The organism is Microbacterium sp. NPDC077391 (assembly GCF_040686955.1).
Lineage (GTDB): Bacteria > Actinomycetota > Actinomycetes > Actinomycetales > Microbacteriaceae > Microbacterium > Microbacterium commune.
The window spans coordinates 170,417-400,557 of sequence record NZ_JBFBMI010000001.1; the positions used below are offsets into that span (position 1 = coordinate 170,417).

Annotated in this window: 201 protein-coding genes, 6 tRNA genes and 1 pseudogene (1 of these 208 cut by a window edge); 132 read left to right on the forward strand and 76 right to left on the reverse strand. The window is 70.2% G+C overall.

Translation table 11 applies throughout. From position 1 onward, the window contains the following. Both AB0O65_RS00795 and AB0O65_RS00800 read left to right on the forward strand, forming a co-directional pair. Positions 1-281 carry the final stretch of a siderophore-interacting protein gene (locus AB0O65_RS00795; protein WP_363382221.1) on the forward strand. 673 nt of this gene lie to the left of the window's left edge, so 281 of the gene's 954 nt are visible here — the last part of the coding sequence; its start codon lies off the left edge, out of view; the stop codon is at positions 279-281. 61 nt (positions 282-342) lie between these two features. After that, positions 343-774, forward strand: a complete 432-nt coding sequence (locus AB0O65_RS00800; protein WP_071643324.1) for a DUF1761 domain-containing protein — start codon at positions 343-345, stop codon at positions 772-774. 39 nt (positions 775-813) lie between these two features. Here AB0O65_RS00800 and purQ read toward each other — a convergent pair whose 3' ends face one another. Beyond that, positions 814-1,521 carry a phosphoribosylformylglycinamidine synthase subunit PurQ gene (gene purQ, locus AB0O65_RS00805; protein WP_363382223.1) on the reverse strand — a complete coding sequence of 236 codons (708 nt, stop codon included), beginning with the start codon at positions 1,519-1,521 and terminating at the stop codon, positions 814-816. Next, complete coding sequence (purS, locus tag AB0O65_RS00810; RefSeq protein ID WP_099196545.1) at positions 1,518-1,766, reverse strand: phosphoribosylformylglycinamidine synthase subunit PurS; 249 nt, start codon at positions 1,764-1,766, stop codon at positions 1,518-1,520. The genes purQ and purS overlap by 4 nt, the downstream gene beginning before the upstream one ends. 131 nt (positions 1,767-1,897) lie before the next feature. On the opposite strand from purS, the gene AB0O65_RS00815 reads away from it, so the two are divergent. After that, positions 1,898-2,374: a transporter substrate-binding domain-containing protein gene (locus AB0O65_RS00815; protein ID WP_363382226.1), complete on the forward strand. Its 477-nt coding sequence runs from the start codon at positions 1,898-1,900 to the stop codon at positions 2,372-2,374. Continuing rightward, on the forward strand, positions 2,371-3,366 hold the full coding sequence (locus AB0O65_RS00820) for a cation diffusion facilitator family transporter (protein WP_363382229.1): 996 nt from the start codon (positions 2,371-2,373) through the stop codon (positions 3,364-3,366). The genes AB0O65_RS00815 and AB0O65_RS00820 overlap by 4 nt, the downstream gene beginning before the upstream one ends. Positions 3,367-3,378: 12 nt before the next feature. Here AB0O65_RS00820 and AB0O65_RS00825 read toward each other — a convergent pair whose 3' ends face one another. Continuing rightward, positions 3,379-3,897, reverse strand: a complete 519-nt coding sequence (locus tag AB0O65_RS00825; RefSeq protein ID WP_313480324.1) for an adenine phosphoribosyltransferase — start codon at positions 3,895-3,897, stop codon at positions 3,379-3,381. Positions 3,898-3,971: 74 nt separating this feature from the next. Between AB0O65_RS00825 and AB0O65_RS00830 the strand changes: the two genes are divergently transcribed. Genes AB0O65_RS00830 through AB0O65_RS00845 form a run of 4 tightly spaced genes read left to right on the forward strand, consistent with a single transcriptional unit; the run spans position 3,972 to position 8,860 of the window. Next, positions 3,972-5,393, forward strand: a complete 1,422-nt coding sequence (locus tag AB0O65_RS00830) for a GH1 family beta-glucosidase (protein ID WP_363382232.1) — start codon at positions 3,972-3,974, stop codon at positions 5,391-5,393. Positions 5,394-5,446: 53 nt separating this feature from the next. After that, positions 5,447-6,445 (forward strand): LacI family DNA-binding transcriptional regulator, encoded by a 999-nt coding sequence (locus AB0O65_RS00835; protein ID WP_363382234.1) that lies wholly within the window; start codon positions 5,447-5,449, stop codon positions 6,443-6,445. Between the two features lie 48 nt (positions 6,446-6,493). Further along, on the forward strand, positions 6,494-7,258 hold the full coding sequence (locus AB0O65_RS00840; protein ID WP_363382237.1) for a 5-oxoprolinase subunit PxpA: 765 nt from the start codon (positions 6,494-6,496) through the stop codon (positions 7,256-7,258). A 12-nt stretch (positions 7,259-7,270) separates the two neighbouring features. After that, entirely contained in the window at positions 7,271-8,860 is a 1,590-nt protein-coding gene (locus tag AB0O65_RS00845) for an urea amidolyase family protein (protein ID WP_363382239.1), read from the forward strand. Positions 8,861-8,979: 119 nt separating this feature from the next. On the opposite strand, the gene AB0O65_RS00850 is transcribed toward AB0O65_RS00845, so the two are convergent. The 3 genes from AB0O65_RS00850 to AB0O65_RS00860 form a co-directional block, all read right to left on the reverse strand. Beyond that, complete coding sequence (locus AB0O65_RS00850) at positions 8,980-9,456, reverse strand: nicotinamide-nucleotide amidohydrolase family protein (protein ID WP_363382242.1); 477 nt, start codon at positions 9,454-9,456, stop codon at positions 8,980-8,982. A 180-nt stretch (positions 9,457-9,636) separates the two neighbouring features. Next, positions 9,637-10,965 carry a solute carrier family 23 protein gene (locus tag AB0O65_RS00855; RefSeq protein WP_363382245.1) on the reverse strand — a complete coding sequence of 443 codons (1,329 nt, stop codon included), beginning with the start codon at positions 10,963-10,965 and terminating at the stop codon, positions 9,637-9,639. 162 nt (positions 10,966-11,127) lie between these two features. Beyond that, a complete protein-coding gene (locus AB0O65_RS00860) occupies positions 11,128-11,991 on the reverse strand; it encodes a phosphoribosylaminoimidazolesuccinocarboxamide synthase (protein ID WP_191712247.1) in 864 nt (287 codons plus the stop codon). Positions 11,992-12,066: 75 nt separating this feature from the next. Between AB0O65_RS00860 and AB0O65_RS00865 the strand changes: the two genes are divergently transcribed. Then, positions 12,067-13,560: a DHA2 family efflux MFS transporter permease subunit gene (locus AB0O65_RS00865; protein WP_318247195.1), complete on the forward strand. Its 1,494-nt coding sequence runs from the start codon at positions 12,067-12,069 to the stop codon at positions 13,558-13,560. A 26-nt stretch (positions 13,561-13,586) separates the two neighbouring features. Here the strand turns inward: AB0O65_RS00865 and AB0O65_RS00870 are convergent, their stop codons facing one another. Beyond that, the gene (locus AB0O65_RS00870; RefSeq protein WP_071642184.1) at positions 13,587-14,072 is read right to left on the reverse strand and encodes a hypothetical protein; all 486 of its coding nucleotides are present in this window, start codon (positions 14,070-14,072) and stop codon (positions 13,587-13,589) included. 110 nt (positions 14,073-14,182) lie between these two features. On the opposite strand from AB0O65_RS00870, the gene AB0O65_RS00875 reads away from it, so the two are divergent. The 4 genes from AB0O65_RS00875 to AB0O65_RS00890 all read left to right on the forward strand — a co-directional run bounded on the left by AB0O65_RS00875 (position 14,183) and on the right by AB0O65_RS00890 (position 17,353). After that, positions 14,183-14,377 (forward strand): helix-turn-helix transcriptional regulator, encoded by a 195-nt coding sequence (locus AB0O65_RS00875; RefSeq protein WP_363382249.1) that lies wholly within the window; start codon positions 14,183-14,185, stop codon positions 14,375-14,377. Then, positions 14,364-14,798 (forward strand): hypothetical protein, encoded by a 435-nt coding sequence (locus tag AB0O65_RS00880; RefSeq protein ID WP_363382252.1) that lies wholly within the window; start codon positions 14,364-14,366, stop codon positions 14,796-14,798. Before AB0O65_RS00875 ends, AB0O65_RS00880 begins: the two co-directional genes overlap by 14 nt. A 31-nt stretch (positions 14,799-14,829) precedes the next feature. Beyond that, entirely contained in the window at positions 14,830-15,366 is a 537-nt protein-coding gene (locus AB0O65_RS00885) for a GNAT family N-acetyltransferase (RefSeq protein WP_363382254.1), read from the forward strand. A gap of 148 nt (positions 15,367-15,514) precedes the next feature. Continuing rightward, the gene (locus tag AB0O65_RS00890; protein ID WP_363382257.1) at positions 15,515-17,353 is read left to right on the forward strand and encodes a heavy metal translocating P-type ATPase; all 1,839 of its coding nucleotides are present in this window, start codon (positions 15,515-15,517) and stop codon (positions 17,351-17,353) included. 125 nt (positions 17,354-17,478) lie between these two features. Here AB0O65_RS00890 and purD read toward each other — a convergent pair whose 3' ends face one another. Together purD and AB0O65_RS00900 are read right to left on the reverse strand one after the other, a co-directional pair. Beyond that, complete coding sequence (gene purD, locus AB0O65_RS00895) at positions 17,479-18,756, reverse strand: phosphoribosylamine--glycine ligase (protein WP_363382259.1); 1,278 nt, start codon at positions 18,754-18,756, stop codon at positions 17,479-17,481. An 81-nt stretch (positions 18,757-18,837) separates the two neighbouring features. After that, the gene (locus AB0O65_RS00900; protein WP_071642189.1) at positions 18,838-19,518 is read right to left on the reverse strand and encodes a CoA pyrophosphatase; all 681 of its coding nucleotides are present in this window, start codon (positions 19,516-19,518) and stop codon (positions 18,838-18,840) included. 60 nt (positions 19,519-19,578) lie between these two features. On the opposite strand from AB0O65_RS00900, the gene AB0O65_RS00905 reads away from it, so the two are divergent. Both AB0O65_RS00905 and AB0O65_RS00910 read left to right on the forward strand, forming a co-directional pair. Beyond that, positions 19,579-19,935 carry a sterol carrier family protein gene (locus AB0O65_RS00905; RefSeq protein ID WP_363382262.1) on the forward strand — a complete coding sequence of 119 codons (357 nt, stop codon included), beginning with the start codon at positions 19,579-19,581 and terminating at the stop codon, positions 19,933-19,935. Between the two features lie 51 nt (positions 19,936-19,986). Next, positions 19,987-20,310: a potassium transporter Trk gene (locus AB0O65_RS00910; RefSeq protein ID WP_363382265.1), complete on the forward strand. Its 324-nt coding sequence runs from the start codon at positions 19,987-19,989 to the stop codon at positions 20,308-20,310. Here the strand turns inward: AB0O65_RS00910 and AB0O65_RS00915 are convergent. Together AB0O65_RS00915 and AB0O65_RS00920 are read right to left on the reverse strand one after the other, a co-directional pair. After that, positions 20,307-20,906 (reverse strand): zinc-binding alcohol dehydrogenase, encoded by a 600-nt coding sequence (locus tag AB0O65_RS00915; RefSeq protein WP_071642192.1) that lies wholly within the window; start codon positions 20,904-20,906, stop codon positions 20,307-20,309. The genes AB0O65_RS00910 and AB0O65_RS00915 overlap by 4 nt on opposite strands. A 112-nt stretch (positions 20,907-21,018) precedes the next feature. After that, a complete protein-coding gene (locus AB0O65_RS00920) occupies positions 21,019-21,330 on the reverse strand; it encodes a hypothetical protein (RefSeq protein ID WP_143187160.1) in 312 nt (103 codons plus the stop codon). 232 nt (positions 21,331-21,562) lie between these two features. Between AB0O65_RS00920 and purM the strand changes: the two genes are divergently transcribed. From purM to AB0O65_RS00935, 3 genes are read left to right on the forward strand one after another with little or no spacing between them, the layout of a single operon-like run. Then, positions 21,563-22,678 (forward strand): phosphoribosylformylglycinamidine cyclo-ligase, encoded by a 1,116-nt coding sequence (gene purM / locus AB0O65_RS00925; RefSeq protein WP_363382269.1) that lies wholly within the window; start codon positions 21,563-21,565, stop codon positions 22,676-22,678. Between the two features lie 5 nt (positions 22,679-22,683). Further along, a complete protein-coding gene (purF, locus tag AB0O65_RS00930; protein ID WP_191712237.1) occupies positions 22,684-24,150 on the forward strand; it encodes an amidophosphoribosyltransferase in 1,467 nt (488 codons plus the stop codon). Next, complete coding sequence (locus tag AB0O65_RS00935) at positions 24,147-25,430, forward strand: MFS transporter (protein ID WP_363382272.1); 1,284 nt, start codon at positions 24,147-24,149, stop codon at positions 25,428-25,430. Before purF ends, AB0O65_RS00935 begins: the two co-directional genes overlap by 4 nt. An 84-nt stretch (positions 25,431-25,514) precedes the next feature. Here the strand turns inward: AB0O65_RS00935 and AB0O65_RS00940 are convergent, their stop codons facing one another. Then, entirely contained in the window at positions 25,515-25,700 is a 186-nt protein-coding gene (locus AB0O65_RS00940) for a DUF3073 domain-containing protein (RefSeq protein WP_071642212.1), read from the reverse strand. A 153-nt stretch (positions 25,701-25,853) separates the two neighbouring features. Here AB0O65_RS00940 and AB0O65_RS00945 point away from each other — a divergent pair, with 153 nt between their 5' ends. Beyond that, positions 25,854-26,396 carry a universal stress protein gene (locus AB0O65_RS00945; RefSeq protein WP_071642197.1) on the forward strand — a complete coding sequence of 181 codons (543 nt, stop codon included), beginning with the start codon at positions 25,854-25,856 and terminating at the stop codon, positions 26,394-26,396. 86 nt (positions 26,397-26,482) lie between these two features. Then, positions 26,483-27,664, forward strand: a complete 1,182-nt coding sequence (locus AB0O65_RS00950) for an MFS transporter (RefSeq protein ID WP_363382275.1) — start codon at positions 26,483-26,485, stop codon at positions 27,662-27,664. Positions 27,665-27,711: 47 nt separating this feature from the next. Here the strand turns inward: AB0O65_RS00950 and AB0O65_RS00955 are convergent, their stop codons facing one another. Both AB0O65_RS00955 and AB0O65_RS00960 read right to left on the reverse strand, forming a co-directional pair. After that, entirely contained in the window at positions 27,712-28,350 is a 639-nt protein-coding gene (locus tag AB0O65_RS00955; RefSeq protein ID WP_071642199.1) for a PadR family transcriptional regulator, read from the reverse strand. Continuing rightward, complete coding sequence (locus AB0O65_RS00960) at positions 28,347-29,186, reverse strand: DUF4097 family beta strand repeat-containing protein (RefSeq protein ID WP_363382278.1); 840 nt, start codon at positions 29,184-29,186, stop codon at positions 28,347-28,349. Before AB0O65_RS00960 ends, AB0O65_RS00955 begins: the two co-directional genes overlap by 4 nt. Positions 29,187-29,402: 216 nt before the next feature. Between AB0O65_RS00960 and AB0O65_RS00965 the strand changes: the two genes are divergently transcribed. Continuing rightward, the gene (locus tag AB0O65_RS00965; RefSeq protein WP_071642201.1) at positions 29,403-30,788 is read left to right on the forward strand and encodes an FAD-dependent oxidoreductase; all 1,386 of its coding nucleotides are present in this window, start codon (positions 29,403-29,405) and stop codon (positions 30,786-30,788) included. On the opposite strand, the gene AB0O65_RS00970 is transcribed toward AB0O65_RS00965, so the two are convergent. Continuing rightward, on the reverse strand, positions 30,712-31,428 hold the full coding sequence (locus tag AB0O65_RS00970) for a Pr6Pr family membrane protein (protein WP_143187163.1): 717 nt from the start codon (positions 31,426-31,428) through the stop codon (positions 30,712-30,714). The genes AB0O65_RS00965 and AB0O65_RS00970 overlap by 77 nt on opposite strands. Positions 31,429-31,544: 116 nt before the next feature. Between AB0O65_RS00970 and AB0O65_RS00975 the strand changes: the two genes are divergently transcribed. From AB0O65_RS00975 to AB0O65_RS00990, 4 genes are all read left to right on the forward strand, one after another. Continuing rightward, positions 31,545-31,934, forward strand: a complete 390-nt coding sequence (locus AB0O65_RS00975; protein ID WP_256221030.1) for a CrcB family protein — start codon at positions 31,545-31,547, stop codon at positions 31,932-31,934. After that, positions 31,931-32,293 (forward strand): CrcB family protein, encoded by a 363-nt coding sequence (locus AB0O65_RS00980; RefSeq protein ID WP_071642203.1) that lies wholly within the window; start codon positions 31,931-31,933, stop codon positions 32,291-32,293. Before AB0O65_RS00975 ends, AB0O65_RS00980 begins: the two co-directional genes overlap by 4 nt. Before the next feature lie 71 nt (positions 32,294-32,364). Continuing rightward, the gene (locus tag AB0O65_RS00985) at positions 32,365-32,937 is read left to right on the forward strand and encodes a TetR family transcriptional regulator (RefSeq protein ID WP_363382282.1); all 573 of its coding nucleotides are present in this window, start codon (positions 32,365-32,367) and stop codon (positions 32,935-32,937) included. An 11-nt stretch (positions 32,938-32,948) separates the two neighbouring features. Next, the gene (locus AB0O65_RS00990; protein ID WP_363382284.1) at positions 32,949-36,143 is read left to right on the forward strand and encodes an efflux RND transporter permease subunit; all 3,195 of its coding nucleotides are present in this window, start codon (positions 32,949-32,951) and stop codon (positions 36,141-36,143) included. 13 nt (positions 36,144-36,156) lie between these two features. On the opposite strand, the gene AB0O65_RS00995 is transcribed toward AB0O65_RS00990, so the two are convergent. Next, positions 36,157-37,074, reverse strand: coding sequence for an aldose 1-epimerase family protein (locus tag AB0O65_RS00995; protein ID WP_313479398.1), 918 nt, complete (start codon positions 37,072-37,074; stop codon positions 36,157-36,159). Positions 37,075-37,321: 247 nt separating this feature from the next. Between AB0O65_RS00995 and AB0O65_RS01000 the strand changes: the two genes are divergently transcribed. Further along, positions 37,322-39,616: a DEAD/DEAH box helicase gene (locus AB0O65_RS01000; RefSeq protein WP_363382287.1), complete on the forward strand. Its 2,295-nt coding sequence runs from the start codon at positions 37,322-37,324 to the stop codon at positions 39,614-39,616. Between the two features lie 132 nt (positions 39,617-39,748). Here AB0O65_RS01000 and AB0O65_RS01005 read toward each other — a convergent pair whose 3' ends face one another. Both AB0O65_RS01005 and AB0O65_RS01010 read right to left on the reverse strand, forming a co-directional pair. Then, positions 39,749-40,168, reverse strand: a complete 420-nt coding sequence (locus AB0O65_RS01005; protein WP_071642208.1) for an ASCH domain-containing protein — start codon at positions 40,166-40,168, stop codon at positions 39,749-39,751. A 41-nt stretch (positions 40,169-40,209) separates the two neighbouring features. Continuing rightward, positions 40,210-41,265 carry an Rv2578c family radical SAM protein gene (locus tag AB0O65_RS01010; RefSeq protein ID WP_071642209.1) on the reverse strand — a complete coding sequence of 352 codons (1,056 nt, stop codon included), beginning with the start codon at positions 41,263-41,265 and terminating at the stop codon, positions 40,210-40,212. A 94-nt stretch (positions 41,266-41,359) separates the two neighbouring features. On the opposite strand from AB0O65_RS01010, the gene AB0O65_RS01015 reads away from it, so the two are divergent. Beyond that, complete coding sequence (locus AB0O65_RS01015; protein WP_256221031.1) at positions 41,360-42,289, forward strand: M15 family metallopeptidase; 930 nt, start codon at positions 41,360-41,362, stop codon at positions 42,287-42,289. A 138-nt stretch (positions 42,290-42,427) separates the two neighbouring features. Then, complete coding sequence (locus tag AB0O65_RS01020) at positions 42,428-43,591, forward strand: acyl-CoA dehydrogenase family protein (protein ID WP_313479392.1); 1,164 nt, start codon at positions 42,428-42,430, stop codon at positions 43,589-43,591. A 19-nt stretch (positions 43,592-43,610) separates the two neighbouring features. On the opposite strand, the gene AB0O65_RS01025 is transcribed toward AB0O65_RS01020, so the two are convergent. From AB0O65_RS01025 to AB0O65_RS01035, 3 genes are all read right to left on the reverse strand, one after another. Beyond that, the gene (locus AB0O65_RS01025) at positions 43,611-46,055 is read right to left on the reverse strand and encodes an ATP-binding cassette domain-containing protein (RefSeq protein WP_363382292.1); all 2,445 of its coding nucleotides are present in this window, start codon (positions 46,053-46,055) and stop codon (positions 43,611-43,613) included. A gap of 83 nt (positions 46,056-46,138) precedes the next feature. Then, complete coding sequence (locus AB0O65_RS01030; RefSeq protein WP_191712227.1) at positions 46,139-46,681, reverse strand: ECF transporter S component; 543 nt, start codon at positions 46,679-46,681, stop codon at positions 46,139-46,141. Positions 46,682-46,713: 32 nt separating this feature from the next. Then, on the reverse strand, positions 46,714-48,201 hold the full coding sequence (locus AB0O65_RS01035; protein ID WP_363382296.1) for a cell wall-binding repeat-containing protein: 1,488 nt from the start codon (positions 48,199-48,201) through the stop codon (positions 46,714-46,716). Positions 48,202-48,289: 88 nt separating this feature from the next. On the opposite strand from AB0O65_RS01035, the gene recQ reads away from it, so the two are divergent. Then, positions 48,290-50,293, forward strand: a complete 2,004-nt coding sequence (recQ, locus tag AB0O65_RS01040; RefSeq protein WP_363382299.1) for a DNA helicase RecQ — start codon at positions 48,290-48,292, stop codon at positions 50,291-50,293. Between the two features lie 194 nt (positions 50,294-50,487). On the opposite strand, the gene AB0O65_RS01045 is transcribed toward recQ, so the two are convergent. After that, a complete protein-coding gene (locus tag AB0O65_RS01045) occupies positions 50,488-50,901 on the reverse strand; it encodes an OsmC family protein (RefSeq protein WP_363382301.1) in 414 nt (137 codons plus the stop codon). 90 nt (positions 50,902-50,991) lie between these two features. Between AB0O65_RS01045 and AB0O65_RS01050 the strand changes: the two genes are divergently transcribed. The 36 genes from AB0O65_RS01050 (at position 50,992) to AB0O65_RS01225 (ending at position 102,038) form a co-directional block, all read left to right on the forward strand. Beyond that, positions 50,992-51,792, forward strand: coding sequence for an ATP-binding cassette domain-containing protein (locus AB0O65_RS01050; protein WP_363382304.1), 801 nt, complete (start codon positions 50,992-50,994; stop codon positions 51,790-51,792). Then, entirely contained in the window at positions 51,789-52,460 is a 672-nt protein-coding gene (locus tag AB0O65_RS01055) for a methionine ABC transporter permease (protein WP_071644926.1), read from the forward strand. The genes AB0O65_RS01050 and AB0O65_RS01055 overlap by 4 nt, the downstream gene beginning before the upstream one ends. A gap of 37 nt (positions 52,461-52,497) precedes the next feature. Further along, entirely contained in the window at positions 52,498-53,316 is an 819-nt protein-coding gene (locus AB0O65_RS01060; RefSeq protein WP_313479380.1) for a MetQ/NlpA family ABC transporter substrate-binding protein, read from the forward strand. A 151-nt stretch (positions 53,317-53,467) separates the two neighbouring features. Next, positions 53,468-55,534, forward strand: a complete 2,067-nt coding sequence (locus AB0O65_RS01065; RefSeq protein WP_363382309.1) for an acyl-CoA dehydrogenase — start codon at positions 53,468-53,470, stop codon at positions 55,532-55,534. 165 nt (positions 55,535-55,699) lie between these two features. Further along, positions 55,700-56,272, forward strand: a complete 573-nt coding sequence (locus AB0O65_RS01070) for a DNA-3-methyladenine glycosylase I (RefSeq protein ID WP_363382312.1) — start codon at positions 55,700-55,702, stop codon at positions 56,270-56,272. A 153-nt stretch (positions 56,273-56,425) separates the two neighbouring features. Further along, positions 56,426-57,553: a serine/threonine-protein kinase gene (locus AB0O65_RS01075; protein ID WP_363382315.1), complete on the forward strand. Its 1,128-nt coding sequence runs from the start codon at positions 56,426-56,428 to the stop codon at positions 57,551-57,553. Next, entirely contained in the window at positions 57,553-63,474 is a 5,922-nt protein-coding gene (locus tag AB0O65_RS01080; protein WP_363382318.1) for an Ig-like domain-containing protein, read from the forward strand. The genes AB0O65_RS01075 and AB0O65_RS01080 overlap by 1 nt, the downstream gene beginning before the upstream one ends. Positions 63,475-63,520: 46 nt before the next feature. Beyond that, positions 63,521-64,486, forward strand: a complete 966-nt coding sequence (locus AB0O65_RS01085; RefSeq protein WP_071644921.1) for a MoxR family ATPase — start codon at positions 63,521-63,523, stop codon at positions 64,484-64,486. Next, positions 64,483-65,856, forward strand: coding sequence for a DUF58 domain-containing protein (locus AB0O65_RS01090; RefSeq protein ID WP_363382321.1), 1,374 nt, complete (start codon positions 64,483-64,485; stop codon positions 65,854-65,856). Before AB0O65_RS01085 ends, AB0O65_RS01090 begins: the two co-directional genes overlap by 4 nt. Further along, positions 65,853-68,393 carry a transglutaminase domain-containing protein gene (locus AB0O65_RS01095; RefSeq protein ID WP_313479365.1) on the forward strand — a complete coding sequence of 847 codons (2,541 nt, stop codon included), beginning with the start codon at positions 65,853-65,855 and terminating at the stop codon, positions 68,391-68,393. The genes AB0O65_RS01090 and AB0O65_RS01095 overlap by 4 nt, the downstream gene beginning before the upstream one ends. Beyond that, positions 68,390-70,090 (forward strand): DUF5684 domain-containing protein, encoded by a 1,701-nt coding sequence (locus AB0O65_RS01100; RefSeq protein WP_363382323.1) that lies wholly within the window; start codon positions 68,390-68,392, stop codon positions 70,088-70,090. Before AB0O65_RS01095 ends, AB0O65_RS01100 begins: the two co-directional genes overlap by 4 nt. Continuing rightward, positions 70,087-70,914, forward strand: coding sequence for a protein phosphatase 2C domain-containing protein (locus tag AB0O65_RS01105; RefSeq protein WP_363382326.1), 828 nt, complete (start codon positions 70,087-70,089; stop codon positions 70,912-70,914). The genes AB0O65_RS01100 and AB0O65_RS01105 overlap by 4 nt, the downstream gene beginning before the upstream one ends. A gap of 1 nt (position 70,915) precedes the next feature. Further along, positions 70,916-71,494, forward strand: a complete 579-nt coding sequence (locus AB0O65_RS01110) for a hypothetical protein (protein ID WP_071644916.1) — start codon at positions 70,916-70,918, stop codon at positions 71,492-71,494. 124 nt (positions 71,495-71,618) lie between these two features. Next, on the forward strand, positions 71,619-77,720 hold the full coding sequence (locus AB0O65_RS01115) for an Ig-like domain-containing protein (RefSeq protein ID WP_363382329.1): 6,102 nt from the start codon (positions 71,619-71,621) through the stop codon (positions 77,718-77,720). A 46-nt stretch (positions 77,721-77,766) separates the two neighbouring features. Next, the gene (locus AB0O65_RS01120; RefSeq protein ID WP_071644914.1) at positions 77,767-78,738 is read left to right on the forward strand and encodes a MoxR family ATPase; all 972 of its coding nucleotides are present in this window, start codon (positions 77,767-77,769) and stop codon (positions 78,736-78,738) included. Continuing rightward, positions 78,738-80,000: a DUF58 domain-containing protein gene (locus tag AB0O65_RS01125; protein WP_363382333.1), complete on the forward strand. Its 1,263-nt coding sequence runs from the start codon at positions 78,738-78,740 to the stop codon at positions 79,998-80,000. The genes AB0O65_RS01120 and AB0O65_RS01125 overlap by 1 nt, the downstream gene beginning before the upstream one ends. Continuing rightward, positions 79,997-82,384, forward strand: coding sequence for a transglutaminase domain-containing protein (locus AB0O65_RS01130; protein ID WP_363382336.1), 2,388 nt, complete (start codon positions 79,997-79,999; stop codon positions 82,382-82,384). The genes AB0O65_RS01125 and AB0O65_RS01130 overlap by 4 nt, the downstream gene beginning before the upstream one ends. Then, positions 82,381-83,604, forward strand: a complete 1,224-nt coding sequence (locus tag AB0O65_RS01135) for an RDD family protein (RefSeq protein ID WP_363382339.1) — start codon at positions 82,381-82,383, stop codon at positions 83,602-83,604. Before AB0O65_RS01130 ends, AB0O65_RS01135 begins: the two co-directional genes overlap by 4 nt. Further along, complete coding sequence (locus AB0O65_RS01140; protein ID WP_191712207.1) at positions 83,601-84,410, forward strand: protein phosphatase 2C domain-containing protein; 810 nt, start codon at positions 83,601-83,603, stop codon at positions 84,408-84,410. Before AB0O65_RS01135 ends, AB0O65_RS01140 begins: the two co-directional genes overlap by 4 nt. After that, a complete protein-coding gene (locus AB0O65_RS01145; RefSeq protein WP_363382342.1) occupies positions 84,407-85,783 on the forward strand; it encodes an FHA domain-containing protein in 1,377 nt (458 codons plus the stop codon). Before AB0O65_RS01140 ends, AB0O65_RS01145 begins: the two co-directional genes overlap by 4 nt. Continuing rightward, complete coding sequence (locus tag AB0O65_RS01150; protein ID WP_363382345.1) at positions 85,780-87,438, forward strand: serine/threonine-protein kinase; 1,659 nt, start codon at positions 85,780-85,782, stop codon at positions 87,436-87,438. The genes AB0O65_RS01145 and AB0O65_RS01150 overlap by 4 nt, the downstream gene beginning before the upstream one ends. Continuing rightward, on the forward strand, positions 87,435-88,148 hold the full coding sequence (locus AB0O65_RS01155; protein WP_071644907.1) for a hypothetical protein: 714 nt from the start codon (positions 87,435-87,437) through the stop codon (positions 88,146-88,148). Before AB0O65_RS01150 ends, AB0O65_RS01155 begins: the two co-directional genes overlap by 4 nt. Continuing rightward, positions 88,145-89,503: an RDD family protein gene (locus AB0O65_RS01160; protein WP_363382349.1), complete on the forward strand. Its 1,359-nt coding sequence runs from the start codon at positions 88,145-88,147 to the stop codon at positions 89,501-89,503. The genes AB0O65_RS01155 and AB0O65_RS01160 overlap by 4 nt, the downstream gene beginning before the upstream one ends. 22 nt (positions 89,504-89,525) lie before the next feature. After that, on the forward strand, positions 89,526-94,034 hold the full coding sequence (locus tag AB0O65_RS01165; protein WP_363382352.1) for an FtsK/SpoIIIE domain-containing protein: 4,509 nt from the start codon (positions 89,526-89,528) through the stop codon (positions 94,032-94,034). A gap of 185 nt (positions 94,035-94,219) precedes the next feature. Then, positions 94,220-94,507 (forward strand): WXG100 family type VII secretion target, encoded by a 288-nt coding sequence (locus AB0O65_RS01170; protein ID WP_083428829.1) that lies wholly within the window; start codon positions 94,220-94,222, stop codon positions 94,505-94,507. Positions 94,508-94,588: 81 nt separating this feature from the next. Beyond that, entirely contained in the window at positions 94,589-94,924 is a 336-nt protein-coding gene (locus tag AB0O65_RS01175) for a hypothetical protein (protein WP_071644904.1), read from the forward strand. Beyond that, entirely contained in the window at positions 94,924-96,246 is a 1,323-nt protein-coding gene (locus tag AB0O65_RS01180) for a hypothetical protein (protein WP_071644903.1), read from the forward strand. The genes AB0O65_RS01175 and AB0O65_RS01180 overlap by 1 nt, the downstream gene beginning before the upstream one ends. 5 nt (positions 96,247-96,251) lie before the next feature. After that, a complete protein-coding gene (locus AB0O65_RS01185) occupies positions 96,252-96,740 on the forward strand; it encodes a hypothetical protein (protein WP_143187258.1) in 489 nt (162 codons plus the stop codon). Continuing rightward, positions 96,737-97,324, forward strand: coding sequence for a hypothetical protein (locus AB0O65_RS01190; protein ID WP_363382357.1), 588 nt, complete (start codon positions 96,737-96,739; stop codon positions 97,322-97,324). The genes AB0O65_RS01185 and AB0O65_RS01190 overlap by 4 nt, the downstream gene beginning before the upstream one ends. Further along, a complete protein-coding gene (locus AB0O65_RS01195) occupies positions 97,321-97,863 on the forward strand; it encodes a hypothetical protein (protein WP_191712201.1) in 543 nt (180 codons plus the stop codon). The genes AB0O65_RS01190 and AB0O65_RS01195 overlap by 4 nt, the downstream gene beginning before the upstream one ends. A 102-nt stretch (positions 97,864-97,965) precedes the next feature. After that, positions 97,966-98,253, forward strand: a complete 288-nt coding sequence (locus tag AB0O65_RS01200) for a WXG100 family type VII secretion target (RefSeq protein WP_083428829.1) — start codon at positions 97,966-97,968, stop codon at positions 98,251-98,253. 89 nt (positions 98,254-98,342) lie between these two features. Beyond that, positions 98,343-98,699 carry a hypothetical protein gene (locus AB0O65_RS01205; RefSeq protein WP_071644899.1) on the forward strand — a complete coding sequence of 119 codons (357 nt, stop codon included), beginning with the start codon at positions 98,343-98,345 and terminating at the stop codon, positions 98,697-98,699. Positions 98,700-98,711: 12 nt separating this feature from the next. Beyond that, complete coding sequence (locus AB0O65_RS01210) at positions 98,712-99,956, forward strand: hypothetical protein (protein ID WP_363382361.1); 1,245 nt, start codon at positions 98,712-98,714, stop codon at positions 99,954-99,956. Beyond that, positions 99,953-100,588 (forward strand): hypothetical protein, encoded by a 636-nt coding sequence (locus tag AB0O65_RS01215; protein WP_191712199.1) that lies wholly within the window; start codon positions 99,953-99,955, stop codon positions 100,586-100,588. Before AB0O65_RS01210 ends, AB0O65_RS01215 begins: the two co-directional genes overlap by 4 nt. Beyond that, entirely contained in the window at positions 100,585-101,400 is an 816-nt protein-coding gene (locus tag AB0O65_RS01220; protein WP_363382364.1) for a hypothetical protein, read from the forward strand. Before AB0O65_RS01215 ends, AB0O65_RS01220 begins: the two co-directional genes overlap by 4 nt. Further along, positions 101,397-102,038 carry a hypothetical protein gene (locus AB0O65_RS01225; protein WP_071644895.1) on the forward strand — a complete coding sequence of 214 codons (642 nt, stop codon included), beginning with the start codon at positions 101,397-101,399 and terminating at the stop codon, positions 102,036-102,038. The genes AB0O65_RS01220 and AB0O65_RS01225 overlap by 4 nt, the downstream gene beginning before the upstream one ends. 35 nt (positions 102,039-102,073) lie before the next feature. On the opposite strand, the gene AB0O65_RS01230 is transcribed toward AB0O65_RS01225, so the two are convergent. Together AB0O65_RS01230 and AB0O65_RS01235 are read right to left on the reverse strand one after the other, a co-directional pair. Next, positions 102,074-102,541 carry a recombinase family protein gene (locus AB0O65_RS01230; RefSeq protein ID WP_363382367.1) on the reverse strand — a complete coding sequence of 156 codons (468 nt, stop codon included), beginning with the start codon at positions 102,539-102,541 and terminating at the stop codon, positions 102,074-102,076. 77 nt (positions 102,542-102,618) lie between these two features. After that, complete coding sequence (locus AB0O65_RS01235) at positions 102,619-103,608, reverse strand: malate dehydrogenase (RefSeq protein ID WP_363382370.1); 990 nt, start codon at positions 103,606-103,608, stop codon at positions 102,619-102,621. 97 nt (positions 103,609-103,705) lie between these two features. Here AB0O65_RS01235 and AB0O65_RS01240 point away from each other — a divergent pair, with 97 nt between their 5' ends. Further along, entirely contained in the window at positions 103,706-104,581 is an 876-nt protein-coding gene (locus AB0O65_RS01240; RefSeq protein ID WP_363382373.1) for a neutral zinc metallopeptidase, read from the forward strand. Between the two features lie 16 nt (positions 104,582-104,597). Here AB0O65_RS01240 and AB0O65_RS01245 read toward each other — a convergent pair whose 3' ends face one another. Further along, positions 104,598-106,334, reverse strand: a complete 1,737-nt coding sequence (locus AB0O65_RS01245; protein WP_363382376.1) for an aldehyde dehydrogenase family protein — start codon at positions 106,332-106,334, stop codon at positions 104,598-104,600. Between the two features lie 37 nt (positions 106,335-106,371). Continuing rightward, positions 106,372-106,635 (reverse strand): glutaredoxin domain-containing protein, encoded by a 264-nt coding sequence (locus AB0O65_RS01250; RefSeq protein ID WP_363382379.1) that lies wholly within the window; start codon positions 106,633-106,635, stop codon positions 106,372-106,374. 125 nt (positions 106,636-106,760) lie between these two features. Between AB0O65_RS01250 and AB0O65_RS01255 the strand changes: the two genes are divergently transcribed. Then, positions 106,761-107,954, forward strand: coding sequence for a glycosyltransferase (locus AB0O65_RS01255; RefSeq protein WP_363382381.1), 1,194 nt, complete (start codon positions 106,761-106,763; stop codon positions 107,952-107,954). 3 nt (positions 107,955-107,957) lie between these two features. Here AB0O65_RS01255 and AB0O65_RS01260 read toward each other — a convergent pair whose 3' ends face one another. Continuing rightward, entirely contained in the window at positions 107,958-108,332 is a 375-nt protein-coding gene (locus tag AB0O65_RS01260) for a hypothetical protein (protein ID WP_071644889.1), read from the reverse strand. Between the two features lie 110 nt (positions 108,333-108,442). On the opposite strand from AB0O65_RS01260, the gene AB0O65_RS01265 reads away from it, so the two are divergent. Then, positions 108,443-108,952 (forward strand): MarR family transcriptional regulator, encoded by a 510-nt coding sequence (locus AB0O65_RS01265; protein ID WP_256221167.1) that lies wholly within the window; start codon positions 108,443-108,445, stop codon positions 108,950-108,952. A gap of 125 nt (positions 108,953-109,077) precedes the next feature. Next, the gene (locus AB0O65_RS01270) at positions 109,078-109,335 is read left to right on the forward strand and encodes a DUF6458 family protein (RefSeq protein ID WP_071644887.1); all 258 of its coding nucleotides are present in this window, start codon (positions 109,078-109,080) and stop codon (positions 109,333-109,335) included. Positions 109,336-109,429: 94 nt separating this feature from the next. Here the strand turns inward: AB0O65_RS01270 and AB0O65_RS01275 are convergent, their stop codons facing one another. Then, complete coding sequence (locus AB0O65_RS01275) at positions 109,430-110,350, reverse strand: NADP-dependent oxidoreductase (RefSeq protein WP_363382385.1); 921 nt, start codon at positions 110,348-110,350, stop codon at positions 109,430-109,432. Positions 110,351-110,428: 78 nt separating this feature from the next. Then, positions 110,429-111,907 (reverse strand): dGTP triphosphohydrolase, encoded by a 1,479-nt coding sequence (gene dgt / locus AB0O65_RS01280; RefSeq protein WP_363382388.1) that lies wholly within the window; start codon positions 111,905-111,907, stop codon positions 110,429-110,431. A 71-nt stretch (positions 111,908-111,978) separates the two neighbouring features. On the opposite strand from dgt, the gene AB0O65_RS01285 reads away from it, so the two are divergent. Then, positions 111,979-112,620 carry an NAD(P)-binding domain-containing protein gene (locus AB0O65_RS01285; protein WP_071644884.1) on the forward strand — a complete coding sequence of 214 codons (642 nt, stop codon included), beginning with the start codon at positions 111,979-111,981 and terminating at the stop codon, positions 112,618-112,620. Further along, positions 112,620-113,489 carry an SDR family NAD(P)-dependent oxidoreductase gene (locus tag AB0O65_RS01290; RefSeq protein WP_363382391.1) on the forward strand — a complete coding sequence of 290 codons (870 nt, stop codon included), beginning with the start codon at positions 112,620-112,622 and terminating at the stop codon, positions 113,487-113,489. The genes AB0O65_RS01285 and AB0O65_RS01290 overlap by 1 nt, the downstream gene beginning before the upstream one ends. Positions 113,490-113,533: 44 nt before the next feature. Here AB0O65_RS01290 and AB0O65_RS01295 read toward each other — a convergent pair. From AB0O65_RS01295 to AB0O65_RS01305, 3 genes are all read right to left on the reverse strand, one after another. Then, positions 113,534-113,606, reverse strand: a tRNA-Phe gene (locus AB0O65_RS01295). Positions 113,607-113,675: 69 nt separating this feature from the next. Beyond that, positions 113,676-113,749 (reverse strand) — tRNA-Asp (locus AB0O65_RS01300). 26 nt (positions 113,750-113,775) lie between these two features. Next, positions 113,776-113,848: transfer RNA gene (locus tag AB0O65_RS01305), tRNA-Glu, on the reverse strand. Positions 113,849-114,077: 229 nt separating this feature from the next. Here AB0O65_RS01305 and AB0O65_RS01310 point away from each other — a divergent pair. Next, positions 114,078-115,505, forward strand: coding sequence for a M23 family metallopeptidase (locus tag AB0O65_RS01310; protein ID WP_363382394.1), 1,428 nt, complete (start codon positions 114,078-114,080; stop codon positions 115,503-115,505). A gap of 75 nt (positions 115,506-115,580) precedes the next feature. Here AB0O65_RS01310 and ppa read toward each other — a convergent pair whose 3' ends face one another. After that, entirely contained in the window at positions 115,581-116,072 is a 492-nt protein-coding gene (ppa, locus tag AB0O65_RS01315) for an inorganic diphosphatase (protein ID WP_071644882.1), read from the reverse strand. Positions 116,073-116,176: 104 nt separating this feature from the next. Here ppa and tilS point away from each other — a divergent pair, with 104 nt between their 5' ends. Then, positions 116,177-117,166: a tRNA lysidine(34) synthetase TilS gene (gene tilS, locus AB0O65_RS01320; RefSeq protein ID WP_363382397.1), complete on the forward strand. Its 990-nt coding sequence runs from the start codon at positions 116,177-116,179 to the stop codon at positions 117,164-117,166. Here tilS and AB0O65_RS01325 read toward each other — a convergent pair whose 3' ends face one another. Beyond that, entirely contained in the window at positions 117,167-117,691 is a 525-nt protein-coding gene (locus AB0O65_RS01325; RefSeq protein WP_191712188.1) for a DUF937 domain-containing protein, read from the reverse strand. It lies immediately after the preceding gene. Between the two features lie 84 nt (positions 117,692-117,775). On the opposite strand from AB0O65_RS01325, the gene hpt reads away from it, so the two are divergent. From hpt to AB0O65_RS01375, 10 genes are all read left to right on the forward strand, one after another. Continuing rightward, positions 117,776-118,327 (forward strand): hypoxanthine phosphoribosyltransferase, encoded by a 552-nt coding sequence (gene hpt, locus AB0O65_RS01330; protein ID WP_191712187.1) that lies wholly within the window; start codon positions 117,776-117,778, stop codon positions 118,325-118,327. Positions 118,328-118,406: 79 nt separating this feature from the next. Further along, positions 118,407-120,413 (forward strand): ATP-dependent zinc metalloprotease FtsH, encoded by a 2,007-nt coding sequence (gene ftsH, locus AB0O65_RS01335; RefSeq protein WP_363382401.1) that lies wholly within the window; start codon positions 118,407-118,409, stop codon positions 120,411-120,413. A gap of 1 nt (position 120,414) precedes the next feature. Further along, positions 120,415-121,038 carry a GTP cyclohydrolase I gene (gene folE / locus AB0O65_RS01340; RefSeq protein WP_363382404.1) on the forward strand — a complete coding sequence of 208 codons (624 nt, stop codon included), beginning with the start codon at positions 120,415-120,417 and terminating at the stop codon, positions 121,036-121,038. Continuing rightward, entirely contained in the window at positions 121,035-121,829 is a 795-nt protein-coding gene (gene folP, locus AB0O65_RS01345) for a dihydropteroate synthase (RefSeq protein ID WP_363382407.1), read from the forward strand. Before folE ends, folP begins: the two co-directional genes overlap by 4 nt. Before the next feature lies 1 nt (position 121,830). Continuing rightward, positions 121,831-122,199, forward strand: coding sequence for a dihydroneopterin aldolase (gene folB / locus AB0O65_RS01350; RefSeq protein WP_363382409.1), 369 nt, complete (start codon positions 121,831-121,833; stop codon positions 122,197-122,199). Then, positions 122,199-122,738, forward strand: coding sequence for a 2-amino-4-hydroxy-6-hydroxymethyldihydropteridine diphosphokinase (folK, locus tag AB0O65_RS01355; protein ID WP_363382412.1), 540 nt, complete (start codon positions 122,199-122,201; stop codon positions 122,736-122,738). Before folB ends, folK begins: the two co-directional genes overlap by 1 nt. Next, positions 122,735-123,199, forward strand: coding sequence for a DUF3180 domain-containing protein (locus AB0O65_RS01360; protein WP_363382415.1), 465 nt, complete (start codon positions 122,735-122,737; stop codon positions 123,197-123,199). The genes folK and AB0O65_RS01360 overlap by 4 nt, the downstream gene beginning before the upstream one ends. Continuing rightward, entirely contained in the window at positions 123,168-123,761 is a 594-nt protein-coding gene (locus AB0O65_RS01365; protein ID WP_363382417.1) for a PH domain-containing protein, read from the forward strand. Before AB0O65_RS01360 ends, AB0O65_RS01365 begins: the two co-directional genes overlap by 32 nt. Continuing rightward, entirely contained in the window at positions 123,758-125,503 is a 1,746-nt protein-coding gene (locus AB0O65_RS01370) for a PH domain-containing protein (RefSeq protein ID WP_363382419.1), read from the forward strand. Before AB0O65_RS01365 ends, AB0O65_RS01370 begins: the two co-directional genes overlap by 4 nt. After that, positions 125,500-126,198, forward strand: a complete 699-nt coding sequence (locus AB0O65_RS01375; protein WP_071644872.1) for a DUF2520 domain-containing protein — start codon at positions 125,500-125,502, stop codon at positions 126,196-126,198. Before AB0O65_RS01370 ends, AB0O65_RS01375 begins: the two co-directional genes overlap by 4 nt. A gap of 20 nt (positions 126,199-126,218) precedes the next feature. Here the strand turns inward: AB0O65_RS01375 and AB0O65_RS01380 are convergent, their stop codons facing one another. Further along, the gene (locus AB0O65_RS01380) at positions 126,219-128,015 is read right to left on the reverse strand and encodes a DUF2207 domain-containing protein (RefSeq protein ID WP_363382422.1); all 1,797 of its coding nucleotides are present in this window, start codon (positions 128,013-128,015) and stop codon (positions 126,219-126,221) included. Positions 128,016-128,105: 90 nt separating this feature from the next. Here AB0O65_RS01380 and lysS point away from each other — a divergent pair, with 90 nt between their 5' ends. Continuing rightward, complete coding sequence (lysS, locus tag AB0O65_RS01385; protein ID WP_363382425.1) at positions 128,106-129,629, forward strand: lysine--tRNA ligase; 1,524 nt, start codon at positions 128,106-128,108, stop codon at positions 129,627-129,629. 13 nt (positions 129,630-129,642) lie between these two features. Next, a complete protein-coding gene (locus tag AB0O65_RS01390) occupies positions 129,643-130,833 on the forward strand; it encodes a MarP family serine protease (protein ID WP_363382428.1) in 1,191 nt (396 codons plus the stop codon). A gap of 11 nt (positions 130,834-130,844) precedes the next feature. On the opposite strand, the gene AB0O65_RS01395 is transcribed toward AB0O65_RS01390, so the two are convergent. Beyond that, positions 130,845-131,957, reverse strand: coding sequence for a DUF4192 family protein (locus AB0O65_RS01395; protein WP_363382430.1), 1,113 nt, complete (start codon positions 131,955-131,957; stop codon positions 130,845-130,847). Positions 131,958-132,119: 162 nt separating this feature from the next. On the opposite strand from AB0O65_RS01395, the gene AB0O65_RS01400 reads away from it, so the two are divergent. Continuing rightward, complete coding sequence (locus AB0O65_RS01400; RefSeq protein WP_177243884.1) at positions 132,120-132,293, forward strand: hypothetical protein; 174 nt, start codon at positions 132,120-132,122, stop codon at positions 132,291-132,293. A 44-nt stretch (positions 132,294-132,337) separates the two neighbouring features. Continuing rightward, positions 132,338-133,801: a cardiolipin synthase gene (gene cls / locus AB0O65_RS01405; protein WP_071644867.1), complete on the forward strand. Its 1,464-nt coding sequence runs from the start codon at positions 132,338-132,340 to the stop codon at positions 133,799-133,801. A gap of 50 nt (positions 133,802-133,851) precedes the next feature. Here cls and AB0O65_RS01410 read toward each other — a convergent pair whose 3' ends face one another. The 5 genes from AB0O65_RS01410 to AB0O65_RS01430 are packed head-to-tail and all read right to left on the reverse strand — an operon-like array spanning position 133,852 to position 141,124. Then, complete coding sequence (locus tag AB0O65_RS01410) at positions 133,852-135,909, reverse strand: alpha-galactosidase (RefSeq protein WP_363382433.1); 2,058 nt, start codon at positions 135,907-135,909, stop codon at positions 133,852-133,854. After that, positions 135,906-137,240 carry a sugar ABC transporter substrate-binding protein gene (locus tag AB0O65_RS01415; RefSeq protein ID WP_363382436.1) on the reverse strand — a complete coding sequence of 445 codons (1,335 nt, stop codon included), beginning with the start codon at positions 137,238-137,240 and terminating at the stop codon, positions 135,906-135,908. The genes AB0O65_RS01410 and AB0O65_RS01415 overlap by 4 nt, the downstream gene beginning before the upstream one ends. A gap of 28 nt (positions 137,241-137,268) precedes the next feature. Then, positions 137,269-138,174: a carbohydrate ABC transporter permease gene (locus AB0O65_RS01420; protein ID WP_363382439.1), complete on the reverse strand. Its 906-nt coding sequence runs from the start codon at positions 138,172-138,174 to the stop codon at positions 137,269-137,271. Then, positions 138,171-139,112 (reverse strand): sugar ABC transporter permease, encoded by a 942-nt coding sequence (locus AB0O65_RS01425; protein WP_363382442.1) that lies wholly within the window; start codon positions 139,110-139,112, stop codon positions 138,171-138,173. The genes AB0O65_RS01420 and AB0O65_RS01425 overlap by 4 nt, the downstream gene beginning before the upstream one ends. Then, positions 139,109-141,124, reverse strand: coding sequence for a beta-galactosidase (locus tag AB0O65_RS01430; protein WP_363382444.1), 2,016 nt, complete (start codon positions 141,122-141,124; stop codon positions 139,109-139,111). Before AB0O65_RS01430 ends, AB0O65_RS01425 begins: the two co-directional genes overlap by 4 nt. Before the next feature lie 143 nt (positions 141,125-141,267). Between AB0O65_RS01430 and AB0O65_RS01435 the strand changes: the two genes are divergently transcribed. Further along, a complete protein-coding gene (locus tag AB0O65_RS01435) occupies positions 141,268-142,278 on the forward strand; it encodes a LacI family DNA-binding transcriptional regulator (RefSeq protein ID WP_363382447.1) in 1,011 nt (336 codons plus the stop codon). 43 nt (positions 142,279-142,321) lie between these two features. After that, positions 142,322-143,035: a hypothetical protein gene (locus AB0O65_RS01440; RefSeq protein ID WP_363382450.1), complete on the forward strand. Its 714-nt coding sequence runs from the start codon at positions 142,322-142,324 to the stop codon at positions 143,033-143,035. A 21-nt stretch (positions 143,036-143,056) separates the two neighbouring features. Here the strand turns inward: AB0O65_RS01440 and AB0O65_RS01445 are convergent, their stop codons facing one another. Continuing rightward, positions 143,057-144,055, reverse strand: a complete 999-nt coding sequence (locus AB0O65_RS01445; protein ID WP_363382453.1) for a diacylglycerol kinase family protein — start codon at positions 144,053-144,055, stop codon at positions 143,057-143,059. Positions 144,056-144,130: 75 nt separating this feature from the next. Between AB0O65_RS01445 and serS the strand changes: the two genes are divergently transcribed. The 4 genes from serS (at position 144,131) to AB0O65_RS01465 (ending at position 147,722) form a co-directional block, all read left to right on the forward strand. Next, the gene (serS, locus tag AB0O65_RS01450) at positions 144,131-145,447 is read left to right on the forward strand and encodes a serine--tRNA ligase (protein WP_363382456.1); all 1,317 of its coding nucleotides are present in this window, start codon (positions 144,131-144,133) and stop codon (positions 145,445-145,447) included. Next, positions 145,444-146,238, forward strand: coding sequence for an HAD hydrolase family protein (locus AB0O65_RS01455; protein WP_071644863.1), 795 nt, complete (start codon positions 145,444-145,446; stop codon positions 146,236-146,238). The genes serS and AB0O65_RS01455 overlap by 4 nt, the downstream gene beginning before the upstream one ends. Before the next feature lie 125 nt (positions 146,239-146,363). Further along, positions 146,364-146,448 (forward strand) — tRNA-Ser (locus tag AB0O65_RS01460). Positions 146,449-146,471: 23 nt separating this feature from the next. Then, entirely contained in the window at positions 146,472-147,722 is a 1,251-nt protein-coding gene (locus AB0O65_RS01465; protein WP_191712172.1) for an LCP family protein, read from the forward strand. A 28-nt stretch (positions 147,723-147,750) separates the two neighbouring features. Here the strand turns inward: AB0O65_RS01465 and AB0O65_RS01470 are convergent, their stop codons facing one another. The 3 genes from AB0O65_RS01470 to rhaI are packed head-to-tail and all read right to left on the reverse strand — an operon-like array spanning position 147,751 to position 152,403. Continuing rightward, entirely contained in the window at positions 147,751-149,169 is a 1,419-nt protein-coding gene (locus AB0O65_RS01470; RefSeq protein WP_363382460.1) for a rhamnulokinase family protein, read from the reverse strand. Next, positions 149,166-151,202, reverse strand: a complete 2,037-nt coding sequence (locus AB0O65_RS01475) for a bifunctional aldolase/short-chain dehydrogenase (RefSeq protein ID WP_363382462.1) — start codon at positions 151,200-151,202, stop codon at positions 149,166-149,168. The genes AB0O65_RS01470 and AB0O65_RS01475 overlap by 4 nt, the downstream gene beginning before the upstream one ends. Before the next feature lie 37 nt (positions 151,203-151,239). Then, positions 151,240-152,403: an L-rhamnose isomerase gene (rhaI, locus tag AB0O65_RS01480; protein WP_363382465.1), complete on the reverse strand. Its 1,164-nt coding sequence runs from the start codon at positions 152,401-152,403 to the stop codon at positions 151,240-151,242. A 131-nt stretch (positions 152,404-152,534) separates the two neighbouring features. On the opposite strand from rhaI, the gene AB0O65_RS01485 reads away from it, so the two are divergent. Beyond that, a complete protein-coding gene (locus tag AB0O65_RS01485) occupies positions 152,535-153,533 on the forward strand; it encodes a LacI family DNA-binding transcriptional regulator (RefSeq protein ID WP_313479254.1) in 999 nt (332 codons plus the stop codon). Positions 153,534-153,545: 12 nt separating this feature from the next. On the opposite strand, the gene AB0O65_RS01490 is transcribed toward AB0O65_RS01485, so the two are convergent. Next, on the reverse strand, positions 153,546-153,887 hold the full coding sequence (locus AB0O65_RS01490; protein ID WP_363382469.1) for an L-rhamnose mutarotase: 342 nt from the start codon (positions 153,885-153,887) through the stop codon (positions 153,546-153,548). Between the two features lie 153 nt (positions 153,888-154,040). On the opposite strand from AB0O65_RS01490, the pseudogene AB0O65_RS01495 reads away from it, so the two are divergent. The 4 genes and pseudogenes from AB0O65_RS01495 to rhaS all read left to right on the forward strand — a co-directional run bounded on the left by AB0O65_RS01495 (position 154,041) and on the right by rhaS (position 158,731). Next, a pseudogene (locus tag AB0O65_RS01495) lies at positions 154,041-155,554 on the forward strand (sugar ABC transporter ATP-binding protein). Then, positions 155,551-156,582 carry an ABC transporter permease gene (locus tag AB0O65_RS01500; RefSeq protein WP_313479245.1) on the forward strand — a complete coding sequence of 344 codons (1,032 nt, stop codon included), beginning with the start codon at positions 155,551-155,553 and terminating at the stop codon, positions 156,580-156,582. Before AB0O65_RS01495 ends, AB0O65_RS01500 begins: the two are co-directional and overlap by 4 nt. Further along, positions 156,579-157,628, forward strand: a complete 1,050-nt coding sequence (locus tag AB0O65_RS01505; protein ID WP_363382472.1) for an ABC transporter permease — start codon at positions 156,579-156,581, stop codon at positions 157,626-157,628. The genes AB0O65_RS01500 and AB0O65_RS01505 overlap by 4 nt, the downstream gene beginning before the upstream one ends. A gap of 62 nt (positions 157,629-157,690) precedes the next feature. Further along, positions 157,691-158,731, forward strand: coding sequence for a rhamnose ABC transporter substrate-binding protein (rhaS, locus tag AB0O65_RS01510; RefSeq protein WP_313479240.1), 1,041 nt, complete (start codon positions 157,691-157,693; stop codon positions 158,729-158,731). A 72-nt stretch (positions 158,732-158,803) separates the two neighbouring features. Here rhaS and AB0O65_RS01515 read toward each other — a convergent pair whose 3' ends face one another. The 6 genes from AB0O65_RS01515 to AB0O65_RS01540 form a co-directional block, all read right to left on the reverse strand. Beyond that, positions 158,804-159,526, reverse strand: a complete 723-nt coding sequence (locus AB0O65_RS01515; RefSeq protein WP_363382475.1) for a creatininase family protein — start codon at positions 159,524-159,526, stop codon at positions 158,804-158,806. Continuing rightward, positions 159,523-160,503, reverse strand: a complete 981-nt coding sequence (locus tag AB0O65_RS01520; RefSeq protein WP_313479236.1) for an aldo/keto reductase — start codon at positions 160,501-160,503, stop codon at positions 159,523-159,525. The genes AB0O65_RS01515 and AB0O65_RS01520 overlap by 4 nt, the downstream gene beginning before the upstream one ends. Positions 160,504-160,629: 126 nt before the next feature. Next, on the reverse strand, positions 160,630-161,514 hold the full coding sequence (locus tag AB0O65_RS01525) for a helix-turn-helix transcriptional regulator (protein WP_313479234.1): 885 nt from the start codon (positions 161,512-161,514) through the stop codon (positions 160,630-160,632). Positions 161,515-161,552: 38 nt separating this feature from the next. Continuing rightward, the gene (locus tag AB0O65_RS01530) at positions 161,553-162,782 is read right to left on the reverse strand and encodes a cytochrome P450 (protein ID WP_313479232.1); all 1,230 of its coding nucleotides are present in this window, start codon (positions 162,780-162,782) and stop codon (positions 161,553-161,555) included. 13 nt (positions 162,783-162,795) lie between these two features. Further along, positions 162,796-163,971 carry an FAD/NAD(P)-binding oxidoreductase gene (locus AB0O65_RS01535; protein WP_313479230.1) on the reverse strand — a complete coding sequence of 392 codons (1,176 nt, stop codon included), beginning with the start codon at positions 163,969-163,971 and terminating at the stop codon, positions 162,796-162,798. Next, positions 163,968-164,162: a ferredoxin gene (locus AB0O65_RS01540; protein ID WP_313479228.1), complete on the reverse strand. Its 195-nt coding sequence runs from the start codon at positions 164,160-164,162 to the stop codon at positions 163,968-163,970. The genes AB0O65_RS01535 and AB0O65_RS01540 overlap by 4 nt, the downstream gene beginning before the upstream one ends. Before the next feature lie 233 nt (positions 164,163-164,395). Between AB0O65_RS01540 and AB0O65_RS01545 the strand changes: the two genes are divergently transcribed. The 10 genes from AB0O65_RS01545 (at position 164,396) to AB0O65_RS01590 (ending at position 172,102) form a co-directional block, all read left to right on the forward strand. Then, a tRNA-Ser gene (locus AB0O65_RS01545) sits at positions 164,396-164,487 on the forward strand. Positions 164,488-164,702: 215 nt separating this feature from the next. Next, a complete protein-coding gene (locus AB0O65_RS01550; RefSeq protein WP_363382481.1) occupies positions 164,703-165,713 on the forward strand; it encodes an SDR family oxidoreductase in 1,011 nt (336 codons plus the stop codon). A 10-nt stretch (positions 165,714-165,723) separates the two neighbouring features. Then, a complete protein-coding gene (locus tag AB0O65_RS01555; protein ID WP_363382484.1) occupies positions 165,724-166,710 on the forward strand; it encodes an aldo/keto reductase in 987 nt (328 codons plus the stop codon). Between the two features lie 91 nt (positions 166,711-166,801). Further along, a complete protein-coding gene (locus AB0O65_RS01560; RefSeq protein WP_313479142.1) occupies positions 166,802-167,032 on the forward strand; it encodes a multidrug transporter in 231 nt (76 codons plus the stop codon). A 54-nt stretch (positions 167,033-167,086) separates the two neighbouring features. Next, entirely contained in the window at positions 167,087-168,706 is a 1,620-nt protein-coding gene (locus AB0O65_RS01565; protein WP_363382487.1) for a sodium-dependent transporter, read from the forward strand. Beyond that, a complete protein-coding gene (locus AB0O65_RS01570; RefSeq protein ID WP_071644853.1) occupies positions 168,703-168,837 on the forward strand; it encodes a methionine/alanine import family NSS transporter small subunit in 135 nt (44 codons plus the stop codon). Before AB0O65_RS01565 ends, AB0O65_RS01570 begins: the two co-directional genes overlap by 4 nt. Before the next feature lie 127 nt (positions 168,838-168,964). Further along, positions 168,965-169,624, forward strand: coding sequence for a GntR family transcriptional regulator (locus tag AB0O65_RS01575; RefSeq protein WP_071644852.1), 660 nt, complete (start codon positions 168,965-168,967; stop codon positions 169,622-169,624). 54 nt (positions 169,625-169,678) lie between these two features. Then, a complete protein-coding gene (locus AB0O65_RS01580; protein WP_071644851.1) occupies positions 169,679-170,311 on the forward strand; it encodes an asparagine synthase in 633 nt (210 codons plus the stop codon). A gap of 73 nt (positions 170,312-170,384) precedes the next feature. Then, positions 170,385-170,457: transfer RNA gene (locus tag AB0O65_RS01585), tRNA-Arg, on the forward strand. A gap of 133 nt (positions 170,458-170,590) precedes the next feature. Continuing rightward, a complete protein-coding gene (locus AB0O65_RS01590) occupies positions 170,591-172,102 on the forward strand; it encodes an L-serine ammonia-lyase, iron-sulfur-dependent, subunit alpha (RefSeq protein ID WP_363382492.1) in 1,512 nt (503 codons plus the stop codon). A gap of 9 nt (positions 172,103-172,111) precedes the next feature. Here AB0O65_RS01590 and hrpB read toward each other — a convergent pair whose 3' ends face one another. From hrpB to AB0O65_RS01610, 4 genes are all read right to left on the reverse strand, one after another. Further along, complete coding sequence (gene hrpB / locus AB0O65_RS01595; protein ID WP_363382494.1) at positions 172,112-174,667, reverse strand: ATP-dependent helicase HrpB; 2,556 nt, start codon at positions 174,665-174,667, stop codon at positions 172,112-172,114. A gap of 240 nt (positions 174,668-174,907) precedes the next feature. Beyond that, positions 174,908-176,530 carry an SPFH domain-containing protein gene (locus AB0O65_RS01600; protein ID WP_313479083.1) on the reverse strand — a complete coding sequence of 541 codons (1,623 nt, stop codon included), beginning with the start codon at positions 176,528-176,530 and terminating at the stop codon, positions 174,908-174,910. A gap of 57 nt (positions 176,531-176,587) precedes the next feature. Further along, positions 176,588-177,016, reverse strand: coding sequence for a MarR family transcriptional regulator (locus AB0O65_RS01605; protein ID WP_071642227.1), 429 nt, complete (start codon positions 177,014-177,016; stop codon positions 176,588-176,590). A gap of 214 nt (positions 177,017-177,230) precedes the next feature. After that, positions 177,231-178,340 carry an ROK family transcriptional regulator gene (locus AB0O65_RS01610; RefSeq protein WP_363382496.1) on the reverse strand — a complete coding sequence of 370 codons (1,110 nt, stop codon included), beginning with the start codon at positions 178,338-178,340 and terminating at the stop codon, positions 177,231-177,233. A gap of 113 nt (positions 178,341-178,453) precedes the next feature. Here AB0O65_RS01610 and AB0O65_RS01615 point away from each other — a divergent pair, with 113 nt between their 5' ends. The 4 genes from AB0O65_RS01615 to AB0O65_RS01630 are packed head-to-tail and all read left to right on the forward strand — an operon-like array spanning position 178,454 to position 183,802. Next, positions 178,454-180,631, forward strand: a complete 2,178-nt coding sequence (locus AB0O65_RS01615) for an alpha-galactosidase (RefSeq protein ID WP_363382498.1) — start codon at positions 178,454-178,456, stop codon at positions 180,629-180,631. A gap of 30 nt (positions 180,632-180,661) precedes the next feature. Further along, on the forward strand, positions 180,662-181,948 hold the full coding sequence (locus tag AB0O65_RS01620; RefSeq protein WP_363382501.1) for an extracellular solute-binding protein: 1,287 nt from the start codon (positions 180,662-180,664) through the stop codon (positions 181,946-181,948). A 1-nt stretch (position 181,949) separates the two neighbouring features. Beyond that, positions 181,950-182,882 (forward strand): sugar ABC transporter permease, encoded by a 933-nt coding sequence (locus AB0O65_RS01625; RefSeq protein ID WP_083428654.1) that lies wholly within the window; start codon positions 181,950-181,952, stop codon positions 182,880-182,882. Continuing rightward, the gene (locus AB0O65_RS01630; protein ID WP_363382503.1) at positions 182,882-183,802 is read left to right on the forward strand and encodes a carbohydrate ABC transporter permease; all 921 of its coding nucleotides are present in this window, start codon (positions 182,882-182,884) and stop codon (positions 183,800-183,802) included. Before AB0O65_RS01625 ends, AB0O65_RS01630 begins: the two co-directional genes overlap by 1 nt. Before the next feature lie 41 nt (positions 183,803-183,843). On the opposite strand, the gene AB0O65_RS01635 is transcribed toward AB0O65_RS01630, so the two are convergent. The 9 genes from AB0O65_RS01635 to AB0O65_RS01675 form a co-directional block, all read right to left on the reverse strand. After that, the gene (locus tag AB0O65_RS01635) at positions 183,844-184,512 is read right to left on the reverse strand and encodes a response regulator transcription factor (RefSeq protein ID WP_363382505.1); all 669 of its coding nucleotides are present in this window, start codon (positions 184,510-184,512) and stop codon (positions 183,844-183,846) included. Continuing rightward, positions 184,509-185,828, reverse strand: a complete 1,320-nt coding sequence (locus AB0O65_RS01640) for a histidine kinase (RefSeq protein ID WP_363382507.1) — start codon at positions 185,826-185,828, stop codon at positions 184,509-184,511. The genes AB0O65_RS01635 and AB0O65_RS01640 overlap by 4 nt, the downstream gene beginning before the upstream one ends. Beyond that, positions 185,771-186,616, reverse strand: a complete 846-nt coding sequence (locus AB0O65_RS01645) for a hypothetical protein (RefSeq protein ID WP_363382509.1) — start codon at positions 186,614-186,616, stop codon at positions 185,771-185,773. The genes AB0O65_RS01640 and AB0O65_RS01645 overlap by 58 nt, the downstream gene beginning before the upstream one ends. Continuing rightward, entirely contained in the window at positions 186,613-187,551 is a 939-nt protein-coding gene (locus AB0O65_RS01650) for an ATP-binding cassette domain-containing protein (RefSeq protein ID WP_071642220.1), read from the reverse strand. The genes AB0O65_RS01645 and AB0O65_RS01650 overlap by 4 nt, the downstream gene beginning before the upstream one ends. A gap of 118 nt (positions 187,552-187,669) precedes the next feature. Continuing rightward, entirely contained in the window at positions 187,670-189,424 is a 1,755-nt protein-coding gene (gene treZ, locus AB0O65_RS01655) for a malto-oligosyltrehalose trehalohydrolase (protein WP_363382512.1), read from the reverse strand. Beyond that, positions 189,424-191,772, reverse strand: a complete 2,349-nt coding sequence (gene treY, locus AB0O65_RS01660) for a malto-oligosyltrehalose synthase (protein ID WP_363382515.1) — start codon at positions 191,770-191,772, stop codon at positions 189,424-189,426. Before treY ends, treZ begins: the two co-directional genes overlap by 1 nt. A gap of 1 nt (position 191,773) precedes the next feature. Further along, entirely contained in the window at positions 191,774-193,978 is a 2,205-nt protein-coding gene (glgX, locus tag AB0O65_RS01665) for a glycogen debranching protein GlgX (RefSeq protein WP_071642217.1), read from the reverse strand. After that, positions 193,975-194,277 carry a hypothetical protein gene (locus AB0O65_RS01670; RefSeq protein ID WP_191712161.1) on the reverse strand — a complete coding sequence of 101 codons (303 nt, stop codon included), beginning with the start codon at positions 194,275-194,277 and terminating at the stop codon, positions 193,975-193,977. The genes glgX and AB0O65_RS01670 overlap by 4 nt, the downstream gene beginning before the upstream one ends. Positions 194,278-194,406: 129 nt before the next feature. Beyond that, positions 194,407-195,534 (reverse strand): FUSC family protein, encoded by a 1,128-nt coding sequence (locus AB0O65_RS01675; RefSeq protein ID WP_191712160.1) that lies wholly within the window; start codon positions 195,532-195,534, stop codon positions 194,407-194,409. A gap of 153 nt (positions 195,535-195,687) precedes the next feature. Between AB0O65_RS01675 and AB0O65_RS01680 the strand changes: the two genes are divergently transcribed. The 8 genes from AB0O65_RS01680 (at position 195,688) to AB0O65_RS01715 (ending at position 205,896) form a co-directional block, all read left to right on the forward strand. Further along, positions 195,688-196,437 (forward strand): AAA family ATPase, encoded by a 750-nt coding sequence (locus AB0O65_RS01680; protein WP_313479026.1) that lies wholly within the window; start codon positions 195,688-195,690, stop codon positions 196,435-196,437. Positions 196,438-196,540: 103 nt separating this feature from the next. Continuing rightward, on the forward strand, positions 196,541-197,959 hold the full coding sequence (gene thrC, locus AB0O65_RS01685) for a threonine synthase (protein WP_191712927.1): 1,419 nt from the start codon (positions 196,541-196,543) through the stop codon (positions 197,957-197,959). 241 nt (positions 197,960-198,200) lie between these two features. After that, positions 198,201-199,541 carry a cytosine permease gene (locus tag AB0O65_RS01690; protein WP_071644767.1) on the forward strand — a complete coding sequence of 447 codons (1,341 nt, stop codon included), beginning with the start codon at positions 198,201-198,203 and terminating at the stop codon, positions 199,539-199,541. Positions 199,542-199,570: 29 nt separating this feature from the next. After that, positions 199,571-201,118, forward strand: a complete 1,548-nt coding sequence (locus AB0O65_RS01695) for a hydantoinase/oxoprolinase family protein (protein WP_191712159.1) — start codon at positions 199,571-199,573, stop codon at positions 201,116-201,118. Position 201,119: 1 nt separating this feature from the next. Beyond that, a complete protein-coding gene (locus AB0O65_RS01700) occupies positions 201,120-202,244 on the forward strand; it encodes a DUF917 domain-containing protein (RefSeq protein WP_363382520.1) in 1,125 nt (374 codons plus the stop codon). Further along, positions 202,241-203,341, forward strand: a complete 1,101-nt coding sequence (locus AB0O65_RS01705; protein ID WP_071644770.1) for a DUF917 domain-containing protein — start codon at positions 202,241-202,243, stop codon at positions 203,339-203,341. Before AB0O65_RS01700 ends, AB0O65_RS01705 begins: the two co-directional genes overlap by 4 nt. 9 nt (positions 203,342-203,350) lie before the next feature. Further along, a complete protein-coding gene (locus AB0O65_RS01710; RefSeq protein ID WP_071644771.1) occupies positions 203,351-204,385 on the forward strand; it encodes a DUF917 family protein in 1,035 nt (344 codons plus the stop codon). Next, positions 204,382-205,896: a helix-turn-helix domain-containing protein gene (locus tag AB0O65_RS01715; protein ID WP_071644772.1), complete on the forward strand. Its 1,515-nt coding sequence runs from the start codon at positions 204,382-204,384 to the stop codon at positions 205,894-205,896. The genes AB0O65_RS01710 and AB0O65_RS01715 overlap by 4 nt, the downstream gene beginning before the upstream one ends. Positions 205,897-206,012: 116 nt before the next feature. On the opposite strand, the gene AB0O65_RS01720 is transcribed toward AB0O65_RS01715, so the two are convergent. Together AB0O65_RS01720 and AB0O65_RS01725 are read right to left on the reverse strand one after the other, a co-directional pair. Then, a complete protein-coding gene (locus AB0O65_RS01720; protein ID WP_363382522.1) occupies positions 206,013-207,041 on the reverse strand; it encodes an FUSC family protein in 1,029 nt (342 codons plus the stop codon). 144 nt (positions 207,042-207,185) lie between these two features. Next, positions 207,186-207,953: a siderophore-interacting protein gene (locus AB0O65_RS01725; protein ID WP_363382525.1), complete on the reverse strand. Its 768-nt coding sequence runs from the start codon at positions 207,951-207,953 to the stop codon at positions 207,186-207,188. 85 nt (positions 207,954-208,038) lie between these two features. On the opposite strand from AB0O65_RS01725, the gene AB0O65_RS01730 reads away from it, so the two are divergent. Genes AB0O65_RS01730 through AB0O65_RS01745 form a run of 4 tightly spaced genes read left to right on the forward strand, consistent with a single transcriptional unit; the run spans position 208,039 to position 211,903 of the window. Beyond that, a complete protein-coding gene (locus tag AB0O65_RS01730; RefSeq protein WP_363382528.1) occupies positions 208,039-209,031 on the forward strand; it encodes an ABC transporter substrate-binding protein in 993 nt (330 codons plus the stop codon). Between the two features lie 52 nt (positions 209,032-209,083). Then, positions 209,084-210,100: an iron chelate uptake ABC transporter family permease subunit gene (locus AB0O65_RS01735; protein ID WP_363382530.1), complete on the forward strand. Its 1,017-nt coding sequence runs from the start codon at positions 209,084-209,086 to the stop codon at positions 210,098-210,100. A gap of 46 nt (positions 210,101-210,146) precedes the next feature. Continuing rightward, positions 210,147-211,151: an iron chelate uptake ABC transporter family permease subunit gene (locus AB0O65_RS01740; protein ID WP_313479435.1), complete on the forward strand. Its 1,005-nt coding sequence runs from the start codon at positions 210,147-210,149 to the stop codon at positions 211,149-211,151. Continuing rightward, on the forward strand, positions 211,148-211,903 hold the full coding sequence (locus AB0O65_RS01745) for an ATP-binding cassette domain-containing protein (protein ID WP_191712152.1): 756 nt from the start codon (positions 211,148-211,150) through the stop codon (positions 211,901-211,903). Before AB0O65_RS01740 ends, AB0O65_RS01745 begins: the two co-directional genes overlap by 4 nt. 154 nt (positions 211,904-212,057) lie before the next feature. Here AB0O65_RS01745 and AB0O65_RS01750 read toward each other — a convergent pair whose 3' ends face one another. Then, positions 212,058-212,999 (reverse strand): DNA-3-methyladenine glycosylase 2 family protein, encoded by a 942-nt coding sequence (locus tag AB0O65_RS01750; RefSeq protein WP_313479007.1) that lies wholly within the window; start codon positions 212,997-212,999, stop codon positions 212,058-212,060. A gap of 177 nt (positions 213,000-213,176) precedes the next feature. Next, complete coding sequence (locus tag AB0O65_RS01755) at positions 213,177-213,866, reverse strand: winged helix-turn-helix domain-containing protein (RefSeq protein ID WP_071644779.1); 690 nt, start codon at positions 213,864-213,866, stop codon at positions 213,177-213,179. Positions 213,867-214,194: 328 nt separating this feature from the next. Here AB0O65_RS01755 and AB0O65_RS01760 point away from each other — a divergent pair, with 328 nt between their 5' ends. From AB0O65_RS01760 to AB0O65_RS01770, 3 genes are all read left to right on the forward strand, one after another. After that, positions 214,195-214,503, forward strand: coding sequence for an N-acetyltransferase (locus AB0O65_RS01760; protein ID WP_313479004.1), 309 nt, complete (start codon positions 214,195-214,197; stop codon positions 214,501-214,503). 93 nt (positions 214,504-214,596) lie between these two features. Next, positions 214,597-215,757 carry an exonuclease SbcCD subunit D gene (locus tag AB0O65_RS01765; protein WP_363382534.1) on the forward strand — a complete coding sequence of 387 codons (1,161 nt, stop codon included), beginning with the start codon at positions 214,597-214,599 and terminating at the stop codon, positions 215,755-215,757. Continuing rightward, on the forward strand, positions 215,757-218,774 hold the full coding sequence (locus AB0O65_RS01770; protein ID WP_363382536.1) for an SMC family ATPase: 3,018 nt from the start codon (positions 215,757-215,759) through the stop codon (positions 218,772-218,774). Before AB0O65_RS01765 ends, AB0O65_RS01770 begins: the two co-directional genes overlap by 1 nt. Here AB0O65_RS01770 and AB0O65_RS01775 read toward each other — a convergent pair whose 3' ends face one another. Continuing rightward, complete coding sequence (locus AB0O65_RS01775) at positions 218,775-219,332, reverse strand: nucleoside phosphorylase (RefSeq protein WP_071645014.1); 558 nt, start codon at positions 219,330-219,332, stop codon at positions 218,775-218,777. Positions 219,333-219,381: 49 nt separating this feature from the next. On the opposite strand from AB0O65_RS01775, the gene nadE reads away from it, so the two are divergent. The 3 genes from nadE (at position 219,382) to AB0O65_RS01790 (ending at position 224,053) form a co-directional block, all read left to right on the forward strand. Then, on the forward strand, positions 219,382-220,200 hold the full coding sequence (gene nadE / locus AB0O65_RS01780) for an ammonia-dependent NAD(+) synthetase (RefSeq protein ID WP_363382539.1): 819 nt from the start codon (positions 219,382-219,384) through the stop codon (positions 220,198-220,200). A 78-nt stretch (positions 220,201-220,278) separates the two neighbouring features. Then, a complete protein-coding gene (locus AB0O65_RS01785; RefSeq protein ID WP_363382541.1) occupies positions 220,279-223,800 on the forward strand; it encodes a TM0106 family RecB-like putative nuclease in 3,522 nt (1,173 codons plus the stop codon). Between the two features lie 106 nt (positions 223,801-223,906). Continuing rightward, positions 223,907-224,053 carry a hypothetical protein gene (locus AB0O65_RS01790; RefSeq protein WP_256221174.1) on the forward strand — a complete coding sequence of 49 codons (147 nt, stop codon included), beginning with the start codon at positions 223,907-223,909 and terminating at the stop codon, positions 224,051-224,053. A gap of 104 nt (positions 224,054-224,157) precedes the next feature. Here the strand turns inward: AB0O65_RS01790 and upp are convergent, their stop codons facing one another. The 4 genes from upp to AB0O65_RS01810 form a co-directional block, all read right to left on the reverse strand. After that, complete coding sequence (gene upp / locus AB0O65_RS01795; RefSeq protein ID WP_071645016.1) at positions 224,158-224,790, reverse strand: uracil phosphoribosyltransferase; 633 nt, start codon at positions 224,788-224,790, stop codon at positions 224,158-224,160. A 9-nt stretch (positions 224,791-224,799) separates the two neighbouring features. Continuing rightward, positions 224,800-224,949 (reverse strand): hypothetical protein, encoded by a 150-nt coding sequence (locus AB0O65_RS01800; RefSeq protein WP_177243889.1) that lies wholly within the window; start codon positions 224,947-224,949, stop codon positions 224,800-224,802. Positions 224,950-225,043: 94 nt separating this feature from the next. Then, entirely contained in the window at positions 225,044-225,499 is a 456-nt protein-coding gene (tadA, locus tag AB0O65_RS01805) for a tRNA adenosine(34) deaminase TadA (protein WP_071645017.1), read from the reverse strand. 100 nt (positions 225,500-225,599) lie between these two features. Continuing rightward, complete coding sequence (locus AB0O65_RS01810) at positions 225,600-226,571, reverse strand: cation diffusion facilitator family transporter (RefSeq protein ID WP_071645018.1); 972 nt, start codon at positions 226,569-226,571, stop codon at positions 225,600-225,602. A gap of 79 nt (positions 226,572-226,650) precedes the next feature. On the opposite strand from AB0O65_RS01810, the gene proC reads away from it, so the two are divergent. Beyond that, entirely contained in the window at positions 226,651-227,490 is an 840-nt protein-coding gene (gene proC, locus AB0O65_RS01815) for a pyrroline-5-carboxylate reductase (RefSeq protein WP_313478984.1), read from the forward strand. 53 nt (positions 227,491-227,543) lie between these two features. Here the strand turns inward: proC and AB0O65_RS01820 are convergent, their stop codons facing one another. Further along, a complete protein-coding gene (locus AB0O65_RS01820) occupies positions 227,544-228,215 on the reverse strand; it encodes a TrkA family potassium uptake protein (protein ID WP_071645020.1) in 672 nt (223 codons plus the stop codon). Further along, on the reverse strand, positions 228,208-229,638 hold the full coding sequence (locus tag AB0O65_RS01825; RefSeq protein ID WP_313478980.1) for a potassium transporter TrkG: 1,431 nt from the start codon (positions 229,636-229,638) through the stop codon (positions 228,208-228,210). Before AB0O65_RS01825 ends, AB0O65_RS01820 begins: the two co-directional genes overlap by 8 nt. A 76-nt stretch (positions 229,639-229,714) precedes the next feature. Here AB0O65_RS01825 and AB0O65_RS01830 point away from each other — a divergent pair, with 76 nt between their 5' ends. Next, complete coding sequence (locus AB0O65_RS01830) at positions 229,715-230,131, forward strand: metalloregulator ArsR/SmtB family transcription factor (RefSeq protein WP_071645044.1); 417 nt, start codon at positions 229,715-229,717, stop codon at positions 230,129-230,131. Positions 230,132-230,141 lie beyond the last annotated feature (10 nt).

Sequence of the window (230,141 nt, forward strand, 5' to 3'; positions counted from 1 at the left end):
CGCTCATCCCGGCGGTGCTCGGCCATCTCGGCGACGCGCACACGCACGTCGACGTGCGCGATGTCGACACCGAGGACCTTCTCTGGGAGACCCCGGCGTACTCCAGCCTCGGCGACCAGATCGCCGCGACCCACGCGCCCGCCGACCGATACTTCTGGATCGCCGGCGAGAGCGGAGTGGTGACCACGCTGCGTCGTCACCTCGTCAAGGACATCGGGGTCGACCGTGCGCAGGTGGCGTTCATGGGGTACTGGCGCCACGGCGTCGCCATGCGCGGCTGAACGACCTCGAACGCCACGGCGTCCGGGAGTAGTCTGAGCCGCATCCGATGAAGGAGGCGTCATGACGGTTCCCGAGATCAACTACTGGGCGGTGCTGGTCGCGACCGCGTCGAGCATGGTGGTGGGCGCCGTCTGGTACGCCCGCGGCGTGATGGGCGAGCGGTGGGCTCGGCTCGCGGGCGTCGACCTCGAGCATCCCTCCCGCCGCCCGCTGTGGCCGATGATCACCACGGTGCTGGTCGGTTTCATCACCGCGTGGGTGCTCGCCGGCGCCGCCACGATCGCCTGGCATTTCTACGAGGGCTCGTACTTCTGGGCCTCGCTGGTCACCGCGGTCACCCTGTGGGCGGGGTTCACCGCGGCGCGCTTCATCACGCACGACGCGTTCGAGGGGCGCTCGACCCGGCTGACCACCGTCAACATCGGTCACGAGCTCGTGACGGTGCTCGTGATGGCCGTGATCATCGGCGTCTGGCCGCCGGCAGGCCTCTGACGGCCGCGGAGCGGGTGCAGCGACGCGGATGCGTCGCGGCTACGCCGCGATGCGCGCGACCGCGGCGATGGCGCTCTCGAAGAAGCCCAGACCGTCGACGCCCGAGCGCATGGCGGCACGGGTGTCGGGGCCGAAGCCCGCCTCGGTGGCGTGCTCGGGGTGCGGCATGAGGCCGACCACGTTGCCGCGGTCGTTGGTGATGCCGGCGATGTCGCGCAGCGACCCGTTGGGGTTGACCCCGGCGTAGCGGAACGCCACGAGTCCCTCGCCCTCGAGGCGGTCGAGGGTCTCGTCGGCGGCGATGTAGCCGCCGTCGCCGTTCTTGAGCGGGATGACGATCTCCTGGTTCTTCGCGAACGTGTTCGTCCAGGCGGTGTCGTTGTTCTCCACCGTCAGGCGCTGGTCGCGACGCACGAAGTGCTGGTGATCGTTGCGGATGAGGCCGCCGGGCAGCAGGTGCGCCTCGACGAGCATCTGGAAGCCGTTGCAGATGCCGAGAACCGGCATCCCCTTCTCGGCTGCGGCCCTGACCTCGGCCATGATCGGCGACAGAGCCGCGATCGCCCCCGAGCGCAGGTAGTCGCCGTAGCTGAATCCGCCGGGCAGCACGAGAGCGTCGACGCCCTCGAGATCGTGCGAGCCGTGCCACAGGGCGACGGGCTCAGCGCCGGCGATGCGCACCGCGCGCTGCGCGTCGCGGTCGTCGAGCGAGCCGGGGAAGGTGATGACGCCGATGCGCACGCTCACGGCGCGACCTCGACTCCCACGACATCCTCGATGACGGAGTTCGACAGCACGTCCTCGGCCAGGCGCCGCGCCTCGGCGAGCACGTCGTCGGTGACCTCGCCGTCGACCGTGAGCTCGAAGCGCTTTCCGATGCGGACCTGGCTGAAGCTCTCGACGCCCAGGCGGGCGAAGGCGCCGGAGACGGCCTTCCCCTGCGGGTCGAGCAGTTCGGCCTTGGGCATGACGTCGACGACGATGGTGGGCATACCCCCGATTCTAGGCGATGCGATCGGTGCTCATGCAGCGTGCGTCGGCTCGGCGATACGCGGCCGTCGCGTCTGTCAAGGGGTGGGGGGAGGGGTGGTCGCCGTTCAGCTGCCTCGCTAGTGTCGGCGCCATGAGAAGACGGCGAGTGACAGGCGCGGGGGCGCTCGTGCTGCTGGTCGCGTTGACCGGCTGCGGGATGCGGATGCCCGCCGATCCGCACGGCAGTCTCGAGCGGATCGAGGGCGGCACTCTGCGCGCCGGAGCGACCGAGCAGCCGCCCTGGGTCGACGTGCACGACGGCCGAGAGCCGACCGGGTCGGAACCGGAGCTGGTGCAGGAGTTCGCCGAGCAGCTGGATGCGCGGGTGGAGTGGACCACCGGCAGCGAGGCCGACCTGCTCACGGCCCTCGAGCGCGGCGAGCTGGACCTCGTGGTCGGAGGGTTCCTCGATGACACACCCTGGACGGATCGCGGCGCGGTGACGCGGCCGTACACCGAGCGCGAGACCGAGGAGGGGCCGCAGAAGCACGTGATGATCGTGCGGATGGGCGAGAACGCCCTGCTCACAGAGCTCGAGATCTTCCTGCACGAGGAGGTCGGCTCATGACGACGCGATTCGGCCGGACGGAGCTTCCCGAGCAGCAGGAGAAGTCGCTGCGCAAGGCGATCCGCTTCGAGTGGTACACCCTGGTCTTCCTCGCCGTGGCCATCACGATGGTGTACCTGGTGATGGGCAACTCGCAGGCGATGAAGGCGGCCTGGATCGAGGACCTGCTCTCACTGGCCCCGCCGGTCGCCTTCCTCGTTGCGGTGCGCATCGTGAGCCGCCCGCCCAGCGGCCGCTACCCGTACGGCTTGCACCGCGCGGTCGGCGTCGCCCACCTCGTGGCGGCCGTGGCGCTGATGGCCATGGGAGCGTTCCTCATCATCGATTCCCTGACCGGTCTGATCGGGGGCGAGCATCCGCCCATCGGCACCGTCGTGCTGTTCGGGCAGCCGATCTGGCTGGGCTGGCTGATGGTCATCGTGATGGCGCTCACCATCCCGCTTCCGATCTGGTTCGGTCGGGTGAAGATGCGCCTCGCGAAAGAGCTGCACGACAAGGTGCTGTACGCCGACGCCGACATGAACAAGGCCGACTGGCAGACCGCCGTCGGATCGATCGTCGGCGTGCTCGGCATCGGCATCGGATGGTGGTGGACGGATGCCGTGGCGGCGCTGCTCATCGCCGGCAGCATCCTGTGGGACGGAGTGCGCAACATGCGCGCCGCGATCACCGACCTGATGGACGCCGCCGCGACGACGTTCGACGACGACAGGGTGCACCCCCTGACCGGCGAGATCGACGAGCTGCTGCGTTCGCTGCCGTGGGCGCAGGAGGTGGGATCGCGCGTGCGCGACCAGGGCCACGTGCTGCACGTGGAGTCGTTCGTCGTGCCGCGCAGAGGACGCACGCCGAAGCTCGCCGACCTGATCGCCGCTCGCGAGGCGTGCATCGACCTGGACTGGAAGGTGCAGGACATCGTCATCGTGCCGATCGACGAGCTGCCCGAGGAGGTCGGCGGGCGCCGGGAGCGCCAGTCGGAGCGGAACGAGTGAGAGGGTGCCCGCTCAGGCCGAGTGGAAGACGGTGTGCAGATCGCCGATCGCCTCGCGGCCGCCGAGTCCGTCGATCTCGAACAGCACGCTGATGCCGGCGACGTGATAGCCGAGCCGCTCGACGATCTGGCGTCCGGCGGCGAGGGTGCCGCCGGTGGCGAGCACGTCGTCGATGAGCAGCACGCGCGTGCCCGCCGGAAGGTCGTCGTGCATCTCGACCGTGGCCGTGCCGTACTCGAGGGCGTAGTCGACGGCCGCTGCGGGCCGCGGCAGCTTGCCCGCCTTGCGGATCGGGGCGAACCCGACGCCGGCGGCGATCGCCGCGGCTCCGGCGAGGATGAAGCCCCGGGCCTCGATCCCCGCGACGATGTCGAAGCTGCCCGCGAAGGGCTCGATGAGTGCGGCGGTCGTGGCGCGCAGCGCCCTGGCATCCGCCAGCAGCGGCATGATGTCGCGGAACAGGATGCCCGGTTGCGGGTAGTCGGGGATCGAAGCGATCAGGGACTCGGCGCGCGCCAGTTCGGGACTCACCTGCCAAGGTTACCGAACGGCTCGGCGGCCCGCCCATGGGAGCGCTCCCAGCAAGTCATGGCATCATGGTCACCATGACCCGAACCTTTCCCGACGGCTTCCTCTTCGGCGCGGCCACCGCGGCCTATCAGATCGAGGGCGCGGCCTTCGAAGACGGCCGCACGGCGTCGATCTGGGATGCCTTCGCGCGCGTGCCCGGAGCCGTCGTCGGCGCGGACAACGGCGATGTCGCCTGCGATCACTACCACCGCTACGCCGACGACGTCGCGCTGATGAAGCGGCTCGGGCTGCAGACGTACCGATTCTCGACCTCCTGGTCGCGCGTGCGCCCCGACGGCGGCCCGGTCAACGCGAAGGGCCTCGACTTCTACAGCCGTCTGGTCGACGAGCTGCTCGAGGCCGACATCGTGCCGTGGCTCACCCTGCACCACTGGGACATGCCGCAGGCCCTCGAAGAGCTCGGCGGCTGGACCGATCGCGACATCGCCGAGCGCTTCACCGACTACGCGCTCAGCGTGCACGACGTGCTCGGCGACCGCGTGCAGCACTGGACCACCATGAACGAGCCGTGGTGCTCGTCGTTCCTCTCGTACACCGCGGGCGTGCACGCGCCTGGGCGCACGAGCATCCGCGACGGCCTTCTCGCCTCGCATCACCTGCTGCTCTCGCACGGTCGCGCCGTGCAGGCGCTGCGCGAGCGGGACTCGTCGCTCGATCTCGGCATCACGCTCAACCTCACCGTCGCCGACCCGGCCGACGTCGACGACCCGGTCGACGTCGACGCCGCCCGCCGCATCGACGGCCAGTTCAACGGCTGGTTCCTGAGCCCGATCTTCCACGGTGAGTATCCCGCCGACATCGTCCGGGACTTCCGCGAGGTCGACCCGGCCGCAGTCGCCGAGTGGCAGGCCGCCGTGCAGCCCGGCGACCTCGAGGTCATCTCCACGCCGCTCGACGCGCTGGGCGTGAACTATTACCACGGCGAGCTGCTGTCGGGGCATCCGCAGCCCGGCGGGGGCGACCCGCACCAGACCGAGGGCCAGCAGCGTGAGACGCGCTCGCCGTTCCCCTCCAAGGAGGGCATCTACTGGGTCGAGCGCGGCCTGCCGCGCACCGGGATGGACTGGGAGGTGCAGCCCGAGGGTCTCACCCGTCTGCTCGTGCGCGTCGCGAACGACTACGCCGGCGATGTGCCGCTGTACGTCACCGAGAACGGTGCCGCCTACGACGACGAGGTGGGCGCCGACGGCGAGGTCGCCGACGTCGAGCGCACCGAGTTCCTGCGTGCGCACGTCGCGGCCACGCTGGACGCCATCGAGCAGGGCGTCGACGTGCGCGGCTACTTCTACTGGTCGCTGCTGGACAACTACGAGTGGGCGTGGGGATACCAGAAGCGCTTCGGCATCGTGCGCGTGGACTACGAGACGCAGCAGCGCACGATCAAGCAGAGCGGTGCGGAGTACGCTCGCATCATCGCCGCGCACACCGGTCGGTGAGCGACGCTGCGCACCGACCCAGCCGACACGCATTCCCGAAAGCACGCACCCTGATGCCCCGAGCCACGATCGAAGAGGTCGCCGCACTCGCCGGAGTGTCGCGCTCGACGGTGTCCAGGGTCGTCAACGGGTCGACGTCGGTCAGCGCCGAGGCGCTCGCGGCCGTGCAGGATGCCATCGCCCAGCTCGGCTACGCCCCGAATCGTGCGGCCCGCTCGCTCGCCAGCCGGCAGACCCACGCGATCGGACTCGTCGTCCCCGAGGACACCACCCGGTTCTTCGGCGACCCGTTCCTGGCATCCGTCGTCGCGGGGATCAGCTCGCGCCTGGCCGAGTCGGAGTACATCCTCAACCTGCTGATCGCGAGCGACGACCCCGACGGCAAGATGACTCGCTTCGTGCGCAACGGCGGGGTGGATGCCGCGATCATCGTGTCGCACCACGCCAGCGACTCGTTCATCGAGCGCATCGCAGAAGCCGTGCCCGTCGTGTTCGGCGGGCGGCCGGCCGTGACGCGCGAGAGCGACATCATCGTCGACGTCGACAACGTGGCCGCGGCGCGCGCCGCGACCGAGCACCTCATCGCGCTCGGCCGCCGGCGGATCGCGACCATCACGGGCACGATGACGATGGCGGTGAGCGCAGACCGCCGCGACGGGTTCCTCGCGGCGCTGGCGGATGCCAGCCTGCAGAGCGTCGGCGAGATCGACGGCGACTTCAGCGAGCACGGCGGGGCAGAGGCCGCGCGTCTGCTGCTGCAGCGCGACGAGCAGCCGGACGCGATCTTCGTGGCGAGCGATCTGATGGCCCGCGGTGCGCTCGGCGTGCTGCGCGCGGCGGGGCTGCGGGTGCCGGACGACGTCGCGATCGTCGGCTTCGACGACTCCCGGGTGGCCGAGTCGACCGACCTCACCAGCGTGCGCCAGCCGATGTTCGCGCAGGGGGAGATGCTCGCAGACATGGTGGTCGACCTGCTGGCGGGCAGGCGGCCCGAGGCGCTGACGATCCTGCCCACCGAGCTCGTGGTGCGCGGGTCGGCACCCGCCGTCTGACACGCACCCCGGATGGACAGCCGCACACGGGTTGGGTAGACAGGCGGTATGGCATCCATCGACCTCAACTCCGACCTCGGCGAGAACTCCGCCGAGCGCGTGGTGAGCGATGACGCGGCGATGCTCGAGATCGTGACCAGCGCGAACGTGTCGTGCGGCTTCCACGCCGGCAGCGCCGAGGGCATCCGCGACACTCTTACTGCTGCCGTGGCGAACAGGGTCGCGATCGGCGCGCACCCCGCGTACCGTGACCGCGAGAACTTCGGGCGCACGCCGCTCGAGCCCGAGTCGCGCGCGCTGCAGGCCGAGGTGGAATACCAGCTGGGCGCCCTGATGGCCCTCGCCGCGGCCGTCGGCGGCCGGGTCGCCTACGTCAAGCCGCACGGGGCGCTGTACAACACGATCGCGCGCGACGAACGACAGGCCCGGGCTGTGGTCGCGGCCGTGCGCGCCGTCGACCCGGCGCTGGTGATGCTGGGGCTGGCCGGCGGGGTGGTGCTCGACATCGCCGCGGGCGCGGGACTGCGAACGGCCGCCGAAGCCTTCGCCGATCGGGGCTACCTGCCCGACGGCACCCTCGTTCCGCGCACGCAGCCGGGGGCCGTCCTGCACGACCCCTCCGTCGTGGCGCGGCGGATGGTGCGTTTGATCGAGTCGGGTGTCGTGCGGGCGGTCGACGGCACCGATGTGCGCATCGACGCGCAGTCGATCTGCGTGCACGGCGACAGCCCCGGAGCGGTGACGATGGCGGCTGAGACGAAGCGGATGCTGCAGGGCGCGGGCATCGAGATCGCCCCGTTCGTCGTGGTCTGAGCGGGTGAGCGCATGCGGGTGCTGACGGCGTCGGATCGGGCGGTGCTCGTCGAGTGCGCCGACCTCGACGAGGCGATGCGCATGCATCGCGCTTGGGCCGACGTGCCGGGGGTGATCGAGCGGGTGCCGGGGGCGCGCACCGTGCTCGTGCGGTTCGATCCGCTGGTGACATCGGCGGCGGAGCTGGCCTCCGCGCTTTCGGCGACCCGTGCGGACCAGGTCCAGCTCGTAGCGGGGCCGGAGGTGGTCGTGCCCGTCCGATACGACGGCGACGACCTCGCGGACACGGCGAGACTGCTCGGCGTCTCTGTCGACGAGCTCGTGCGCCGGCACGGCGCCGCACACTGGACGGTCGCGTTCTCGGGCTTCGCCCCCGGCTTCGGCTACCTCGTCGGCGACGACCCGCTGTTCGACGTGCCGCGTCGCCCGTCGCCGCGCACCCGCGTGCCCGCGGGGTCGGTGGCTCTCGCCGGCCGGTTCAGCGGGGTGTATCCGCGGGAGACTCCGGGCGGCTGGCAGCTGATCGGCACGACGGATGCCGTGATGTGGGATGTGCACCGCGACCCACCCGCCCTGCTGGTGCCCGGCGCTCGCGTGCGTTTCGTCACCGCTGATCGGGTTGCGGTGTCGGCCGTGGTGTCGGGGACGTCGGATGCTTCAGCCGCAGAGCGGAGCGTCGGCGTGCGGCACGCGGATGCCGGTCCGAACGGTCCGGCATCTCCCGCGCCCGCGCTCGAGGCGCTGAACCCGGGGCTGCAGCTGCTCGTGCAGGATCGGGGCCGCCCCGGCCTCGCCGCGCTCGGCGTGCCGGCATCCGGAGCTGCCGACCAGATCGCCATGCGAGACGCGAACCGCGCCGTCGGCAACGCCCCCGAGGCAGCGGTTCTCGAGGGCGTCGGGCCTTCCGCCGTCCGCTTCCACGGTGCCGGGGTCGCGGTCATCACAGGGGCCGAGGGCGAACTCGCGGTGACCGGCGCCGGCGGTGCCACCCGCCGCATCGGGCACGGCGTTCCGTTCGCCGTCGCCGACGGCGACGAGCTGCACATCGGGGCACCCATGTGCGGGCTGCGGTTCACGATCGCGGTGCGCGGGGGCATCCGGATGCCGGCAGAGCTGGGCAGCCGTTCGACCGACACTCTCTCGGGCATCGGTCCGGCGCCGCTGCGAGCGGGCGATATGGTGCCGCTGGGAGACGCCGCGCCGAACGCGGTCGAGCCTGCGCCGCTGCCGCGCGAGCTGCCTGCGGCGGGCGGCCTCGTCGTGCTCGACATCACGCTCGGCCCCCGGCGCGACTGGTTCACGGCGACCGCGGTGCGCCTGCTCGGCGAGCAGGAATGGACGGTCACGGCGCGCTCCGACAGGGTCGGCATGCGACTGCACGGCGAGCGGCCGCTCGAGCGCGCGATCCTCGACGAACTGCCCAGCGAGGGGGTGGTGGACGGAGCGATCCAGGTGCCGGCCGACGGCCAGCCCGTGGTGTTCGGGCCCGATCATCCGATCACGGGCGGCTATCCGATCATCGGCGCCCTGACCGACGCCGTGCGCGATCTGGCGGCTCAGCTGTCGCCCGGCGTGCGCATCCGCTTCCGCGTGGCGTCGTGAATCACTGACCCTCGGTGTCCAGAGACGGCGTGGTCAAAGGCGACGCGCCGCGTCCGCGCCGTTTCGTCAGAGACTTCCCGCGTCTCCCACCGAACCGGCGCTGCGCCCGAACCGGCGCGCTACGCCCGACCGGCGCGCTCCACGCGGCCGGCGCGCGAGAACAGCAGCTCGACAGCCGCCTCGACGGTCGCTTCGAGCACGTCCTCGGGCTCGCCGTCCAGGTCGAGCCTGCGGTGCCCGGCCTCGTCGCGCGTCGCCCATCCGAGGAACACGGTCCCCGCGGGATGCCCGTCTTCGGCATCCGGACCACCGACCCCGGTCGTCGAGACGCACAGGTCTGCGTCGAACAGTTCACGGGCGCCTCGGGCCAGCTGCTCCGCGCATCCGGCGGAGGTCGGGTCCTGATCGGCCGGGAACCCCAGCACGCGCTCCTTCACCTCCGGCAGGTAGGCGACGACGCCGCCGCCGAACCAGGTGCTCGCCTCGGGGCCTGCGCCGATGGCACTGGCCAGAGCGCCGGAGGTCAGCGATTCGGCGACCGCGACGCGCAGATCGCGGCGACGGGCGAGATCAGCAAGAGGCGTGACATCGAGCATGCGCCGACGATACCGCCCAGACCGGATGCCCCGCGGGGCCTTGACAGACCCGGGGGAGGAGCGCTCAGCAGCCGTGCCGGACGCCCCAGAACAGGAGAACACGCGAGCGCAGGTGGATTCCCCGGGGAATGCACCTGCGCTCGCGTGCTCTCCTGCGCCCTGTGAGGGCCGCTGCCCGCGTCAGGCCGGGTCGCCTCCGGGGGCGCCCACGCCGGCGAGCGGCTTCGGGTCGTCGGCGCCCGAGCCGCGCAGTCGCGCGATGAGGTTGCCGAGGTGGTAGATGAGGATCGCGCCGATCGTCGCCAGCACGATTCCGCCGAGCTCGAAGCCCGACTCCGGATCCTTGATCATGAACCCGCCGACCGCGACGATCAGGCCGACCGCGGCGGTGTACTGGTTGACCGGGCGCGAGAAGTCGACGCGGTTGTCGACCCAGATCTTGATGCCGATGACGCCGATCAGTCCGTACAGGGCGGTGGTGATGCCGCCGAGCACGCCGGCGGGCACCGAGTTGATGACCGCGCCGAACTTGGGCGACATGCTGAGGAGGATGGCGGTGATGCCGGCCACCCAGTACGCGGCGGTCGAGTAGACGCGGGTGGATGCCATGACGCCGATGTTCTCGCCGTACGTGGTGGTTCCCGAACCGCCGAAGAAGCCGGCGAGCGAGGTCGAGATGCCGTCGGCGATGAGCGCCTTGCCCGTCTGCTTGTTGATCGCGGGATCCTCGACCATGGTGGCCACGCCGCGCACGTGTCCAACGTTCTCGGCGATCAGCACGAGCACGACGGGAAGGAACATCGCCATCGCCGACCAGGTGCCCGGGGTCGCGAAGTCGGGCAGGTGGAACGTCGGGAAGCCGATCCAGTCGGCCGTCTCGACGTTGCTGAAGTCGAGCTCGCCGCGGATGCCCGCGAACACGTAGCCCGCGATCACGCCGAGGAAGATCGAGATGCGCCCCAGGAACCCGCGGAACACCACGGCGAACAGGATGGTGATCGCGAGGGTGAAGGTCGCCGTGATCGGCGCCTGCTCGTAGTTGCCGCGCGCAGCGCCGGCGAGGTTGAACCCGATCAGCGCCACGATCGTGCCGGCGAGCACCGGCGGCAGGAAGCGGTCGACCCAGTGCACGCCCACCGTGTGCACGACGACGCCGATGAGGGCCAGCAGCACGCCGACCGCGACGATGCCCGCGAGCGCCGAGCCCATGCCCGCCGATGCCGTGGCGGCGGTGACCGGGGCGATGAAGGCGAACGAGGATCCGAGGTAGCTGGGGAGCTTGTTGCGCGTGATCAGCAGGAACAGGATCGTTCCGACGCCGCTGAACAGCAGCGTGGTCGGCACGGGGAAGCCGGTGATGATCGGAACGAGGAACGTCGCACCGAACATGGCGACGACGTGCTGCACGCCGATCGCGATGGTCGCCGGCCAGTTCAGGCGCTCTTCGGGGCGGACGACGGCGCCGGGCGCGACAGTGCGACCGTTGCCGTGGATGTTCCACAGCGGCATGGGGGCTCCTCGGGAGTCGGGATCAGGGCCGAGGAAACCCTACCGCCCCGGATGCCCGGCATCCGGCGTGCGACGAACCGGGGGGGCCGACACTCCAGATGTCGGACGGTTTCCGTGAATCGGGCCGACATCTGGAGTGTCGGCCCCCGAAGTGGTGGCGGGTCAGGCCGTCAGGCGGCCGATGAGCGCGCGGTACCGGTCGGCGGTCTGCTCGACGATGTCGGCGGGCAGCGCCGGCGGCTCGCCCTGCCTGTCCCAGTTGGTCGCCAGCCAGTCGCGCACGATCTGCTTGTCGAAGCTCGCCATCCGCTCTTCCGGTGTCGTGCCGGATGCCCAGGCCGCGGCGTCCCAGTAGCGGGACGAGTCGCTGGTGAGCACCTCGTCGGCCAGGCGCAGGATGCCGTCGGCATCCACCCCGAACTCGAACTTCGTGTCGGCGAGGATCAGGCCCTTCTGCTCCGCGATCTCCGCGGCGCGACGGTACAGCGACAGCGACGCGTCGCGCAGCTGGTCGGCGCGCTCCGCACCGACCAGCTCGACCACGCGCTCGAAGGTGATGTTCTCGTCATGCTCGCCGAGCGGGGCCTTGTAGGCGGGGGTGAACAGGGGCTCCGGAAGGCGGTCGCCGTTCTGCAGGCCTGCGGGCAGCGGGATGCCGCACACGGTGCCGTGCGCCGCGTACTCGGCCCACCCGGTGCCGGTGATGTATCCGCGCACGACGCACTCGATCGGCAGGATCTCGAGTGCCATCGCGAGCATGGCGCGCCCCGCCACGGCATCCGGGATCTCGCCCTCCGCGAGGTGGTTGGGCACGTCCGAGAGCTGGTCGAACCACCAGTCGCTCAGCTGGGTGAGCAGCTCGCCCTTGTGCGGGATGCCGGGGGAGAGCACGAAGTCGAACGCGCTCACCCGGTCGCTGGCGACGACGAGGATGCGGGTGTCGGCCGGGTCTTCCGACGCGTACAGGTCGCGGACCTTGCCGGAATACAGGTGCCGCCAGCCGGGGATGCTCTGTGCTTCGCTCACGCACCCATCTTCCCACCACGCAGGAGCGGATGACGGAGGTGCGCCGACGTCGGCGGGCAGGAGTAGCGTTGCCGGGTGACTTCGACTGACACGGCCCGCACCGCGACCCGCAGCCCCTGGCCCGCGCTGTGGGCGCTGGTGATCGGCTTCTTCATGCTGCTGGTCGACACGACGATCGTCTCGGTCGCCAACCCCGCGATCAAGGCGGCGCTCGACCCCGACACCAACAACCTCGACAACGTCGTGTGGGTGACGAGCGCGTATCTGCTGGCCTACGCCGTTCCGCTGCTGATCACCGGTCGCCTCGGCGACCGGTTCGGGCCGAAGAACATCTACCTGATCGGACTGGCCGTCTTCACCCTGGCGTCCCTCTGGTGCGGACTGTCGACGACCCTCGACGGGCTCATCGCCGCACGAGCCGCGCAGGGACTGGGGGCGGCCTTCATGACGCCGCAGACGATGGCCGTCATCACCCGCACCTTCCCGCCGCAGCGCCGAGGCGCGGCGATGGGGCTGTGGGGCGCGACGGCGGGCGTCGCCACGCTGGTGGGCCCGCTGCTGGGCGGCGTGCTGGTCGACGCCTTCGGGTGGGAGGCGATCTTCTTCATCAACATCCCGGTCGGCATCGTCGGATTCGTGCTGGCGTGGATGCTCGTGCCGAAGCTTGACACGCATCCGCACCGCTTCGATCTCGTCGGCGTCGTGCTCAGCGCGCTCGCGCTGTTCCTCATCGTGTTCGGACTGCAGGAGGGCGAGGCGTACGACTGGGGCACGATCGTGGGGCCCATCTCGGTGTGGGGTCTGATCATCGCGGGAGTGATCGTACTGGTGCTGTTCATCGTGCAGCAGGCGATGACCAAGACCGAGCCGCTGGTGCCGCTGGAGCTGTTCCGAGACCGCAACTTCTCCGGCGCGAATGCGGCGATCGCGGTCGTCGGCTTCGCGGTGACGGGCATGTCGCTGCCGTTCATGTTCTTCCTGCAGCTCGCGCGCGGCCTCTCTCCCACCCAGGCGGCGCTGCTGATGATCCCGATGGCCGTGCTCTCGGGTGCTCTCGCACCGGCCGCCGGCAAGCTGCTCGACCGGATCGATCCGCGGTGGATCCTCATCCCCGGCCTGCTGTGCGTCGCCGGCGGGCAGCTGTGGAACGCGGCGCTGATGAACATGGACACCCCGACCTGGATGTTCCTGCTGCCGTCGGCCGTGCTCGGCATCGGCAACGCGGGCATGTGGGGACCGCTGGCCACCACCGCGACCCGCAACCTGCCGATGCGCCAGGCGGGTGCCGGCGCGGGCATCTACAACACCACCCGCACGATCGGATCGGTGGTCGGCTCGGCCGCCATCGCCGCCTTCATGCAGTCCCGCCTGGAGGCGAACCTGCCGGGCCTGTCCGACGCTCCGGCCGGTCTCGGTGGCGGGAGCGGGATGCCGCAGCAGATCGCGGAGGGCTTCGCGGCGGGCATGGCGCAGGCGATGCTGCTTCCCGCATGCGTCCTGTGCATCGCGCTGATCGCGGCGCTCTTCCTCGGGCGCGCTCGAGCCGACGAGGCGCAGCCCGCGCACTGATCTGACGGCCGCGCCGTGCATCCGACTCAGCGGAAGAGGGCGATGCCCGCCTGGCCGATGAGTGCGAAGATGATCGCCCAGATGATGATCGAGATGATCTGCCAGACGATCACCGCGTTGCGGCTCGCGCCGAACGACACCATCATCCCCGAGGTGATCTGGCTCGGCAGCACGGTCTGACCGAGCAGGCTGACCCCGGGAACACCGAACCGATCGAACATGCGCTTCACCTTCTCGCGTCGCGGCGAGGGGGCATCCGTCGCGGCATCCGCACCCCGTCGGGCGAGCACCTTCTGCCGGGCGGCGGCGGCGATGAAGACGAAGACCAGCATGGAGATCACGTTGCCGACGACGGCGGCGAGCACGGCGATCGGGAGCGGCACCCCCGCGATCGCACCGATGAGGGTGCCGAAGTACGACTCGATGAAGGGGATCGCCGCGGCGAGCATCACTCCCGCCCATTGCAGCCACAGGGGAAGGGACTGGGTGAAGTCGACGAGTGCGTCCTGCATGGTGGTCTCCTGAGGGTGTAAAGCATGTTTGACATGACAAGCATGCTTGACATTGTTCTGATCTGTCAAGTCGGCTTTACATTGCGATGTCGGCGGCCTACCTTTGAAGCGTGCAGAGCAGGGTCAAAGAGCTGAGAACCGCGCGTGGTCTCTCGCAGCAGGCGCTCGCGACCGCGGTCGGGGTCTCCCGCCAGACCATCAATGCGATCGAGACCGGCCGATACGACCCCTCGCTGATACTCGCCGTGTACCTGGCTCGGCATTTCGGCTCGACCGTTGAGGAGGTCTTCGATGTCGACTCGTGACGATGCTGCAGTCGAACAGGCCCGCCGCCGCTGGCCCATGTCGCGCACCAACACCGTGCTGGTGGCGGTGCTGGCGGTGGGTGCGCTGGTCTGCTTCGTGCTCGGCCAGACGATCGCGGCGGTGGCGCTGCTGGTAGGCGCGATCGGCGGTGCGCTCGGCGCGATCTTCGCCCGGCGCGGCACGTCAGGCGATCTCGAGCGCGTGAACGCGCTGGAGTACGCCGACGAGCGCGACCGCACGGCGGCCACGAAGGGACTCGCCGCCGTCGGAGTCGTCGCGCTCGTGCTGTGCACGGTGCAGCTGGTCGTGCACGCGGTCGTCGACACCGACCCGGTCTCGCGCTGGACGGCCATCGCGCTCTACTTCGCGCTGGTGATCAGCTGGTTCGCGGCGAACTGGTACTTCGTGCGCCGCGGCTGAAGGCGCCGCCCACACGTGATGGGATGGCAGGATGACGATCTCGCTGGCATCCCCGTCCCTGTCGCTCTTCGACTCGTGGTCGGAGACAGTCGGAGAATTCGGTGACGTGCACATCGACGGGGCCGGTCTCGAGCGTGGCCGGGCAGCCGACCGGGCTGCATGCGACGCGTCGGTCGAGAAGGCTGAGCTCTATGCCGACCCGGCGGCCACGCTGCCTGAGGGGCATGTCGCCTGCGACTACCTCTGGATCCTCGACGACGGTGAGGTCGTCGGCTTCATCGCCTTCCGGCGCGAGCTGAACGCGTGGCTGCGACAGCACGGTGGGCACATCGGCTACTCGGTGCGCCCGTCGCGTCGTCGACAGGGCATCGCCCGCGCCGCACTCGGTCTCGTGCTCGACCGGGCGCGCGCGGCCGGGTACGACCGCGTCATGCTCTCCTGCGACGACACGAACGGCGGCTCCTACCGCACCATCGAGAGCGCCGGCGGCGAGCTCGAGGATGTCATCGACGAACCGGGTGCCGAGGCATCCGGCAACCGCTTGCGCCGGTACTGGATCGCCCTCTGACGCATCCGGGACGGATGTCGGCGAAAACCACGGATATCGGTCGGAACGGCTTGATCTCGGCGACATCCGTGCAATCGACCGACATCCGTCCTCGGTCCGCGCGCCGACAGACCCGCGCATTCTGCGGGATGTCGGGCAGAGTGTGACCATGAGGCTTCTGCGACTCGCACGGCTGTACCCCCTGCTCGCCGGAGGCGTGCTCGCCACCATCGCCGTGACGCTGCTCTCGCTCGCCGGCCTGCACGACGCGGGCCGCTGGATCGCGACCGTCGCCGTCGGAGTGGTGATCGCGATCACCGCCTGGGACATGGTGCGCGACATCCTGCGCGCGCATTTCGGCCTCGACATCCTCGCCCTCATCGCCATGGTCGCCACCCTGCTGGTCGGCGAGTACATCGCTTCACTCGTCATCGTGCTGATGCTGTCCGGAGGAGAGGCGCTCGAAGACTACGCATCACGCCGGGCGGCCCGCGACCTGACCGCCCTGCTCGACCGCTCGCCGCAGACGGCGCATGTCGTCGAGAACGGCACCGACGCGTCGACGCGCGACGTCCCCGTCGGCGAGGTCGTGCCCGACATGGAGCTGCTGGTGCGACCGTCCGAGATCGTCCCGGTCGATGCCGTGCTGCTCAGCGAACGTGCGAGCTTCGACGAGTCGTCGCTGACCGGGGAGAGCCTGCCCGTCTCGCGCGTAGCCGGCGAGGAGGTGCTCTCGGGGGCGGTGAACGGCTCGAACGCCGTGCGCGTCCGCGCCCTGCGACACAGCGCAGACAGTCAGTATCAGCAGATCGTCGCTCTGGTGCACGAGGCGCAGCAGAGCAAGGCGCCCACGGTGCGCCTGGCCGACCGGTTCGCCGTGCCCTTCACGCTGGTCTCGCTGCTGATCGCCGGCGTCGCCTGGTGGATCGCCGGCGACCCGCTGCGCTTCGCTCAGGTGCTCGTGCTCGCGACTCCGTGCCCGCTGCTCATCGCCGCCCCGGTGGCCTTCCTGGGCGGCCTGTCGCGCTCGGCGAAGGAGGGGGTGATCGTCAAGGGCGGTGGCGTCATCGAGCAGCTCGCGCGGGTGCGCTCGGCGGCGTTCGACAAGACCGGCACGCTGACCCAGGGCCGGCCCGAGCTCGTCGAGGTGCGCGCCGCCGACGGGATGGATGCCGATGAGGTGCTGCGCCTCGCGGCATCCGCAGAGCAGTACTCCAGCCACGTCCTCGCGGAGGGGGTGCGCCGCGCGGCGGTCGACCGCGGGCTGCGGCTCGCACCGGCCGCGTTCGCCGAGGAGATCGCGACCAACGGCGTCACCGCCACGATCGAGGGGCGTGCCGTGGTGGTCGGCAAGCCGGCGTACGTCGCCTCGCTCGCCCCCGACACGAGGCGCACCGAGCTCGTGTCGGGTCAGCTCGCCGCGTACGTGGCCATCGACGGGCGCTTCGCGGGTGCGCTCGTGCTGGCGGATGCCGTGCGGCCCGAGGCCGCGGCGGTCGTGGCCGGGCTGCGTGCGAGAGGTGTGGGGCGGATCGCCATGCTCACCGGCGACGCCGAGGCGACGGCAGCGGCGATCGCCGCGCCGCTGGGGGTGACCGAGGTGCACGCCGAGCTGCTGCCGGCGCAGAAGGTGACGCTGGCCGCCGAGATGGCGCCGCGCCCGCTGCTGATGGTCGGCGACGGGGTCAACGACGCGCCGGTGCTGGCCGCAGCGGACGTCGGCGTCGCGATGGGCGCGCGCGGGTCGACGGCCGCCGGCGAAGCGGCGGACGCGGTCGTGCTGAAGGATTCGCTGCTGCCGGTGCTGCGCGCCGTCGAGATCGGACGGCACACGCTGCAGGTCGCCTACGCGGCGATCTGGATCGGCATCGTGCTCAGCGTCGGTCTCATGCTCATCGCCGCGACCGGAGTGATCCCGGCGGTGGCGGGCGCCTTCATCCAGGAGCTGGTCGACCTCGCCACGATCCTCTACGCGCTGCGCGCGCTCACCGGCCCGAAGCCGCGCTAATCGACTACTCCGCGACGCGCGCGGTTCGCACGGATGTCGGCGAGAACCACGGATGTCGGCAGGAATCAGCTGATTCCGCCGACATCCGTTCATGTCGCCGACAGGTGTGCGACGGGGGGAGTCTGCTACTCGGCGACGCGTGCCGCGATGTCGTGACGGTAGTGCGCGCCGTCGAGCGAGATCCGGCCGATCGCCTCGTAGGCACGGGCCCTGGCATCCGCGAAATCGGACCCGGTCGCCACGACGTTCAGCACCCGCCCGCCGGTCGCGACGAGTGATCCGCCCGGGGCGTCGGGAGCGCCGGTCGCGGCGTGCACGATCGAGACGCCGTCGACGGATGCCGCATCGGCGAGCCCCTCGATCATCCGCCCGGTCTGCGGCGCCTCGGGGTAGCCCTCGCTGGCGAGCACCACGGTGATCGCGACGTCTGAGGAGAACCCGGGCTGCGGTTCGTCCTCGAGTGTGCCGGATGCCGCTGCCAGAAGCAGTCTGGACAGCGGGGTGCGCAGGCGCGGCAGCACCACCTGTGTCTCGGGGTCGCCGAAGCGCGCGTTGAATTCGATCACGCGCACGCCGGCGGGGGTGAGGATGAGTCCGGCGTAGAGCAGCCCGATGAACGGGGTGCCCTCGGCGTCGAGCTGACGCACCACGGGCAGCGCGACCGTGTCGGTCACCTCGGCGACGAACGCCTCGACGCTGCCGAAGTCGTCGGCCAGCCACGGCAGCGGCGAATAGGCGCCCATGCCGCCGGTGTTCGGTCCGCCGTCGCCGTCGAGCGCGCGCTTGAAGTCCTGCGCGGGGCTCAGCGCTCGCACGGTGTCGCCGTCGCTGAGGAAGAAGAGCGACACCTCGGGGCCGGTGAGGAACTCCTCGATCAGCACGGGGCCGGCCGGCAGGTAGTGCTCGGCGTGCGCCAGGGCCTCCGCGCGGTCGGTGGTCACGATGACGCCCTTGCCCGCCGCCAGACCGTCGGCTTTCACGACGTGCGGGGCGCCGAGGTCATCGAACGCGGCCTCCACCTCTGCCTGCGTCGATGCGCGCACCGCGCGCCCCGTCGGCACGCCCGCGGCATCCATGATCCGCTTCGCGAACGCCTTCGAGCCCTCGAGCTGAGCGGCGGCGCGACCGGGACCGAACACCGGGATGCCGCGCTCGCGCAGCACGTCGGCCACACCGGCGACCAGAGGCGCCTCGGGGCCGACCACGACGAGGTCGACACCGCGCTCGTTGGCGAACGCCGCGATCGCGGCGCCGTCGAGCTGGTCGAGGTCGACGAGGGTGGCGTCCTGCGCGATTCCGGCGTTGCCGGGGGCGGCGAAGATCTCGTGATCGTCCGCTTCGGACCGCAGGGAGAGGATGATCGCGTGCTCGCGCGCGCCCGAGCCGAGGACGAGGATCTTCATGCGGCCAGCCTACCGGCGCGGCCTCGCCCGACTCAGACCATGACGCGGCTCAGGAGCGGACACGAGTCGGACGGCCCCGGGTCAGACGGAGACGGGTCGCTCGACCGCTCGATCCCAGGGCTGCGCCCAGCCGGTCGCCTGGAACAGCGCGTCGAGGATGCCGGCCGTGAAGCCCCACACGATCGTGCCGTCCACGTCGAACGCCGGTCCGCGGTAGGTGTGGCCGTCCCGCCGCAGCACCGCGGTGAAGCGGTGGGCCGGGTCGACGAGCTGGGCGACGGGCACGCGGAACACCTCGACCGTCTCGGCGTGGTCGACCGCGGCGACCCGTGACGGCTCGCGCCACCAGGCGAGCACCGGAGTCACCAGGAAACTGCTCACCGCGAGGGGGATCTCGGGCAGCGACGCGAGCACCTCGACGCCCTGCGGGTCGAGTCCGGTCTCCTCCTGCGCTTCGCGCAGCGCGGTGGCGACGGCGTCGGCATCCTGCTCCTCGTACCCGCCACCCGGGAACGACACCTGCCCCGGGTGCGACGACAGGGTGGCCGAGCGACGCTGCAGCAGCACGTCGAGGTCGGCCGACACCGTCTCGTCGTCGGCGCGCGCCGGGATGCTGTCCAGCCGGCCGAACAGGATCAGCACCGATGCCGGCCACACGTCGTCGACGGGCATCGGCAGGCGCGGCGTCCACTCGTCGGCACGGGCGGCCGCCGCGAGCAGCTCAGCGCGCGCGCCGCGCATCTCGTCAACAGAACCGGTCATCGCTCTCGAGCCTAGGCCCGCGGTGCCCAGCGATCGCTGAGCGCGGCTTAGCCTGGTGGCATGCCCGCACGCAGGATCGACACGGCCGCAGGACGAGACGCGCTCGCGACGGTCGCCGCCGGCGGGGCCGCCCGCGCGGTGACGGCGATGGCGGTGCGCTATCTGCTGCAGCTGCTCGACGAGAAGGCGCCGGGCAACAGCGTCGAGGTGCGGGTGCCGCCGTTCGGCGCCGTGCAGGTCGTGCAGGGGCCGCGACACACCCGCGGCACACCGCCGAACGTGGTCGAGATGGACGCGAGCACGTGGATCGCTCTTGCCACCGGGGCCGAGCGGTGGGCGGATGCCGTGGCCGCCGGCCGCGTGGCGGCATCGGGAACCCGCGCGGACCTCTCCGACCTGCTGCCGCTGCGCCCCTGAGTCGCGCGCGCTGCAGGCCCGCGCACAGCGAGTGCGTGGGAGAATGGGAGCATGTCCGGAACAGCCAGTCACTCGACCGTCGAAGCGACGATCCGCCCCGTGCCGCGCTACGGCGTCTTCATGGTGACGGGCGCCGTGCTGGGGATCATCGTCGCGGGCATCCTGACGCTGCTCGGCTCGTACGAGCCGTCCGAGGTGCTCGGCGTGGTCTACCCGCCCGGACAGGTATTCGGCTTCGCGCTGCTGTGGACGGTTCCGATCGGCGTCGCACTCGGCGGCATCATCGCCGTCGGCCTCGACCGCGCCGCCCGCCGGCATGCTCGCGTCGTCACCGTCGAGCATGAGCGCGTGGTCGCCGACGACGGTCAGATCTAGGCGAGCTCGGCGATCACCGGGCGCATCGCCGCGTCGAACGCCACCACGTCACGCCGCAGTCCGTCGGTGACGGCGACGCTCAGCGAGCCGATCCACCAGATGCCGCGCTGCGTGAACGGCAGAACCTGAACGTTCAGCTCGAACGAGTGCGCGCGTCTGCCTATCTCGCGCTCGAACTCGGCGATCGCACTGGCGTAGGCGCGGTACGACCCGCCGGATGAGCTGACCGAGTCGACGTATCTGTTGTGCGCACGCTGCGCGTAGTGCAGCACGGTCTGCGCGTGCGGGATGATCGCGTCGCGCAGATCCTCCGCGCCGGTGGACGGCAGCGCGATGAGGGTGTCGAAGCCCTCGACGAGCTCCAGCGGAACCTCCGAGCGGTGCGCGCGCGGCTCGACGGTCATGTCCCAGTACTCGCGCCACTGCTTCTCGAGTGCGTCGTCGACCTCGGTCGCGTCGGGCCGGCGCACCTCGAGTCCGCGCAGCGCCGGCAGATCGTCGGGGGCCCGGATGCCCAGCAGCTGCCGCAGTGCGAGCGCGACCAGCACCGAGGTGCCGGCGTCTTCGCGGATCAGCCACTGCGGCTTGTCGACCATGGCCCCATCGTAGGGTCCTTCATGATCTTGCGCGCGGCTCTTGCGGCCCGCGTCGCGGCGGGTGCTCTGTCGGCGGGTGCTCGCCGGCGGGTGCTCCGCCGACGGGTGCGCCTCAGCGGCGACGGGAGAGGATGCGGCGGTGCAGACGCTCGCGACTGCGGGAGGGCGGACGCGTGGCATCCACCAGTGCCTGTCGAGCCGCGGCGAGGCTGGGGTAGCAGCCGATGCGGCGGCTGTGGCGGTCGTGCACGACGTGGGCGGTGTCGTCGACGGTCACGAAGCCGGCGAACTCGCCCCGGCTCGTCGCGACGAACACGTCTTCATCGGCCTGACGCCAGGCCAGCTCTGCGGGTTCGGTGTCGGCCGCAGGGTCGCGGTCGTGAATGGGCGCGCCGGAGCGCGCGGAAGTATCGGTACTGCTCATGGTCTCTGGTCTGTCTGCGGGCAGCATGCTGCCGGCGGTGATTCGATCGGGGCGCCGAAACCCGCATCGGTGCGGATCGGCCACTCATGCCCGGCCTGGATGTGTGCGCTGTGCCGGTGAGATACGGCGGAATGTCGCGCAACCACCCATATTAGCAGGTCACCGTGCCGGAGCGCGCCGACGGGCTCGTCACGAGGGGGCAGGGGCCCCCGCGTGCCGGTACGCTGTACTGGTGGCAGACTCCCCCACCAATCCCTATGCTCAGGCCGGTGTCGACACCGCCGCCGGCGATCTCGCCGTCGAACTCATGAAGGCCTCCGTGCGCGCGACGCACGGGCCCGAGGTGCTCGGGGGTGTCGGCGGCTTCGCGGGCATGTTCGACGCCAGCGCGCTGCTCGGCTACCGGCGTCCGCTGCTGGCCAGCAGCACCGATGGCGTGGGCACGAAGGTCGCGATCGCGCAGGCCATCGACAAGCACGACACGATCGGGCAGGACCTCGTCGGGATGGTGGTCGACGACATCGTCGTGGTCGGCGCCAAGCCGCTGTTCATGACCGACTACATCGCGTGCGGCAAGGTCGTCCCCGAGCGCATCGCCGACATCGTGCGCGGCATCGCCGAGGCGTGCTCGGCGACCGGCACCGCCCTCGTCGGCGGCGAGACGGCCGAGCATCCGGGCCTTCTGGGTCCGCGCGACTACGACGTGGCGGGCGCGGCGACCGGGGTCGTCGAGGCGGATGCCATGCTCGGCGCGCACCTCGTGCAGGACGGCGATGCCGTGATCGCGCTCGGATCGAGCGGACTGCACTCGAACGGGTACTCGCTCGTGCGGCACATCGTCGCGAACGCGGGCATCGGCTACGGAGACAACGCGGCCGACCTGGGCGGCACGTGGGGAGAGGCTCTGCTCGAGCCGACGCGGCTGTACACGACGCCGCTGCTGACGCTCCTCGAGACGCTGCCCGGGGCGGTGCACTCGCTGAGCCACGTGACCGGCGGGGGGATCGCCGCGAATCTCGCGCGCGTCCTGCCCCAGGGCAGCTGGGCCGAGGTCGACCGCTCGACGTGGACGCCCAACCCGGTGTTCCAGGTGCTGGCCGACATCGCGGGCACCCCGATCGTCGACACCGAGGGCACGTGGAACCTCGGCATCGGATTCCTCGCTGTCGTCGCCGCCGACAAGGCGGAAGCTGCGATCGCCGCCATCGGCGCGCAGGGCATCGCCGCCTGGCAGGTCGCGACCGTGCACACGGGCGCGCGTCCCGCGGGCGGGTTCGAGGAAGGCGCCAAGGGCGTCGACGGCGGAGCGGTGCGCCTGGTGGGCGCGTACGCGGACGGAGTGAAGTAACACCCATGTGCGGCATCGTCGGAATGGTCGCAGGCGGCCCGGTCAACCAGGACATCTACGACGCCCTGCTGCTGCTGCAGCATCGCGGGCAAGACGCCACGGGCATCGCCACCGCAGAGCCCAACGGCGTCATGCACATGGCGAAGGCCGAGGGCATGGTGCGCGAGGCGTTCCGCACCCGCGACATGCGGTCGCTGCTGGGCACCATCGGCCTGGGGCACGTGCGCTACGCCACCAAGGGCACCGCGTCGAGCGAGGAGGAGATGCAGCCCTTCTACGTGAACGCGCCGTACGGCATCGTTCTCATCCACAACGGCAACCTCACCAACACCCGTGAGCTCACGGCCGACATGGCCGACCGCTACCGTCGCCACCTGAACTCGTCGAGCGACACCGAGCTGCTGCTGAACGTGCTCGCCGGCGAACTGCAGACCTCGACCTCCACCGTCGACCTGGACCCCGAGCGCATCTTCGAGGCGGTCGAGCGCACGCACGCCCGCATCGAGGGCGCCTACGCGGTCATCGCGATCATCGCCGGGTACGGTCTGCTCGCGTTCCGCGACCCGTTCGGCATCCGTCCGCTCATCCTCGGTCGCCGTGCGGCCGGCACCCCCGGTGGCCAGGACGAATGGGTCGTGACCAGCGAATCGCTCGTGCTCGAGAACGCCGACTACGAGATCGTGCGCGAGGTCGAGCCGGGCGAGGCGATCTTCATCTCGAACGACGGTGAGCTGTTCACCCGCCAGTGCGCCGAGAACCCGCAGCTCGTGCCGTGCGCGTTCGAGTACGTCTACCTCGCCAGGCCCGACTCGGTGATGAACGGCGTCTCGGTGTACGAGTCGCGCCTGCGCATGGGCGACAAGCTCGCCGACACCATCGCCAAGCACGTGCCGCTCGATGAGATCGACGTGGTCATGCCGATCCCCGACTCGTCGCGTCCCTCGGCGATGGAGGTCGCCCGCAAGCTCGGCAAGGAGTACCGCGAGGGCTTCTACAAGAACCGCTATGTCGGTCGCACGTTCATCATGCCCGGGCAGGCGGTGCGCAAGAAGAGCGTGCGCCAGAAGCTCAACGCGATGTCGGCGGAGTTCCGCGGCAAGAACGTGCTGCTGATCGACGACTCGATCGTGCGCGGCACCACCAGTCAGCAGATCATCCAGATGGCCAGGGATGCCGGCGCGAAGTCGGTGATCTTCGCGTCGGCGGCGCCGCCGGTGCGCTATCCGCACGTGTACGGCATCAACATGCCCTCGAAGCACGAGCTGATCGCACACGGGCGCACCATTCCCGAGATCGCCGAGGAGCTCGGCTGCGACCGCATCGTCTATCAGGAGGTCGACGATCTGAAGGCGGCGATCATCGAGGGAACCGACCTGACCGACCTCGACATGAGCTGCTTCGACGGACGGTATGTCACCGGCGCCGTCACGCCCGAGTACCTCGCCTGGGTAGAGCAGTCGCAGACCTCGTGATCGGCCCGCGGCCGCTCTGGCGCGGCAGGGTGCTGGCCGTGCTCGGGATCCTGCTCTGCGCCTTCTCGCTGCGCTCTGCCGTCGCCTCGCTCTCGCCCGTCGTCGACCTGATCGGCGAGGACTTCGAGGTGTCGTCGGCCGTGCTCGGTGTGATCGGCACGCTGCCGCCCGCGTGCTTCGCGGTGTTCGGCATCCTCACCCCGATGCTCGAACGGCGGCTGGGCATCGAGCGGCTGACGGTCATCGCCCTGACCGCCGTCACCGTGGGGCTCATCGGGCGCAGCCTCGCGGTCGACGCGATCGGCCTGCTGGTGGGCACCGCGGTGGTGTTCGCCGGGGTGGGCATGGCCAACATCCTGCTGCCGCCGCTGGTCAAGACGTACTTCGCCGACCGCATCGGGCTGATGATGACGGTGTACACCGCCACCATGGCGTTCTCGACGTTCGTGCCGCCGCTGCTCGCCGTTCCCGTGGCGGATGCTGCCGGCTGGCGCTTCTCGGTGGCGATGTGGGCTGCCTTCGCCTTCGCCGGAGTGATCCCCTGGCTGGTCATGATGCTCCGTCCCGGCGCTCCGGCCGCCGCCGCGACGCCGGCGTCCGACCCCGCGGATGAGGACACCGTCTTCTCCGCCACGGGACCGATCGCCACCGCGCCGAGCAACCGACGTCTGTTCGCCCGTCTCGCGCGGATCCCTCTGGTGTGGGCGCTGGCGATGACCTTCGGCACCTCGTCGACGATGGCGTACGTGTCGTTCGCATGGCTGCCGTCGATCCTCATCGACACCGCAGGGGTGGATGCCGCGACCGCCGGCTTCCTGCTGTCGCTGTGGGCGTTCATCGGCCTGCCCGCGTCGCTCATCGTGCCCGTGCTGGTCGTGCGGTTCCAGGCCACGCGGCCGCTGTTCGTGTTCGGGTCGCTCTCGGCTCTCGCCGGGCTGCTGGGCATCATGCTCGCACCGGTGCCCGGGCTGCTCTGGCTCTGGATGACCCTGTTCGGCCTGGTCGGGCTGCTCTTCCCGCTGGCGCTCGTGCTGATCAGCATCCGCACCCGCACCCCCGAGAGCGCGGTGCTGCTGTCGAGCTTCGTGCAGAGCGCCGGCTACGTGCTCGCCGCGATCTTCCCGGCGCTCGTCGGAATCCTGCACGACGCGACCGGCGGCTGGAGCATCCCGCTCATCGCCGTCGCCGCCGTGCTCGTGCTCACCTTCCCCGCCGGACTCGTCGCGGGTCGCCGCGTCACGGTCGAGGACGAGTGGGAGCGCCGGCACGGACGCTGGTGAGCACCGGTCTTCCGGCCCGAACGACGACGAAACCCTGGCCGACGCGGCGTATGCCGGTCGCCAGGGTTCCTGCGCGAGTCGAGGTCAGGCTCGCTCGAGCTCTTCTTCGTCTTCGTCCGCGTACAAGTCGGCCCACTTGTCGACGTACTGGTCGTCTGACGTCGGGTGCCCGAGCTCACTCTCCAGCGCAGAGAAGTTCACGTCGGGACTGTACGACTTGAGTTCGCGGGCGATCTTGGTGTGCTTCGCCTTCTGACGGCCACGGCCCATGCGCGAGACCCCCTTATACGAGTTCAGCAGCGGGCTCGTGACGGGCCCGATGATATTCACGGCACCGGCGTGAAGCCGGTAAGAGTAGCATTCAGGATAGCACGCACGCCAGAGCATCCGGCCGTCCTGCGGCCGCCCTGCGGAAGGATCGACATGACGGATTCCACGCCCCGAGCAGCTGAGGAAGCGGCACAGAACGCGGCACTGCAGAAAGCGGTGATCGTCGGCATCCAGCCGGGTCAGCCACCGCACGTCCTGGACGAGGCGCTGCGCTACGCGCGGCTGCTGAGCGCCCCCCTCGTCGTCGTGCACGTCGACGTGACGCGCTTCGTCACGTACGAGGATCCGGACGGCTACGTGCACTCCGCTCCGATCGACCTCAACCTCGACGCCGGCGCCGCCGAGTTCGAGGACGTGCAGCGGGCGGCCGAGCAGGCTCTGGCCGACGTGGACGTGCCGTGGACGGCACGCCAGCTGGTCGGCGACCCGGCCCTGGCGATCAAGCAGCTGGCCGAGAAGCTCGATGCCCAGCTGATCGTGGTCGGCACCCGCAAGCGCGGTCTGGGCGAGTCGATCCGCGAGTTCTTCACCGGCTCCGTCGCGGCCCGCCTGGCACACCGCCAGCACCGATCCGTGCTCGTCGTCCCGCAGGGCGACACGGTGCCCGACGACCAGAAGGACATCTGGACGGAATAAACCGGCAGGCGGCTCGTCTTGCCGCAGGCGGCTCCGCGCACCGAAACCGATTGGCGCCGTCGGTGGCCGCCGCATTCAATGGACAGGTGACACCGTCCCCTCGTCGCGCGTTCGCGCTCATGCTGACCGCACTGCTGCTGCTCGCCGTCAACCTGCGCCTCGCGGTCACGACGGCGTCGGTGCTGCTGCCCCTGCTCATCGACGAGGGCGCGCTGACGCCGCAGGCTGCGATCGTCATCCCCGCCGTGCCGACCGCCATGTTCGCCATCGGCGGGGTCGTCACGCCACGGCTGAGTCGGCGGATCGGCGCGGCGGCGGCCGTCACCTGGGCGATGGGTGCGGTCGCGGCGGGGATGCTGGCGCGCTTCGTCCCGCACCCGGTCGCGATCGTCGGCGGGACGATGCTCGCCATGGCCGGCATCGCGGTCGTGAACGTCATGCTCCCCGCCCTCGTGCGGGCGACGAGCGGCAGCCGCATGCGCTCGGTGACGACCGCGTACACGACCGTTCTCTCCGCATCGAGCGCGATCGGCGCCGCAGCAGGGGTGCCGGTCGGGCACGCGCTCGGCTCGGCGACGCTCGGCCTCGGAGCGTGGGCCGTGTTCGCCGTGCTCGCCCTCGGCGTCTGGATCGCCGCCTCGCGCGGTCACGAGGTCGACGCGGCGCTGAGCGCACCCACTTCGTCGTCGCGTCCGCCGCTGCCGCGGGGCACCTGGCCGCTCACCGGCTTCTTCGCGCTGCAGGCGCTGCTCGCCTTCGTCGTGATGGGGTGGCTGCCGACGATAGCCGTGGATGCGGGGATCAGCCCCGCCCGTGCGGGCGTGCTGCTCGGCATCGTGATCGTCGTCAGCATCCCGGCCGGCCTGATCGCGGTGAGCATGGCGCACACGCTGCGCGGGGTCCGCGTCGGCGTGGCCGGGGTGTCCGCCGGCTCCGCGGCCGGCCTGCTGGGACTGTGGCTGGCGCCGACCTCGGCTCCCGAGCTGTGGAGCGTGCTGATCGGAACGGGCATGGCGGCCTTCCCGCTGACCCTCGCGCTGATCGCCCGCTCGGGTTCGGGGGCTGCCGAGGCAACGCGCGTGTCCGGCGTCGCGCAGGGCGTCGGCTACGCCATCTCCACCATCGGACCGCTGGCGGCGGGCGCCTGGTACGGCGCGGGCGGCGAGTGGGGCCCGGTGCTGGTCGCCATGGTCGTCGGTGCGGTGCTGCAGGCTCTGATCGGTCTGGCCCTGGCATCCGGGCCCCAGGCGAGCGAGCGTCGCCCCTGACACGACGAGACCCTCACCCGCCCAGGCGGGAGAGGGCCTCGAAGGTATTACTGCTTGTCGGTCGGCAGCGCGCTCAGTGCACGGGTGACGGCGCGGGCCGCCTCGTCCATCGCGTGCTCGAGCTCGGTGACGACGGATGCCGGAAGCGAGCCTCCGCGAGCGACATGCGTGCGCAGATCGGTGCGCAGCTGAGCGCGGAACGCGTTGATCGAGGCATCCGCCCGCTGCAGGTGCTCGCGGCTGGTGGCGCGCTCGCCGCTCATCCCGTCGAACCGGGGGCGCGACTTCGCTGCGCGCTGCTCCTCGTGGGCGGCGGTGGCGAGGTCGGCGCGCAGGCTGCGCATGGCATCCTGCACGCTCTGGCGCACCTCGTTCGCGATCAGCCGCACCGAATCGGCGAGGCCCTGCTCGATGCCTGCCAGATCGCCCTCGCGGGCGCTGAGCTCGGCGCGGCCGGCGTCGGTGATGGCGTAGATCGTGGTGCGGCCGTCAACGGTCTTGGTCACCAGGCCCTCCTCCTCGAGCTTCGCCAGACGCGGGTAGATCGTGCCGGCGCTGGGGGTGTACGTGCCGCCGGTGCGATCGGTGAGCGCCTGGATGATGCCGTAGCCGTGCTGCGGCGCCTCGGCGAGCAGCGACAGCAGGTACAGCCGCAGATCGCCGTGCGAGAAGACCGCGGGGCTCATGATTCCCACTCCGCGTCGTCTGCCACCGACACCTGCGGGCGACGCAGCACCGTGACCCCGCCGGAGACGGAGTTCGCGCGCACGTCGACGAAGCTGCCGGACAGCTCGCCGACCTGACCGGTGTAGCTGCCCGGCCCGCCGCTCGAGCGCTCGACGCCGTCGACCGTGATCCGCCCGGTCATGCTGCGCAGCACGTAGTTCGCGGGCAGGGTCTCGTCGAGTCGCACGGTCGTGCCACCCGAGACGGTGTTGAGGTTGATGGTGTTCATGTCGCCGACGGCGTCGATGAGGATCGAGCCGGACACGGTGTCGACGGTCGCTTTGCGCAGGCTGCCGGTCACGGCGACATCGCCCGAGACGCTGTTCGCGTTGATCGAGCCTGTCAGTCCGCGCACCTGCACGTCGCCCGACACCGAGTTGGCGGTGAGGTCGCCGGTGATGCCGTCGGCGATCAGGTCACCCGACACGGTGTTGAGCTTGGCGTCGTTGCGGATGCCCGAGACCAGCGCGCCGGCGCTGACGACACCGAGTGTGAGGGCGATGGCGCGGGGTACGGCGATGCTCACCTCGGCCTTGGGGCCGCCCGCCCCGAAGTTACGGAACACGTCGAGGAAGTTGTCCCACCCGATCTGGGGGTGGTCGATCTCGACCTGGGTGCCGTCGGACTCGATGCGCAGGTCCTTCACGGTGACACCGCGCACCTCGATGCGGATGCCGGGTTCGTCGTGTGCGATCACGTCGACCTGTCCGCCGACGAGGCCGACCTTCAGGCGCGACGCGGAGTCGATGTCGATCACTCGTTCCTCGCCGGGGGCGATGAGCCACTTCTCGGTCATGGGGTTCTCCTTGGATAGCGGATATCGAGATATATCGCGTTGAGGGAACCGTAACACGATATATCTCGATGTGCTACCCCTGCCGCCTTCGAATCGCTTGACTGCCCGGTCGCAGAGGCGAAGGCTGCACGTTGAGCGATTCGAAAGCGTGGAACCACGACGTGTCGCGACACGACACTGACCCCACCGACCGCCGCGGGTAGTCTGGCAAGCACGATGAGCATCACGCGCCGCACTCTGCTCGTCGGCGCCGGGGCGGGCGCCGTCGGACTGCTGCTCTCCGCCTGCACGCCCGAGCCGCAGCCCGCGCCCACTCGCACCAGGACGCCGATGCCCCGGCCGACCGCGCCCGAGGCGGTGCCCGCGCCGGCCGGCTGGCTGCGCAGCACGTGGGCCACCGACCCGTATTCGCACGGATCGACCAGCTACCTGCCCGCAGGCGCCGATCCCACCGAACGCCAGCGCCTCGCCGAACCCGTGCTCGACCGGCTGTTCTTCGCCGGCGAGGCCACCGACTCCGACCATCCCGGCACGCTGGTCGGAGCCGTCGACGACGCACGGCGGGCGGCGCTCGCGCTCATCTCGGCGAGCGACGACACCGAGCGTCTGGCCATCGTCGGCGCGGGTGCAGCCGGAGTGATCGCGGCCCGGATGCTTGCGGATGCCGGCCACGAGGTCACCCTGTTCGAAGCGCGCGAGCACATCGGAGGTCGCATCCGCAGCATCGCCGATGACGAGCAGTGGCCGATCCCTCCGCAGCTCGGCGCCTGGCTGCTCAGCGAAGCGGACCTCGCGTCGCTCGACGGCCGGCTGGTCGACCTGGGCGATCGTTCGCTCGCACTCGACACCGCGACGACGTGGAGCGCAGAGGGCGAGACCGAGGGTCTCGACGGCGCGCCGATCGCACAGGCCGTCGAGAAGGCCCAGGCACAGGCATCCGACGCGGCGATCACCGATGCACTCGCCGCGAACGGCGCCGACCTCGACGACCCGGCGCTCTCGGCGTCACTCGCCTGGATGGCGGCGATGACGGGGGCCGATCCGTCGCGTGCGTCCAGCTGGTATCCGCCCCACTTCCCCGGCGACGGCGTGCACGGCATGATCGGCGACCTCGACGCATTCCTCGGCGAGCAGCTGGAGGGCGTGAAGGTGGCGACGGCGTCGCCCGTCGCGCGCATCGCGTATGACGACCGCGGGGTCAGCCTGCGACTGGGCACCGGGGAGGCGCTCTCGTACGACCGCGTGATCGTCACCGCGCCGCTCGGGGTGCTGCAGAAGCAGGGGATCGAGTTCGCCCCCGCGCTGCCCTTCTCGCATCGGGGTGCGATCGCGGCACTCGCATCCGGTTTCATCGAGACCGCGTGGATGCGCTTCGACGAGGCGTTCTGGACGACCGAGGCGACCATCTGGCACGTGGCCGGGGGAGACGCGCTGATCCGCACCTGGCTGAACCTCCAGCCGTTCACCGGTGAGCCGGTGCTCGTCGGTCTCGTCGGCGGCGCGGACGCGGAGCGTTTCGCCGAGCTCAGCGAGCGCGACGCCACGGCCGCAGCGCGCGCCTCGCTCGCGTTCTTCGCAGCGCCGGCAGACGACGAGGGCTGATCTCGCCCCACGGCGCAACCGTGGGCCGCACCTTGCTGAGCAGCACGAGCGCGACCGCGACCCCGGCGAAGATCGCCAGGGCCAGCGCGCAGCTGAGCACCATCTCGCCCACGCCGGACACCTGGCGCAGGTCGAGGAAGTAGTACGGATACCAGCCGATGACGGTGCCGCGCCAGATCGTGAAGACGCCCCACGCCACCGGATACAGCAGCACGAACGGCACCACGCGCCACGACGCTTCACGCCGGCCGGGGCCGAACACCCACGCGACGACCGCCCACGCCGGCAGCACGAAATGCAGCACGACGTCCGACCAGGGGACGGTGATCGGGATGCCGTGCTCGCCGGCCTGCCACACGATGAGCGCGAACGCGAGACCGGCGGTGATCGTCCAGCTGAGCACGAGGGCGCGAGCCGTGGTCAGCCACGCCGGATCCTCCTCGCGGCGCAGGGCGACGACCCCGGCGACGACAGCCAGCACAGCGAACGCGGTGTTCGACTGGATCGTCAGATAGGCGAAGAAGTTCGAGCCGGCCATGGTCTGCGAGCCCATGCCCCACAGCATCCGGTGCACCAGCGCCGCGATGCACACGGCGGCGGTCGCCAGACGAGACCAGCCGAAGATCCTTCGCGTGAGCACTCGAGCGTCGTCCTCCCGGCGGTCCGGCGGCATCGGGGGCGCAGCCGCACCACCGCTTCGAGTCTATGCAACGGCGGGCGAGCGACCGCGGGCAGGCGCGCGGCTAGAGTGGCGCAGTGACCACCCCGACCCCCGTGCGCACCGTCATCCGTCGGGCGGGGCTGGCCGCGGTGGGCGGGACGGTCGGCACCGCCGCCCGCCTCGGGCTCGGGATGCTCATCGCCGACGCCCCCGTCGCGGTGCTGGTGGCCAACATCGCGGGGGCCATGCTGCTCGGCATCCTGACCGCTCGTCTTCCCGCATCCGACCTGCGGATCCTGCTCGGCACCGGGATGCTGGGCGGATTCACCACGTACAGCGCGTTCGCGCTCGACAGCGTCGAGCTGTGGGCCGACTCGCCCGCGCGCGCCGTGGGATACGTCGTCGCGAGCGTCGGCGGCGGGCTGGTGGCGGCGTGGCTCGGCCTGCGGATCGGCGGATCCTTCCGCGTCGGGCGGGCGTCGTGAGTCCGCTGGTGTTTGCGCTGGCCGCCGCCTGCGGCGGACTCGGCGCCGCCGCCCGGTACCTGATCGACATCGGCATCGCGGGCATCGCCCGCTCGCGCTTCCCGTGGGGCGTGATGGTGATCAACGTGACCGGCTCGCTGCTGCTGGGCGTGGTGGTCGGGATGCTTCCCGGCAGTGCCTTCGTCGTGGGTGCCGGGTTCCTCGGCGGCTACACCACCTTCAGCACAGCGATGATCGACGCGGTCTCGCTGTGGCGGGACGGCGCGCGGCGCGCGGCGGTCGTCGATGTGGTCGGGATGCTCGTGCTCTCGCTCGTCGCCGCGCTGGTCGGCCTCGCCTGCGGGAGCGCGCTGGGCTGAGGTTGCCAGTCGGGCCACAGGTTCGGGCGCGCATAATGTACAGACGTACATCTTGAGTGCCCGGGAGGGTCATGAGCGAGCCGCCACGCCGCCGTCGTGATCCCGAGGCGCGCCGTACCGAGATCATCGCCGCGACAGCCGAGCTGATCCTCGAGGTGGGGGTGAGCGCGGTCACTCACCGTCTGATCGCCGCTCGCGCGGGCGTGCCCCTCGGTGCGACCACGCACTACTTCGCCACGCTCGACGACCTGCGCTCGCAGGCTCTGCATCACCTGGTCGCCGAGCTCGACGCTCGCGTCGACGGCATCCGCTCGGCGCTGGAGCAGCGCGGCGCGACCCCGCAGGTGCTGACGCAGCTGATCGTGCAGGCGCTCGCCGACGCGCGCGCACTCGAGGCCGACCGCGCCGTCGTGACCGCCGCCGTCGACGATCCCCAGCTGCGCGCCATGGCCCGGCGGTGGTCGGAGCGGATGACCGGCTTCCTCATCCCCGCCTACGGCGTAGAGCGGGCGACCGCCGCGGCCGTCTTCATCGACGGCGTGCTCTGGCACGCCCGCATCCACGACGAGACGCTGAACGCGTCTCTGATCGAGAACGCCCTCGCCGGCATCCTCGGCACCGAACCTACGACCACGAGCGACTGAAAGAGCACCGCGTGTCGAACCTCGCCATCCTCAGCCTGCGCAACCGCGCACTCATCGCGCTGATCACCGTCGTCTCCGCCGTCTTCGGCGGCCTGGCGCTCACCAACCTCAAGCAGGAGCTGATCCCCTCGCTCGAGCTGCCGGCGCTGGTGGTCATGAGCACCTACCCCGGCGCATCGCCCGAGGTGGTCGAGAACGACGTCTCCACCCCGATCGAGAAAGCCATCCAGGGCGTGCCCGGCCTGGAGTCGAGCAGCGCCACGAGCACCACCAACGCGTCGATCGTGCAGGCGATGTTCGCCTACGGCACCGATCTCGCCACGGCCGAGCAGAAGATGCAGCAGGCGATCAACCGCATCTCGCAGCAGCTGCCCGATGACGTCAGCCCGCAGGTGCTCAGCGTCTCGATCGACGACTTCCCCGTCATCCAGATCGCCGTCACCGGCTTCGACGACTCGGAGACCGCGCAGCAGGACCTCGAGACCACGGTGATCCCCGAACTCGAAGACGTCGACGGCGTCAACGCCGCCGAGATCGTCGGCGGCGTCGGCCAGCGCATCACGATCACCCCCGACCGGGCGAAGCTGTTCGCGGCAGGGCAGACGACGCAGGCGATCAGCCAGGCACTCGAGCAGAACGGCGTGCTGCTGCCTGGCGGTGACATCACCGAGGCCGGCGAGACGCTCACCGTGCAGTCCGGCGCGAAGCTCACCTCCGCCGCAGACGTCGCGGCCCTGCCGCTGAGCGGCACCGATCTCACGATCGGCGAGGTCGCCGACGTGGCGCAGGTGGCCGATCCGGTCACGTCGATCTCCCGCGTCGACGGTGAGGACGCGCTGTCGATCGCGGTCACCAAGCTGCCCGCGGCGAACACGGTCGAGGTCTCGCAGGGCGTGCTGGCCGCGCTCGACGAGCTCGGCGACACGTTCCCGGACGCCGAGTTCACCGTCATCTTCGACCAGGCGCCGTACATCCAGCAGTCGATCGAGACGCTCGCCACCGAGGGCATGCTCGGTCTGGCGTTCGCCGTGCTCGTCATCCTCGTCTTCCTGCTGTCGATCCGCTCGACCCTGGTCACCGCGATCTCGATCCCCACCAGCGTGCTGATCACCTTCATCGGGCTGCAGGCGTTCGGGTACTCGCTCAACGTGCTCACCCTCGGCGCGCTCACGATCGCGATCGGCCGCGTCGTCGACGACTCGATCGTGGTGATCGAGAACATCAAGCGGCACTACGTCGAGGGGGCCGACAAGGGCGCAGCGATCCGATTGGCCGTGCGCGAAGTGGCATCGGCGATCACCGCCTCGACCATCACGACCGTGGCGGTGTTCCTGCCGATCGTGTTCGTCGGCGACATGGTCGGCGAGCTGTTTCGACCCTTCGCGATGACCGTGACCATCGCGATGGTCGCGTCGCTGCTCGTCGCGCTGACCATCGTGCCGGTGCTCGCGTACTGGTTCCTGCGGCCGGGCAAGCCGCTGCTCGCGGCGGACGGCTCGCGCATCGATCCCGAGCATCCGGATGCCCCGCCCACGGCACTGCAGCGGATGTACCGGCCGATCCTCGGCTGGACCCTGAAGCACTCCGCGGTGACCGTCGTGCTCGCGGTGCTCGTGCTCGCGGGCACGCTCGCCGCCGCGCCGCTGATGAAGATCAACTTCCTCAGCGACTCCGGCCAGAACACCATGACCGTCACGCAGGACATCGGCGAGACCGCGAGCCTGGAGGCGAAGTCCGAGGCGGCGAAGAAGGTCGAGGAGGCCCTCGACGGCCTCGACGGGCTCACGCATGTGCAGGCGTCGATCGGCTCGAGCGGATCGGCTCTGCGCGACGCGTTCTCGGGCGGCGCGGGCATCACGTACTCGATCCAGACCAGCGACGAGGTCGATCAGGAGCAGCTGCGCGCTGACGTGCAGAAGAAGGTCGACGGTCTCGACGACGCCGGTGAGATCACCGTCGCGGCGAGCGGCGGCGGATTCGGCTCGAGCGACATCGCGGTCACGGTGACCGCCCCGAACGCGGAGGATCTGCAGGCCGGCACCGACGCCCTCATGAAGGAGCTCGACGGACGCGACGGCATCGGCCAGGTCACGAACAACCTGTCGGCCTCACTGCCTTACATCGCCGTGGTCGTCGACCGCGAGGCCGCTGCGGCGCGCGGACTGTCGGAGGTCGCGGTCGGGTCGATCGTGTCGGGCACGATGCGTCCGCAGCAGATCGGTTCGGTCGAGGTCGACGACAGCGCTCTCACGGTGTATCTCGTCGACCCCGAACCGCCGACATCCGTCGAGGCGCTGAAGCAGCTGTCCATCCCCACCGCCACCGGGCCTGTGCCGCTGCAGGAGCTCGCGACCGTCGAGCAGCGTGAGGGCCCCACCTCGATCTCGACCGAGCAGGGGCGCCGCACCGCCACGATCACCGTGCCGCCGGCATCCGACGACCTCGCCGTCGCCACCGCATCGGTCACCGCAGCGCTCGCCGCGGTCGACCTGCCCGACGGCGCTCGCGCCGAGGTGGGCGGCGTCGCCGAGCAGCAGGCCGACTCGTTCTCGCAGCTCGGACTGGCGATGCTCGCGGCGATCCTCATCGTCTACGTGGTGATGGTCGCGACGTTCAAGTCGCTGCGTCAGCCGCTGCTGCTGCTCGTGTCGGTGCCGTTCGCCGCGACCGGCGCGATCCTGCTGCAGATCGTGACCGGTGTGCCGCTGGGCGTCGCCTCGCTGATCGGCGTGCTGATGCTGATCGGCATCGTGGTGACGAACGCGATCGTGCTCGTCGACCTGGTCAACCAGTACCGGTCGAAGGGGCTCACCACGCCCGAGGCGGTGATGGCGGGAGGTGAGAAGCGTCTGCGGCCGATCCTCATGACCGCGCTCGCGACGATCTTCGCGCTGACGCCGATGGCATTGGGGATCACCGGGCACGGCGGGTTCATCTCGCAGCCGCTCGCGATCGTCGTGATCGGCGGACTCGTGTCGTCGACCGTGCTCACCCTCATCGTGCTGCCGACGCTCTACAACCTCGTCGAGGGGGCGAAGGAGCGCCGTCACGCGAAGCGCACCGCAGGTCCGGATGCCGGAGGCCCGGATGCCGGAGGGCCGGATGCCGGAGGGCCGGATGCCGGAGGGCCGACACCTGCCGCCGCACCGGCCGACGGGGTCGCCCTCACGCGGCGTCAGCTGCGCGCGGCTGACGCGCACGAATGAGCCGGCGGGCCGCTCAGTCGAAGCGGATGCCCCACTGCAGCCTCCACGCTTCGCCTGCGGCGACGCGGCGCAGCCCGCGGCCGGAGTTGAAGGCGTCGGCGGGCGCCGTCATCGGCTCGATCGCCACGGCGAGCGGTCGCCCTGGGTACTTGTCGGTCGTGAACGCCTGCACGTAGTCGAACCCCGGTCCCTGCTGCAGCGTCACCGTGCGGCCGTCCGGGGCGGAGAGCGTGGTGCGCACGTAGCCGTCGGCGTCGCGGTGCAGGTTGGCGTACCCGGTGTCGAGCTGAACGTCGCCGAGACGACGGCCCTCGCGCAGGTCGGTCGCCGACGAGACCGGGCTCTCGCCGACCGGCAGCATCCGGTCATCGGTCTCGAAGTACGTCTCGGCCGGCAGCCGCAGCACCAGCTCTCGTGAGTCGACCCCGTCGACGACGAAGAAGGGGTGGGTGCCGAGCGCGACCGGCGCCGGGTCGGTCGAGTGGTTGGTGAGCGTGTGCGTGACATCCATCCCGGCATCCGTCAGCGCGTAGGTCACCGATGTCGCCACGAGATACGGGTAGCCGGTCTGCGGCACGATGTTCGCGGCGAGAGTGACGGCGTCATCGGTGTGCTCGACGATCTCGTACGCGGTGTAGCGCAGCAGCCCGTGGCTGGCGTTGCGGAACTTCGGCTCGCTGATCGACAGGGCGCGCTCGGCGTCGCCGTCCTGCCAGACCCCGCCGCGGATGCGGTTCGGCCAGGGCGCCAGCACGACGCCCGAGCACGAGGGCGTCGGCTGATCGGCCGGGTAGGGTGGCACGATCTCGACGTCGCCGACGGTGAGATGGCGCAGTGAAGCGCCGACCTGCGCGATCTGCGCCGTCACGTCGCCACGTCGCAGGTGGATCTGGATGCCGGTGGGGGAGCCGATCACATCGTCAAGAGGCATGAGGTCATCGTACGGCGGGCACTCTCTCAGCAAAGCCCGGTATTCTGGAAGGAGTCGGCTTCGAGCACCCGCGTCACGCGGTTCTTCCGAGCACTACTCATGCTCACTGTGAGCTCAGGGGCCGATGGTTCATAACCATCACATGAATGGCCCCGGTCGACGGATGCTCGGGTATGTCCCACGCGCGCTGATCTCTGTGCCCGCGGAGCGGACGCTGTTCTCGTGTCAGAGACAGTCAGGAAACACCATGCCCAAGAACGGCAAGCCCAAGGGCGGACGCCCGTCGCGCAACTTCGAGCCGCGGTACGCGAAGAGCGGACCCTCGTTCCACGAGCGCCACTCCGGCGGACGTCCGTCGCGCGACGGCGACCGCCGCACGGACGGCGCGGAGCGCCGCTCCTTCTCATCGGATGCCCGCGCCGACCGCCGCCCGGGCAGCGTGAGCCCGAAGCACCGGGGCTACCGCCCCGCGGACGCCGAGGGCTCGGCGTCGAAGGGGCGCTGGTCGGACACGCAGCGTGCGGGTCGCGACGAGGCCCGCTCGATCCGCAACCGCGCCGAGTCCGGTCGCCGCGAGGCTCCGCACCACCGCGGCGACCGCGACGACCGCGGGGGCCGTGGCTTCGAGCGCAACGACCGGTTCGGTCGGGATGCGCGTCCGGCGCGCGATGACCGGTTCGGTCGGGATGCGCGTCCGGCGCGCGATGACCGGTTCGGTCGGGATGCGCGTCCGGCGCGCGACGACCGCGGCGGCTACGAGCGCCGCGAGCGCTTCGACCGTGACGCGCGCCCGGCGCGCGACGACCGCGGGAGCCGCGGCTTCGACCGCAGCGAACGCCCGGCCCGCAACGAGCGCGGCGGCTTCGACCGCCGGGGTGGTGTCGATCGCGATGCCCGTCCGGCGCGGAACGACCGTTTCGACCGTGATGCCCGTCCCGCGCGTGACGAGCGCTCCGGGTACGCCCGCACCGACCGTTTCGACCGTGATGCCCGCCCCGCTCGTGATGAGCGTCGCGGCGGATCAGACCGTCCTCGTTTCGACCGCGACGCCCGCCCGGAGCGCGGCGGCCGGTTCGATCGCGACACCCGCCCCGCCCGGACCGACCGTTTCGACCGGGACGCCCGCCCGGCACGCGATGACCGCCGCGGTGGCTTCGAGCGTAGCGAGCGCCCCCGTTTCGACCGCGACGCGCGCCCGGCACGGCAGAACCGCGACGCCCGCCCCAACCGCAGCGACTGGAATGCCACCTCGACCGCGAAGGCGCACGACGAGCAGGTCGACGTGGTGCACGAGCGGCTCGAGGCGGAGGCCGTCCAGGCCACCGAGGTCGCAGATGTGACCTTCGGTGACCTGGGGATCGGCTCGAACATCGTCGAGATCCTGAAGAACATGGGCGCAGCGACGCCGTTCCCGATCCAGGCCGCGACGATCCCCAGCATCCTGCAGGGGCGAGACGTGCTCGGCCGGGGCCGCACCGGTTCAGGAAAGACGATCGCGTTCGGCGCACCGCTCGTCGAGAGCATCCTGCTGTCGCAGAAGGGCACGCGCCGGGAGTTCGGCCGCAAGCCGCGTGCGATCATCCTCGCCCCGACCCGCGAGCTGGCGCTGCAGATCGACCGCACCGTGCAGCCGATCGCGCGCAGCGTCGGCCTGTTCACCACCCAGATCTACGGCGGCGTGCCCCAGGCGCGCCAGGTGGGTGCCCTGAACAAGGGCGTCGACATCATCATCGGCACCCCCGGCCGCATCGAAGACCTGATCGAGCAGCGCAAGCTCGACCTCTCCGAGGTGCGCATCGCGGTGCTCGACGAGGCCGACCACATGGCCGAGCTCGGGTTCGCCGAGCCGGTGCAGCGCATCCTGCGCAAGACCGGCACCGCCCTCCCCGACGGCGCCACCAGCCAGAAGCTGCTGTTCTCGGCCACGCTTGACCGCGAGGTCGCGGCCATCGTCGACGAGTTCCTCGTCGACCCGGCCGTCTACGAGGTCGCCGGTGAGGATCAGGACTCCAGCACCATCGACCACCGCGTGCTCGTCATCGAACACCGCGACAAGGCCGATGTGCTCACCTCGCTCGTCGACCGCGACGGACAGACGCTGGTCTTCGCGCGCACCCGCGCCTATGCCGAGATGCTCGCCGAGCAGTTCGAAGACGCCGGCATCGCCGCGGTCTCGCTGCACGGCGACCTGAACCAGGCCAAGCGCACGCGCAACCTGCAGAAGCTGACGGCGGGCAAGGTGCAGGTGCTCGTCGCCACGGATGTCGCCGCCCGCGGCATCCATGTCGACGACATCGACCTCGTCGTGCAGGCCGACGCTCCCGACGAGTACAAGACGTACCTGCACCGCTCCGGCCGCACGGGCCGCGCCGGTCGCTCGGGCCGTGTGGTCACGCTGATCACCCGTCAGCGTCGTCGCCGCATGGAGGATCTGCTCGGCCGCGCCGAGATCGACGCGCCGTTCGAGCAGGCGGCTCCCGGTGACGACGTGATCGAGGAGATCGCCGGTCGGATGCTGAGCGAGGCCGAGCTCACCGCCTGACCTGCCCCCACCGCCGAGAAGCCGTCGGATTCGCGCTCGTGCCCGAATCCGGCGGCTTCGCTGTCGGATCTCCGGAGCCGTGGTGGAGTCCGCGGCTCGTCGACCGGGCTGCGAGCAGAACCCGACCGTGGGTCACCCCGCTTGGAAGCTGAACCGCACCAGCACGGCGAGGGTGTCGTCGTCGACGTGGAACTCCGGGTCGCCCACGTACTCGCGGTACTCCTGGCCGTGCCAGAAGCTCTCGTGCCCGGCTCGCCATTCGGCGACGGTCGCGTAGCCCTCGCCCTCGCCGAGAGCGTGCGCGAGATCGACGTCCGCGAGACGAACGACGCGCACATCCTCGATGGTCTCGACGCCTACAGGTCGTCCCGCGGAGTCGACCACCGCCGCGCGGTCGCCGACGGCGGGCATCGGCTCGTCGTCGATCTCGAGCTCACGCAGCAGGAAGGTCGTCGTGATCTTCTCGCCCGCGAGGATCGCCCCCACCAGCCGGTCGCGCAGCGACCCCGGGAAGGCGTACTCGGAGACGGGCAGGTCATCAGGCGTCGACATCCGCTCAGCCTATGCGTCGAGCGACGGCGTCGAGTCGCCGGTCAGAACAGCATGTCGTCGCGGGAGGTGGTGGTGCGGACGGATGCCGGAGTCGGGCGCGCGCGCATCCGTCTTCCGCGCATGCTGTCGTTCTCCTCTTCCGATCGGGCGTCGAGCCCGTGCACGCGCATGAGCGGACGGATGCGTCGAGCGAGCCACTGCCGATACGCCTTCGGCGCCTCGACCGCGACGCCCGGGTACAGCCCCCGATACGACGACAGCAGCTCCGGATGCTCGCGTTCCAGCCACTGGAAGAACCACGGCTTCACGCCCGGGCGCAGATGCAGCGAGCCGTAGACGACGTGGTCGGCGCCCGACTGCTTGATGCGACGCAGGGCGTCGTCGATCGCCGCGAGCGAGTCGGTGAGGTGCGGCAGCACCGGCATGAGGAAGACGCCGACACGGAAACCCGCATCGCTGAGCGCGCGCACGGTGTCGAGCCGCGCCTGCGTGCCGGGGGTGCCGGGCTCGACCGCACGCTGCAGGTCGTCGTCGTACATCGCGATCGACATCTGGATGTCGATCGGCACGCGCTTCTTCGCTTCGACGAGCACGGGGATGTCGCGGCGGATCAGCGTGCCCTTGGTGAGGATCGACATCGGCGTCCCCGAGTCGGCGAGGGCCTGCACGATGCCGGGCATGAGCCGGTAGCGCCCCTCGGCGCGCTGGTACGGGTCGGTGTTCGTGCCCAGCGCAACCGTCTCGTGACGCCACGATCCGCGTCGCAACTCGCGCTCGAGCACCTCGACCACATTCGTCTTCACGACGATCTGAGAATCGAAGTCCGCGCCGCCATCGAGATCGAGATACTCGTGCGTTCCCCGAGCGAAGCAGTAAACGCATGCATGACTGCATCCCCGGTAGGGATTCACGGTCCAGGCGAACGGCATGCGCGAGGCGCCGGGCACCGCATTGAGGGCGGACTTGGCGAGCACCTCGTGGAAGGTCATCCCGGCGAACCCGGGCGTGGTCACCGAGCGCACGATCCCGGTGCGGCTCTCCATGCCCGGCAGCGCGTCGGCATCCTCTTCGCGTACCGCCTGCCCCTGCCATCTCATCCCCCCATTCGAACAAAAGAACGCATTCATGTCAACCGTGTATCGCAGATGCGTTCGAGGAACGCCGATGCGCGCCGTGGGGGACAATGGATCGGTGAACGCCGCGCAGTCCCGACACGTCGCGCGCGAACCGCTCGCCGTGCGGATCGCGCTGCCGCTCGGAGTGCTGTTCACGGCGATGGCGTCTCTGGCGACCCTGTGCGGCGTGATTGCCGACAGCCCCGTGGCCCGAGTCGAGCTGCCGGCGCCCGCCGCCGCGCTCGCGATCCCCACCGTGGAGGTCGATGCCCGGCCGGCCGCCGATCCCTGCGCCGACGACGCCGTGCGGGCGGCGCTCGACACGGGTGATGACGCGGGTGTCATAGCAGCGTTCGGCGGCGGCGCCGCGTTCCGCGAGGCGGTCGCGAACGGCAACGCGCCCTGCGTCTCGCTCTCCGACCCGAACCGGTCGTGGGTGGTCATCAACAAGCAGCGTCCGCTCGAGCCGGCGAGCTTCGCGCCGGCATCCCTCGCCGAGATCGGACTGAGCGCGACCACCCGCTCGAACGAGCTGCGCCCCGAGCCCAAGGACGCCCTCGAATCGATGGCGACCGAGGCGAGTCGAGCGGGTGCGGGCACGATCGGGATCAACAACGGCTACCGGTCGTTCGGCCTGCAGGAGAGCACCTACGACGGGCACGTGCGTGACAAGGGGCAGAGCGGAGCGGATGCCGTGTCGGCGCGCCCCGGCTTCAGCGAGCACCAGAGCGGTCTCGCCTTCGACCTCGTCGCGTGCGACCCGCGCTGCGGCACCATCGAGGCCTTCGGCGCGACACCGCAGGGGCGGTGGGTCGCGGAGAACGGCTGGCGGCACGGCTTCATCGTGCGCTACGAACCGGGGCGCACCGGCACCACCGGGTACGCACCCGAGCCGTGGCACATCCGCTACATCGGGCCCGAGCTCGCCCAGGCGTGTCACGACGGCGGGTTCCACACGCTCGAGGAGTTCTTCGGGCTGCCGCCCGCCCCGGATTACAGCCATTGAGGCGCAGACCGCGACATCCCACAAACGCGGTACGCAGTGTCATCGTGTGTGAGACTTGTTCCCACAAGCGACTGTCCGGCGATGTCATTCCGACCTAGACTCGCCGTGCGACGACGCACATGATTCGAGGAGGACGCCATGGAGCGCGACATCTACGAAGAAGACCACGAGGCCTTCCGCGACCTGGTCAAGGACTTCGTCAGACGGCACGTCTCGAACGAGTCGATCGAGCGGTGGGATGCCGCGGGCGAGGTCGACCGCGAGACCATGCTCGCCGCCGGTGAGGCCGGCATCATCGGTCTGTCCGTGCCCGAGGAGTTCGGCGGCGCGGGCATGCTGCAGGACTACCGCTTCCGCGCGATCGTGAACGAAGAGGTCATCGGCGCCGGTGCCGGATCGCTGGCGGGCGCCCTCGGCATCCAGGACGATCTCGCCGTGCCGTATCTCGTGCACATGGGCACGCAGGAGCAGAAGGAGAAGTGGCTGCCCCGCATGGCGACGGGTGAGATCCTCGGCGCGCTCGCGATGACCGACCCCGGCGCGGGCAGCGACCTGCGCGGCATCAAGACCAACGCGAAGAAGGTCGACGGCGGGTACATCCTCAACGGCGCCAAGACGTTCATCTCGTCGGGCACCACCGCCGACATCGTCGTCACCTTCGTCAAGACCGGCGAGGGCAACCGCCCCGATGCCTTCAGCCTGCTGATCGTCGAGAAGGGCATGGCCGGCTTCGACCAGGGCAAGAAACTCAGCAAGATGGGCTTCCACGGCTGGGACACCGCCGAGCTCAGCTTCACCGACGTCTTCGTCCCCGATGAGAACCTCATCAGCGGCAAGGAGGGGCAGGGCTTCATCCAGCTGATGATGAACCTGCCGCTCGAGCGCCTGTCGATCGCCGTGTCTGCCGCCGCGGTCATCCAGGCCGCCGTGAAGTGGACCGTCGACTACACGAAGAGCCGCGACGCGTTCGGCGAGCGGATCATCGACTTCCAGAACACCCGCTTCCGCATCGCCGACATGGCGACCACGGCCGACGCGGTCTGGGCGTATGTCGATCGGGGGCTCACGTCCTACGCCGCCTCGCAGCTCACCGCCGAAGAGGCAGCGCAGCTGAAGTTCTGGGTCACCGAGCGCGAGTGGGAGGTGCTCGACACCGGAGTGCAGCTGCACGGCGGCTACGGCTACATCATGGAGTACCCGATCGCCCGGGCCTTCACCGACGCCCGCGTGCACCGCATCTACGGCGGCACGAACGAGATCATGCGCGAGATCGTCGGACGTCAGATCGCCGGCAAGCGCTGAGCGATGTGGGGCCCGGCGGTCAGCTCGGCTGCCAGGGGAAGGTCAGAGCCAGCACCGCGGCGGATGCCAGCAGCACCGTCGCTGTGAAGATCGTGTCGCGCGTGCGCCACAGCACGACGTGCCGCTCGGTGCGGGTGGGATAGGCGCCGAAGGCGCGGGCATCCATCGACAGGGCCACCCGCTCGGCATGCCGGATGCCCGATGCCAGCAGCGGCACGATGTATCCCCAGCCCCGCGCGAGCCGGGCGAGCGGACCGCGACCGCCGCCCTGGCCTCGCACGCGATGCGCGGCGCGGATGATCGACAGCTCGTATCCGAACCGCGGCACGAAGCGGTAGGCGGCGAGGGCCGTGTAGCCGATCCGGTACGGCACGCGCAGCTGCTGCACGGCGGCGCGCACGAGGTCGGGTCCGTGCGTGGTCAGGCCGCCGATGAGCGCGAGCGCGAGGATCGCGGCCAGGCGCAGCGCGGTGGCGAGTCCGCTGATCAGGGCGCCGGAGTGCAGCGTCCAGTCGCCGATCCGCACGAGTGCCGTCGTGTCGGCGACCTGCGCCGCGTCGACCCAGACGCCGAAGCCGACGCTGAGCACGACGACCGCCAGCGGCACGCCGAGCAGCAGCACCGCCGCCGCGCGGCGGGTGAGCCGTGCGCCGGTCAGCATGACGGCGTAGGCCAGCGCGAGGAAGATCGTCGGGCTGAGCAGATCCCGGGTGAAGGCGAGCAGGGCCATCGCCGGGACGACGGCGCCGAACTTGGCGAGCGGGTTGAGGCCGTGCAGCCAGAAGCGCGCCGGCACCGGCGCATCGGCGTACGGGTCGACGGGGGTGGGCTCGGTCACCGGGACGATCGGGTCGCCCGCGGAGGCGGATGCCACGGCATCCGGATCGGTCTGCGCGAGAAGCTCGGCCGCGGGACCGGCGGCGATCACCTCGCCGTCGCCGACGAGCACCGCGTGGGTCGCGTACTCGGCGATCAGTCGTCGGTCGTGCGAGACGATGACCACGGTCGTGCCCGCATGCTGCAGCTCCTGCAGCATGCCGAGCAGCTCCGCCGCCCGCGCTCTGTCCTGACCGAAGGTCGGCTCGTCGAGCGCGATCACCGCGGGGCGGGCGATCAGCGCGGTGCCCACCGACAGTCGCCGCTTCTCGCCGCCGGAGAGCAGGAAAGGATGCACGTCGGCCTTGGCCGTCAGGCCGAAGCGGGCCAGCATCTCGGCGACGCGCTCGTCGATCTCCGCGTCCTCGATCCGCTGCAGCCGCAGACCGTGCGCCAGCTCGTCGCGCACGGTGCCGGCGACGAACTGGTGCTCGGGATTCTGGAAGACGAACCCGGCGTGCGCGGCGAGCACGCGCGGCGAAGCCCGCCCCACATCGATCCCGTCGACGAGCACCGTACCGCGCGTCGGCGGCACCACGCCGCCGAGCGCCTGCAGCAGAGAGGTCTTCCCGGCGCCGTTCGCCCCCATGATGACCGTGAACGAGCCCCGCGCGATGTCGAGGTGCGGCGCGTCGAGTACCCGTGCGCCGCGCTTCTCGACGACGACGTCACGCGCGGTGATCGCCGGAGCGGGGTCGTGAGCGGCGGCTGCGGGCGTCGGGGCGTCGTGTCGCGCGGTGCCTCCGCTGACGGGCGTCGGGATGGCGGGCGTCGCGATGACGGGCGTCGGGATGGCGGGCGTCGGGATGACGGGCGTTCGGGTGGCGGGCGTCAGCACGCCCAGTTCCCGCAGGGTCTCGGCGTGCTGCTGCAGGGTCTCCCGGACCGGGCCGTCGAGCAGCAGGCGCCCGTCGTGGTCGAGCACGATCACGCGGGTGGCGAGGTCGACGGCCGCGTCGACGTCGTGCTCGACGAGCACGATCGCGCGCTGCTCGGCATCCCGGATCAGCTCGCCCAGGGCGGAGTAGACGTCGCGCACACCCTGCGGGTCGAGGTTGGCGGTCGGCTCGTCGAGCACGATGACGCGCGAGCGGAGGGCGAGCGCGCAGGCGATCGCGAGACGCTGGCGTCCTCCGCCGGAGAGCAGGTCGGGATTCCAGCGGCGTCGGCTCCAGAGACCGGCGCGGCGCAGCGCCTGCTCGGCGCGGGCGAGCACGTCGGATGCCGGCAGCCGCAGGTTCTCGAGCGCGAAGGCGACCTCGTCGAGCACCGTCCCGGTCACGAGCTGCGAGTCGGGGTCCTGGAAGACCATCGAGATCTCGGTGCTGAGCTGAGCCACCGGAGTCGTGCGGGTGTCGCGGCCGGCCACCTGCACCGACCCTGTCATGGTCGCGTTCTCGACCGACTGCGGGATCAGACCGTTCAGAGCGAGGGTGAGAGTCGACTTGCCGGATCCGCTCGGACCGAGCAGCAGCACCACTTCGCCCGGGTGCACGTCGAACGAGACGTCCCGCAGGGCGGGGTGCGCGGCGCCCTCGTGCGTGACGCTCAGGTCGCGCACGCGGAGCAGGGGCGCGGAAGGGCGCACGGGCGGGTCCTCTGTGAGCGGGCGGTTCCCTCTTAACTTAGTCTGACCTAACCCCGATGACGCTGCGAGAGTCGTCGCATCCCTCAGCGCGGAGCGATGCCGGCCCGGCGCAGCGCATTGCCGATCGCGATCCCGATCGCCGTCCACGCCACCGGCCCGAGCACCGAGACGATCAGGTAGCTCAGCTGCACCCAGGGGGCGAACTGCCTCAGGTCGACGATCAGGCCGACGACGATGGCCACGAGCACGCCGATGAGTGCGGCTGACACGAAGAAGCGCCACCGACCCCAGGCGCGGTACCGGGTGAGGGCGGCCACCCCCTCCTGGATCGCCCCGAAGAGCAGTGCGGTGCCGATGTACCGCATCGCCCACATCGGGGTGAACGCGCTCGAGATCAGCGCTGCGATGACGTGCGTGATCAGCGCCACCATCGGCTTGCGCAGCACCTCCTGCGCGATGATGCCGGGCAGAACGTGCACCCCGAGCACGAGTCCGTACACGTAGGGCGCGAGAGCGATGACGCCGACGGTGACGAGTCCGGCCACGCCGCCGAGGATGCCCGTGGCGACACCGATGGCAGCGCAGACGAGGAGGGTGCGCGTGTTCAACGCCTGACGGAGTGCCACCCCTCCAGGGTATCGGCCATGGCCGACCCCGGTCAGGGGCCGAGAGGCAGAAGCTGGGCGATCGCGGTGTCGCTGATCACCGCGGGACCACCGAGCAGGATCACCCGCTGCGGCTTCAGACGCCGGATCTCGTCGAGGACTGCTGTCGGCAGAGCGCTCTGACCGGTGAGGAGCACCGGGCCGCCACGATGCCCGGCGGCTGCGGCCCCTGCCAGAGCGTCGGGGAACGACAGGCCGCTGGCGATGTAGACGGCCGGAACCCCGGCGGTGGGGAAGGTGGCTTTCGACACGGCGATCGCGGTCATGTACCGGTTGATGCCGCCCAGGCGCTGCGTGGCGGTGCTGACCCCCGTCGCCGCGACGGCGGATTCGACGACCGCATCGCTGATCACACCCGTGCCGCCGAGCACGACGATCTTCGCCGGGCGCAGCCGCGCGAGGGCGCTCGCCGTCTCGTCGGGGAGGGAATCGCCACGTGTGAGCAGCACGGGGGAGTCCTTCGACCCGGCGGCGGCGGCTCCGGCGAGGGCGTCGGGGAAGTCGAGTCCGCTCGCGAGGTACACAGTCGCCGCGGAACCCCACAGTGTCGACACCGCGGCCGCGGTCGCATAACGATCGGGCCCTGCGAGACGGATGACACCGCCGGTCGTGATCTCGGCGATACGGCGCTGCACATCGCCGTTCACCGCCCCCTCTCCACCGGCGATGAAGGGTCGGTCCGCGCCCAGGCGCGTCAGCTCCTGACGGGTGGGCTCGCGCAGCGACGTCGGTCGGGTGAGCAGCACCGGCGCCCCCGCGCGACCGGCAGCCGCTGCAGCGGAGAGGGCGTCGGGGAAGGTGGTGCCGTCGGTGATGAAGGCCGAAGCGGCACCCTGCGCCTGATAGGCGCGCGATGAGACGCGAGCGGCTGTCGCGAAACGATCCAGGCCGAACTGCCGTTCGACGAAGTCGAACGGGGTCGTGAAACGCACCGGTGCGGAGTACGCGCCTGTTCCCGACGAGTTCACGGCGGCGACGCTGAAGTCGTAGGTCGTCTCGGGAGTCAGCCCGTCGATGAACACGTTGGTCGCCGACCAGTCCTGCACACGCAGCACCTGACCGCCCGACGTGAGGCGGATGCGGTAGCCCGTTGCCCCGGCGATCGCCGGCCAGGCGAACTGCACCTCGGTGTCGCCGAGAGCGATACGTCGAGGTGGCGCAGGGCGGTCGGGTACGGCGGTCGGCGTTCGGATGCCCGTGACCGGGGTTTCAGCGGCCGCCGGCGCCGCTCCGGGAGCGGCAGGGTCGCGAGCAGCGCAGCGAGGATCACGATGCCGGCGCCGGTGCGGACGCGACCGGAGGTCTTCACGGGCATCGGTTCTCCTTCGTCGCCCCAGATCTCGTTCGTGCGCCCCGCCCTCAGAGTACGCGGTGGGTTGCGTATCGGTGTGCGGGCCAGGGCCCGGGCCGGGCACCGGGGGCGCACAGACCGGGGGCCGACACTCCAGATGTCGGACGCTCCCCGCGAGTACGTCCGACATCTGGCGTGTCGGCCCCCGAGGTGTCGCGGTCCGCGCGCGGCTGTGGACGCCCGGCCACGGTGTCGGCGCCGGTGGCTACGCTGGAGGGATGCCGCCGTCTTCCCCTGACCCGTACGAGGACGTGCCGTACCCCGACGAACCGTACGACGACCTGCCGCCCGACGAGCTCGACTGGGTCCCACCTGCCGACGGCTGGGAGCCTCCGCTCGACTGGGGTCAGGGACCGATGACGCCGGCTGCGACAGCCGGACGAATCCAGGCATCCGGAGCGGCGCCGTCGAAGTACCCCACGGCGATCGAGGCACTGCGCACCGTCTTCGGGTACGACGCGTTCCGGGGCGATCAGGCTGCGATCGTCGAGCACGTCGTCGGCGGAGGCGATGCCGTCGTGCTCATGCCCACCGGCGGCGGGAAGTCGATCACCTACCAGGTGCCGGCGCTCGTGCGCGAGGGCACGGGGCTGGTGATCAGCCCGCTCATCGCGCTGATGCACGACCAGGTCGACGCGCTCCGCGCGAACGGCGTACGTGCGGCGTACCTCAACTCGACCCAGGCGCCCGACGAGCGCCGTGAGGTGGAGCGCGCGTACATCGCCGGCGAGCTCGACCTGATCTACGTCGCCCCCGAGCGGCTGTCATCGGCGCAGACCACGCAGCTGCTGCAGCGCGGGACGCTCAGCGTGATCGCCATCGACGAGGCGCACTGCGTGTCGCAGTGGGGTCATGACTTCCGGCCCGACTACCTCGCGCTCGGCGACCTCGCCGAGCGGTTCCCCGGAGTGCCGCGCATGGCTCTCACCGCCACGGCGACCCGCGCGACGCATCAGGAGCTCACCGAGCGCCTCGGGCTGGGGCGCGCCGAGCACTTCGTCGCGAGCTTCGATCGCCCGAACATCCAGTACCGCATCGTGCCGAAGGTCGAGGTGCGGCGGCAGCTCGTCGAGTTCATCCGGTCTCAGCCCGAGGGCGCCGCGGGCATCGTCTACGCCCTCAGCCGCAAGTCGGTCGAGCAGACGGCCGAGCATCTGGCATCCAAGGGATTCGACGCGCTGCCGTACCACGCCGGCCTTCCCGCCGAGGTGCGCGCGGCGAACCAGGCCCGGTTCCTGCGGGAAGACGGTGTGGTCATGGTCGCCACGATCGCCTTCGGCATGGGGATCGACAAGCCCGACGTGCGCTTCGTCGCGCACATCGACCTGCCGAAGTCCGTCGAGGGGTACTACCAGGAGACCGGCCGAGCCGGACGCGATGGCGAGCCGTCGGTCGCATGGATGGCGTACGGGCTGGGTGACGTCGTGCAGCAGCGCCGGCTCATCGACCAGAGTCCCGGCGATCGCACGTTCAAGATGCGGATGGGGCAGCACCTCGACGCCATGCTCGCGCTGTGCGAGACGGTCGCGTGCCGACGGCAGAACCTGCTGCGGTACTTCGGTCAGGACAGCGAGGCATGCGGCAACTGCGACACCTGCCTCGAGACGCCCGACACCTTCGACGGGCTCGTTCCCGCGCAGAAGCTGCTGTCGACGATCGTGCGCCTGAAGCGCGAGCGCAACCAGGCGTTCGGCGCCGGGCATCTGATCGACATCCTGCGGGGCGCGTCGAACGACCGCATCCGCAAGATGCGCCACGAGCAGATGGCGACGTACGGGATCGGAGCCGACCTGACCGACCAGGACTGGCGCAGCGTCGTGCGGCAGCTGCTGGCGAGGGGCATCCTCGTCGCGCAGGGCGAGTACGGCACGCTCGCGCCGGGGGATGCCGCGGCCGGTGTGCTGCGCGGCGAGACCCCCGTGCCGCTGCGCAAGGACACCATCGGACGTGTCGGCGGTTCTGCCCGTGCGCGCAAGGCCCCGGCATCCGCCTCGCTGGATGCCGGCGACCGCGACCTCTTCGAGGCGCTGCGCGCCTGGCGGGCGGCGACCGCTCGCGAGCAGGGCGTGCCCGCGTACATCGTGTTCGGCGATGCGACGCTGCGGGCGCTGGCCGAGCAGCGCCCGACGACCGTGACCGGCCTCGGCGGCATCAGCGGGATCGGGGAGAAGAAGCGGGATGCGTACGGCGCCGCCGTGCTCGAGGTGATCGCGGCGCACTGAGTCCGCCACCCCGGCGCTTCGCACCCGCACTCACTTGGCCGCGTGAACCCGCGCGGACGCCGCGCTCCTCCTGGCCGACGCAACGCGCCGGTGCACCCGCCTCGCGCATCCCCGGACGCCTCACGCGCCTCGCAACTCGACCTGCCAACCGAACCGGGGCACACCGGGGCGCACCCGATCCGGCCCGCCGATCCTCAGCCGGCGAACTGCTCCGCGTGCACCTGCACCGTCGTCGCACCCCGCAGCAGCTTCGACACCGGACAGCGCGCGTGCGCACGAGCCAGCAGATCCGCCGTCTCGTCCAGGGTCAGCCCCTCCGCCGACAGATACGTGTCGACGTGGAACTCATACCCGGGGCCATCGGAGGCGTCGTGCAGCTCGACCTCGATCCGCACCGCCGTGCGGCGCTCGCGCTTCACCAACGCCTGCGCCGTCGCGTTCAGGCACGTCGACCACGCCAGCGCCAGCAGCTGCTCCGGGTTCGAAGCATCCGGATCGGGATCCGAAGTCAGCGGCGACGCCACCGGCACCTCCATGCCGCCTGTCACGCGAGCCGTGCCCGTCCCGCCGTCGCCGTTGATCGCTTCCGTCCGGTACCTGAGGATCATAGGGCAACTATAATTTGGATCACGTACAGAAAAGGCCGCTCGGCCTGCTCGGGCCCGACAGCCGGCCCGCCACCCCACTCGAAAGACGCGATGGCCACCGACCTGCCTGCGATCGTGGAGTTCCGCCACGTCAGCAAACGCTTCCGACCCGACGCCGATGAACGTCCGGCGCTCGACGACGTGACGCTCAGCATCCGGACGGGCGAGATCTTCGGCGTGATCGGCGAGAGCGGCGCCGGCAAGTCGACCCTGCTCGAGCTGATCAACGGCCTCACCGGCCCGACCGAAGGCGACGTGCTCGTCCACGGCGCCCGGGTCTCCCGCCTCGACCGAGCCGCCCTGCGCGCCCTGCGCCGCGACATCGGCGTCGTCTTCCAGGGAGTCCACCTGCTCAGCAACAGCACCGTGCGCGACAACGTGCGCCTGCCGCTGCGTCTGGCGCAGCGCAACGGCACGCGCAGCGGCACGCGCGGCGAGAAGAGCATGACGGCGGCGCAGCAGCGGGATGCCGTCGACGAGATCCTCTCGTTCGTCGGCCTGTCGCACCGCGCCGACCACTTCCCGGCCCAGCTCTCCGGCGGCGAGCGGCAGCGGGTGGGCCTCGCCCGCGCCCTCGTCTCGAAGCCGCCGCTGCTGCTGTGCGACGAGCCCACCTCCTCGCTCGACGCCTCGACCACCGCCGACGTGCTGCGGGTGCTCGCCGACGCCCGCGACCAGCTCGGCGCCACCATCGTGGTCATCACGCACGACCTCGACGTCGTCAAGGCGATCTGCGACCGCGCGGCGCTGCTCGAGAAGGGCCGCCTGCGCGAGCTCTTCGGGATCGACGCCGCAGGCCCCCGATCGCTGCCGAGCTACTACGAACAGGTCAAGCGGGAGCTGACGGCATGACGTGGCTCACCGACCTGCTCGCCGAATACGGCGCCGACATCGCCGAGTCGATGGCCGAGACCGGATACATGGTGCTCGTCTCACTGCTCGCCGCCGTGCTCGTCGGCCTGCCGCTGGGCACCGTGGTGTACCTCACCGAACGCGGCGGCATCGCCGAGAATCGCGCCGTCAACACCATCGCCAACCTGTACATCAACATCGTCCGCTCGTTCCCGTTCCTGCTGCTCGTGGTGTTCCTCATCCCGTTCACCAGAGCCGTCATCGGCACGAGCTTCGGCACCCAGGCGGCGACCCTCCCGCTCTGCTTCGTCGCCGTCGCGATCTACGCCCGCCTCACCGAGCAGATCCTCCGTGAGATCCCCGCCGGCATCTCGAAGGTCGCCGTCGCCTCGGGCGCGACGGTGCCGCAGGCGGTGTTCCGGATGCTGCTTCCCGAGGCGCGCTCGGGCCTCGTCTACGCCCTGACCTCGGCGGCGATCAGCCTGCTGTCGTACTCCACCGTGCTGGGCGTGGTGGGCGGCGGCGGCATCGGCGACTTCGCCATGCGCTACGGCTACCAGGTCTACAACGACAACCTCATGTACCTCACGATCGTCATCATCATCGTCTGCGTGCTCGCCATCCAGGCCATCGGTCACCGCACCTCGGTGCGGCTGGACCACCGCTGAGCCTCACACCGAACCCCCATCGAAACGGAAGACACCCATGAAGAAGTCACGCCTCGCGTTCGCCGCAGCCGGTCTCGGTCTCGCGCTCCTCGTCACCGCCTGTGCGCCTGCGGCGGACGAGAAGCCGGATGCCGGTGCCGGAGAGCCCACCGTGCTCAAGGTGGCCGCCGTGCAGGCGCCGATGACCGACGTCGTGAAGGCCGCAGGAGAGGCCATCGAGGACGGCTACGAGGTCGAGCTCGTGGAGGTCGCGGACTACATCACCGCGAACACGATCCTGAACAGCGGCGACGTGTACGCGAACTTCTCGCAGCACATCCCTTACATGCAGACGTTCAACGAGGGCAACGACGCGAGCCTGGTCGGCGTGCAGCCGGTGTACAACTTCGTCATCGCGTTCTACTCCAAGACGCTCGACGACATCGCAGACCTGCCCGAGGGCGGCACCGTCGCCATCCCCGACGACCCGTCCAACACCGGCCGAGCGCTGAAGCTGCTCGCCGCGAACGACGTCATCACCCTCGACCCGGCGGTCGACCCGTACGCGGCGACCGTGAAGGACATCACCGAGAACCCGAAGAACCTCGAGTTCGTGCAGGTGCCCATCTCGTCGCTGAACGCCGCGTACGAAGAGGCCGACCTGGTTTTCCAGTGGCCCTCGCACATCAAGGCGCTCGGCCTCAACCCCGACGACGACGGCCTGATCACCGAGCTCGACGACCGGTTCGCGCTGAACCTCGTCGTGCAGCAGAAGGACGCCGACTCCGACGCGACCAAGGCCCTCGCGAAGGCGTTCACGAGCGACGCGGTGCGCGAGGTCATCGAGGGCAACGGCACCATCACGACCGCCTGGTGATCCCCGGAGACGGTCGCCGACTGTCGCCAGGTGACAACGGGAGGCGCGGTCGGCGCCGGATGCCCTTGTGCATCCACCACAGTCGACTTCGCCTCTCGTTGTCGGACTCCTACGGTTGAAGGACACCTGCTCCTTTCTGAGAGGAACCGCCATGGTCGACGCAGCCATCCGTCCCACCCCTGCCGCTGACGCCCCCACCGCGGCGCCGGCGCCCCACACGATCGACGTCGATCGAGTGAACGAGCTTCTTCTCGGCACCTGGGCCGAGACCCGCCGCGAGGCCCGCGAGATGATCAAGGACCCGGCCTTCTGGCGCGACGACAGCCTCGCGAAAGACGCACACCGCGAGCGCGTGCTCTCGCAGCTGCACCTGCTCGTCGAGAACCGTGCCGTGCACCGCGCCTTTCCGAAGCGCTTCGGCGGCGAAGAGAACAACGGCGCCAACATCGCCGGATTCGAAGAGCTCGTCGCGGCCGACCCGAGCCTGCAGATCAAGTCGGGCGTGCAGTGGGGACTGTTCGGCTCGGCGATCCTGCAGCTCGGCACCGAGCAGCACCACGAGAAGTGGCTGCCCGGGGTGATGGACCTGTCGATCCCCGGCGCCTTCGCGATGACCGAGATCGGTCACGGCTCCGACGTCGCCGCGGTGGGCACCACCGCCACGTACGACCCCGAGACCGAGGAGTTCGTGATCAACACGCCGTTCCGTGCGGCGACCAAGGAGTACCTCGGCAACGCGGCGCTGCACGGTGTTGCGGCGACGGTGTTCGCGCAGCTGATCACGAACGGCGTGAACCACGGCGTGCACTGCTTCTACGTGCCGCTGCGCGGAGACGACGGCGTCGACCTGCCCGGCATCGGCCGGGAGGACGACGGTCTCAAGGGCGGGCTGAACGGCATCGACAACGGACGCCTCAGCTTCGACCACGTGCGCATCCCGCGCACCAACCTGCTCAACCGCTACGGCGACGTCGCCGCGGACGGCACCTACTCGAGCGAGATCAGCAGCCCAGGCCGCCGCTTCTTCACCATGCTCGGCACGCTGGTGCAGGGACGCGTCTCGCTCGACGGCGCAGCGTCGTGGGCATCCGCCCTCGGCCTGCACATCGCGATCACCTACGCGACCCAGCGCCGCCAGTTCGACGGCGCTGACGGCTCCGAGACCGTGCTGCTCGACTACGGCAAGCACCAGCGCCGGCTGCTGCCGCGCCTCGCCACCACATACGCGCAGATCTTCGCGCACGACGAGTTCCTGCAGAAGTTCGACGGCGTCTTCTCGGGCCGCACCGACACCCCCGAAGACCGCGAAGACCTCGAGACCCTGGCCGCCGCGCTCAAGCCGCTGTCGACCTGGCACGCGCTCGACTCCCTGCAGGAGGCACGCGAGGCCTGCGGCGGCGCCGGGTTCATGTTCGAGAACCGTCTGGTCGGCCTGCGCGCCGACCTCGACATCTACGTCACCTTCGAGGGCGACAACAACATCCTGCTGCAGCTGGTCGGCAAGCGTCTGCTCACCGACTTCGCGAAGCAGTTCAAGGGCGCGGATGCCAGGAAGCTCGCCCGCTACGCCGTCGGTCAGACGGCCGGCAAGGTGTTCCACGGTGCGGGGCTGCGCGCCCTCGGCCAGGCCGTCGCCGACTTCGGCCAGGTCGCCCGCTCGGTCGAGCTCGGCCTGCGCGAAGAGCAGCAGCACGAGCTGCTCACCGAGCGCGTGCAGCAGATGGTCGCCGACATCGCCGGACGCCTTCGCGCCGCGGGCAAGGACAAAGTGCTCGGCGAGAAGCTGTTCAACGAGAACCAGGCCGAGCTGATCGAGGCCGCCCGTGCCCACGGCGAGCTGCTGCAGTGGGAGGCGTTCACCGACGCCATCCGCAGGATCGACGACGCCGGCACCCGGCAGGTGCTCACCTGGCTGCGCGACCTGTTCGGCCTGTCGCTGATCGAGAAGCACCTCGCCTGGCACATGATCAACGGCCGCTTGTCGACGCAGCGCGCCGCCGCGGTGTCGAGCTACATCGACCGCCTCTGCGCGCGCCTGCGTCCGCACGCCCTCGAGCTCGTGCAGGCCTTCGGTTACGAGCCCGAGCACGTGCGCGCCCCGATCGCGAGCGGCGTCGAGCAGCAGCGCCAGGACGAGGCCCGTGCGTACTACGCCGCGCTCGAGGCGTCCGGCGAGGCGCCCGTGTCGGAGAAGGCGCTCAAGCAGCGCACACGCTGAGCGTCGGCGCCCTCCTCCGCTGTCGAGGCCCCCTCTCCGTCACGCGACGGCGACGGGGCCTCGGCGCAGCGCGGGGCCTCGCCGCAGCACGGGCGCGGGCACGCGCACGGACACCGCGCAGGGGCGCCGACACAGGGTGTCCGACCCCGCCGGTATCGTGGCGCCATGGCATCCCTGCTCACCGCGGCCGACGGCCGCGACCGCTGCGCGTGGGTCGGTGACGACGCCGAGTACCGCCGCTACCATGACGAGGAGTGGGGCCGCCCGCTGCACGGCGACCGCGCGCTGTTCGAGAAGATGGCGCTGGAGGGCTTCCAGGCGGGGCTCAGCTGGATCACGATCCTGCGCAAGCGCCCGCGCTTCCGCGAGGTGTTCGCCGGGTTCGACCCCGCGCAGGTGGCGGCGTTCGGCGCCGACGACGTCGAACGGCTGATGACGGATGCCGGGATCATCCGCAACCGGGCGAAGATCGAGGCCACGATCACGAACGCCGCCCTCGTGCGCGACATGGCCGAGGGTGAGCTGGATGCCCTGATGTGGTCGTTCGCGCCACAGGCATCCGGCCCCCGACCCCGCGACCTCGGGGAGGTGCCCGCGGTGACCGCGGAGTCGACGGCGCTCAGCACGGCGCTGCGCGCACGCGGCTTCCGCTTCGTGGGACCGACGACGATGTACGCCCTCATGCAGTCGGCGGGCATGGTCGACGATCATGTGGCGGGATGCTGGCGGGCGGCGTGATCATGGCCCGGACGCAGCCCCCGCCGTAGGCCGGGCGCGAGACGCAGCGGGGCTGCGCCCGGCCGATATACTCCTCGTCAGGGGGAACTTCCCGCGCGCGCAGACGACGCGCCCCGTGTGTTCAGTCGCCCCGGGACATCGTGAGGAGGACTCGTGGCGAAGCGCATGACGTCGCCGCCTCCCACGCTGGCCGGCTACAGCTACGTGCGACCGCTGGGTTCGGGCGGGTTCGCCGATGTCTTCCTCTACGAGCAGGACATGCCCCGTCGCGTCGCCGCGGTGAAGGTGCTGCTGGCCGACGCCGTGAACCCCGACGTGCTGCGTGCATTCAACGCCGAAGCCGACATCTCGGCGCGGCTCAGCGCGCACCCGTCGATCGTCACGATCTACCAGGCGTCGATCTCGGCCGACGGCCGGCCGTACTTCGCGATGGAGTACTGCCCCGACACGATGAGCGCCCGCTACCGGAAGGCGCCTCTGCCGCTCGCAGAGGTGCTCGACACCGGGGTGCGCATCGCGGGCGCGCTCGAGACCGTGCACCGCGCCGGACTGCTGCATCGCGACATCAAGCCGTCGAACGTGCTGATCAACTCGCTCGGCTCCCCGGTGCTGGCCGACTTCGGCATCGCGGCGGCGGTGGTGGATGCCGGTGAGAGCGACGTCTTCGCGATGTCGGTGCCGTGGAGTTCGCCCGAGGTGCTGCAGGAGCGCGTGACCGGGTCGGTGCCCAGCGAGGTGTGGAGCCTCGCAGCGACCCTGTACACCCTGCTCGCGGGGCGTAGCCCGTTCGAGCGCCCCGACCGGGACGCGAACTCCCGCGATCAGCTGCGCCAGCGCATCATCCGCGCGCGCTACACGCCGATCCCCGTCGCGGGCATGCCGCCGATCATCGATCAGCTGCTCGCGACGGCCATGCACCGCGACCCGGCGCAGCGCTTCCCGTCGATGGCGGCGTTCGCCGACCGCCTGCGCTGGGCCCAGTACGAGCTCGGCATCGCCCCGACGGCTTTCGAGGCGGCATCGGCGGAGTGGGCTGCCGCGGCCCCCGTCAGCTTCGCGGATGCCGGTCACCGCGGCCCCGTGATCACCACCGTCGCTCCGGATTCCCGTCGGGCCGCTCGCGCAGAGAAGCAGCGCACGAGCCTCCGTGACCGCGACGACCTTCCGGCACCGTCCCGTGCGCGCTCGCCGTGGGCGGCCGGGGTCATCGGCGCGCTGGTCGGCGCAGCCGCGATCACCGCGATCGGCGTCGTGGTCCTCAACCTGACCGGTGTCATCTGATGGCACTCGGCAAGGAGGGCCAGGCGCCCGCGCCCGCCCACTCCCGGAGGCGCCTCATCTCGGGCATCGCCGGTGCTGTCGCCGTTCTGGTCGTCATCGTGCTCGCCGTCACCGCGCAGGGCTACCCGGCGCAGGAGGTGCCCCGACTCGAGTCGTCGGTGTGGGTGCTGCGCGAAGCGGGCCAGTACGCGCGGGTCAACACCGAGCTCGCCGAGATCGACACCGTCCGGTCGGCGGACTCACCCGAGGCGGTGTGGCAGGACGGGCAGTCGGCCGTGCTGTTCAGCCAGGGCAGCCGGCAGCGCTGGGACATCGACCCGGCGAGTCCCACGGATCTGCTCGCGGATGCCGCAGAGGACGGCGCTCCCCCGGCATCCGTCCCCACGCCGGCCGGCACGCGTCAGATCGTGTCAGCCGGATCCTTCGTCGCCTACCGCACTGACACCGGGCAGGTGGCGGTGTCGTCCCTCGAGCCCGGAGCTGCCACGGCCCTCGTCGACCCGTTCGCGGAGGCGGAGGTCGAGGAGGGTGAGGAGCGCCCGACGTATGTCGCCGACGCGATCGGCCTCTCGCCCGCAGGGCTGCTCGCGCTGTACTCGTCCGACGAGGGCGCCGTGCGCCTCTTCGACGTGGAGGAGCACCGTTTCGTCGGCGACGGCTCGACGCTCGACGCGGCTCCGGACGGTGATGCCGACCTGGCCCTGACCGTCATCGGCGAGCGCTGGGCGCTGTTGCAGCGCGGTGAGGGCAGGCTCTGGGTCGCCGGCCGCGACGACGCCGTCGATCTCGATGTCGCCGACGACGCCGTTCTGCAGGGCGGCGCGGCCCGCGGGGACGACGTGCTGATCGCGGACTCGGACGGGCTCGTGTCGGTGGCGCTGCGCAGCGGCGAGGCCGAGCGCATCGCCGACGCCGCCGGGGTGCCCGCCGCGCCCGTCGTGGTCGGCTCGGCGCGATACGCGGGATGGGTGGACACCGGTTCGGCGACGCTGTGGTCATCCGACGGCGACGTCACCGCGCTGACCGTGCCGGACGAGGTGCTCGACTCGGTCGACATCCAGCCCGTCTTCCGCGCCAACGGCGACCGGGCGGTGCTCACCGAACTCGCGACCGGGCTCATCTGGACGGCCCCGGACGGGCGCCCGGTGCCGCTGGAGCAGTGGGATGTCGACGACGAGACGAAGGAGCAGGAAGGCCGGGTCGTCGTCGAGGACGTCGCCGAGCAGCTGCCTCCGATCGCCGTGGACGACGCCTTCGGTGTCAGGGCTGGTGAGCAGGTCGTGCTGCCCGTGCTGCTCAACGACCACGATCCGAACCGCAAGGACGTGCTCACGATCGACGCGTCGTCCGTCGAGGGCGGATTGACCGATCCCGCCTTCGGGCAGCTGTCGCTGGTGGGCAACGCGCAGTCGCTGGCTGTCGACGTGCGGGCGACGTCGGGCCAGTCCACGTTCAGCTACACGGTGACCGACGGTGCATCCGTCTCGCAGCCGGCCACCGTGACGCTCACCGTGGTCGCAGACGACGCGAATTCGGCGCCGGTCTGGTGCGGTGTCGACGCGTGCCGGCAGGACTGGCCGTCTCCCGAGCTGCTGCCCGGCGGCAGCACGATCGTGCCGGTGCTGGCCGGATGGGTCGACCCCGAGGGCGACCCCCTGGTGCTCAGCGACGCGAACGAGGTCGACAGCGCGGCGCCGGTCATGGTCGTGCCGACCGCGGATGGGCGCGTCGCGATCCGCCACACCGATCCCAACGCGGCGGATGCCGTGATCCCCGTGACGGTCATCGTGGCCGACGCCCGCGGAGCGGCCACCGAGAAGACGCTCGAGGTGCGCGTGAACGGCAGCCCGGCGATGCGGGCCGCGCCGGTGGCGATCACGGCGCGCATCGGCGAGCCGCAGAGCGTGCGCATCGGCGATCATCTCACCGGCGGATCCGGATCGTACCGACTCGTCGACGCGGTGCAGACCGCCGCGACCGCCGAGGGGATGACGGTGGTGCCGAACACGGCATCCGGCGTGGTCGAGGTGACGGTGCCGGAGGCCGGCGAGTACGTCGTCACCTACACCGCGCAGGACACGATGACCCAGGCCGAGCAGTCCGCGGTCATCCGGATCACCGCTGTCGACGGTGCCGCCCCGCTGACGATGGCGCCGTTGACCGCGTTCGTCCGCGCGGGGGAGGACACAACGGTCGATGTGCTGCGTGCCGTGCGGAACACGAGCGGACGCGTGCTGATCCTCGCCGGCGCGATGAGCTCGACCCCGCAGCTGACGGCGAACGTCGTCGGCAACGAGCGGCTCCGCGTCAGCGGCACCACCTCCGACGGAGAGCCGGGCGTCATCGGCAGGGCCACGGTGACGGTGGCCGACGGGTCGGGGGCGGCGGTCGAGGGCACGGTGACGGTGTTCCTCACCCCGCCGTCGACCGTCACACGACCGATCGTGTTCCCCGATGCGGTCACCGTGCGCGCAGGCGCCCTCACCAGGATCGACGTCACCGGCAACGACGTGGCGCCGCGCGGAGAGCCGCTGATCGTGCGCTCCGATGTGGGCGGGTCCGGCCAGGACGGCGAACTGGTCTTCGCAGACGGCGGCGCCCTGCGCTATCTCGCACCGGCCACGCCCGGCACGTACCGGCTGACCTACGCCGTGTCGCTCGAGCGCAGCCCCGAGCTGTTCGACAGCGGAGCGGTGACGGTCACCGTCGTCCCCTCCGGCACCAACCGCGCACCGAGCCCGAAGGCGCTCACCGGACGCGTGCTGAGCGGGCAGACCGTCTCGCTCACCGTGCCGACGGACGGCGTGGATCCCGACGGCGACCGCGTGACCCTCGCCGCGGTGGAGCAGCCGGATCGCGGGCGCGGGACGGCCACGATCTCCGCCGCCGGTGATGCGATCGTCTACCGCGCCCCCGCCGGCGGGGTGGAGGGCGGTCAGGTGACGTTCCGGTACTCGGTTCGCGACTCGCAGGGCGAGACGGCCTCGGCCCGGATCCGCATCGGCGTGCTCGACGCGAGGGTGAGCGACGCCGCACCCGTCGCGTACAGCGATTACGTGCGCGTCGAGACCGGCTCCGCGACGCCGGTGGTGATCCACCCGGCGGCGAACGACTCCGATCCCGCGCAGGGAGAGCTCGAGATCGTCGACCTCGTGCCCAACGCCCCTGCCGTGCCGGGCAACCCGCTGTATGCGCGGCTCGACGCGCTCGTCGACCCGGACACGTCGCTCGAGGACGGACGGATCGTGCTGCGTGCGGGCGATGTGGCGGGCACGAACTCGTACTTCTACACGGTGCGCTCGAGCCGGACGGCGAGCACCGCGCAGGGACTGATCGTCGTCTCGGTCTCCGACGGCGCGGTCGTCGACCAGCCGGTGGTGTCCGACACGGTGCTCACCGCGCGCGATCGGGCCGAGCTGGCGTCGGGCGGCATCGACGTGCTCGGCGAGCGTGTGCAGTGGGCGTCGGGCGATGTGCGATCGCTGACGCTGAGCCTGTGGGGCGACACCGGCGGATACACCGTGAAGGGCAGCCGCATCATCGGACCGGTCCCCGAAGACGGCGCTCTCGTGCCGTTCCAGGTCACCGGCACGTCCCCCGCGGGGCGTGACGTCGTCGGATACGGATTCCTGCACATCCCCGCCTTCGACGACATGCGGGTGCAGCTGAAGCAGGGTGTGAAGCCGGTGACGGTCGACGAGGATGCGTCGACGACCTTCGATGTGCGCGAGATGCTCGATCTGCCGGCATCCGACGGGGTGCAGCTCGGCGAGGGGCCGTTCCTCGCACAGCGCGGTGCCGCCACCTGCACCGCAGGCTCGGGCACCACAGCCGTGTACACGGCCGGCCGCGAGGCCCCGTGGTCGGACACCTGCCTCGTGCCCGTGCGTCTGGACGGACAGCGCACCTGGTCGTACGTCGACGTGCCGGTGGGCATCCGGCCGTCGGCGCCGCAGCTCGTGCTGTCGTCGATCGCGCACACCGTCGCCCCCGGCGCGACGACCGACATCGACCTGTACGCCGGCATGGCCTCCTGGGAGGGCGGACGCGAGGGCGACCGGTCGTCGCTGCAGTACCGCATCGCGTACTCGGGATCGTCGTTCATCGTCACCCAGAAGGGCGCGACGCTGAGCGTGGAGGCGCGGGCGGACGCCCGATCCGGCGCCGTCGAGCAGGTCGCCGTGACGGTTCCGTCCGACGGTGAGCCGACGGCCGTGCTGCGTCTCGTCGTCGGCGCCGCACCGCCGGACGCACCGCGCGGGGCGACCCTGACCCGTCAGTGCGTGGTCACGAGCGGCGGATGCTCGATCGACGTCGTCGACGTCGCCGGCGAGTACGATCCGTTCGCCGGCAAGCCCGGCGCCGGGCTGCAGCTGGTGTCGCTGGGCGCCGGGGCGCGCTGCGACGTCGCCGCTCTCGCTGCGGTGAACGAGCGAGCCATCGCCGTCAGCTGGCCGTCCGGCGGACAGGCTCCCGGCGGCCAGTGCACGGTGCCGTTCACGGTCGCGGATGCTCAGGGCCGTACCGGCGGAGGCACTCTGACGCTCGATCTGCAGGGCTTCCCCCAGCCGCCGGCCAGCCTCACGACGATCGGCTTCGGCCGATCCAGCGTCGAGCTGGAGGTCTCGCTCGGCCAGGCCGCGCGGGCGCATCCGGCACTGACCGGCGTGACGATCCTGCGCGACGGCTCACCGGCGGGTGCTGCCTGCCGGCCGGCGGGCAGCACCGTCCGCTGCACGGTGAACGGTCTGGTGAACGGTGTGCCGCACTCCTTCACCGCCGCCGCCGTGAACGCCGTGGGAACATCGGCCGCGACCTCGGCGCACACCAGCTGGGCGTACGAGGCGCCGGTGATCTCGAAGGCCACCGCGACACCCGTGTACCGGCAGGGAGGCAACGATCGGGGCAGAGGGGTGGTCTCGCTGGCCATCACCGCCGCGAGCGACGCCCGCGCGTTCCGTGTGGCGGAGACCGGTGACGTGATCCCGCGCACCGGAGCCACCACCACCGCCGAGCTCACGCTGGCTCCGGGAGCGCAGACCATCACGCTCGTGCCGGTCAGCCAGTTCCAGCCGCCGACCGGCGGCGGCAACGAGGGGGCCGCCTACCCTGTCTCCGTCACGGTCGCCGGCGCACCGTACTTCGACCCCGCTCAGACCCAGGCCACCGCCGTCTCGAACACCGCGGTGAACGTGTCGGGCATCTCGCCGCAGGGCAACGGCAGCGACGAGCCGCTCGAGGTCGTCTACCTGGCGTGGCGATCGGGCGGGGCGACGTGCAGCGCCGACGATTCCGGTGGTCTGCGGGTCTCCGGAGCGGAGGTCACCTCGTCGTCGCCCTCGCTGCAGGGGCTCGAGGCGTACCAGGCGTACAGCGTGAAGGCCTGCGTGTCGAACGGCTACGGCGTCGCGGAGTCGACCACCGCGCGCGTGTTCACCTTCACCTTCGTCGACGGCCCGGGCGGCGACACGACCTACCGGGTCGCCGAGACACCGACCCGTCAGGGTGATCGGTACTCGTACCCGCTCGCCTCGGCACCCGCGATCGACGTCGAACCGGGATTCGTCGCCCAGTATCAGATGTACGGGTCGTGGCGTGACGAGTTCACGCTGAGCCCCGACGCGTCGCCCGGCCAGGTGCGCGCCCGCGCCTGTCACGCGACCGAGACTGAACGGTGCTCCGACCCGGTGAAGGTCACCGCCACCACGGCGCCGACCATCGTCCAGGTCGACTTCGCGGCGTGCCTGTCACCCACCGACCCGTCCGACGCCGTCAGCGTCTCCGCTGCAGCGCGGGGCTCGTACCGGGTGGCGGCGGCCGAGGCGGCCGACGCGCCGGGCTCGTACGACGTCACGCTGTCGTGGAACGGCGCGTACGGGACCCTGTCTGCGATCACCCAGCGGATGACCGCATGCCCGTGACCTTCCGCGGTGCCCCCGTCGCCCGCCCCCTTCGAGAGGATGCTCCATGACCATCGCCCCCGAACAGGCCTCCTGGTTCGCCGAGACGTTCTCGCTCCTCTCCGAGAACGTCGAGCAGGCGATCCTCGGCAAGCGGCACGTGATCGAGCTCGTGCTCGCGACGGCGGTGACCGGAGGGCATGTGCTGCTGGAGGACTTCCCGGGCACGGGGAAGACCGCGCTCGCGCGCTCGATCGGACAGACGATCACGGGCACGAGCACCCGGATCCAGTTCACACCCGACCTCCTGCCGGGTGATGTGACCGGCATCACGGTGTACGACCAGAAAGCGGGCGAGTTCGAGTTCCACGCCGGTCCGGTGTTCGCCAACATCGTGCTCGCCGACGAGATCAACCGGGCGAGCCCGAAGACGCAGTCCGCCCTGCTCGAGGTGATGGAGGAGGGCACGGTCACGGTCGACGGCGTCAGCCGTGAGGTCGGCTCGCCGTTCCTCGTGCTGGCCACGCAGAACCCGATCGAGCAGGGCGGCACGTACCGGCTGCCCGAGGCGCAGCTCGACCGCTTCATGATCAAGACCTCGATCGGCTACCCCGACGACGCGGCCACCATGCGGATCCTGCAGGCGGCACCCGAGCCGCAGAAGAAGCTCGCACCGCTCGTCGGCACCGACACGCTGCTCACGATGGGCGAGATCGCCAGGGGCGTGTACGTGAACCCGCTCATCTCCGACTACATCATGCGCATCGTCGACGCGACCCGACGGGCATCCGAGGTGCGCCTGGGCGTCAGCGTGCGCGGCGCGCTCGCCCTGTCCCGGCTCGTGATGACGTGGGCCGCGAAGAACGGACGCACGTTCGTCACCCCTGATGACGTGCGCGAGCTCGCCGTGGTGGCCCTCGCCCACCGCCTGGTGCTCGAGCCCGAGGCGGAGTTCGACGGCGTCACCGCCATCGCGGTCATCGGCCAGATCCTGCTCGACGTCGATCCCCCGCGCGAGAACGGCACTGCGTGAGCTTCAGCACCGAATCGCGGATCACCAGGGCGGCGGCGCGCACGAGCACGTCGACCCGCACCTCGACCGTCACGCGATACTCCACGACGACGCAGCGCGGTGCTGTCCGCGGCGCGGTGTCCGGCGCTCGCAGGACCCTGCGCGCCCTCGGCCGCGCGGGCCGCGCCGTCGGTGCGTGGGTGCACGAGACCGTGACCGCGGCCGGGGCGCTCGTCGTGGTCGCGCTCGTGCTCGGCGTGGCCGCGGGACGGGCATTCGGCTGGGTGGAGGCGTGGGCGGTCGCCGCCGTCTCGCTCGCCCTGCTCGTGCTCTGCATCCCGTTCGTGCTCGGCGCGCACGATCACCGCATCGGGCTCGTGCTCGACCGGGACCGCGTGGTGGCCGGATCCGAGATCGCGGCGACTCTCGACGTGCGCAACGAGGGCGCGCGCCTGTCGCTGCCGGGCGTCGTCGACGTGCCCGTCGGCGACGGCCTGATCGAAGCGCACGTGCCCCTGCTGCGACCCGGTGCGCAGCACCGCGAAGAGCTGACGATCGCCGCGCACCGTCGCGGGGTGATCGACGTCGGCCCGATGACCATCACCCGCGCAGACCCGATTGGCCTGCTGCGCCGCGAGCTCAGCTGGCCCGAGGTGCAGCGCATCCACGTGCATCCGGTGACCGTCGCGATGCCCAGCACCGCGGCCGGGCTCATCCGCGACCTCGAGGGCACACCCAGCAGCACGCTCGTCGACGCGGACCTCTCGTTCCACGCCGTGCGCGAGTACGTGGTCGGCGACTCGCAGCGGCACGTGCACTGGAAATCGACCGCCAAGACCGGCCGCCTGATGGTGCGGCAGTACGAGGAGTCGCGCCACGCGCGCATCGCCGTCCTGCTCGATCTCGCGGCCGACTCGTACGACGGCGACGACGAGTTCGAGAACACCGTCAGCGCCGCCGCGTCTCTCGCGCTGCAGGGCGTGTTCGAGGGCCGCGACGTGCTGTTCGCCGTCAGCGGGATCGTCTCCGAGCACGGCGCCACGACGACGCAGTCGATCAGAACGCTCTCGACCCTCACACCCCGGACGCTGCTCGACGGCACCTCGACGGTCGACCTCGCCGACGACGTGATGCGCCTCGAGGCCGTCACCGCCCTGACCGCCCAGGCGTACCCCGATCTCTCGATCGCCTTCCTGCTCACCGGATCGAGGATGCCGACAGACCGGTTGCGGCATGCCGCCGTGCGGCTGCCCGCCGCGGTGGGGGCCGTCGCCGTGCGCAGCGAGCTGGGTGCGGAGCCCACGCTGCGCAACGCGCGCGAGCTCTCTGTGCTCACTCTCGGCGCACTGGGCGACCTGCCGAAGATGCTGGCGAGGGGAGCGCTGCGATGAGCAGGACGGATGCCGCCGCGCGGCCTCGCCGTCGGCCGCCGCGCTCGCGAGCGCTGACCCTGTGGGGTCTCGGCTACGTGCTCGTCGGCGTGGCCGTGACGGCGGCCGGCGCGTGGCCCGTGTACGAGTCGTCGCGGGCGATCGCCGTGGCCGCGGTGGGAGGCCTGGCCGGCATCGGGCTGGGCGTGCTCGTGCGCGCGCGTCGCCTCGGCCCCGTGCTCGGCGGCGTCGCGGTGGTGAGCAGCTACCTCGTGCTCGCCGTGCCCCTGGCCGTGCCCTCCGGGCTGAGGTCCGCTCCGGCGTTCCTCGCCGGACTGCGCGACGCGGTGCTCGGCGTCGTCGTCGGCTGGAAGCAGATCCTCACCCTCGCGCCGCCGCTCGGTGAGTACCAGGCGGTGCTCGTGCCCCTGCTGGTCGTCAGCCTGTTCGGCGCGTTCGTCGCGACCCTCCTGGCCCTGCACCCCGGCCGCCGCGCCGCGGCGGCGGTCGTCGTGGTCGCGGCGATGGGCGTGTTCGGCACAGCCTTCGGCGTCTCGGCGCCGAGCCCCGCCCTGATCCTGGGGCCGGTCACGATCCCGGCGCCTCGGGAGCTGACCCTCGGGGCCGTGCTCTTCATCGCATCCCTCGCCTGGCTGGTCGGACGATCCCGGCTGCAGCGGGCAGCGGCGCTGCGCGCCGTCGCCGCTCGTGGCGTGGCACGGCGCGGCACCCCGATCTGGCCCGCCGTGCGCCGGCGTCTGCTCGCCGGCTCTCTCGTGGTAGCCGCGCTCGCCGCGGGTGCGCTCGTGGCGCCCGCGGCGGCGGACTGGTCGGAACGCTCGGTGCTTCGCGATGCCGTGGACCCGATGGTCGTCGTGCGCGAGCAGCCGAGCCCGCTCGCGTCGTACCGGTCGTGGTTCGCCGGCGACCGTCTCGACGAGACGGTGCTGAGCATCGAGGGCGACGTGGGCGCCATCGATCGCATCCGGCTGGTCACGCTCGATCGGTACGACGGACAGGACTTCCACGTCTCACCCGACGCGCGCTTCAGTCGGCTGCCGCGCACGAGCGCGCCGGGGCAGGACCGCGCCGAGCTGACGATCACGATCGGCGACGCGTACCGCGGCATCTGGACCCCGGTGCCCGGCGAGCTCATCGTGGCCCCGACGTTCTCGGGGCCCCGTGCCGACGCGCTGGCCGACGGCTTCCACATCGACGACGGCGGCGACTCGGCCATCACGATCGCGGAGGCGCCGGACGGCGGCAGAGGACTGGTGCCGGGGGATCGCTACACCGTGCTCGCAGCGGCTGCCGGCGGAGATCGCGACGACCTCTCGACGGCGCAGGGCGGGCCGTCGCTGCTGGATGCCGAGGCGTACCCCGAGCTCGTCGACTGGGCTCAGCTCCAGGAGCAGCCGCGCACCGGTGCAGGGTATCTCGAGCTGATCGATCGGCTCCGCTCGCGCGGCTACCTCAGCCACGCCCTGCTCGACGACGCGGCCGCGGCCGGCTGGATCGCTGCCCTGGGCTCGGAGGGCTACTCCTTCGCCGCCAGCTACGCCGGGCACTCCTCGGCCCGCGTCGAGGAGGTGTTCGCGGCACTGCGACGGCAGGAGGCGAAGGTGGGCTCGGACGCCCCGCCGGAGATGCTCGTCTCGGCGGTGGGCGACGACGAGCAGTTCGCTGCCGCCGCGGCTCTGCTGGCCCGGTACTGGGGCCTCGAGTCGCGGGTCGTCATGGGCGCGCGCCTCGGCACCACCGACGAGGTGCCCGGCATCGCCTCCTGCACCGAGACCTGCACCGGCGCCAGCATGAGCGCGTGGGTGGAGGTGCGCGCTCCGGGTGCCGAGTGGGTCGCTGTCGACGTGACGCCGCAGTTCGCGGTGCTGCCCAGCACCATCACCGAGGGCGAGCAGCTTCCCCAGCATCCGACCGTTCCCGAGCAGCCGCGCAGCGAAGCGCTGGACCCGCCCCAGGCGCAGAACGACGCGCAGGCCGATGCGACTCCCCTCGACCAGAGCGATCCGCCGCTGCTCGGCGGGTTCCTGCCCGCGCTCCGCGCGATCGCGATCGGTCTGCTCGCGCTGCTGCTGCTCGCCCTGCCGCTGCTCACCCTGCTCCTCGCGAAGGTCGTGCGTCGGCGCGCTCGACGCACAGCCGGCGACGCCGAGATCCGTCTCGTCGGCGCCTGGGAGGATCTGGTCGACCTGTACGTCGACCACGGGGTGGCGATGCCGGGCGACGGCACGCGCGTGCAGCGGGCGCAGTCGTCGGGGCGGCCGGCGGCCGAGGAGCTCGCCCGACTCGTCGACGCGGGGGTCTTCTCGCCGCATCCGCCCGCCGACACCGACGCCTCGGCCGCGTGGGCGATCGTCGACCGCGAGCGCTCGGACATCGGCCGCGGTGATCGACGGTGGCGGCGGCTTCGCACCCGTCTGCGGATGCGATCGCTCCTCGAGCGGATCCGCCCGCGCCGGACCCCGGCGCTTTCGATTCGCAGCCGCCTGCTCGATACGCTCACAGTGGCCGGCGCACGCCGGCAGGAGGAGGACGCATGAATGCGCTCGCAGATCCGCGGTCGTTCGAGACAGCGGCCGGGGGCGGGATGCCGGTGCCGACGCTCGTCGTGATCGCGGCCTATCTCATCGTGGGTCTGGGCGTGTACATCTGGTACGCCATCGCCCTCTCGAAGCTGTTCACCCGGCTCGGCGAGGAGGGCTGGAAGGGCTGGATCCCCGTCCTCAACGAGGCGACGATCCTCACCCTGGGTGGCAAGCCCGCCTGGAACGCCGTGCTGCTGTTCATCCCGATCGTGCAGCTGTACGGCCTGTTCGTGAAGATCCTCGCGGTGCACCGCATCAATCAGCGATTCGACTGCGGGGCGGGCATGACCGTGCTGGCCGTGCTGCTGCCTCCGGCATGGGCGACCGTGCTCGTCGCCGGGCCGCCGCCCTACCCCGAGGGCGATCGGCTGGCGGGCATCCGGCCGGGTCCGCTTCGCAAGCCCGCGGATGCCGGACCGGTCGACTCGCACGGCTACCTGGCCCCGCCGATCCTGCCGCCAGGGCCGGTCGCGCCTCCCGCGCGCACAGAGCCCGGGGATCGGGGAACGGCGCCCGGCGTCGCCGCGATGCCCGCTCACGCGGCATCGGTCATTCCGCCCCTCGCACCTCCTCTCGAGCCTGCGCCTACGGCCGCTCCTCCGGCGTCCCCGGACTCCCCGGCTGCTCCGGCTGATCGCGCTGCTCGGCCGCAGGATCCCGAGCGCGGCAGCGGCTCGGCGGCTCTGATCGAGTCTGTGCCGTGGACCTCGGGACAGCCGGGGGTCACGAGCCCCCCTCCGCCTCCGCCCGCCACGGCGATGTCGCCGATCGAGTCCGGTCCCGCGGTGCCCGCCGCGTCGGCTCCCGCCGCACCGGCACCGCCTCCCGCTCCCGCGCGCCCGGCCGTGTCGGCCGCTCCGGCCGCGGTGGACACGACGGATTCGACTGACCTACCCGCTCCCGGGGACGCGGCAGCGTCCGTCGACGCCCCGCAGACGCGCGCGTCTGCGCGCCTCCTGCATCAGCCGACTGCGGAATCCGCCCGTGCCGCCCTTCCGGATGCCGAGTCTGCGCCTCTCGTGCACCCGGCACCCGCTGCTCCGGCCGCGCCAGGTGAGGATTCCACGGCAGCCTCCGACGTCGCGACGGCCGACACCGTCGACGCCCCGCCGGCTGCGCGGCGCGCCGGAGACGCCGACTCGCCGTTCGCGCCGCCGGCGGGTGCCGCGGCTTCTCCTCCGGTCACCCGGGCCGACCTGGCAGCGCAGGTACGCCCGGCGCCGCCGGCCGCGGCCGCCCCGCCGGCTCGCATCCCGGCACCCGCACCCACCGCAGACGAGGACGAGGAGTTCGACGCCACGGTCGTCGTCTCCCGTCGACGCGGGGCGCGACGCGTGCTCGTGCTCGACGACGGTCGACGCTTCGCGCTGTCGGCGACGAGCATCGTGATCGGCCGCAACCCCGAGGGCCAGCCGGGCGAGCAGCGACTGCCGATCCCCGACCGGACGCGCACGCTGTCGAAGACGCACGCACGCCTCGTCGTCCAGGGCGACGAGTGGCGCCTCACCGACCTGCGCTCCACGAACGGCGTCGTCGTCGTGGCCGACGACGGTGCCGAGACGCTGCTCGATCCCGGGGAGAGCGTGATCGGCGCCGGGCGCTTCATCCTCGGTGAGGTCGGGATGCACGTGGCCGTGGAGTCCGGCGCGTGACGACGGGTGTCGTGCTCAACGTCGCCGCCCTCACCGACGTGGGTCTGAAGCGGGCGATCAACGAGGATGCGGTGCTCGCCGAGTCGCCGGTGTTCCTCGTGGCCGACGGGATGGGCGGGCACGAAGCCGGCGACAAGGCCAGCGCCGCGATCGTCGAGGCGTTCGCGCCGCTGGTCGGATCGCCCGTATCGACCGAGCTGATCGGTGCTGCCCTGGCCCGCGCGAACGAGACGGTATCGGCGATCTCGGCGCAGCACGCCCGCGGGGCGGGAAGCACGGTCGCGGCTGCGGCGCTGGTCGAACACGACGGCGCACCGCACTGGCTGGTCTTCAACGTCGGCGACTCCCGCGTGTACCGGCACCGCGGATCGACCCTCGACCAGCTGACCGTCGACCACTCCCTCGGGCAGGCGCTGGTGGATGCCGGCGAGCTGCGGCCCGAGAACCTGGCCGACTTCTCCCAGCGCAACGTCATCACCCGAGCGGTCGGCGCCGCCGACAGCGTCGCGGACAGCTGGCTCGTGCCCGTGGTCGACGGCGAGCGGCTGCTGATCTGCTCGGACGGGCTCAGCGGCGAGATCAGCGACGAGAGCATCCGCGCGACGCTGACCATGTGCGGGCGGCCGGAGACGGCCGCCGAGGCGCTGATGCGCCGCGCGAAGGAGGCCGGTGGTCGGGACAACATCTCGGTGATCGTGATCGATGTGGTCGCCGGCGGTGCGGCGGGAGCATCGGACGGTGCGACCGACAGCCGCATGTCGTCGGGACCGCGCACCGACTCGATGCTCGAGAGCACCACCGTTCCCGTGCGCAGGCGACGCTGACATGGGCGCACACGACCCCGACGCGGCGGCCGCCGGCGAGCTGACCCGCCGCGCGCGCCGCGGGCACGACGTCGATGCGCGGCCGGATGCGCCCGACGCGGGAGCGTCTGCGCTCTCGGACGACGATGCGGACGAGCGCACGGTCGTGATCCTCCGCGACGATGCGGACGAGCGCACGGTGGTCGTCGACCGGCGGCCCGGCCTGGGGGCGCAGGCCTTGCGCGCCGGATCCGAGGCATCCGACCCCGACCCGGCGGCCGCCGACACGATCGTCGTGCGGTCTCGGCCCGCCCCCACCGAGGACGACCCGTCGACGGCCGACACGATCGCCGCGCCGCCCCGACGCCGTCCGGGCGACGCGGCTCCCGCCATCTACAAGCCGCGTCCGGCTCCGGTCGCGCCGTCCAGGCCGCCGGCGGTGGTCGGCGCTACGGCGCCGACGCGCGACACCGATGCCGTCCTGGCGTCCGTCGTCCGGCGGGATCGACGGTCGAGTGCGATCGCGGTGACCGCGGTCGGCGTCGCGTGCGTGGTCTCGATGGCCGGTCTCGTGGGCCTGGTCGTCGCGCTGCTGAGCTGACGGCTGAGCCCGCCGGATGGGTATCTCTCCCCATGGGGAGCGGATCACGCCGCGGTTAGGATGTTCCGGTATGCCCGCCACGCGGTGACGCGGGGCGGACCAGTTGTGAATCCGGGGGAAACGCATGAAGGCACTGTCGTGGGTGCGGTCTCGGCCGAAGGCCGCAGCATCCGTGGCCGGTGTGGTGATCGGCGCGGTGGCGCTGACGACCATGGCTGTGGCGTACGACGGGCTGCCCACGACGAAAGTCGATCTCAACGATGCCGGCGTCTGGCTCACCAAGTCGTCGAGTTTCCTCGTGGGGCACTTCAACCACGAATCCACGGTGCTCGACGGCGGAATGCGCGCCGCCAGCGAGGACTACGACATCCTGCAGGACGGCGGCACGGTGCTGGTGGCCGACGAGGGCGCCGGCACGCTCACCGCGGTCGACCCGGCGCGGATGGCGCTGAGCGACAGCGCGTCGGTGCCTGGCAGCGCCAAGGTCGCGCTCGGCGCCAAGACCGTCGCGATCCTCGACCAGAAATCCGGCGATCTGTGGGTGACCGCGGCGAAGGCGCTGTCGGGCTTCGACATCAAGGCGGCCGACCCGACCGCCGAGCTGGGCAAGGGCGCCGATGTGACAGTCGGGCGTGACGGCACCGTCTTCGCCCTGTCTGGTGAGCGCGGCGAGGTCGTCGAGGTCCCGGTCGACCCGGACGGGCTGCCCCAGGAGCCGACGTCCCAGTCGGTCGGCGAGATCGACGTCAGCAAGACGCCGAGCATCACCGCCGTGGGCTCGACGCCGGTCGTGCTCGACGCGGCGGCCGGCATCCTGACCACACCTGGCGGGTTCCGCACCGAGATCGATCAGGCCGCCGACGCCGTGCTGCAGCAGGCATCCGCGCAGTCCGACGCCGTCGCCCTCGCCACGCCCACCGCGCTTGTGCAGGTGCCGCTCGACGGCGGCGAGCCGGTCGAGACCCCGGCCGACGGCACCGGCACCCCGGCCGTCCCCGTGCAGCTGCGCGGCTGCACCTACGGTGCGTGGGCGATCTCGGCGACCTTCATCCGGGACTGCTCCGGCGATTCCCTGGATGTGAAGGAGACGATCCCCGGAGCGGAGGATGCCGGATCGCTGACGTTCCGCGTCAACCGCGACGTCATCGTGCTCAACGACATCGTCGGCGGCGCCGCGTGGCTGGCGAACAAGAGCCTGCAGCGCGTCGACGACTGGAGCGTGCTGGTGCCGCCGGAGGGCGACAGCGAAGACGACGAGAACACCTCCCAGGAGACGGTCGAGACCTCGCTCCCCGACCGCAAGGAGGAGAACACCCCTCCCACCGCGGAGGACGACCCCGATCTCGGTGTGCGTCCCGGCGGCACGACCCTGCTGCCCGTGCTCGACAACGACAACGACCCCGACGGCGATGTGCTCGTCGCCTCTCTCGTGGGCAAGCAGCCGTCGGTGGGCGAGGTGCGTCCGATCCTCAACGGCGCGGCCCTGCAGATCTCCGTCCCCGACGACGCGACGGGAACCGCGTCGTTCGAGTACGAGATCGAGGACGGCCGTGGCGGCAAGGACACCGCGATCGTCACGCTCTCGGTGCATGACGAGAAGACCAACGGCGCACCGCGGCCGAAGCGAGCCAGCAAGCTCGCCGTCGAAGTCGGCGGCACCGTCTCGTACAACGTGCTGCCCGACTGGAGCGACCCCGACGGCGATGATCTGTATCTGAGCGGCGTGGTGGCGGCCGACGGCGACGAGGTCGAGTTCACCACCGACGGCAAGATCACCTACCGCGCCGTGGCCAGCCTGCAGGGGCGCAAGGAGATCACCGTTCTGGTGTCGGATGCCATGGGCAAGGGCACCGAAGGCAGGATCCTGCTCGACGTCAAACCGGAGGGGTCGACGAACCCGGTCACCAATGCCGACCACGTGGTCACCCGCGTGGGGGAGTCGGTGACCGTGTCGCCGCTGGCGAACGACACGAGCTCGGGTCGGGAGCAGCTTCGCCTGGCCCGCGTCGAAGACACCCCGGGCGCCGAGATCGACCGCGACTACGCCAACCGCAAGTTCTCGTTCAAGGCGCAGGCGGCCGGCACCTACTACGTGCAGTATCTGGCCACGGCGGGCCCCAAGCCGGCGAAGGGCATCGTGCGGGTCGATGTGCTCGACAAGCAGCAGAGCGAGCTGCCGCCCGTGGCGGTGCGCGACGTCGCCATGCTCCCCAGCGGCAGCGAGGCGCTCGTGGGCGTGCTGGGCAACGACAGCGATCCAGCCGGCGGCGTGCTGGTCGTGCAGTCCGTCACCGTTCCGCCCAGCAGCGGACTGAACGTCTCGGTCCTCAATCACGAGACGCTGCGGATCAGCGATCAGGGCGGTCTCGAGGAGCCGGTGCGCGTCACCTACCGGATCTCGAACGGCAGCGGTTCGGCGGAGGCCGACGTGGTCGTCATCCCGATCCCCGCACCGACCAAGCTGCTCGCCCCGGTCGCCAAGGACGACGAGGCCGTCGTGCGCGCCGGTGACGTCGTGACGATCCCGGTGCTCGACAACGACGTCCACCCCAGCGGTGACAAGCTGCACGTCGCTCCCGACCTGGTCGAGCCGCTGGTCGAACCGGAAGACGGCGAGGCGTTCGTCTCCCAGGACACCGTGCGCTTCCGGGCGAGTGAGAATCCGGGCACGGTCTACATCACCTACGAAGCCGTGGACTCCCGAGGCCAGAAGGCCGGGGCGTACATCGCCGTGCAGGTGCTGCCGGTCGATGAGGACGGCACCAACGCGGCACCGCGCCCACGCGACCTGACGGCCCGCACCCTGGCGGGGTCGAAGATCAACATCCCGGTGCCGCTCGACGGGCTCGATGCCGACGGCGACTCGGTCGAGCTGATCGGCGTGGACAGCGCACCGCTCAAGGGCCGCATCGTCGAGCAGGGCGCGAACTATCTGACCTACGAGGCGTACGACGACGCGAAGGGCGTCGACACCCTGAGCTACCGTGTCCGCGATCGCCTCGGCGCGGAGGGTCGGGCGACCATCCGCGTGGGCATCGCTCCTCCGGAGGCGACCAACCAGGCGCCGTACGCGGTGAACGACTCGGTCGTGGTGCGTCCCGGCCGCTCCGTCGCCGTACCCGTCCTCGCGAACGACTCCGACCCCGAGGGCGATCAGATCGGTCTCGTCAAGTCGGGCTTGACGCTGCCCCCCGACGTGGAGGGCATGTCGGCGAAGATCTCCGGTGACCGGGTCGTCATCGTCGTGCCGGACAGGGCACTGGAGACCTCGCTGCAGTACACGATCAGTGATGCGAAGGGCGCGCGCACGACCGCCGCGATCTTCGTGAAGGTCGATGAGGACGTCCCGCTGATGAACCCGATCGCGCGCGACGACCGCGTGCAGGTCGAGGACGTCGAGGAGGATCTGACCGTCGATCTCGACATCCTCCGCAACGACGAGGATCCCGACGGCACCATCGAAGGCGTCGACGTGACGCTGGAGGACGGCGCGCGGATGCTCGACGACGGCAAGGTCCGCGTGACCGTGGGCGAGCAGCGCCAGCTGATCCGCTACGTGATCACCGACCAGGACGAGCTCAGCTCGTCGGCGTTCATCTTCGTACCCGCGCTGAGTGAGCTGCGTCCGCGGCTGAAGTCGACCAAGCCGCTCGAGGTGAAGAGCGGCGAGACCAAGGAGATCCCGCTCGACAAGTACGTCGTCGTCGCGGGCGGCGGCACGGTGCGTCTGACCGAGGCCTCCAAGGTGAGCGCCTCGTTCACGAACGGCGACTCGCTGATCAAGGACACCACCACCCTGGTGTACACCTCGAAGGACCGCTTCTTCGGCGAGGACGCGCTGACGTTCGAGGTGACCGACGGAGAAGGGCCGGACGACCCGAACGGGCGCAAGTCCACGCTGACGATCCCCATCACCGTGCTGCCGCCCGACAACCAGCCGCCGACGCTGGGCAGCGCCGAGATGCAGATCGCACCCGGCGAGAAGGCGACCGCGCTCGACCTGTCGGGCCTTGCGACGGATCCCGATCCGAAGGATGCGGGCAAGCTGCGCTTCTCGGTGACGTCGAAGCCGGGCAAGGGCATCGATGCGCGCATCGACGGCACCACGCTGTACGCCGAGACGGGGTCCGACACGCCCAAGGGCACGACGGCCACGGTCGGCATCAGCGTGACCGACGGCACCACCGAGCCCGTGCAGGGCACGGTGCAGGTGGCGGTGACGGCGTCGACCCGCTCGCTCGCCGTGGCGAGCCCCGACTCGGTCGACGAAGCCGACCAGGGCGAGACGATCACCGTGCCCGCGCTGGCCAACGACATCAACCCGTTCCAGGCCGAGGGCAAGGCGCTCAAGATCCTCTCGGCGACCGTCGAGAGCGGTGAGGGGCGAGCGAAGGTCGCCGGCGAGGGCGTCGAGATCACGTCGAGCAAGTCGTTCGTCGGCGTGATGGTGGTGCGATACCGCGTTCAAGACGCCACCAAGGACCCCGACCGCGAGGTCGACGGCCGCATCACGGTGACCGTGCAGGGCATCCCCGACGCACCCGGACGGCCGACGGTGACGACGGTCGAGGACCGCACCGTCGTGCTCAACTGGTCGGCGCCCTCGAACAACGGCGCCGAGATCACCGGGTACACCGTGAAGTCGGTCTCGGGCAACCCGTACACGAAGGCGTGCGCATCGACGACGTGCACGCTCGACGGGCTCACCAACAACGTCGAGTACACCTTCGCGGTGACCGCGACGAACCGCGTCGGCGAGGGCCCGGCGTCACCGGCATCCGACATCGCCCGTCCTGACACCCGCCCCGACACGCCCCTGCCGCCGAAGCTGAAGTTCGGCGACCGCGCGCTCGACGTGACGTGGACGACGCCGACGTCGAGCGGGTCGCCGGTGGAGTCGTACACCCTCGAGATCTCGCCCACCCCGCCTTCGGGGATGGGACAGAAGACCGGCGTCACCGGCACCTCCCTGCGCTGGGAGGGGCTCGAGAACGGCACGAGCTACAGCGTGCGCATCCAGGCGCACAACCGGGCGCCCGACCCCTCCGGCTGGAGCATCTACTCGGCGGCCGAGATCCCCGCCGGCCCGCCGGCGGCCGTCGCGGCGCCCAGCGTGAGCAGCGCTCCGTCGGTCGGCTCCGAGGCGCAGATGACCGTCAGCTGGGCCCAGCCCGACACGAACGGCGCCCCGATCGAGCAGTACGAGCTCGTGACCTACCGCGGTGGTGCCGAGGTGTCGCGGACGACGACGGGCACGGCAACGTCGCAGACCGTGCGGGTGCCCACGAGCACGGCCGATTACACGTACGCCGTGCGAGCGAAGAACAAGGCACCGCAGTGGGGCCAGCTGGGGCCGCAGTCGGCTCCGCAGCGCGCGTTCGGCCAGCCGGGTGCACCGTCGAGCGTCAGCGCGACGCCGAAGGACCGGGCGATCGCGGTCACCTTCACCATGACGGAGGCCGCCCGCAACGGCGCCTCCGAGGGGGAGATGCGCTACCAGTACCAGCTCAACTCGCAGGCGTGGCAGGCCTGGGACGGGCGCTCGAACATCCCCGCGAACAACGGCACCCCCTACACGGTGCGGGTGCGTGCCTACTCGGTGGTCGGCGGGCAGCAGTCCAACACCGGGCCGTCCACCGCGTCGAACTCCGTGACCCCGTTCGGGGCGCCGTTCGCGCCGACCGGGAACGCAAGTAAGAGCGGCGACCGCGCTATCAAACTGACCTGGAACGCTGGGGGGTCCGATAATGGCCGGCCCGTCACCACGTATATCAGTGTGGACGGTGGCGGTTGGGAGAAGGAGTCCAAGTCGGGCGAGCGTATCGTCGGGAATGGCTATGACCAGACCCACAGCATCCGAGTGAAGGCGGTCGCCAGCGAGGGTGGAGAGGCGCTATCGCCGACCTACCGTGCGACGACGAACTCGCCGCCGCAGCCGGCGGCGCAGACTGTGAAGGGGACGCCGGGCAAGTGGTCAGTCGGATGGGGCGGTTCAGGGTCGTGCACCTCAGCTTCATGCGCGTTCATGGCAATCAAGGTGACGGACTTTCCGGCGGGCAACTACCGGCTGTACTGCAACGACAACAACGAGTTCGGCGGCGGCACCGAGACCTACGTGCCGGCGAACGGCACGGTGGACACCAACTGCTTCTATGGAAACCCAGGGACGACGGTGTACGTCCGCATCGGTGGGTGGGGCAAAGCCAAGCCGATGACCTGGTACTGAGCGCGGCACGCACGGTCGTCGCACGACACGAATGGAACGAACGCAAATGAGCATGACCCCCGAACAGGCTGCCTGGTTCCAGGGCACCTTCCACCGCCTCGTCGAGAACGTCGACAAGGCACTGCAGGGCAAGAGCGAGGTCGTCGGTCTCGTCATCGCCGCGATGCTCGCCGAAGGGCACGTGCTGCTCGAAGACGCGCCCGGCACCGGCAAGACCAGCCTCGCGAAGGCGCTGGCGGCCACGGTGCAGGGCACCAGCTCGCGCATCCAGTTCACGCCCGACCTGCTGCCGTCCGATGTCACCGGCGTGACGATCTACGACCAGCGTGAGCACCGCTTCGAGTTCCACAGGGGCCCGATCTTCGCGTCCATCGTGCTGGCCGACGAGATCAACCGCGCCTCGCCCAAGACCCAGTCGGCGCTGCTCGAGGTGATGGAGGAGTCCCGGGTCACCGTCGACGGCGTGACCCACGAGGCCGGGCGACCGTTCCTCGTCATCGCCACCCAGAACCCCATCGAGCAGGCCGGAACCTACAAGCTGCCCGAGGCTCAGCTCGACCGCTTCCTGATCAAGACGTCGATCGGATACCCCGACCTGGAGGTCGCCGAGCGGATCCTCGCCGGAGCCTCGCAGCGAAACCCGTCGGCCGGGCTGGCCGCGGTGATCACCACGAGTGCGGTCGCCGACATGGCCGACCTCGGTGCCAGCGTGCACGTCGAGCCTGCGGTGCTCCGCTACACGGCCGAGCTCGCCGAGGCGACCCGCGCCGATTCCGCCATCCGTCTGGGCGTGTCGGTGCGCGGTGCGATCGCGATGATCCGCATCGCGAAGGTGTGGGCCGCGGCGCACGGCCGGCACTACGTCCTGCCCGACGACATCAAGGCGCTCGCCCGTCCCGTCTGGCAGCACCGTCTGCTGCTCGACGCCGAGGCCGAGTTCGCGGGCACGACCGCCGAGAGCGTGATCGGCCGGGTGCTCGAGAACGTCGCAGCGCCGCAGGCCCGCGCCGCGGTCTGATGTCGCAGGCGACGGTGGCGGAGGGGAGGGCCTCCGCAGAGCAGCAGGCGGGCTGGCGCGATGTCGTCGCCGTGCTCGGCGGACGCGCGCTGGGGCACCTTGAGACGGCCGCACGCGTCGTGCGTCCGCTCGGATGGATGCTGATGGCACTCACCGTGCTGTTCTGGATCGTCGGTGCCGTGCAGGGCTGGCGCGAGCTCGTCGTCGCCGCCTGGGTGATGGCGTTCCTGCTCGTGATCTGCGCGCTCTTCCTCATCGGCCGCACGCAGTACGACGTGTCGCTCGACCTGGCTCGCACCCGGGTCGTGGTGGGGGAGCGCGCGATCGGCGCGTTGAAGCTCGAGAACCGCGGCACGCGAGCGATCCTCCCGTCGCGTGTGGTGCTGCCGGTCGGCGCCGGCCGGGGGGAGTTCTCGATCCAGCGCCTCGCCGCCGGTCAGAGCGCCGAGGAGCTGTTCGCCATCCCCACGCAGCGCCGTGGTGTGGTCGAAGTCGGGCCGGTGAGCGTCGTGCGCGGCGACCCCCTGGGGGTGTTCGAACGCGCCCACCGACGCGACGACCCCGTCGATCTGTTCGTGCATCCCCGCACCGTGCTGTTCGGCGGCCAGTCGCTCGGCTTCCTGCGTGATCTCGAGGGCCTCCCCGCCACGGATCTCTCGCGAGATGACGTGTCGTTCCACGCGCTGCTCGAGTACCAGCCGGGCGACGACCTGCGCCACGTGCACTGGCGCTCGACGGCGCGCACCGGCACCATGATGGTGCGTCAGTTCGAGGAGACGCGTCGGTCGCACTTCGTGATCGGTCTGTCCCGCTCGCGCGGCGACTACCGCGACGACGACGAGTTCGAGCTCGGCATCTCGATCGCCGGCTCCATCGGGCTGCGCGCGCTGCAGGACTCGCAGCGCGTCGACGTGCGCGTGCAGGGCCGTGAACTGGCATCCGGCACCGGCAAGCAGCTGCTCGACTCGCTCTCGGCCGTTGAGCAGTCCAAGGCACGTGAGGGTGGTATCGCCGAGCTGGCCGGCGTGGTCTCGGCCACGATGCCGCTGGCCAGCGTCGTCGTGCTCGTGTGCGGGGATGCCGTCGACGTCGAGGATCTGCGCCGAGCCTGCGCTCGGCTGCCGTTCGGTGCGCGTGCGCTCGCCGTCGTCGCCCGCTCGGGGCTCGACCGACCCGAGCTGCGCCGCATCGGCGAAGCGGATGTCGTGACCGTCGGCGCCCTCGACCAGCTCCCCGCCGCACTGCAGAGGGTTCTCGCATGACCGCTCCGATGACCACCTCGTCCCGCCTGCGCCGCGGCTGGATTCTCGACCTCGTCGCCGTCGGGATGCTGCTGATCGCCGCGCTCATCGGCTTCTGGACCACGTTCGCCGGGCCGAGCTTCCTGCTCGCCGCCGTCGGCGGGGTCGTCCTCGGGCTCGCCGTCGCCGCCGTGTGCGCATGGCGCGGGTGGGGAATCCTGATCATCACCGGCGCGACCGTCGCGGTCTACTTCGTCTTCGGCGGTGCGCTCGCGCTGCCGCACACGGCGCTGCTCGGCGTGATCCCCACGATCGACACCCTGGTCGGGCTGGCGACGGGAGTGATCACGTCGTGGAAGCAGCTGCTCACCACCGTGGCGCCGGTCTCGGCCGCAGACGGCCACCTGCTCGTGCCCTTCCTGATCGGCCTCGTGGCGAGCGTGGTCGCGGCGTCGCTCGCGCTGCGGCTGCGTCATCTCGCCTGGTCGCTGCTGTCGATCGTCGCCGCGCTGTTCCTGGTGATCGCGCTGGGCGTGCCGACAGCGGCCTTCCCGCTCGTGCAGGGGATCGCGATCGCGGCGGTCGCCGCCGGCTGGCTGTCGCTGCGCTCCTGGTGGGCGCCGCAGTCGTCGGCGGTCAACGTCAGCGAGGCGGACCCGGCTCGCGCGAGGCACATGCGCACCCGCAGGCTCGTCGGCGGTCTTGCGGTCGTCGCGGTCGCAGCCGGCGCCGGTGCCGGAGTGAATGCGATCGCCGCGGATTCCGCACCGCGGCACGTGTTCCGCGACGCGATCATCCCCCCGTTCAACATCCGCGACTACGCGAGCCCGATGCAGGGCTTCCGCAAGACGGTCCGAGACCAGAAGACCAAGACGCTGTTCACGGTGACCGGGCTGCCGGAAGACGCACGCGTGCGTCTGGCGGCGATGGACGGCTGGGACGGCGTGGTCTACAACGTGACCGACGGCGGCCCCGGATCATCCAGCGCCTTCCTTCCCCTGCGCAGCGACATGGCGACCGGTGTCGAGGGCGTGCCCGCGCGGCTGCGTTTCGAGATCGCCGACTACTCCGGGGTGTGGCTGCCGGGCACCACGGTCGTCGACGACGTCACGTTCGACGGCCCGCGTGCGGATGAGCTGCGCCGCAGTGCGTACAGCAACACCGCGACCGACACGACGGTCGTCACCGCAGGCCTGAAGAAGGGCGACGCGTACACCGTCGACGCGATCATCGCGCCGAAGGTCGGCGACGAGCAGCTCAAAGACGCGCCGTTCGCGAACATCAAGCAGAAGGTCTCGTCGTACTCGCCCGAGGACCTCTCGGCGACGGCGGCCGACATCGTGACCGACGCCGAGACGCCCATCGAGCAGGCCAGGGCCCTCGAGACGTATTTCGCCGAGGGCGGGTTCTTCAGTCACGGTCTCGAGGGCGAGGTGCTCTCGCGCGCAGGACACACCGCCGAGCGGATCAGCACTCTGCTCGGGGGAGATCAGATGATCGGCGACGACGAGCAGTACGCCGTCGCCATGGCGCTGGCCGCGCAGGAGGTCGGGATGCCGGTGCGCGTCGTGATGGGCTACTACCCGGATGCCGGTCGCAGGAACGAGCCGGTCTTCGCCGCGACCGGTGACGACGTGCACGCCTGGGTCGAGATCGCGTTCGAGGGCTTCGGATGGATCCCGTTCGACCCCACGCCTCCCGAGGACAAGGTCCCACAGGACCAGAACACGAAGCCGCGCGTCGATCCCAAGCCGCAGGTGCTGCAGCCGCCGCCCCCGCCGCAGGAGCCGGTGGATCTGCCGCCGACGGTGCCCGACGACCGCAAGGCGGAGGACGAGAGCCTGAACGTGCTCGGCATCATCGGCCTGATCCTCGCGATCGCGGGGATCTCGCTCGGCGTGCTGCTGCTGCTCGCATCGCCGTTCATCGTGATCGGTGCGTGGAAGGCGGCGAGACGCCGCGCCCGCCGCAACGCGCAGCGCCATTCCGACCGGATCAGCGGCGGCTGGGACGAGCTGACCGATCGCGCGATCGATCACGGTGCGCGCATCCCCCCGGGCGGCACCCGTGTCGAAGAGGCCGGTGTGGTGGCATCCGTCCTCCCTCTGCCCGCGGCCACGACGCTGGCCGAGCGCGCGGACGGCCAGGTCTTCGGGCCGGGCGAGCCGACCGCCGAGGAGGTCGAGGCGTTCTGGCGCGAGGTCGACGAGGCGGTGAACGGCATGCGCAGCGCGACCACCTTCTGGGGGCGGATGAAGGCGCGGCTCAGCGTGCGCTCGCTGACCGGGAACGGCAGGGTGAGCGAACGCGTCCAGGAGCTCAGGGACGCCGCGGCCGCCCGCGTGCGCCGGGAACCTGGCAACATCGACAAGAACAGCCCGACGGCCGAGAGCGAGACCCCATGACGACGATTCCCCCCGGCGACGTCGCGCCGATCTCGCGACGGGTCATCGCCTACATCATCGATGCGCTGATCGCCGCCGTGCTGCCGATGCTCGCCCTGGTCATCACGGTGACCATGACGGTCGGCGCGCTGCGAGACCCCGAGTCGGCCGCCGGCGCGATGGTCTCCGTGGCGGTGGTGTCGGGCGTGTTCGGCCTGCTGATCCTCGCCTGGTTCGTGATCTACACACTCATGCAGACCGGACGCGGGTCGATCGGCATGCGCGCGCAGCGCATCCGGCTCGTCCGCGCGGCCGACCTCGCGCCCGTGACCTTCTGGCGTGCGCTCCTGCGCAACGTCGTCTTCGCCGTGACGGGTACGTTCGTGGTCGGGATGTTCTCGCCGCTCTTCGACGGATCCGGCCGCTATCAGGGCTGGCATGACAAGGTCGGCGGGGCCGTGATGCTGGATGCTGCGGCCGTGCCCGCACGCGACGCCGCGGCCGACGCGTCGACGGCCACCGCGCTCCCCTCGCCGCCGAGGCCACCGGCAGCCGACGCACGCGCCGGTGTCGCGACACCCCCCGCGCCCGCGGCGCCGAGCGCTGCGCTGCGTCCGGATGCCGTCGACGAGACGGTCGTGCCGCCCAGGCCCTCCCCGGCGGCTGCGGCGGATGAGGCACCCGACCAGACGGTCGCGGCTCCGCGCCCCGGCGCCGATGCGCCGGGCGACCCGCTGATCTCGTTCGTCCCCGGGGTGACGCAGCCCGGCGGGTCCGCGACGTCTGCAGCCCCGGCGGTTCCGCCCCAGGCTCCGACGATCTCCACCCCGGCCGCGCCCCCTGCCCCAGCTGCGCAGGCCGCTCCGGCCACCGCCCACGCCGACGACGACGTCGAGTCGACGCGGATCAGCATCCCGGGTCACCGCCTCGTGTTCACCTGGGACGACGGGCAGCGCGTGACGGTGGCCGGGCGCACCGTGTTCGGGCGCAACCCCGAGCAGGAGCCGGGAGCGGTGGTCATCTCCGTGCGCGACGAGACCCTGTCGCTGTCGAAGACGCACTTCGAGGCGGCCTCCGCGCCGTCCGGCGGCTGGATCATGGACCGGCAGTCGACCAACGGCACCGTGGTCGTGCGCGAAGGCGTGCGCATCGCATGCCCGCCAGGACAGCGTGTGCCGCTGCGCCTGGGCGACGCCGTCGAGATCGGCGACCGCATCCTCACGATCGGCGGCTTCGCATGACCGCGCCCGTGCTCGTCTACTCCGGCGCGGCGACCCACACCGGGCGGCGCCGCGCGCTCAACGAGGACGCGCAGCTGGCATCCGCACCGGTCTTCATCGTCGCCGACGGGATGGGCGGTCACGAGGCGGGAGAGCGCGCGAGCGCCGCGGTCGTCGACGAGTTCGCGACCCTCGTGGGCCGTGAGGCGCTCAGCCTCGACGACGTCCGCCAGACGCTGGCCAGGGCACGCGAGGTCGTCGAGCACCTCGCGACGTCCGGCGAGTCGCGTGCGGGCACCACCCTCAGCGGCGTCGTCATCTCGTCGGTAGACGGGCTGGGCTACTGGCTCGCGGTCAACATCGGCGACTCGCGCACGTACCGGCTCGCCGACGGCGAGATGGAGCGCATCACGGTCGACCACTCGGTGATCCAGGAGCTCCTGGACTCGGGTGAGCTGAGTCCCGAAGACGCACCGCACGACTCCCGGCGCAACATCATCACGCGTGCGATCGGCGCCGGCAGCACGGGCGACGCCGACTTCTGGCTGTTCCCCGCCGAGCAGGGCGACCGGATGCTCATCTGCACCGACGGCCTGACATCCGAGATCGGCGAAGCGCGCATCCGTGAGGTGCTGCAGAGCGAACCCGATCCGCAGCGTGCGGCCGCGCAGCTCACCGCCGAGGCGGTGCAGGCGGGCGGCCGCGACAACGTCACCGTCGTGGTCGTGGATGCCGTCTCGGTCGCCTCACGGCCGGGAACCATCGTGCTCTCGGACGTCGACGACGACACCAGACCGCGGGAATCGTTGAATGGAGGGGTTCGATGAACCAGTTCGCGTACCGACCCGGCAGCTGGCAGGTGATCGCGGAGCAGCACGGAATGATCGCCGTTCCGGGCGACACTCCGGTCGAGAGGGTCGCCGCCCTGTCCGGGCTCATGCACGACGGCGCACCCCAGCTGACCGAGGTCATCGACGTCCTCACGGGTGGCAGGATCGCGTCGCTCGGCTCGTTCGTCGTCGCCCTGCTCGGGGACGGCTTCGCGCGTCTCGCCGTGCGCGGCGACGTCACGGTGACCGTGGCCGGCACGGAGGGCGACGAGGTCGTCTCCGGGGCCGAGATCAGCACCTGGACCGAGCGGTACATCACCGACCCGCGTTCCTTCCTCGTGTCGCTCGAGGACGGCCAGTCGACGACGTCGCTCGTCGTGCGCTCCGGCACGGTGCTGGCGGCGTCGGTCGCGTTCCCCGGCGGCGACCTGCCCGCAGCGGAGGGGCGTGCCGGCGCGTCTACGGCAGCGGCAGCGCCGGCCGAGGTGAGTGCTCCGGTCGTCACGCCGCCGGCGGATGCGGAACCCGTCGAGGCGACGCCGGCCGACAGCGTGACGCCGCCGGCTGACGCGGCGGCTGACCCCGCAGATGCACCGGATGCGCAGCCTGATCTCGCACCGGCTGATCTCGCGCCGGCGGCCGAGGCCGACGCGACGGCAGGGGAGGCGGACGACCGAGACCCGGAGCACGCCGATCCAGTGCAGACCGAGGCGATGCCCGTGACTGCCGCACCGGATGCTCCCGCCGTCGACGCGGGATTCCCGACCCTCGTCCCCACCGAGTACACCTTCGCGCCCGCGCCGCCGTCTTCTCCAGACGACGACGTCCTCGACGCCACCGTGCATTCCGTGCCGCGGGGCCCCGCCGCCGCACCCGATGCGCCCGCGGGCGACCACGACGGCTCGACCATCTCTCTCGCCGAACTGCGGCGCATGCGCGAGGCCGGCGAGGCGCCAGGGCAGGCCGCACGAACCGCCGGACCCGACACGCCGACCGAGGTGCTGCCGGCCGTGGAGAACTCGGCCGTCGCCCACGGGGCCGCCCGCCTGTCGACCGGTCAGGTGGTCACGCTCGATCGCGTCGTGATCATCGGACGGCGCCCTCGTGCCACACGCGCGAGCGGCGACAGCCTGCCGCATCTCGTGGCTGTCGACAGCCCCCAGCAGGACATCTCGCGCAGCCACCTCGAGATCCGCCCCGAGGGCGATTCCGTCGTGGTCATCGATCTGCACACCACGAACGGCTCGACGCTGCTGCGCCCCGGTGCCGACCCCGTGCGCCTGCACCCCGGCGAGCACACGCTCGTGCTCAGCGGAGACGTCGTCGACCTCGGCGACGGGGTCACCGTCACCTTCGAGGGACTCACATGAATCGCACGCCGTCGCCTCCGCCGCAGCTGCCCGGCTTCACGTACCTGCAGCCGCTGGGAGCGGGCGGGTTCGCCGACGTCTTCCTGTACGAGCAGGAGATGCCGCGCCGCAAGGTGGCGGTCAAGGTGCTGCTCGCCGATCGCATCACCACGGGGGCGGCCCAGGAGTTCACCGACGAGGCGAACGTCATGGCCATGCTGTCGACCCACCCGGCGATCGTCACGATCTACCAGGCGGGGGTCGCCGGTGACGGCCGGCCGTACCTCGTGATGGAGTACTGTCCGCGACCGAACCTGCAGGCGCGTGCGCGTCGCGAGCCGTTCTCCGTCGCCGAAGCGCTGCGCGTCGGCATCCAGGTCGCCGGAGCCGTCGAGACCGCGCACCGGGCCGGGGTGCTGCATCGCGACATCAAGCCGGCGAACATCCTCGTCACCGAGTACAACCGGCCCGCGCTCACCGACTTCGGGATCGCGTCGACCGCCGGCGCCGTCACCGAGGCTGCGGGCATGTCGATCCCGTGGTCGCCGCCGGAGTCGTTCGCCGAGCCGCCGCGCAGCGGACCGCGCACCGACGTGTACGCGCTCGGTGCCACGGTCTACACGCTGCTCGCCGGCCGCTCGCCGTTCGAGCGTCCGGGCGAGCGCAACACGAGCGCCGACCTCATCGAGCGCATCGAGCGGATGGCTCTTCCCGTGCTCGCGCGCGCCGATTCGCCGGGCAGCCTGCAGGCGACCCTCGCGCGCTCGATGGCGAAGAACCCCGACGATCGCTATCCGAGCGCGGTGGCCTTCGCACGGGCGCTGCAGAAGGTGCAGATCGAACTCGCGCACTCCGTCACCCCCATCGACATCGTCGACGAGCATCCCTCCGCCGACGAGATGCGCGACGACGACGACGGCCTCACCCGCGTGCGGGAGGTGCAGTCGATCAGCCCGGACAGCCCCGCGGCGACCCGCCCGTCGGCGGCGACCGAGCCGCGGCTCGCCGGCGGAGGCATGATCGGGGTGCCCCGATTCGACACCCCCGCGCCGCAGGAGTCCGCAGAGCACACCGTGCGGAGGGCATCGGCACCTGCGGCACCCGCACCGCCCGTGGACGATGACGAGCGCACCCTGCTCCGGCCGCCGACCGTCCTCTCGCCGAGTGAGCCCGGCACGCCGAGTGCCGCGAGCATCCCCCCTCAGGCGCCCGCGGACACGGCAGCGGCGGCGTCCGCCGCGGAGAAGCTCCCCACGGGCCGGCGTCGCGTGGCACCGTGGCTGTGGGCCGCGGCGGTCGCCCTCGTCGTCGTGATCGGCGGCGGCATCTGGCTGGGCGGCAGCCTCAGCACGGCGGCGCGGTCCACGGCTGCGCCGGTCGATGGCGAGGAACCCGCCCCGCAGGACGTCATCTCGGGCATCGTCCCCCCGGTCGACGATGTCACCGGCACCCGCAGCGGCGACACGGTGACCTTCACGTGGAGCAACCCCAGCCCGGAAGAGGGCGACTCGTACATCTGGGCCGAGGTGACGCTCGACGGCACCCTCCAGGCGCAGACCACGGAGAAGACGACCGTGACCCTCGACGGGCCGCACCCCGGCCGCACGTGCATCGACGTCAGCCTGGTCCGTGCTGATGGCCGGTCCGCGCAGGAAGTGAGAGGGTGCGTCGGATGACCGCTGTCACCGTGGAGTTCGCAGGAGAATACTTCCCCGTCGACACCTCGACGTCGTTCACCGTGGGCAGGGAGGGCGATCTCGAACTCGACGACAACCTCTTCCTGCACCGTCACTTCCTCGAGATCGCGCACGACGACGGTCTGTGGTGGCTCACGAACATCGGCAGCCGCCTCTCGGCGACCGTGACGGACTCGGCCGGCGGCGTGCAGGCCTGGCTGGCACCCGGCGCCCGTCTGCCGCTGGTGTTCGAGCGGACGACGATCGTCTTCACCGCCGGACCGACCACCTACGAGATGACCGTGCACTCCGCTGAGCCGCCGTTCCGCGCGGTGCGCCGCGAGGCCGAGGGCGACGGCGTCTCGACGATCGGCGCGGTGCCGCTGACCGAGAGTCAGAAGCTGCTCATCCTCGCCCTCGCCGAGCCGCAGCTGCGCCGCGACGGAACCGGGATGAGCGAGATCCCCAGCTCGGCCAAGGCGGCGCAGCGCCTGGGCTGGACGGTCACGCGCTTCAATCGCAAGCTCGACAACGTGTGCGACAAGCTCGATCGGATCGGTGTGCCCGGCATGCGCGGCGGTCAGCGCAGCTTCGCCACGAACCGGCGCGCGCGGCTCGTGGAGCACGCGATCGCCTCACGACTGGTGACGCGAGAGGACCTCGCCATGCTGGACGCGCCCCAGAGCGAACCCGAAGGAGAGCTGGATTGATCTGGGAGATCGACGACGGCGAGAAGCAGATCGAGGGCCTCGACGCCACCGGGCACCCCGACCCCGGATACGCTGCATCCCTCGGCCTGCTGCCCGCGCCTTTCGGGCGTCGGACGATGGCGACCCTGGCGGAGCTGCTCGTGCTCGCGCTGTTCGCCCTGCCGGCGATGCTGGTGGCGACGCCGGCGCTCGCCGAGATCCTCAGCGGGGCCGGTGATGCGGGCGCGATGCTGGCCGACGGGGCACTGGTGTGGCCGATCGTCACCCTCGCCGTCGGCAACGTGCTCGCCACCGTGTTCATCGTGGTGCAGCTCGTGCTGCTCGGGCGGAAGGGCGTGACGGCGGGCAAGGCCGTCTTCGGCCTGCGTACGGTCAACGTCCGCACCCTGGAACGCCCCGGCTTCTGGCGCGGCGCGGTCGTGCGCTACCTGGTGCTGTCGCTGTCGTTCCTGCTTCCGCTGCTCGGGCCGCTGCTCGTGGTGGCGCTGTCGCCCTTCTTCGACTCCGAACGCCGCGGCCGCAGCTGGCTCGACCAGGCGGGTGCGACGTGGATGGTCGACGTGCGCCGCGGGCTCAACCCGTACGACGTGAAGCGCATGCGCATCGCCCGCAAGTCGGTGCGGATCACCGAGCACGCGAGCGGACCCGCGCTTCCCTCCCTCGCCACCCCGGTCGAGCGAGACGCTCCAGCCCAGTACACCCCGTCGGGACGGCTGTCGGGCGGCGTGATCGGCGCCCACCGCAGGATGTCGCCGCCCCAGCCCGGCGCGCCCGGCGCGCCCGGCGCGCCCGTCGCGCCGACAGCCACGCCCGTCGCGCCGGCAGCCGCGACGCCGTTCACGCCCGCCGTCGCGCCGACCGGAATGGTGGATGCCGTGCCGCCGCCCCTCGTGGCCGGCCAGCTGCTCGACTCCTTCGCCCCGAGTCCTGCGGCGCTGACGCCGCCGAGCGGCGCCGGCTCCGATGAGTCGGCGCCGAGTCCCGCGGCGGCTGCGCCCGCGGCATCCGCAGCCGGCGGGGTTCCCGCGGTGCGCGCGGTGCTGCGTCTCGACGACGGAAGCCGCGTCGAGGTGCGCGGTGCCACGCTGCTCGGCCGCGCCCCGGCTCCGGTCGCGGGGGAGGGTGCCATGCAGCTCGTCGCCGTGGCGGACGACACCCGATCCGTGTCGAAGACCCATCTCGCGATCCTCCCGTCTCGACGAGGAGTCCTCGTCGTCGACCGAGGATCCACGAACGGCAGCGCCATCGTCCGCGACGGCTCCGACCTGACCCTGACCCCCGGCGATCCGGTGCCCGTGCAGGCCGGCGACGTGGTCCGCTTCGGCGACCGCACGCTGACCATCGAGCGGGCTTGACAGTCGACAACCAGGAGAACCGATGAGAATCAAGCTGACGCTGCGGCGCCCGGGTGTCCCCCTGACCGACATCGTCGTCATGGCGGACTCGACGGCCACGGTCGCCGACGTCGCCGGGCAGATCGCCGGCACCGACCCGCAGCGCTCGGTCGTGGCATCCAGCGGCGACGTGCTCAGCCTCTCGGTCGCCCCGCCCACCAGCGACGAGCTCATCACCCTCAACCCCGACCTGCTGATCGGCGACGCGCCGGTCGGCTCGGGGTTCCTCGCCGAGGTCGTCAACCTCGGCCCCAACCGCGCCGCCACGGCGATGCTGTCCAGCCGCGCGGCGGCACTGCTGACGGTCGTCTCGGGGCCGGCCGCCGGGCAGGAGTTCCCGCTGCCGGTGGGACACTTCTTCATCGGCCGCGACACCTCCAACGACGTGGTGCTCACCGACCCGCTCGTCTCGAAGCGACACGCGCGCATCGAGGTGGCATCGACCTTCGTCGAGATCGTCGACCTGAACTCCGCCAACGGCATCCTCGTCGACGGCGGGCTCGTGCAGCGGCTGAGAGTCATCCCGGGCCAGAAGTTCACGCTCGGCGACTGCGAGCTGGTCGTGCACCTGGTCAGCGACTACGACGGCTCGGCAGCCGCCGACCCCGTGCTCGAGCGCGGCGGAGCACTGCTGTTCAACCGCAGCCCGCGCGTCGAAGAGCGCTACACCGGGGCCGACCTCGACGAGCCGCGGTACCCGAAGGACCAGGTGCAGCGGCTGTTCCCGTGGCCGATGCTGATCGCCCCGATCCTGCTCGGCGCGGCGATGTTCTTCATCTTCGACAACCCGCGTTCGCTGCTGATCATGGTCATGTCGCCGATGATGATGTTCGGCAACTACATCTCGCAGAAGACCCACATCGGTCAGCGGCTGCGCAAAGAGGTGGAATCGTTCGAGGAGCAGTTCGAACGCCTCGAGGAGAAGCTCTACCACGCCCAGCCGCGTGAGCGCGAGGTGCGCCAGGCGGAGGTGCCGGCCGTGGCGATCGTCTTCGACGAGTCGATGCGCCTGGGCCCCATGCTGTGGACCCGGCGCCCCGAGCACTGGAACTTCCTCGCCGTTCGCCTCGGCACCTGCGAAGACGAATCGCGCACCAAGGTCAAGCGCGCCGAGGTGCCCGAGGCGCTGGTCGAGTACGTCGAGCGCGTCGACCGGCTCGAAGACCGCTACCGGATGATCAGCGACGTGCCGATCCTCGAGTCGCTGCAGAGCGTCGGCTCGATCGGCGTGGCGGGCCCCACCTCGTCGGCCAGCGACGCGCTGCGAGGCCTCGCCGTGCAGCTGTTCGGCATGCACTCGCCCAACGAGCTCGTCACCGTGGCGATCACCGAGCCGGGCTGGGCGAACGAGCTCGACTGGCTGAAGTGGCTGCCGCACACCTCGAGTGAGCGCAACCCGTTCAAGGACGTGCCGCTGGCCGACTCGGCATCGACGGGCACCGCGCTGCTGAACGGGCTGGAAGAGCTCGTCATGCGCCGGGCGAAGGCGGCATCCGCTCCCCGCCCTCCCTACGGCGACGACTGGGACCCGACCCTCTTCGGCACCGACGTGAAGCGCGCTGCAGAGGAGGCGAGCTTCCCCGGCCAGACCGCGGTGCTCGTCATCATCACCGACGACGCACCCGTCGACCGCGCCCGGCTCACCCAGATCCTCGAACGAGGTGCCGACGTCGGTGTCTACGGGCTCTTCGTCGCGCCCGTCGTCGAGGCGCTGCCGGCCGCATGCCGCAGCTTCATCGACGTCACCGGCGGACTCGAGAACGCGCGCGTCGGCACGGTCCGCAACGGCGTCTCGTACACCGGCGTGCAGGTCGAGGGCGTGTCGCACGCGTACATGACCATGTTCGCGAAGCGCCTCGCTCCCGTCGTCGATTCGAGCACGGTCGTCGAGGACTCCTCCGACATCCCGAACTCGGTGATGTTCCTCTCGCTGGTCGGCGGCGAGGTGGCATCCGACCCGACCGCGGTCATCGACCGCTGGCGGCAGAACAACACGATCATCGACCGCTCCGGCACCCCGCAGTCGCGGCTGAAGAAGGCCGGCAACCTGCGCGCGATCATCGGGCAGTCGCAGACGGATGCCATGACCCTCGACCTGCGCACGCAGGGTCCGCACGCCCTCGTGGGCGGCACCACGGGCGCGGGGAAGAGCGAGTTCCTGCAAGCGTGGGTGCTCGGCATGGCCGCAGCGCACAGTCCCGACCGCGTCACCTTCCTGTTCGTCGACTACAAGGGCGGATCGGCGTTCGCCGACTGCGTCGACCTGCCGCACACGGTCGGCCTGGTCACAGACCTCAGCCCGCACCTCGTGCGCCGGGCGCTCACCAGCCTGCGCGCCGAGCTGCACCATCGCGAGCACCTCTTCAACCGCAAGAAGGCCAAGGACCTGCTCGAGCTCGAGAAGCGCCGCGATCCCGACACCCCGCCCGCGCTCGTGCTCGTGATCGACGAGTTCGCCGCGCTCGCCGGCGAGGTGCCCGAGTTCGTGGACGGCGTGGTCGACATCGCCCAGCGCGGCCGCTCGCTCGGCATCCACCTGATCATGGCCACGCAGCGGCCCGCCGGTGTGATCAAGGACAACCTGCGCGCCAACACGAACCTGCGCGTGGCTCTGCGGATGGCCGACGAGTCCGACTCGAAGGACGTCGTGGACGACCCGATCGCGGCATCCTTCCCGCCGTCGATCCCCGGTCGCGGCATCGCCAAGACCGGACCGGGGCGTCTCGTGCCCTTCCAGTCGGCGTACGCCGGCGGGTGGACCACCGACGAGGCGCAGGTCGCCGAGGTGAAGATCGCCGAGCTGCGTTTCGGTTCGACCCAGCTCTGGGAAGCCGAGCAGGCTCCGGAGTCCGATTCGCACGATGAGGACCTCGGTCCCACCGACCAGAAGCGCATCGTCGCGACGCTGGTGAAGGCGTCCGCGCAGGCGGGCATCCCGGCGCCGCGCCGACCCTGGCTCGACGATCTCGAGCGGGCCGTCGACCTGCGCGACCTGCCGCTGCGCGGCGACGGAGAGATCCTGCTCGGCAAGATGGACGTGCCCGCGCGGCAGCTGCAGGAGCCGACGTACTTCGTGCCCGACAGGGACGGCTCGCTGCTCGTGTACGGCACGAGCGGATCGGGCAAGTCGACCGTGCTGCGCACCCTGGCCATCGCCGCCGGCCACGACCCGAAGAGCAGCGTCGAGGTGTACGGCCTCGACTTCGGCTCGGGGTCGCTGCGCAGCCTCGAGGTGCTGCCGCACGTCGGGTCGATCATCGCCGGCGACGACGCCGAGCGCGTGCAGCGCATCCTGCGCTCGCTCGCCCGGGTGCTCGACGACCGCGGCAAGCGGTTCAGCGCGGCGAACGCCGCCAGCCTCACCGAGTACCGCGAGATCACCGGCCGCGACGAGTCGCGCATCCTCTTCCTGATCGACGGGTTCCCGCAGTTCCGCTCCGAGTGGGAGTCGACCACCGCCCGGATGCCGTTCTACCAGACGTTCATGCGCATCCTCGGCGAGGGCCGCCCGCTGGGCGTGCACGTGGTCGCCACCGCCGATCGCTCGGGCTCGGTGCCCACGGCCGTGAGCGCGAACGTGTCGCGACGGGTGGTGCTGCGCCTGGCCGACGAGTCGGCGTACGCGATGCTGAACGCGCCCAAGGACGTGCTCGACGAGCGCTCCGCCCCGGGCCGCGCCATCATGGACGGACTGGAGACCCAGATCGCCACGCTGGGCGGCACGCCCAACGTCGCCGAGCAGACCAAGCTGCTCGAGAAGCTCGCGGCCGAGCTGCGTGCGGCCGGAGCGCGCGAGGTCGCCGAGATCGGCGCGCTGCCGACCCGGCTCTCGGTGCGCGATCTGCCCGAACGCCTGGGCGAGTTCCCTGTGCTCGGCGTCGCCGAGGACACCCTGTCGGCGCGCGACTTCGACCCCGTCGGCACGTTCGTGGTGGCGGGGCCGCCGCTGGCCGGCAAGACCAACGCGTTGAAGGCGATGATCACCTCGATGCGCCGGTTCGATCCGGAGGTCAGGCTGTTCCACTTCGGCGGACGCCGCTCGCAGCTGAAGGAGTACGCCGACTGGACCCGCAGCGCGGTGACACCCGACGACGCGAAGGAGCTGGCGAAGGAGATCACCGAGCTCATCGCGGACGACACCCTCCCGCTGCGCGTGATGATCGTGGTCGAAGACGTGCCGCAGTTCGCAGACAGCCCCGCCGAGCGTGAGATGAAGGCGCTGTTCCAGGCTGTCAACCGCAGCGACCACTTCCTCATCGGCGACGCCGACGTGACGCAGGTCACGAGCGGATTCGGCTTCATCGGCGACTTCAAGGCCGGCCGCAAGGGTGTCATCCTCAAGCCTGACTCGTTCGACGGCGACGCGGTGTTCAAGGTGCCTTTCCCCAAGGTCAAGCGCACCGACTTCCCCGAGGGTCGCGGCATCTTCGTGCAGGCCGGTCGCCAGGTCACGGTGCAGCTGCCGCTGGTCGAGGGGGATGCGCTGGCGTGAGAGAGCGGACCTTCGCGATGCGCCGTGCAAGCGCGGCCGCAGGCCGCAGGCCGCAGTGCGGCTGGTGTCGACGCCGTCCTGACGATGGGGAGTTGTCCCCATGGCTCGGTGGTGCGCGCATCTTGTAGCTTGGTGATGTCGGGCCGGGGTGGTCCGGACTCAACGATTTACCGGAGGTGTTGACGATGGCCGATTTCGGTGCGTCTTATGCGGAGATGGAGCAGGTGGCGTCGTCGCTGTCGCAGGCTCGTGATGACATTCAGGGTCAGCTGGACACCCTGAAGGGGCAGGTGGACACGCTGCTGGGTGAGGACTTCAAGACGCAGCACGCGTCGGGCAAGTTCGGTGAGGGCTACGGTGAGCTGACCACGGGTCTGAAGACCGCGGTGGACGGCATCAACGACATGTCGGAGTCGCTGCTGGGCATGATGCGCGCGATCCAGGATCTGGATCAGCAGCTCGCCGGCGGCTGAGTCCGCACACCAGAACCAGTACAGACTCGACGTCGAGGGCCGGCTGACTAGGCCGGTCCTCGCCTTCGATGGGGGAATCCGATGGACATCATGCTCGACCGTGCTCGCCTCCGCGAGGCGCTGACAGGCCTCAACGCCGCCATCACCGCCTTCGACGAGGCGGCGGCGATCAACAACGATCTCGAGGAGGCGGTCGATCGCCCCGACGACCGCTCGTCACTGCGCGACAAGGTCGGCGACTTCGAGTCGGCATGGAACCGCAAGCGCGACAAGTTGAACGAGAATCTCGGCTCGATCCGCGACCAGCTCACGTCGATCGTCGACAACTGGGACCAGTGGGACACCGAGACCGCTGCCGAGCTCGAGAGCGCCGGCTCTGAGCAGACCACCAGCGCCCGGATCGCGAGGATCCAGTGATGCGATCTCCGAACACCGACGTCGAACTGCGCCAGCTCGCCGGATCCGCCTCACAGATCTGGAGCAGAGGCGACAACTGGGTCACGCTCGGCACACAGATGAATGAGACGGCGGGTGAGCTCACCGCGATCGGCGATTCCTCGGTGCACAAGAGCAAGGGCACCGACAAGCTCGCGGAGATGGCTTCCGAGACCGCGGTGGACCTGTCGGCCGCGGCCGTGCGGTACACGGACACCGGCAAGGCGCTGCGCATCTACGCCGAAGCGCTCGAAGCGGCCCAGAGCTGGCTGCGCGCGAACGAGGACGACGTCCGCGACGCGGAGAACGCGTATCAGAACGCTCAGAGCTCGCACGAAGACGCCGTCGGTCGGCAGCGATCGCTCGAGCGCGTGATGCCTTGGGAGGACGATCCCGAACAGAGTGAGGTGGACGCGGCCGCTGGAGACGTCAGCGCTGCCGCCGCGACCCTCGGATCGGCCGAGCGGCATCGGGATGCGATGTGGACCGCATTCGACGACACCTTCGAGACATGGTCGGACGCATACGACGATGCCGTCGAGTCCATCGAGAAGGCCTACGAGACAGCCGGCAACAATGACGGCTTCTGGGAGTCCGTGGATGCCGTCCTGGACGTCCTCGCCGTGGTCCTGCTCGTCCTGTCGGTCATCGCGCTGGTGATCGGGGCTCCGCTGACCGGACTGCTCGGCGGGATCATCCTCGCCCTCTCCGCCGCCGTGCTGGCCCTCAACGTGCTCAAGTTCGCGTTCGGGAGGGCATCCCTGGGGGATGTGGCACTGGCCGCCGTCGGTCTTCTTCCGTTCGGCATCGGGAAGGTGCTCTCCCGCGGGCTTCCGACGCTCGGCTCGGCGATGAGCGCCGGCCGAGGTGCGGTCGTCACCGCTATCCGCAGCGGCCTGCCCTCGGTGGTGACCCGCCTGTCGATTCCGCTGACGCCGTTCCGGATCCCCATCTTCCACCCGCTTCGCGCGATCGGAAACGCGTTCACATGGCTGCGCGCGCCGGCGGTGGCGCGAGCGGGCCTGCCCGCTCCGAGCATGTTCGTCAACCCGCTCCGGGCCATCCCCATGGGCGGCACCGAGGCGGTGCAGGTGCAGACGTTCCTGCAGAGCATGCGCACCTCGCAGTGGGCGACCAACCCGGGGGTGCAGCAGACCATATCCGGCATCTCGCGCTCGCTGCCTGGACTGCCGACGCAGATCCTCAACACCGGTCTGTGGACCGGCTTCACCGCGAACGACATCGCTCAGCTCGCGGGCTGGTCGCCTGAGATCCCCGTGCTCTCCGGTGTGCGGGTAGGCTGACGCGCGTGCAGGCACTTCCCCATGAGACTGTTCGACGCGCCCGGCTTCGCACGACGGTGGTGCTGATCGCGCTCGTGCAGCCGGTGCTGCTGATCCTCTTCCTCATCGCATCGCTGATCTGGACCGGTGGACAGGTCCTGCGCGACCAGTCCGCGCCCTATGACCAGATCCTTCTGTTCCCCGTCGTTCCGGTTCCGGGCTGGCTGCTTCTCGTACTGGCCGGGCTGCTCGCCATCGGCTCCGCCGTGTACTGCGTCGGCACCGAGATGCTCGACGCGCGCAGCGTCGTCGGCCTGCTCGGTCCCGTGCTGGCATCCTGCGTCACCGCGCTGTTCTTCTTCGCGGCTCAGACGGTTGAGGATGACCCGAACCTCCTCGTCGCCCTCATCGTCGACGTCGTGGCGCTGATCCCTCTGGCGATCACCGCGATCCGCTTCGTCCCCGAGTACGAGCGCAGACGCCAGGCGGACACGCTCCCCGAGGGATACGTGTGAGCGCGCCGCAGCCCACGCAGGACGATCCCCGGGGCTACTCGATCCTGATGCCGAGCGGGTGGAGCCGCTACCGAGTGGATGCCGACGGCAAGGCCGCATTCCAGGCCAAGGCCGTCGCCCGGATGAAGGCGATCGGCCGTCCCGATCTCGACGTGCAGATGCGGCTGCTGATCTCGGAGCAGTGGAAGCAGCTCGAGCGTACGAAGGCATTCGCCGTGTACCTGCCCGACCAGGAGACGAACGAGTGGCGGCCGCCGATCTCGATCGCCGCGCGCAAGGTGGCGGGCTCGGTCGGAACCGACTTCGAGACCGAGGTGCGCAACCGGTTCGGCGTCGTCCCCGAGAAGATCTCCACCCCGCTCGGCGAGATCCTCCGGTGGCGCAGCTCGCACAGCGGATCCGGTGAGCTCGCGGAGGTCCGCACCGTCACTCTCGGCTACGCATTCCCTGCACCCGTTCCGCAGGCGCGGCTGGGTCTGGTCTTCATCGCCGTGCTGCCTCACCCCGATGACGTCGAACCCGATGTGATCGAGGGCAGCGTCGAGCTCGTCGACACCATCATGGAGACCTTCCGATGGCGATGAACGCGCTCTCCATCGAGGCGCTCGAATCGTGGCTGCCCGTCCCGCTCGCCTTCCCGGAAGGTCCCTGGCCGGACGTCGAGGAGTGGGCTGCTCAGATCGGGGACGTGCTGCCAGACGACGGCGGCCGGGCTTCCTTCGCAGCGGCGCTGCGGGAACTGCAGGCGGTTGCGCCACCGCTCCCCGGCGCCCAGGCGCGGCTGCTGTGGCTGGGAGATCTGGCTCGACCGCATGTCGCGCACGTGTACGTGAGCCCAGGAGCGTCGGAGGTGGATGACCTCGTCGCCCTCGCTGACGCAGGGCTGGGGCTTCTCGTGCAGACGGTCAGCCGAACAGAGGTCGAAGGCTATGACCGCTCGGTCCTGGCGGTGCTCATCGGCGACGAGCAGGATCCGGTCGTCTGCGGCCGATTCCTCGGCGACCAGGCCGGGATGATGGTCGTCGTGGACCTGCTGACCCATGAGCCCGGCGTGCTCGCCCTCGCGCTCGACGATCTGCGCGACCTCTTCGCCGCAGTGCGGCTGGTGTCGACGCCGTCCTGACGATGGGGAGTTGTCCCCATGGCTCGGTGGTGCGGGCATCTTGTAGCTTGGGGGTGTCGGGCCGGGGTGGTCCGGTTCGGATGATTTTCGGAGGTGTTGACGATGGCCGATTTCGGTGCGTCTTATGCGGAGATGGAGCAGGTGGCGTCGTCGCTGTCGCAGGCTCGTGATGACATTCAGGGGCAGCTGGACACCCTGAAGGGGCAGGTGGACACGCTCCTCGGTGAGGACTTCAAGACGCAGCACGCGTCGGGCAAGTTCGGTGAGGGCTACGGTGAGCTGACCACGGGTCTGAAGACCGCGGTGGACGGCATCAACGACATGTCGGAGTCGCTGCTGGGCATGATGCGCGCGATCCAGGATCTGGATCAGCAGCTCGCCGGCGGCTGAGTCCGCGCACGCAGTCCCGAGGGGCCGACCGATGATCGGTCGGCCCCTGTTCTGTTCCACCAGGGGTCGACACGACGGGAGGGGTCGCAATGGCCGATGGGATCTGGGTCCGCTACACCGAGTTGAGCGAGGTCAACGACCAGCTGAAGTCGATCGTGCAGGAGCTGACCGACGCGGCATCGCGCACCGCCGCGGTCCAAGAAGCGATCGGGTCGCCCTACGGCAAGACCAAGCTGGGTCGCCGGGTGCACGACTTCGAGAGCCGCTGGGACGACAAGCGCACCGAGCTCAGCACCGACATCGACAAGGTGCAGAAGCATGTGCAGGGCGTGCTCGACGGACTGCGGGACTGGGATGTCGAGACCGCTTCCCAGATGGAGATCGATGTGACCGGCGCGCAGAGCGAGGCGCGCCCGGCCGCACACGCCCCCGCGTCGGCGCGGTGACGGGAGACGGACATGCTTTCACCCAAGGGACGCCACGTCGTCGCACTCGAGGGCGAGTCAGGCGCGATCCGGGCGCGCGGAACCGAGATCACGACGCTGGGCGAGCAGATGCAGACCAGCGCCGCGTTCCTGCGGCGATTGGCCGACCAAGCATCGGGGATGAAGGGCAAGGCCGTCGAGAAGCTGCAGGAGATCGTCGGCGACACCCACATCGAACTGGGTCGCGCCGCCGCCCTCTACCAGCCGACCGGCCCCATCCTCGTCGAGTACGCCGACGCGCTCGGCGAATACCAGCCGCGCATCCTCGTGCGCGTGCGCACGTGCGAAGAGGCACGAGCCGCATATGACGCGGCTCCCGGATACCTCGACCGGCCCTTCTGGGCGGAGCCTGCTCCGTGGCGCAGCGACGACGAGAAGCAGAGCATGGGCGAGCAGAACGACACCGAGGACCGCGAGAAGCAGCGGCTGCACGACGAGTATCAGAGCGCCCTGAAGGACTTCGACACCGACGTCGACTCGTGGGAGGAGGTCTTCGACAGCACCGCCGACCGGATCGAAGACGCCTTCGACGGCAAGATCGAGGACAGCCGCTGGGACAACATCGACGGCGGCGTCGCCGTGTTCGTCCAGGTGCTGCAGGCGGCGGGCACCGTGCTCGCCGTCGCCGCCATCGTCATCGGGGGCCCCGTGATCGCCGCGATCAGCGCCGCCGTCGCGGTTGCGACCCTGGCGGCGGTCGCCTACCAGTTCTTCCGCGACGATGCGAGCGGGACGGACCTCGCGCTCGCGATCGTCGGCGTGATCCCGTTCGGCAGCGCGGGAAAGCTCTTCCAGGGCCGAAGCGGCGTGCTCAGCTTCGCCGGCGACACCTTCGCCGCCTTCAAGCCCGCCACGTGGAGCGCCGCCGGAGCGCAGCTGCGCAGCGTCACCATGGCGGGGCGGTTCGCGGGCGGCGGCATGAGCGGGCTCGTGCAGAGCGGGCGCACGTTCTGGCAGCTGAACAACCCGGCCGGCGTCGGCGACGTGTTCAGCCGCTTCCTGCTCGGCAAGGACACCACGAAGCTCACCGGGATGGTCGAGACCATGACGGCGGGCTCGCAGGGCTGGGCGCGTTCGACCACCGTGCCGGCCGCGTGGGAGTTCACGCACATGATGATCGCCGGGCCGATCAAGATGACCGACAAGATCGCGAACTGGACCGGGCACGGCGATCAGGCGATCAGCAAGCGCGTGCCATGGCTGGGAGCAGTGCTGTGATCTCGTTCCCCTCCGGGTGGGCGCCCGGCACCTGGCGCATCACCGGCACCTCGCTGGACGCCGGCTGGCTCGCCCTGCCTGCGTTCGAGACCTCCGCCGAGGCCGCGGCATGGGTGGGCGAGAACACCGCGCTGCTGCAGACGGCATGGGCCCAGCACTGGTCCCCGGATGCCGAGCCGCTCGTCCGCGAGATCCTGCGCGCCGGGCTCGCGCACCGTCGCAGCGACGACGCGCTCGCCTTCCAGGTGTGGCCGGCGCAGCATCCGGTCTGCGTCTTCGTGCACGTCGTGATGGCGCGAGGCGACGGCGAGCCGCCAGGACCCGGTGACGGCATCCTGTTCGAGTCCGAGGGGCTGGGGCCGGGCGTGCTCGTGCCACGAGCCGAGCGGATCGGCGACGCCGACGCGCTCGGCTACGACATCGTTTTCGCGTTCGACGACGACGTCGTGGTGATCGTGTCGGTCGAACCCACCTTCGCGGACCTGCTGGGCATCGTCTCGCCGTCGATCCAGGCGTTCACGGCATCGCTGCAGCTCGTGGGCCCCGACGAGCGCACCCGCCGGGCGCGCGCACCGCGCCTGCTGGAAGCGCAGCACGCCGACACCTGGGTTGATAGCCTGACCGCATCATGACGCTCACTCACCCGGACGCACGATCCTGGGCCCGCGCGCGCTCGGCCGCCGAGGAGCCGCGGCTCGGGATGCTGGAGGCGGTGGCCTTTCAAGAGCATCCCGACCTTGTGGCGACGTTCGGCAGCGACGGCGCGGCGGTCGCCGAGATCCTCACCCGGCGCACGCCGAGCCCGGCACAGCGCGGCTCCACTGCGGTGCTGGCGGTGCTGGCGATCACCGGCGTGATCGCTCCTGTCGCCGGCATGGCGGTGCTGGGCGCCGAGTCGTATCTCATCGACCGGGTGCCGGCGGCGACCTCGGTTCCCGTGGCCGCTGCCGCGTTCGCCGTCGGGGCGGTCATGCTGCTCGTCACCGGACTGCTGTGGCTGCGCAGCGGCGCCCGCTGGTCGGGCCTGGTGTGCGGCATCGCGGTCGTCAGCGCCATCGCCGCCGGCTTCGCCTCGGCCAGCATGCCGACCGTGGCCGCGCGCGACGGCTACCGGCTCGATCAGGTCATGCTCATACCTGTCTGGGGCGCTCTCGCGCTCGGCGCGCTGCTCGCCGTGGCCGTGCTGCTGCGCTTCCGGGTTCGCGCCGCTGAGGCGGCCCCCGAGTCAACCCGACCCGTGACCATCACAGACCGCGAACGCGCGGCGCGGGCAGTCGCCGCGCTGCCCGCCGACCAGCGCAGCTCCATCCAGCATGACCGCGACACCGCCCTGCAGATCCTGCGCGAACGGGGTTTTCTCGACGACGCCGCGCTGGAGCAGGCGCTGGCCGCGCCGCTGGGCACCCTGTTCACGCTCGACCCGATCCGAAGGAGCACGCCGTGACCGACGTCCCACACGGCTCCGCGACGCGCGTGGGCCTGCGCGAGCTGCTCGGCGGCAAACCCGACCCCGACTTCTCTCTCGTGCTGCCGCCCGGCTGGGTGCGTCGCGGCGTCGACGAGGACGAGCAGGAGCGGATGCTGGCGAAGATCCGCACGCGCACGATGCAGGCGCACCGCCCCGACCTCCTCGCCCGCCTGCGGGTGATGGTGGACCAGGCGTTCACCCAGATGCGCAAGGTGTCGACCTTGGCGATGTTCACGCCGGCGGACGAGGCACCCGAGAGTGCATATCTCCCGGCATCGCTCACCGCGAGCGTCCAGCACGCCGAGGCCGGCCAGACGCTCGACTCGTACGTGCGGGCGGCCATCCTCGCCGACGGCGCCACGCCCCTGCTCGGGGACAAGCGCATCATGCGCATGGAACGGGAGACGACCGACATGCTCGACGGCGAGCAGCTGCGCGTCACGACCGTCGCCTATCTCACTCCGGTTCCCGGCAGCGGACGTCGACGCGCGCTGCTGATGACCCTCGTCCTGCTGCGCGGAGCGGATGTACCCGCCGACGACCCACCGCTGCTGCAGATGAAGGCACTGTTCGACCTGTGCGTGTCCACCCTCACCTGGATTCCGGCGGAGTGATCAGGACCTGGCGTCGGCGCTGAGCTCGGGCGACGTCAGACGGGCGGCGTCTCGGCGTCTGCGAGATGCCGGGCGTGATGCCCGAGCACCTTCACCATGATGCCGCGCCGGCGCAGGTCGGAGATCGTGCGCGACTCCTCATCGCGGTCGCGACCCAGAGCGTGCACATTCGCCACGACGAGCACGTCACCCGGGCGCAGCGTCTCGATCAGCCGTGCCAGGCGGTCGCCCCAGCTCTCCAGGATCTCCGGGGCGGGGTGGCGGAAGCCCTCGATGGGCACGCCGAACCGGGTGAGGTCATCGCGCTGCTGAGTCACCGACGGCATTCCGTCGCGCGCGACGACGAGCCCCACCAGACGTGTTCCCTCCGGTCGGGCCGACCACCAGCCGTGATCGTCGTTCGCCAGGCACTTCGGGCAGTTCGCGGCCGCGTGCGGCAGATGCAGCGGACTGGTCAGCGCAATCTCGGCCTCGCCGCCGTTCGGGTTCATCGCATCGGTCATCGCCGCACCTCCGGCATCCATTCTGCCCGAGTCCCGCGTCAGCGGCGGCCGCACTCCGTGCAGTGGAGCCGGCGCGCTCAGAGCAGTCCGAGCGAGCGCACCGTCTCGCGCTCGTCGACGAGCTCGGCCACCGATGCATCGATGCGAGCCCGGGCCCAGCCATCCAGCTCCAGGCCCTCGACGATCTGCCACGCTCCGCCGGACGAACGCACCGGGAACGACGAGATCAGTCCCTCCGGCACACCGTACTCGCCACGTGAGACGACGCCCGCGCTGGTCCAGTCGTCGCTGCCGTGCACCCAGTCGCGCACGTGATCGATGGTCGCGCTCGCCGCGGACGCCACCGACGACGACCCGCGCACCTCGATGATCTCGGCGCCGCGCTTCGCCACCCGGGGGATGAACGTCTGCTCCTGCCACGCGCGCACGTCTCCCACAGCCGCCTCGAGACGTTCGGCGACCGGCGCGCCGTCGATCGTCGCGTGCGAGATGTCGGGGAACTGCGTGGCCGAATGATTGCCCCAGATCAGCACGCGGCGCACCAGGGCGACCGGTGCGCCGAGCGTCTGCGCGAGCTGCGCGCGGGCGCGATTCTCGTCGAGGCGCGTGAGCGCCGTGAACCGTTCGGCGGGAACGCCGTCGGCCGACGAGGAGGCGATCAGCGCGTTCGTGTTGGCGGGATTGCCGACGACCGTGACACGGATGTCGGATGCCGCGGCCGCTGCGATCGCGCGGCCCTGCGGGCCGAAGATACCTCCGTTGGCGGCGAGCAGGTCGCCGCGTTCCATGCCGGGTCCGCGCGGACGCGCGCCGACGAGCAGCGCGAGGTTCGCGCCGTCGAACCCGACCTCGGCGTCGTCCGTCACCTCCACGTCGTCGAGCAGCTCGAACGCGCCGTCCTGCAGCTCGAGCGCCGCGCCCTCCGCCGCGCGCAGCCCCTGGGGGATCTCGAGCAGCCGCAGCCTGACGTGCTCGTCCGGTCCGAGCATGTCTCCCGCCGCGATGCGGAAGAGAAGGGCGTAGCCGATCTGTCCGCCGGCACCTGTGATCGTGATCGTCGTCGCCATGACCCGAGCATAGGCCTCGCTTCGTGCGCAGATGACCGCCGGGGGCCGCTTCGTCAAGCCCTCGTCGTCGGACGTCGCGGAGCGCTACCTTTTCAGCATGACTTTCAATCCGGATGCCGACATCTCGGGCAACACCACTCGCCGTCGTGGGCGGGGTGCCGCGATCGCCGGTGGTGGAGCAGGTGTTCTCGGTCTCGTCGCGCTCGTCGTGGCCATGCTCGGCGGTCCCGATCTCACGGGCCTGGTCGGCGGGGCGCCCGGCGGCGGGAACGAACCCGCCTCGAGCGGTGAGGCGCTGTCCGAGTGCGACACCGGGCAGGACGCGAACACGAACGACGACTGCCGCATGGCGGGCGCGCAGGTGCTTCTCGACGACTACTGGCAGCAGCACGTCGACGGCTACCAGCCGCCGACGATGACCGTGGTCGACGGCGCGACCTCCACCCAGTGCGGCACCGCCTCGAACGCCGTCGGGCCGTTCTACTGCCCGCCCGAGCAGGGCGTCTACATCGACCCGACGTTCTTCCAGCTCATGCGGGATCAGTTCGGCGCGTCCGCCGGCGAGCTCTCCCAGCTGTACATCGTCGGACACGAGTGGGGCCACCACATCCAGAACATCACCGGCACGATGGAGAAGTATCCGAACAACGGCACCGGACCCGACAGCAACGGCGTGCGCACCGAGCTGCAGGCCGACTGCTACGCAGGCGCCTGGCTGGGTGATGTCACCGAGCAGAAGGACGAGAACGGCGTCGCGTACCTCCAGAAGCCGACCGAGGCGCAGATCACCGACGCCCTGAACGCCGCGTTCACCGTCGGCGACGACAACATCCAGGAGCAGCAGGCGGGTCGGGTCAACCCCGAGAGCTTCACGCACGGCAGCAGCGAGCAGCGCCAGGCGTGGTTCGCCAACGGCTACAAGAACGGACTCGGCGTCTGCGACACCTTCGCCGTCTCCGGCGACCAGCTCTGATCGGCGCGCAGGGGGGTCAGGCGCGCAGCGCCCGGAGCAGCGTGCGCAGAAGCACCGGGATGCCGCCGTGAGCGCGGAACCTGGTGAGGCCCTCGCTCACCGCGGATCCGGTGCGCGACGAGACGAACCATGGCGGGGTCGGCAGGATCGTGATGCGACCGCCGCCGTTCAGCAGGGGCAGCGACCGCGGGAAGGGACGGAACGGCCCGCGCAGGACCGACCGCTCCACGTCGTCGAGCAGCAGGGCGTTGTGCACCACCCCGATGCCGCTGCCGACGTCGTCGAGGGTGCTGCCCGGGAACGCGCCCCAGGTCAGCGTCGGCGTGATGAACCCGAACGCCGTCCACGCGTTGATCGCGATCGACCCGTAGCGCAGCTCGGCGATCGCACGCTCGAAACCCCTGCCGAGCGACTTCTCGGTGGTCGGGTCGATGATGAGGTTCGCCCCGAGGGTGCCCTGCAGCTCATCGTTCGCGTGGGCGATCGCGGCATCCAGAAACGCCTGTCCGGTGCCGGGCAGCTCGACGACGCCGAGCACCGGGGCGAAGTACTCTGTGGACTGCAGCGCCGTGGCATCCGCGCCGTCGCCGATCTCGATCAGCAGCCGGTCGGCCAGCACCAGGGCATCCGGATAGTCCTCCGCGGCCCTCCGCATGCGCGCCGCCGAGCCCGGGTACCAGATCGGTCGCTCGGGAGCGGCCGCGTACGCGCGCCGCAGCGCGGTGCGGAACTGCTCGGCCTGCGGCCAGTCCGACGAGATGATCACGACCTGACCGGCGATGCAGTTGTGCCCGCAGTTCTGCAGGCGCATGGTCGCCACGTGCTCGGCCTGGAAGGCGATGTCGGCGTCGCTCCACTCGCCGGGCACCACGATGATCGGCGACACACCGCCGAGTTCGGCCGTGATCGGCTTCGTCAGCAGTGGTCGGTTCTCTCGCCGACGCGCCGCGGCCTGCGGCTGCTGCCCCCAGACGATGGCGTCGAAGGTCGCCGCCGACCCGGTGATGTGCACGTGCATCAGGTCGCGATGCCCCGTGAGGTACGACCCGACCGCGGCACCGCCGCGCACGATCCGCAGGAACCCGGGCGCGATCAGCGGCGCCAGTGCGCGCTCGTACACGGCGACGAGGGCGTCCTGCGTGGGATTCACCTTCAGCAGCGCCACGCGATTGTGCGCGAGAAGCTCGTACAGCACGTCGAGCACGGGGATCGCGGTGACGTTGCCCGCACCCAGCACGAGACCGACGCCGCTCGGGGCATCCGACCGCTGTGCCAGCCCGGCGTTCGCACGGGCCGTGTTCGCGGTGACGCCGGGCCGCAGCCACACCTCACCGCTGAACCCGGCCAGCAGGAACCGGTCGAGCCCGGTGAGAGGGAACGCGGCCACCCTGGTGCGATCGCCCGGTGCGCGACCGAGCGTCACGCCGTCGAGCGGCGAGCGGCCTGCCGACAGCTTCGCGAGGGTGTCGATGTACGCATCGAGCGCGCCGAGCACCGAGTACGGGCCGCTCAGCCACTCCTCGCCGCGCAGCGGATGCCGCCGGTCGAGGCCCTTCGAATCCGCTGCGGTGTTCGCCCAGTCCTCCGCCGCGGCGGCGACGCTCGAGCGCAGTGCTCGCAGCAGCGTCGCGCGCTGGCCCACGGTGAGTCGCGCCCACGTGCGCGAACCCTGCTGCAGGACGTCGACGTCGGCGTCAAGGGCCGCGCGCTGCGCGTCGTCGAGTTCGGCGGCCGGCGCCGTCTCCTGCGTCATCGTCGTGTCCCGGTGGCGGTGAGGAAGCGGACCGAGGTCAGATGAGCGAGAGCTCGCGCAGCTTCGCCTCGACGTCGGCGTTGCTCGGCTCGACGTGGTGGCTCGCGTCGGGGTAGACGACGACGGGGATGTTCATCCGGCCCGAGATCTCCTTGGCGATGTCCGCAGCCGCCGGATCGGCGACCAGGTCGACGTAGGTGTACTCGATGCCCAGCTCGTCGAGCTGCTTCTTGGTGCGGACGCAGTCGCGGCACCAGTCGGCGCCGAACATGGTGATGGTGTCGGAGGCGGGGTTGCTCATGCCACCAGCCTACGGCTGCGCCGGTGCCGGGGCGCGGGATGCGCCCGGCCACAGCGAGCCGTGGAACGATGGATGCTGCGACGCCGCGCGACACCGCAATCCAGAGGACACGTGGAGGAGAACCCGTGAGCGCCCCCTCCCTTCCTTCCGTGACCGTCATCGTGCCCACGTTCAACGAGCGCGACAACGTCGCCGAGCTCGTCGCCCGCACCTCGGCCGCGCTCGCCGGGATCACGGCCGAGATCCTGTTCATCGACGACAGCGCCGACGACACGATCGACGAGATCGCCCGCGTCGGGGCGTCGGCGACCCTGGCCGTGCGCGGCATCCACCGAGACCGCAACACGGGCGGGCTCGGTGGCGCGGTCGCGCTGGGTCTCGCCGAGGCCGCTCACGATGTGTGCATCGTCATGGACGGCGATCTGCAGCATCCGCCCGAGCTGCTCCGGGCCATGCTCGCGCGCTACGCGGAGGGCGGGGTCGATGTCGTCGCCGCCTCGCGCTACGTCGGCGGGGGCGACTCGGCAGGCCTCGGCACGGCCGTGCGCTACGGGGTGTCGAAGGCGGCGACCGCCGTCACCAAGGCGATGTTCCTGCGGCGCCTGTGGCACAGCACGGATCCGATGACCGGGTTCTTCCTCATCGATCGCTCGCACATCGAACTCGACGAGCTGCGGCCGCAGGGATTCAAGATCCTGCTCGAGATCCTCGTGCGCGGCGGCGAGCGGCGGGAGCTGCGCATCGCCGAGGTGCCTCTGGAGTTCGGCGCACGTCGGCACGGCGACTCGAAGGCGAGCCTGCGGCAGGGCGCGACGTTCCTCGCCCACCTGGCCCGTCTGCGGTTCGGCAAGATGGGCCGCTTCGCCCTGATCGGCGGGATCGGCGCGGTCGTGAACATCGGCATCATGTGGGCGCTCACCCACCTCGGCGTCGACTACGTGCTGGCCGCGATCGTCGGCGCGGCCGTCACGATCGTCGGCAACTTCGTGCTGCAGGAGCTGTTCGTCTTCCGCGACGACCGCCAGGACGCTCCGCGGCTGTGGGTGCGCTTCGCGGCATCCGTCTCGTTCAACTCCATCGAGGCGGCGCTGCGCATCCCGCTGATGGCGCTGATGGTCGAGACCTGGCACATCTCCAGCGTGATCGCCACGGCGATCTCGCTGGTGATCGCCTTCTTCGCGCGGTTCCTGTTCCACGCATTGGTCGTGTACGCGCCCCGCCGGCGGTCGGATGCCACGGACGAGCCGCCCGCTGACACCGCGGCGCTGCGGGTCATGCGCGCCATCGATGCCGAGGCGATGCGGCCGGGAGAGCTCTGAGGGTCAGACGCTGTCGGCCGTCGCGGCGTCGTCGTCCGGGGTGTCCGACTGCTCGTCGTGACCGATGCTGCGGGCTTCGAGGTACGAGCACAGCTCGGCGGCGACCGCGAGCTCGCTGGCGAGGGAGTGCAGCTGGTGGCTGTTGAGGATGGTGTTCTCGTCGCTCGGCTCGAGCGTGACGTTCCACCGCGCCTCGCCGATCTGGATCGGCTGCATGAAGATGCTGACGGAGGAGTTCTTCACCGGCACGATGACGAGCCCGGTGTCGGAGCCGTCCGAGCCGTCCTGGATGATGACCCGGATGAGGTCTCCCGCCTCGCGCGCGGAGCGGAACTCCTCGAGCCAGGTCTCCAGCGTCTCCTTGCTTCGAAAAGTCACAGATGTCCTCCGTTTGCTGCGTCTGGCGGTCTTGTGGACCGCCTGGATCCCCTTGTCCTCTCCTATCATGACTTATGCGGGTAGCTCGGGCGCTCGCTGAAGGAGCGAGTGTGGCGGAATCACAGGCAGACGGCTATTGGTACGACCAGCGGAGCGAGCGTGAGCGCGCGCGGGAGGTGCTCGAGGCTCTCCGCACGTACCGCGCAGCCGAGCGTGCCATGCGGCGACGCACCCGCGATGAGATGTCGATGGGCGAGAACGAGCTGCTCGCGTTGCGCTACCTGTTCCGTCAGCCCGGCCACACCGCGCAGCCGTCCGCCCTCGTCGCCTACCTCGGCATCTCGCCGGCGGCGACGTCGGTTCTGATCGATCGGCTCGAGCAGTCGGGTCACGTGCAGCGCGAGGTGGACGCGGCCGGATCGCCGACCGCGGTCCGCGCCACCGCGCACGCCGACGAGGACGTGCGTCAGACCCTCGGTCGCATGCACGGGCTGATGTATTCGGTGGCGGCGGGGATGGATGCTCAGGCTCAGGCGAACGTCACCGGGTTCCTCCGCGCGATGACCGACGCGGTCGACGGGGTCGAGCCCGCGGCCGCGGGGCAGTACCGGCAGGGCTGAGGCCGGTCGCTCGACCCGAGCCCGATCCTCCCGGTCGTTGTCAACCCCATTCTGCGGCGCGCGTCCGCTTGGGATTCTTGACGTCAGGCAGGCCGGACGGTCCGCCCTATCGAAGGGAGCAAGAGATGACCATCGGCACTGGAGTCGTTCTGTTCGTCATCGGAGCGATCCTCGCTTTCGCACTCAACATCGACGTCGGCTGGGCTGACCTCACCATGATCGGCTACATCCTGATGGGTGCGGGTGTCGTCGCGTTCATCGTCGGGCTGCTGCTGATGGCACGTCGGCGTCGTACCGACGTGGTCACGCGCACGGACGCCGCTCCCGGCGCGTACGAGACGCGTCGCACCACGCGCGCGGCTGGAGACGACGAGGTCTTCTGACCGGAGGAACGTTCGCGCCCGGGTCCCGAGTGAGGCCCGGGCGCGAACTCTGTCTGCAGTGGTCTGACCGGCGCGGTCCGACTGGCGGACCGGATCAGGGAACGATGACGAGCTTGCCGCGGGTGTGACCGCTCTGGTTGGCACGGAAGGCGTCTGCCACCCTGTCGAGCGGGAACGTCTCGGAGATCTCGACTCTCAGGTGCCCCTCCTGCGCGAGGTCTGCGAGGCGGTCGGTCTGCGTGCCATCGGGGCGCACCCAGATGTAACGGCCACCGTGCTGCATCACCGAGGGATCGGCCGTCGAGGCATGCGCCCCGCCCTCGCCGAGCACGTCGAGAGTCACGTCGAGCTGCCCGCCCACGAAGTCCGCGACAGCATCGACGGGCCCGCCGGCGAGCCCGCGCACGCGTTCGGCCAGTCCTTCGCCGTACGTGGTCGGCTCTCCGCCCAGCGAGCGGATGTAGTCGTGGTTGCGCTCGGATGCTGTGCCGATGATCTTCGCGCCTCGGGTCGCGGCGATCTGCACGGCGAAGCCGCCCACGCCGCCGGCGGCGCCGTGGATCAGCGCGGTGCGTCCGGTCAGGTCGCCGAGGGCGTCGATCGCCCGCAGCGCGGTGCCACCGGCGAGGGGGAGGGCACCTGCCTCCTCCCAGGAGAGAGCGGCCGGCTTGCGCGCCACAGCCGAGACCGGAACGGCCACGCGCTCCGCGAACGTGCCCGCGCTCACGGTGTCTTTGCGTGCGTAGGCCATGACCTCGTCGCCGACCGCGAATTCGGGGGTGTCCATCCCGACGGCGACGACGACACCCGCCACGTCCCACCCCGGGATCACCGGGAACTGCGTGGGCAGCAGAGCGTCGAGCCCGCCCCCCATGACCTTCCAGTCGACCGGGTTGACCCCGGCGGCGCGCACCTCGATGAGCACCGCCGCGGGCGGCAGCTTCGGGTCGGGCACCTCGCGCACCTCGAGAGTGTCGAGATCCTTCGAATACCGGTCGTACACGACAGCGCGCATGATGCCTCCTCGGAGTGGGTGCGAATGGCATCCACTCTTTCATGCGACGCGGGGCCGTGCTCGAGATCCGTGCCGGGCTTACAGCCCCTGCCCCGCATCCCACAGCCGCTCGGTGCGGCCGGCGAGCAGCGCGTCGAGCGAGATCGCCTGGGCGTCGGTGAGCGAGGCGACGTAGTCGATGATGCCGCGACCCCGACCGAGCATCTCGACGCCAGGGCCGTCTGCGCCGCTCCGGCCGAGGCGGCGATGGTCGTCGGTGGCCAGGTCGACGAGGTCGATCAGGCGGCGGGGCGCACGGCGGGCGTCACGCGGATCATCGAGCCACGCGGTGAACCCGTCGACGAGACGCTCGAGCACGCTGGCCTGACCGCGCTGATAGACCGCGAGGTCGGGCCGCTCGAGGATGAACCGCTCGTGCAGGAACTTCAGCACTGTCACCTCGTGCCATGCCTGGCGGTTGAGGCTGACGTGCCCGGAGCGGATGTCGGGATGCCGGTGGACCTCGATAGACGACTGCAGCCGGGCGATCCACGCGGTGGTGAACCGCGCGAGTGCGCGCTCGCTGGCGAGCGATCCGTCGAAGGGCTCGGCGACGAGGCCGTCGATCACCTCGGACGACACCTTGGCGACGGCTTCGCTGAACGCGTCGGGGTCGGCGATCCAGCTGTCCTTGACCTGCATCCGGCGCCACAGCAGCTCGAGGGAATGACCGGGCGTGCGCGTGTCGGACGCGAGAGTCGAATACTCCGCCGCGCGCAGCTGGGCGAGGTTGCGACGCCACGATCGGAACTCGGCCGACAGGGTCGCCGGGTTCAGCAGCCCGGCGCGGTAGAAGTCGTCGAGGTCGTGCAGGGAGTACGCGATGTCGTCGGAGAGGTCCATGATCGAGCACTCGACGGTCTGCTGCCCAGCGGCGATCGCCGGGTATGCGGAGAGCGCCTGACGGGCATCCGGTTCGTCGATGGCGTAGAAGCTGAACTTGCTGCCGCCGCCGCGTCGCGGCCCGCCCTCGCCACGCAGCCAGGGGTACTTGAGCACCGCGGCGCGCACGGCGGCGGTGAGGTTGAGGCCGACGCCGGGCCGGTCGTGCTCGTCGAGACGGGTGAGGATGCGGTAGGTCTGCGCATTGCCCTCGAAGCCCTCGGCGAGACCGAAGCGGGAGCGCGCGAGGCGGTCGAGCGTCTGCTCGCCGAGATGTCCGAACGGCGGATGCCCGAGGTCGTGCGCCGCGGCGGCCGCCTGCACCACCACGGGGTGTGCGCCGCCGAGCTCGGCGACGATCCGGTTCGCCTCGTCGGTGCGCGTCGAGAGGTGGGTCGCGATGGCCCGCGCAACCGCCGCGACCTTGATCGAGTGCGTGAGCCGGTTGTGCACGGCGAGGCCGGCGCCCGCCTGCGAGATGACCTGCGTGACGGCCGAGAGGCGCGAGTAGTACGGCGAGAAGCGGATGCGCTCGACGTCGACACGGAACTGCGGGTGCCCTTCCGCCCGCTGGAACTCGTCGAGCGTCTCGGGCAGTCGTCGCGTCTGGCGGGGATCATCCGGCTGCTGGGGCATGGATGTCAGTGTGCCACGCGCCCGTGTGACGGTCGGCGGAATATCCGCCCGCTCGACGGGTTGTGTCCGATATGACGACTCTCGGAATCATCGGCGCAGGACACATCGGCAGCCAGATCGCTCGAGCAGCGATCGGCGCAGGCTATGACATCGTGATCGCGAACTCCCGCGGGCCGGAGACCCTCACGGATCTCGTCGCCGAGCTCGGCGACAGCGCCCGCGCGGCGACCGCGGAGGAGGCCGGCGCGGCCGGTGACGTCGTGGTCGTGACCGTGCCGCTGCATGCTCTGAAGCAGATCCCCGTCGAACCCCTCGCCGGGAAGATCGTGCTCGACACCAACAACTACTACTTCGAGCGGGACGGCCACATCGACGCTCTCGACAGGGGACTGACCACGACCTCCGAGATGCTGCAGGAGCACCTGCCGACGTCTCGCGTCGCGAAGGCGTTCAACCACATCCAGGCCGAGCAGATCACCGCAGGCGGCATGCCCGCCGGCACCCCGAATCGTCGAGCGCTGGCGACGGCGAGTGACCATGCCGATGCCGCGGAGTTCGTGACCCACCTGTACGACCAGCTGGGATTCGACACGGTCAACATCGGCCCACTGAGCGAGTCGTGGCGCGTCGAACGAGACCGCCCGGCATACGTCGTGCGGCAGAACGCCGAGGAGCTGACTCAGAATCTGGCGATCGCCAACCGGCTGCCCTGATGACCGCGAAGACGATCGTGCTGACGGGTGCCAGCGATGGCATCGGCGCCGCAGCATCGCGCACACTGGTCGCTGACGGGCACACGGTCGTCCTCGTCGGGCGCTCGCCGCAGAAGACTGCAGCGCTGGCCAGCGAGCTCGACGCCGAGTACTTCACCGCGGACTTCGCGGACCTGTCTCAGGTGCGCGCGCTGGCAGGTGAGCTGAAGCGCGCCCACCCGCGCATCGACGTCCTCGTCAACAACGCCGGTGGCATCTTCGGCGACAGGACCAGAACAGTCGATGGCTTCGAGAAGACGCTGCAGGTGAACCATCTCGCGCCGTTCCTGCTCACGAACCTCCTCCTCCACACTCTGTTCGCGAGCAGCGCGTCGATCGTCAACACCTCCAGTGCCGCCGCGCGCCTGTTCGGATCGATCGACATCGACGACCTGAACAACGAGCGGGACTACTCGCCGAACAAGGCGTACGGCGACGCGAAACTCTGCAACATCCTCTTCACCAAGGAGCTGGAGCGTCGTTTCGGCCGCCGTGGTCTGTCGGCCGTCGCCTTCCACCCCGGCATCGTGCGCACGAGCTTCGCCTCGGACACCACGAGCGTGATGCGGTTCCTGTACCAGACGCCTCTGGCGCGCCTCATGGGTCTTCTCAGCCCCGAAAAGGGCGCCCGACCTCTGGTGTGGTTGGCAGAGGGTGATCCCGGTACGGACTGGGTGCCTGGCGAGTACTACGAGAAGCACAGGGTGGCGGCGACCAATCCGCAGGCGTCCGACGAGCAGCTCGCCTCCCTGCTGTGGCGTCGCAGCGCGGAATACGTCGGATTGCCGGACGACGCCTCACCAGGGCAAAGCAAAACCCCCGCCATGTAGAAGCTAGGCGAGGGTTTCTGGGCTAATTGTAATGATCAGCCGTGTGGCTCCGACCGGCATCGATCCGGTGACCTTTCGATTTTCAGTCGAACGCTCTACCAACTGAGCTACAGAGCCGTGCGGCACATCATGATCTGCCGCACCCTAGACGAAGAGCCTCCTCGAAAGAAGGCTCAACGCTCGGAGCGACCCTGACGGGACTTGAACCCGCGACCTCCGCCGTGACAGGGCGGCACGCTAACCAACTGCGCTACAGGGCCATAACTTTTAAATTGTATCGGAAGAGTGACCCCAACGGGATTCGAACCCGTGCTACCGCCGTGAAAGGGCGGCGTCCTAGGCCGCTAAACGATGGGGCCGAAGAGATTCCCGGGGGTTTCCCTTGCCGACGCTCAAGCATAAGGGCTGTCGGCGGCAAAAACGAAATCGAGGGCGCGTCGGCTTACATCCCGGGCGTTTCGGGAGGACGATGGGGTGAGAAGAGGCACGCCTCGCGCCTCCGCGCGCCGTCGCGGAAGAGCCGGCACCTGGTGTGACTGTGACGAATGTTGTTACTGTTACAGCTGTGAATCCGGCGGAAGGAGCCGAGTGAACGAGGACATTGCTGCGGATGCCCGGTCCGCAGGGGCCGACTGTGGGTGCGCCCCGACGCCCGCGGAACGCGAGGCCCTCTGGTCACGCTCGAAGCTCACCCGCCGCGGCGCACTGACCGTCGGTGCACTGAGTGCCATCGCCCTGTCGGCATTCGGCGTCTCGGCGACCACGCAGGGCGCCCAGGCCGCCGACTACCCCAGCTGGGACGACGTGCAGCGCGCGAAGGCCAACGAAGCGGCCAAGGCGTCTGAGATCACGCGCATCGAGGCGCTGATCAAGCAGCTCACCGATCAAGCCGCAGCCGCGGAGGCCGCTGCCCGCAAGGCCGGTGAGGAGTTCTACGCGGCACAGCAGGCGTACTTCGACCAGGCGGCCAAGGCGGACGATCTGCAGGCGCAGGCCGACGAGCAGGCCGAGATCGCCGCCGACAGTGCCCGCAAGGCCGGTCAGGTGGCCAACCAGCTCTACCGCAGCGGTGGCGACGAAGCCGCGCTCGAGCTCTTCCTCTCCGAGTCCTCCAACGGGGCCGACGACCTCCTCGCGCGCCTCGGCAGCATGGACAAGCTCGTCGAGTACAACCGCACGGTCGCCGAGCGCGCGGCATCGGCTCGAGACACCGCTCAGTCGCTCAGCAACCAGGCATCCACCGCGCGCGACGAGCGCGACCGGCTGCAGAAGATCGCCGAAGAGAAGATGCAGGCCGCCCAGCGCGCCGCTGACGCGGCGCAGGCCGCGCTCCAAGAGCGCCAGTCCAACCTCGTGACACTGCAGGCCCAGCTCGCCGCGCTGAAGGACAACACCACCGCGACGGTCGCCGGCTACCAGGAGGGCGAGCGTATCCGCAAGGCAGAGGAGGCGCGCCGTCGGGCCGAGGAGGCCGAGCGTCAGCGACGCGCCGCCGAAGAGGCCGCCAAGAACAACCAGGCCAGCGGCGGCGGCGGAGGCGGAAGCAGCAGCGGGGGTGGCGGCGGCGGAAGCGGCAGCGGCGGCGGCGGCGGCGGTGGAGCCGGGTCCGGTGCGTGGCGACGCCCGCACGGCGGGTACATCTCGTCGCACTACGGTCCGCGACCGCCGGTGTGCACGGGCGGCGTCTGCCGCTCGACCAACCACGGCGGCACCGACTTCGCGAACGGCTGCGGCGCGCCGATCTACGCGGCAGCGAGCGGCCGAGTGGACGCCGCGTTCTACAACGGCGGATTCGGCAACTGGGTGCGCATCCAGCACGGCAACGGCGTCGCGACCAGCTACGCGCACATGTCGGGCTACGCGGTCTCGTACGGCCAGCAGGTCAGCGCCGGTCAGGTCGTCGGATACGCCGGCAACACCGGCGCCTCCCAGGGATGCCACCTGCACTTCGAGGTGTACATCAACGGCGGCCGCACCAACCCTTACAACTTCCTGGCCGCCCGCGGCGCGATCTGACCCGCACAGCACCGAGAACGACAGAACCCCCGACCGACAGGCCGGGGGTTCTGCTGCAGATGCGGGGTGCGCGGGTCAGTGACCGTCGTTCGCGAAGCGCTCGATGGCCTCGTCGAGGATGCGCTGCGCCTCGGCGGCGTCGCCCCACGCGTCGACCTTGACCCACTTGTTGGGCTCGAGGTCCTTGTAGTGCTCGAAGAAGTGCGCGATCTCCTTCTTGGTGTACTCGGGCAGGTCGTCGATGTCCTGGATGTGCGCCCAGCGCGGGTCCTTCGACAGCACGGCGACGAGCTTGTCGTCGCCGCCGGCCTCGTCGCTCATCTTGAGCACGGCGACGGGGCGCACGTTCACGACGACGCCCGGGTAGATCGCGTGGTCGAGCAGCACGAGCACGTCGAGCGGGTCGCCGTCCTCGCCGAGCGTGTTGTCGAAGTAGCCGTAGTCGGCCGGGTAGCCGAAGGTGGTGTACAGGACGCGGTCGAGGTGGACGCGACCGGTCTCGTGGTCTACCTCGTACTTCACGCGGCTTCCGCGCGGGATCTCGATGACGGCGTCGTGTGCGCCCATGTGCTGTTCTCCTTGGATCGACGGTGTCGAAAGACGGGTGGATGCGCAGACCAGCCTACTCGGGCGACGTTCTCGTGACATGTGACCGCAGCTAGCCTGGACGCGTGCCCTCGCTCGATCCCGCCGTCGCCGAAATCCGCCGTGCCGTCCGTGCCGCGCTCGCGCCCCTCGGCGCTGCCCCCGTCGTCGTCGGTCTCTCCGGCGGGGCGGACTCCCTCGCGCTGACCGCAGCCACCGTCTTCGAAGCGCGGAAGCTCGGCCACAGCGTGGTGGCCGCGATCGTCGACCATGGCCTGCAGCCCGGGTCGGATGCCGTCGCCGCCCGCGTCGCCGACCGGGCTCGTGAACTGGGGGCGGATGCCGTCGTGCTGCCCGTGCGGGTCGATGCCGGGCATCCGGACGGGCCGGAGGCCGCCGCCCGCGCGGCGCGGCACACGGCGCTCGCGCGGTGCGCCGCCGACCGCGGTGCGACGGCCGTGCTGCTGGGACACACCCTCGACGACCAGGCGGAAACCGTGCTGCTCGGCCTCGCTCGCGGCTCGGGAGCCGCGAGCCTGCAGGGCATGGCGGCGGTGCGCACCGGCGATGACGGGATGCGGTGGATCCGGCCGCTGCTCGCGGTGCGCCGCGCCACCACGCGCGCGTTCTGCGCGGCATCCGGACTCGAGGTCTGGGACGACCCGCACAACCTCGATGACAGGTACGCCCGCGTGCGCACCCGCAACCGGGTGCTGCCGGTGCTCGAGGCCGAGCTCGGCCCCGGAATCGCCGAGGCGCTGGCACGCACCGCGGAGCAGCTGCGCGAAGACGCCGAGGCGTTCGACGAGATGATCCACGAGACCATCGAAGACATCGTCGAGCATGCCGAAGCGGGCATCTCCGTGAGCGTCGCGGCGCTCGCCGCGAACCCGGCGGCGCTGCGCAATCGCGTCATCCGCCTCGTCGTCGACAGCGAGTTCGGGGTCAGCCTGACGCGGTCGCAGACCCTCGAAGTGGCTCGCCTGGTGACCGACTGGTCGGGCCAGGGGCCGATCGATCTGCCCGCATGCACCGCACGACGGGCAGGCGGGCAGATCGTGTTCAGCGCGCGGTAGCTACTTGCGGCCGCCGAACAGCCCGCCGAGGATGTCGCCGAGGCCGCCGCCCAGGCCGCCGCCCGACGAGCCGCCCGAGCTGCGGTCGCCGCCGAGCAGACCGCCGAGGATGTCGCCCAGGCCGCCGCCCGAGCTGCCCTTGCTCTTGTTCGCGAGGATGCCCATGATGATCGGCGCGAGGATCGGCAGCAGCTTGCCGAAGTCGATGCCTCCGGCCGTCTTCTCGCTCTTGTTGAGCTTCTCGGCGACCTCGCCCTTGCGCTCGCCGAAGACGTGCGTGACGATCTTCTCGCCGTCGGCCTGGTCGACGTCGTCGACCGACGAGGCGCCGGCGAAGCCGCCGTGCCGGTTCAGCGCCTTCTCGATAGCGGCCGAGCCCTCGCCGCTCTCGGCATTCTTCGCCAGACCGCCGAGCAGCGTCGCGCCGCCCTCATGCACCGCCTGCCGCGCCACCTCCGGGCTGACGCCGAAGCGCTTCGCGATGTCATCGACCGGCACCTGCTTCAGGATCTCATCGACGTTCATGTCTTCCCTCCACGCAGGACGGATGCCCCGCTTCACCGCTCACAGTAGTGCGGAAGCCCATGTCGGTCGACCTAAGATCTATGCATGCGCGCTGCCGACATCCAGGACGACCTGACCGACATCCTCGTCACCGAGGAGGAGATCCACGCGAAGCTCGAGGAGCTCGCGGCGCAGGTGGCCACCGACTACTCCGGCAAGGACCTCCTGCTGGTCGGCGTCCTCAAAGGCGCGGTGATGGTGATGGCGGATTTCTCGCGCCGGCTGCCGATGAACGCGTCGATGGACTGGATGGCCGTCTCGAGCTACGGGGCGAGCACCAAATCGAGCGGCGTGGTGCAGATCCGCAAGGATCTCGACACCGACCTGCACGGCAAGCATGTGCTCATCGTGGAGGACATCATCGACTCGGGCCTGACGCTGAGCTGGCTGCTCGAGAACTTCGAGTCGCGCGGCGCCGAGTCGATCGAGGTGCTCGCACTGCTGCGCAAGCCCGAGGCGGCGAAGGTGCAGATCGACTGCAAGTACGTCGGGTTCGACATCCCGAACGAGTTCGTCGTCGGGTACGGCCTCGACTACGCCGAGAGCTATCGCAACCTGCGCGATGTCGCCGTGCTGGCGCCGCACGTCTACAGCTGACCGCACGCGCCTGGCGCGGGTACGCCCGTGGTGAACGTTCAGCGGACGCCTGAGTGCCGAGCGGTACGCTGAACGCATCATGGACGTCAAGAAGGTCTCACGCAATCCGCTGATCTACGTCGCGTTGATCGGCGCGCTGCTCTTCGCCGGTTTCCTGCTGATCTCGAACCTCTCGGCGCCCACGCAGGTGACCGTGCAGCAGGGTCTCGAGCTGCTCGACGGCGACACCGTGACGAAGGTGGTCAACACCGACGGCGACCAGCGGGTCGACCTCACGCTCTCGAAGGAGTTCGAGGGTGCGAAGAACGTGCAGTTCTACTACGTCGAGGCGCGCGCCGACCAGGTCGTGGAGGCCATCGACGCCGCCGAGATCAAGGCGAAGGACGCCAGCGACGTGGTGCCACGGGCGACCTGGTTCGACGGCTTCATCTCGCTGCTGCTTCCGCTCGTGCTGCTGGGCCTGCTGTTCTGGTGGCTGCTCTCGTCGATGCAGGGCGGCGGCAGCAAGGTGATGCAGTTCGGCAAGTCGAAAGCCAAGCTCGTCAGCAAGGAGACCCCGACCGTCACTTTCGGCGACGTCGCCGGGGCGGAAGAGGCCATCGAGGAGCTGCACGAGATCAAGGAGTTCCTCCAGGATCCGGCCAAGTTCCAGGCCATCGGCGCGCGCATCCCGAAGGGCGTGCTGCTGTACGGCCCTCCCGGAACCGGAAAGACGCTGCTCGCCCGCGCCGTGGCCGGCGAGGCCGGTGCACCCTTCTACTCGATCTCCGGTTCGGACTTCGTGGAGATGTTCGTCGGCGTCGGAGCCTCCCGCGTGCGCGACCTGTTCACCCAGGCCAAGGAGAACGCTCCCGCCATCATCTTCATCGACGAGATCGACGCCGTCGGCCGTCACCGCGGTGCCGGCATGGGCGGTGGCAACGACGAGCGCGAGCAGACGCTGAACCAGATGCTCGTCGAGATGGACGGCTTCGACCCCAACGCGAACGTCATCGTCATCGCGGCGACCAACCGCCCCGACATCCTCGACCCCGCTCTGCTGCGCCCCGGTCGCTTCGACCGCCAGATCGGCGTCGACGCCCCCGACATGAAGGGTCGCCAGCAGATCCTCGAGGTGCACGCCAAGGGCAAGCCGCTCGCGCAGTCGGTCGACCTAGAGGTCGTCGCACGCAAGACCCCAGGCTTCACCGGTGCGGATCTCGCGAATGTGCTGAACGAGGCGGCTCTGCTGACCGCGCGCTCGAACGCGCAGCTGATCGACAACCGCGCGCTCGACGAGGCGATCGACCGCGTGATCGCCGGCCCGCAGCGCCGCACCCGGGTCATGAAGGACAAGGAGAAGCTCATCACGGCGTACCACGAGGGCGGCCACGCCCTCGCGGCGGCGGCGATGAACTACACCGACCCGGTGACGAAGATCACGATCCTGCCGCGCGGCAAGGCGCTCGGGTACACGATGGTCATGCCGCTGGATGACAAGTACTCCGTGACCCGCAACGAACTGCAGGACCAGCTGACCTACGCCATGGGCGGTCGCGTCGCCGAGGAGCTCGTCTTCCACGACCCGACCACCGGCGCCTCGAACGACATCGAGAAGGCGACCAGCATCGCCCGCAAGATGGTCATCGAGTACGGCATGACCACCCAGCTCGGCCCGGTCAAGCTCGGCTCCGAGGGCGGCGAGCCGTTCGCCGGTCGTGACATGGGGCGCGGTCGCGAGTACTCCGAGACGGTCGCCGAGCGCGTCGACGCCGAGGTGCGCGCGCTGATCGAACAGGCGCACAACGAGGCGTACAAGGTGATCAGCGAGAACCGCGACATCCTCGACCGCCTCGCCCTGGCGCTGCTCGAGGAGGAGACCCTCGATCACAACCGGATCGCCGAGATCTTCACCGAGGTGCGCAAGCTCCCGGAGCGCCCGCAGTGGCTCTCCAGCGAGGAGCGGCCGGTGTCGACGCTGCCGCCCATCGCCGTGCCCCGCCGCGTCGAGGAGGGCGTGGCCGCGCAGACCGCGCAGACCGCCGGCTCGGCTCGCACGTCGAGCGCACCCGCGACCTGCGGGCAGGCCCGACCGGCGACGGCGTGACGTGAGCGTCGACAGGGCGCGCGTCGAGCGGCTCACCCGCGAACTGCTCGAGGCGATCGGCGAGGACCCGGATCGGCCGGGTCTCACGCAGACCCCGAGCCGCATGGCCGAGCTGTACGGCGAGTTCTTCGCCGGCGTCGGCGAGGAGCCGGCGTCGCATCTCGCGCGCACCATCAGCGTCTCGCGAGGGCCGGCGCCGGACACCCTGCCCTCCGGGGCGGTGCTGATGCGCGACATCCGCTTCCGCTCGGTGTGCGAGCATCACCTGCTGCCCTTCGCCGGAGTCGCGCACATCGCCTATCTGCCCGGTGAGCAGGTGGTCGGCCTGGGTGCGCTGGTGAAGGTCGTCGAGACTCTCGCGACCCGTCCGCAGGTGCAGGAGCGGCTCGGCGAGCAGGTGGCGGATGCCATCGCCGAGAATCTCGACACCCGCGGCGTGCTCGTCGTGCTCGACGCCTCGCACGGATGCGTGACCATGCGCGGCGGGCGACAGCCGCTGGCGACCACGGTGACCATCGCGGCACGCGGCGCGTTCACCGATCCGGCCGCCCGTGCCGAGCTCATCGCCCTGATCAGCGCACCGACCGCAGGCTCAGGTGTCCAGGGCGCCGGAGGCCACGGATGACGGGCATCTGGGGCATCCTGAACATCACTCCCGACTCGTTCAGCGACGGCGGCCGCTACGTCGAGCTCGACATCGCCGTCGCGCGCGCTCGCGCGATGCGCGCGCAGGGAGCCAGCATCATCGACGTGGGCGGCGAGTCCACCCGGCCCGGTGCGGAGCGCATCGGCAGCGCCGAGGAGCAGCGCCGTGTGCTCCCGGTGATCGAGGCGCTCACCGCCCACGGCATCCCCACGTCGATCGACACGCTCAACGCCGACACCGCAGCCGAAGCCGTCCGCGCCGGGGCGCGCATCGTGAACGACGTGTCCGGTGGCCTCGCCGACGACGAGATGCTCAGGACGGCGGCCGATCTGGATGCCGACATCGCCATCGGCCATTGGCGCGGACCGTCGACGGACATGTACGCCCGCGCGCAGTATGCGCGGATCGCCCGCGAGGTCGCATCCGAGCTGCGGGAGCGGGTCACGGCGGCTGCCGTCGCCGGCATCGCGCCGTCGCGCGTCATCCTCGACCCCGGCATCGGCTTCGCGAAGTCGGGAGAGCAGAACTGGGAGGTGCTGCGTGGGCTGGACGAGATCATCGCCCTCGGGCACCGCGTGCTGGTCGGCACGTCGCGCAAGCGCTTCCTGGCCGAGACCCTCGACGGTCAGCCCGACCAGTCGCGCCGTGACCTCGCCACCGCCGTGACGAGCGCGCTCGCCGCACGCGCCGGAGCGTGGGCGGTGCGAGTGCACGACGTGGGCGCAACCCGGGATGCACTGGCCGTGGCGAGCGCGTGGGATGGAGCCTGACATGGACGAACTCGACGAGATCACCCTCACCGGGCTGACCGTGTTCGGCTATCACGGCGTCTTCGACTTCGAACGTCGGCAGGGCCAGGAGTTCACGATCGACCTCATGCTGCAGCTGTCGCTGGTCGCGGCGGCCGCGACGGATGACGTCGCCGACACCGTGCACTACGGCGAGCTGGCCGACACCGTCGCGGCGATCGTCGCCGGTGAGCCGGTGAACCTGATCGAGACCCTCGCGAATCGCATCGCGGATGCTGCGCTCGAGGATGCGCGCGTGCAGAACGTGGCGGTCACCGTGCACAAGCCGAGCGCGCCGATCGAGCAGAGCTTCGCCGACGTGTCGGTCACCGTCCGCCGGAGGCGACCGTGATGGATCGCCGTCTCACGCACCTGCCCGCACCGCCCGACCCGCGGCCGGGCCGGCTGCCTCAGGTCGCGGTGATCGCGCTCGGATCCAACGAGGGCGACCGCGGTGAGATGCTGCGTGCCGCCGCGGAGCGGCTGCGTCGTCTGCCGCTGGTCGACGACCTCGTGATGTCGGAGCCCATCGAGACGGTCGCGGTGAAACCCGACGGCCCCGACCCCGACGCGCCGCCCTACCTCAACGCCGTCGCACTGATGACGACCCGCCTCGCACCGCAGGTGCTGCTCGGCATGCTGCACGCGGTGGAGGAGGAGCAGGGTCGGATGCGGCTCGAGCGCTGGGGCGACCGCACGCTCGACCTCGACCTGATCACCTACGGTGACTTCGCCAGCGACACCCCGCACCTGCAGGTGCCGCATCCGCGCGCTGCCGAACGGCTCTTCGTGCTGGAGCCCTGGCTCAGCATCGATCCCGACGCGGTGCTCCCCGGAGCGGGCCGAGTCGACGAGCTGGTGCGCAGACTGCGATCGTCGGACGACCGATGAAGCGCACCTCGGCCGCGTCGCTTCTCCTGCTCGCGCTGCTGTCTACCGGCGCCGGCTTCGCGTTCGACCACATGCTCACCGTCACCGGACGCGCGACCTTCACCCCGTCCGGCTTCCTCCCGGTGCTGCTCGTGCTCATCGCGATCGCCGTGCTGGTGCTCGCCGTGCCGGTGCGGCGCAGCACCCGCGGCGGTCGGCGTATCGATCCGTTCCGCGCGCTGCGCGCCGCCACCCTGGCGCGAGCGTCGAGTCTGCTCGGCGCGATCCTCGCCGGCTTCGGGGCCGGCCTGCTGCTCTACCTCTCCACCCGCCCGGTGCCGGCGCCGGTAGGGTCGGTGGTGGCGATGATCGCCCTCATCATCTGCGCAGCGCTGCTGGTCGGGGTGGCCCTCATCGCGGAACAGTTCTGCACCCTCCCGAAGGATCCTGATGAGCGACAGCCAGACGAACCCGCCTCGTGAGCCGAGCCTCGAACGTCCGGCTCCCGCACCGGCCGACGTGCTTGACGAGGGGACGTACTCGGGCATCCGCATCCCGCGCGGCAGCGGAGCCCTCGCGCTCGACGGGACCTGGCACCAGATCTCACCGCGCTACGTGACCTCGCAGCTGGTGCAGAACGCGATCATCATCGTGATCGTCGCGATCGCTGCGGCCATCGCCGCCGTCGTTCTCGAGATGACGTGGGTCTGGATCCCCGCGGGCGCTCTCATCGCGATCGACGTCATCACGCTCGCGATCCTGCCGCGACAGGCGAAGGCGCTCGGCTACATGCTCCGCCCCGACGACATCGTCTTCCGCCGCGGCATCCTGTGGCAGCGGATGGTGGCCGTGCCGTACGGGCGGATGCAGCTCGTCGACATCACGCAGGGGCCTCTCGACCGCGTCTTCGGGCTCTCGCAGCTGAAGATGGTCACCGCCGCGGCCGCCACCGGCGTGCAGATCCCCGGTCTGACACAGGCGGCAGCCGAGGCGCTGCGCGACACCCTCATCGAGGTCGCCGAGACGCGACGGACCGGTCTGTGAGCATCCCGGAGCAGCGCCCCACGGCGCCCGGCGCCCTGCCCCAGGGCGGGTCGTCGTCGCTCGCCGACGGCGAGTGGCACCGGATGCATCCGCTCACCCCCCTGTTCAAGGGGGGACTCGCGCTGCTCGTGGTGGCGGGCATCATCATCACCAACATGCGCGACAAGGTGATCGACTGGGTCGTTCGGCTCTTCGCTCCCGACTCGGGCTTCCGCGCCAGCGGCGGCGACCCCGTCGACTGGGTCCTCGAGAACGACCTCGTGCTGCTCGCGCTGCTGGCCGTGCTCGGACTGGTCGTGCTGCTCATCGCCGTGTTCTGGTTCCTCTGGCGGTTCCAGCAGTTCCGGATCACGGGCGAGCACGTCGAGGTGCGCAAGGGGCTGCTGTTCCGGTCGCACCGTCGCGCACCGCTGGATCGGGTGCAGGGCGTGAACCTCACCCGCCCGTTCCCCGCGCGCCTGATCGGGCTGGCCAAGCTCGAGGTCGTCGGCGCCGGCAACGACGCGAACGTGCCCCTCGAATACCTCTCCACAGGAGTCGCGGAGGCGGTGCGCGCCGACATCCTGCGGCTGGCCGCCGGCGCCCGCAGCGCTCGACTCGTGGCATCCGGAGCGACGCCGCCGCAGACGGCCCGCGAGGCGATCATCGGGTCGATGAACGCGGGTGTGACGGGTCTGATCGAAGGGGTCGATCTTGCCGACATCGAACCCGAGAGCGTGGTCAAGATCCCCACCGGGCGGCTGATAGGCTCGCAGCTCGTCTCGGCGGTGCTGTGGCTGCTCTTCTTCGGCGGCATCTACGTCGTCTCCGTCGTCGCGATGTTCCTCGGGATGAGCGGCGACGGCGAGGATCCCGCCGAGATCGCGCTTCTGACGCTCGGCATCAGCCTGGGCGTCGGCATCCCGCTCATCATCGCCGTGGTCGGCATCACCTGGGCGCAGATCTCGAAATCGCTGCGCTATTCGATTGCGTCGACCCCGGACGGCGTGCGCATCACCTTCGGCCTGCTGACGACGGTCACCGAGACACTGCCGCCAGGGAGGATCTTCGCGGTCGAGGTGTCGCAGTCCCTGCTGTGGCGCCCGTTCGGCTGGTGGACGGTGAAGATCAACCGCATGACGGGCAAGAGCGCCGCGCAGCAGACATCTGGCAGCGCGCAGCAGTTCAACATCGTGCTGCCGGTCGGTCGCCGCGCCGACGTCGAGCGGGTCCTCGGACTGGTTCTGCCCGGCATCACCCCGGCCGAGATCGCGGAGATGTGGGAGGACGGCGTGGTCGGTCCAGGGACCGACGATCCGTACCGGACCATCCCGGCGCGGGCAGCCTGGCGCCGCCCGCTGTCGTGGAAGCGGCACGGATACCGCCTCACCGAGCACGCGGTGCTGGTGCGCCGAGGGTTCCTGTGGCGACGCCTCGCCGTGTTCCCCCTCGCGCGGCTGCAGAGCCTGTCGATCTCGCAGGGGCCGATCGACCGACTGCAGCGGGTCTCGCACGGGCAGATCCATTCGGTCGCGGGACCCGTCACCGGCACGATGTCGGGTCTCGAGCGCGACGACGCGATCGCGCTGCTCGACGGCGTCAGCCGGGCGGCCGCGCTCGCCGCGTCGGCCGACCGCACCCACCGCTGGGCCGAGCACGTGACCGACGCGGTGGGATCCGACAGCAGGCCGGCGCAGCCCGACGGTGAGGTGCTGCGCGCCGACGGCGAGGCGGTCCCGCCGCCCGGATGGGTGCAGCGATGACGCGCGAGGGGCGCCTGGGCATCGGCATCATCGGCGCGGGCCGGGTCGGCCCGATCATCGGAGCCGCGCTCGCCGGCGCCGGCCACGCGATCACCGGCATCACCTCCGGCTCGGACGACGACCGCGCGGCCGCCGTCCTGCCCGGCGTGCCCGTGCTGGATGCGCTGGAGGTGACGCGGCGCAGCGAGCTCGTGATCGTGGCCGTGCCGCACGCCGAGCTGCCAGGGCTCGTCAGCGGCATCGCCGAGCTCGGAGGCTGGCAGATGGGTCAGCTCGTGCTGCACACCGATCCCGCGTACGGCACCGAGGTGCTGCGCCCGGCCGCCGAGCGCGGGGCGATCCCACTCGCCGTGCATCCGGCCATCTCGTTCACGGGCACGACGATCGACCTGCGACAGCTGCAGGTCGCCTTCGCCGCCGTGACCGCCCCGGCGGCCGTGCTGCCGATCGCCCAGGCCCTGGCCGTGGAGATGGGCTGCGAGCCGGTCGTCGTCGCCGAGACGGATCGGCCCACGTACGCCGAGGCGATCGCCACGGCATCCGAGTTCTCCCGCTCCATCGTGCAGCAGGCCACCGGTCTGCTGCGCGGCGTCGGGGTCGACAACCCGGGCGGCTACCTCTCGGCCCTGGTCGGCTCGACCGTCGAGCAGGCGCTGCGCGCGGCATCCGATCCGCTCGCGCCTCCTGCCGACTGAACCCTCCGCCGCGGCTCGCGTCAGCGACCGCCGGAGAAGCCGCCGCCACCGCCGCCACCCGAGAAGCCACCGCCGGTCGACCCGCCGGATGAGCTCGAGGCGGGCGTGTACGTCGCCGCGGTGGTCATCGAGGTGGAGTAGGTCGACAGGCGCGTCGCGAGGGAGACGCCGACGTAGGTGCTGACCCAGTCGGGGTCTCGTCCGGTGTCGGCGTACGTCGTCTCGAGCACCGTCGACCAGCTGCGCTCCTCGCCGAAGAGCATCGCGTACGGCAGCAGCTTCTCGTACAGATGGATCACGTCGATCGAGCCGTCGGCGCGACGTTCGGCGCCATCGACCGACTGCAGCATGCGCAGCCGATCGGTCTCCGCGACCCGGATGAACTCCCGCACCCCCCGCAGGTACTCGGAGCGCTCCGCGCCCTGCGGGGTGAGCACCGTGTGCCGGCTGAACGCCACGATCGCCGAGACCCCGACACCGACGGCGCTGATGACGAAGGCGATGATCGACAGCGGCAGCAGGTCGCGGTCCTTCGAGGCCGTCCAGATGAGCAGAGCGAGGGTGACGGCCAGCATCCCGAGCGACACCCAGCCGATCGTCGTAGCCGCTCGGCTGCGCTCGGAGGTGACCCAGCCGCGCCGCCTCGCCTCGGCCGCGCCCTTGCCGACCAGCTTCTGCATACGCTTGGCGAACGTGGTGCTCGTGCGCGGGATGCGACGGACCGTGGTCTCTCCGGGGAACAGGGCATCCAGGGTGGCGGCATCGAGAGGATGCCCGGAACGGGTCCTGTCGAGCAGGCGCAGGGCCGGCCGATCGTCGCCGTCGTCTTCCAGGCGCAGCGCACCCTGCACCGCGAGGTGCACCATCTGCGCGGGCGCGGGGTTCGGGGCACCGACGATGAGAGGGGCCGCGACGAGGGGCGGCAGGTCGGCGGGCACATCGAACTGGGCGACGATGATGCCCGTCGCGGTGCGACGGCGACGCCGCATGCGCGCGACCGCGATCCAGGCACCGACGGCGGTGACCAGCGTCACGCCGCCGGCGACGACCGGCGCGAAGTCCGCCACCGGATCGGGTTCTCTCGCGGCGGGCTGGGTGACCGTGCCGCCCGCGAACCCGATGGCCACGGTGACGCCGTCGCCCGCCTCGCGGGCGCCGGAGCGCACCCGGAAGGTGGAGCCGTCGTCCGACTCCTCGATCTCGCAGGCGATCCGCTGGCCCTGCTGCCCGGCATAGCAGGCGGTGTCGCCGGTCGCCGCAGAAGCGAGCTCGGGCGCGAAGCGGATCTCGGCGTCGAAGCGGCCGATGGCCTGGGTGCTGTTCAGAGGCAGGAGATTCCAGTAGAACTCGTCGTTGCCCGACTCGGTGCCGTGCACCATCACGTCACGCATCGTCGAGCGGATCACGTACGTCGTCGAGCCGTGCACGTAGTCGTCGGTGCCGGTGAGCACGAGCACCATGTCGTCCTCGGTCTCGACCTCGAAGGGCACGTCACGCCCCTCGGCATCCGTCACGGAGACGATGTCGATGTCGAGTCCCGCGCCCAGATACCGCTGCGGGTAGCCGCGGATGATGCCCTTGTTCTGATCGTGCGACGGGAACTCGGCGACCAGCGTCTCGGTCACCTGTGCGATCGATCTGCCCTCTGCGTCGAGGGCGACGTCGTATTCGGCCGACCATGACGAGTACGAGAAGTCGTCGACGTCGGCGGACGCGGGAGCGACGGGGATCAGCGCGGCGATCAGCCCGACGGCGAACGCGAGCGCGATGAGCACCCTCCGGACATCGGGCAGGGCGGATTCTCGCGGAGCGGGCATGCCGAGAGGGTATCGCGGCAGCAGACGGCAGCTCCGGGCAGACAGGCGCGCGCCGGTAGACTCGAGGGGACTTTCCAAGGAGCCCCACCCATGACTGACGCGCCCGCGCCGACCCCCGCATCCGCCGAGCTGGTAGACGACGTCTTCGAGCAGAAGGCGGTTCGCCTCGCCAAGCGCGAGCGGCTGATCGAGAAGCGGGCGGATGCCGGCGGTGGCGCGTTCCCCGTCTCGGTGCCGGTGACGCACAGCATCCCGTCGCTGCGGGCCGAGTACGGCGAGCTCGAGCCCGACACGGCCACCGGAGTCACCGCGGGTGTGGCCGGACGCGTGGTGTTCAGCCGTAACACCGGCAAGCTCTGCTTCGCAACGCTGCAGGCCGGCGACGGCTCGCGCATCCAGGCCATGGTGTCGCTGGCGAACGTGGGGGAGGAGTCGCTTGCCGACTGGAAGGCGCTCGTCGACCTCGGTGACCACGTCTTCGTGCGCGGCGAGGTCATCTCCAGCCGCCGCGGTGAGCTGTCGATCATGGCCGATGCCTGGCAGATCGCGTCGAAGGCGATCCTGCCGCTGCCGAACGCGTACTCCGAGCTCAGCGAGGAGGGCCGCGTGCGCAGCCGCTTCCTCGACCTCATCGTGCGCGATCAGGCACGCACCACGGTGCGCGCCCGCGCAGCCGTGAACGCCAGCCTGCGTGCGACGTTCACCTCGCACGACTTCCTCGAGGTCGAGACGCCGATGCTCCAGGTGCAGCACGGCGGAGCCTCGGCGCGACCCTTCATCACCCACTCCAACGCGTTCGACACAGAGCTCTACCTGCGCATCGCGCCCGAGCTGTACCTGAAGCGCGCGGTCGTCGGCGGCATCGAGCGGGTGTACGAAATCAACCGCAACTTCCGCAACGAGGGCGCCGACTCGACCCACAGCCCCGAGTTCGCGATGCTCGAGGCGTACCAGGCGTACAGCGACTACAACGGCATCGCCGACCTCACCCAGGAGCTCATCCAGAACGCGGCGGTCGCCGTCGCCGGATCCACTACGGTCACCTGGGCCGACGGCACGGAGTACGACCTCGGCGGCGAGTGGGATCGCATCTCGATGTACGGCTCGCTGTCTGCCGCCGCGGGGCGCGAGTTCACTCCGCAGGACGATGTGGCCGACCTCATCGCCTTCGCCGAGGCGAACGGCGTCGACATCCCGCCGCACCCCACTCACGGCAAGCTGATCGAAGAGCTCTGGGAGCACTTCGTCAAGGTCGATCTCGTGCGCCCGACCTTCGTGATGGACTTCCCCGTCGACACCTCTCCTCTCGTGCGCGAGCACCGTTCGATCGCGGGCGTCGTCGAGAAGTGGGACCTGTACGTGCGCGGCTTCGAACTCGCCACCGGGTACTCCGAGCTGGTCGACCCCGTCATCCAGCGCGAGCGCTTCGTCGAGCAGGCGAAGCTGGCAGCCGGTGGTGACCTCGAGGCGATGCGCGTCGACGAGGAGTTCCTGCGTGCACTCGAGCACGGCATGCCGCCGTCCGGCGGCATGGGCATGGGCATCGACCGCCTGCTGATGGCCATCACGGGCCTCGGCATCCGCGAGACCATCCTCTTCCCGCTTGTGAAGTGACCGGACCGGGAGCATGACGCCGAACGTCGTCGACCTGCTGATCGCCGTGCTGCTGATCGCATCGGTCGGCACGGGACTCGGCGCAGGACTGTTCGCCGTGCTCGGTTCGGTGTGCGGTCTGGTGCTCGGCGCGCTCGCCGCACCGTGGGTGCTGCCCCTCGTGGCGCGCGCAGTGCCGGAGAGCGGACCGCGAGGGCTTCTGCTGGTGCTCACGGCTGTCGCGCTGCTCGCCGTGGGCGCGAGCATCGGCGCGGCTATCGGCCGCGTCGTTCGCCGCGGTGCCGACCGGCTGAAGCTCCGGCTGGTGGAGCGGATGCTCGGCGGGCTCACCGCCCTGGTCGCCTCGGCCCTGGCGATCACGATGGTCGGCTCTTCCATCGCCGCCGCGGGTGTGCCCGTGCTGTCGGCCACCGTCGCGTCGTCGAGCGTGCTGCGCACCGTCGAGCGGTACATCCCGCAGCCGCTCGCGGATGCCGCCGCCCGCCTCAACGCGTTCGCGTTCGGAGAGACGGTGCTGCCCACCCTCGAGGGGCTGCTGCAGCCCGGGCAGCTGGACGCGGCTCCGGAGGCGACGCCGATCGATCTCGCCACCCCGGAGCTTGAACGCGCTGCGGGCTCCGTCGTGAAGGTCTCGGGCGCAGCGGACGGCTGCGGGGTCGTCTCCACGGGAACCGGGTTCGTGATCGCCGAAGACCGCATCATCACCAACGCGCACGTCCTGGCCGGCGTCCGCGCGCCGATCGTGGAGGTGCCGGGCGAACCGGCCCGCGATGCGACCGTGGTGTACTTCGATCCGATCGACGACATCGCCGTGATCGCCGCCGACGTGCAGGCTGAGCCGCTGGGCCTGGCCGGAGCGCTGGCCCCGGGCGAGGGCGGCGCGGTGATGGGCTACCCGTTCGGCGGTCCGTTCCGGGTCACGGGCGCAGGCGTGGTCTCGTCGTCGAGCGCGCCCGTGCGCGACATCTACGGTGACAGCACGGCGCTGCGCAGCGTCTACGCCCTGCGGGCGCAGGTCGAACCCGGCAACTCGGGCGGACCGCTGCTCACCGCGGGCGGGCAGGTCGCCGGGATGGTGTTCGCCAAGGACGCCGCAACACCCGACGTGGGCTATGCGATGACGAACGACGAGCTGCTGCCGGTCATCGCGCAGCTCGACGAGGCCTCGGCACCCGTGCCGGTCGGGGCGTGCATCCCCCGCTGATCGCGGGACCGTCATGGCCTGCGCAGCGCCCACTCGGGCAGCATGGCCGCCGCGAGGATGCTCGAGATGAGCGAGGCCATGCTGTGGCCGGGCTCGAGGCGCAGCGCTTCATCGACGTAGGTGCCCGCGTGCGATGAGCGACCCATCGCCCATGACAGCCACGCTGCGGCGGTGAGCGCGCCGACCTTGGCGTGCCGCGGCGCACGCGCCGCCGCGGAGCGCACCACCTGCAGCGCGCATCCGAGCCGATCGAGATCCGGCCGCGGGCCGCGGCCCATGAACACCTCGCCGATGGCATCCGGCACCGTCGTGCGGTCGCTCGAGAAGGCGAGCTGAGCGTCGAACGCGCGATACCCGAAGTCGAGGTCGGCCGCCCACTGCACGAGGATCGCGTCCCGCAGCGGCGGGCGGTTCAGGCACCACAGCAGAGCGGCGCACGTGAACGGATCGTCGTCGCTCGGGGAGTCGAGGAGGTGCTCGACGAAGAGCGGCAGGTCGTCGAGCACCACCTCGGCGGCCACGATCGCGATGGGGTTCTCCGAACCGGTCGCCGTGCCGTGCGTCATGTGCTCGATCGCGTCGCCGAGGTCGCGCAGGGCGCGGCCGACGCTCTCCCGCTCGACGAGGTCGCTGCGAGGCAGTTCGGCGCCGGCGAGCTGATCACCGCTGACGTCCCCGACGCCCGGCACCGCGGGAGCGGCCGGGATGTCGGCGAGCGGACGCACCTGAGGGACGTCGTCGAGGTAGTCGCCCCAGCCGTGCGGGGTGACGCACAGCGCCTCGACCACTCGCAGCCCGGCGTGGGCGCACACGTCGACGAACGCCTCGGCGAGGAACAGGTGCGGCAGCAGCAGGCCGTCGGGCACATCTGCCGGTCCGTCGTCCGTGTAGACGACGACGGCGACGGCGTCGGTGTCGGGCACCTGCAGCAGTGCGCGCAGGGCGACGTCGGCGAACCGGTCGGGATCGACGTCGCCCGCCGGCAGGTCGATGCGCATCGCGCCCTGGGTGCGCGTGCCGTGGAAGGGCAGCATGACGATGCTCTGCCGCGGGGTGAAGCCGGCCAGCGCCGGCACGAGACCGAGGAACTCGGCGGGATCTGTGGCGTGGATGATCGTGGTCATGAGGGGAGTGTGCTCGACGTCGCCGACTGCCCGCGCGGCGCCCGGTGCGTCGTCCCCGGCGGTGGTGCACAGCCGTCGACCGCGACCACGGGGTGCAGGATGGATGCGCGCGCATGCGATCTCCGTCGGCCGGCTCACCGCCGCGAGCGGTACGATGGGAGTGTGGAGAGCTTCTGGGTTGCTGCGGCGTGGTCACTTCTGCCGACCGTCGTCGTGAGCGCGGTCTTCGTGATCGTGCTCCGCGGCATCCTTCGCTTCGACCGCACGGAGCGCAGGGTGCACGCCCAGATCGAGGCCGAAGAGCGCGCTGCTCGCGGCCTGCCGCCCCGCGTCTGAGGCACCCGATACGCTGAGCCGAGGCTATCGGCAGGGGAGGGTCTGTGCTCGACGTGAACAGCTGGCCCTGGTGGGTGGTGCTCGGCTATGTCGTCATCGACCTCAGCGTCCGCGCCTTCGCGATCATCGTCGTGCCGCGCAACCGCCGCCCGACCGCGGCGATGGCGTGGCTGCTGGCGATCTTCTTCATCCCCGTCCTCGGCATCCTGCTCTTCCTCCTGATCGGAAACCCGAAGCTGCCCCGGCTGCGCAGGCGGAAGCAGGAGCAGATCAACCGCTACATCGCCGACACGGCCAGCGCCCTGCACCTCGGCTCGCTGCGCCCAGACCCGCCCGAGTGGTTCCCGCCGCTGGTCACGATGAGCCAGGCGATGGGGGCGCTGCCGCTCTCCGGAGACAACGGCGCGCACCTGATCAGCGACTATCAGACGTCGCTCGACGCGATGGCGGAGGCGATCCGCGGTGCGCAGGAATACGTGCACGTGGAGTTCTACATCCTCCAGGCCGACGCATCCACCGACAACTTCTTCCGCGCCATGGAGGAGGCGTCGGCCCGCGGGGTGCCGGTGCGAGTGCTGCTCGACTACTGGGCGAACCGCTGGAAGCCGAAGTATCGCGAGACCGTCCGCCGGCTCGAGAGCATGGGGGCCGACTGGCACCTCATGCTGCCGGTGCAGCCCCTGCGCGGCCGCATCCAGCGCCCCGACCTGCGCAACCACCGCAAGCTGCTCGTGATCGACGGCGTCGTCGGCTTCCTCGGGTCGCAGAACATCACCGACTCCTCGTACAACCTGCCGAAGAACATCCGTCTGGGACTGCACTGGGTCGACCTCATGGTGCGCGTCGACGGGCCGGTCGTGGCGAGCCTCAACGCGGTGTTCCTCAGCGACTGGTATGCCGAGACCGACTCCGTTCCGGAGGGCATCGACATCACCAGGACCGAGACGGGCGCCGGTGATCTGGACTGCCAGATCGTGCCGTCCGGCCCGGGTTTCGAGGTCGAGAACAACCTGCGCCTGTTCCTCGGACTGCTCTACGCCGCGCAGGATCGGATCATGATCGTCAGCCCGTACTTCGTGCCGGACGAGGCGCTGCTCGCGGCGGTCACCTCGGCCGTCGATCGTGGCGTGCAGGTCGAGCTGTTCGTCTCCGAGCAGGGCGATCAGGCGATGGTCTATCACGCGCAGCGCAGCTACTACGAGGCGCTGCTGCGCGCCGGCATCCGGATCTGGCTGTACCCGAAGCCGTACATCCTGCACACCAAGAGCCTCACGATCGACGACCAGGTCGCGGTGATCGGCTCGAGCAACATGGACATGCGCTCGTTCGGCTTGAACATGGAGGTGTCGATGCTCGTGCGAGGCGAGGAGTTCGTCGATGAGATGCGCGTCGTCGAAGACGACTACCGCTCGCTCAGCCGCGAGCTGACGCTGGAGGAGTGGATGCAGCAGCCGCTGCGCTCGACGGTGCTCGACAACCTCGCCCGGCTCACCTCCGCCCTGCAGTAGCACTCCGCCCTGCAGGAGCCCCTCCGCCCTGCAGCAGGACGCAGCCGCGGTCAGGCGGTGACGTGCAGCACGAGCGCGCTGCCCGGCGTCAGCAGCGGCATCGGCAGACCGATCTCCTGCAGCACCCGGCCGGGCAGGCGCACACCCTCCGCCAGCCAGGGCGGCGGAGCGTCCTGCACGGTGCGCGAGGGCTCCCCGACATCGAGCAGACGCACCTCGTAGCCGCGGTCGGGATCCAGCCCGATCAGCCGCACGGGGGCGGGCAGAGCGGTGTCCGTGCGGTCGATCACGGCCACCGAGAACAGGGCCTCGGAGCGATCCTGCGCGACCACGCCGTGGGCGAGCACCGCCGGATCGGGGCTGTCGATGCGCACGGCACGGCCCCGGTGCAGCAGCGCACGGTGCCGACGGTGCAGCTGCGTCCACCTCCGCACCAGCTGCAGGTCGGCGTCGGTGAGCCGGGTGAGGTCCGATTCGATACCGGCGTGACCGAACAGGGCGGTCGCGAAGCGGAAGCCGAGCGCGGAGGTGCGACCGGTGAAGTGCGCCGTCGCGTCGCCGAGATGACTGCCGAGGTACTCCGGAGGGACGAGCACTCCCGTCCAGCGCTGGATGCGCTGCCGGTCGATCGGATCGTTCGTGTCGCTGGTCCACACCCGCTCCACCCGGCGCAGGATGCCCAGGTCGATGCGCGCACCGCCCGAGGCGCAGGATTCGATCTCGACCTCGGGATGCGCGGCGCGGAGTCGGTCGAGCAGCGCGTACAGGGCGCGCACCTGCGCGCCGGAGTCGGGTGCCAGCAGATCGCGGTTGTGATCCCACTTCAGGTAGGCGATCGGGTGAGCGCGCAGCAGCGCGTCGAGGCGCTCGAAGAGGTGCGCGGCGACCTCTGGACGGTCGAGATCGAGCACATGCTGCCACCGCCAGGTCGTCGTGGCGGGGTCGGTGAGCAGCCAGTCGGGGTGGGCGCGGGCGAGCTCGGAGTCGAGGCTGACCATCTCCGGTTCGACCCAGAGGCCGAACTCCATGCCCGCCGCGCGCACCCGCTCGATGAGCGGCCCGAGTCCGTGCGGCCAGCGGTGCTCGTCGACGATCCAGTCGCCGAGCGCCCGCCGGTCGTCGGTGCGGCCGCGGAACCAGCCGTCGTCGAGCACGAACCGCTCGACGCCCACCTCGGCTGCACGCGCGACCAACGGCGTGAGCCGCTCCGGCGACTGGTCGAAGTAGACCGCCTCCCAGGTGTTGAGGGTGATCGGCCGCTCACGACCGATGGTCGACCACGACCGGATCCACGGGTGCAGCCGGTCGGACAGGCCGTTCAGGCCGGCATCCGACCACACGGCCACGACCTCGGGCGAGACGTACTCGGCATCCGGGTCGAGCTGCTGCCGGCTGAGACGCTCGCCGCCCCCGAGCACGGTCGGACCCAGATCGGTGCGCTCGAACCACTGGGCGACGTCGCCGCTCCAGGCCACGTGCACGGCCCAGATCTCCCCCGATTCGAAGTCGAACCCGGGGGTGCCGGCTGCCATCAGGAAGGGGGAGTCGTGGCCACCGCGTCCGTGACGTGTCTCGCGCAGCCACAGGCCGTGTCCCGGCGTGAGTCGCTGCGGCTCGCGCTCGTGCACCCAGCGGCCGGAGAAGTCGAGCATCTCGCGCGCCCGCGCCGGCAGGGGCAGCACGGCGGCGACGGCATCGAGTGCCAGGGGATCGTCCGAGGTGTTGCGCACGGTGGTGCGCTGGGTGAGCACGCCCTGGGCGGTCAGGGTGAGGTGGATGCTGATCAGCGCCGCTCCCCACGTGCAGCTCACGAGCAGCGTGTCAGCGTCACGACTCGTCGAGACAGCGTGCGGCGTGCTCGGAGCGGGGACGATCGACACCGCGGGCCTGCCCGACCAGCCCTCCGCGAGGGCGGGAACGAGCGTGAGCCGCAGCGGGGCGTCGAGCGAGCTCGGGCCCACCGCCGGAATCGCCGCGTCTGCCAGCGCAGCGAGCTGCTCGTGCGAGAGTGCGCCGAGGTCGCGACCCCAGTGCACGATCGCGGGCACCCCCTCGCCGCGGGAGTCGAGCACGAGGCTGACTCCCGCGGCGCGCAGGTGGTGGATCACTCCGCGACCGGGATCGACTGCGCCTTCAGGGTGTCGATGGTCGAGGCCTGTGCATCGCTGAGCGCGTCGAGCAGGGTGCTCTGACCCGTGACGGCCTTCTGGAACCCGTCGGAGACGTCGGCGTAGGTCTGCGTCATGGTCGGGCCCCACACGAAGTCGGGGTCGACCTGCGTGGCGGCTTCGGCGAACACGTCGTAGATCTTCTGCCCTCCGTAGAACTCCACGCCCTCCTGCAGCGCCGGCAGCGACAGGCCGTCGGTGGTGGCGGGGTAGATGTTCGCCGACGTGTTCAGCGCGGTCAGCGCCTCATCGGAGGTGTTCAGCCACAGGGCGAACTTCGCGGCCTCGTAGAGGTGGTCGGTTCCCTTGAACACGGCCACCGACGAGCCGCCCCAGTTGCCCGAGCTCTCGCCGCCCTGCTCCCACTGCGGCGAGGGCGCGACCGACCAATTGCCGGCCGTGTCCGGTGCCCCGCTTGAGATGGAGTTGGCGCCCCAGACCGCCGAGTTCCACGTCCAGATCTGGCCGGAGTTGTAGGCGTTGTTCCACTCCTCGGTCCACGCGGGAACGGTCGCGACGAGGTCTTCGTCGAGCAGCTCCTGCCAGTAGTCCGCGACCTGGGTCGATGCCTCACCGGTCAGATCGACACTCCAGGCGTCGCCGTCGTTGTTGAACCAGTGCCCGCCGTCCTGCCAGACCAGGCCGGCGAACTGGTTGATGTCGGCGGTCGAGAAGTTGGTGATGTAACCGCCGGCGGCGCGCACCTTCTTCGCGGCCTCCTTGTACTCCGCCCACGTGGTGGGAACCTCGATGCCGTTGGCTTCGAACAGGTCGGAGCGGTAGAACAGCGCCATGGGGCCGGAATCCTGCGGCACACCGTAGACGCCGTCGCTGCTGCCCAGGGTGACCTGGCCCCAGGTCCACGGGATGAACTCGTCCTCGGCGGCGATCACGTCCTCGCATGCGGCGAGGTTCTCGAGGCCGTCCTGCACGCGGAAGCTCGACAGGGCGTCGTACTCGATCTGGCCGAGGTCGGGTGCGTTGCCGGCCTTGAGCTGGCTGAAGAAGCTCTGGTACGTGCCGGAGTTTCCGTTCGGTCCCGTCTGGACCTTGACCTGGATGTCGGGGTTCGCGTCGTTCCACTGCGCGACGACGTCCTCGATGCCGGGGATCCACGAGGTGAACTCGAGGGTCACCGGGCCGTCGGCGGGCGTGCAGGCGGCGGCGTCAGCGCCGTCGCCCGTGCCGGGGGTGGATGCCGAGCAACCGGCCAGCGTGAGAGCGCTGAGCAGTGCGACGCCGGTGGCGACTGCCTTCTTGGTGTGCTGCATGATCTTCCTATCTCGGGTGAGGGTGGTGTTACTTGACGGATCCGGTTCCCAGGCCGCCGCGCCAGAAGCGCTGCAGCAGGAGGAACGCGATGATGAGCGGGACGATGGAGAGGAACGAGCCGACGAGGACGTACGTGCGCAGCTCGGGGATCTGGTTCAGCTGGGTGTTCCACGCGTACAGACCGTAGGTGAGCGGGAACAGCTCCTGACTGCGCAGCATGATCAGCGGCAGGAAGAAGTTGTTCCAGATGGTCACGAACTGGAACAGGAACACGGTCACCAGCGCGGGGGTCATCAGCCGCGCGGAGATGGTGAAGAACGTGCGCACCTCGCCCGCGCCGTCGAGGCGGCCCGCTTCGATGAGCTCGTCCGGCACCGAGGCGGCGGCGAAGATGCGGGTCAGGTAGACGCCGAACGGGCTGACGATGCTGGGCAGCAGCACCGCCCAGTAGGTGTTGGTGAGGTTCACCTGGCTGAACAGCAGGAACAGCGGCAGTGCGAGGGCGGTGGCCGGCACGAGCACGCCGCCGAGCACGACGTTGAAGAACACCTCGCGCCCCCGGAATGGGTACTTCGCCAGCGCGTAGCCGCACATGCCCGCGAATGCGGTGGCCAGCAGCGCACCCAGACCCGCGTATCCGAGGCTGTTGAGGATCCAGCGCAGGTAGATGCCGTCGTTGTAGGCGAACAGCGCCCCGACGTTCTCGAACAGGTTCCAGTCGGCGAACCACAGCGGGTTCGTGGTGAGCAGATCGCTGCGGTCCTTGGTGGAGGAGATGAACAGCCACCAGATCGGCACGAGGAAGTAGAGCGTGAACACGCCCATGATCAGCAGGGCAGCGCCGCGCGAGATGATGCTCTCGCGCGGACCGCGGGCGCTGCCGCGCGGTCGGTCTTCGGCGGTGACGCCGCGGTGGAGGGTCAGCATGCTCATTGCTGCACCTTTCGCTGGGAGCCCCGCAGGACTGCGAATGACAGGACGAAGGTGGCCAGGGCGAGCACGACGGAGAACGCGGCGGCCAGGTTCGTGTTCGGGATCGAGCTGGTCGCGTAGATCATCATGTTCGGCGTGAACGTGCTCGACACGGCCGAGCTGAACGAGCGGAACACCTGCGGCTCGGCCAGCAGCTGCAGGGTGCCGATGATCGAGAACACCGTGGTCAGCACGAGTGCGGGGGCGACCATGGGGATCTTGATCGACCATGCGATGCGGATCTGCCCGGCTCCGTCGAGTCTGGCGGCCTCGTACACCTCTGCCGGGATCGCCAGCAGGGCCGAGTAGATGATCAGCATGTTGTAGCCGACGAAGACCCAGGTCACCACATTCGCGATCGACCAGAGCACCGCGCCGGGGGAGAGGAAGTCGACCGCGCGGGTGACGTCGGTGAACGGCGACAGGTTGGGCGAGTACAGGAAGCCCCACATGATGGCCGCGATCACACCGGGCACGGCGTAGGGGGCGAAGAACGCCAGGCGGAAGAACCGCTTGCCCTTGAGGATGGGCGAGTCCAGCAGCAGGGCGAACAGCAGCGCGAGGCCGAGCATGATCGGCACCTGCACGACGCCGAACAGCAGCATCCGGCCGACGGATGCCCAGAACTCGCCGCTCTCGAAGACCTGCACGTACTGCTGCAGACCCCCGAACACCTGCCGCGGGGCGCCGTAGGTGCCGTCGCGCTCGATGACCTGCAGCGACTGCCAGACCGCATAGCCGATCGGCAGCAGGTAGAACAGCAGGAACAGCGCAGCGAAGGGGCCGATGAAGAACGTGATGGCGCCGCGGTGCCGCGCACCTCGACGGCGGCCGTCTCCGCGACGGGCGCCGCCCCGCGGTCGCGTGCCGCGGGTGACGAGCAGTTCGGTGGTGGTCATGCGATCGGCTCCTCTCGGATGACGCGCACAGCGCCGGCCGGCACCGTGATCGCCTCGGCGACCGCGGATCCGGTGATGAGATCGGTTCCCGTCGCGTCCACCCGTGCGGGCTGCGCACCGTGGTTGATCGCGAACAGGTAGGAATGGTCGGCGCCGTGCCGGCGCACGAGCTCGAGAGCGGCGAGGTCTCCCTCGACGCGTGCGGGGGCGCTGACTCCGGCTTCGGCGATGAGCTCGCCGATCAGCCGGCGCCGGCCTTCGGCATCCGGCAGGGTCGCGAGGTACCACGCGGCACCCTCGCCCCACGCGTTGCGGGTGATGGCGGGCGCGCCGTCGGCGGCGCCGCCGACGAATGCGGCGCGCACCTGCGCGGTGGTGGCGCGGCCGCGCTCCGACCACAGCGACGCGTTCGTGCCGTCGCTGAGCGTGAGCACGGTGCCGGGTGCGACCGGCGCGAACTCCTCCACGCGCACGCCGATGGCGTCGCGGAAGGGGCCGGTGTACCCGCCCGTCCAGACCCGATCCTGCTCGTCGACGGTGCCGGAGTAGAACGTGATCAGCGCGGTGCCGCCCGCGGCGACCCAGTCGGTGATCACCGCGGCGTCCGCGGCGCTGACCAGGTGCAGGCCGGGGACGATGACCAGGCGATAGCCGCTGAGATCTGACCCCGGGGCCACCATGTCGACCGTGATGCCCAGATCGTGCAGCGCCGAGTGCAGCGCGTGCGCCTGATCGAGGTAGCCGATGGCCTGGCTCGGGCGCGCGTCGGTATGCGTGGCCCACCACGCCTCCCACGAGAACACCATCGCCACGTCGGCCTGCACGCGCGAGCCGGCCACTTCGCCGAGGCGGTCGACGATCCCGCCCAGCTCCACGACCTCGCGCCACACCGCGCTGTCGGTGCCGGCGTGCGGCAGCATCGCCGAGTGGAACTTCTCACTGCCCTGCACCGAGGCGCGCCACTGGAAGAAGCACACGCCGTCGGCGCCGCGGGCGACGTGGGTGAGGGAGTTGCGGGTGAGCTCTCCGGGCGACTTCGGCAGGTTCAGCGGCTGCCAGTTGACCGCGCCGGTGGAGTGCTCCATGAGAAGCCACGGCGCGCCGCCGCTGAGTCCGCGGGTGAGATCGGCGTTGAACGCGAGTTCGGCTGTCGGGTCGCCCAGGCGGTGGTCCAGGTAGTGGTCGTTCGCGATGACGTCCATGTCGGGCGCCCACGACCAGTAGTCGAGGTTCTCGATGTGGGTGGTGACCATGAAGTTGGTCGTGATCGGTCGGTCGCTGAGACCGCGGATCACATCCGCCTCGGCGCGGTAGTGCGCGAGCAGCTGGTCGGAGCTGAAGCGGTGGAAGTCGAGCATCTGTCCCGGGTTGCGCAGCGACAGCGTCGCGCGGGGCGGCAGGATCTCGTGCCATTCGCGGTAGGTCTGGCTCCAGAACGACGTGCCCCAGGCGGTGTTGAGGGCGTCGATAGAGCTGTATCGCTCGCGCAGCCAGGTGCGGAACGCCGCGGCGCTCTCGTCGCAGTAGCACAGCGCGTTGTGGCATCCGAGCTCGTTCGAGACGTGCCACAGAGTGACGGCGGGGTGAGCGCCGTAGCGGTGCGCGACCTGCGCGACGAGCGCGAGTGCAGCCTCGCGATACACGGGTGAGCTGGGGCAGAACGCCTGCCGACCGCCGGGGAAGCGACGGGTGCCGTCTTCGGCCATGGGCAGGATCTCGGGGTGCGCGGTGGTGAGCCACGCCGGGGTCGAGGCCGTGCCGGTGCCGAGGTTCACCCGGATGCCGGCGGCGTGCAGTCGCGCGATGATGTCGTCCAGACGGGCGAAGTCGTATTCGCCGCGGCGTGGCTCGATGTGCGACCAGCCGAAGATGTTGACGGCGACGAGGTCCACTCCGGCCTCGCGCATCAGGGCGATGTCCTCGTCCCACACCGCGGGCTCCCACTGCTCGGGGTTGTAATCGCAGCCGAAGGCGATGCCGTCGTGGGTGAATCGGCGGGCGGGGGGCGTCATGCATTCCTCGATCTGTGAACGTGCACAGCGCCAAACACGGGGGATCGGCGCTGATTCTCTGTGAACGTGAACAGAGTAGGCACGCCGGGAACACGGTGTCAAGAACAAATCTGGGTCTGTGCGCGTGCACATACGATGGAGCCATGGAACGCAAGCGCCGCGCGACGGTGAAAGATGTCGCGATCGAGGCAGGCGTCTCGCGGGGCACGGTCAGCCGCGTCCTCAACGGGCAGCCGTACGTCTCAGACGAGGCGAGGGCCGCCATCGACGCCGCCATCGCCAAGGTGGGCTTCGTCCCCAACAACGCCGCCCGCAGTCTGGTCATGCAGCAGTCCAAGGCCATCGGCCTGATCGTGCACGAGCCGCATTCGCTGTTCATCGAGGATCCGAACATCGGCGCGATCCTGCTCGGCGCCAACGCGGCCCTCTCCGGCGCGGACTATCAGCTCTCGTGTCTGATCGCCGACACACCCCGTGACATCGAGCGCCTCACCCGTTATCTCACCGGCGGGCTGATCGACGGGGTCATCATCGTCTCCGCGCGCGAGGGCGATCCCATCACGAAGGCCGTGGCACGGCTCGAGATGCCGGCGGCCTTCGTCGGGCACCCGCACGACATCGGCGACGCCGCCTACGCGGCGATCGACAATCGCGGAGCCGCGCGCGAGATCACACGACGTCTGGTCGGCACCGGGCGCAGCCGAGTGGGGATGATCGCCGCGGCGCTGGATCGCGATTCGGGAGCCGACCGTCTCGCCGGCTTCGTCGACGCCCTGGGCAACGACTTCGATCCGCAGCTGGTGCAGCGGGTGCCGCTGTACTCGTACTCCGACGGGCAGGAGGGCATGCGCGCCCTGCTGCGCGACCACCCCGACATCGACGGAGTGTTCGCGTCCAGCGACGCCGTGGCCGCAGGGGCGATGGAGGTGCTGCAGTCGTCAGGACGAACCGTGCCCGGCGACGTCGGGGTGGTCGGCTTCGACGACAGCTCGTGGGCGCTGCGCTGCGATCCGCCCCTGTCGACCGTCCGCCAGCCGGCGGGCGAGCTCGGCCGAGTCGCCGCCGAGTCGGTGCTGGCGCAGCTGCGCGGCGAGGATGCCCGAGCGCACCGCCGGATGCTGACCTGCCCGGTGGTCTGGCGCGGATCGGCCTGACACCGCTTTGGGACGGTTGTGGCGGGCGTGACACCATCAGGGTATGACTCGCTCCCGAACCCTTCCCGTCGTCGCGACGCTCGCCGCCGTCGCCCTGCTCTCGACGGGGTGTGCAACGCGGCCCGGCTCCGACGCGCCGACGAGCTCCCGCGCGCCGAGCGGAGCCTCGAGCGCACCCGTCGCCGACGGGGTCAGCGAGGTCGAGGTGGCGTGGATCGACGGCGGTCGCGCCGTCGCCCTGCTGACCTGGGGGTCGTCATCGTGCGAGCCGACGGTCGACGACGTCAGCGCAGCGAAGCAGGGCATCCGGGTGATCCTCGCCGCGAGCGGCGAGAAGGCATGCACCGACGACCTGGCGCCGAGGGCCCTGATGGTGCCGGTGCCGGAGGGGGTCGATGTCACCTCGGACGTCGAGGTCGAGGTCGTGCACGGGCAGCGCACCGACATCGCCGACCTGGAGGCCCTCGCCGAGACCCCGCAGGGGCAGACCGATTTCCAGCCGACGGCGAGCTGGTACGACGACGGCGGCCTCGTGCTGCTCACGTGGGGATCCAGCTCGTGCCGGCCCGTCGTGGACGACGTCCAGGCGACGGATGCCGGCGCGACCGTCACCTTCCAGGACATCGATCGGCCGTGCACGATGGACATGGCGCCCCGCCTGACGCCGCTCTCCGTTCCCGGTGACCGCTCGGACGGGCCGTACGAGCTGACCCTGGTCGGCGGCGGACTCGACGGAGCGGTTGCGGTCGAGGGCTGACGCCCGGCTCGGAGCGTCCGCTCAGAACCCCGACGTGTCGTGGCCGTCGGGCAGCACGATCGTGAGACCGCCGCGCTGCACGCGGCACACCATGCGCACCGCCGCGCCCAGCTCGTCGCCGTCGAGCTCGATCGATGTCGGTCCGATCATCGCGGCCTCCGCCACCGCACCGCGCAGGTAGCGGACGGACGCATCGCGTCCGCGCCGCTCGAGCACCCGCCTTCCGGCCCGCGTGCGCCGCAGCACCGAGTTGTCCCACCACACCTTGCGCCAGATGCCGAGCCATCCCAGGGGCCCGGTGGCCTGGATCAGGGCGATGTCCATCGCGCCGTCGTCGAGCGAGGCATCCGGCAGCAGAGCGATGCCCGCCGGCAGGGCGCCGCAGTTGGCGAACAGCATGCTGTGCACTTTGGCGGAGTGCAGCCGGCCGTCATCGATCTGGTAGACGACACGGAACGGCTTCGCGCCGGGAAGCGAGCGCGCGGCGCCGTCGAGGTAGGCGACCCAGCCCACCGAGCGCTTGAGGTCCGGGCGGGTGTTGGCGATCATGTCGGCATCCAGTCCCATTCCCGCGAGCACGACGAATCCGTGCTCGGTGATGGTGCCGTCGGGCCGGTTCAGTCGCGCCCATCCCATGTCGACCGGGTGGGTGAATCCGGTGAAGACGGCCTGCATCACCCTCTCGATGTCGAGCAGCGGAAGCCCGAGATTGCGGGCGAAGAGGTTGCCGGTGCCGCCGGGAAGGACGGCGAACGGGATGCCCGTGCCCGCCATGCTCTCGGCGACCGCGCGGATCGTGCCGTCGCCGCCCGCGGCGAGGACGGCGGCCGCGCCGGCATCGATCGCTGCGCGGGTGACGCCCTGGCCCGGATCCTCGATCGTCGTCTCGTACACGAGCGGGGGAGCCCACCCGTGCGCCTTCGAGAGCGAGACGAGTCCGGAGCGCAGCCGCTCGACGTCCACCTTCACCGGGTTGAGGACGAGAGCCGCGTGCGCACGATCGCTCCCGGATGCCGACATGCCGCCACTCTACGACCTGCGCGCGCCGCGCCAGCGCCGCCCGGCCGCGCCCGACGCCGTCGATAGACTTGGGCCATGATCGATCTCGCCCTCCTCCGCGACGAGCCCGAGCTCGTCCGACGCTCACAGATCGCGCGCGGGAACGCGCCCGACACCGTCGACGCGGCGATCGAGGCGGACCGATCGCGCCGTGACGCCCTCAACGCGTTCGAGACTCTGCGCGCCGAGCAGAACGCCTTCGGCAAGACGGTCGCCAAAGCGCCCAAGGACGAGAAGGCGGCGCTGGTCGCTCAGGCGAAGGAGCTCGCCGACCGCGTCAAGGCCGCCCAGCAGGCCGCGAACGAGGCAGCGGATGCCGCAGCCGCAGCGCTCGAGCGCATCGAGAACGTCATCATCGACGGCGTGCCGGCCGGCGGCGAGGAGGACTTCGTCGAGCTGCGCCGCGTCGGCGACGTGCCCACCTACGACTTCGAGCCGCGCGATCACCTCGAGCTGGGCGAGATGCTCGGCGCCATCGACATGGAGCGCGGTGTGAAGGTGTCCGGCTCGCGCTTCTACTTCCTGAAGGGGGCCGGGGCGCGCCTCGAGATCGCGCTGATGAACCTCGCGCTCGACAAGGCGCTCGCGAACGGCTTCACGCCGATGATCGTGCCGACCCTCGTGCGTCCCGAGATCATGCAGGGCACCGGGTTCCTCGGCGAGCACGCCGACGAGGTGTACCACCTCGACAAGGAGGACCTCTTCCTCGTGGGCACCAGCGAGGTTCCCCTCGCCGGCTACCACAAGGACGAGATCCTCGACCTCAGCCAGGGGCCGCACCGCTATGCCGGATGGTCGACGTGCTACCGCAGCGAGGCAGGCTCGTACGGCAAGGACACCCGCGGCATCATCCGCGTGCACCAGTTCAACAAGCTCGAGATGTTCGTCTACACGACTCCCGAAGCAGCCGAGGCGGAGCACGATCGCCTCGTCGCCCTGCAGGAGGAGATGCTGACCGCACTCGGCCTGGCGTACCGGGTGATCGACGTGGCCGCAGGCGACCTCGGCTCGAGCGCTGCGCGCAAGTTCGACATCGAGGCCTGGGTGCCGACGCAGGGCGCGTTCCGTGAGCTCACCTCGACCTCGAACTGCACGACGTACCAGGCGCGCCGCCTCGACATCCGCTACCGGCCGGAGTCCGACGACGCGGCCCCGGCCAAGACGCGCTCCGTGGCGACGCTGAACGGCACCCTGGCCACCACGCGCTGGATCGTCGCGATCCTCGAGACGCACCAGCAGGCCGACGGCTCGGTCACGGTGCCCGAGGTGCTGCGGCCCTACCTCGGCGGCATCGACGTGCTGCGTCCGATCGGCTGGTCGGAGCCGTCGACTCTCCCGCAGGGCACCGAGTGAGGTCCCGCGGCCTGGTCGGGCTCGACGTCGACGGCACCATCCTGCTGCAGGACGAGACGTTCAGTCCCGGGGTCGCCGAGGCCGTCGCCGAAGTGCGCGACGCCGGCTACGAGGTCATGATCGCGACCGGGCGCAGCTGGAGCGGCACCGAGCGCTACGTCGACGAGCTCGGCCTGACCGCCGAGTACGTGGTGTGCTCGAACGGTGCAGTGGTGATGCGTCGCGTGGGCGACGGGTGGGAGCGCTGGCGCGTCGAGGTCTTCGACCCCGCTCCCGTGCTCACGCTGCTGCAGGAGACCCTCCCCGAGGCGCGATACATGGTCGAGCTGGGCTCCGGCGAGCGGCTGTACACCGACATGCTCCACGATTGGACGCTTGACGCCGGTCGTCGTGTCGAGTTCGACGAGCTCATGCAGCAGCCGGTCTCGCGGATCGTGGTCGTCTCGCCGGAGCACGACGAGGCCGACTTCCAGCGCATCGTCGCCGAGGTCGGGCTGAACGAAGTGTCGTACGCGGTCGGGTGGACGGCCTGGCTCGACATCGCACCGAAGGGCGTCGACAAGGGGACCGCCCTCGAGCGGGTGCGTGCGCAGCTCGGAACGCCGCCCGAGGACGTGCTCGTCGCGGGCGACGGACGCAACGATCTGGGCATGTTCGCCTGGGCTCTCGCCGGCGGCGGGCGCGCCGTGGCGATGGGGCAGGCGGTCGACGAAGTGAAGGATGCCGCGGGCGAGCTCACCGGCGTCGTCGAGGACGGCGGTCTGGCATCCGCTCTCCGCACCCTTCTCTGACGCACCGCCTCCAACCGCATCCCCCCAGAAGATCCCCAGGCGGCCGCGCAAGAATGGGTCGTCCTGATCGGCTTCCCCGGAACCGATAGACTCGACCCCTGACCGTCCGGTGCGAACCGGCGTCGGGAGGGTTGTCCGAGCGGCCGATGGACCTGGTCTTGAAAACCAGTGGGCAGCAATGTCCCGTGGGTTCGAATCCCACACCCTCCGCTTCCTGTCGAAAGGCCACCCGAGTGAGCACGTCCGTCAAACGACGCCAGCCCGTGGCACGTCATGGCCAGCTGCGCTCGCCCAGTGCAGTGGGGCAGCTTCTCAAGATCATCGGCGTCGTGCTCGCGGTCGTGCTCGTCAGCGGCGTGGGCGTCGCGGCGTACGTGGTCGGCGGGTTCACGTCGACCGTCAACGCGAACGCGGTCGAGCTGGAGGGCACCAAGGAGCTGCCGCCGGACATCGGCGCGTACCCCGGCGGATTCGACATCCTCCTCGCGGGTGTCGACACCTGCGAGGAGAAGTACGCGCACCTGTTCGGCGAGCGGTGCACCGGCAAGGACGCGGGCGGCACCCTGAACGACGTGAACCTGCTCGTGCACGTGTCGGCCGAGCCGCGTCGCGTCACCGCGGTGAGCTTTCCCCGCGACCTCATGCTGCCCATTCCCGAGTGCGTGGACTCGAACGGCGACACGAAGCCGGCGATGAGCAAGCAGGCGCTCAACGTCGCCTACGAGCACGGCGGTGAGAAGGGCGGCCTCAACTGCGTCGCCAAGACCATCTCCCAGCTCACCGGCGAAGACATCGAGTTCGCCGCGAAGGTCACCTTCGGCGGCGTGATCGAGATCACGGATGCCATCGGCGGCGTCGAGGTGTGTCTCGCGAACCCCATCAAGGACCGATACACCGGACTCGACATGGAGGCCGGGACCCACACGATCCAGGGGGTGCAGGCGCTGCAGTTCCTGCGCACCCGCCACGGCGTGGGAGACGGCTCCGACCTCGGCCGCATCGGCAACCAGCAGCAGTACATGTCGAGCCTCGCGCGCAAGATGATCAGCAGCGAAGTGCTCGGCAACGTGCCGGTCATGCTCAAGCTCGCCGACACCGGACTCAGCAACCTCGAGGCGTCGACGTCGCTGGCCGACCCGATGAAGATCGTGCAGATCGCCCTGGCCGTGAAGAGCGTGCCCTTCGAGGACATCGTCTTCGTGCAGTACCCGACGATGGAGGACCCGTACGACGCGAACAAGGTCGTCCCCGACGAGAGCGCCGCGACCGTGCTGTGGGATGCCATCAAGGCGAACAAGCAGCTGCAGATCACGCACCAGAACACCGAGAACGAGGGCGTCGTCGTGCAGGAGCCCGAGACTCCGGCGCCGACGGCATCCGCGACCGCAGCGCCGACACCCGACGACGTCGTCGCCCTGCCCGACACGATCAAGGGCAACTCTGCCGCCGTGCAGACCTGCTCGAACGGCAACGTGCGCGGCTGAACGCAGGGCGGGTCCCCGCATGTCGACGTCAGCCGCGGGGCGAGTACCGCGTGAGTGTGTGGGTCTCGGCGATCAGCGCCCGCAGGGCGGCGAGATCGGCGGTCCTGTCCACCGCGCCGGCGGCGCGCGCCTGCACCAGCACGTTGCCGAGAGCCGTCGCCTCGACCGGACCGGCGAGCACGTGCAAGCCGGACCGATCGGCGGTCGCCTGGCAGAGCAGCCGGTTGAGGGACCCGCCACCCACCAGATGGATGCTGTCGACGGGATGTCCGGACAGGTCAGCCGCCTGCTGCACCGCGTCGGCGAACGCGCGCGAGATCGACTCGACGATGCTGCGCGTGAACGCGGGGCGAGAGGTGGGAGCGGCCGTGCCGAGCAGCGCGGCGATGCGCGTGGGCATGTCTCCCGGTGAGCTCAGCGACGCGTCGTTCGCGTCGAACAGGGGCACGTCATCCAGGACTGCGCCTGCGGCATCCAGCAGACGGGGCAGGTCGATCGGTGCGTCGTCCTCGGCCTCCCAGGCGCGGATCGTCTCGCTGAGCAGCCAGAGACCGGTGACGTTGTGCAGGAAGCGGATGCGACCGTCGACGCCGAGCTCGTTGGTGAACCCCGCCTCGCGTGCCGCGTCAGTCACCACGGGCTCGGTGAGTTCGAGCCCGACGAGACCCCATGTGCCGCAGGAGATGTACGCCGCGTGCGGTGAGGTGAGCGGGGCCGCCACCACAGCCGACGCCGTGTCATGCGAGCCGACGGCGATGACGGGCAGGTCGGCGCCGATCCGCTCGACGAGCTCGGGCCGCAGACGCCCGATCGTCTCGCCCGGGTCGATCAGCGCGGGCAGGACGGATGCGGGGATGCTCAGCATCCGTGCGAGTTCGAGGTCCCACTGCATGGAGCGCACGTCGAGCAGCCCTGTCGTGGACGCATTCGTGCGCTCGGTCACTTGGCGCCCCGTGAGTCGGAAGGCGATGAGGTCGGGAATGAGCAGCGCGGTGTCCGCCTCGCCGAGGCGGTCGTCGACGCGATACTGGTACAGCGTGTTGAACGGCAGGAACTGCAGACCGTTGCGGCGGTGCAGCTGGTCGAACGGCACGGTCGCATGCACCGCGTCGACGCCGCGCGTCGTGCGCTCGTCACGGTAGTGGAACGGCTCGGCGAGCAGTGCGCCGTGCCTGAGCAGGCCGTAGTCGACAGCCCACGAGTCGATGCCGATGCTCTCGAGGTTCGGCTCTCGACGCACCGCGTCGGCGAGGCCTCCGAGCACGTGCTCGTACAGGGCGTCGATGTCCCAGTGCAGGCCGTCGTCGCGCCTGACCGGTCCGTTCGGGAACCGGGACACGACCTCGAGGTCGAGCCGCCCGTCGCCGACGCGCCCGATGACGACGCGGCCGCTCGTCGCCCCGAGGTCGACCGCCGCGAACGCGCGGGGCGCGGGTGCCGAAGTCATCGCAGGAACGCGGCGGCCACGCCCGAGTCGACCGGGACGTGCAGTCCCGTGGTTCGGCTGAGTTCGGGCCCCGTCAGCACGTACACGGCGTCGGCGACGTTCTCGGGCACGACTTCGCGTTTGAGGATGGTGCGGTTGGCGTAGAACTGACCGAGATCCTCCTCCGCCACACCGTAGGTTGCGGCCCGGTTCGCGCCCCAGCCGGAGGCGAAGATACCCGAGCCTCGCACGACGCCGTCGGGGTTGATGCCGTTCACACGGACGCCGTGCTCGCCGAGCTCGACCGCCAGCAGGCGCACCTGGTGGGCCTGGTCGGCCTTGGTGGCGGAGTAGGCGATGTTGTTGGGACCGGCGAACACGGAGTTCTTCGAGGAGATGTAGATGATGTCGCCGCCGAGCTTCTGGTCGATGAGCACGCGGGCGGCGGCCTTCGACACGAGGAACGACCCCTTGGCCATCACATCGTGCTGCAGGTCCCAGTCCTTCTCGGTCGTCTCCAGCAGCGGCTTCGACAGCGACAGTCCCGCATTGTTGACGACGAGGTCGACGCCGCCGAACGCGAGCACAGCCTCATCGAGCGCCGCCTGCACGGCATCCGCGTCGGCGACGTTCGCCGCGACGCCGACGGCGACGTCGGTGCCGCCCAGCTCGGCGGCGGCCGCCTGCGCCTTGGCGAGCTCGAGATCGGCGATGACGACGCATGCGCCCTCGGCGGCGAGGCGGGTGGCGATCGCCTTTCCGATGCCGCCGGCGGCGCCGGTGACGAACGCGATGCGCCCCTGGTGCGACTTCGCCTTCGGCATGCGCTGCAGCTTGGCCTCCTCGAGCGCCCAGTACTCGATGCGGAACTTCTCGGCATCGGAGATGGGGGAGTAGGTCGACAGCGCCTCGGCGCCGCGCATCACGTTGATCGCGTTGACGTAGAACTCGCCGGCGACGCGCGCCGTCTGCTTGTTCGCGCCGTACGAGAACATGCCGACGCCCGGGACGAGCACGATGAGCGGGTCGGCGCCGCGGATTGCGGGAGATTCAGCCGTCGCATGCGCGTCGTAGTACGCCTGGTAGTCGGCGCGGTACTCCGCGTGCAGCTCGTGCAGGCGCGCGATCTGCTCGTCGACGGATGCCGTGCGGGGAAGATCGAGGATCAGGGGCTTGACCTTCGTGCGCAGGAAGTGATCGGGGCAGCTCGTGCCGAGCGCTGCAAGCGCAGGTGCCTTCTCGGATGCCAGGAAGTCGAGCACGACGTCGGAGTCGGTGAAGTGCCCGACCATGGGCCTGTCGTGTGAGGCGATGCCGCGGATCGTGGGTGCCAGTGCGGCGGCGCGGGTGCGGCGCTCGGAGTCGGGCAGCGCTTCGAACCCGTCGCGGACCGCACCGAACGGCTCGCTCTTCCCGTGCTCGGCGATGTACGCCGCCGCGGTGTCGATGATCCAGAGCGAGTTCTGCTCGGACTCTTCGCTCGTCTCACCCCATGCGGTGATGCCGTGCCCACCCAGGATGCAGCCGATGGCATCCGGATGCTGCTTCCTGATCTCCGCGATGTCCAGACCGAGCTGGAATCCGGGACGACGCCACGGAACCCAGCCGACCTTCTCGCCGAAGATCCTCCGGGTGAGCAGCTCACCGTCGGCGGCGGTCGCGATGGCGATGCCCGAGTCGGGGTGCAGGTGGTCGACGTGCGCGGCGTCGACGAGGCCGTGCATGGCCGTGTCTATCGACGGGGCGGCGCCCCCCTTGCCGTGCAGGCAGTAGTCGAACGCGGCGACCATCTCGTCTTCGCGGTCGACGCCGGGGTAGACGTCGACGAGCGCCTTCAGGCGGTCGAGGCGCAGGATCGCGAGGCCCTGCTCCGTCAGCGTGCCGAGGTCTCCGCCGGAGCCCTTGACCCACAGCAGCTCGACCGGCTGACCCGTGACGGGATCGGTGTCGGTGCCCTTGGCGGAGGTGTTGCCGCCGGCGTAGTTCGTGTTCTTCGGGTCGGCGCCGAGGCGGTTCGACCGCGCGATCAGAGCCGCTGCTGTGTGGTTGGTCATCTGCGTGTCCTTGTGTCGAGTCTCGAAGGGAGAGCGCTCAGGCGCCCCACCCGGCCTGCACTCCGCCGACGCGATCGTCGGCGATCTTCTGCAGGTAGCCGGACGCGGCGAACGCGGCCATCGGATCAGCGGGGAGGCCGCGGCCCTCGCGCCATTCGGCCAGCGCCGGGCGCACGTCGGTGTAGAAGGCGTCCATGAAGACGGCATTGGCGGCCAGCACATCGCCGGACCTCTGCGCGGCGGTCAGTGCCTCGCGATCGACGAGCAGCGCGCGCGCCGTCATCTCCTGCACGTTCAGAACCGAGCGGATCTGGCCGGGGATCTTGTCCTCCACGTTGTGGCATTGGTCGAGCATGAACGCCACGTCCGGGTTGTTCAGCCCGCCACCGCGGATCACCTCGAAGATGATGCGGAACAGCTGGAAGGGGTCGGCCGCCCCCACGATCAGGTCGTCGTCGGCGTAGAAGCGGGAATTGAAATCGAACGATCCGAGCTTGCCGAGACGCAGCAGCTGCATCACGATGAACTCGATGTTCGTGCCGGGGGCGTGGTGGCCGGTGTCGAGACAGACCATGGCGCGCTCGCCCAGTGCCGCCACCTGCGCGTAGGACGTTCCCCAGTCGGGAACGTCGGTGTGGTAGAACGACGGCTCGAAGAACTTGTACTCGAGCACCATCCGCTGGGCGTCGCCGAGGCGCGCGTAGATCTTCTGCAGCGAGTCCTGCAGGCGGTCCTGGCGGCCGCGCATGTCAGCCTGCCCGGGGTAGTTCGAGCCGTCGGCGAGCCAGATCTTGAGGTCGCGGCTGCCCGTGGCATCCATCACGTCGATGCACGCGAAGTGGTGGTCGATCGCCTTCTGGCGGATCGCGGCGTCTTCGTGGGTCAGGGCGCCGAACTTGTAGTCGTCGTCCTGGAAGGTGTTCGAGTTGACGGTGCCGAGCGTCACGCCGTTGTCCTCGGCGTGGGCGCGGAGCGCGGTGAAGTCGCTCAGGTCCCACGGGATGTGCAGCGCCACCGTCGGGGCGAGCGCCGTGTAGCGGTGCACCTGCGCGGCATCCGAGATCTTCTCGAACGGGTCGCGCGGGGTGCCCGGGGTTCCGTAGACCTTGAATCGGGTGCCGGAGTTGCCGAACGCCCACGAGGGGAGCTCGATGGACTGCTGCGCGAGGGCGGCGAGATGATCGGCGTTGAAGATGCTCATTGTGCGTGCTCTCTGACTGCGGGTGAATCGTTTCAAGAAGAGTATGACATGAGCCGTCGCGTGTCAAAGCTCGGGACTCCGGCGGATGGCGAGTGGGTAATGTTGTGGGCCGGGAGAACCGAGGAGGTCGCATGGGCGTGAGTGTGCGCGATGTGGCGCGCCAGGCCGGCGTGTCGGTGGGCACGGTCTCGAACGTGCTCAATCACCCGGAGAGGGTCACGCCGCAGACCGTCGAACGTGTGCAGCGGGTGATCGCCGAGATCGGGTTCGTGCGCAACGACGCCGCGCGTCAGCTGCGTGCCGGGCGAAGCCGGTCGATCGGCCTGGTCGTGCTCGACATCGGCAACCCGTTCTTCGCAGAGGTCGCGCGCGGCGCCGAGGATCGTGCGGCGCAGGCCGGCATGACGGTGCTCGTGGGCAACAGCGACGAGTCGTCTGACCGCGAGCGCCTGCACCTCGCGCTGTTCCGCGAGCAGCGTGTGAACGGCGTGCTCGTCACACCCACCACCGACAACCTCTCGCTGTTGCACGGACTTCTCGACAGCGGGGTGCCCGTCGTCCTCGTCGACCGGCAGGTCGAGGACGGCGGATTCACCTCGGTGGCCATGGATGACGTCGAGGGCGGGCGGATGGCGACCGCCCATCTGCTCGAGATCGGTCGTCGACGGCTGGCCTTTGTCGCGGGACCGCAGTCGATCGGTCAGGTCGCCGACCGCCTGCAGGGTGCGCGCGCGGCGGTGAACGACGTGCCCGGCGCCTCCCTCGAAGTCGTCGAGAGGTCGGCTCTCAGCGTGCTGCAGGGGCGCCTCGCGGGGGAATCGCTGCTCGAGCGTGCGCCGGCGGACCGACCGGATGCCGTCTTCGCCGCGAACGACCTGCTCGCCGTCGGACTGCTCCAGTCGTTCGGGGTGGCGGGCGTTCGGGTGCCCGACGACATCGCACTCGTCGGTTACGACGACATCGACTTCGCCACGGCGACCATGGTGCCGCTGAGCTCGGTGCGTCAGCCGGCGCGCATGATCGGCGAGGCCGCGGTGGAGCTGCTGCTCGGTGAGATCTCGGGCGAGCCACGCGGGCGCGCGGTCAGGTTCCAGCCCGAGCTCGTCGTGCGGCAGTCCACCGCTGGCTGACCCGCAGGCGGCTCAGTCCTCGAGCGCTGCCAGCTGGTCGGCGAGGTTGAACACCTCGGGCACCGGGACGGCGGCCTGGTCGACGCGGCCCTCCATGCCCACGAAGAACGGCGCCATCGATGCCTCCCACCTCGCGGCGACCTCGGAGGCCGCGAGGTATTCGCGAGCCGCGTCGTCGTCGTCGGTCTCGTAGTAGCCGAAGAGAGTGCCGCCGTCGCCGAGGAAGATCGAGTAGTTGCGGCGGCCGGATGCTGCGATCTCGGCGAGCATCTCGGGCCAGACCGGGCTGTGCCGGGCGATGTACTCGTCGATCATCTCGGGGCGGACGGTGAGCTGGAAGGCGATGCGGGTCATGACGCTCCTGAACATGCGGAATCTCGGGTGGTTCTCGCGGCGTGTCCGATCTGTGATTTGACCGACCGCCGATGCGATGCCTACAGTATCTCTGAATCGAAATGAATCGATTCATTTACCCGACACTCTCACACCCTCAATGAGGAGGTGCCCATGCAGACCGATGACGCAGCCGTGGTCCTGGAACTCTCGAACGTCGTCAAGTCGTTCGGTGCCGTCGCGGCTCTCCGCTCGGGAAGCCTGAGCCTGCGTGCGGGATCGATCCACGCGCTCATCGGCGAGAACGGCGCCGGGAAGTCGACGCTCGTCAAGATCGTCGCCGGGCTCTACCGTCGCGACGCCGGCGACTTCCGCCTCGACGGCGTGGATGTCGACTTCACGTCCACCGCCCAGTCGAAGGCCGCGGGCATCGCGGTCATCTACCAGGAGCCGACGCTGTTCCCCGACCTCTCGGTCACCGAGAACATCTTCATGGGGCGGCAGATCGTCGGACGCTTCGGACGCATCGACCGCAAGGCCATGCGCCACGAGGTCGAGCGTCTGTTCACCAGACTCGGCGTCTCGATCGACCCGGACCGCCCCGCAGAGGGCCTCTCGATCGCCGACCAGCAGGTGATCGAGATCGCCAAGGCCGTCTCGCTCGACGCCAAGGTGCTCATCATGGACGAGCCCACGGCGGCACTGTCGGGTGTCGAGGTCGAGCGCCTCTTCACGATCGCGCGCAGCCTTCGCGACGAGGGCCGCGGCCTGATCTTCATCTCGCACCGCTTCGACGAGGTCTTCGCACTGTGCGACACCGTGACGGTGATGCGTGACGGCGCCTACATCTCGACCTTCCCGATCGCCGAGACCACGCCGGCCGACCTCGTCCGCCAGATGGTCGGGCGCGATGTCACAGAGCTGTTCCCGAAGCAGGATGCCGTCATCGGCGAGCCGCTCCTCGAGATCGAGGGACTGACCTCGCCCGGAATCTTCCACGACATCAGCTTCGTCGTACGCTCCGGCGAGATCGTGGGCCTCGCCGGGCTCGTCGGCGCCGGTCGCAGCGAGGTCGCACGCGCGGTCTTCGGTGTGGACGAGTACCGCGAGGGCGCCGTCAGGATGAAGGGCAAGCTCATCCCCGGCGGGCGTCCGAACGCCGCCATGAGCGCGGGTCTCGCGCTCGTGCCGGAGGACCGGCGCAAGCAGGGGCTCGTCATCGACTCCGGCGTCGGTCGCAACATCACCCTGGCGATCCGCGACCAGCTCGCGAAGTTCGGTCTGATCACGACAGGTGCAGAGAACCGATCGGCGCGCATCTGGGCGAGCCGCCTCGAGGTCAAGTCGCACTCCCTCGACACCGTCGCCTCGACCCTGTCGGGCGGCAACCAGCAGAAGGTCGTCCTGGCCAAGTGGCTGGCGACGAACCCGACGTCCTGATCATCGACGAGCCCACGCGGGGCATCGACATCGGCACCAAGTCCGAGGTGCACCGGCTGCTGTCGGAGCTCGCAGGGCAGGGCATGGGCATCCTGATGATCTCGTCCGAGCTCCCCGAGGTGCTCGGCATGGCAGACCGCGTCCTCGTGATGCGCGAAGGCCGGATCACCGCCGAACTCGACCGCGCGGACGCCACGAGCGAGAACGTCATGTTCGCCGCCACGCACGCATCGGAGCAGCACTCGTGACCTTCACCTCCACCACCCGCATCCCCGTGTCGGGGATCACCAAGAAGATCGGCGTGCTCGGCAAGGCACGAGAGTTCGGCATCCTCCTGGTGCTCGCGCTCGTCGTGATCGTCGCCACCTCGACCAACCCGTCGTTCCTGTTGAGTTCGGACGGCTGGCGTGACCTGCTGCTGACGCCGTCGATCCTCGCGCTCGTGGCCGTCGGGCAGGCGATCGTGCTCGTCACCCGCAACGTCGACCTGTCGGTCGGCTCGGTGATGGGCCTGTCGGCCTACCTCACCGGGCGCCTGTTCATCGACCTGCCCCAGCTGCCGATCCCCGTGGTCGTGCTGCTCGCCGTGCTCTTCGGCAGCGCGCTCGGTCTCATCAACGGAGCCCTGGTCGCGTACGCCAAGGTTCCCGCCATGGTGATCACGCTCGGCACGCTGTACGCCTATCGCGGCATCAACGTCATGTGGGCGGGCAGCACCCGGGTCAACGCGTCCGACATGCCCAAGGACTTCCTCGCGATCGGCACCGGCCAGATCCTCACGATCCCGATCCTCGCGATCGTCGCCCTCGTCGTGCTCGCGGTGGCCGCCTGGTATATGCGCAACACCCGCGGCGGCCGCGAGTACTACGCGATCGGCTCCGACCCCGCAGCCGCAGAGCTCTACGGGCTCAAGGTCACGCGCCGCGTCATCTCGGCGTTCGTGCTGTCGGGTGCGCTGGCGGGCCTCGCCGGCGTCTTCTACGCCGCGCGATACGGATCGGTCAGCTCGCAGGCCGGTGCCGGCTGGGAGCTGGATGCTGTCGGCGCAGCCGTCATCGGCGGCGTCGCGATCACCGGCGGAGTGGGCACCGTGTGGGGCGCCGCGATCGGCGCGATGCTCCTCATGACCATCAACCGCGCACTGCCGATCCTCGGCATCCCCGACTTCTGGCAGCGCGCCGTGGTCGGCGTGCTCATCATCGGCGCCATCGTGCTCGACCGCTGGCTCGCGGTCAGACAGAAGCAGCGACTCATCGAATCGAGGGACGAGTCATGACGACCACCGCCACGACCACCACGACGAATCGCGTCACGCGCGACTTCGACAAGCCGCTCTGGCGGCGCGTGCTGCTCACCCGCGAATCCGCGATCGTCGGACTGCTGATCGTCGTCGTCGCCTTCTCGATGATGACCGTCCGCGGCTTCGCGCAGCCGATCACCCTCAACTATCTGCTGCTCGACATCGCCCCGATCCTGCTGATCGCGCTGCCGATGGCGCTGGTCATGATCACGGGCGAGATCGATCTGTCGGTGGGGAGCATGGTGGGCCTCGCGAGCGTCGTCACCGGCGGCGCAGTGCACATCGGCCTGCCGATCGAGGTCGCGATGCTGCTCGCTCTCGCCGTCGGCGTGGTCGGCGGGGCGTTCAACGGCTTCCTCGTGACCGTCGTCGGACTCCCCTCGCTGGCCGTGACGATCGGCACGCTCGCGCTCTTCCGCGGCCTCGCCGTCGGCATCCTGGGCACCACCGCCGTCACGGACTTCCCGGAGACCTGGACGGCGCTGGCCAAGGCGAAGATCGCCGGCACCACGATCCCGTACATCATGGTGCCGTTCCTGATCCTGCTCGTGGTCTTCGTGATCATGCTGCATTTCACTCCGTTCGGCCGCGGCATCTTCGCGATCGGCCAGTCGAAGGACGCGGCACGGTTCTCCGGAGTCAACGTCGAGCGCACGAAGTTCATCCTGTTCGTGCTCGCCGGAGTGATCTCGGCGTTCGCCGGGATTTACTACACGCTCCGGTTCGGCAGCGCGCGCGGCGACAACGCGACGGGCCTCGAACTGCAGGTCATCGCGGCAGTCGTGCTCGGTGGGGTCTCGGTGTTCGGCGGTCGCGGCCAGCTCTACGGCGTCGTCGCGGCCGTGCTCCTGATCGGCGTGCTCTCGAGCTCGCTCCGCCTGGCCAACATCACGTCCGACGTGATCATGGTGATCACCGGCGTGCTCCTCATCCTGTCCGTCGTCGGAGCCAGCGCCCTGAACTGGCTGCAGTCACGACGACGGCGCATCAACCCCCTACAAGTCGCAGCGACCACAGCGTAGTAACCCCGCTGCGTCCCCGGCTCGCGACAGTCGTCGTGGTCGACCGCACGAAAGGAAGAACAATGAAGTTTGCACGTAAGCGTGTCGGAGCCGTGGCAGCAGCCGCGGTCGCCGCGGCACTCGTCCTGACCGGCTGCGCCGACACCGGCTCCTCCGGTGGCGGAGCCCCCGCAGAGGGCGGAGGCGACGCGAACCTGGCGATCACGTTCCTGCCCAAGAGCATCGGAAACCCGTACTTCGACACCTCGAGCAAGGGTGGCCAGGCGGCTGTCACCGAGCTCGGCGGCACGTTCGCCGAGGTCGGCCCCGCCGAGTCGGGCCCCGAGGCGCAGGTGAGCTACATCAACACCGCGACGCAGCAGGGCGTCGGTGCGCTGGTCGTCTCGGCCAACGACCCGAAGGCCATCTGCGACGCTCTCGATGAGGCTCGTGCCGCGGGTGTGAAGGTCGTCACCTTCGACTCCGACACCAACCCCGAGTGCCGCGACCTGTTCATCAACCAGGCGACCGCCGACGGCATCGCCAAGGCGCAGGTCGAGCTGATCGCCGAGCAGATCGGCGGCGCCGGCGAGATCGCGATCGTGTCGTCGACGGCCAACGCGACCAACCAGAACCTGTGGATCGAGACGATGGAGGAGATGCTCGCGGCTGACTACCCCGACATCACGATCGTCGACATCGTCTACGGCGACGACGACGAGCAGATCTCGTTCGACAAGACCGCCGCCGTGCTGCAGTCGCACCCGAACCTCAAGGGCATCGTCTCGCCGACCACCATCGGCATCTCGGCGGCAGCGCGCTACCTCTCGACCTCGGACTACAAGGGCAAGGTCGCGCTGACCGGTCTCGGCACCCCGAACCAGATGCGCGAGTACATCGCCGACGGCACCGTCACGGCGTTCGCCCTGTGGAACCCCGAGGACCTCGGCTACCTGTCGGCGTTCGCCGCAGCCGCTCTCATCAACGGCGACATCACCGGCGCCGAGGGCGACACGTTCGAAGCCGGCAAGCTCGGAAAGTTCACGGTCGGCGCCGACGCCACCGTGCTGCTGGGCGACCCGTACGTGTTCGATAAGGACAACATCGGCGACTTCGACTTCTGAGTCGCGTCTCCGCACGGACAGAAGCGCCCGATCGGCGAGAGCCGATCGGGCGCTTCTTCGTGTGCGCGGTGCTCAGGCCGTTCCGGCCAGGCCCGCGATCCACGCCACATAGTGCGCCATCAGCCCGGACGCACTGTCGATGTCGAGCCCGCGCGGGTCGGCGCCGAAGACGCCGTGCAGCGGATGCTCGGCGTCATGTCGCTGCTGACCGTAGGGGTCTTCGCCGTCGGGTGCGGGGAAGGCCGCGGCATCCGGAAGCCGCCCCACGTTCACCAGCGACGGATCGATCGCATGCAGCATGAGCGATTCGAAGCGCCCTGCATGGTCGGGGGCGACGGGCGGTTCCGGCGCCTGCGCGAGCGTACGCGCGACAGCGAGCATCGACGACCCGGTCGCGTTCCAGCGGTCGGCGACAGCGGTGACCAGGTCGCGCTGCTCGTCGGCGAAGTGACCGCTCAGGATGACCGCTCTGCGCACGCCCAGCTCGGCGAGCCGTGTCAGCGTCTCGGTGAGCAGCGTCGCGATGCTCTCGGGTGCGCTGCTCATGATCGTCCACGGATAGCGCATGTGCTCGCCGCCGACCGCCTGATAGTAGGCCGGCAGCACCACGCCGCCGTGCTGCTCGGCCGCAGTGAGGCAGATGCCGTAGGCGGTGAGTGCATCGAGGCCGATGGGCAGGTGCGGACCGTGGAACTCGAGAGAGCCGAGCGGCAGATAGGCGACGGATGCCGCGGAGAGTCGCTGCTCGATCTGCTCAGGGCTCAGCCGCTCGATGGCTGCGGGCGACGTGCTCATACGTAGAAGTTCCTCTCCCATTCGAATCCGGCCAGGCGCTCATGCAGTCCGTCGATCAGGCCCTCGCCGTCGGCGAAAGCCACGTTCGCCGCGATGCGCTTCTGCGAGGTCATGCCGACGATCGTCGTCGACACCTCCGGACGGTCCAGGACGAAGCGCACCGCCGCCTCGGCCAGCGACTCGTAGTGCGGCGAGGTCACGGCCTTGATGGCGTCGACGCGCTCGAGCGTCTCGGCGAAGCGCTCGTCGCGGAACATCGTCTTCAGCACCGAATCGTCGTCCCACCCGTCGTAGGTCGACGCGGTCCATGTTCCGCTGAGCGAACCGGAATCCAGGGCGACCCGGGCGATGATCGCAGTCTCGGTCTTCGCCGCGGCGGCGAAGAGCGCCTGCTCGGGCTTCTGCTCGAAGATGTTGTAGATGACCTGGATCGAGTCGATCAGGCCCGACTCCGCGATCGCCACGCCTTCGTCGGCGCGGTAGTCGCGCAGCGAGACGCCGATCTTGTCGATTTTGCCGGCGGCCTGGAGGTCACGGAGGACGTCGAGCCACATCCGGTCCTGCATGCCGCTCGGCATCCAGCAGTGCAGCTGCAGCAGATCGAGTCGTTCCACGCCGAGGCGACGCAGTGACTGGTCGACCTGGGACCGCAGATAATCCTCGGGGTACCCCGCGGAGATATCGGGGTCGGCGACCGAGGGGTGCGGCCACTGCACGGGCTGCACCTTCGTGGCCACGTAGATCCGCTCGCCCGACCACTCGCGCAGCGAGCGGCCGACGACCTCTTCACTGTGTCCCGAGCCGTACATCTCCGCCGTGTCGACGAAGTTGATCCCGTGCTCGTACGCGTCGAGCAGGGTGCGCACGGAGGCGTCGTCGTCGACCCGACCCCATTGCCCTCCCAGCTGCCATGCCCCGAAGGACACCTCGCTGATGTTCCAACCGGTGCGCCCGAACGGGCGGCGGTGTACGGCCATGCACGGCTCCTCACATCTGAGCGCAGAGTCTGCGCGATCCTCTCTGTCGAATCTACGGATCGGAGCACGAGAAAGAGGGGCGTGCGAGCGCCGAAACATGGACTGGACGAGCAGGGCGGCGTGGGTTCAGGGACGCAGCGTCGCGCGGGCGAACCGGCTGGGCGCCACGCCGTAGGCGCGGCGGAATGCCCGCGAGAAGTACAGGGGGTCCTGATAGCCGACGAGGTGCGCGACCTCGCCGACGCGCAGTCCCGTGGTCCGCAGCAGGCTGGCGGCCTCGCGCAGACGCACGTGGCGGATCCACGCCTGCATGGACTCGCCGGTATGGCGGGTGAACAGGCGCTGTGCGGTCGTCTCGCTGCAGCGCGCGGCATCCGCCACCTGTGCCACCGTGAGCGGCTCGGCGATATGGTGACGCACGAACGTCATCATCAGCTCGAGCGACCCGGGCAGGGTCGCCTGCTGTGCATGGGTGTCTGCCCAGGCCGAGTTCTCCATCAGGATCAGGCGCCCGAGGTAGCGGAAATAGCTCTCGTCGAAACCGCCCTCGCTGAGCTTCTCGATCGCCATCGTGCCGAACTCGGTGATGCGGCGAGCGGCGCTGTTGTGCATCGAGGTCGCGCCGGGGCGGAACGCCGCGGGGTTGCCGCTGCGTGCCGGATCGTCGAGCAGCGGGTCGCCGGGGAGGTGCGCCACACGGGGGATCACCGGGGTGTCCCGGCTGTGCCGGGGGACGACATGGATCGTCCCGATGTGGAACGGCCCCCGCCTGTTCGCCCGGTACTCGACATGGTGATGCCAGGGCAGGCGCAGCACATGCTGCGCGTCGACGGTGAACTGCTGACCGCCGGCGCGGATCTCTCCGCCCCCGCTGACAATCCAGATGAACGACGTGCTCATCACATGCGGGTTGACGATGCGCTCGCCCGACGAGAAGCGGTACCAGTTCGCACTGACCAGCACCGCGTCGTCATCGTCGCTCATCGGCACCCCGCCCGTTGTGGTGTTCACCGGCAATGCTAGCCCGGGCGGGGTGGTCGCCATCTCTCTCAGGACGCGCTGAGCCGCACAAGCACGGTGCCGGCCTCGTACACGGCGACCGGGTGGGCGAACGGCTGGGGCGTGAGCTGCTCGGCGTCGATCAGCGTGAGGTCGGGGAACGCCGCGAGCAGCGCCGTGATCGCCTCGCGGATCTCGACGCGCGCGACCTGCTGCCCCACGCAGCCGTGGATGCCGTGACCGAAGCCGATGTGGCCGAACGCGTCGCGCTCCACATCGAACTCCTCCGGACGCTCCCAGTGCTCCGGGTCGCGGTTCGCGGCCACGGGTGACACCGACACCGACGTGCCCGCAGGGATCATCGTGCCCTCGATCTCGACGTCTTCGAGCGCCGTGCGTGCGAAGAGGGTGATGAACATCGCGCCGACGCGCATGAACTCCTCGACCGCGGGACGGATCTTGTCGGCGTCGCCGCGCAGGGTCGCGAGCTGCTCGGGATTGGTGAGCAGGGCGACGGATGCCGTGGCGATCAGGTATGCGACCGAATCGCGCCCCGCGACCATGAGCAGGCGCAGCAGACCTTCGATCTCGATGCGGTCGAGATCGGGGTTGTTCAGGAGGTCGGTGATCACATCCTCGCCCGGGTCGTTCTTGCGCTCCTCAAGCAGCGCGCGGATGAAGTCGTACTTCTGCTGCGCCGTCGACTCCTCGACGAACAGGGCGACGAACGTCTCGTAGTGATGGGCGGGGATGCCGATGACGTGGCAGTGCGTGCGGGCCGAGATCGGCATCGCGTAGTCGCGCCACAGATCGATGTCGCGGTCGAGTGTGCGCAGGCGCTCGATCTCGTCGGCGATCATCGCGCGGATCCACGGCTCACGAGCGCGCGCCTGGCGCACCGAGAAGCGGGCGGTCACGGCGCGGCGCAGCTTCGAGTGCACGTCGCCGTCGAGGTTCAGCAGGTTGAGGTCATCCGAGCGCTGGCCGGCCTCGTCGAGCTCGCCCTCGGCTTCGAGGGGAACCGCGGCGCCGAGGCCGGAGCCGACGCCGTCGGGTCCGACGGGCATGCGGCTCGGGCGCATGCTGAAGCGCGGGTCCTCGAGCACTGTGCGCACGGCCTCATAGCGGGTGGCGACGAGGCCTTCATGGCCGTCCTGGAAGTCCAGGGGGACGAACGCCGCCTCGTCTCGCCAGGCGGCGAGCGTGGGTGACGGGGTGAGCGGGGTTCCGTCGCCGGGGAGGGAACGCGACTGGAAGGGGCATTGAGCGGTGGTCGTCATCGATCCATCTCTTTCAGGTGTGGGGGATGAGTTCGGGTGTCGGAGGCATGACGGATGCGCGGGCCGCGCGGAACTCGCGCGGTGAGGCGTTCCAGCCGATCGCGCCGCGGACGGCGCCGGAGCGGTCGTGGCTCAGCAGCACGGTGCTGCGGGCATCGGCATCCGCGTGCGCCTCGGTGAGCGGGTGGTGCTGATTGAACCAGCCGTACGCGTTGATGCGGGTGCCGTGGATCTCGGACCAGAAGAGCGGCACAGGAGCCGGGCTCGCGGTGCCGTGCGCGAGGCGGGTGGCGACCGAGAGTGCCTGCTCGATCGCATAGCTCTGATGCTCGGCCCGGACGTTCTGGCCGGTCGACGGATCCTGCCAGGATGCGACATCGCCGATCGCCGAGATGCCGGGAGCTGCGACGCCAGCGGCGTCGCAGGCGATGCCGTCGGCGATGTCGAGGCCCGACGTGGTGAGCCACTGCGTGCGCGGGGTTCCGCCGATCATCGTGACGACCAGGTCGAAGGTGCGGGTCGTGCCGTCGTCGAACGTGAGCGCGGTCCCGGCATCCGTCGTCGTCGAGCCCGTGACCTCGGCATCGAGCATGAGCTCGACGCCGTTGTCGCGGTGCAGCTCGGCCAGGCGGTCGCTGAGGAGCGTGCCGACGCTGCCGAAACTCAAGGCTCCGGAGCGGCCGACGAGCAGGACCTCGGCGCCGTGCTTGCGCGCGGCGCCGGCGATCTCCGATCCGAGGATTCCCGAGCCGATGACGGCGACTCTGGTCGAGCGGGTCAGCGACTCGCGCAGGCGGATCGCGTCGTCGAGGGTGCGCAGGGTGTGCGCATCGGGCAGGAGCGGATGCTGTCGCGGCGCAGTGCCCGTCGCGATGATCAGCTCGTCGAACTCGATCGGTCCCTGCGTTGTGTGGACGATGCGGGCAGAGACGTCGAGCGCGGTGGCCGCGCATCCGGTGCGCAGGTCGATGTCGAGGTCGGCGAGCTCGTCGGCCGTGCGGATCATGGCTTGTTCGGGCTCCCACAGTCCGTGCAGAACCTGCTTCGACAGCGGCGGGCGGTTGTAGGGCGAGTGCGGCTCGTCACCCACGAGCACGATCTCGCTGGCGAACCCCTCCTGCCGCAACGTCTCGGCCGCGGTGAGCCCGGCGATCGACGCGCCGACGATGACGACGCGCGGCGTGCTCATGAGTCGGACATGCTGATCGCGCGCGCAGGGCACAGGCGCACGGCGCGCTTGGCGGCCTCGAGATCGGCGCCCTGAGGTGCGGCGTTCAGCAGGAGCACGATGCCGTCGTCATCCTGGTCGAAGACGTCGGGGGCGACGAGCGCGCACTGTCCGGCTCCCACGCAGGCGTCTGCCTGAACCGCAATGTTCATCGATACTCCTTGGACCTCGTGCCTCTCGCACCATGCGATGAGGGGCAGTACGGTCAATTCAAACCGTGATGAGCATGGAATTCCATGCTCGCTGCACCCAGAACATGGACTGGACGGTCAGGCGAGACGTGTGTGCGAGTGTGCCGTCCGGTTCAGGGGCGGCGCGTGTCGGTGACAGGTTACGAGACCGGTTATGATGGCATGACGCGTTCGTCCCTCGGGGCCGGATGCATGGAGACGTCGCATAGTCAGGCCTAGTGCACCACCCTGCTAAGGTGGAGTCCTCGCAAGGGGACCGAGGGTTCAAATCCCTCCGTCTCCGCCAAAGATCCGGATCTCGGGACGAAGTCTCGAGGGCCGGATCTTCGCGTAGGCGGGTGGCGCTTTTCCACCCCAGGGCCCCACGCGGCCGGAGGCTCCGCACGCCGCCCCTTCTTCTCAACGCGAGCCGTGATCGGGACTCGCGGCGTGTGGAGTGGCCGCGAGGGATCAAATCCCTCCGTCCCCGCCCCCGACTCACCCGTCGGTAGAGTGCACCGCATGACTGCGTTGAAGGTGCTGTTCATCGGCGGAACGGGAATCATCTCCTCGGCGGCGAGCGAACTCGCAACCCGGTGTGGCATGGAGGTGACGCTGCTGAACCGCGGGCAATCGCTCCGCACGCCGGGGGAAGGCGTCGAAGTGCTGACGGCCGACATCTCGGATGCCGCCGCGGTCGACGCTGCACTTCGCGGTCGCGAATTCGATGTGGTCGCCGACATGATCGCCTTCACTCCTGATCACGTGCAGCGCGACATCGACCGCTTCGAAGGCCGCACCGGGCAGTACGTCTTCATCAGCTCGGCATCCGCCTATCAGAAGCCGGTGGCGCACCTGCCGATCACGGAGTCGACCCCACTTCGCAATCCGCACTGGCAGTACTCGCGCGACAAGATCGCGTGTGAAGAGCTGCTGACCCGGGCGTATCGCGATCGAGACTTCCCTGTGACGGTGCTGCGTCCCTCGCACACCTACGACAAGTGGACGATCCCGGCGTTCGGCGGGTGGACGGCAATCGATCGGCTCCGCCGGGGCGAGGAGATCGTCGTCCACGGCGACGGCACGTCCCTGTGGACCCTCACCCACTCCACCGACTTCGCCGTCGGGTTCGTCGGACTCCTCGGCAACCCGCTCGCCTACGGGGACACGTTCCAGATCACGAGCGACTTCGTCTACACGTGGAACGAGATCTACTCGATCCTCGCGCGGGCCGCCGGCGCGGAACCACGGCTGCGGCATGCACCGACCACCGAGATCGAGCGGCTCGCTCCGGAGCGGGCGGGGCAGCTGAGCGGCGACATGGCTCACTCCGTCGTCTTCGACAACACCAAGATCCGCCGTCTCGTACCGGATTTCTCGCCTTCCGTGGCCCTCCATCACGTGGCGCGCGAGATCATCGAGTGGCATGACGGGCATCCCGAACTGCAGCGCGTCGATCCTGATCTGGACGCCCTGTTCGCCGAACTCCTGTCGCACAGCCGCGGCGGCGCCGACGGTGCGGCCGCGCCCTAAGCTCGATCGCATGCAGCATCGCACTCTGGGTCGCACTGGTCGCGACGTCTCCGTCATCGGTCTCGGCACATGGCAGCTCGGCGCCGACTGGGGCGAGGTGAGTGAAGCGGATGCCCGAGCCGTGCTCGACGCGAGCGCCGCAGCCGGCGTCACCTTCTTCGACACCGCCGATGTGTACGGCGACGGGCGAAGCGAGTCGCTGATCGGGGCATGGCGGCGCGAGAACCCGGATGCCCCGCTCACGGTCGCGACCAAGATGGGGCGCCGCGTCGAGCAGATCCCGGCGAACTATGTGCTGGAGAACTTCCGGTCGTGGATCGACCGCAGCCGCCGCAACCTCGGGGTCGAGACGCTCGACCTCGTGCAGCTGCACTGCCCGCCGACCGCGGTCTACTCTGACGACGCCGTGTTCGACGCGCTCGACACGCTGGTCGAGGAACAGGCGATCGCCGCCTATGGCGTGAGCGTCGAGACGACCGCCGAGGCGCTCGACGCCATCGCGCGCCCTGGCGTCGCCACCGTGCAGATCATCCTCAACGCCTTCCGTCTGAAGCCGCTCGACGAGGTCCTTCCCGCAGCCATCGAGGCCGGGGTGGGCATCATCGCCCGCGTGCCGCTGGCGAGCGGGCTTCTCTCGGGACGCTACTCCCACGACACGGAGTTCGCCGCGAACGATCACCGGAGCTTCAACCGGAACGGCGAGGCCTTCGACCAGGGGGAGACGTTCTCGGGCGTCGACTACGACCAGGGCGTGGAAGCCGCGCAGGAGTTCTCCGCGCTTGCCGCGGGAGCAGGCCTCGCTCCTGCAACGGCTGCTCTCGCGTGGGTCTCCCAGCTTCCGGGCGTCTCGTCCGTGATCCCGGGCGCGCGCAGCGTCGCGCAGGCGGAATCGAACGCGGCCGCGGGATCGGCCCCCGAGCTCGGCGATGACTTCACCGCAGCTGTGCGGGATCTCTACGACCGCCGGTTCCGGGCGGAAGTCCACCCTCGGTGGTGAACAGCGAGATCTCGGCGCAGGGTTTCTATCACCTCCGCTGGTCGGCGGCCAGGGTCTCGCCCGCGTCGGCCGCGCGCGAGATGGTCGTGGCATGAGCGAGAACGACGGTTCCATCGAGGGCATGACCCACGAGCAGAAGCTGCGCGACCAGTTCCTTCGCGCGGAGCACTCCACCGAGGCCGATGCGGCACCGCGCATCGAGGTGACCGAGCACGACGGCAATGTGCGCATTGACGTCGCCGACACCGCAGCCGTGCGCCCTGGCCCCGGGCCGGGCGTGGACGGTGCCGACGACCCCGGAGACGCACCTCGCTCCGACTGAGCTCGGCGGCGAGGCTGGCTGTCGTCGTCTCGCCTCTCCGGTAACCTCGCCAGCATGGTGAATGCAACGACGCAGACCAAGAAGCGCGAGGCCTTCGGCTCGCGCAACGTCTTCATCCTGTCGGCGATCGGGTCTGCGGTCGGACTCGGCAACATCTGGCGCTTCCCGTACGTCGCCTATGAGGGCGGCGGCGGCGCGTTCCTCATCCCGTATCTGTGCGCGCTGCTGACCGCAGGCATTCCGCTGCTGTTCTTCGACTACGCGATCGGGCACCGCTTCCGCGGCTCCGCGCCTCTGGCGTTCCGGCGCATGAGCCGGGCAGCCGAGCCGCTGGGCTGGTGGCAGGTGCTCATCTGCGTGGTGATCGCCACCTACTACGCCGTGATCATCGCCTGGGCCGCGATGTACACCTGGTTCTCGGCGCAGATCACCTGGGGCGAGGGCAATGAGAAGGACTACTTCTTCTCCGACTTCCTCCAGATGGGCGACCTCAAGAACGGTGTCTCGCTCGACTTCGTGCCTCAGGTGGGCATCCCGCTGATCGGCGTCTGGCTCGTCGTGATCGTCATCATGGCGCTGGGCGTCAAGCGGGGCATCGGCCTGGCGAACATGATCCTCATGCCGCTGCTGACGCTCATGTTCGCCACCCTCGTGGTGCAGGCGCTGTTCCTGCCCGGCGCCATGGACGGACTCAACGCGTTCTTCACCCCGAACTGGGAGGCGCTCGCCGACCCCGGCGTCTGGGCATCCGCCTACGGGCACATCTTCTTCTCGCTGTCGGTCGCCTTCGGCATCATGGTCACCTACTCGTCGTACCTGAAGCGCAAGACCGACCTCACCGGCTCGGGCCTCGTCGTCGGCTTCGCGAACTCCGGCTTCGAGATCCTCGCGGGTATCGGCGTGTTCGCGGCTCTCGGCTTCATGGCGCAGGCGCAGAACACCGATGTCTCGGGCGTCGCGTCGTCGGGCATCGGTCTGGCGTTCATCGCCTTCCCGACGATCGTCTCGCAGGCCACGGGCGGCTCGATCTTCGGTGTGCTCTTCTTCGGCGCCCTGGTGTTCGCGGGCATCACGTCGCTCATCTCGGTGCTCGAGGTGGTCGTCGCCGCCCTGCAGGACAAGCTCGGCTGGAGCCGCGTGCGCACGACGCTCACGGTGGCGATCCCGGTGGCGCTGGCCTCGATCGCGTTCTTCTCGACCACCACCGCGCTGCAGGTGCTCGACACGACGGACGCGTTCATCAACGCCTTCGGGATCATGGCCGTGGCCCTGGTCGCGGTCATCCTGGTCGCCTGGATCCTGCGGAAGCTGCCGGTGCTGCGCGAGCACCTGAACAAGCGCTCCAGCTTCCGGCTCGGCCGGCTGTGGATGGTGCTGGTCGGGGCGCTCGCGCCGATCGTGCTCGGGTACCTGTTCGTCAGCGAGATCATCGCCAAGATCACCACGCCCTACGAGGGCTATCCGCTCTGGTTCCTGGCGATCTTCGGCTGGGGGATGGTCATCGCCCTCATCGTGTTCGCGATCATCCTGTCTCTGCTGCCGTGGAGTCGCCGTTCGCACGCGAAGGACGATCCCGAATACGACGAGTTCCTCGTCGTCGAGAACTACGAACCGGATGCCGAGACTGGGAGCATCGCCGTGGCGGATGACCGCCGGAAGGGAGCACGACCATGACCCCCACCGCCGTCGTCATGATGATCGTCGCGATGGTCACCGTGTGGGGAGGGCTCGCCCTCGCCGTCGTGAACCTGGTGCGTCACCCCGAGGCTGCGGAGGATGAGCCGGCGCCGCCGGTCGAGCTCTGACCGGTCGAGCTCCGCCGGTCGAGCTCTGACCGGTCGAGCTCCGCCGGTCGAGCTCTGACCGGCCGACGCGGCCTGCCGAAATCCCGGAACACTGGCCGAATCGCCCGCGGGGTGGTTGAATCCGATCATGCCGTCAGCTGGAATGTCGGGCCTCGAGTCGGAGCGTGTCGCCGACGCGCTCCGGGAGGACATCGTCTCGGGACGGCGTCCGCCGGGCTCCCGATTGGTCGAGCGCGACATCGCCGCTGAGCTGCAGGTGTCACGGCTGCCGGTGCGCGAGGCGATCAAGGCGCTGGTCGCCGACGGGATCGTCGTGGCTCGACCGCGCAGCTGGGCGACGGTGCGCGAGTTCTCCCCGCACGACCTGCAGGGATTCTTCGAGGTGCGCGAGGCGCTCGAGACGCTTTCGTTCGTGCTCGCCGCACAGCGCGTCGACGAAGCCGGCATCGCGCTGCTGGAGTCGCTCGTCGCGCAGGAGGCGGCCGCTGCGGCGCTCGGCGACGTCGAGACGGCCCGCAAGGCCTCGACCGCGTTCCACATGGCCGTCGTCCGGCTGTCGCAGAACGCGATGCTCCTGGAGCTGGCGAGCTCCCTGGTCACCCGGCTGCGCTGGCTGTTCGGTCAGCACGGCGATCTCGCCGAGATGGCATCCACGCACCGCGAGATCCTCGACGCGATCCGCGCGCGGGATCTGGACGTGCTGCGCCGCCTGGTTCCCGAGCATCTGGCCGAAGGGCGTGCGGCAGCCCACGAGCGTCTTTTCGGGGCATCCGCGCCGCGCCCGTGAACCCACCCCACCGCTGTCGGTGGGGTGCCGGTACGCTCGATTCGGGAGGTACTCGTGGGACGAACAGCTGATGCCGTCGCCGAGGGCGTAGCGATCGCCACGGCGGCCGTTCGGCTGACCGTGAAGAACCAGATCCTGGTCGGGACGATCGCGCAGGGTGGCACCTTCGAGATCGACCATTACATGGACGAGGCCCGCGTCGCGCTGCGCGCGATGGCCGACGAGTCCGAGCAGGCCGCCGAGCACCTCACCGCCCTACGCAAGCGCGCGCGAGGTCGGCACTCCGACCCGCACGGCACCCACGACTACCGCGACCGCGACGTGCGCAACCTGCGTCGTCGCGCGAAGCAGTCACTCGGCGTCGCCACTCACCTGCGCGACATGACGGATGACTCCGAGGCGCTGCGCGCGCTCGTCGAAGAGGCGAGAGCGGCGGCGTGGGCCGACGTGCGCAGCAACCTCGATCGCAGGCTTCGCGTCGAGGGGATGCGCGCGGATCAGGATCCCGAGTACGAGCAGATGCGCGAGGCACGGATGCAGGCGCTGAAGCTCGTCGATCTGCAGGCGCTCTCGTCGGAGCAGCGAGCCCGACGCAAGCGCGAGAAGGCCGCGGACAAGGCGGCGGAGCAGGACGGATCGCGTGCGGAGCGAGACGGCAAGCGCGCGCTCTGGACACGCCGGGGGTGAGTCGGTCGAGCCCCGATTTCACTTCTCCGTGAAACGTGTTGTAGGCTGTTCTTCGGCCCGCTGAGCGGGCCGTGCGCCCCTAGCTCAATGGATAGAGCATCTGACTACGGATCAGAAGGTTGGGGGTTCGAGTCCCTCGGGGCGCGCACTGTGTTGAGACAGTAGTGAAATCCCCGTCGCGAAAGCGGCGGGGATTTCGCCTTTCCTGCGGTCTGATCCGCCAGCGCTCGGCGCGAGCCCTGCGGCCCCGAGAACACCGGTCGGACGTAGGCTGGATGCGTGACTGCGTACGTCTCGGCTTTCGACCTGTTCTCCATCGGTGTGGGGCCGTCGAGTTCGCACACCGTCGGGCCGATGCGCGCCGGAGTCGACTTCGCCGATCGGCTGACGGCAGAAGACCTGCTCAGTCGCGTCGCGCGGGTGCGCTGCGAGCTGTTCGGCTCGCTGGGGGCGACCGGGCTCGGCCACGGCACTCCGGATGCCGTGGTCGCCGGCCTGCAGGGGCTGCACCCCGAGACCTGCGATCCGGCCGACGTGCGCGAGCTGTGGAGCGGCTGGCCCGAGGGGCGCGAGCTGCTGCTGGCGGGAGAGCAGGGCATCCCGTTCGCGAAGGACGACATCGCCTTCGTCCCGCGCACGCGCCTGCCCGGTCACCCCAACGCGATGACCCTGCACGCGCTCGACGCCGAGGGTGAGCCCGTGCTCGAGCAGACGTACTACTCGGTCGGCGGCGGTTTCATCCGCCGCGACGGGGAAGAGGCCCGCGTCGCCGCCGCCGCACAGCCGTACCCGTACGACACCGCCGAAGAGCTGCTCGCGCTGTGCGACGAGACGGGCATGTCCATCGCCGAGATAGCCCGGGGAAACGAGATGGCGGTGCGCTCGGAAGAGCAGGTCGCCGCAGGGCTCGATGCGATCTGGGATGCCATGGCATCCTGCGTCGACGCCGGGCTGCACTCCGGCGGCACGCTGCCCGGCATCCTGAAGGTGAGACGACGTGCGGGTGACATCCGCCAGCAGCTCGAGGCGGTCGAAGCCGACGGGCATCCCGCACTTCCCGGCGAATGGCTGGGCGCGTTCGCGCTCGCCGTGAACGAGGAGAACGCGGCCGGCGGTCGCGTCGTCACCGCCCCCACCAACGGCGCGGCCGGCATCCTGCCCGCTGTCGCGATGTACTGGTGGCGCTTCCTCGCCGACTCCGGCCTGGGCGTCGGCAACGCGGTCACCCCGCACGGCGAGCTGGTCGGCAGCGCCCTGCTCGGCTTCCGCTCGTCCCCCGCGGTGACCGCCGCCGAGGGATCCGTGAGCGCGTCGAACGGCGATGACGACGCAGTGGCCGAGGCGAACCGGCGCCGCGGCATCCGGCGATTCCTGCTCACCGCCACCGCGCTCGGTTCGCTGTTCAAGGCGAACGCGTCGATCTCGGGCGCCGAGGGCGGCTGCCAGGCCGAGGTCGGCTCGGCGTGCGCCATGGCCGCCGGCGGTCTCACCGCGGTGATGGGCGGCACGGTGCGGCAGATCGAGAACGCGGCCGAGATCGCGATGGAGCACCATCTGGGGCTCACCTGCGACCCGATCGGCGGGCTCGTGCAGATCCCGTGCATCGAGCGCAACGCGATCGCCGCCTCGACCGCGGTGACGGCCGCGCGCCTCGCCCTGCGCGGCGACGGTCACCACTACGTGTCGCTGGACGCCGTGGTCGAGACCATGCGCCAGACGGGCCTCGACATGTCGACGAAGTACAAGGAGACCAGCGAGGGCGGCCTCGCGGTGAACGTCGTCGAGTGCTGACTCGTCGGCTCAGTCGCGAGCCGCTCGTCGACGGGTGTGTCGCGTCGCCGTGGCCGACCAGGGGTCTTCTGGCCAGGGGTGCTTCGGATAGCGCCCGCGCATCTCCCCCCGCACCTGCGCGTACGGACCCGACCAGAACGAGGCGAGGTCGGCGGTCACCGCGAGCGGCCGGCCGGCGGGGGAGAGCAGGTGGAACAGCACCGGCGCACGCCCGCCGACGACCCGGGGCGTCTCTGCCCAGCCGAAGCACTCCTGCAGCTTCACGGCCACGAACGGCTGCCCCGCCGGGTCGTCGAGCGGCGGGTAGGTGATCCGCGCCCGGGAGCCGCTGGGCACCTCGAGGCGTTCAGGGGCGAGGACATCGAGGTCGGCCGCGGCCGGCCAGGGCAGCAGCCGGCGCAACGGCGCGGCGAGGTCGATGCGATCCGCCGGGGTGCCGCCCGCGAGGGCGCTCAGCTCCGGATCGAGCCACTCGGCGAGACGGGCGAGCAGGGCTTCGTCGGAGACATCGGGCCACGGCTCGCCGAGCTCACGGTGCAGCAGAGCCATCCGCCGCCGCAGCTCGTCGGCGGCATCCGACCAGGTGAACACGTCGAGACCATCTGCCCGCACCGCGCGCTCCACAGCACCCCGACCCTCTGCGGCAGACGCGCGCACCGGAACGGACGAGCGCACGATCGCCCCGACGCGCCGCTCGCGGCGGGCGCTCACGCGGCCGCCGACCAGCTGCGCCTCGACCCGATCGGTGATGAGGTGGTCGGCGGCGCGCTCGACCTGCTGCTCGGTGATGGCGGCGGCCGCGCGGATCACCGCTCCTGAGCCCGCGGCGACGCGACCGGACGCGCGCGCCACGTCGGCCACGGCCAGCCACTCGGCATCCGCGAGCGGGCCGCTGATTCCCGCGCGGGTTCCGGATGCCAGCAGGAATGTCGAGCCGTTGGACGAGCGCTCGACGCGCCTGGCGATCCGTCCCGGGAACGCGAGCGCGACGACCAGACCGGCGTCATCTGCTCGTCCGCGCCCCGAGCGCGCCGGCGGCGCGAGGCGCATCAGGCGGTCGACCTCGCGTGCCCAGCGCTGAGCGTCGGGACCGCGGCCGTTCCGAAGCGCCGAGAGAGCCGAGACGATGTCGGCGTCGCGGACACGGATGTCACCGCCGACCAGGGCGACCACCTCGGCAGCCGTGCGTGCGCCGACCAGCGCCGACCCGTCGCGGAGCGCCCTGGCGAGTCGCGGATCGGTCGGGATGCGGGAGAGCGCGCGTCCCGCGTCGGTCACGCGGCCGCTGTCGTCCACCGCACCGAGGGTGTGCAGTACCTCGACCGCGTCGCTCAGGCTGTCGGCCGGCAGCGGATCGATGAACCTCAGGCCGGCCCCGCCCGGTGCGCCCCAGCAGGCGAGCAGCAGCGCCGCGTCGGCGAGGTCGGCCGTCGCGATCTCCGGCGTGGGCCTCGCGGGGGCGGCGGCGTACGTGCGCTCGTCGACGCATCGCACGACCGTGCCGGGGCCCTGTCGTGTCGCGCGTCCGGCGCGCTGCACGCAGGAGGATCGGGATGCCGCTGCGGTCACCAGCCCGGTCATGCCACGGGACGCGTCGCGCTGCGGCTGGCGTGCCAGGCAGCTGTCGACGACGAGGCGCACGCCCGGCACGGTCAAGGACGACTCGGCGAGCGAGGTCGTGACGATGATGCGCGGCCGATCGTGGCCGGCGCGGCCGCGGATCACGGCGTCCTGCGTGGCCGAGGGCAGCTGCCCGTGCAGCTCCCGCACATCGAAGCCCGGAGCGAGGTCGGCGATGCGGCGCGCGATCTCGGCGACCTCGCGCGCGCCCGGTGCGAAGACGAGGGTGTCGGCGTCGGGTGCGGTCCGGACGAGGTCGCGGGCAGCGGATGCCGCCGTGCCGGCGACATGGTCGAGGAACGAGCGGGTCACGCCGCGCTCATCGAGCCGCGGCGCGGGGCTCGGCGCCCACCGCTCGGTGAGCGGATGAGCCGGGACGCGGTGGTCGACGATCGGCGCAGGCACGCCGTCCGAGCCGAGGACGGCGGCGATCCGCTCGGCGTCGAGCGTCGCCGACATCGCGACCAGCGTGAGGTCGTCGCGCAGCTCGCGCACCTCGCCGAGCAGGCCGATGAGCAGGTCGGTCTCGAGCGCGCGCTCGTGCACCTCGTCGATGATCACCGCCGAGATGTCGTCGAGGCCGGGGTCATCGAGCATCCGGCGCAGCAGAACCCCCGCCGTGACGAACTCGACGCGCATCTGCGGGCTCGTCTTGCGCTCGCCGCGGACGGTGAAGCCGACGCGCTCGCCGAGCGGCGAGCCGTCGAGCTCGGCGAGGCGACGGGCGGCGGCGCGGGCCGCCACCCGCCGCGGCTGCGTGACGATCACGCGTCCCCTGGTGCGCATCGCCAGCAGGGGAGGCACGAGGGTGGTCTTGCCCGTGCCGGGCGGCGCGCTGATGACCAGCGCGGTGCTCGCATCCAGGGCGCGCTCGACGTCGTCGACGGCAGCCGCGAACGACAGGCCCGCGCCGACGCGGGCGAGATCGAACGTGCGAGAGGTCACGGTTCCAGTCTGCCCGTCCGACGAACCGGGGCCGACACGCCAGGCGCCGCCGGGCGCCCCGGCCCGGGCCGGGTGGCGGGTGCAGGGCGGTACGAACCGGGGCCAGGGCGGGGTCGGGTGCCGGATGCCGGATGCCGGGGCGGTACGAACCGGGGGCCGACACGCCAGATGTCGGACCGATCCTGCGAATCCGTCCGACATCTGGAGTGTCGGCCCCCGGTGTGGGCGGCCGGGAGCGCGTTACGCGCCGGCGCCGGCGGCGTCGGTCGGGTCGTCGAGGGTGCGCTCGACGACCGCGGTCGCCGCGCCGGGGTCGGGGGATGCCGAAGGCGAGGCATCCGTGGCCTGAGCGACACCGGCGCCGAACCCGCGGCCGACGGCCTGGCCCTGGATGATAGCGGCGAGGTCGAGACCGGTCGCGGCGCTCACGCTGTCGAACACCGAGCGCATCGCCTTCGCGTTGTCGCTGCCGACGACGCTGGACGCGCCGTCCTCACCGCTGCCGCCGATGATCGAGACGTTGCCGATGGCGGAATAGCCCTTGGCGAACTCGGCCATGATCTGGGGCAGCACCTCGAGCACGCGCTGCGACAGGAAAGCCTCCTGGTTGGAGGCGATGGCCTTGGCCTCGGCCTCGACGGCCGCAGCGCGCGCCTCGCCCTCCGCGCGGATCGCCTCGGCCTCGGCATTGGCCCGCAGGCGCCGAGCTTCCGCCTCGGCCTCGGCCTGCGCGCGCAGCGCGTTCGCATCACCGGTGGCCTTCGCCTCGGCTGCTGCGGCCTCACCGGCGGCCCGCGCACGGTCGGCCTGAGCCTGCTGCTCGGCGATGCGGGTGCGGGCTTCGGCCTGCTTGACCTGCTCGATCGCGGCGGCCTCAGCGGACTTCTCGCGGGTGAACAGGTCGGCCTGCGCGCGGGTCTCTGCTTCGTAGCGCTGCGCATCGGCGACGCGCTTGACGTCGGCGTCGAGCTGGGCCTGCTTGTTCTCGGCCTGCTGCTGGAGAACGGCCTGCTCTGCCTGCGCGCGGGCCAGCTGCTCGGCCTGCTCGGCCTCGGCGCGAGCCCGCCCGATCCCGGCGTTCGCGTTGGCGGTGTTGGTGTCGAGCGCGGTCTGCTCGATCAGGTTCGCCTCCTGGTTGGCGATGTTCTTCTGGTTGATCGCGCGGTCGGCGTTGGTCTGCGAGATCTCGGCCGCCTGGCGCTTCGCCTGGATCTCGGGTGCGCCGAGCGACTGGATGTAGCCGACCTTGTCGGTGATGCCCTTGATCTGGAACGAGTCGAGGATGAGGCCCTGATCGGCCAGCTCGCTCGAGACGTCGGCGGCGATCTGGTCGGAGAACTTCTTGCGCTCGCGCATCAGCTCGACGACCGACAGGGTCGCGACGATGCCGCGCAGCGCGCCCTCCAGCTGCTCGGTGGTGAACTGCTCGATCGCCTTGTCCTGCGAGGCGAACCGCTCGGCGGCGCGACGGACGTAGAGGGGGTCGGAGCCGATCTTGACGATCGCGACGCCGTCGACGTTGAGCGTGACGCTGTCGAGCGACTGCGCTTCGGCGTTCAGCAGCACCTGGCGTGAGCGCAGCGAGATGATCTCGTGGCGCTGCGTGATCGGGTTGACGAGCGACTTCCCGTTCACGATCACGGTGACGGGCGACTCGGCCATCTCCGAGCTCGTACTGCCGTCGGCGTTGATGACCGCGCGCTGCACCTTCTGCTTGCGGCCCGAGATGACGAGCGCCTCGTCGGCTCGGGCGACCTTGATCCAGCTGCGCGCGAACAGCAGCAGGATCAGTGCGACGACGATCGCGGCGACGACCGCGATTCCGATGATGACCAGGATGCCGAGTGCTCCGGCGATCTCCATGGTGACCTTCCCTTCCCCCTTGCAGGTGTCAGGTACACCCTGCCAGAGTCTCGGCGGTCACATCCCCCGCAGCTTCTCCGTGAGGCGGAGCAGCTGCGCGAGCTCGGCGTCGTCGAGGGGAGACATCTTCTCGGCGATGGTGCGGCCGTGCACCGTCGCGAGCTGACGGAACGCCTTGGCGCCGGCATCCGTCGCCGTGATCAGTGCACCGCGACCGTCGTCGGGATCTATCGCCTTCGTGATGAGGCCGCGCGTCACCATGCGGTCGATGAGCCTCGAGACGCTGGGCTGGCTGATGAGCGACTTCGCGGTGATGTCGCGCAGCCGAGAGGTCATCTCGGGCGCACGTGCGACGGTGAGGAGCACGTCGTATTCGCCCTGCGTGAGGTCGGATCCGTCGAAGTCGACGGCCATCTCCGCCAGCAGCTGGTGCTGCGCGCGGAACAGGCTCTCCCAGGCCTGCAGGGCGAGCTCGCGGTCGGTCATGCTCTCAGCGTAGTGTCGCGGGTCGACGTCGGGCGGCAGCAGTAAGGGCCGGTCGGAGAGGCTTCCGACCGGCCCTTGTCCCTTGCACCAAAGAGAGTCCTGCAATCACATGCGGTGGATGCCACAGCAAACATTCACCGTGTGATGAGCATATAACGACGAGGTAACGAATGCAACGGTTTGGTTACAAAGATTCAGTTGCACCCGGGACGGGTCAGCGACCGGCGCGATCCATCGACCTCTGGATGGCGACCGAAGCGGCTCCGCGCGCCCACGCCCGGAATCCCGAGGTGTCGACGTGGATGTCGAGTGGTGCGGCCTGTGCGTCGCGTCCGTCGGCGACGGCTCTGCGGATGACCTCCTCCGCCACCTCGAACAGGCCCACCCCGTCCCCGGCCAGCACGACGGCTGACTGCAGGCTGAGGTTCGCGGCGAGAGCCATCAGCTTTCCGAGTGCGATGCCGGCGGCGTCGACCACGGTGCGGGCCGCCGGGTGGTCGGCGGCTGCCAGCTCGAGAGTCTCCGCATAATCGACCGGTCGCCCGAGCGCGGCCGACATCTGGGCCGTGATCGATCCCGACGACAGCATGGCCTGTGCGCAGCCGCGATGCCCGTCGGTGCAGAGCGGCCCGTACGGATCGAGGGGGATGTGCCCTCCGGTTCCCGTGGTGGCGTCCGGTGTGCGGACGACCTCTCCGGAGACGACGAGTCCGTATCCCACGCCCGCTCCGATGGTGAGGGTCACGAAGCCGTCGAGTCCTCTTCCGACTCCGAACCAGCGCTCGGCCTCAGCCAGCGCGACGACGTCGTTCTCGACCGCGACCGGGATGCTCAGCTCGCGCTCCAGCGTGCGTCGAACGTTCACGTCGGCCCAGCCGAGGAACGGCGCGAATGCGACCACGCCGTCGTGCACGACCCCGCCGAGGCTCACGCCCACACCGCGAAGGCCGTCCAGGCCGAGACCGTGCACGGTCTCGACGACGAGCCGAAGAACAGCATCCGGCGAGGCGTCCTCGATCGTCCGCTCGTCGCAGGCGATCACCTCCGCCCGGATGTCTGTGCCGACGGCCACGATCTGATCGCCGGTGATCTTCACCCCGGCGAAAGATCCGAGACCGGGGGCGATGTCGAGCGGCCGTGTAGGTCTGCCGACGGAGCCGTCGGCGACCTCGTCGAGCTCCACCAGCAGGCCTCGTTCGAGGAGAGGCTTCGCCAGCCGCGTCAAGCTCGCAGGCGACAGCCCCAGCCGCGCCGTGAGATCACGACGTGACACCGGACCGTGGATCAGGACGGCGCGTGCGACAGCTGCTTCGCTCTCACTCATTCACCACTCCCCGCTTTTCTTTCATTCTGACATGAAGTGGGTGGGAGGATCGCGCTCGCTCGCGGGGAAGTGGACTCTTGACCTACCAGTTGTTTCCGTTGTAGAAATAACCCATGCTTCACCTCGAGGATGCGGTCTCCCACCCCGCCTACGCCGATTCGGTCGGACCGTCAGCCCCCGACGCTGTGCACCTGCGTCGCGCGGGGACGAGCGTCGTCGTCGACCTCGCCAGCGGCGAGCCGGTGATCGCCCACTGGGGCGAGGATCTCGGCGACGCATCGCACGAGACGATCGTCTCGCTCGCGACCGCCTCGCGCCTTCAGCGAGTGTCGGGTGGCCTCGACGAGACCGCCCGGCTCGGAGTCGTCGCCACGGCGGCAGCGGGGTGGCTCGGAACTCCCATGCTGGAAGGCCACCGTGATGGTGAAGCGGTGAGCGCGCTGCTCACGCTGACCGGCATCCAGGCGACATCCGATGCTCTCCAGCTGCACTTCGTCGACACCGAGACCGAGATCTCGGCGCGGCACGAGCTGCGCGTCACGGCCTCCGGTCTCGTGCGAGCCCGGACCACGGTGCGCAATGACGGTGCGGGCGTCTACACCGTGCAGGCTCTGCACACGGCGCTTCCGCTGCCATGGGACAGCACGGAGCTTCTCGACACGACCGGCCGTCACCTGCGCGAGCGCTCGGCGCAGCGCCACGAGCTGACCTTCGGCACGCATGTGCGGGAATCCCGCCGCGGGCGCCCCGGCGCGGATGCGACGCTTCTGCTGGCCGCCGGTGTGCCCGGCTTCGGTTTCGAGCGCGGTCGGGTCCACGGCATCCACCTCGCCTGGAGCGGCAACTCCCGCGTGTTCGCGGAACGCACCTCGACCGGCGAATCGTTCCTCGGCGCGGGTGAGCTGTACCTGCCCGGTGAGATCCGCCTGGGTCAGGGCGAGGAGATCTCCTCGCCCGAGCTGCTCGGGTCATGGGGCGACGGGCTGGACGAGCTCTCCGCGCGCTTCCACGCGGAGTGGCGCGCCCGCCCGCAGCACCCGACGCGTCCGCGGCCGATCACCCTGAACACGTGGGAGGCGGTCTACTTCGACCACCGACTTCCCAAGCTCATCGCCCTCGCAGACGCGGCCGCCGAGGTCGGCGTCGAGCGCTATGTCCTGGATGACGGCTGGTTCCGTCACCGCCGCGACGACACCGCCGGGCTCGGCGACTGGTATGTCGACGACACCGTCTGGCCCGACGGCCTGCACCCGATCGCCGACCATGTCGTGGCGAAGGGGATGGAGTTCGGCCTCTGGTTCGAGCCGGAGATGGTGAACCCCGACAGCGACCTCGCCCGCGCGCACCCCGAGTGGATCCTCCGTGGCCGTGTCGGGCTGCCCGCGTCCGCCCGCCAGCAGCAGGTTCTCAACCTGGCCCACCCCGACGCCTACGACTACATCCGAACCGTCATCGACGACATCCTCGACGAGTACCCCATCTCGTACATCAAGTGGGACCACAACCGTGACCTCGTCGATGCCGCCGCAGGCCCGGGCGGAGCCGGTCAGGTCCACGCGCAGACCCTGGCCGTCTACCGGCTGATCGACGAGCTGAAGGCCGCACACCCCGGCCTCGAGATCGAGAGCTGCGCATCGGGTGGGGCGCGAGTCGACCTCGGCATCCTCGATCGGACCGACCGCATCTGGACCAGCGACTGCCTCGACCCCGTCGAGCGTCTTGAGAACCAGCGCCACACCGCGCTCGTCGTGCCGCCCGAGATGATGGGCATGCACCTCACCACCCCGCACGTGCATTCCACCGGCCGCACCGTCTCGCTCTCCATGAGCGGCGCCGTCGCCCTGTTCGGCCACTTCGGCATCGAATGGGATGTCACGTCGCTGTCCGAGGCGGACGCCGCGGAGGTCGCCGAGTGGGTGGCGCTCGCCAAACGGGTGCGCCCCCTCGTCGCGACCGGCCGCATCGTGAACAGCGACGTCGCCGACCCCGGTCTCGACGTCCGCGGCATCGTGGCGGCCGACGCCGCATCGGCGTTCTTCACCATCACCCAGTCGCAGACTCTGATCTCTTCACCGACCGGGCGCGTGCGCCTGCACGGGCTCGAGGACGACCGCACCTACCGCGTGCGGGTCGTCACCCCCGGCGGGATCGTCTCCGCCCCTGCGCAGTCACCGCTGGAGTGGGCGCACCACGACACCGTGCTGACCGGACGGCAGCTCGCCGTGGTCGGCCTTCGTCCCCCCGTCCAGAACCCCCAGCAGTCCACCGTCATCGAGATCGCGACCGCGTAGTTCGCGACACCGCGCAAGGAGGCGCACATCATGAGACCCAGATTGCTCCGCACCGCCATCGCCGGCGCCCTCACAGCCGGGCTCACGCTCGCGCTGGGCGGGTGCGCCGGCAACGGCGCCGCCGATGTCACCACCCTCGACTTCTTCCAGTTCAAAGGTGAAGCGCTCGAGGACTTCAACGAGATCATCGCCGCGTTCGAAGCAGAGAACCCCGACATCAAGGTCGTGCAGAACCAGGTCGGTGACGCGGAGACTCTGATCCGGACGCTGCTCGTCAAAGACCGCACTCCGGACGTGATGACCCTCAACGCCAACGGGAACTTCGGCAAACTCGCCGAGGCCGGCGTCTTCTACGACTTCTCCGACGAGCCGATCCTGGACACGATCAGCCCAGGGGTTCAGGACATCCTCGCGGACCTCGGCAACCACGGCGACGAGGTGAACAGCCTCGGCTATGTGAACAACGCGAACGGGATCATCTACAACCAGGACATCTTCGAACAGGAGGGCCTCGAGGTCCCCGAGACGTGGGACGAGCTCATCGCACTGTGCGACACCCTCCAAGAGCGCGGCATCACGCCGTTCGCCACCTCGCTCGCAGAGAACTGGACGCCGATGCCGTCCTGGAACGGCATCGGCGCGTACTACGCCCAGGACGACTTCTTCGCCGAGATGCGCGCCGACGGCGCGAGCATCGGACCCGACTCCGCCGTCTCCTTCGAAGAGGACTTCCCCGAGGCGATGGAGCGTCAGGCAGAGCTGTTCCAGTACTCCCAGGACGGCTACCGCGGAGCCTCCTACGACGACAGCACGTCCCTGTTCGCCCAGGGAGGCGCGGCGATGATGCTCCAGGGCATCTGGGCGCTCAGCCCCGTCAAGGCGGTGAATCCCGACATCCGAGCCGGGATCTTCCCCTATCCCGTCCCTCAGGATCCGGCCGACCGGATGCTGGTCTCGGGCGTCGACGTCGCCGTGACGATGGCACGCGACACCCCGCACAAGGAGGAGGCGCTGCGGTTCATCGAGTTCATGTTCCGCCCGGACGTCATCGAGGAATTCGCGGCGTCGCAGACGATGATGCCGTCGGTCGAAGGAGCGCAGCTCAGCGACGACCCGGCGCTGCAGTCGATCGCCCCGTACTTCGAGAGCGGCAGGATCACGGGCTTCATCGACCATCAGGTGCCGACCGCGATTCCCCTCACCGGCGTCGTGCAGCAGTACCTCTACGACGGCGACGTCCAGGGCGCGCTGAGCACTCTCGACAACGAGTGGCGCAAGGTCGCGGTTCGCACGATCACGAAGAATGAGGAGGACTGAGATGGCCACCGTCAACGCCGACGGCACACGCCGCGCCGAACGGGTGCGGTCCGCGCAGCGGGCGTCGCGTCACCGCTCGAAGCTCGCGCCCCGCGCGTACTACTGGTTCGTCTGGCCCGCGGTCATCGCGTTCGCCGGCTTCCACACGCTGCCGGTCATCATCGGCGTGTTCTTCAGCTTCACGAACTACCCGGGCTACGGCACGTGGGACTTCGTCGGAACAGCCAACTACGTCAACATCTTCCGCGACGACCGCGTGCTGCAGGCCTACGGGTTCTCCTTCCTGTTCGCGATCGTCGCGACCCTCGCGACGAATGCGATCTCGCTCGCGATCGCGATGGGGCTGAACGCGAAGATCCGGGCCAGGAACTTCTGGCGCGGGGTGTACTTCGTGCCCTACATCCTCGCCGTGCTCGTCGTCGGATACGTCTTCCAGTTCCTGTTCTCGAACTCGCTGCCGAAGATCCTCGCGGGGGTCCCGGTCTTCCGAGACAACATCCTCACGAATCCCGACTGGGCATGGACCGCCGTCGTCGTGCTGGCGGTGTGGCAGGCATGCGCATTCGCGATCATCATCTACCTCGCCGGCCTCCAGACGATCCCCACGGACATCTACGAGGCGGCGTCGATCGACGGGGCCAGCCCCGCTCGCCAGTTCCGGTCGATCACCTTCCCGCTCATCAGCGCCTTCTTCACGATCAACGTCGTGCTGAGCCTGAAGGGCTTCCTGCAGGTGTTCGACCCGATCATCGCTCTCACGAACGGCGGACCGGGCACTTCCACGGAGTCGGTGACGATGCTCATCTTCCGCGGCGGGTTCTCCGGCGGCGAGTTCGCCTACCAGACCGCCAACGCGGTGATCTTCTTCATCGTCATCACCATCGTCTCGCTTCTACAATTCCGGGTCCTTCAGCGCAGAGAGGCCGACTTCTGATGTCCAGCTCCGTCACCACACCCATCGAGGCGAACGAGGCGACCACCGCTGTCGTCCTGCCGCGCACGCGCCGCTTCGCCGGCGGCGCGGATCCTTCCGACACCCGTCGCACCAACTGGTGGGCGACCGCGCTCATCGCGGTGTGCTCGCTGACGATCTTCATCCCGCTGTATCTCGCCGTCGCCGTCGCTCTGAAGACGCCGGCTCAGCTGGCAGCCGGCACCGGCTTCGAACTGCCGTGGCCGATCAACTGGCAGAATTTCGCCGTCGCGTGGGAGCGAACCGCTTTCCCGCAGGCGCTGCTGAACACGGCGATCATCACGGTCGGATCGGTCGTGTTCACGCTGCTCACGAGCTCGCTGGTCGCCTATGCGCTGGCCCGCAACCTGCACCGCCCGTTCTTCAAAGGCGTCTTCTACTATCTGCTGGCAGCGCTGTTCGTCCCGTTCCCGATCATCATGCTCCCGCTCGTGAAGCAGACCTCGGTGCTCGGCCTCGACAACCCCGCGGGCATGATCATCCTGTACACGATCTACGGTCTCAGCCTGAACGTGTTCATCTACACGGCCTTCATCCGCTCGATCCCGATCGAGCTGGAAGAGGCGGCCCGCATGGACGGAGCCTCGACGTGGCGGGTGTTCCGGCAGATCGTGTTCCCGCTGCTGATGCCGATGAATGCCACGGTCGGCATCCTCACCTGCGTGTGGGCATGGAACGACTTCATCATGCCGCTCGTCGTGCTGACCTCGCCCTCAGACCGGACGCTGTCGCTCGCGCAGTATGTGTTCCAGGGGCAGTACAACACCGACTACACGGTGGCGTTCGCGTCGTACCTGATGGCCATGGCGCCCCTGCTGATCGTCTACATCTTCTCGCAGCGCTGGGTCATCTCCGGCGTGATGCGCGGGTCGATCAAGTAGGGCTGACCAGAGGGATCGGCGCCGACGCGGGAAGGCACGCGTCAGTGCCCGACCACGCCCAGCTCGTAGGCGCGGATCACCGCATCCACGCGGTTGCGCAGCTCGAGCTTCGACAGCACCCGCCCGACGTGGGCTTTCACCGTCGAATCGCTCAGGTGCAGGGCCGTGGCGATCTCGCCGTTGGTGCGCCCCTGACCGATCAGCACGAAGATCTCCCGCTCCCGCGCGGTGAGTTCCCCGAGCGCGCGCTCCTCGTCGTCCGTCTGCCGTCCGCCCAGGTGGGGTGCGGCGGTCGCGATCAGGTGCGCGGTGATCCGCGGCGAGACGACCGCGTCGCCGGCGTGCACGGCATGGATCGCGGCGACGAGCTGCTCGGGCCTGGTGTCTTTCAGCAGGAATCCCGCCGCGCCGGCGCGCAGCGCGCCGAAGGCGTACTCGTCGAGGTCGTAGGTGGTGAGCACCAGCACGCGCGTGCGGGGCCGGCGGGCGAGGATCCGCCTGGTCGCCTCGATGCCGTCGGTGCCCGGCATCCGCACATCCATCAGGATCACGTCCGGATGCAGACGCTCGGCCGCACCGACCGCCCGCTCACCGTCGTCGGCCTCGCCGACGACGACGACGCCGGGCGTCGCATCGAGCATGAGCCGGAAGCCGTAGCGCACGAGCTCCTGGTCGTCGACGAGCAGCACGCGGATCTCGTCGTTCGTCATTCTCTCTCTCCCCGTTCGTCCCGTCGAAGGCGAGCGGAGGCCCGCCACCCTCCGCCGTGCGGGCCGGCCTCGATATCGCCGTCGTACAGCGCGACACGTTCTTGCATGCCTACCAGGCCGCGACCCGGCGAGCGCTCGGCGGTCGGCAGCAGCGGGGCAGCTGAGAAGTCCTGCACGATGATCCTCACTTCACCGTCGTGCCACGCCACCTCGACCTCCACGGAGCGGATCTCCCGGCCGTGTCGAAGGGAGTTGGTGAGCGATTCCTGCACGATCCGGTACACCGTCAGCCCGAGCGCAGCGTCGGCGGGCGGGCTGCCCGTGACAGCGAGCCGCACCGGCAGGCCGGCAGCAGCGAAATCCTGCACAAGCGAGGGCAGGCGAGCGGCGTCGGGTTGCGGAGCCTGCAGCACGTGCGGCTCGGTGTCGTCGGCACGCACGCTCCCGAGCAGCCGCCGCACCTCGCCGAGCGTTCCGCGTCCGGTCTCGGCTACCCGACCCATCGCCTCCTTCGCCTGCTGCGGCTTCTCGTCCGCGGCCAGGCGCGCGCCGTCCGATACGGCGATCATCACGGTCAGACTGTGCGCGATCACGTCGTGCATCTCGCGCGCGATGCGCTCGCGCTCCTGCGCGCGAGCCGTCTCGGCCTGCTGATCGCGTTCGCGCACCAGCTGCGCGGCGCGTTGCCGAAGCTCCCCGAGCTGGCGTCGACGGTGCCCCGCGTTGATCCCCAGCAGTGTCGTGATCAGCAGCAGCGCGGCGAGCAGGCTGAAGAAGTTCAGCCAGTCCAGCAGGGTGTCCCGCGCCTCGATCGGAGGCGCGGACCCGAGCATGTGCGGCAGTCGCGTGCCGCGCAGAGTGAGGGCTCTCGCACCCGCCGCGGCGAGCAGCAGCGCCACGCCCAAGGCCGACCAGGCCGTCATCGGCCGGGCTCGCAGTCCGACCAGGTACATCGCGCCGACCGCGAGCATCCCCTCGGCCCCCGATCCGACCGCCGTCGACGCCAGGGCGAGGGCCATCGCGCCCGCGAAGGCTGCGGGAGGATGTCGATGCCGCAGGACCAGCACGACGATCCCGCCCGCTCCGAGTGCGACCAGCGACCACAGCGGTGTGACGAACGGCGGCTCGAGCGAGAGTGCGGCCATCGTGATGGCCGTAATAAGGTACAGCGCCGGCAGCACGGCATCCGCGATCGAGAACCGGCGTGCCGGACGCGACGCCTCGGAGGAGGCGCCGCGCAGGCCGGACGATGCCGTGTTCAGACGTCCCCCCGGCGCAGACGCAGAAGACCGAGGAGCAGGAACGCGAGCGCCCACGCCGCGGCGATGATGCCGCCGGCTCCCCAGCTGATGTATCCGTCGACGAGGTTCACGAGCGCTCCTTGGTTCTCGGGTGCGTTGCTCATGGCATCCCCCGCCTTCGACATGGTGAGCAGCTGCATGTTGCGCACCGTCTGAGAGACCGGCAGCGCCGACAGCACCACCGGCAGCAGCAGCGTCAGAGTGACGGCGCCCGCGATGCTCGGCGCCACTCCGCGCAGCAGCGCGCCCATGCCCACCCCGAGGATAGCCGAGAGGCCGAGGTAGACCGCCGAGCCCGCGAACGCCGGCAGCACTCCCGTGGCGGTGAGCCCGACACCGAGGCCGAGCGCATCGAAGAACGGCAGGGTCGCGGCCCACGAGCCGAGCACGGCGAGCAGGCCTGCGGCCGTGACGGCGACGAAGGCGACGCACGCCTTCGCCAGCAGCACGGGGGTGCGCCTGGGCACCGCGACCATCGTCGGCTGGATCGTGCCGCTGGCGTACTCGCCGCTGACCAGCAGCACTCCCAGGATGACGGCGACGAGCTGACCGAACAGCACGGTGCCCACGGTGACCTCGTCGAGCATGAATCCGGTCGAGGGCTGGTCGGGGATCCCCGCACCGACCATCGTCACGGCCAGGGCCAGACTGGCGCCCATGCCGAGCAGGACGATCGAGACGAGCATCGCGACGTTCGAGCGCAGGCTGAAGAGCTTGATGAACTCCGAGCGCAGGATGCCGGGGAAGCTGAGCCTCGTAGGGGCGGGGATGAAGGTCGTGCGCTTGTGGTCGATGGCGGTCATCGAAGTGCTCCTGCGTCGGTGGCGGTCGAGGTGAGGGACGAGCGGTATTCGACGTCTCCGGCGGTGAGTGCGAGATAGGCGTCTTCGAGGGACCCCGACGAGGTCATGACCTCGTACAGCACGATGCCCGCAGCCGAGGCCGCCGCGGCGACGAGCTCGGCGCTCAGCCCGGTGATCTCATAGGCGTCGTCACCGACCGTCGACACCGACACATGAGCGTCGGCGATCGCGGCCATCAGGCGCGCTCCATCGTGGGTACGCACTCTCACCACCTGCCGGGTGACCTTCGCCACGACGTCGCCGACCGTGCCGTCGGCCAGAATTCGACCCCGCCCGAGGACGATCAGCCGGTCGGCGGTCTGCGACATCTCGCTCATCAGGTGGGAGGACAGCAGCACCGTCCGGCCTTCGGCGGCAAGCGTGCGCATCAGCGTGCGCACCCATCGCACGCCCTCCGGGTCGAGCCCGTTGACCGGCTCGTCGAGGATGACGATGCCCGGGTCGCCGAGCAGCGCCGTGGCGATGCCGAGACGCTGGCCCATGCCGAGCGAGAAGCCGCCCACCCGTTTGCCCGCGACCGACTCGAGGCCGGCGAGCTCCAGCACCTGGCGTACCCGCGAGGCGCCGATACCGTGCGTCGCGGCGATGGCGCGCAGGTGCTGGTACGCGGTGCGGCCGCGGTGGGCCGCCTTCGCGTCCAGCAGCACGCCCACCTCGCGCAGCGGTGCCCCGTGCTCGCGATACGCCCGCCCGTTCACCTGCACCGACCCGGAGGTCGGTCGGTCGAGGCCGACGATCATGCGCATGGTGGTGGACTTGCCGGCACCGTTCGGGCCGAGGAACCCGGTCACCTGACCGGGCTCGACGGTGAAGTCGATGCTGTCGACGGCGGTTCTGGAGCCGTAGCGCTTGACGAGCGCTTCGGCCGATATCACTGGTTTCTCTTTCGCATGCCACCGACAGTACGAACGGTGCCCGACTCGCCACATCGGACGCGGGTGCCTCTTTCCGACGCAGCCGATACCTGGGTACCGGCTAATCCGGAGGGGAAGATCAGCGCCGGACGATCGCCGCAGACTCCGAGAGCAGAATCGTGCCGTCCGTCGTCGATGCGATCTCTCGCGTCGCCAGCAGAACCTGCCCGGCGACGTCGAACTCGACATCGGCGGAGGTCAGGTTGATCAGGATGCTCAGCCCGCCCCGATCGATGCGGAACGCGCGGCGCTCGGGTTCGTCCGCCGGCACGACGAGATCGACGGACGGCTCCCGGATGCCGGGTTCGGTCAGCTCCGGGAGCTCGCGCCGCAGCGCCGCGAGCCGTCGGTACAGGTCGAGCAGTCGGGCGTGGCGGGAAGACGCCAGCTCCCCCCAGTCGAGGTGGGACCGCTCGAAGGTCTTCGGATCCTGCGGGTCGGGTACGACCGCGGCATCCCACCCCATCCGGGCGAACTCCGCGATGCGGCCCTCGGCCGTCGCACGGCCGAGCTCGGGCTCGGGATGCGAGGTGAAGAACTGCCACGGCGTGGACGCGCCCCACTCCTCGCCCATGAACAGCATGGGTGTGCCCGGCGCGGTGAGCGTCAGCACGGCCGCGACCGCCAGCCGGTCATCCGACAGCGTCGCACTGAGGCGGTCGCCCGCGGCGCGGTTTCCGATCTGATCGTGATCCTGGGTGAACGTGACCAGCCGCCAGGCGGGCACCTCGTGCGGGATCGGCGCGCCGTGCACGTGGTCGCGGAACGACGAGAATGTGCCGTCGTGGAAGAATCCGCCGTCGGTGACCTTCTCGATGGCATCCGGCGCGGCGAAGTCGGCGTAGTAGCCCGACGTCTCGCCGGTGAGCGCGACGTGCACCGCGTGGTGCCAGTCATCCGACCACTGCGCGGTGAGCCCGTACCCGCCGGCCTCGCGCGGCAGGATCAGAGTCGGATCGTTCAGGTCGGATTCGGCGATCAGGGTGAGCGGCCTGCCCTCGTGGGCCGAGAGGGCGTCGACGCGTTCGGCGAGCTGCTTCAGGATGTGGGTGCGACTGTCGTCGTGCAGCGCGTGCACCGCATCCAGACGAAGACCATCGACGTGCCGGTCGCGCAGCCACATCAGCGCGTTGTCGATGATGTAGTCGCGCACGGGTGTCTGATCGAGATCGATCGAATCGCCCCACGTGGTGCGGCTGCCCGCCCGCAGGTAGGGGCCGAACTCGGGCAGGTAGTTGCCGCTCGGGCCGAGATGGTTGTACACGACGTCCTGGATCACGGCGAGACCGTGCGCGTGGGCGGCGTCGACGAACCGCTGATACCCCCGCGGGCCGCCGTAGCCCTCGTGCACCGCGTACCAGAGCACACCGTCGTATCCCCAGTTCCATGGCCCGTTGAACCCGTTCACCGGCAGCAGCTCGACGTGGGTCACCCCGAGCTCGACGAGATGCGACAGCCGGTCGATCGCCGCGTCGAACGTGCCCGACGGGGTGAAGGTGCCGACGTGCAGCTCGTAGATGAGCCCGCCCGCGAGCTGGCGTCCCGTCCACGCGCCGTCCGTCCAGGTGAACGCCGTCTCGTCGAACGCCGCCGACGCGGCATGCACCCCGTCGGGCTGCCGACGCGAGCGCGGGTCGGGCCGCAGCTGATCGCCGTCGCCGAGGACGAACCCGTAGCGCTCGCCGTCGGCGAGGGCCGCGTCCACCTGCCACCAGCCGCCCGGGCCGGAGGTCATCTCCCTCTCGTCGAGCGTCGAGCCGTCGTCGCCCAGGCGCCGCAGTCGCACCCGCGTCGCGCGCGGCGCCCAGACCTCCGTCTGTGCACCGGCCCGCATCACCGCACCTCCCGCAGCAGCGCGACGGGGTAGTGCTCGAGCAGCTCGGCAAGTCTCACCGGACCGCCGGTGAAGTGCCGTCCGGTGAGCACGTCGATGGACGGCATCTCCGAGCGCATCAGCGTCGTCTCGCCCCACCCGCCGACTCGCTCCAGTCCGACCGGAAGGCGCGTGGCGACGACGGTCAGTCCGCCGCGGTCGACCGCGACGGCATGGGCCGCGGCCGGCCCGGTGACCGTCTCGGGGCGGTAGGTCGTGAACAGCTCGGGGTGGTCGCGGCGCAGGCGCAGCACGCGAGAGGTGACCAGCAGCTTCGCGGCCCCGGAGCCGTCGATCGGGGGCAGGCTGCCTTCGGCGACAGCCGCGTCGAGCTCGGCGAGCATGCGCGAGCGCTCGGCGAAGTCCACCGGTCGGCGGTTGTCGGGATCGACGAGCGACAGATCCCACAGCTCCGAGCCCTGATAGACGTCCGGTACCCCCGGTCCGGTGAGCTGCAGCACCTTCGCGGAGAGCGAGTTCGACCGCCCGTGTCCGACGATCTCGCCGACGAAGCGCTCGATGATCGGCTTCGCGGCGCCGTTCGCTGCGTCGGCGATCGCCGCGAGACCCTTCTCGAACTCGGCATCCGGATGCTGCCACGCGGTCGACTCCGATGCCTCCCGCGCCGCCTTCTGGGCGTAGGCCAGCAGCCGGTCCGACGAGATCGGCCATGCGCCGACGGCCGCCTGCCAGAGCAGGCTGTCGAGCGGCCCGTGGCCGGTCGAGGCGACGCCGCGCAGCTCGTCGAGCACGTCGGTCCAGCGCTCCGGCACCTCCGCGAGCACCGCGAGGCGGGTGCGCACGTCTTCCGATCGCTTCGTGTCGTGCGTCGAGAGGGTGGTCATCGAGCACGGCCAGGCGGCCAGGCGCCGCTGCTGCGCGGTGTGGAACTGCGGCGCGCTCAGCGCCGTGACCGAGGGGTCGCCGCCGACCTCGGTCAGCGTGCCGAGTCGTGTGTGACGGTAGAACGCGGTATCCTCCACACCCTTCGCCATGATCGCGCCGGAGGTCTGCTGGAAGCGCCGTGCCACGGGCAGATCCGGGTCGGCGAGCAGCGGTTCGAGCTCGGCGATCGCGGATGCCAGGTCGGGCCGTCGACGTGCCGCCTCTTCTGCGGCATGGCGCAGATGCTCGCGACCGGCAGGCAGGTACGAGCGGTAGACGGGGAAGCAGGCGAGCAGCTCGGCCAGGGCATCGCCTGCGCGCACGATGCCGAACGGCAGGTCGTGCACGAGCCGGCGCACCTCCGACTGCAGCAGTCCGTCGGCCATCGCCCGCTTGGTGTCGTGGATGAGGTCGTGCCACTCCTGCGCCTCGGGGAGACCGCTCTCGGCCCGCAGCCGCGCGTCGAGGGCGGTGAGCTCGTCGACGCCGGCAGGGTCGATCAGCACCCGGTCGATCTCGCCGAGGGCGTCGTACCCGGTCGTGCCGTCGGTGCGCCACCAGGGCGGCAGCTCCTCGCCGTGCTCGAGGATCTTCTCGATCAGCGTGTACGCGCCGCCGGTGGCGTCCGCGAGTCGTTCGAGATACTCCTCCGGGTCGTCCAGTCCGTCCGGGTGATCGACTCGGATGCCGTCGGCGAGGCCCTCGCGGATCCACCGCACGATCTCCTCGTGCGACTGCGCGAACACGTCGGGAAGCTCGACGCGCACAGCGGCGAGCTCGGTGACGGCGAAGAAGCGCCGATAGTTCAGCTCGTCGTTCTGATCCTTCCAGTGGCGCAGCTCGTAGTGCTGCGCGTCGAGCAGGGCCGTGATGTCGTCGCTGTGCCGGCCCGTGCCCGGTGCCAGCGGGAGCACGTGCTCGAAGTACGACAGCGTGCCGTCCGGGGCATCCGGTGCCGGGGACGGATCGACCACGATCTCGCCGCGCGCGAGCACCTCGGCCGGCGTGCCGCCGAGGATAGGCAGCCGCACCTTGTCGTGCCCGCGCTCCCAGTCGATGTCGAAGGCGATCGCGTGAGCCGAGCCGCGGCCGAGGCGCAGCACGTCCCACCACCAGGGATTCTGGCGCGGCGCCGCGACCCCCACGTGGTTCGGCACGATGTCGACCAGGATGCCGAGGCCCTCGGCGCGGGCCGCGGCCGAGAAGGCCGCCAATCCTGCCGCCCCACCACGGGAGTCATCGATGCGCGAATGGTCGACGACGTCGTATCCGTGGCCCGAGCCGTCGGTCGCGGCCAGCAGCGGAGACAGATACGCCCAGTCCGCGCCGAGTCGGTGCAGGTAGCCGGTCACCGTCGCCGCCTCCTCGAGCGTGAAGCTCGAGGTGATCTGCAGTCGGTAGGTGGAATCGGGGCGGCTGGTCATCTCACACCTCAGGTTTCGGGGCGGGGGAGCGGATCGCCGCGTTCTCGACTTGCATCCGCAGGGACGCCTCGACCGAGTCGTCGGTCGGCTCATCCGCGTCGTCGACCTCGCGCAGCACGAGCATCGACCCGGCTCCGAGATGGACGTCGGCTTCGGCCGGAAGCGGATCGGCGTGAGTGAGCTCTCCCGCCGTGTCGACCACGGCCTCCCACGTGGCGCCGTGCCTGGCATCCGGAAGGACGACCTCGACGGTCTCGTCGCCGCTGTTGAAGTACACCAGGAAGTTCACGTCGGCCACCGGCCGCCCCTGCCGATCCTTCTCGCGGATGCCGCGGCCGTTGAGGAACATGCCGATCGACAGCCCGAAGCCCGACTCCCAGTCCTCCGGCTGCATCGTGCGTCCGTCCGGCCGCAGCCACTCGATGTCGGGCACCGGGGAGCCCTCCTCGACGCGCACGGGCTTGCCGTCGAAGAACCGGCTGCGCCGGAACGTCGGATGCATCGCGCGCAGCCGGGTGATCGCCGCGGTGAACTCGATCAGCGGCAGATCCGCCGCCTCCCAGTCGATCCAGGTGATCTCGTTGTCCTGCGCGTAGCCGTTGTTGTTGCCGTCCTGGGTGCGCCCCAGCTCGTCGCCGTGCGAGATCATCGGCACGCCCTGTGACAGCAGCAGCGTCGCCAGCATGTTGCGCTGGCGCATGGCGCGGCGCCGGTTCACGCCCGGATCGTCGGTGTGCCCCTCCACGCCCAGGTTGTCGGAGCGGTTGTGGGATTCGCCGTCGTTGTTGTCTTCGCCGTTGGCCTCGTTGTGCTTCTCGGCGTAGCTGACCAGATCGCGCAGCGTGAAGCCGTCGTGGGCGGTGATGAAGTTGACGGATGCCACCGGCCGGCGGCCCGAGTGCTCGTAGAGGTCGGCCGATCCGGTGAGGCGCGAGGCGAACTCGCCCAGCGCCTGCGGCTCGCCGCGCCAGAAGTCGCGGACCGTGTCGCGGTACTTGCCGTTCCACTCCGACCACTGCGGCGGGAAGTTTCCCACCTGGTAGCCGCCGGGACCGATGTCCCACGGCTCGGCGATGAGCTTCACCTGCGAGACCACCGGATCCTGCTGCACGAGCTCGAAGAAGGTCGCCAGCCGGTCGACGTCGTAGAACTCCCGGGCGAGGGTGGAGGCGAGGTCGAACCGGAACCCGTCGACGTGCATCTCGGTGACCCAGTACCGCAGCGAGTCCATGATCAGCTGCAGGGCGTGCGGGTTGCCGACGTTCAGGCTGTTTCCCGTGCCGGTGTAGTCGGTGTAGTACCGGCGGTCCTCCTCCAGGCGGTAGTAGGCCTCGTTATCGATGCCGCGCATCGACAGGGTGGGGCCGAGGTGGTTTCCCTCGGCGGTGTGGTTGTAGACCACGTCGAGGATGACCTCGATGCCGGCGGCATGCAGCGCCCGCACCATCGCCTTGAACTCCTGCACCTGCTGGCCGTGCTCGCCGCTGGACGAGTACGTGTTCTGCGGCGCGAAGAACGACAGCGTGTTGTAGCCCCAGTAGTTCGACAGGCCCTTGTCCTGCAGCGTGCTGTCGTTCACGAACTGGTGCACGGGCATGAGCTCGATCGCGGTCACGCCCAGCCGCGTCAGGTGGTCGATGATGGCGGGGTGCGCGACGCCCGCGTAGGTGCCGCGCAGCTCTTCGGGCACGTCCGGATGCCGGATGCTGAGGCCCTTGACGTGCGCCTCGTAGATCACCGTCTGCGCATAGGGCGTCTTCGGCAGCCGGTCGCCGCCCCATTCGAAGAACGGGTTGATCACGACGCTCTTCGGCGTGTGCGCCGCCGAGTCGTCCTCGTTGTGCGAGTCGGGGTCGCCGAAGTCGTAGGAGAACGCGGCCTGGCCCCACTCGACCTGCCCGGCGACGGCCTTCGCGTACGGGTCGAGCAGGAGCTTGCTCGGGTTGAACCGCTTTCCGTTGGCGGGGTCGTACGGTCCGTGCACACGGTAGCCGTACAGCTGCCCAGGCTGAACAGAGGGCAGGTAGCCGTGCCAGACGTAGGCGTCGACCTCGACGAGGTCGACGCAGGTCTCCTCGCCGTCGTCGTCGAACAGGCACAGCTCGACCCGCTCGGCGCGCTCGCTGAACAGGGCGAAATTCGTGCCCTGACCGTCGAAGGTCGCACCGAGCGGATGGGCGGATCCGGGCCACACGTCGACGGTCATGCCGCGAAACGTCCGTGGTCGCCGGCGCCGCGCGTGTGCGCGGCCGCCTCGTGCACGCGGCGCACAGCCTGTTCGAAGTCGAAGACCTGCGCCACCTCGATCGCCGCCGGGTAGGGGTGCCCCGAATAGCAGATGAACAGGGGCGGGATCACCTCGACGTAGCCGACGGGGCCGTCGAGGGACACCTCGTAGCGATCGATGTCGACGAGCTCGTACCGGGGCTCGGCGCACTGCGGCTGCGCGGTCGGCTCGACCGGGGGAGCGGGGCACCGCCCGGTGGATCTGGTTGCGGCAGACATGAGGACTCCTGACTCGACTGCCTTCCGGCGAAGCGCCTCGAGGTCATTGCTGTTGAGAAGAACCTACGATGGTGACCTCCGCGTGGCTACGGGGTTGTCACACGACGGCGTTCGGGGTAACACACGGCATCACTCCGAGCTCGACGCCTGCGCGCTCTCCCCGTCGTCCGGCTCCGGGTCGAGCACCGGCTCGAGCATGCTGAGGATGCGCTGCAGGTGCATCGCGCTGAGCACGCCGGGGCCGGCGACGGCATCCGTCTCGACCGATCTCGCGTGCACCGCCCGCAGCAGGACGTCGACCGCCTCGGCCGCATGCGCGTGCAGCTGCTCGACGTCCTCGTCCTCCCCGCCGAGCAGATCGGCGACCGCCTGGCAGGCGGCGGCGAGGGGATCGACGAGAGCCGGGTCGAGCGGGAAAGCCGAGGGACGATCGTTGATCGTGTCGCTGAGACACCCCGAGACGTCGCGGATCTGGTGCGCCACCTCGACCAGCGTCTCGAGTCGGGCGTGCTCCTCGCTGGTGTCTCCGCGTCCGTGCCACGCGCGCGGGTTGCCGCGCCGGCTCTCGTCCGCTTCGATCAGCGCGTCGCGCAGTGAGCGGCTGGTCTCGGCGAGCGCGCCGGCATCCTGCATCCACCCGTCGCGCTCCGGCGGCCACTCCTCGGTCAGCGCCGCCGCGATGTCGTCGAGGTGAGCCGCCAGGCGCTGCTGGAACGCGTCGATCCGCGCGGCGGCCTCCGACACCAGCGGCGCCGGCGGGATGATCGCGTTCACCAGCAGACCGACGATCACGCCCACGGCGGTCTGGGTGACGTAGCCGAAGGAGTAGTCCTCGGCATCCGCTCCGCCGATGATCAGCACGAACAGCGCCGCCATCGGGATGTACTCGCGGCCCGCGCCGAACCAGCCGGTGCCCGACACGATCACGCCGACGCCCACCACCGCGGCGATCGACCACACGCTCGGTCCGACGGTCATCAGCACCAGCGTGGCCAGCGCGATGCCCGCCCCCAGACCGAGGAGCGTCTGCAGGCCGGTCTTCGCCGACGACATCAGCGTCGGGTACATGCTGATCAGCGCGCCGAACGGTGCGTAGTAGGGGTACTCGTCCGCGACGCCGGGCATGTGCGGCGCGATGGTCCATGCGATGCCGACCGCGAGGGCGGTCTTCGCCGCGAAGAGCAGCCGGGCGCGGCTGACCGCGCCGCGCGCCGCCGTTCCGATGCCCGTGCCGCGCAGGCGGAGCGGTCTTCTCATTCGCACTCGATCACTCCCTGTCGATGGCAGCCTGTGCCGCGTCCGCGTCCGGGGCGACGATGACCGGCATGTCGTGCGGTACAGCCTGGCATCCGGATACGTGCGCGGCGGCATCGGCGCGCTGACCGGGGCAGCCCGAGATAGGGTCTGCCCATGGGGGTGAACGGCGAGACGGGGTGGATGCGGCGCAGGCATCCGGTCTGCACCGTGAGTGCGAACGACGACGCACCCGAGAGCAGCGACCGGTGGCCGACGACCATCCCGGCGGTCGCGCAGCTGCTGCGCGACGGGGTGCGGTTCTCGCCCGGCGTGACGTTTCTCGTCGGCGAGAACGGCAGCGGCAAGTCGACGATCGTGGAGGGCATCGCGCTGGCGTACGGGCTGTCGCCCGAGGGCGGGTCGCGTTACGCCCGTCACAGCACTCGACCCACCGAGTCGCCGCTGTCGGACTGGCTGCGGCTCGAGCGCGGCATCGGCGCGAGTCAGTGGGGGTTCTTCCTGCGTGCCGAGACGATGCACTCGTTCTACACCTACCTCGAGCAGAACCCGTCTTCGGGTCCGGACGCGTCCTTCCATGAGATGAGTCATGGCGAGTCGTTCCTCGCCCTTCTCGACACTCGATTCGATTCGCCCGGGTTCTACTGCCTCGACGAGCCCGAGGCCGCGCTGTCGTTCGCCTCGACCCTCACTCTGATCTCGGTGCTGAGGCGCATCGCCGATGATGGCGGGCAGGTGCTCTGCGCCACGCACTCTCCGGTGCTCGCGTCGCTGCCGGGCGCGACGATCCTCGAGGTCGGCGAGTGGGGTCTGCGCGAGACGACGTGGGAGGAGCTCGAGCTGGTGCGGCACTGGAGGTCGTTCCTCGGCGATCCGGATCGCTACCTGCGACATCTGCTCGACTGAGTGCACGCCGGCTGCTGCGGGTCGATGCGCGACAGGCGTCATCCGGCCTCGCCGTCGTGGCGATCCTGCGAGAATGGAGACCCCGACGACCCGAGGAGCCCTCGTGCTGTACATCTCCACCCGCGGCGGCATGCAGCCGCAGCCGTTCAGTGAGACGCTGCTCGAGGGGCTCGCGCCCGACGGCGGGCTGGCGGTGCCCGAGCGGCTGCCGCAGGTCGACGCGGAGACGCTCGAACGCTGGCGCGCGCTCACCTACCCGCAGCTCGCGACCGAGGTGCTCTCGCTGTTCGCGACCGACATCCCCCGCGACGACCTCGCGCGGATGACGGCGGCGGCGTACGCGGACTTCCCGGATGCGGTGGTGCCGCTGCGATCGATCGGCGGCGGTCTCACGCTCGTCGGCCTCTCCGAGGGCCCGACGCTCGCGTTCAAGGACATGGCGATGCAGTTCCTCGGGCAGGTGCTGGAGTACGTGCTCGAGAAGAAGGACCGCGTGCTGAACATCGTCGGCGCCACCTCGGGTGACACCGGATCGGCGGCGGAGCACGCGCTGCGCGGCAAGGAGCGCGTGTCGGTGTTCATGCTCTCGCCGCAGGGCCGGATGAGCTCGTTCCAGCGCGCGCAGATGTACTCGCTGCAGGACGAGAACGTGCACAACATCGCCGTCGACGGGGTGTTCGACGACTGCCAGAACCTCGTCAAGAGGCTCGCGGGCGACCTCGAGTTCAAGCGCGCGCAGAATCTCGGCGCGGTCAACTCGATCAACCTGGGCCGCATCGCCGCGCAGGTCGTCTACTACTTCTGGGCGTGGCTGCGGGTGACGGATGCCGTCGAGCCCGAGTTCCGCCCCGGATTCGAGGTCTCGTTCACGGTGCCGTCGGGCAACTTCGGCAACATCCTGTCGGGCTTCTTCGCGAAGGGCATGGGCGTGCCGATCCGCCGCCTCGTGCTCGCCGCGAACGAGAACAACGTGCTCGACGAGTTCTTCCGCACGGGCGTCTACCGCCCGCGCTCGGCCGCCGACACGCACGCCACGTCGAGCCCGTCGATGGACATCTCGAAGGCGTCGAACCTCGAGCGCTTCATCTTCGAGCTCGTCGATCGCGACCCTGCCCGGGTCGTCGCGGCGTGGGACGCTCTCGACGCCGTCGGCGCCATCGACTTCTCGGCGGAGCAGCCTCGCTTCGAGAGCGAGTTCGGCATCGTCAGCGGCACCTCGACCCACGCCGACCGGCTCGCCACGATCCGCTCGGTGTACGACGAGACCGGCGAGATCATCGACCCGCACACCGCCGACGGCGTGAAAGTCGCTCGCGAGCACGTCGAGTCGGAGGTGCCGATGCTCGTTCTAGAGACCGCGAAGCCGCAGAAGTTCGCCGAGACCATCACCGAGGCGATCGGCGTCGAACTGGATTTCTCGCCCGAACTGCGCGAGATGCTCGCCGCCCCGCAGCGTGTGACCGAGATGGCCGACGACGAGCAGGCACTGCGGGCCTTCGTGGCGGAGCACGCGCTGCGCTGACGCCCCTCCCACCCCCCAACCCCGGAACCGCTTCTCGCTCCGGTATGAGTTCGTGCCGCCTGCTTCGCGTTCAGGCGGCACAAACTCATACCGGAGCGAGGGGTGGTTGTGGGTGAGGGAGCGAGTGGGCAGTGCAGAGTGCACTTGGTGACGCGATTCTCGTGCTGATCGCACATGTCATGGGCCCGGAGGGCGTGGTTACTGTTGCCACAACCCGTTCCCTCCTCTCGAAGGACCCCTCATGGCACGCACGGCGCACCCCGATGATTTCGCGCTCTCCCGAGTCACACCCGACGCACGCAAGCCCTGGTTCGGCATCGCCATCCAGCGTTTCGGCCAGGTGTCGGCGCTCTCGCAGTTCCTGCTCGGAGCGACGCTCGGCTTCAGCATGACCTTCGGCGAGGCCGCCCTCGCCTTCCTCTTCGGCTCGATCATCCTCGAGGTGGTCATGTGCGTCGTCGGCTTCATCGGCCAGCGCGAGGGCTTGAACACCGCCCTGCTGGCGCGATGGACCGGCTTCGGCGAGATCGGCGCCTCGCTCGTCGGACTCGCGATCGGCATCAGCCTGATCGGGTGGTTCGGCATCCAGTCGGCGATCTCGGCGCAGTCGCTCGATGCGCTCATGCCGGGTGCCCTGCCGGTGTGGGCGTGGAGTCTCATCTTCGGCCTCGCGGTGACGGCGATCGTCGCCTTCGGCTTCGTCGGGATGCAGTGGCTCGCCAACGTCACCGTGCCGCTGTTCCTGATCCTGGTCGGCTGGTCGGTGATCAGCGAACTCAGCCGTCACGACATCGGCGAGCTGCTGACCAGCCCGGCCCCCGGTCCCTCCATGAGCGTGTGGGCGGGCACCGGCATCGTCGCCGGTGGCCTGATCGTCGGCGCGATCATCACCGGCGACATGACCCGCTTCAACCGCTCCCGCGCCGACGTGGTCAAGCAGACCGTGGTCGGGGTCACCCTCGGCGAGTTCGTGATCGGACTGGCGGGAGTTCTGCTCGCCCACGCCGCCGGCACCGGCGACATCGTCGCGATCGTCACCTCATCCGTCGGCCTCATCGGCCTGTTCATCGTGCTCACCGGCACGCTGAAGATCAACGACTGGAACCTGTACTCGTCGACGCTGGGACTGGTCAACTTCATCTCCACGGCGTTCGGCCGCAACCTGCACCGCGTCACGACGACCATCGTGCTCGGCATCGTCGGCTCGATCCTCGCCGCCGTCGGAATCCTCGGGCAGTTCACCTCCTTCCTCATCGTGCTGAGCGTGGCTTTCCCTCCCATCGCGGGGATCATGGTCGCCGAGTACTACTTCGTGCGCCGCTGGCGCGCTGATCTCGACACCAGTCGCGAGGCCGGGACGCTCCCCGCGACCGCGCCGCGTCTCGTTCCGACCACCATCGTCGTGTGGCTGGTGTCGTCGCTGGTCGGGTACTTCGTGACCTGGGGCATCCCGTCTCTGCTCAGCCTCTTCCTCTCGATGGTGCTCTACGTCCTGGCCGGCAAGCTCGGTCTCGTCCGCGGCGTCGGCGTCGCGACCACTCGACAGGCCCCCGCACCCGACTCCGAGCCCGTCAGCGCCTGAGCGCGGCCTCCACACAGAAAGCGAGAACCATGCACATCGGCATCGACGTCGGCGGCACGAACACCGACGCAGTACTCATGGCGGGCACGCGCACGCTGGCGGGAGTCAAGCACTCGACCACGGGAGACGTCACGAGCGGCATCGTGCAGGCGATCGAAGAGCTGCGCGCCGCGCATCCGTTCGACGGTCCCGACATCGACGCGGTGATGATCGGCACCACCCACTTCATCAACGCTCTGGTCCAGGCCAGCCGACTCGCACCGACCGCGGCGCTGCGTCTCGGGCTTCCCGCGACGCGTGCCCTGCCGCCGCTGGTCGACTGGCCGGAGGCGCTCGTCGAGGCCACTCACGCCCGCAGCTACCTGGCGCACGGCGGCTACGAGTTCGACGGCCGGCCCATCTCGCCGCTCGACCCCGATGAGTTGCGCGCGCATGCCGAGGACATGAAGGCCAACGGCATCCGCTCCGTGGCGGTCTCATCGGTCTTCAGCCCCGTCAACCACGACCTCGAGATCCAGGCGGCGGAGATCATCGGCTCGGTCCTGGGCGACGGCGTCGCGATCTCGCTCTCGCACGAGATCGGCCGGATCGGCCTGCTCGAACGCGAGAACGCCACGATCATCAACGCTGCGCTGCGGGAGCTCGCCTCGGAGATCGTCGACGGGCTCACCTCGGCAGTGCGCGCGCAGGGGATCGAAGCCCCCATCTTCCTCAGCCAGAACGACGGCACCCTGATGGACGACGAGTACGTGCGCCGATACCCGGTGGCCACCTTCGCTTCGGGCCCGACCAACTCCATGCGCGGTGCGGCCGCGACGAGCGGACTGGTCGACTGCGCGGTGATCGATGTGGGCGGCACCACCGCCGACATCGGCCTTCTGATCAACGGATTCCCGCGCGAGACGGCCAATGAGGTCAAGGTCGCGGGCATCCGCACCAATTTCCGGATGCCCGATGTGCTCTCGCTCGGCATCGGCGGGGGCAGCATCGTCGACGAGGAGACCGCCGAGGTCGGTCCGGCATCGGTCGGCTACCGGCTCACCACCGACGCGCTCGTGTTCGGAGGCAGCACCCTCACAGCCACGGACATCGCCGTGGCCGCCGGCCGCGCCGACATCGGCGACGCGACGAAGGTCGCGCACCTCGACCCCGCCTTCGTCGACCGTGTCCTGCAGCGCATCGCCGAGCGCGTCTCGGAGGCAGTGGATCGGATGCGCACCTCACCCGAGCCGATCGCGGTGGTCGCCGTGGGCGGCGGGTCGATCCTGCTGCCGGATGAGCTGCCCATGTTCGGCACCGTGCACCGCCCCGAGAATTACGCGGTGGCGAACGCGATCGGCGCATCGATCGCCCAGGTCGGCGGTGAGATCGACAAGGTGTACGCGATCGAGCCCGGTCGGCGCGACGAGACGATCGCCGCGGTGCGCTCCGAAGCTGTCGACAGGGCGATCGCCGCGGGCGCCCGTCCCTCGACCGTCTCGATCATCGACTTCGACGAGGTGCCGATCCCGTATCTGCCCGGCAACGCCACGCGCATCCGCGCGAAGGCTGTCGGCGACCTCGACATGGAGGCGTGAGATGAGCTGGACCATCACCGCCGAGCACATCGACGGGCTCGCCCGCGGTGCGGCGGTGCTCGGCACGGGCGGCGGCGGTGACCCGTACATCGGAGCTCTGCTGGCCCGGCAGGCGCTTGCCGACACGGATGTCACCGTCGTGGGCCTCGACGAGGTGCCGGATGATGCGCTCGTGCTGTTCGTCGCCATGATGGGCGCGCCGACCGTGATGGTCGAGAAGCTGCCCAGCCTGGACGAGGTCGTCGAGCCGGTCCGGGCGCTCGGCGTGCACCTCGGCCGACCCGTCACCCACATCGCGTGCGCCGAGGTCGGCGGCGTGAACTCCACCATCCCGATCGCCGCGGCCGCGGCGCTCGGGTTGCCGCTCATCGACGCCGACGGCATGGGCCGCGCGTTCCCCGAGCTCCAGATGGTGCTGCCCACCCTCCACGGTGTGACAGCCTCTCCACTCGCATTCAGCGACGAGAAGGGCAACACGGGGGTCCTGCAGACCGTCGACAACTCGTGGACCGAGCGCATCGCCCGGGTCGCCTGTGTTGAGATGGGATGCTCGGTGATGATCTCGGGCTTCTCGATGTCGGGCGTGCAGGCGCGGGAGTCGCTCGTGGCCGATTCGCTGTCGCGCTGCATCGAGATCGGTGAGGCCATTGCCAGAGCCCGCGACTCGAAGACCGACCCCGTCGCCGCGGCTGTCGCACTGCTGCACGGCCGAGAGCTGATCGACGGCAAGGTCGTCGACGTGCAGCGGGCGACCACCACGGGATTCGCACGCGGACGGGCCCGGATCGACGGGGCTGGTGACACGTCGATCACGCTGCAGTTCCAGAACGAGCACCTCGTCGCCGAGCAGGACGGACAGGTGCTGGTGACCACGCCGGACCTCATCATGGTTCTCGACGGAGAATCGGGTGAGCCGGTGACCACGGAGGCCCTGCGTTACGGGCAGCGCGTCCGCGTGGCCGCAGCGCCGGCCGATGAGCGGTGGCACTCGGCAGCCGCGCTCGCCATGGTGGGGCCGGGCTACTTCGGCTACGACATGCGCGCCCACCGCTTCGACGGCACCATCTCCACTGGCGGCACCGAGACGGAGTTCGGTGTCCTGAGCGAAGGAAACGAACCCAGATGAGCTGGCAGCTGACCGCCGATGACCTCCCCGACCTCGCGCGCGGGGCCACCCTGCTGGGCACGGGTGGGGGAGGAGACCCCTACATCGGGAAGATGCTCGTCGAGCGCGTGCTCGGTGACGGAGCGATCACCATCCTCGATCCGGATGAGCTGCCCGACGAAATGTTCGTCATCCCCACGGCGCAGATGGGTGCGCCCACGGTCATGGTCGAGAAGATCCCCGCCGGCACCGAGCCCACACTCGCCCTGCGCACCCTCGAAGACCACCTCGGGCGCAAGGCCGACGCGACCATGCCCATCGAGTGCGGAGGCATCAACTCGATGATCCCGCTGATCGTCGCGGCCGAGACGGGCCTGCCCGTGGTCGATGCCGACGGGATGGGTCGCGCGTTTCCCGAGCTGTCGATGGAGACGTTCGCCGTCTACGGCGTGCACGGCTCGCCTCTCGCCCTCGCCGGGGAGCGCGGTGAGCGCGTCATCATCGACACCGGTGACGATGATCGCCAGATGGAGTGGCTCGCCCGCGGGATCACGATCCGCCTCGGCGGTGTGGGCCACATCGCCGAGTACGCGATGACCGGCGCCGACGTGCGTCGCACGGCCGTGCCCCGCACCATCTCAATGGCGCTCGCGCTCGGCCGGGCGATCCGCTTGGCGCGTGAGCAGCATCGTTCCCCCTTCGATGCGATCTCCGCCGCGCTGGCTTCCACTCTCTACCCGCACATGCGCGAGCTGTTCGTCGGCAAGGTGGTCGATGTCGAGCGGCGCACGACCGAGGGTTTCGCGAAGGGACGGGCTGTGATCGCCCCGCTCGGCGATGAGGGCGACCCGCTCGAGGTCGCGTTCCAGAACGAGAACCTCACCGCTCACCGAGGGGGCCGGCTCGTCGCGATCGTCCCCGATCTCATCTGCATCGTGGACCAGGAGACGGCGGAGCCGATCACCACCGAGGGGCTGCGGTACGGGCAGCGGGTGCGGGTGCTCGGGATCTCGACTCCGGCGATGATGCGCACTCCGGAAGCGCTGGCTGCCTTCGGGCCGTCTGCCTTCGGCATCACCGAGGAGTTCGTCGCCGTCGAGGAGCTGGCGGAGCCGTAATCTGGAATCATGGTGAGCCTGCTCGGGCGTGACGATCTGACCGCGCTCGCGCGTGGTTACGCGCTGTTCGGCTCGGGCGGTGGGGGATCGACCACCATGCTCGAGCTCATCCTCGCCGGGTCGGCCACCTGGCCGCTCCAGGTCGCGGCACCGGAGTCGCTCGATCCGGCGACGCCGTGCCTCGGCGTGGCATTCGTCGGATCCACGATCCTGCTGGGCGAGCGGATGCCCGGCAGCGAGCCGTTCGCTCCGGTGCTCAGGGCGGTCGAGCGCTGGATGGGTCACGAGATACCCGCGGTCTGCTCGCTGGAAGGCGGCGGCATGAACGGCCTGGCGCCCCTGATGCTGGCGGATTCGCACATCGTGGTCGACGCCGACTGCACGGGCCGTGCGGTGCCGGGGCTCGACCAGATGTCGTTGTTCGTCGACGGGCTGCCCGGGGTCATCGTGGCATGCGACACCGGAGGCGGGGGTGTCGCGGTCGTCGAGGCGACTCGGGGGATCGACGCCGAGCGCGTGGCGCGTGCCGCCATCATCCAGGCAGGCGGTGCGGGGTGCGCCGTGTTCGCGGGATTCACGGTCGGGGATCTGCGCGAGCACGCCATCGTCGGTCACCTCGCTCACACCCTTCGCGTCGGTCGCGCGTTCGTGGCCACATCGGATCGGTCCCTGGTCGAGCTCGCGGACGCCCTGGGTGCGCAGCTCGTGACCGAAGGGCGCATCCTCTCCACAGCATCCCTCGTCGCGGATCCGTCCGTGAGCGCCGTCGAGATCATGGGCGTCGACGGCGGGGTCCACCGCGTGATCACCCGGTCCGAGACTCTCGCGGTGCTCAGCGACGGTCGGGTGGTCGCCGCGGCACCCACCGTGATCGTCGTCGTCGATGCGATCTCGCGCGACGTGCTCGAGGTCACCGAGCTCACCCTCGCACGCCACGTCGCCGTTCTCGCGATTCCGGCTCCGTCGTGGTGGCACGCGCGCCCCGACCGGCTGCGCCGCGTCACGCCCTCGGCCTACGGCCTGGATGAGCTGGACGTGGCATGAGCAGCCCCCTGCGACTGAGCGCTCTGCTCTCCTACCCCGACAACGGCGGTCTGACGCTCGTGGCCGGACCGGAGGATGTCGAGTGGGATGCCGTCGTGATCGAGAACGACGAATCCGACCTCGCCGACCCCGTGCAGCACCGACTCGCGGTGCTCACTTCCGGCATCCCGCGCACGACGTGGCAGCAGGATGCGCTGCTCCGCCGCGTGCGCGACCGCGGGTACTCCGGTCTCGCCGTGCCGGGCGCGGCGGCGATCGACCCGGGCGCCCGTCGACTCGCCAACCGCCTCCGACTCGCGCTGCTCGACGTCGCGCGCCCCATCCAGCTGGCGAAGGCCTGCTGGATGCTCATCGAGGCCCGTGACGCGCTCACCCTGGGGCAGGTGCGGAAGGTCGCCCAGTCGTTCGAGTACTCCGCGCAGGATCTCGGGGACCTGCTGCGGCACATCGCCGCGAACCTCAGCACCGGGGTCGCCCTCGTCGACCGCGCGGGAGTCGTCCTCGAGGCGGGAGGGCATCTCAGCCCAGACCTGCATGCGGGTATCGGCTTCGAATCGTGGGCGGACCTCGCCCGCACCGAGCACGCAGCGGCCGCATCCGTGCGTGTCGACAGTCCCGCACGGACGGGGCTGCGCCTCGTGCTCTTCGGCGACGGGATCGGGGAACCGCAGCTGCAGGCACTCTCGGTCGCAGCCCAGGTCGCCATGCCGGCCGTCGCCGCTCGCATCCTCATCGACGAGGTGGCCGCGATCAACGAGGTCGCCGTGTCGTCGGCGCTGCTGCGTGACTTCACCGACCTGAGGGGTGCTGCCGACGACGACGTCGATCGACGGATGTCCGAACGGGGATGGCGCACCCAGGGCCATCATCTGGCCTTCCACATGACGGCCCGGGGACGGGTCGACGCATTCTCGCTGCTGCGATCGCTGCGCTCCGGTCTCGGATCGATCGACGCCGAATCGCACGCGACCTCAGCCGGAAGCGGAGTGAGCGGGTGGCTGACCTTCGCGCAGCAGCCCAGCGCAGAGAAGGTCGAGCGCGCGGTCGCTGCGCTGCGCGAGCTGCATGCGGAGGCTCTACGTGATTTCGCCGTCGCGACCGGCGTCGGCTCGCTGCAACCCGGCCCTGCGGGATTGGGCGCCACGCTCGACGAAGCCGCAGACGCGGCGAAGATCGCCGCCGCGCGCTCGGCAGCAGGCTGGTTCGTGCGGGTCGACAGCCTCGGCCTCGAGCAGCTGCTTCTCGCGTGGACCGGCAACGACACCTTCGTGCCGGCTGCGGAGTCGCTGCTCGCCCCGCTTCGGGAGGGAACGGGTGAGCTGCTGACCACGCTCGCCGCGTATCTCGACCACGAGTCGGGCATCGCGGCGACCGCCATCGCCCTCGGCCTGCACCGCAACACCGTCGCGGTGCGCATACGCCGCGCGCAGGAGCTGCTCGGCATCGACATGCGGGATCCGGATGCGCGGCTCGCTCTGCACCTGGCCTGTCGCAGCGTCCTGATGCGCTGACCCCCCGCCCCCGGAACCGCTTCTCGCTCCGGTATGAGTTCGTGTCGCCTGATCCGCGGTTGAGCGGCAGAAACTCATACCGGAAGGAGCAGCGGTTCCACTTGGAGCACGGGCGGTCAGGCAGGGGCGGGGTGAGCAGCGCGCGACGGATCAGAGCGGGGGTGCAGCAGGCCAGAGAGCGCGCCAAGCGCGGCGCCCGCCAGAGTATCGACAACGCGTTCCATCGCGATGGACATGTCGCCCGTGCTTCCCGTGGCCGCGCCGAGAAGAAGCAGCACCAGCGGGGTGATGAGCGTCAGCGCCAGGGCGTAGTGACGCACGACCACCAGCTCGATCGAGAACTGCAACACGCCCAGCAGCGCCGCCAGCCACAGACCGCTCGGGTGCAGCAGCGCCAGCAGCGCATAGACTCCGGCGCCCGCGATCGTTCCCAGCAACCGGTGCGTCGCACGCTGCAGCGCCGCCCGTCTGCTCGACGCGATCCCGATCACCGCGACCGCAGCTCCGACGATCCAGTACGCCCGCGCGGGGTCGAGGAACAGACTCACGACCACGCCGAGCATGCTCACGAGGACGACACGCAGCAGCAGCATCCGGCCATCCGCATCCCACGACGGCCCAGGGAAGAGCTGCCGAAGTGGGTGGGCACGACGGGCGCCGACCCGAGCCAGGGCCAGGGGCGACACCGCGATCAGATACGAGAACGCGCATCCGGCGGCGATCGCGGCGACGTAGCCGGCGGGCGTGATCGGAGCGGATCGCACCACCGTTGCCGACAGGCCGAACACGAGCACGAAGAACAGGGGCCCGGGCGGGCCCAGCCGAAAGCCGAAGGCGAGGGCCGCGCTCACACTCGCGACGAGCACGATGCCGATGCTGACCAGTAGAGGATCGTGCGCGACCGCGGCCCCGAGCGCCGCACAGATGACGAGAGCGGCACCCACGAACGGCAGCATCCGCGCCCGCTCGATCACGGGCAGGGTCCCGGCGAACAGCACGGTGAATGCCCCCGACGCGGCGATGTACCCCAGCATCGGCTGATCGACCACGGTCATCACGGCGATCGGCACGGCGATCCCGAGAGCCGCCTGCAGGCCGAGCTGCCAGCGCGGGCCGCGGGAGGGGCCGAAGGCGAACAGACTCACCGGATCATTCTTTCAGCGGCGGCGCTCGCCGGCTCTCAGGCCGGTGGATCGCCCCAGGTGGAGCCGCTGGTCGGTCGGCTCCGCATGTTCCGAACAGACGTCGGGCGGGGGAGAGCACGTCTCGCCGAACGGGCCAGGCACGGCTCAGTGCGGGGCGTGGTACTCCGCCTCGTCGCGCTTCCAGTAGCCCTTCACAACGGCCTTCGACACGTCGACGCCCCAGCGGGCGAGCAGTGCGCGGCCCGGCTTGACGATCTGCTGCTCGGCGGCGATGAACACGAAGGGGTCGGCGCCCACGGCATCCGTCTCGTCGAGGGTGTCGAGGAAGGCGATCAGCGATGAGCCCGCCAGCGCGTTGCCGCGATGCAGCCACTCGACGGCTACCGGCGCGTCGATCTCGACCTGGTCGGCATCCGAGACGACCTCGACGACGATGCGTGCCGGCGCATCGGCGGGGATCATCGCCGCGAACCGCCGGATCGCCGGGATCGCGGTCTCGTCGCCGACCAGCAGCCACGAGTCAGGCGTACCGGTCAGCACGGCAGAGCCGCGCGGTCCGCCGACGCCCACGAACGAGCCGATCGGAGCGGATGCCGCCCACCGGGCGCCCACGCCCTCGCCTCCGTGCACGGCGAACTCGACGTCGAGCCAGTCCTCACCCCACACGAGCGGGGTGTACTCGCGGCTCGGCGAGGCGCGCAGCTCGTCATCCGAATCGGTCGGTTCGGATGCGAAGAACAGGCGCATGTGGTCGTCGGCGCCAAGCGATGTGAAACCGGCGAGCTGGTCGCCGGTCAGCCGGACGCGCACGTAATCGGGGGCGAGCCACTCGCGCGATGCGAGGGCCGCGGCACGGAAGCGCAGATCGAGTCCCTGGCGTTGGATCGAGAAACCTGATTTCACATCGCTCATAAAGTGAGGCTAACCTAAGTCGCGGTGACAGTGAGTTCACCATCGCGCAGCCAGCGCATCACCCCACGCAGAACAGGAGCTCTCCATGCCCGTGCCCCGAATCCTCGGCGGAACCGCACTCGGTCTCGTCAGCGTCCTCGCCCTCGCCGGCTGCGCCGCAGACCCCGCTGCCGAAGCCGACGAGGCCGCGCCCACGAGCGGCACGGTCACCGTCGAGGACAACAACGGCACGCACAAGATCGCCACCCCGCCCACGTCTGTCGTCGCCACCGACAACCGCACCTTCCAGACGCTCAGCGACTGGGGCATCGAACTCGCCGCCGGCGCGGTCACCCTCATGCCCACGACCGTGGGATACAAGACCGACGAGAGCATCATCGACCTCGGCAGCCACAACGAACCCGACCTCGAGTCGGTCGTCGCCGTCGAACCCGACCTGATCATCAACGGTCAGCGCTTCACGCAGCACCACGACAAGCTCGCGAGCCTGGTGCCCGACGCGACCATCCTCGAGCTCGACCCCCGCGAGGGCGAGCCCTTCGATGACGAGCTCAAGCGTCAGGTCACCGTGCTCGGCGAGGTGTTCGGAAAGCAGAAGGAGGCGCAGCAGCTCGTCGACGACTTCGACGCCGCTGTGGCCCGCGTCAAGGACGCCTACGACGACGCGGACTCGGTCATGGCCGTCACCACGTCCGGGGGCGAGATCGGCTACATCGCCCCGAGTGCCGGCCGCACCCTCGGTCCGATCTTCGACATCCTGGGTCTCAGCCCCGCGCTCGAGGTCGACGGCGCCACCGACGACCATCAGGGTGACGACATCTCGGTCGAGGCGATCGCGAAGGCGGACCCCGACTGGATCCTCGTCATGGACCGCGATGCCGTGTTCGCCGACCAGGAGCCGAACTACGTGCAGGCGGCCGAGATCCTCGAGAACTCCGAGGCGCTGGCATCCGTCACCGCTGTCCGGAGCGACCAGATCGTCTACATGCCCACTGACACGTACCTCAACGAGGGCATCCAGACGTACACGACCTTCCTCAACGACTTCGCCGACGCGCTCGAGAAGTCCGCGAAGTGACATCAGCGCGGTGGCGTCCGGCCGATCCCGGATGCCACCGCGCCCTCGCACCATGACACGCACACGTCCCCTCTCCGAGCCCGCCCCGGCTCCCGCCCCACGCCCGGGTGCGGCGACCCGCGGGCGCCTCTTCGACGGCAAGCTGCTGATCGGTGTCCTCGTCGTCGCCGCCCTGCTCGTCGCCTCCCTGCTCACCGGCGTCTACGACATCTCCGGCAGTCCCGACGGCGCCGATATGTTCCAGATCACCCGCATCCCGCGCACCATCGCCCTCGTGCTCGCGGGTGCCTCGATGGCCATGGCCGGGCTCGTCATGCAGCTGCTCACGCAGAACCGCTTCGTCGAGCCGACCACGACCGGCACCACGGAATGGGCGGGCCTCGGCCTGCTCACGGTCATGGTGCTCGTGCCGCAGCCGTCGCTGCCGCTGCGCATGGCGGGCGCCGTCATCGCGGCGTTCATCGGCACGATGATCTTCTTCCTCTTCCTGAAGCGGGTGTCGCTGCGATCGTCGCTCATCGTGCCGATCGTCGGCATCATGCTCGGCGCGGTGGTCGGAGCCGTATCGACCTACCTCGCCCTGGCCACCAACACGCTGCAGAGCCTGGGCGTCTGGTTCGCCGGCAGCTTCACCTCGGTGCTGCGCGGCCAGTACGAGATGCTGTGGATCGTCGCCGTGGTCGGCGTGATCGTCTTCGTCGTCGCCGATCGGCTGACCGTCGCCGGTCTCGGCGAGGAGATCGCCACGAACGTCGGGCTCGACTACGACCGCATCATGCTTCTCGGCACCGCACTCATCGCCGTCGTCACCGGCGTCGTCACCGTGGTCGTCGGCAACCTGCCCTTCCTCGGCCTGATCGTGCCCAACATCGTCTCGATGCTGCGCGGCGACGACCTGCGCAGCAACCTGCCGTGGGTGTGCCTGCTCGGCATCGGCATCGTCACGCTCTGCGACCTGATCGGTCGCACCATCGTGATGCCGTTCGAGGTGCCGGTGTCGCTGATTCTCGGCATCGTCGGCGCGGTCGTGTTCGTGCTCCTCCTGCTCAGGCAGCGTCGCCGTGCTTAGGCGGGTCGACCTGCTCGGGCGGGCGAACGTCGCGCAGCAGAGGCCGATGCGCGCCGCCGCCGGCTGGTTCGCGGATGCCCGTGCCCGACGTCGCTATCTGATCGCGCTGACGATCCTGGTCGTGCTCTCGGTCGGATTCGGCATCGGACTGCTCGCCTGGGACAACCCGATGCCGTTCGGCACGGACGGTTTCTGGCGCATCGCCGAGCTGCGCTTCACGAACGTGCTCGTGATGATCATCGTCGCCGTCTGCCAGGCGGTGGCCACCGTGAGCTTCCAGACCGTCGCGACGAACCGGATCGTCACCCCGTCGATCCTCGGATTCGAGTCGCTGTACCGGGCCGTGCAGACCTCGTCGGTCTACCTGTTCGGCATCGCGGGCCTGGTCGCCATGCAGGGGCTGCTGCAGTTCGGCATCCAGATCGCCGTCATGGTGGCCCTCGCGATGCTGCTCTACGGCTGGCTGCTCACCGGACGCTACGCCAACCTGCAGATCATGCTGCTGATCGGCATCGTGATCGGCGGAGGGCTGGGGGCGATCGCCACCTTCATGCAGCGGCTGCTCACCCCCAGCGAGTTCGACGTGCTCGCCGCGCGACTGTTCGGCAACATCTCCAACGCCGACGCGTCGTACCTCCCGCTCGCCGTGCCGCTGTGCGTCGTGGCATCCGTCCTGCTGTGGATGCGCGCCCGCCGGCTCAACGTGATGGCGCTCGGCGCCGACACCGCGAACGCGCTCGGGGTGAACCACCGGCGCGAGCTGATGATCACGCTCTTCCTCGTCGCCGTGCTGATGGCGACGTCGACGGCGCTGGTCGGGCCGATGACCTTCCTCGGGTTCCTCGTCGCGACGCTCGCGTACCAGTTCGCCGGATCGGACGATCACCGCCTGGTGTTCCCCATCGCCGCGCTGACCGCCTTCACCATCCTGTCGGGCGCGTACTTCGTGATGCGCAACGTGTTCTACGCGCAGGGCGTCGTCTCGATCATCATCGAGCTCGTCGGCGGCGTCGTGTTCCTCATCGTCATCCTCAAGAAGGGACGCCTGTGATCACCATCGAGAAGGTTCGCCGCGAGTATGCGACCGACGTCGCGATCGGGCCCGTCGACCTCGTCATCCCCGAGGGCGGCATCACGGCGCTGATCGGACCGAACGGGGCGGGCAAGTCGACGCTGCTGACGATGGTCGGACGGCTGATGGGGATGGATGCCGGATCGATCGCCATCGCGGGACTCGACGTCGCGTCGGCGAAGTCGGCCGATCTCGCGAAGGTCGTGTCGATCCTGCGTCAGGAGAACCACTTCGTGACCCGGCTGACGGTGCGCCAGCTGGTCGGCTTCGGCCGCTTCCCGCATTCGAAGGGGCGGCTGACCAGGGCGGATGAGGACGTCATCAGCCGCTCGATCGATTTCCTCGATCTCGGGATGCTCGAGCATCGCTACCTCGACGAGCTGTCGGGTGGGCAGCGTCAGCGGGCGTACGTCGCGATGGTGCTCGCGCAGGACACGGATGTCGTGCTGCTCGACGAGCCGCTGAACAACCTCGACATGAAGCACGCCGTCACGATGATGGCGCAGCTGCGCCGCGCCGCCGACGAGCTCGGCCGCACGATCGTGATCGTGCTGCACGACATCAACTTCGCCGGACACTACGCCGACCGCATCTGCGCCATGAAGGACGGCCAGGTCGTCGAGTTCGGCACGCCCGCCGAGATCATGACCGACGAGGTGCTCACGCGCGTGTTCGAGACGCCCGTGCAGGTGATCGACGGCCCGCACGGACCCCTCGCCGTGTATTACTGACGCGCTCCCCGTGTGGTGTCCCGGGCAGATGTCGGCGAGAATCACGGATGTCGGTCCGAACCGCTTGTTTCCGCCGACATTCGTGCGGTCCGCCGACATCCGTGCCGCGGCACGCCGGCACCCCTTCCGGAGGGCGCGGATGACGGCACCGTCGTCAGCGGTCGCGGTGATCCTCGGGGGCGAGGCGGGCGCCGCGGCGCGGCTCCCGTGACCCGGACGCCCAGATCAGGCGGACGATGCGCTGGCGATGCCCGCTCCACGGGGCGAGCAGCTCGAGCATCCCGTCGTCATCGGTGCGGTGACCGGTGAGCGCGAAGCCGACCTCGTGCGCCAGGTGGTAGTCGCCCACGCTCACGGCGTCGGGGTCGCCGAGGGCCCGGATGCGCGTCTCGGCGGAGGTCCACACGCCGACCCCGGGCAGGCTCGTCAGCACTCGGTCCCTCTCTGCCCCGTCGATCGCGCGGAGCGTCGCGCGCTCGACGCTCGCGCCGCGGCGTGCAGCGGCGACGATCGTGCGCGACTGCGGCGGCTCGACGGCCGCGCGGTGCCACTGCCACGACGGGATGCCCCGCCACACCTCATGCGAGGGTGAGGCGAACATGGGTCGCGGCGTCGGGCCGGGCGCGCGCTCGCCGAAGCGGGTGACGAGATACCGCCAGGCGCCGAACGCCTGCATGCCGGTGACCTTCTGCTCGATGATCGCGCATGCGAGGGCGTCGAAGACGCGGTCGGTGCGGGCCATCCGGATGCCCGGATGCCGCCGCGCCACGTCCTCGAGCTGCGGATGCCCGATGACGAAACCGTCATCATCGTCGTCGGCGCCGCACAGCCGCGGAACGACGTCGATGGCCTCATCAGCACCCGGGCCCCAGGCCGAAGCGTGGATCCCGTCGGAGCCCTGACGAAGGCAGAGCGTGGCGATCCCGGCATCCGTCCGGAAGGCCATCCAGATCCGGCCGCCGTCGATGACCATCGTGGGATCGCCGCCGCCACGTCGCAGCATCCCGACCGTGCGGCCGAGATGGAGCGGATGCGGCGGACGATAGACGGACTCGCGCGCCGGTGCGGGCGCGGCGGCATCCGTCATCAGGGTCATGCAGGAACTCTACGTGCCGTCCCTGACATCTCCTCCGGGATGAGTCTCTCTGGCCGGCGACACCCCCCCATCTGCTGCCGACACCCCTGTCTGCGTACGGTCTTATCCGGGGGGGGGGGGGGGGTGTCGGCGGCAAGTGGGGGTCTCGGCGAAAGGGTCGACGGCGGAAGAGGTGGATCAGAAGCGGTCGGGCGAAGGCGTGCCGTGGCCGTAGCGGATCGACACGTCGGCGTGACGGTCGAAGCGGTAGCCGACACCGCGCACGGTGCGCACGATGTCCTCGTGGCGGCCGAGCTTGGCGCGCAGGCGACGCACGTGCACGTCGATGGTGCGCTCGCCGGGCGCCTCCTCGTCGGTGGATGCCTGCCACAGGGCGGAGACCAGCTCGCTGCGCTCGATGGTGCGGCCTTCGCGCAGCACCAGGTACTGCAGCAGCTCGAACTCCTTGTACGTGAACGAGGCCGATTCGCCGTCGAGCAGCACGCGCTTGCGGGAGATGTCGACGACGACGCCCGATTCCTCGTCCTTCTCCTCCTCGACGGCGGCGTTGGCACGGGCGATGGCGCCGGGCTCGTGCAGGGCGAGGCGCACGACGTCGAGGTCGCGACCACCGGCCGACTGCGGAGCCAGGGCGACGGTGGCGTGCGTCTCGGCGGTCGGAGCGAGTTCCGCGAGCGTGCGGCGCAGTGCGTCGACGAGCACGGGGAGGCTGACCCCGGCGGATGCGGCCTTGATCTCGTCGATGCCGACGTAGAGGGCAAAGCCGCGCGGCGAGCGGACGGACGGGAGGTCGGCGGCGGCGTCTGTGGGCGAGACGACGCGGACGGGGGCGGTGACGGGACGCTCGAGGAGGGCGGTGTTCGACATGATGATGGTTCCTTGCGTGAGCCGAGGGATGCGTTGCACGAATGACCGGGCGGAGCCGGTGGGGTGATGAGCGCGAAGGGTGGGCGCTCAGAGACTCGTCCCTCAGATCGAGGAGAATTCAGCGAGTCGGACTGGGTGGTTGCGCCTTAGCAACACATTCGGCAACACATGCCAACGCGACCGGGCATCATCATCCCGGCAGTCCCGTTCGCCTCCTGGGCGGACAGAGGGCTTGCGTTGGTGGTCATGGGGGCGATTATTTCCCACCGAGACGTCCCATGTCAAAACGTGACAATCCAGCGGACGAAATACGACGTAACGTTGTGGGGTGAGTTCAACCCCCGACGCCGCTGATTTCGTGTTCCTGGATGAGACGGATGCCTCCCGCTGGGCGCTCACGAGAGACGGCGAGCTGCTGAGCGTGCTGGACTACCGCGACGATGGCACGACCGTCGCGATGACCCGCGCGTTCACGATCCCGACGCATCGTGGCCACGGGTACGCCGCACGTGTGGTGGCGGGCGCTGTCGCCCAGATCGAGGCGCGCGGCGACCGCCTGATCGACCCGGTGTGCTGGTACGTCGCCGACTGGTTCGACGCGCACCCCGACAAGCAGCATCTGCTTCGGCGACGCTGACCCGATCGACACTCGCGGCCGGCTGCCCGCGCGGGTGAGCCCCGCGCGGCACGCCTCGAACGCGATGTCGGAGGCCCCGCATACCGTGTGGGTATGCGCATCCTGCACACCTCCGACTGGCACATCGGCCGCACGTTCCACGGGCATTCGACGCTCGAGGCGCTGGCCGAGGTGCTCGACGCGCTGGTCGCGCAGGTGCGTGAGCACGCGGTCGACGTGGTTATCGTCGCGGGCGATGTGTTCGATTCGGCCACGCCGGCGGCATCCGCGTACACGCTTCTCGACGATGCGCTGCTGGCGCTGCATGAGACCGGCGCCACCGTCGTCATGACGAGCGGCAACCACGACTCAGCCGCCCGGCTGGGGTTCCACTCCCGTCTGCTGCGCGACGGCATCCACGTGCTCACTGATCCGCTCGCGATCTCGACCCCCGTCACCGTGCACGACGAGCACGGCCCGGTGCACTTCTTCGGCATCCCGTATCTCGAGCCGGCGATCGTGCGGCAGCACTGGATCGACGACGAGCGCGCGCTGCGCACTCAGGCGCAGGTGATGCAGCACGCCATGGATCTGGTGCGCGAGGGCATGGCGATCAACGCCGGTCGATCGGTCGCAGTCGCACATTGCTTTGCCGCGGGCGTCGAGGTGACCGCAGGGCTCGAGCGCGAGGTGCGCCAGGGCGGTCTCGACATGGTGCCCCTGGCCGGCCTCGACGGCCCCGATTACGTGGCCCTCGGGCACATCCACGGCCGCCAGCAGCTGAGTGACCGGGTGCGTTACTCGGGCGCGCCGCTGCACTACAGCTTCGGCGAGCAGCACAAGCAGCGCGGCTCGTGGCTGGTCGACCTCGACGCGCACGGCCTCGCGTCGGTCGAATGGCTCGATCTGCCCGTACCGCGCGCCCTCGTGACGCTCACCGGGCCGCTCGACGAGATCCTCAGCGACGACAACGCCGCCCGTCACTTCGATGACTGGGTGTGCGCGGTCTACACCGACGCCGTGCCGCAGCACGAGCCGATGCGGCGGCTGCGCGAGCGGTTCCCGTTCTGTGCGCTGGTGCAGCACCAGCCCGAGGGGGCGGATGTCGCCCACGAGCGCTCGTACACGCAGCGACTGCGCGCCGCGGTCAGCGACGCCGACCGCATCGAGGCGTTCCTCGAGCACGTGCGCGCTGGACAGGGAGCGACCGACCGCGAAGCCGAGCTGATCCGCGAGGTGCTCGATGACCGGGTGCGTGCCGAGGCGCTCGTCTGATGCAGCTGCATCGCCTCGAGATCGAGGGGTTCGGGCCGTTCCGCGAGCGCCAGAGCATCGACTTCGAAGCTTTCGCCGACGACGGCATCTTCCTGATCGCGGGGCGGACGGGCGCCGGCAAGTCGAGCATCCTCGACGCGGTCTGCTTCGGGCTGTACGGCGGAGTTCCCCGCTACGAGAAGGGAGGCGAGAGGCGGCTGCGCAGCGACCACTGCGAACCCGACGACATCACCGAGGTCGTCGTCGAGTTCAGCACGGTCGCCGGCCGGTATCGCGTCACGCGCTCGCCCGAGTATCAGCGACCGGCCAAGCGTGGCGGAGGGCTCACCAAGCAGGCGGCCGCGGTCTCGCTCGAAGAGCTCACGGAGGGCGGGTGGGTCGGACGCGCGGCTCGCGCGGTCGACGTCGCCAATGAGCTGAACGAGATCCTCCAGCTCACCCAGGAGCAGTTCTTGCAGGTGATCCTGCTGGCGCAGAACCGGTTCGCCGACTTCCTGCTCGCCGACAGCCGCGAACGCCAGGCGCTGCTGCGACGCCTGTTCGGCACCGACCGGTTCGCCGACTACCAGACCCGGTTCGACGAGCGTCGGCGCGAGGCCGAGCAGGCCCTCGGCGGCAGCAGGGCGATGGTCGACGCGCGACTCGACGAGGCCGAGCGGATCGTCGGCGACGCCGATCTGTGGGGTGACGACGCCGAGGCCGTCGCGGATACGACGGATGCCAGGGTCGAGCGTCTTCGTCGTGCGATCGCACGGGCCGACTACCGGGTCGAGCAGCTCGGAACCGAGCGCGCCGCCGCCGAGAAGGCGCTCGCCACGGCGGACGCCGCGCTCGCGCTGCTCAAAGAGCAGCGTCAGGCGCAGACCGAGCGCGATCGCGCCCGCTCGGCACTGGCGGCGCTGGACGCGCAGGCCGACCAGATCGCGGATGCCACGACGCGGCGTGATCGTGCTCGCGCAGCCGACGCGCTGCGCGCCCTCATCGTCGCCGCGACCAGGGCATCCGTCGATCGAGCCGCGGCAGCGCAGGCGGAGGAGGCGGCCGTCGCGAGCGCCGCCGGCCTCGTGCGGGCAGACCCGACGTCGCCCGGCGCGACGCCCGACCGGATGCGCGCCGCCGCCTACCGCGACCTCGCATCCGAGCGCACGCGCGAGAGCGGCGCCTGGCAGCAGGCCGCCGAGCTCGAGGCGGGCGCCGCTCGACGCGGCGCTCAGCTGACAGCCGCGCGCACCGCGGTGGACGCGGCATCCGCAGCTCTCGCCGCCCTCGACGCCGAGCACGAGGCGCTTCCCGCCCAGATCCGAGAGCTGACCTCCGAGCACGACCTCGCCCGACGCGGCGCGGACCGGCTCGACGGCGCGGCTCAGAGCGTCGCACTCGCCGAGAGGCAGCTCGCCGGCGCGCTCGACGTCGAGCGGCTGGGGGCGGCTGTCGCCGCTGCCGCTGCTGCGGAGTCCGCGGCATCCGACGCGCACACCCGCGCTCAGGCCGAGCTCGCGCACCTGCGGCGGCGCCGGCTCGACGGGTATGCCGGCGAACTGGCGAGCGCACTCGTCGACGGCGAGCCGTGTGCCGTGTGCGGCGCGACCGCGCATCCGGCCCCGGCCGCGCACGCCGACCCCGTGTCGGCCGACGACATCGAGGCCGCCGAGATCGCGCGAGACGCGGTGGCGGCAGCAGAGCGCGCCGCATCGCGTGCCCTCGCCGAGCGCACTGCCGAGCTCGCCGCCGCGCGGGAGCGCTCCGGCGGGCTCGGCGCCGACGACGCGCGTGCACGACTCGCCGTCGCCGTCGCCGCCCGCGATGCGGCCGAAGCCGACGTCGCTCGCTCTCGGGAGCTGAGTGCCAGGCTCGACGACCTGCATCGCGGCCTCGCCGACCTCGAGCAGCGCCGAGCGCAGGCATCCGACGCTCTCGCCTCATCCCGCACCGAGCTCTCCCTGGCCGAGCAGCGCATCGCCGACGCCGACGCGGCCATCGCACGTGCCCGCGGCGATCACGACACGGTCGCCGACCGGGTCGCCGAGGCGCACGAGCAGATCGCGATCGCCACGGCTGCGGCCGAGGCGATCGAAGCGCACGCCGACGCCGCCGGGCGTGACCATGCCGCCGGCGCCGAGCTCACCGAGGCGCTCGAGGCGTCCGTCTTCGCCGACGCCACCGAAGCCCAGCACGCGATGATCAGCGCGACCGAGCTGTCGGCTCTCGATGAGCGCATCACCGCCTATGCGGTCGACGTGAAGAAAGAGCGCGCGCTGCTGCTCGACCTCGAGATGCGCATGCTCCCCGAAGAGCCGATCGACCTCGCCCCCGCCGAGCAGCGGGCGCAGCAGGCTCGCGATGCCTGGCAGGGTGCGGTCGACGCCGACAGCCGCGCGCGCAGCGTGCAGAAGAGCCTCTCCGCGACCGTCGACTCCGCGGCGCACGCCCATGCGGCGTCGGCCGAGCAGGCAGCCGAGTTCGAGGTGCTCCGCGGGCTCGCCGACGCTCTCGCCGGCCGTTCGGGCAACACGCACAAGATGAACCTCGAGACCTTCGTGCTCGCCGCCGAACTCGAAGAGATCGTGTCCGCCGCGAACCTCCGACTGCACGACATGTCCGACGGTCGCTATCAGCTGCGCCACTCCGACGCGCTGGCCGCACGCGGCGCAGCATCCGGCCTCGGGATCGTCGTCTTCGACGCGTTCACCGGGCAGACCAGACCCGCCAAGTCGCTCTCCGGCGGCGAGACGTTCCTGTCGTCGCTCGCGCTCGCGCTGGGACTGGCCGAGGTGGTCACGGCCCGTGCCGGGGGCATCCGGCTCGACACGCTCTTCATCGACGAGGGGTTCGGCTCACTCGACGCCGACACGCTCGAGACGGCGATGCGCACCCTCGACGAGCTGCGTCAGGGCGGACGCACGGTCGGGGTGATCAGCCACGTCGAAGCGATGCAGGAGCAGATCCCCGCTCAGCTGCGCGTCCGCACCGTTCCTGACGGGCACAGCGTCATCGACGCACCGCGGCGCGCGGTCTGATCAGAGCGAGTACTCGCGGCGCATGTGCTCCCAGAGCTGCGCGCTGCACGCCGCGACGACGTCGTCCCACACCTGGGTCGCGCCGTCCTGCGCACGATCCGACACGATGCGCATCACCCGGATCGGCACGTCGAACTTCTGCGCCACCCAGATGAACGAGAACGTCTCCATGTCGACCAGCACGCCGCCGAGCCCGCGGATTCTCGCGACCGCATCGGCATCGTCGACGAAGATGTCACCCGTGGCGATGGTCACGCCATCCCGACCCGTCTCGACGCGCGAGGGCAGTGACACGTGCTGACCGATCACGCCGTCGAGGTCCTGCACATCGTGCTGGATCGCCGCGCTCACGTCGTAGATCCCCGACTCGACGGAGTCGTCCACCGCGCCGGCGGTGCCGACCACGACGATCTCGTCGTAGCGCGTCGCGTCGAGCGCGCGGGTCAGGCCGTACGCGGCCATCAGCTTCCCCGGGCCGGTGACCAGGCGGTCGAAGCCGGGAAGCTCAGCGGGGAAGGCCTGCAGTTCGGATGCCAGGGCGGCGACGAGAAGTCTCACGTCCCCATCCTCTCAGCTGGGGGAGACTGGTACCGACGAAGGAGGCGCCATGACCGTGCAGCAGCAGATCATCGAAGACCTGGGCGTGAAGCCCGACATCGACCCCGCGGGAGAGAACGAGAAGAGGATCGGATTCCTCGTCGACTACCTGCGCGCCACGGGCGCGAAGGGCTTCGTGCTCGGCATCTCGGGCGGGCAGGACTCCACCCTCGCCGGCCGCCTCGCCCAGCTCGCCGTGGAGCGTGTGCGAGCCGACGGGGGTGAGGCGACGTTCCTCGCGGTGCGTCTGCCGTTCCGCGTGCAGGCGGATGCCGCCGACGCGGAATCCGCGATCGACTTCATCGCAGCCGATCGCTCGGTGACGGTCAACATCCAGAACGGCGTCGACGGGCTCGAACGCGACCTCGAGGAGGGCCTCGGCGAGAGCATCTCCGACTTCAACCGCGGCAACATCAAGGCACGGCTGCGGATGGTGGTGCAGTACGCACTCGGCGGCCACGACGGACTGCTCGTGATCGGCACCGATCATTCCGCCGAGGCGGTGACCGGCTTCTACACGAAGTTCGGCGACGGGGCCGCAGACCTCGTCCCGCTCGCCGGGCTCAACAAGCGTCAGGGACGCGCGATGCTGAAACAGCTCGGCGCCCCCGAGCACCTTTACATGAAGGTGCCCACCGCCGACCTGCTCGACGGCATGCCCGGTCGCGCGGACGAGGACGAACTGGGGCTCACCTATGAGCAGATCGACGACTACCTCGAGGGCAGGCAGATCGACCCGGCCGCGGCCGGGATCATCGAGCAGAAGTACCGGGCATCCCGGCACAAGCGGCATCTTCCCGTCGCTCCCGCCGACGGATGGTGGCGCTGAGGACCGCCCTGAGCACCCGCGCCGGGTGATGTCCGAGCCTGCGGATAGTGTCGAAGGCAGGCAAGGGAGAGGGGCATCGTGCGGGTCATCGCAGCGGAGAACCGGGTCGTCTGGAGTGCCAGCGACCTGAAGCTGGCGGCGGAGTGCGAGTTCGCCTGGTCACGGGCTCTCGACGCGAAGCTCGGTCGCGTTCCCGCGGTGGAAGAGCCCGAGGACGCCACGCTCGAACGCGCAGCCCGTCTAGGCGACCGCCATGAGGAGAAGGTCCTCGCGAGGTACATCGGCGAGCTGGGGGAGTCCGTCGACGGCGGTCCCGGCGTGGTGGTGCTGCCGAAGGTGTCGTCGGCGGATGCCGGCGAGCTGGCCGCCACGGTCGACGCCACCGTGCGCGCCCTGCGCTCCGGTGCGTCATTGGTCTTCCAGGCCGCGTTCTCGACCCCGGAGTTCGTCGGATTCGCCGACTTCATCGCTCGCGACGAGCCGCTTCCCGGGGAGAGCGCCGGGCGCTGGCGTGTGCAGGACTCGAAGCTCGCCCGCACGGCGCGCGCGACCGCTCTGATGCAGCTCGGGGCCTATGTCGATCAGCTCGATCGGCTCGGCATCCCTCGATCCGACGAGGTCGACCTGATCCTCGGCGACGGCACGACGAGCACGCACCGCGTCGACGATCTGCTTCCGCTGTTCCACGTGCGCCGCGCTCGCCTGCGCAGTCTGATCGCCGATCGCCGGCTCGCCGACGGTGCCGCGGGCGCGCCACTGGCCTGGGGCGACGACCGCGGCGACCTGCAGGTCACCGCGTGCGGGCACTGCGCGACATGCGATGAGCAGGTGGCGGCGCACCGCGACCTGCTGATGGTCGCCCGCATGCGGCCCGTGCAGCGGCAGAAGCTGCGCGCGGCGGGCATCCACTCGATCGACGATCTCGCCGACGCCGCAGACGTGCCCGACGGGATGAACGCCGACACCTTCAGCGCGCTGCGCGCGCAGGCCCGGCTGCAGGCAGGGGCGCCGGCCGAGACCGGTGCTCCTCCGCCCTTCGAGCTCGTCTCGGCGAACGCCATCGGCATGATGCCCCGCCCCAGCCGCGGCGATCTGTTCTTCGACTTTGAGGGAGACCCGCTCTACACCGAAGCCGTCGCACCCGGTGACAGCCCGCGATGGGGCATCGACTACCTGTTCGGGTGGACAGACAACGCCGAGCAGTACTCGGCGCTGTGGGCGCACACCTTCGCCGACGAGAAGACCGCGCTGCTCGACTTCCTCGAGTTCGTGAAGCTGCGCCGGCAGACGCACCCCGACATGCACATCTATCACTACGCGCCGTACGAGACATCGCATCTGGCCGCGATGGCGGCGCGGCACGGGGCGGGAGAGGCTGACGTCGACCGGCTGCTGCGTGAGGGCGTCTTCGTCGACCTGTACCCGATCGTGCTGCGCTCGGTGCGCATCGGATCGCGCTCGTACTCGATCAAGAGACTCGAGCCGCTCTACATGGGCGACGAGGTGCGCACGAGCGACGTGCAGAAGGGCGACGACTCGATCGTCCGATACGTGCAGGCGCGCGAGCTGCGGGCATCCGGTCGGGATGCCGAGGCGCAGGCCATCCTCGATGACCTCGCCGACTACAACCGCTACGACTGCGTGTCGACCAGGCGACTGCGCGACTGGCTGATCTCGCTCGCGAGAGAGGCCGGAGTGGTGCCCGCTCCGCCGGACGACCCCGAGACCCGGGCCTACGAGCCCTCACCGCTGTCACTCGCGCTGCAGGCCGAGGCGACCCGCGCGGATGACGAGTCGGCCGCGGCGTCGTACCGGGTCGCGGCCGCGGCGATCGACTACCACCCGAGGGAGGCGAAGAGCTTCTGGCAGGGGCACTTCCAGCGCCTGCGCGAGCCGGTGTCGATCTGGGAGTCGACCCGCGACGTGCTGCGCGTCGACGAGGGCTCCAGTGGCGTCGACAGCGACTGGGCTGTCGACGAGGGTCGCCGAGCTCAGACCAGGCTCGTGCGCCTGCGCGGCGAGGTCGCCCCGGGCAGCACGCTGAACGTCGGCGGACGCCCGTTCGCGCTCTACGCAGTGCCCACGCCCTTCGACGTGCCCGCGCCCTCGCGCGTCATCCACGTGCCGCACGAGGTCGAGATCGTCGAGGTGCTCGACGACGGCTACGTGGTGCGCGAGCGCACCGTGCAGGGCCAGGTGTGGGATGAGCTGCCCGTCGCCCTCGCGCCGGCGGCGCCGCCGAACGTCCTCTCCCAGCAGGGCGCCATCGAGCAGTGGGCGGCATCGCTGCATCACGCGGCGCCGGACTTCCCGAGCGACGCCGCCACCGACATCCTGCGTCGCATTCCGCCGCGCACGACCTCCGGATCCCCTCTTGCGTCGGTCGAGAGCAGCGGCGACGTCATCGACGCGATCATCCGCAGCGTGCTCGACCTCGACGACAGCTATCTCGCGGTGCAGGGCCCTCCCGGCACCGGGAAGACCTACACCGGCTCGCACGTGATCGCTCGGCTGGTGCGCGAGCACGGATACCGCATCGGGGTCGTCGCGCAATCGCACGCCATCGTCGAGAATCTGCTCGAACGCGTCGTGGCCGCCGGCGTGCCGGCGGCGCAGGTGGCGAAGGCCCCGAAGGATCCGGATGCCGCCGAGCCCGCGTTCACCGTCATCCGCAAAGACGGCATGGCCGCCTTCCTCGCCGAGCACGCCCACCACGGGGCTGTCGTCGGTGGAACGGCGTGGGACTTCAGCAACACCCGGCGCGTCGAGCGCAACGGCCTGGACCTGCTGGTGATCGACGAGGCCGGGCAGTTCTCGCTCGCCTCCACCATCGCGGTCGCGGCGGGAGCGAAGCGGCTGCTGCTGCTCGGCGACCCGCAGCAGCTGCCGCAGGTCAGTCAGGGCACGCATCCCGAGCCGGTGAACACGTCGGCACTCGGCTGGGTGATGGACGGCTCGTCGGTCATCGATCCGCGGTACGGCTACTTCCTCGCCGAGTCGTGGCGCATGCATCCCGCCGTCGCCGCGCCCGTCTCGCAGCTGTCCTACGCGGGGCGGCTGGCCTCGGCTGCAGGAGCGGAGCGGCGCATCGTCGAGGGTGTCGAGCCGGGCCTGCACGTCGTGCCGATACGCCATCGCGGCAACTCCACCCAGTCGGCCGAGGAGGCCGCCGAGGTGGTGCGCATCGTGCACGGTCTCATCGGCCGCACCTACGTCGACGGCATGCGCGACGACCCGCCACGCCCGCTCGAGCAGCGCGACATCATCGTCGTCGCTCCGTACAACGCGCAGAAGCAGCTCGTCCACGACGAGCTGTCTGCGGCGGGATACGGCGATGTCGCCGTCGGCACCGTCGACAACTTCCAGGGGAAGGAGGCGGTCGTGTCGGTCACGTCGCTCGCCGCGTCCAGCGGACGGGACGCCCCGCGCGGGCCGGAGTTCCTGCTGCTGCAGAATCGACTCAACGTCGCCATCTCCCGGGCGAAGAGCGTCGCCTACCTGGTGCACTCGCCTGCACTGCTCGACGACCTGCCCTGGACTGCTGAGGGCGTCGCGCGCTTGAGCGCCTTCGCGCATCTCGTCGGCGCCGACCGCGAGTGATGGGCGACGCCGTGCACGCTGTCGACGACATCCTTCGTGCCTCTTCGTTCGCCTCTGGGGCGCTGCCACCCTCTCCGAGTCGCGGGGGAGAGGGGCCTACCGAGCGGTGCTGGCCGAACGGCTGCGGCTCGGCGCGGAGTTCGGCGCGACGACCGCGCTCGTCAAGGGTCGCATCGCCACCTCCGCGCCGATCCTCGCCCGTGCGGGATTCCAGCACTTCGGTGATGAACGCGGCTACGTGCTCACCGTCTGAGGCGAGAAGCCACTTCTCGCGTGGGAAACCCGCACCCGACCGGTTTCGGATGCGGGATGTGGTCTCTCAGTGGCGTCGACCGGCGCGGTGACCGCCGACGCGTGTCAGACCGTGCCGTAGAGGCGGTCGCCGGCGTCGCCGAGCCCGGGCACGATGTAGCCCTTCTCATTCAGGCGCTCGTCCAGCGCGCCCAGCACGAGGGTCACATCGGCGTCGCCGACCATCTTCTCGATCGCCGCGACACCCTCGGGGGTGCCGAGCAGGCAGATCGCGGTGACGTTCTTCGCACCGCGATCGAAGAGGAACTGGATCGCCGCGGCCAGCGAGCCGCCGGTGGCGAGCATCGGATCGATGGCGAAGCACTGCCGGTCGCTGAGGTCGTCGGGCAGTCGCTCGGCGTAGGTCGTCGGCTCGAAGGTCTCCTCGTCGCGCACCATGCCGAGGAACCCGACCTCGGCGGTGGGGATCAGCTTGACCAGGCCCTCGAGCATCCCGAGACCCGCGCGCAGGATCGGCACCACGATCGGGCGCGGCTCGGCGATCTTCACCCCCGTCGTCGTCGTGACCGGGGTCTTCACCTCGATCGGTTCGACCTTGACGTCACGCGTCGCCTCGTAGGCGAGCAGCGTCACCAGCTCCTCGGTCAGCTGACGGAAGACCGGAGATGAGGTCCTCTCATCCCGCAGCACGGTGAGCTTGTGAGTGATGAGCGGGTGATCGGCCACATGAACGCGCATGGGTACAGATTACTTGCCGACCGTATGCGCACCAGCACGGGCGGCGCGGCGCTTCTTCTCGGCGGCGTTGATGCGCTTGGCGTTCGCCGCCACGACCACCGATCCGATCAGAGCCGGAAGCGTCATCAGCATGATCACGAGTGCGGGGCTGTTGTCCATGTCTTCACGCTACGGGCGCGCGGGCGCTTCATCATCCCTCTCACGGGGGAGTTCCCGGCTCCGCCGGGCGGCGGATGGATGCGGCGGGTGCCGCTCAGCGCCGTGTCTCGAAGAACGCCCGCAGCTGCGCCGTCGCCTCGTCGGCCCGGATGCCCCCGACGACCTCAGCGCGATAGGGCAGGCGCCGGTCGCGCAGCACGTCGTACATCGAACCCGCCGCGCCCGCCTTGTCGTCCCAGGCGCCGAACACGACGCGGCCGATGCGGGCCTGCAGGATCGCGCCCGCACACATGATGCACGGCTCGAGGGTCACCACGAGGGTGTGCTGCTCGAGGTTCCACACGCCGTGCTTCTCGGCGGCAGCGCGCAGCGCGATGATCTCGGCGTGTGCGGTCGGATCGTGCGTCTGCTGGCGGAGGTTGCGCCCTTCGCCGATGACGGCGCCGCGGGCATCCAGTACCACTGCCCCCACCGGCACGTCGCCGGCTGCACCCGCCTCGGCGGCGAGCACGAGGGCACGACGCATCGCATCGAGGTCCGCGGCGGTCATGGATGCGAGCCTAGCCTCCGGGCGTCGGCAGGTCCCATCTGGTCGCATCGAGCGGGGTGAGGCGGCCATATGGGCCGACTGGCCGAAGCGGCCGAGAGGATCAGTCCGACGACGGGAAGACGAACGCGTCGGTCGAGGGCTCGGGATCGAGCGCCGGCCGGTACACGTCGGGCTCGAGGTAGATCACGCGGGCGGCGGGAACGGCATCCCGGATCCGGCTCTCGATCTCGTCGATGTCGGCGGCCGCCTCGCGCACCGTCTTGTCGGACGTGAGGGCGATCTTCGCCGCGACCATCAGCTCGTCGGGACCGAGGTAGAGGGTCTTGATGTGGATCAGCTTCTCGACGTCGGGACCACCGACGATGGCGTCGACGATGCGGTCGTGATCCGCGCGGCTCGCGCCCTCGCCGATGAGCAGGCTCTTCGTCTCGATCGCCAGGACGATCGCGATCGCGATCAGCAGCAGACCGATCATCAGCGTGCCCAGCGCATCGAACAGCGGGTCGCCGGTGATCAGCGTGAGGCCCACCCCGAACAGGGCGAAGGTCAGGCCGACGAGCGCACCGGTGTCCTCGAGCAGCACCACGGGCAGCTCGGGAGCCTTCGACCGGCGGATGAACGAGACCCACGACTGGCCGGGCTCGCGCACGGCGTTGCTCTCGCGCACGGCGGTGCGGAGCGACATCGACTCGAGCACGATCGCGACCAGCAGCACCGCCAGCGGCAGCCACCACCACGTCTGGTCGATCTCGTGCGGGTCGACGATCTTGTTCACGCCCTCGTACACCGCGAACAGGCCACCGAGCGAGAACAGGATGATCGACACGACGAAAGCCGACACGTACCGTTCGCGGCCGTACCCGAACGGGTGCGAGCGGTCCGCCTCCTGGGCGGCCCTGCGGTTGCCGAGCATGAGGAGCAGCTGGTTGCCCGAGTCGGCCACCGAGTGGATCGCCTCGGCGAGCATCGACGCCGACCCGGACAGCGCCCACGCGAGGAACTTCGCGAGGGCGATGCCCAGGTTCGCAAGGAAAGCCGCGATGATCGCCTTGGTGCCGCCGGATGCGCTCATGGCCCGAGTCTACGACGGCGACGCCCGCGTCTCACGGGTGGCTCGGCGCCTCGCCGGATGCGCTCGTAGGATGGGCGGCATGGCCGATTCCCTCCCCGCACTCGCCTTCCTCGGAGCAGGTTCGATGGGAGGTGCGATCCTGCAGGGCGTCGTCGCGTCCGGCGCCCCAGTCGACGGGGGGATCGTCGCGACCAACCGCACGCGAGAGAAGGCGGATGCCCTGGCATCCCTCGCCGGGGTGACCAGCATCGCGCTCGACGAGAACCCCGCCGGCAACACCGAGGCGGTCGCCGCTGCGCGCATCATCCTCGTGGGCGTCAAGCCGGCCATGGTGCCCGACCTGCTGCGCGAGATCGCGCCGGCGCTGCGCGACGACGCGATCGTGGTGAGCCTCGCCGCCGGCGTCACTCTCGCGACCTTCACCGCGGTGCTCGGCGAGAAGGTGCACACGGTGCGCTCGATGCCCAACACCCCCGCGACGGTCGGCCGAGCCGTGACCGGCATCGCCGGCGGCCCCGCGGCGACCGACGACGACATGGCGCTCGTGCGCGCGCTGTTCGAGAAGGTCGGCGCGGTGATCGAGGTGCCCGAGTCGCAGATCGACGCGCTGTCGACCGTCTCGGGATCCGGCCCCGCCTACGTGTTCCTGCTGATCGAGAAGCTCACGGACGCGGCGCGCGGGATGGGGTTCTCGGATGCCGATGCCCGCCTCATGTCCGAGCAGACGTTCATCGGCGCCGCGGCCCTGCTCGCGGCATCCGGCGAAGACCCCGCCGAGCTGCGCCGTCGGGTCACCAGCCCGAAGGGCACCACCGAGCGGGCGGTGGCCGTGCTGCAGGATGCCCGGCTCGATGACGTCTTCGCAGAGGCGACGGCCGCCGCGCTCGCGCGCGCGAAGGAGCTGGCCGCCGGCGCCTGAGGCCTGGTGACGCTCTGCGGTCTGACCGGGCCTCACCCGGCGTAGGCGTGCGGCTACCGGTCGAGGCCCGCGAAGCGCTCGATGTCGACGTTGGTGCCCGAGACGATGATGAGGTCGTGGTTGGTGACCACCGTGTTCGCCTCGGCGTAGCGGAACGGCTTGCCGGGGCTCTTCACACCCACGACGGTCACGTTGTACTTGGAGCGCACGCCCGACTCGTTCAGTCGCACCCCGCGGATGAACTTCGGCGGGTACATCTTCGCGAGCACGAAGTCGTCATCGAAGCGGATGAAGTCGAGCATCCGTCCGCTGACCAGGTGCGCGACGCGCTCGCCGGCCTCGCGCTCGGGGTAGATGACGTGGTTCGCGCCGACGCGCGCGAGGATCTTGCCGTGCGACTGCGAGACCGCCTTCGCCCAGATCTGCGGCACCTTCAGGTCGACGAGGTTCGCCGTGATCAGCACGGACGCCTCGATGAGCGACCCGACGGCGACGACCGCGACCTGGAAGTCCTGCGCGCCGATCTGCCGCAGGGCGTCGATGTTGCGAGCATCCGCCTGCACGGTGTGGGTGACCCGCTCCGACCACTTCTGCACGAGACCGAGATCGCCGTCGATCGCGAGCACCTCGCGGTCGAGCCGGTCGAGCTCCCCGGCGCAGGCGGCGCCGAAGCGGCCGAGTCCGATCACGAGCACCGGGGCGTCGCCCCGCACCATCTCAACCAACGATCGGCCTTTCGACGGGCAGCGAATAGAGCTGCGATCGGGAGGTCGCGGCGACCGCCGCGGCGAGTGTCACTGTACCAACGCGCCCCATGAAGATCGTTGCGGCGAGAACGTAGCTCGCGGAATCCGGGAGCTCGGCGGTCAGGCCCGAGCTGAGGCCGACGGTGCCGAACGCGGAGATGACGTCGAAGAGCACGTCGATGACGTCTGCCTTGGTGAGCTGGGCGATGATCACCGTCGAGAGGGCGACGACGGTCGCGCCCCAGGCGACGACCGACAGGGCGACGCGCTGCACGTCCGACGGGATGCGTCGGCCGTACACCTCGACCGACTGGCGTCCCTTCGCCTCGGACCACACCGCGATGGCGAGAACGGCGAGCGTGGTCACCTTGATGCCGCCGGCGGTGGATGCCGAGCCGCCGCCGACGAACATGAGCATGCACGCGACGAGCATCGATGACCCGTTCAGATCGGACATCTCGATGACGTTGAACCCGCCCGAGCGTGTCATCGCCGACAGGAAGAACGCGTTCATGGTCGTCTCGCCGGCGTCCATGGATCCGAACGTGGCCGGGTTGTCGAACTCGAGAAGCAGGAAGACCGCGGCGCCCAGCACGAAGAGCAGCCCGGTGGTGATGAGGGTGAGCTTCGAGTGCAGCGACCAGCGCTTCACGTGCCACACGTGCTTGGCGAGGGTGTAGATCACCGGGAACCCGATGCTGCCCAGGAACATGCTGATCATCAGGATGGTCAGCACGAGGTAGTCGTCGGCGAACACGGTCACGCCGCCGGCGTTGGGGGTGAACCCCGTGTTGGTGAACGACATGGCGGCGTAGTACGGCGCCTCCCACAGGGCGGCGAACGGGTCGATGCCCGCCCACACCAGCGCGGGGTACAGCATCAGCGCGACGCTGAGCTCGATCACCAGCGTCGACAGCGCGACCGTGGTGAGCAGCTGGCCGACCTCGCCGAGCCGCACGGTCTGGCTCTCGTTCACCGGACCGCCGTGCGCGCGCATCGGGTTGGTGTCTCCGGCCGCGAGCAGCTTGGCGCGCAGCCCGAGGCGCTTCGAGATCACCATGCCCATCACCGACGCGAGGGTCAGCACGCCCATGCCGCCGATGTTCACGCCGATGAACAGCAGCACGTTGCCGAACGGCGACCAGTGGCTGGCCATGTCGACCGTCGAGAGCCCCGTGACGCAGATCGTCGACATCGCGGTGAACAGCGCGTCGCTCAGCGGCGTGACGGTGCCCTCCGCCGAGGAGAGGGGCAGCGACAGAAGACCGGTGAACAGCAGGATGAGCGAGGCGAAGATGATGATCGCGAAGCGCGAGGGCGACGAGGTCACCAGGTGCCTGGCCCGTCTGCCGAAACCGCGCAGTGTCTCCTGCGGGGACGATGCCGACGCGATGCCCGACATCGCTCCCCTCTCCGCCGACGTCGTTCGCCGAGCCTCCGTCATGGTACTCCCGTGCGGCGCCTACTACCCTGAGGGGATGACCGACATCTTCGACGTGATCGCGGACGGCACGAGGCGAGACATCCTTCGGCTGCTGCTGAGCGAGTCGGCCGAGGGCGACGGCGGCACCAGCGTGACGCAGATCGTCAGTCAGCTGGGCATCAGCCAGCCGACCGTGTCGAAGCACCTCAAGGTGCTGCGCGAGGCGAACCTCGTGACCGTGCGGGAAGAAGGCCAGCGCCGCTTCTACAGCCTCTCCGTGGGTCCGCTCGAGGAGGTCGACGACTGGCTCGTGCCGTTCCTGATCGACGCGTACGGCGATCAGGCCCCGATGATCGACATCCCGTTCGCCCCGCTGCCGGCCGCGACGGCCCACGCGGCCGAGGTCGTCGGCCGCGCCGCCGCCTCGGCGAAGCACGTCGTCACGTCGGCGCTGCGCAAGCTCGGCACGTAGCCGCCAGTCA

Coding starts and splice junctions, on each gene's coding strand:
- AB0O65_RS01380 (WP_363382422.1), bottom strand. CDS start 128,015: ATGCCCGCTCCGCGAGAATCCGCCCTGCCCGATGTCCGGAGGGTGCTC.
- AB0O65_RS01375 (WP_071644872.1), top strand. CDS start 125,500: ATGACGCGCGAGGGGCGCCTGGGCATCGGCATCATCGGCGCGGGCCGG.
- AB0O65_RS00835 (WP_363382234.1), top strand. CDS start 5,447: ATGCCCCGAGCCACGATCGAAGAGGTCGCCGCACTCGCCGGAGTGTCG.
- folB (WP_363382409.1), top strand. CDS start 121,831: ATGGACGAACTCGACGAGATCACCCTCACCGGGCTGACCGTGTTCGGC.
- AB0O65_RS00960 (WP_363382278.1), bottom strand. CDS start 29,186: ATGACCGAGAAGTGGCTCATCGCCCCCGGCGAGGAACGAGTGATCGAC.
- AB0O65_RS01445 (WP_363382453.1), bottom strand. CDS start 144,055: ATGTCGGCATCCGGGAGCGATCGTGCGCACGCGGCTCTCGTCCTCAAC.
- purS (WP_099196545.1), bottom strand. CDS start 1,766: ATGCCCACCATCGTCGTCGACGTCATGCCCAAGGCCGAACTGCTCGAC.
- AB0O65_RS01175 (WP_071644904.1), top strand. CDS start 94,589: ATGGACATCATGCTCGACCGTGCTCGCCTCCGCGAGGCGCTGACAGGC.
- AB0O65_RS01755 (WP_071644779.1), bottom strand. CDS start 213,866: ATGTCGAACACCGCCCTCCTCGAGCGTCCCGTCACCGCCCCCGTCCGC.
- AB0O65_RS01645 (WP_363382509.1), bottom strand. CDS start 186,616: ATGACCGCCATCGACCACAAGCGCACGACCTTCATCCCCGCCCCTACG.
- AB0O65_RS01680 (WP_313479026.1), top strand. CDS start 195,688: ATGGGGGTGAACGGCGAGACGGGGTGGATGCGGCGCAGGCATCCGGTC.
- AB0O65_RS01705 (WP_071644770.1), top strand. CDS start 202,241: ATGAGCTGGCAGCTGACCGCCGATGACCTCCCCGACCTCGCGCGCGGG.
- AB0O65_RS01145 (WP_363382342.1), top strand. CDS start 84,407: ATGAACCAGTTCGCGTACCGACCCGGCAGCTGGCAGGTGATCGCGGAG.
- AB0O65_RS00940 (WP_071642212.1), bottom strand. CDS start 25,700: ATGGGCCGTGGCCGTCAGAAGGCGAAGCACACCAAGATCGCCCGCGAA.
- AB0O65_RS01420 (WP_363382439.1), bottom strand. CDS start 138,174: ATGAGCATGCTGACCCTCCACCGCGGCGTCACCGCCGAAGACCGACCG.
- AB0O65_RS00955 (WP_071642199.1), bottom strand. CDS start 28,350: ATGAGCCCCGCGGTCTTCTCGCACGGCGATCTGCGGCTGTACCTGCTG.
- AB0O65_RS01430 (WP_363382444.1), bottom strand. CDS start 141,124: ATGACGCCCCCCGCCCGCCGATTCACCCACGACGGCATCGCCTTCGGC.
- AB0O65_RS00910 (WP_363382265.1), top strand. CDS start 19,987: ATGTCCGGAACAGCCAGTCACTCGACCGTCGAAGCGACGATCCGCCCC.
- rhaI (WP_363382465.1), bottom strand. CDS start 152,403: ATGAGCATCTTCAACGCCGATCATCTCGCCGCCCTCGCGCAGCAGTCC.
- AB0O65_RS01620 (WP_363382501.1), top strand. CDS start 180,662: ATGAGACCCAGATTGCTCCGCACCGCCATCGCCGGCGCCCTCACAGCC.
- AB0O65_RS01140 (WP_191712207.1), top strand. CDS start 83,601: ATGACCGCGCCCGTGCTCGTCTACTCCGGCGCGGCGACCCACACCGGG.
- AB0O65_RS01170 (WP_083428829.1), top strand. CDS start 94,220: ATGGCCGATTTCGGTGCGTCTTATGCGGAGATGGAGCAGGTGGCGTCG.
- AB0O65_RS00830 (WP_363382232.1), top strand. CDS start 3,972: ATGACCCGAACCTTTCCCGACGGCTTCCTCTTCGGCGCGGCCACCGCG.
- AB0O65_RS01690 (WP_071644767.1), top strand. CDS start 198,201: ATGGCACGCACGGCGCACCCCGATGATTTCGCGCTCTCCCGAGTCACA.
- AB0O65_RS01135 (WP_363382339.1), top strand. CDS start 82,381: ATGACGACGATTCCCCCCGGCGACGTCGCGCCGATCTCGCGACGGGTC.
- AB0O65_RS01100 (WP_363382323.1), top strand. CDS start 68,390: ATGAATGCGCTCGCAGATCCGCGGTCGTTCGAGACAGCGGCCGGGGGC.
- AB0O65_RS00855 (WP_363382245.1), bottom strand. CDS start 10,965: ATGCCGCTGTGGAACATCCACGGCAACGGTCGCACTGTCGCGCCCGGC.
- AB0O65_RS01725 (WP_363382525.1), bottom strand. CDS start 207,953: ATGAGCGATGTGAAATCAGGTTTCTCGATCCAACGCCAGGGACTCGAT.
- AB0O65_RS01485 (WP_313479254.1), top strand. CDS start 152,535: ATGGGCGTGAGTGTGCGCGATGTGGCGCGCCAGGCCGGCGTGTCGGTG.
- purF (WP_191712237.1), top strand. CDS start 22,684: ATGTGCGGCATCGTCGGAATGGTCGCAGGCGGCCCGGTCAACCAGGAC.
- AB0O65_RS01605 (WP_071642227.1), bottom strand. CDS start 177,016: ATGACCGACCGCGAGCTCGCCCTGCAGGCCTGGGAGAGCCTGTTCCGC.
- AB0O65_RS00985 (WP_363382282.1), top strand. CDS start 32,365: ATGAGCGAGCCGCCACGCCGCCGTCGTGATCCCGAGGCGCGCCGTACC.
- AB0O65_RS01415 (WP_363382436.1), bottom strand. CDS start 137,240: ATGCAGCACACCAAGAAGGCAGTCGCCACCGGCGTCGCACTGCTCAGC.
- AB0O65_RS01180 (WP_071644903.1), top strand. CDS start 94,924: ATGCGATCTCCGAACACCGACGTCGAACTGCGCCAGCTCGCCGGATCC.
- AB0O65_RS01020 (WP_313479392.1), top strand. CDS start 42,428: ATGGAGCGCGACATCTACGAAGAAGACCACGAGGCCTTCCGCGACCTG.
- AB0O65_RS01490 (WP_363382469.1), bottom strand. CDS start 153,887: ATGACCCGCATCGCCTTCCAGCTCACCGTCCGCCCCGAGATGATCGAC.
- AB0O65_RS01270 (WP_071644887.1), top strand. CDS start 109,078: ATGACCATCGGCACTGGAGTCGTTCTGTTCGTCATCGGAGCGATCCTC.
- AB0O65_RS01630 (WP_363382503.1), top strand. CDS start 182,882: ATGTCCAGCTCCGTCACCACACCCATCGAGGCGAACGAGGCGACCACC.
- AB0O65_RS01475 (WP_363382462.1), bottom strand. CDS start 151,202: ATGACCAACCACACAGCAGCGGCTCTGATCGCGCGGTCGAACCGCCTC.
- AB0O65_RS01230 (WP_363382367.1), bottom strand. CDS start 102,541: ATGACCGATGCGATGAACCCGAACGGCGGCGAGGCCGAGATTGCGCTG.
- treY (WP_363382515.1), bottom strand. CDS start 191,772: ATGACCAGCCGCCCCGATTCCACCTACCGACTGCAGATCACCTCGAGC.
- AB0O65_RS01530 (WP_313479232.1), bottom strand. CDS start 162,782: ATGACGACCACCGCTCAATGCCCCTTCCAGTCGCGTTCCCTCCCCGGC.
- treZ (WP_363382512.1), bottom strand. CDS start 189,424: ATGCGGGCCGGTGCACAGACGGAGGTCTGGGCGCCGCGCGCGACGCGG.
- AB0O65_RS00915 (WP_071642192.1), bottom strand. CDS start 20,906: ATGGTCGACAAGCCGCAGTGGCTGATCCGCGAAGACGCCGGCACCTCG.
- folP (WP_363382407.1), top strand. CDS start 121,035: ATGACGGGCATCTGGGGCATCCTGAACATCACTCCCGACTCGTTCAGC.
- rhaS (WP_313479240.1), top strand. CDS start 157,691: ATGAAGTTTGCACGTAAGCGTGTCGGAGCCGTGGCAGCAGCCGCGGTC.
- AB0O65_RS00870 (WP_071642184.1), bottom strand. CDS start 14,072: ATGCAGGACGCACTCGTCGACTTCACCCAGTCCCTTCCCCTGTGGCTG.
- AB0O65_RS01555 (WP_363382484.1), top strand. CDS start 165,724: ATGCAGCATCGCACTCTGGGTCGCACTGGTCGCGACGTCTCCGTCATC.
- AB0O65_RS00880 (WP_363382252.1), top strand. CDS start 14,364: ATGTCGACTCGTGACGATGCTGCAGTCGAACAGGCCCGCCGCCGCTGG.
- recQ (WP_363382299.1), top strand. CDS start 48,290: ATGCCGCCGTCTTCCCCTGACCCGTACGAGGACGTGCCGTACCCCGAC.
- AB0O65_RS01800 (WP_177243889.1), bottom strand. CDS start 224,949: ATGGACAACAGCCCCGCACTCGTGATCATGCTGATGACGCTTCCGGCT.
- AB0O65_RS01830 (WP_071645044.1), top strand. CDS start 229,715: ATGACCGACATCTTCGACGTGATCGCGGACGGCACGAGGCGAGACATC.
- AB0O65_RS01150 (WP_363382345.1), top strand. CDS start 85,780: ATGAATCGCACGCCGTCGCCTCCGCCGCAGCTGCCCGGCTTCACGTAC.
- AB0O65_RS00845 (WP_363382239.1), top strand. CDS start 7,271: ATGCGGGTGCTGACGGCGTCGGATCGGGCGGTGCTCGTCGAGTGCGCC.
- folK (WP_363382412.1), top strand. CDS start 122,199: ATGGATCGCCGTCTCACGCACCTGCCCGCACCGCCCGACCCGCGGCCG.
- upp (WP_071645016.1), bottom strand. CDS start 224,790: ATGCGCGTTCATGTGGCCGATCACCCGCTCATCACTCACAAGCTCACC.
- AB0O65_RS01365 (WP_363382417.1), top strand. CDS start 123,168: ATGAGCGACAGCCAGACGAACCCGCCTCGTGAGCCGAGCCTCGAACGT.
- AB0O65_RS01635 (WP_363382505.1), bottom strand. CDS start 184,512: ATGACGAACGACGAGATCCGCGTGCTGCTCGTCGACGACCAGGAGCTC.
- AB0O65_RS01575 (WP_071644852.1), top strand. CDS start 168,965: ATGCCGTCAGCTGGAATGTCGGGCCTCGAGTCGGAGCGTGTCGCCGAC.
- AB0O65_RS01360 (WP_363382415.1), top strand. CDS start 122,735: ATGAAGCGCACCTCGGCCGCGTCGCTTCTCCTGCTCGCGCTGCTGTCT.
- AB0O65_RS01235 (WP_363382370.1), bottom strand. CDS start 103,608: ATGGCGACGACGATCACGATCACAGGTGCCGGCGGACAGATCGGCTAC.
- AB0O65_RS01070 (WP_363382312.1), top strand. CDS start 55,700: ATGGCATCCCTGCTCACCGCGGCCGACGGCCGCGACCGCTGCGCGTGG.
- AB0O65_RS01125 (WP_363382333.1), top strand. CDS start 78,738: ATGTCGCAGGCGACGGTGGCGGAGGGGAGGGCCTCCGCAGAGCAGCAG.
- AB0O65_RS00850 (WP_363382242.1), bottom strand. CDS start 9,456: ATGCTCGATGTCACGCCTCTTGCTGATCTCGCCCGTCGCCGCGATCTG.
- AB0O65_RS01470 (WP_363382460.1), bottom strand. CDS start 149,169: ATGACTTCGGCACCCGCGCCCCGCGCGTTCGCGGCGGTCGACCTCGGG.
- AB0O65_RS00905 (WP_363382262.1), top strand. CDS start 19,579: ATGCCCGCACGCAGGATCGACACGGCCGCAGGACGAGACGCGCTCGCG.
- AB0O65_RS01770 (WP_363382536.1), top strand. CDS start 215,757: ATGCAGCTGCATCGCCTCGAGATCGAGGGGTTCGGGCCGTTCCGCGAG.
- AB0O65_RS00840 (WP_363382237.1), top strand. CDS start 6,494: ATGGCATCCATCGACCTCAACTCCGACCTCGGCGAGAACTCCGCCGAG.
- AB0O65_RS01130 (WP_363382336.1), top strand. CDS start 79,997: ATGACCGCTCCGATGACCACCTCGTCCCGCCTGCGCCGCGGCTGGATT.
- AB0O65_RS01115 (WP_363382329.1), top strand. CDS start 71,619: ATGAAGGCACTGTCGTGGGTGCGGTCTCGGCCGAAGGCCGCAGCATCC.
- AB0O65_RS01715 (WP_071644772.1), top strand. CDS start 204,382: ATGAGCAGCCCCCTGCGACTGAGCGCTCTGCTCTCCTACCCCGACAAC.
- AB0O65_RS01560 (WP_313479142.1), top strand. CDS start 166,802: ATGAGCGAGAACGACGGTTCCATCGAGGGCATGACCCACGAGCAGAAG.
- AB0O65_RS01600 (WP_313479083.1), bottom strand. CDS start 176,530: ATGGAGATCGCCGGAGCACTCGGCATCCTGGTCATCATCGGAATCGCG.
- AB0O65_RS00890 (WP_363382257.1), top strand. CDS start 15,515: ATGAGGCTTCTGCGACTCGCACGGCTGTACCCCCTGCTCGCCGGAGGC.
- glgX (WP_071642217.1), bottom strand. CDS start 193,978: ATGACCGTCGACGTGTGGCCCGGATCCGCCCATCCGCTCGGTGCGACC.
- AB0O65_RS01740 (WP_313479435.1), top strand. CDS start 210,147: ATGCGCGCCGCCGCCGGCTGGTTCGCGGATGCCCGTGCCCGACGTCGC.
- AB0O65_RS01155 (WP_071644907.1), top strand. CDS start 87,435: ATGACCGCTGTCACCGTGGAGTTCGCAGGAGAATACTTCCCCGTCGAC.
- AB0O65_RS01205 (WP_071644899.1), top strand. CDS start 98,343: ATGGCCGATGGGATCTGGGTCCGCTACACCGAGTTGAGCGAGGTCAAC.
- AB0O65_RS00885 (WP_363382254.1), top strand. CDS start 14,830: ATGACGATCTCGCTGGCATCCCCGTCCCTGTCGCTCTTCGACTCGTGG.
- AB0O65_RS01325 (WP_191712188.1), bottom strand. CDS start 117,691: ATGAACGTCGATGAGATCCTGAAGCAGGTGCCGGTCGATGACATCGCG.
- AB0O65_RS01825 (WP_313478980.1), bottom strand. CDS start 229,638: ATGTCGGGCATCGCGTCGGCATCGTCCCCGCAGGAGACACTGCGCGGT.
- AB0O65_RS01220 (WP_363382364.1), top strand. CDS start 100,585: ATGACGCTCACTCACCCGGACGCACGATCCTGGGCCCGCGCGCGCTCG.
- AB0O65_RS01055 (WP_071644926.1), top strand. CDS start 51,789: ATGACGTGGCTCACCGACCTGCTCGCCGAATACGGCGCCGACATCGCC.
- nadE (WP_363382539.1), top strand. CDS start 219,382: ATGACCGTGCAGCAGCAGATCATCGAAGACCTGGGCGTGAAGCCCGAC.
- AB0O65_RS00820 (WP_363382229.1), top strand. CDS start 2,371: ATGACGACGCGATTCGGCCGGACGGAGCTTCCCGAGCAGCAGGAGAAG.
- AB0O65_RS01625 (WP_083428654.1), top strand. CDS start 181,950: ATGGCCACCGTCAACGCCGACGGCACACGCCGCGCCGAACGGGTGCGG.
- AB0O65_RS00900 (WP_071642189.1), bottom strand. CDS start 19,518: ATGACCGGTTCTGTTGACGAGATGCGCGGCGCGCGCGCTGAGCTGCTC.
- AB0O65_RS01120 (WP_071644914.1), top strand. CDS start 77,767: ATGAGCATGACCCCCGAACAGGCTGCCTGGTTCCAGGGCACCTTCCAC.
- AB0O65_RS00920 (WP_143187160.1), bottom strand. CDS start 21,330: ATGAGCAGTACCGATACTTCCGCGCGCTCCGGCGCGCCCATTCACGAC.
- ftsH (WP_363382401.1), top strand. CDS start 118,407: ATGGACGTCAAGAAGGTCTCACGCAATCCGCTGATCTACGTCGCGTTG.
- AB0O65_RS01035 (WP_363382296.1), bottom strand. CDS start 48,201: ATGTCGGACGTACTCGCGGGGAGCGTCCGACATCTGGAGTGTCGGCCC.
- AB0O65_RS01060 (WP_313479380.1), top strand. CDS start 52,498: ATGAAGAAGTCACGCCTCGCGTTCGCCGCAGCCGGTCTCGGTCTCGCG.
- AB0O65_RS01285 (WP_071644884.1), top strand. CDS start 111,979: ATGACGACTCTCGGAATCATCGGCGCAGGACACATCGGCAGCCAGATC.
- AB0O65_RS01700 (WP_363382520.1), top strand. CDS start 201,120: ATGAGCTGGACCATCACCGCCGAGCACATCGACGGGCTCGCCCGCGGT.
- AB0O65_RS01085 (WP_071644921.1), top strand. CDS start 63,521: ATGACCATCGCCCCCGAACAGGCCTCCTGGTTCGCCGAGACGTTCTCG.
- AB0O65_RS01095 (WP_313479365.1), top strand. CDS start 65,853: ATGAGCAGGACGGATGCCGCCGCGCGGCCTCGCCGTCGGCCGCCGCGC.
- AB0O65_RS01045 (WP_363382301.1), bottom strand. CDS start 50,901: ATGATCCTCAGGTACCGGACGGAAGCGATCAACGGCGACGGCGGGACG.
- AB0O65_RS00995 (WP_313479398.1), bottom strand. CDS start 37,074: ATGCCTCTTGACGATGTGATCGGCTCCCCCACCGGCATCCAGATCCAC.
- AB0O65_RS01110 (WP_071644916.1), top strand. CDS start 70,916: ATGGGCGCACACGACCCCGACGCGGCGGCCGCCGGCGAGCTGACCCGC.
- AB0O65_RS01615 (WP_363382498.1), top strand. CDS start 178,454: ATGCTTCACCTCGAGGATGCGGTCTCCCACCCCGCCTACGCCGATTCG.
- AB0O65_RS01050 (WP_363382304.1), top strand. CDS start 50,992: ATGGCCACCGACCTGCCTGCGATCGTGGAGTTCCGCCACGTCAGCAAA.
- AB0O65_RS01565 (WP_363382487.1), top strand. CDS start 167,087: ATGGTGAATGCAACGACGCAGACCAAGAAGCGCGAGGCCTTCGGCTCG.
- AB0O65_RS00815 (WP_363382226.1), top strand. CDS start 1,898: ATGAGAAGACGGCGAGTGACAGGCGCGGGGGCGCTCGTGCTGCTGGTC.
- AB0O65_RS01540 (WP_313479228.1), bottom strand. CDS start 164,162: ATGAACATTGCGGTTCAGGCAGACGCCTGCGTGGGAGCCGGACAGTGC.
- AB0O65_RS01730 (WP_363382528.1), top strand. CDS start 208,039: ATGCCCGTGCCCCGAATCCTCGGCGGAACCGCACTCGGTCTCGTCAGC.
- tadA (WP_071645017.1), bottom strand. CDS start 225,499: ATGACCGCCGCGGACCTCGATGCGATGCGTCGTGCCCTCGTGCTCGCC.
- AB0O65_RS01515 (WP_363382475.1), bottom strand. CDS start 159,526: ATGAGCACGTCGCCCGCAGCCATCGAGCGGCTGAGCCCTGAGCAGATC.
- AB0O65_RS01505 (WP_363382472.1), top strand. CDS start 156,579: ATGACGACCACCGCCACGACCACCACGACGAATCGCGTCACGCGCGAC.
- AB0O65_RS00965 (WP_071642201.1), top strand. CDS start 29,403: ATGAGCATCACGCGCCGCACTCTGCTCGTCGGCGCCGGGGCGGGCGCC.
- AB0O65_RS01210 (WP_363382361.1), top strand. CDS start 98,712: ATGCTTTCACCCAAGGGACGCCACGTCGTCGCACTCGAGGGCGAGTCA.
- AB0O65_RS01425 (WP_363382442.1), bottom strand. CDS start 139,112: ATGACCACCACCGAACTGCTCGTCACCCGCGGCACGCGACCGCGGGGC.
- ppa (WP_071644882.1), bottom strand. CDS start 116,072: ATGGGCGCACACGACGCCGTCATCGAGATCCCGCGCGGAAGCCGCGTG.
- AB0O65_RS01710 (WP_071644771.1), top strand. CDS start 203,351: ATGGTGAGCCTGCTCGGGCGTGACGATCTGACCGCGCTCGCGCGTGGT.
- AB0O65_RS01240 (WP_363382373.1), top strand. CDS start 103,706: ATGACTTTCAATCCGGATGCCGACATCTCGGGCAACACCACTCGCCGT.
- dgt (WP_363382388.1), bottom strand. CDS start 111,907: ATGCCCCAGCAGCCGGATGATCCCCGCCAGACGCGACGACTGCCCGAG.
- AB0O65_RS01535 (WP_313479230.1), bottom strand. CDS start 163,971: ATGAGCACGCCGCGCGTCGTCATCGTCGGCGCGTCGATCGCCGGGCTC.
- AB0O65_RS01275 (WP_363382385.1), bottom strand. CDS start 110,350: ATGCGCGCTGTCGTGTACGACCGGTATTCGAAGGATCTCGACACTCTC.
- AB0O65_RS01080 (WP_363382318.1), top strand. CDS start 57,553: ATGGCACTCGGCAAGGAGGGCCAGGCGCCCGCGCCCGCCCACTCCCGG.
- AB0O65_RS01165 (WP_363382352.1), top strand. CDS start 89,526: ATGAGAATCAAGCTGACGCTGCGGCGCCCGGGTGTCCCCCTGACCGAC.
- AB0O65_RS01750 (WP_313479007.1), bottom strand. CDS start 212,999: ATGACCCTGATGACGGATGCCGCCGCGCCCGCACCGGCGCGCGAGTCC.
- serS (WP_363382456.1), top strand. CDS start 144,131: ATGATCGATCTCGCCCTCCTCCGCGACGAGCCCGAGCTCGTCCGACGC.
- AB0O65_RS01440 (WP_363382450.1), top strand. CDS start 142,322: ATGACTCGCTCCCGAACCCTTCCCGTCGTCGCGACGCTCGCCGCCGTC.
- AB0O65_RS01695 (WP_191712159.1), top strand. CDS start 199,571: ATGCACATCGGCATCGACGTCGGCGGCACGAACACCGACGCAGTACTC.
- AB0O65_RS01000 (WP_363382287.1), top strand. CDS start 37,322: ATGCCCAAGAACGGCAAGCCCAAGGGCGGACGCCCGTCGCGCAACTTC.
- AB0O65_RS01065 (WP_363382309.1), top strand. CDS start 53,468: ATGGTCGACGCAGCCATCCGTCCCACCCCTGCCGCTGACGCCCCCACC.
- AB0O65_RS01290 (WP_363382391.1), top strand. CDS start 112,620: ATGACCGCGAAGACGATCGTGCTGACGGGTGCCAGCGATGGCATCGGC.
- AB0O65_RS01250 (WP_363382379.1), bottom strand. CDS start 106,635: ATGAGCAACCCCGCCTCCGACACCATCACCATGTTCGGCGCCGACTGG.
- AB0O65_RS01435 (WP_363382447.1), top strand. CDS start 141,268: ATGGAACGCAAGCGCCGCGCGACGGTGAAAGATGTCGCGATCGAGGCA.
- AB0O65_RS01550 (WP_363382481.1), top strand. CDS start 164,703: ATGACTGCGTTGAAGGTGCTGTTCATCGGCGGAACGGGAATCATCTCC.
- AB0O65_RS01245 (WP_363382376.1), bottom strand. CDS start 106,334: ATGACGCAGGAGACGGCGCCGGCCGCCGAACTCGACGACGCGCAGCGC.
- AB0O65_RS01735 (WP_363382530.1), top strand. CDS start 209,084: ATGACACGCACACGTCCCCTCTCCGAGCCCGCCCCGGCTCCCGCCCCA.
- AB0O65_RS01570 (WP_071644853.1), top strand. CDS start 168,703: ATGACCCCCACCGCCGTCGTCATGATGATCGTCGCGATGGTCACCGTG.
- AB0O65_RS00945 (WP_071642197.1), top strand. CDS start 25,854: ATGACGGATTCCACGCCCCGAGCAGCTGAGGAAGCGGCACAGAACGCG.
- purD (WP_363382259.1), bottom strand. CDS start 18,756: ATGAAGATCCTCGTCCTCGGCTCGGGCGCGCGCGAGCACGCGATCATC.
- AB0O65_RS01670 (WP_191712161.1), bottom strand. CDS start 194,277: ATGTCTGCCGCAACCAGATCCACCGGGCGGTGCCCCGCTCCCCCGGTC.
- AB0O65_RS01010 (WP_071642209.1), bottom strand. CDS start 41,265: ATGAGATGGCAGGGGCAGGCGGTACGCGAAGAGGATGCCGACGCGCTG.
- lysS (WP_363382425.1), top strand. CDS start 128,106: ATGACTGACGCGCCCGCGCCGACCCCCGCATCCGCCGAGCTGGTAGAC.
- AB0O65_RS01675 (WP_191712160.1), bottom strand. CDS start 195,534: ATGAGAAGACCGCTCCGCCTGCGCGGCACGGGCATCGGAACGGCGGCG.
- AB0O65_RS01200 (WP_083428829.1), top strand. CDS start 97,966: ATGGCCGATTTCGGTGCGTCTTATGCGGAGATGGAGCAGGTGGCGTCG.
- hpt (WP_191712187.1), top strand. CDS start 117,776: ATGCGCGCTGCCGACATCCAGGACGACCTGACCGACATCCTCGTCACC.
- AB0O65_RS01390 (WP_363382428.1), top strand. CDS start 129,643: ATGACGCCGAACGTCGTCGACCTGCTGATCGCCGTGCTGCTGATCGCA.
- AB0O65_RS00800 (WP_071643324.1), top strand. CDS start 343: ATGACGGTTCCCGAGATCAACTACTGGGCGGTGCTGGTCGCGACCGCG.
- AB0O65_RS01610 (WP_363382496.1), bottom strand. CDS start 178,340: ATGAGTGAGAGCGAAGCAGCTGTCGCACGCGCCGTCCTGATCCACGGT.
- AB0O65_RS01810 (WP_071645018.1), bottom strand. CDS start 226,571: ATGAGCGCATCCGGCGGCACCAAGGCGATCATCGCGGCTTTCCTTGCG.
- AB0O65_RS01520 (WP_313479236.1), bottom strand. CDS start 160,503: ATGGCCGTACACCGCCGCCCGTTCGGGCGCACCGGTTGGAACATCAGC.
- proC (WP_313478984.1), top strand. CDS start 226,651: ATGGCCGATTCCCTCCCCGCACTCGCCTTCCTCGGAGCAGGTTCGATG.
- AB0O65_RS01765 (WP_363382534.1), top strand. CDS start 214,597: ATGCGCATCCTGCACACCTCCGACTGGCACATCGGCCGCACGTTCCAC.
- AB0O65_RS01395 (WP_363382430.1), bottom strand. CDS start 131,957: ATGACCACGATCATCCACGCCACAGATCCCGCCGAGTTCCTCGGTCTC.
- AB0O65_RS01195 (WP_191712201.1), top strand. CDS start 97,321: ATGAACGCGCTCTCCATCGAGGCGCTCGAATCGTGGCTGCCCGTCCCG.
- AB0O65_RS01005 (WP_071642208.1), bottom strand. CDS start 40,168: ATGTCGACGCCTGATGACCTGCCCGTCTCCGAGTACGCCTTCCCGGGG.